The following is a 221,546-nucleotide window of genomic DNA, read 5'->3' on the forward strand; positions in this document are numbered from 1 at the left end:
ACCTGCTCGACCCGGACGCACCCAGCCGACTGTTCCTGGTCCGCGACGACGAGGGGACCGCGGTCGGAGCCGGCTCGTACGACTCGAAGGTGGACTTTGCCGCCCCGAACTGCTGGATCGCGGTCAGCGTGGCACCCGAACACCGACGTCGCGGCGTGGGCACGCTCCTGGCCGAACACCTGGAGGACGTCGCTCGCGGTCAGGGACGCACGCAGTGGAAGACCTACGCGGTCTCACGACAGGTCGGGCCGGCATCCGGCCCCGGGTACCGACAGGCCCCCACCGGGTTCGGGGCCGTCCCGGAGGACGAGGCAGCGGTCCGGTTCCTGACCCGTCGAGGCTGGCGGCTCGGGCAGGTCAACCGGATCAGCCGTCTCGCACTCCCGGCTGCCGAGGCCGCGGTGGCCGAAGTCCATGCGGCTGCGACCGCGGCGTCGGGTGACCACCACCGCGTGCACACCTGGACGGGCCCGACACCCGATCGGTGGCAGTCGGACCTCGCGCTCCTGCTGACCCGGATGAGCACCGACGCCCCGTCGGGCGACATGACCGAGCCCGAGGACGCCTGGACGGTCGAGCGGCTCCGGACACACGAGCAGCACCTCGAGGACGGACCCCGCACGATGCGCACGGTCGTGGTCGAGGACACCTCGACCGGGTCGCTCGTCGGGTTCACCCAGCTCGCCGTCCCCGGTCCCCTCGCGCAGCCGGTCATGCAGGGCGACACCCTCGTCGTCCGTGAGCACCGTGGGCAGCGGCTCGGATGGCTCCTGAAGGCGGTCGGGATCGAGGCCGTCGAGCGCGAGCATCCGGGGCACCCGTCGATCATCACCTTCAACGCGGAGGAGAACCGCCACATGCTCGACGTGAACGAGGCCGTCGGGTTCGTCGGCGTCGGCTGCGAGGGCATCTGGGAACGGCGGGTCTGAGCGCGCATCCGAGGGGCCGGTTGCCAGCCGGCACGCCTACCATTGGACGGTCATGACCGTCACGTCACCCGAAACCCAGCCCACCGGGTCAGCGCCGGACGCCGCCCCCACCACCGGGCGCTCGTCCACCGTCGCGACGGTCCTCGTCATCGCGATCCCGCTCGCCGTCGCGTGCTCGATCCTCGGGCTGACGATCACCGGTGCCTTCAGCGCGGGTCAGCAGCTGGTGTCCGCCGGCGACGTCGTCGAGTACGGCCTGCCGATCGCCCGAGTCGTGCACGACACGATGGCGGCGCTGACCATCGGGCTCCTCATCGTCGCGGCGTTCGCGCTGCCCGCGCAGAAGAAGGACCACGGCGCCCTGTCGAGCGTGCAGCACCGGGCCACCCGGTGGGCCGCGGCGACCGGCGCCGTCTGGTTCCTGGCGGCCGCGGTGAGCATCGTCCTGACCGGCGCGAACACCCTCGGTGTCCCGCTCACCAGCCCGGTGTTCGCCCGCAACTTCATGCTCTTCGCGTTCCAGGTCGAGATCGGCCAGGCACTCGTGGTGTCGGCTGCCGCGATCCTGGTCGCCACGGTGGTCGCTGCCTTCGCCACCCGGGTGACGACCCTGGCGTTCGCCACCGTGATCGGCCTGTTCGCCCTGCTCCCCCTGGCCCTGTCCGGCCACGCCGCCGGGTCGCTCGAGCACGCGAATGCGGTGAACTCGCTCGCGATCCACCTGGTCGGGGTGTGCGTGTGGGCCGGCGGCCTGGTCGCCGTGGTCCTGCTCCGCACCCGCACCAAGGGCGCGACCGGACGCGTGATCGCCCGGTACTCGACGCTCGCCGGCTGGTCGTTCGGGGCCGTGGCGTTCTCCGGCATCGTCAACGCGTCGCTGCGTCTGACCGGCCCGCTCGACCTCGTCACGACGACGTACGGCTGGCTCATCACCGTCAAGGCGCTCATCCTCGTACTGCTCGGTGTCGCGGGCATCGTGCAGCGCCGGAAGCTCGTGCCCGGGCTCCTCCGCGCGCCGCTCGACCGCCGCCTGTTCACCCGGTTCGCGCTGGCCGAGATCGTGTTCATGGCCGTGGCGATCGGCGTCTCGGTCGCCGTGTCCCGCTCGCAGCCGCCGATCCCGCAGACCCCGGCGACGGGCGAGGACACCCGCTCCGGCCTGATCGGGTTCCCGTTCCCGCCGGCGCAGACCACGCAGACCTACCTGACCCAGTGGCACATCGACTGGGTGTGGCTCGGCCTGGCCGTCGTCGGGGCCGTCTGGTACCTGCTGGCGGTGCGCAAGCTCCGGAAGCGCGGTGACGCCTGGCCCGTCGGCCGCACCATCGCCTGGCTGATCGGCTGCGCCCTGTTCATCTGGACCACGTCGGCCGGCCCTGCCGTCTACGGCATGATCCACTTCTCGTCGCACATGCTCCAGCACATGCTGCTGATGATGTTCGTCCCGCTGCCGCTCGTGCTCGGTGGCCCGGTGCTGCTCGCGCTCCGCACCCTGCCGGTCCGGAACGACGGTTCACGCGGCGCCCGCGAGTGGCTCATGCTCTTCGTGCACTCCCGCTGGATGCAGTTCCTCGGCAAGCCAGCCGTCGCGGGCATCATCTTCGCCGGGTCCCTCGTGGTCTTCTACTTCACGCCGGCGTACCAGGCCGCGATGCAGTCGCACGAGTGGCACGTGGCGATGATCATCCACTTCGTCCTGAGCGGCTACCTGTTCTTCTGGGTCTTCGTCGGCGTCGACCCGGGTCCGCAGCGCCCGCCGTACCCGATGCTCATCATCACCCTGCTGGCCACCCTGGCGTTCCACGCGTTCTTCGGCGTCGCGGTCATGACGTCGCAGTCGGTGTTCGCGGCGGACTGGTTCCACGCGCTGGGCCAGACGAACGACGCCGCGCTGCTCGACGACCAGCACACCGGCGGCGGCATCGCGTGGGGTGCGTCGGAGCTCCCGATGGTGTTCGTGGCCCTGCTCGTCGTCCGGAACTGGATGCGCTCGGACAAGCGCGACGCGAAGCGCCTGGACCGCAAGGCCGACCGCGACGGTGACGCCGACCTCAAGGCCTACAACGAGCGCCTGGCAGCGATGAGCAAGCGGGAATGACCCGCGGTACCGGCCACCCGGCTGGAACGACCCCGGTCAGTCCCCGTGGACGATGCAGACCGCGTCGAGGTCCATCGCGGCTTCGAGGGCGGCCGAGATCCCCGATTCCCCGTCGGGGCCCGCGGGGGTCACGGTGTCGACCCACCACAGCGGCGTCGCCAGGGTCGGGGCGTCCGGCAGGATCCGCTCGACCTCGTCGAAGGAGTCCACCCGGCGCACGCCGAGCACGGTGATCACGGGGTGCGTGGCGTCACGGCAGACCTGCATCATCGGGCCGTCGTCGAGCGCCCGGACGCCCCAGGTCTCGTCGTGCAGCAGGAGCGCCTCCGCCACCTCGCGCGTCTCGACCGGCTGGCGGCAGAGGATGGTGACGTCACGGGGCACCGTGACCGCCCACCATCCGGTCGTCGCGGACGTGGCCGTCGAGCGTGCCCTCGTCGTGCGCGGGGTCGAGCGGTGCGCCGCCGACCAGCTGCAGGAAGCGGTCCTCGTCGATGCGGTCGAGGAACGACTCGAGCGCTTCCCAGCCGTCCTCGAAGCGGACGATCATCCCACCGTCGTCGGTCGCGTCGGCACCCGGACGGGCGGCCGAGCCGGAGCCGGCCGCGAAGGTCGCGGTCGTGGTGCGCGGCGGCGGCCAGACGCCGTCGCGGTCCAGGAAGCCCGCGGCCTCGGGTCCCACGACGACGGCGAGCGGCGACGGTTCGCCGTGCGAGACGGCCCGCACCAGGTGGTCGGCGTCCCCGCGGCGCTGCATGACCACGCCGAACACGGGGACGACCTGGTCGGCGACCCGCTGCACGGCGTCGAACATCCGGTTCGCCAGCCCCGGGTCGGTGTTCTCCTCGGGCACGGTGAGCACGGCGGACATCGTCTCGACGACGACCCCGCCGACCAGGTGCGCGGTCATCGTCGCGGAGAACCCCTCGCCGACGGCGTACGAGGTCGAGATGCCGGGTGCCTCGTGCTTCGCGTACTGCGTCACGACCCAGCGGTCCCAGGGCACGGTGAGCGGTTCGGCGGTGCCCCACCGGGTCGGGCAGGTGCCGACGGTGTGGCACAACGCCTCGATCGCGGAGCCCATGTCGACCGCACGGCCGGGGTGGTGCCGGAGGGTCAGGTCGATGCTGATCTGTCGCACCGAGTCGGCCGAGACCGGGTGCTCGGGCGACGGGGTGCCCACGAGTTCGGGGCCGCGGTGCACGAAGTCCTCGATGTCCGATGCGGCGACGCCGGTCCGGCCGTCACGCAGTGTGCCGTCGAAGTCGGAAACCGCCCACGCGGCGCCGTACGCGCCGAGCGCGTGCCGGAGTGCCGGGGTGATCGCCGCGGCCCGGCCGGTGCGGAGCACGACCGTCCGTCCGGCGTCCGCCGACCGGCGGAGCAGCGAGGCGAGCGCATCGGTCAGCCACACGACGGGCGAGGCGGACTCGACCACGATCGCCGAGCCGACCACGTCGTCGATGAGGGGATGCCTGACCATCCGGGTCCTCCTCGGTTCGGGGCTGGAACTCCCTGGACGGTACACACGGGGGCGACACCTGTCCGTCAGGCTCGCACCCTCACAGCGGAGACTCGGGAGGCGCGACACGCGCCGGCGAGACGGCGTACGGTGCGCGGTCGGCTGGCTTCCAGGCGAGAATCCGCTAGGCTTGCCGAGTCCCGTTCTGCGGGGCGCGCGAGTGTAGTTCAATGGTAGAACTCCAGCTTCCCAAGCTGGTAGCGCGGGTTCGATTCCCGTCACTCGCTCCGTCGGACGTACGCTCGCCGCATGTCCTCCTCTCCCGGTTCCCCGGAACACATCGCACCCGTGGTCGTCATCGGTGCCGGGGTCGTCGGCGCTGCGACCGCGTACGCCCTCACCGCCCGCGGCGAGCGCGTCCTGCTCGTGGAACAGCACGCCCGCGGCCACCACCTCGGTTCCTCGCACGGTGCGACCCGGATCTTCCGGCAGGGCTACGCCGACCCGGAGTACGTCGCCCTGACCACCCGGGCGCTCGAACTGTGGGGAGCGCTCGAGGCCGCCGCCGGCGAGGAGCTCATCCTCCGTACGGGGGCCGTCGACCACGGTCGGCCCGAGGTCGTCGACGCGATCGCCGCCGCCCTCGCCGACGCGGGCATCCCGCACGAGTCCCTGACCCCGGACCAGGCGGCGGCGCGCTGGCCCGGCATCGCGTTCGAGGGGCGCGTGCTGACCCATCCCTCCGCCGGGCGCATCCGCTCCGACCGGACGATCGAGGTGTTCCTGACGCTGGCCGAACGGACCGGTCTCGCCGACCTGCGGTTCGACACGCGGGTCACCGGGCTCGAGGACCACGGTGACGACGTCACCGTGGCGCTGTCCGACGGCAGCGCGGTCCGTACCGCGTCCGTGGTGGCCGCCGTGGGCTCGTGGGCTCCCACGCTGGTCGGCGGGCTGCTCGCCGGACGCGGGGCGGGCCTCCCGGCCATCCGCGTCACCCAGGAGCAGCCGGCGCACTTCCCCAGTCACCTGCCGGACGCGGCCTGGCCGAGCTTCGTGCACTGGGCCGACGGCGACGACGTGTACGGGCTGCTGACGCCGGGCGAGGGCGTCAAGGTCGGGTTCCACGGCACCGGCCCCGTCGTCGACCCGGACCACCGGGACTTCGTGCCCGTGCCTGCCGAGGCCGAGCGACTACAGGCGTACGTCGCGCGGTACGTGCCGGGGGTCGACGCGACGAAGCCTGAGTTCATCAGCTGCCTGTACGATAACTCCCCCGACGAGGACTTCGTCATCGACCGGGTCGGGCCGCTCACGGTGGCGACGGGGTTCTCCGGGCACGGCTTCAAGTTCGCGCCGCTGCTCGGCGAGATGCTCGCGGACCTCGCGACGGGCGGGGTGCCGCGCCCGCGCTTCGCCCTGCCGGAGCCGTTGCCCGCGCCCTGAGGCCAGCGCGCGGTCGTTCGCGAGACGCCGGCGTGTTCGTTCGACGCCGCCATGTCGTCGAAACGCCGCCGGATCCGGAGGCGTCTCGAGGACAACGAGGCGTCCTGCGCGCACGCCGGCGTCTCGCACACGCGCACACGCGCACACGCCGGCGTCTCGCACGCACGCCGGCGTCTGGCGACCGGCCACTACGGTGGGAGCCGTGCGCATCATCGTGGCTCCGGACTCGTTCAAGGGCACCGCGACGGCGGCGTCGATCGCTGCGGCGGTCCGCGACGGCTGGCTGACCGAACGCCCCGACGACGACGTGGTGCTCGTCCCGATGGCCGACGGCGGCGAGGGCACGCTCGACGCCTTCGAGTCCGCGGTCCCCGGAGCCGTCCGGGTCCCCGTCACCGTGACCGGACCGGCCGGTACGCCGGTCGACACCCACTGGCTGCGACTGCCGGACGGCCGCGCGGTGGTGGAGCTCGCGGCGACGAGCGGCCTCCCCCTGCTCGACGCACCGATGCCGGACGCGGCGACGAGCCGCGGGTTCGGCGAGGCGATCGCCGCCGCGCTCGACGCCGGTGCGACGGGACTCGTGCTCGGCATCGGGGGCAGCGCGTCCACCGACGGCGGGCGTCCGGTGCTCGAGGCGCTCGGACTCGACAGCGGAGGAGCCGGCACCGGCGGCCTCCGCGCGCTCCCCCCGCTCGGTGTCACCGTGCTCACCGACGTGACCTCTCCGCTGCTCGGTCCGACCGGTGCCGCAACCGTCTTCGGCCCGCAGAAGGGCATCACGCCCGACCGTGTGGCGTCCTTCGACGACCGACTCGCAACCTGGGCCGCGCGCTTCCCCGACGTCCACCCGGACACCCCGGGCGCCGGAGCCGCCGGCGGTGTCGGGTTCGGCCTGCTGGTGTGGGGCGCCACGCTCGCCGGTGGGGCCGCGGCCGTCGCCGAGGTCCTCGGGCTGCCGGCGCTGCTCGACGGTGCCGATGTGGTGATCAGCGGCGAAGGGTGCTTCGACGGCCAGAGCGCCGTCGGCAAGGTGCCCTCGGTGGTCCGCGACCTGACCGCGGCGCACGCTCCCGGAGCCCGCTCGATGCTCGTCGCCGGCGCGATCGAGGCCCCGCTCGACGACTACGGGGCCGCCGCGTCGCTCACCGTGCTCGCGACGCAGACCACCGGCGAGCCCGACGACGCCCTCGCCGACCCGCTGCGCTTCGCCACGATCGCGGGGCAGCGGCTGGCCCGGCTCGCCTGAGCGAGCAGAACGACGCGAGCACCGCGACGCGCCGGTCCGCGGGCACAGGGGTGTCCTGGTTGTACCTCCCACCCGGCCGCGGCGGCGCGCACACTGGTTCCGGGCCGGAACCGGCCCGCAACGCACCACCCCCACGAGGAGATCATTGCGCACCGTCAACGCGTACGCGGCACCGTCAGCGACCGAGCCGCTCGTCAAGACCACCATCACCCGTCGGGACGTCGGCCCGGACGACGTCGCGATCGACATCGCCTACGCCGGCATCTGCCACTCGGACATCCACACCGTCCGCGGTGAGTGGGGCCCCATCCAGTACCCGCAGGTCGTCGGCCACGAGATCGTCGGCCACGTCACCGAGGTCGGCGAGAACGTCACCAAGCACAAGGTCGGCGACCGCGTCGGCGTCGGCTGCATGGTGAACTCGTGCGGCGAGTGCGAGAACTGCGTCGCCGGCCAGGAGCAGTACTGCCTCAAGGGCAACATCGGCACCTACGCCAGCGTCGACCCGGCCGACGGCTCGATCACCCAGGGCGGCTACTCGCAGGCCGTCGTGGTGAACGAGGACTTCGTCCTCCGAGTCCCCGAGTCGCTCGACATCGAGAAGGTCGCGCCGCTGCTCTGCGCCGGCATCACCACCTACTCGCCGCTGCACCACTGGAACGCCGGCCCCGGCACCAAGGTCGCCGTCGTCGGCATGGGCGGGCTCGGCCACATGGCCGTCAAGATCGCCGTCGCGCTCGGCGCCGAGGTCACCGTCCTGTCGCAGACCACCTCCAAGCAGGAGGACTCGCTCCGCTACGGCGCGAAGGCCCACTACGCGACGAAGGACCCGGAGACGTTCGAGAAGCTCGCGAACTCCTTCGAGCTGATCATCAACACCGTCTCGGCGAAGATCCCGATGGGTGCGTACCTCGGCCTGCTCAAGGTCGACGGCACGCTCGTCAACGTGGGTGCTCCGTCCGAGCCGCTCGAGGTGCCGGCCTTCGCGCTCATCCCGCGTCGGCTCAGCTGGGCGGGTTCCGCCATCGGCGGCATCCAGGAGACCCAGGAGATGCTCGACTTCTGCGCCGAGCACGGGATCCTCCCGGAGACCGAGCTCATCAGCGCCGACCAGATCAACGAGGCCTACGAGCGCGTGCTGTCCTCGGACGTCCGCTACCGCTTCGTGATCGACGCGGCCACGCTGGCCTAGTCGTCACCACCTGACAAACTGGAGGCCCGGTACCAGCTGGTACCGGGCCTCCAGTCTGTGTCGTCTCGGGACTGTCAGCCGACCTCGTCACCGGACGGCAGCGCGCCGCACCAGTCGACGGAGCCGGCGTCGATGCTCGCCTCGAGCGCGCCGGAGGCCGCGTCGACGATGCTCACGAGCTCGCCGGTCGCCGACTTCGTCGCGATCGCGACGAACTGGCTGTTCGGGGACGGGCAGACCGCGGTGACGCTCGCGTCGTCCGGGATCGTCACCGGCAGCCGGGAGGCCCGTCCCCCGTCCACACGCACGATCCGTGCCGCGATGGTGCCGTCCGACCGCACGTCACCCAGCACCCGCAGGTACGTGTCGTCGGACAGCTGGGCGATGCGGCCGAGGACGGCCGCATCGGTACTCGCGGCGGGCGCATGCAGCGCCGACTTCGACCCGTCCGTCAGGTCCAGCCGCTCGATGCCGGTGCCCGTCTCGACGACGGCCGTGGTGCCGGTGCCGACGAAGCCGTGCAGGTAGGTGGCGCTGCCGAGCCGGACCGGGTCGGCACGCCCGCTCATGTCGACGAGCACCAGGTCGTCGCCGCCCGTCCGGACCAGGGCGCTCTCGGTCCGCGGCACGTAGGCCCACTGCCCGACGGTCATCGGCACGGCGCCCGTCTTCGGCTTGCCGTTCGCCGCGATCGCCGTGGGCATGTGCGTGCCCGTCATGTCGACCACGTACAGGCCGGTGTTCCGGGACTGCCCGGTCGAGGTGTCGGCGTACTCGAACCCGAACGAGGCACCGTCGTCGGCGACGTGGAGCGCCGTGACGCGGCCCTCGGAGGTCGGCAGGGTGAGGTGTTCGACGGGGGCGTCGGCGTCCTGCACGCCACCGCTCAGCGCCACGATGTCGACGGACGAGCTGGCATCCGTGCCGCTCACGACCACCAGGGAACGGCCGAGCCGGGCGTACTCGGAGATCGCGGCGCCCTCGTAGACCGTGGTGGCGCCGCCCGCATCGAGGGATCGCCGGACGATGCGGTCCTTCGCCCCGGCCTGCCCCGGCACGAGTGCGAGCACGTCGGTGCTGCCGGTGCGGATCGCCGCCGTCAGGTCGGACGTGGCGCGCTGCCCGGGTGCCCGGACCCCCGCGACCGTCACGGTGTACTCGCGGTCGTAGGCCAGGGGGCCGGCGAACTCGACCGCGATCGTGTTGCCGCTCGAGGTCACGGTGTGCGGCGCAGCCGGGCTGACCCGTACGTCGGCGGCGGCGACCTTCTGCAGCGCCTGGTTCGCCGTCAGGATCACCCGCTGGGCCGGACGGGTGACGAGGCCGGTCGCGTCGTAGGACACGTCGCGGAGCCGCGGGCCCTGCTGCGAGCCGACGACCGCGGCGAGCGCGGCGACCACGGCGAGGACCACCACGACGGCGACGTACCGGCGGTGGAAGCGGTGTGCGACGGGGCGGCGCTCGCGGCGCTGGTCTCCGCGGCGGTGGCCTTCGTGGCGCTGTTCTCCGCGGCGCTGGTCTCGGCGGCGCTCAGAACTCATACGGGTCCTCGGGCTGCGCGATGTCGGTGATCTTCGCGGCCTTGACGACGATGCGGGCGTCGGCGGACTGGTCCGGGTTGGCGGCCAGGGCTCCGCGGACGGTGACCCACTGCCCCTCGTCGGGGACGGCCCCGGTGCCGTCGCCGGTCACGACGCCGAGGCCGACCGGTTGCGCGTCCACGGCGCAGCAGCTGATCACGAAGCGGGTGAGGGTGAAGGACCCGTCGTCGCCCGGCACCACGAAGCCGGACAGTTCGACCTGCTTGCCGACGAGGGCCGTGGTGTCGGTGGTCTGCCGGATCAGCGCGGCCCAGTCCTTGACGCCGTACTTCGAGGTGTCGACGCCCTCGCTGCCGAGCAGCTGCACCGCGGACTCGGAGCCGGTCGCGTTGGACAGGGTCGCGGAGTCCACGCTCCGCTGCTGGGCGGTGCGGGCGGACAGGGTCGTCGGCGGCAGGACGAGCATCGCGACCGTGACGCCGATCGTGACGACGGCGGCGGCACCGCCGAGGGCGAGGCGGACGGCGCGACCGCGGCCGGGGCGCGGCTCGTGGGCGTCGGCGTCGGCGTCGTGCTCGTGCCCGTGGGCATCAGCGGCGTCGTCGTGCTCGTCGGCAGGGGGCTCGTCCGCTTCGTCGCCGTGCGTGTGGCCGTACCCCCGGGCGGTGGCCACCAGTCCGGCGATCGACGCAGGCACGCCGACGGCGGCGAGCACGACCGTGAACACCGAGTACCGCGGGTTGATGTACAGGTCGAGGTGCCCGACCAGCGCGAGCCACAGCGTGCAGAGCGCCGCGGCCAGCACCGACCCGAGACCCAGGTACGCGGCCGCGTTGCTACGTGCATCAGACGAGGACATTCATCACCAACCCGACAGTTCCGGCGAACAGGACGCACACGACGGACAGCAGCACCAGGAAGCGGACCCGGAACGTCGTGCGCAGCAGGGCGATCATCTTGACGTCGATGATCGGCCCGATGATCAGGAAGGCCGTGATCGACCCGGGCAGGAACGTCGACGCGAACGACAGCGCGAAGAAGGCGTCGACGTTCGAGCAGAGCGACACCGTCATCGCCAGCAGCATCATCGCCGCGACGGACAGCACCGGGTTCGAGCCGACGGCCACCAGGGTCGAGCGGGGCACGGCGACCTGGATCGCCGCGGCGAGGCCGGCACCGACGAACAGCGCCGGCATCATCGTCGCCGTCTCGCCGCCGAACTGCGCGGCGCTCTGGCGCCAACGTTGCAGGCCGCGGGGCGCTCCGACGGCCGCACGGCACCGGGCCTCGAAGGCGGGGAGCAGCAGGTCGGCCGGACGGCGGTGCGCGGCGACGATCCAGCCGACGAGGTTCGCGATGACGAACCCGCCGACGATGCGCACCGGCAGGATCCACCCGGACCAGCCGAACGCCTGCGCGGTGCTGATGATGACGAGCGGGTTGAGGATCGGGGCCGCGACGAGGAACGTGACGGCTTCGGCCGGCGTGAACCCGCGCATCATCAGGCCGCGGGCGAGCGGGACGTTGCCGCACTCGCACACCGGGAACAGCATGCCGATCAGGGAGATCACGGCGCGACGGCCGAAGGCGTTCTGCGGCAGGACCTTCTCGAGCGCGCCGACCGGCACCCAGACCTCGACGACGATCGACAGCAGGATGCCGAGCACCACGAACGGCAGGGACTCGACGACGACGCTGATCGCCAGCGTGAGGAAGTCCTGCACGACGTCCGGCAGCCCGGTCGACCCGATGCTCGGGGAGAACAGCCGGATCCCCAGCAGGACGACGACGGCGAGCAGCACCAGGCCGGGGCCGGTGAGGCTCCGGGTGCGCTGCGGCGGCCGCGTGGTCGTCGTCACCGGGACAGGATAGGTGACGCGTCCTGCCCGGGGCTGCGCGGGCCCTCGCACCGTGCGAGGGGATGGCCGGTGAATCGTTCGGTGCGAGGTTCTGTACTCGGTGCGGGGTCGCGAGCCTCCCACCGAGTACGGAACCTCGCACGACCCGCGCGCCCCCCTCGCACGGTGCGAGGGGGCCGCGCGATCAGGCCGCGGCGACGCCTGCCAGGTGTCGGTCGAGTACGTCGATCGCCCAGTCGCCGGACTCCCCCGGAGCCAGTCGGACGACCTGCATCGCGAGCCCGTCCAGGAGCGCGTGCAGACGGCAGGCTTCGTACTCCCGGTCGTCCGCCGGCACGCCGAGCAACCGGAGGATCTCCTCGCACCACATCCGCATCGCCGCGACGGTGCGGTCGAGCGTCGGCCGGAGCGCGACGTCGGTGAGCGCGGCGTTGCCGAGTGCCAGGTAGACCTCGAGCTCGATGACCCGCTCCTCGTCGAGGGGCAGCAGCTCGAGCACGATCCGGCGGGCGCGTCGGGCGGGCGTGAGGTCAGCCGGGATGGCATCGATGCGCTCGCGGATCCGGTCGAACACGAGCGTGATGGTGTGCTCGCGGACGCTCGCCTGGGTCGGGAACGTGTAGCGGACCGTGCTCGGCGGCAGCCCCGCCTCGGCGGCGACGTTGCGCACGCTCAGCGCTCCGAGGCCGTCGCGGGCGAGGACCCTGCAGGCCGCCTCGGACACGGTGCGGCGCCGTTCGTCGACGTCCATGCTCCTGGCCACGACGCCATACTCGCACAGTCGTACGAACTCGTGCTACCGTCGATGTCGTTGTCGCACAGTCGTACGACAACGAGAACGAACGATCCCCGCAGGAAAGGACATCGTCATGGCATGGGCAATCCTCGTGCTCAGCGGCGTGCTCGAGGCCGTCTGGGCCACCGCCCTCAGCGCCTCGAACGGCTTCAAGAAGGTCGTCCCCACGATCGTGTTCGTCGCCGGGATGGCGCTGAGCATGGTGGGGCTGGCGTTCGCGATGAAGAGCATCCCGGTCGGCACCGCCTACGCCGTCTGGGTCGGCATCGGGGCGAGCCTGACCGTGGTCGTCGCGATCCTCCGACGGCAGGAGGCCGCGTCCTTCGCCCGCCTCGCCCTGGTCTTCGGCCTGGTGGCGTGCGTCATCGGCCTCAAGGTGGTGAGCTGACGTGGCGTGGATCGTCCTGTTCGTCAGCGCCGCGCTCGAGACCGTCTGGGCGACCGCCCTCGGCGAGAGCGACGGCTTCACCGAGCTCCGACCGACGATCGTGTTCGCCGTCACGATCGTGATCAGCCTGGTCGCCTTCGGCTACGTCCTCAAGCACATCCCGATCAGCACGGCCTACGCAGTGTGGACCGGTACCGGCGCCGCGCTCACGGTGCTGTGGGGCATGGCCACCGGCGCGGAGCCCGTCACCGTCCTGCGCCTGCTGTTCATCGCCGGCATCGTCGGGTGCGTCGTGGGCCTCAAGCTGGTGCCGGCCCGCCCCGCCGCGGAGCCTGCTGCCGAACTCACGCGCTGAGCGACAGCTCACGCACCAGCGACCCCGTGAGGTCTCGCTGGCCCCGTGACGTCGGCGCGGGCCCGAGGACGCGCGCCGAGACGGACGGGAGGCCCGGTGCCAGCTGGCACCGGGCCTCCCGTCCGCTCGTGGTGGCGCTCACGGCACGCGTCAGACGGACGCGCCCGTCCACTCGTCCTCGGCGGCGACGTGGTCGCTGCCGACGGTGCCGGCCGCCATCGCGGCAGCGGCACGTGCCGCGTGCGACGGCGGGTCCGACGGGACGTCGGCGGGGCGGCCCTCGTCGTTCAGCTTGCGCAGCTCCGGCACGATGTCCGTCGCCAGGATGTCGATCTGCTCGAGCACCGTCTTGAGCGGCAGACCCGCATGGTCGATGAGGAACAGCTGGCGCTGGTAGTGGCCGACGTGGTCCTTCATCGCCGCGTACCGGTCGATGACCTGCTGCGGCGAACCGACGGTGAGCGGGGTCTGGGCGGTGAAGTCCTCCATCGAGGGGCCGTGACCGTAGACCGGAGCGTTGTCGAAGTAGGGCCGGAACTCGTTGATCGCGTCCTGCGAGTTCTTCCGCGCGAAGAACTGCCCACCGAGCCCGACGATCGCCTGGTCGGCGCGGCCGTGCCCGTAGTGCTCGAAGCGCTGGCGGTACAGGCCGACCATCTGCTCGGTGTGCTGGATCGGCCAGAAGATGTTGTTGTGGAAGAAGCCGTCACCGTAGTAGGCGGCCTGTTCGGCGATCTCCGGCGTGCGGATCGAGCCGTGCCAGACGAACGGCGGGACACCGTCGAGCGGACGCGGGGTCGAGGTGAAGCCCTGCAGCGGCGTGCGGAACTTGCCCTGCCAGTTGACGACGTCGTTCTCCCAGAGCTGGCGGACGAGTGCGTAGTTCTCGATCGCCAGGTTGACGCCCTGGCGGATGTCCTGCCCGAACCACGGGTAGACGGGACCGGTGTTGCCGCGGCCCATCATCAGGTCCATGCGGCCGTCGGAGACGACCTGGAGCATCGCGTACTCCTCGGCGATGCGCACCGGGTCGTTGGTGGTGATCAGGGTCGTCGACGTGGACAGGGTGATGTCCTTCGTCTTCGCCGCCAGGTAGGCGAGCAGCGTGGTCGGCGACGAGGCCACGAACGGCGGGTTGTGGTGCTCACCGGTCGCGAAGACGTCGAGCCCGGCCTGGTCGGCGTGCTCGGCGATCGTCAGGATGTCGCGGACGCGCTGGGTGTCGTCCGGCGTGGTGCCGGTCGTGGGGTCGGTCGTGACGTCACTGACCGTGAAGATGCCGAACTGCATGATACGCCGCCTTTCGCGATTTCGATGCGTTTGCATCGACTTGCTCGGTACAACGTAGCGCACGGCGTGGCATTCCCGCCAGGCTCACGCCCGTCGGACGGGCGGCCTGGAGGCCCGACTCGGCTCCCCGGGTCAGCCGGGGGCCGGCAGCGTGGCCGGGTCAGCCGGCGGCCGGCAGCGTGGCCGTGTCAGCCGGCGGCCGGCAGCGCGGCCGGGTCGGTGCGCGCGGCGTGGTGCATCCCGTCGAGGAACCACACGATGGTCACGACCGCCAGGACGCTCGCACTGGACGCCAGCCGTCCCGCAACCAGGATCGCAGCGTGGTCGTGCGCGCCGCTGCCGGTCAGGCCGACCACGAGCGCCGCGACACCGATCGCCAGCGTGACCCCGGTCGCGACGAGGAGCACGACGCTCACCACCCGCCGCGGCCCCCGCCGACCGTCACGGTCGCCCCGGAGCCCGCGGTCGACCCGGGGCCCGACCGCGCGGACGATCCCGAGCCAGAACATCGCGATCGCGCAGGCACCGATGATGTCGCTGACCCGGTGCCAGCCGTAGACCACGGTCTGGTTCGCCACGAAGACCGCGTACCCGGCGCCGACGATGGTCACCAGCGGGCGGAACCGACGAGGCGTGACCATCAGGACGGCGAACAGCGCCGCCAGCGCGATCGTCGCGTGCCCGGACGGGAACGAGTTCGGCGTCGTGGACTGAGCGATCTCAGGGCGCACGGCGATACGCTTGACGAGCGTCGAGGTGGCCGCCGACGCGAGCACCACGACCCCCGCGCCGAGCCCCACCGAGAGCCGCCGTCTGGCGAACGCCACGGCGACGATCACGACGACGAGCAACAGGATCACCGGCACCGAGATGACGTTGAGCGCAGTGTCCGAACTGAACAGGTCGGACTCCCGGACCCCGCCGAGCGCGGCGTCCTCCGCTTTCTGACCGACCGGGGTCAGCACCGCGACCCCGTAGACGAGAGGCACGATCACGAACCCCAGAGCCGCCAGCGCAGCCCACCGCACCCGCCGCGAGACCCACGGTCCGCGCGACTCGGATGCACTGCGCTCGGGTGTCAAGGTCACCGGGCTGGTCCTCCTCGGGGTGGTCGTCGTCGGGCTCGTCGCACGACTGGCGGCGGCGCTGCGATTGGGTCGGTCGGGGTCCGACACGATACCGTTGGAGCACCGGCCGGAGGCTGGGAACCGCACCCCCGTCGGCCGTGCACTGCGCGCTGACACGAGGGGATCCGTGATCCCCGCCGGGCCGTCGCACCACGCGGGACCGACGCACGTCGCGTCGGCAGTGTACGAGGAGGAAACCGAAGTGGCCATCAAGGAACCGGGCATCATCGCCTCGCCGAACCGGGGTCTCGCACTCACGGCCGGCAGCGTCCTCGCACTCTGGGGCGTCCTGGGCTTCTTCTTCGCCGCCGACGGCGACCCGGGCTTCTTCAACCGCCAGGGCGGCATGCTGTGGAACGCGTTCGGCGTGAACCCGGCGCTCTGCTTGGTGTGGGTGCTGCTCGCCGCAGTGCTGCTCATCACCGGCCTCGGCAACACCGTCGGATCACGCAACGGCAACCTGCTCGTCGGGGTCCTGCTCGTCCTCTTCGCGGTGTACGGCTTCGTCTTCGTCGACACCTCGGCCAACGTCTTCGCCCTCAACACCACGGACAACGTGTTCCACGCCGTCGTCGGTGTGCTCCTGCTGCTCACCGCGCTCGGTGCCGACAAGGAGAACCTCCGCGCGCTGCGAGCGGCGCGCGCCTGACGCACCCGCTCGACGGCACTCCCCGACGCCCGTCTGCCGCTCCGGCAGGCGGGCGTCGTCGTGTGTGCGCGCGGCGGGGGCCCGCGGGTGTGTCGTCCGGTCACGACTCCCCCCTCAGGTCCGCCGGCCGGTCACGAACCGTCGACTGGGGCGCTTCGAAGCGACAGATCGTGACCGCTCGAGGCGGCACCGACGGGGAGTCGTGACCGCTCAACCGCCCCGCGCGCAACGGACGGAACCCGCTCGGACGGCGGCGTCAGGGCAGCCGCAGGTCGGACGCGTCAGTTGGCGTCGGGCTCGGCGTCGGGCTGCTTCTTCGGGGCCTCGAGCTCGGTGGCGACGATGCGGGGCGCCTCGGACATGAAGCGCCGGACGTCCAGGTCCACGATGATGTCCTGCGGCCGGAGCGGGCGGGTGAGGAACAACCCATCGAGCGAGGTCAGCCGCGACAGCGCCACGTACGTCTGGCCCGCGCTGAACACCCTGTTGCCGAGGTCGACCACGGCCCGGTCGTAGGTGCTGCCCTGCGACTTGTGGATGGTCACAGCCCAGGCCAGTCGGAGCGGGAACTGCTGGAACTCCCCGACGGTGTCCTTCTTGAGTTCCTTCTTGTCCGCGTCGTACGAGTACTTGAACTTCTCCCACACCGACGGCTGGACCTCGAACGACTCACCGTCGACGTCGACCCACACCGTGTCGCGGATGGCCGTCACGATGCCGAGGGTGCCGTTCACCCAGCGCTGGTCGGCGTCGTTGCGCAGGAACATCACGTGCGCGCCGGGCTTCAGCTCGAGGGCTTCGTCGGCCGGGAAGTTGCGTCCGCCGAAGTCGCCGTTCACGTCGGCCTTGGCGGTCTTCACCTTGCCGGGCAGCCGTTCGAGGGCCGCCTTGTTGATCCGGGCGACCGTGTCGTTGCGGGTCGCCAGGGTGATGGCGTCGTCCGGAGCCGGACGTGCCCCGGCGGTGTTGAGCTGCTCGGCGATGTCCGCGGTGACCCGACCGTGCCGGACCGCGGTGAGCATCGCGGCGAAGGCGTCGTCGCGCTGCCGGTGCACCGTGGCGAGCTCGATGATGTTGAGCTCGGCCTCGAGCCACACCTTGGCGTCGAAGAACCACATCGACCGGTAGTGGTCGGTGAAGTAGGCGCGCTCGTCGGCGTCGCCGGGCACCGGGGGCAGCTGGTACGGGTCGCCGAACATCACGACCTGCACGCCGCCGAACGCCTCGAACTGCCGACCGCGGGCCTTGCGGAGCGACCGGTCCATGCCGTCGAGCAGGTCGGCGTTGACCATCGAGACCTCGTCGATGACCAGGGTGTCGATCGTGTTGAGGAGCTTGCGGGTGTCCGGGCCCTGCCGCAGCTCGGCGTCGGCGATGAGTCCGATCGGCAGCCGGAACAGGGAGTGGATCGTCTGGCCGCCGACGTTCAGCGCGGCGACCCCCGTCGGGGCGCAGATGACGACCTGCTTCTCGGTGTTCCACGACAGGTGGTTGAGCAGCGTCGACTTGCCCGTGCCGGCCCGGCCGGTGATGAAGACGTGGTCGCGGGTGTGCTCGATGTACTCGAAGACGGCGCGCTGTTCGTCGCTCAGCTCGATGCTCATCGGGCGTCCGCCCCGGGCGAGGGTTCGAGGTCGTCACTGCCGTCGTCGAAGTCCAGGTCGTCCTGGTCGGCCCGGGCAGCGGGCTCGGCCGAGGCGGTCGGACCGGCCACAGCTGCGTCGCCGGCAGCAGCTGCGTCGACGACATCGACCGGGTCTCCACCGTCACGCCGCAGCCGCACGAGCACCACCACGACCACGGTCACCAGGAGCAGCACCCCGGCGACGATCAGGACGAGGCCGGCCCGGGCCTGGTCGACGAGCGGATCCGGGCCCCACGTCCGGCCCATCGCGCCGAACCACGAGGCCTGCAGCAGCCCGAGCGGCCCGCGCATCGCGATGCCGAGCGAGACCGTGCCCGCCGCGATCACCACGGCCCCGACGATCCGGACGGCCGCGGCAGCCGTGGTCGGACGACGGTGCCCGGCGGGGATCGGTGTGCAGAGCGTCGGGACGGCCAGCAGCCCGACCAGCAGGAACACGGCGTCGCTGACGGTGCGGCCGGTGGGGTCGCTCACCGACCACCGGACGGCATCGGTGGCGAAGAAGGCCCACCACAGGGCCGCCGCGAGCAGGAACGCGGGGAACGGCTGCACCAGGTACCGCACGGAAGGGTGCTCGACGATGACGTCGGTCCACTCACGCACGCCCGTGCTGTCGTCGTTCCGGGGGTGCACGGCGGCGCGGATCAGGGCGACGGGTGCCGCCGCCCACACCAGGGCGGGGACGACCAGGCCGAGCAGCACGTGGGCACCGACGTTCGCCGAGACGAGGAACCGGTCGTACTGGTGCAGCGAGCCCGAGGTCGCGACCACCAGGGACACGACCGCCAGGGCCGCGGCGATCGAGCGACGCGCCGGCCACCGCACGCCGCTCCGCCGCAGTCGCACGACGCCGGCCACGTAGGTCGCAGCGAGCAGGACGGCGGCCATCAGCCAGAACAGGTCGATGTTCCACTGGGTCAGCCAGCCCCACGCACCGGGCGCGTGCGGCAGCAGGTCGTCGGTCAGGAGCTCCGCGGGGCTCGGGTCGGTGGTCTTGCTCAGGGCGATCTGGTCGACCGGGGTGGCGGTCCGCCCGAGTGCCGCGGCGAACCCCGACGCCACGCCCATCACCGCGAGCTCGACGACGATGAGGGTCCAGAAGGGCCGCTGCCGATCGGGCGAGGTGGTCAGCGCACGGATGGCCCGACGACGCTGCACCGCGCCGAGGACCCCGATGGCGACGATCGCACCGATCTTCACCAGGACGAGCGTGCCGTACGGGGTGAACAGGTTCGACAGCGCCCCGACGCGGATCTGCGCCGACGCGGTGCCCGAGACGGCGACGAGCACGAAGCAGCCGAGGGCGATGCTCGAGTACCGGGCCACGACCGCCGCCAGCCGGTCGCCGGGCAGCACCCCGCGCAGCAGCACGAGCATGACGAGCCCACCGACCCACAGCGCCGCACCGACCAGGTGCAGCCCCAGTGCCGTCACGGCGGCGTCGTGGCTCGCGGTGCCGGCGGCGTGGCCCTGCTGCGCGAGCGGGATGAGGCCGATCATCGAGACGCCGGCGGTCAGGGCGACCATGCCCCGCGAACGGACGGCGAAGCAGAGCACCGTGACCGCCGCGGCGACGAGGACGGTCACGAGCCAGGCCAGCCCGAGCTCGGTGCCGGTGAGGAAGACCCCCATCGACTGCCCGAACTGCTCGTCGATGCTGATGCGCGAACCGGCGACGCTGAGGAACGTGCAGAACGTGGCGACGGCCGACGCGACCGTCCAGACGCCACTGGCCCCGGCGGCGACGTCGATCGCGCGGTTCCACTCGGGGCCGGAGCGCGAGAGGCCGATGGTCGCCAGCGCGAGCCCACCGATCGTGGTGGCCGCGGACAGGTCGACGACGAGCCGGGCGATCGGCAGCCCGAACCGGACGACGGGCCCCGGGTCGGCGATGAGTGCGGGGTTCGCGCCCCCACCGATGACGAGTGCCGTGAGCAGCGCCACGAACCCGACGAGCAGGAGCACGGCGGGACCGGCGATGCGCGCGATCCGATTCACCCGTCAAGCCTAGGCGGTGCCCACCCGGCCGACGGACGGGGCGAGCCGATCTGTGCAAACCGGCACGGACCTCCAGGCCGGACATGCGCACCGGGCGCACGCACGCCCGCCCGACCGAGCACACGTCCACGCACGCGCCCCGGGAACGACGAAAGGGACGGCCGAAGCCGTCCCTCCCGATGCGCGGAACAGTCTTACTTGACCGCAGCCTTGAGCTTCGAGCCGGCGCTGACCTTGACCGAGTCGCTCGCGGCGATCTCGATGGCGTCACCCGTCTGCGGGTTGCGGCCGGTGCGGGCGGCGCGGTGCGTCTTCTCGAAGGCGATCCAACCGGGGATCGTGACCTTCGTGCCGTCGGCGACGGACGACGAGACGACGCTGAAGAGCGCGTCGACGACGCCGTTGACGGTGGCCTGGCTCTGGCCGGACTCAGCGGCGACGGCAGCGACGAGCTCGGTGCGGTTCAGTGACTTGTCAGCCATGGATGTCCTCCTCGGACTTCTTGCAGTATCGGTCGGACGCACGTGTCGTCCGGCGCCCGGAGCGGTTGCCCCGTGCCACGGTGCCAGTGGGCCGAGGGCCCGGCGGAACCGGAGTTGAACCTACCAGCCGCCGGGGGTGAAAACCGCCGACTCGCCCGGATTTCCGGGGTTGTCGGGGCTCCGAGGGGGTGCTGGAGGGGCAGATGTGACGAATGACGGCTCGCGTGTACCCCGTACACAGCGAACGCCCCGCCACCAGGAGGTGACGGGGCGTCGTGTACTGCGAGTGCTTACCAGGAGCTCTTCGTGATGCCGGGGAGCTCGCCGCGGTGGGCCATGTCACGGAAGCGGACACGGCTGATGCCGAACTCACCGAGGTGGCCACGGGGGCGGCCGTCGATGGCGTCACGGTTGCGGTACCGGATGGGCGATGCGTCGCGGGGCAGCTTCTGCAGGCCCACGCGGGCGGCCTCACGCGACTCGTCGGTGCCGTTCGGGTCCACGAGGGCCTTCTTCAGCTCGAGACGACGCTCGGCGTAGCGCGCGATGATGACGGCACGCTGGTTGTTCTTCGCGATCTTGCTCTTCTTCGCCATGCTTAGCGCTCCTCACGGAAGTCGACGTGCTTGCGGATCACCGGGTCGTACTTCTTCAGCACGAGTCGGTCGGGGTTGTTCCGACGGTTCTTCTTGGTCACGTAGGTGAACCCGGTGCCCGCCGTCGAGCGGAGCTTGATGATCGGACGGATGTCCTGACCCTTTTTCGCCATCAGATCTTCTCCCCACGGGCGAGGAGATCCTTGACGACGGACTCGATGCCACGTGCGTCGATCACCTTGATGCCCTTCGCGCTGAGCGTGAGCGTGACGTTACGACGAAGCGAGGGCACGTAGTACGTCTTCTTCTGCACGTTCGGGTCGAAGCGACGCTTCGTCCGGCGGTGCGAGTGCGAGATGTTGTGACCGAAGCCGGGAACGGCGCCGGTCACCTGGCACACTGCTGCCATGGTTTCCTCCTGAGTACCGTGCGACCGGACGGCCGCACCCAAGTTCACTTGCCTGGTGCACACGCGCACCGTCACCGGGGTGACCGTGCGAGGGGGTTGTGTGCACCGCCCAGGTCCGCATCCCCTGTCGAAGGAGAGCCGGACACCGCGCGACCGCGGCGTTCGCGACGGTCGGAGGGCTTGGAACAACGGGTCCGCCGCGCGGACGCGGAGAACCAGGGGTCCACGTTACGCGAGGACCGGGCGTGTCGCAAGCCGCGCCTCCAGGCCTGGAGGCGCGTGGCGGTCGGACCGGACCGGTCACGCACCCGCGTGGTCGCCCCCACCGCCCGCGGCACGACCGCGCGGGAGCCCGACCGGTGCCATGAGCAGGTACCGTTCCCGCCGGATCCAGTACAGGCCCGTCTCCCGCCGCTCCGCCCGGGTGGCGAACCGGTAGTGGAACATCCGTGCGCGGACCCAGCGCGGCGGTTCCCCGTCGAACGGGTCGCGGGCGAGCAGCCGCAGCGTGGGCCGGTCGGCCTCGAGCAGCCGCACGACGAACACCCGGAACCACCGGTCGTCGGCACCGAGGGCCAGGAACCACATCAGCCAGTCGAGCCGCAGGTGGTACGGCGCGAACTGCCCGGGCCGACGCCTCGGATCGCCCGGCTTGCCGCGGAACTCGTACGGTTGCCAGTCCTCGTCGGACGGGTCCTCGGCCAGGGTTCCCTCGACGATGACCTCGTCGCGCTGCTGCGTCACACTGCCGAAGGCACCGTAGGCGTTCGCCAGGTGCCACCGGTTGAACGAGGCGTTCATGAGCTGCCGCCGCGACACCAGGTTCTTCGCGGCCGGCCAGGACAGCCAGGCGAGCAGCACCCCGACGGCGACCGTCACCGCGACGAAGGAGACCGGCGTCGCGGCCGGCCCGGCCTCGACGCTGTCACGCAACCAGGGCAGCACCGCAGCCACCGACCGGTCGTCGATCGCGGCGAAGGCCAGGACGAGGGTGATCCAGTTCAGCCAGGCGAAGTTGCCGGAGACCACCAACCAGAGCTGGGTGAGCAGGACGAGGGCCGCGGCGATCGACGCCACGGGCTGCGGCGCGAAGAGGAAGAACGGCACGACCAGCTGCACGAAGTGGCTGCCGAGCGTCTCGAACCGGTGCACGGGGCGGGGCAGCAGGTGGGCCGTCCGCGACACCGGGTTCGGCATCGGCTGCGTCTCGTGGTGGTAGTACAGCGCCGTCAGGTCACGCCAGGAGCGGTCCCCGCGCATCTTGATCATGCCGGCGCCGAACTCGAGCCGGAACACCAGCCAGCGCAGCGCGACGAGCACGACGATCGGCGGCGCGACGTCGTCGGAGCCGAGGAACGCGACGGTGAACAGCGCCTCGACCAGCAGGGACTCCCACCCGAACGCCCAGAAGGTCTGCCCGACGTCGGAGATCGACAGGTACGCCAGCCAGAGCAGCAGGAAGCACAACATCGGCACCCACCACGGGGCCCGTTGCGGGACACCGACGACCAGGGCGAAGGACACCACCGCTCCCCCGCCGGCGAGCAGCCGCAACCGGTTGTCGGTGTAGCGCCACCACCGCCAGACCACCGGCAGCCGGCGGGCGTACGGGCGCTCCATGAAGCGGGGCACCGGGAGCAGGCCGCGTTCCCCGACGAGCACCGGGAACTGGGCGAGGGCGGACAGGAAGGCGAGGCACGCGATCGCCGCGACGCCGCGCTGCACCACGAACCGGGCGACGTCGTAGTCGGACGCGCCCGCCCACTGCGTCCAGGCTGCGAGGTCCACGGGCGGGACGCTACGCGGGGCGGGCTGCGGTCCGTCTCGGCGTCTCGTCGGATGCGCCGCCTACGGCGCTTGCGTCGGCTTGGGCGCGAGCGCCTGCACCATCAGCTCCCCGAGCTGCTGCGGCGCCGTGAACATCGGCCAGTGGCCCGTCTCGAGCCCGACGATGGAGAGCTCCTCGGTCGCGACGAGCTCGGCCGCCCAGGCCTGGTGGTCCGCCACCATCGCCAGCAGCTCGGCGGCGGGGATCTCGCAGGTGATGATCGTCGCGGGGATCGTGTGCCGTGCCGGGTCGGCGTAGTGGAACCGGTCCGACGGCACCGAGGCCGGCTCGGGGATCGCCCGGTGCTCGACGTCCTGCCGGACCTCGGGCGTCATGCCCCGGACGGTGGCGGGTTCCCAGATGTCCCACGACGGCAGCGGTACGACCCCGTCGACCACGGGCAGCTCGTCGTTGACGCACCCGCCCTCGGGCCCCGGGAACGTGTCGACGTAGAGCAGGTGCGCGACGAGCGAGGGGCGCTGGTCGGCGGCCATGTACGCGATCGGCCCGGCACCCGAGTGTCCGGCCAGCACGACCGGTTCGTCGGCGGACGCGACGTCGTCCAGGATCGCGACCAACGCGGCGACCTGCTCGTCGAGCGTGTCGCCGTCGCGCGTGACCGCCTGCACCGAGTGCCCGGCCTCGCGGAGCACCGGGGCGACGTCGTCCCACGCGCTCGCGTCGAGCCAGAACCCGGGGACCAGGATGACGTGCATGCGGGGCAGGTTACTCGTCGGTGGCGGCGGTCGCGCGGGCTGCCGTGCAGACGGCGCACTCGCCGAAGATGTCGACGACGTGGCTGGCGTTGGTGAACCCGTTGGCGGCGGCGACGTCCTGCGCCCACTGCTCCACCGGGTCCGCTTCGATCTCGACGGTCCGGCCGCAGTTCCGGCAGATCAGGTGGTGGTGGTGCGCGTCCGTCGTGCACGCCCGGTACAGCGATTCGCCGTCCTGCTGCAGCGAGTCGGCGTCGCCCTCGGTGGCCAGGTCGGCGAGGGCCCGGTAGACCGTGGCCAGACCGATGGTCGAGCCCTCGTCCCGCAGGTGCTGGTGCAGCGCCTGCGCGCTGACGAACCCCTCGGTCGAGTCGAGGGCACCGCGCACCGCTTCGCGCTGCCACGTGTTCCGCTTGGTCTTCTGCACGGCGTTCATGCTGACACCTCTTCCTTCCGACCGGCTGTCGACGTCGTCCCTGCCTGGAGGCCCGGCTCGCCCCCGCCGCGCTGGTTCCGGCCGGCGACGCGGTTGCGTCCCCGCCTGTCGCGTCGCGACCCGATGATCCGGCAGACCACCCAGATCGCGAACGAGATCGTCGTCACGTACGGGCTGATGGGCAGGCCGCCGCCCAGTGCGAGCAGGATGCCACCGACGACCGACGTCACCGCGAACACCGTCGACAGCACCGGCACGACGACCGGGTGCGAGCTGAGGCGCAGGGCCGCGGCCGCCGGGGTGACGAGCAGGGACAGCACGAGCAACGCACCGACGATCTGCACCGACACGGCGGTGGCCAGTCCGAGCACGAGCATGAACACGATCGCGAGGGTCCGCACCGGGATCCCCGCGGCCGCAGCCACGTCGGGGTCGACCGAGGCGAACATCAGCGGGCGCCAGATGACGAGCAGTGTCGCCACGACGATCGCGGCGACCACGATCAGGAACGTCAGCTGCGGGTTGTCGACCGAGACGATCTGCCCGGTGAGCAACCCGAACTTGTTGGCGGCCCGGCCCTTGTAGAGCGCCAGGCAGAGGATGCCGAGCCCGAGCCCGAACGGCATGAGGACGGCGATGATCGAGTTGCGTTCCCGGGCACGCGACCCGAGGACGCCGATGAGCAGCGCGGCGATGACCGACCCGACGAGTGAGCCGGAGACGACGTTCACCCCGAGCAGCAGCGAGGCACTGGCCCCGGCGAACGAGAGCTCCGAGATGCCGTGCACGGCGAAGGGCATGTTCCGGGCGACGACGAACGGGCCGATGAGCCCGCCGACGATGCCGAGCACCGCGCCGGCCCAGATCGAGTTCTGCACCAACACGAGGAGCTGGCCGTAGTCCTGGAACGAGAAGACGGTCGACAGCACGTCCATCAGATCCGCCCTTCGTCCGGCTGGTCGGCGTGCGGGTCGACCTCGCCCGGGTGGTGCTCGTGGGCCTCGTTCGCCCCGACGATGACGATGCGTCCCATGGTGCGGACGACGTCGACGGGCGTGCCGTACAGGTCGCTCAGGACGTCGGCGCGCAGGACCTCGTCCGGGGAACCGATCCGGAACCGACCCCCGGCGATGTAGAGCACGCGGTCGACGACGTCGAGGATCGGGTTCACGTCGTGCGTCACGAAGAGCACGGCGGCCTCGCGCTGCCGGCGCTCGCGGTCGATGAGCTCGGTGATCCCGCGCTGGTGCCGCAGGTCGAGCGAGATGAGGGGTTCGTCGCACAGCAGCAGGGCGGGGTCGGCGGCGATGGCCTGCCCGACGCGGGTGCGCTGCTGCTCGCCGCCGGAGAGCTCGGCGACGGGGGCGTCCGCGAAGGCGGTGGCGCCGACCTCGTCGAGGACCCGGTCGATGCGCATCCGGTCCGCCTTCGACGCACGTCGGATGCCCCACCGGTGCCCGGTCACGCCCTGGGCGATCATGTCCCGCGCGCGCAGGGGCGTCCCCGCCTCCATCAGACGCTGCTGCGGGATGTAGCCGATCTTCCGGTGGCCGCGGTGCACCGGCTGCCCGAGGAACGACATCGTGCCGCTCGTCAGCCGCTGCTGCCCGAGGACGGTACGGAGCAGTGAGGTCTTGCCGGCGCCGTTCGGGCCGAGGACCGCGACGAACTCCCCCGGCGCGAGGTCGAGGTCGAGGCCTGCCCAGAGCTTCCGGGCGCCGTAGGACAACCCGGCGTCGCGGAGCGCGAGGACCGGACGAGCCGCAGCCCGGTCGTCCACCGTGGTGGTCGCCGGGCCGTGGGTCGCCGCTGCTGCGGTCGAGGTCGTCACTTCTGGAGCGCTGCCTTCACCGCGTCGATGTTCGCCTGCTGCCACGAGACGTAATCCTGCCCCTTGGGGAGCGTCTCCGTGACACCGACGACGGGGATGTCGTTCTGCTCGGCCGCCTTCTGGACCTGTTCGGTCTCGGGGCTCGACGCCTGGTTGTTGTAGGCGAGCAGCTGCACGCGCTTGCCGGTGAACAGCGCGAGGGTGTCGCGGAGGGCCGCCGGCGGGACGTCGTCGCCTTCCTCGATGGCCTCGGAGAAGTCCGGCGGGGTCTCGTTCTCGAGCCCCATCGCGTCGAACAGGTACCCGGGCACCGGCTCGGTGTACGCGACCTTGTCGCCGGAGTCCTGCTTCTTGACGGCGTCGGTCTGGGACTCGAGGTCCTCGAGCTTGGTGGTGAGCGTGGCGGCGTTCTTCTCGAAGGCGTCCTTGCCGCTCTCGTCGAGCGCGCTGAGGTCCTTCGTGACCGCCTCGACCAGCTTCACCATCGTCGGGTAGCTGTAGAAGACGTGCTCGTTGAACTCGGCACTGCCGCCCTTGTCGAGGCCGGAGAGCTTCACGACGTTGATCGTGTCGGCCTTGGTGTCCGAGGCGTTCGCGAGCGTCGTCATGAAGTCGTCGTACCCGCCACCGTTCTCGATGAGCAGGTCGGCCTTGGAAACGGAAAGCTGGGTGCGGGCGCTCGACTCGAACGAGTGCGGGTCCTGCGACGGGTCGCTCAGGATGCTCGTCACGGTGACGGCGTCGCCACCGATCGTCTTGACGATCGAGCCGTAGACGTTGGTGGAGGCGACGACGTTGACCGTGCCGTCACCGCTGGCCTCCCCCGAGGCGGACGAGGTGGCGCACCCGGTCAGGGCGAGCGCGGCGGCGCCGGCGACGAGCGGGAGGGCGAGGAGGCGGTTGTGCATGGCACGACGCTAACGCCTACTGATAACGATTGTCAAAACCGCTATGAGGGCTCTCAGCGCGACCAGGAGACGGACGGGAGGCCCGGTGCCAGCTGGCACCGGGCCTCCCGTCCGTCGGAACGCGCGTCTACGGCTTGGTGGCCGCGTCGATCGTGTTCTCGGCGATCGTGTCCTCTTCACGCCCGGGGGTGCGGAGGTTCCACTTCTTGATCACGAAACTGAACAGGAAGTAGTAGACGACCGCGTAGCCGAGGCCGATCGGGATGAGCCAGATCGCGCCGTCGGCCTTGCCGAAGTTCAACACGTAGTCGATCGCGCCGGCCGAGAACGAGAACCCGTCGTGGATCCCGAGGGCGTTCACCAGGGCCAGCGATGTACCTGTGAGCACCGCGTGGATGATGTACAGCGGGAACGCCACGAACATGAACGAGTACTCGAGCGGCTCGGTGATGCCCGTGACGAACGAGGTCAGTGCGGCGGAGATCATGATGCCGCCGACGAGCTTGCGGTTCTGCGGCTTGGCGTTGCGCCAGATCGCGAGGGCACCGGCGGGCAGCGCGAACATCATGATCGGGAAGAAGCCGGTCTGGAAGATGCCGGCGGTCGGGTCGCCGTTGAGGAAGCGTGCGATGTCGCCGTGGTAGATCACGCCGTCCGCGCCGGTGAAGCTGCCGAGCTGGAACCACGGGAAGAAGTTGAGCAGCTGGTGCAGCCCGATCGGGATGAGCATGCGGTTCACGAAGCCGAAGATGCCGCCACCGATCACGGCGTTGTCGGCCACGGCCGTACCCGCCGCGGTCAGCGCGATGTCGAAGTAGCGGTACACGAACGACATCGCGACGGCGATGACGAGACCCGCGACCGCGGTGAGGATGGGGACGAGGCGACGGCCCGAGAAGAACCCGAGGAAGTCGGGCATCTTCGTGCGGTGGAACTTCTCCCACATGACCGCGGAGACGAGCCCCATCACGATGCCGCCGAGCACCCCGAAGTTGATCATCGCCTGGTCGCCGTTGGCGTCCTTCACACCGTCGAGGACGATCGGCGACATCACCTTCCAGACCTCGAACATGACCATGTAGCCGACGACCGCCGCGAGCGCGGTGGTGCCGTCGGACTTCTTCGCCCGGCCGATCGCGATGCCCACCGCGAAGAGCAGCGGCAGCCAGTTGAAGACACCGTTTCCCGCCGCCGAGATGACTCCGGCCCACTGGCCGAAGCCGGGGATCGCCCCGAGGAGGTCGGGCTGGCCGATGCGGAGCAGGATGCCCGCTGCAGGCATGACCGCGATCGGCAGGAGCAGGCTCCGTCCGAGGCGCTGGGCCTGTGCGAACAGCCGTGACTGCTTCTTCGGCTTCTTCTTCTCCGGCACATCCGTGGCAGTGGTGGCGCTCATCGGAGGTCCTCTCGTCATTGGGTGGAGCTGTCGGGGTGAGTTGAGTCGTGCAGCCAGCGCAGGTAACCTCGGCGGTGTCGCCAGGTCCGGTCCTGTCCGGTCATGACCAGTTCCGTAGTCTGATCCGCGAGCGGTCCGGTGTCAACCTGCGACGCAAACCCTTAACGAGGAGGAAACGATGGCCGACATCAAGGCAGCCGACATCATCGCCGCACTCGGCGGTGCCGAGAACATCGAAGAGGTCGAGGGCTGCATCACGCGCCTCCGCGTCGAGGTCGAGGACGGGGACCTGGTCGACAAGGCCGCCCTGCAGGCAGCCGGGGCCCAGGCCGTCATCGGTGGCGGCACCGGCTGGCAGGTCATCGTCGGCACGATCGCCGACAACCTCGCCCAGGACATCCAGGACGAACTGTGACCGTCGTCCGCACCCCGTTCGGCGGCCCGGTCGTCGCCCTCGCCGACGTGCCCGACCCGGTGTTCGCCGGGCAGCTCGTCGGTGCCGGCGTCGCGGTCGACCCCACGGGCGTCGAGGGCGCGGTCACCGCGGTGGCCCCGGTCGACGGCACCATCGTGAAGCTGCACCCGCACGCGTTCGCCCTGCAGGGCACCGCTGGCACCGACGTCCTGGTGCACGTCGGCATCGACACCGTGAAGCTCTCCGGCGAGGGCTTCGAGCTCCTCGCGACCGAGGGCGACACCGTCACCGCCGGTGACCCCGTCGTCCGGTTCACCCCCTCGGTGATCTCAGCAGCCGGGTACTCGCCGATCTGCCCGGTCGTGGTGCTCGGTTCGACGGCGGACAGCGTCGACCAGGGGACGGTCGGCACCACGGTGCTCGACGGCGACACCCTCTTCGAGGTCTAGGGGTTCTTCCTCGTCGAGAGCGACCGTGTGCTGCGGACCACCCGCGGCAGACGGTCGCTTTCGCGTTGCTGGGCGGACTACGCGACCGCGGGGGTCGCGGTAACTTCCATCTGCACGCGGTAGCGGTCCGATCGGTACCAGCTGCGGGTGTGCTCCACGGGTCGCTCCCCCGCGTACGACACCCGGTCGAACTCGAGCACCGGTGCTCCGGTCTTCGTGCCGAGCAGGGTCGCGACGTCGTCGGCCGCCGGGTTCGCCGCGACGGTCTGCTGCGCGCGGTCGATCGGGGTGCCGTACTCCGTGGCGATGATCGAGTACACCGACCCGGACAGGTCGTGGTCGAGCAGGCCCGGGAAGGCGTCGGCCACGAGCCAGGCGTCGTCGATCGAGACCGGGGCGCCGTCGGCCATCCGCAGGCGCTTCACGTGGAAGGCCGGCACGTCCTGATCGATCCGCAGGGCCGCGGCGGTGTCGGCCGGCGGCACGCGTTCCTCGCGCACGAGCACCACGGTGGTCGGCTCGTGCCCCATCGCCCGCATCTCCTCGGTGAAGGAGGCGAGGTGCAGCGTCGACTGCACGGGCCGGTGCGCGACGAAGGTGCCCTTGCCGCGGACGCGCTCGAGGTACCCCTCGTTCACCAGCTGCCCGAGGGCTTCACGCACGGTGATCCGGGAGACGCCGTACTCGGCGATGAGCTGGCGTTCGGACGGGATCGCGGCGCCGGGAGCCAGGCGGGTCGTGACGAGGTCGAGCAGGATGCGCCGCAACTGCTGGTGCTTCGGTTCGGCACCCTCGGTGATGCGGCTCGTCATGCGTCCCTCGTGCTCCGTTGCTGGTCCTGGGCGGTGGTCATGCGCGGACATGACCAGTGCCCATCACAGTAGCGAGTCAGGCCGGGAAGACCAACGTGCGCGGTGACGAAGGGACGGAGTCGGTGCTCAGGCGTTGGCGACGAGCCAGGCGAACTGCTCGTCGGAGAGCAGCCGATCGGTCCAGACCTGCCCCTCGACCCCGGCGGCCGCACGGTTCTGCGCTGCGGGAGCCCCCTGCCACACCAGCGACAGCCCCGCACGACGCAGCACGGCTGCAGAAGCAGGGTTGTTCGTGAGCACGCGGCCGGTCACCGGGACGTCCGGAGCGGTGTCGGCGGCGGCACGGGCGGCAGCGAGGGCGATCTCGGACGCGAAGCCCTGCCCCCACGCCGCGGGTGCCAGACGGTAGCCGAGGTTCCAGACCCCACCGGCGGTCATGTCGACCCCGCCCACACCGACGAAGGCGTGGTCGGAGGCGCTGCGGACCGCCCAGGACCCGAGGCCGTGGCGTGCACGACCGCCGATCTTGCGCTGCACCATGTCCACGCTCGAGCTCCGCGCCACGTGCCGGCCGGTGGGCAGGTGCTGCCACGTGCGGGCGTCCGAGAAGAGCGCGTGCACGTCGTCGATGTCAACCGGGGTCAGCGGGGTGAGCAGGAGGCGATCCGTTCGGATCTCCTGCGAGGGGGTCAGGAGCTGGTGGACCATGCACCGATCATGCCGCCGACCCCCGACATCCGTGTGAACACCACGCGACGTTTGCGGAAGCCCGAGCGGAGACAGCGAAGTATTTTTCACTCTCGGATGCTTTTCACTGTACAGTGAAAACATGCCCAGATCTGAAAACCACGTTGAGGCAGAAGCAGCACTTCGTGCAGCGCTCCCGCCGGGTTCGGTGACCCTGCGCCCGCGGCCTGGGGATGATCTCATCGCGGCGCTCCCCGACGGGACGCAGAAACGCTTGCACCTCGCCTGGGCCGGGTACGGGTATCCGCGCGACGTGGAACGCGTCCTTCGTGACGCTCGAATGATCGGCGCGCGCTCGAACGAGGACCTCATCGTCGTGGCCGCGCACACGGTCTCGGAGGGTGCTCGCCAACTGTTGCGCGCTGAGGGGCTCTCTTGGATGGGCCTCGACGGCTCCGCGGAGCTGCGGCTCGGTACCGTGTGGATCGACAGGGACGGAAGCAGAACGAACCGACTGTCCGGAGCAGAAGTCGGCTGGACCCGAGCGCGATCGGACGTCACGGAGGCGCTCGTCGCAGTCATGGCAAAGCGCGACCCAGAGCTGCCTGAGTCGAGTTCCGTGCCCGAGGTGGAAGCTCTGGCGAATCTGTCGGGACGCTCTCTCGGAACGGTTGCGAACACTCTCGCGCTGTTCGACACGAGGGGTTGGACAGCTCGTGGAGCATCGTCCAGGAGCCGGGTCGTCGCGAACGCACCAGCGCTCTTGGACTCCTGGTCGAGATGGGACGCTGCGCAACGTCGACGGTTCGACGGATTCCACTCGATCCATCGCGAACCCTCGCGGGTCGTCGAGGATCTCATCGCTGCGTTCGGGAGCTCGCTCGTCCTCACTGGAGCGGCCTCGAGTGAGGTGGTCCGGCCGACGATCACCGGAGGCTACGTCGTTACTGCGTACCTCTTGACTCCCGACGGCTGGACGGGTGTCGAATCGATGACCCGAACCGCGAAGATGGTCCCGGCGGCAGTTCCCCGTGTCCGTCTGGCCCCGGCTCCCCCCGCCGTCGCGAACACGACGAGCATCGTCAGCGGCTCCCGAGTGACGTCGCCGGGGCGCACCTACGCCGACCTCCTGTCGGGCTCCGACCGGGAGCAGGAAGCTGCGGAGGCGTTCCGAGAGCTCGCCCTCAGGCAGTTCTCGTGAGCGCGGCGCTCCCGCGGGACCGCGACGCGCGGTTGCTCGCCGAGGCTGGTTACGCCGCACTCCTGCGCGCGGTCGGCACCAAGCGTGATCAGCTCCTGTTGATCGGCGGCCTCGTACCGGAGCACCTGGTGTCGACGGACGAACCGCACCAAGGCACCAACGACGTCGACGTCCTCCTCGACATCGGCCTGGTCTACGACCGCGAGGAACGTGACTTCGGGTGGCTTGAACAAGCACTCGAGATCGCCGGCTTCGTCACGTCTTCCCCGAACACCGGCTGGCGCTGGGTGAAGGACGTCGGAGGGTTCCCGATTCAGGTGGAGTTCCTCGTGGATGTCCTCGACAGTGCCGACCAGGAGATCGCGCTGCCGGGGACGATGACTCTCGGGGCGAAGAACCTCCGCGGGCCGGGTCCAGCGCTCCGAGACGCCCGCGACACCGTCGTCGCCGGAGAAGCAGCCATGGTGGCCGGTCTCGGCGGCTACCTAGCGGCCAAAGGGGCGAGTGCGTACTGGCGCCGAGCCGACAAGGACCTCTACGACTTCGCCTGGGTTCTCGTCGCCGACCTCCGCTCAGGAGAACGACGAGCGGCAGCAGCGGTGCGGCGAGTCCTCGACCCGCTGACGGAACGCGACCGAACCGATGCGCTCCTCGCGGTCTGCGACCTGTTCAGCGCACCCGGCGCCCTCGGCGCAACGACCTACGCGCGGCTGTCGATCTCAGCCGGCAGCATCGAGGTACCGGACAATCTTGCCCTCGACGCCGTCGTGGCCGTCGAGGTGTTCCGCACACAGCTCTCCACACTGTTCGACGACGGACGAGACGGCCCCTGACCGGCGCTCAGTCGAGCAGGAGCGCGGGCTCCTCGAGCACCGAGGCGACGTCGTGCACGAAGCGGGACGCCACGTCACCGTCGACGACCCGGTGGTCGAACGAGGCACCGATGGTCGTCACCATGCGCGAGCGGACCTCGCCGTCGACGACCCACGGCTTCGGCTTGATCGTGCCCATGGCGACGATCGCGACCTCGCCCGGGTTGAGGATCGGGGTCCCGGTGTCCATGCCGAACACTCCGATGTTGGTGATCGACACCGTGCCGTTCGCCATCTGCTTCGGCGTGGTCTTGCCGTCGCGGGCGGTCAGGGTGAGCTCCTCGAGCGCCTGTGCCAGCTCGAGCAACGACATGTCCTGCGCGTCCTTGATGTTCGGCACGATGAGCCCGCGCGGGGTCGCCGCGGCGATGCCGAGGTTCACGAAGTGGTGGACGATGATCTCGCGGTCGGTCCAGGTCGAGTTCACCGAACGGTTCCGGCGGACGGCCCAGATGACGGCCTTCGCGACGATGAGCAGCGGCGAGACCTTGACGCCGGCGAACGTCGGCGAGGCCTTGAGCCGCTTGACGAACTCCATCGTGTGGGTCGCGTCGACGTCGACGAACAGCGACACGTGGGGCGCCGTGAAGGCGGAAGTCGTCATCGCGGTGGCGATGGCCTTGCGGACGCCCTTGACCGGGATCGTCTCGCTGCGGACCTCGCCCCACTCGGGCGTCTCGATGTTCCGGAAGACGCTGGCCTGCTTCGCGTGCCGGATGACGTCGTCGCGGGTGACCTCGCCGGCAAGACCGGTCGCGACGATCTCGGTCAGTTCGACGCCGAGGTCCTTCGCGAGCTTCCGGATCGGCGGCTTCGCCAGCACGTTGGTCGCGGTGCTCTGCTTGTGCGCGGAGCCCGTGCCGAGGGCGCTGATCGCCTCGGCGGTGCTCTCCTCGCCCGGGTCGACGGAGGCTTCCGCCGCCGCGGCGGTGTCCACACTGGAGGCGCGGCTCGCCTCGGCCGCGAGCGCTGCGGCCCGGCGGGCGCCCGGCTTGCGACGGGAGGGCGACGAGGTCGCCGAGCCGTAGCCGACGAGGACGGCACCGGAGGACTCGTCCGTGCCCTGGACGGAGGCGTCGACCGCGACCGGCTGGACCGGCGCCGCCGGCGCGGCGGCAGGGGCAGGCGCTGCCGGTGCGGGGGCAGCGGCGCGTGCCGGCACCGCCGCGGGAGCGGGAGGGGTCTGCGCGACCGGAGCCGACGGGGCGGCAGCGGCCTGCGGGGTGGACGCGACCACGGGCGAGACCGGGGCGGACTCGGCGACGGGCACCGTGCCTCCCGGCTGCTCGGCGGGGGGCGTGAGGGCCGCTCCGGACGCGACCGATGCGTCCGAGTCGACGCGGATGATCGGCTTGCCGACCTCGACCGTGTCGCCCTCGGACACGAGCAGACCGGTGACGGTGCCGGCGAACGGCGACGGCAGCTCGACGAGCGACTTCGCGGTCTCGATCTCGACGAGCACCTGGTCGACGGCGATCTCGTCCCCGATCGCGACGCGCCACTGCACGATCTCGGCCTCGGTGAGACCTTCACCCACGTCGGGCAGGGGGAATTCGGCGGCGGCCACTACGGCTCCTTCGCGGATCTGGTCGAGCTCGGTCGGACGGGTCAGTAGGCGAGGGCGCGGTCGACGGCCTCGAGGATGCGGTCGGCATCCGGCAGGTGCAGGTGCTCGAGCTTCGACACCGGGAACGGCACGTCGAAGCCGGAGACCCGGAGCGGCGGTGCCTGCATCGTGTAGAACGCCCGCTCGGCGACGGTCGCGGCGATCTCACTGCCGACGCTGACGAAGCCGGAGGCCTCTTGTGCGATGACCAGGCGACCGGTCTTGCGGACGGAAGCCAGCAGCGGCTCCCAGTCGATCGGCGAGATCGAGCGGAGGTCGATGACCTCGCAGCTGGTGCCCTCGGCCTCGGCGATGTCCGCCGCCTGCATCAGGGTGGCGACCATGGCGCCGTGCCCGACGAGCGTGACCTCGGTGCCGGTGCGGGCGACGCGGGTCGTGTGCATCGGGACGTGGCCGTCGACCAGGTCCACCTGGCCCTTGGGCCAGTAGCGGGACTTCGGCTCGAGGAAGATCACCGGGTCCTTCGACGCGATTGCTTCCTGGATCATCCAGTAGGCGTCGTTCGGGGTGCTCGGGCTGACGACCCGCAGGCCCGGGGTGTGCGCGAAGTACGCCTCCGGGGACTCCTGGTGGTGCTCCACGGCGCCGATGTGGCCGCCGTAGGGGATGCGGATGACGACGGGCAGCGACATGTGTGCCGGCAGGCGGTTCGCCATCTTCGCGAGTTGCGAGGTGATCTGGTCGAAGCCGGGCCACACGAAGCCGTCGAACTGGATCTCGACGACCGGGCGGTATCCGCGCAGGGCGAGGCCGATCGCGGTGCCGATGATGCCGGCCTCGGCGAGCGGGGTGTCCCGCACGCGCTCGGCGCCGAAGCGGTCCTGCAGGCCCTCGGTGATGCGGAAGACGCCGCCCAGCTGGCCGATGTCCTCGCCCATCAGCAGGACCTTGTCGTCCGCTTCCATGGCCGCGGCGAGCCCGGCGTTCAGGGCCTTGGCCATCGGCAGGGTCGGGGTGGGGTCGCTCGGGACCTCGCCGGCGCCCGGGTGGGAGCGCAGGGTGTAGTCGAAGAGCTGCTCGGTGGTGCTCATGCGTGGGCGCCCCCTTCGAAGCCGGCCTCGTACTGGGCGAGCCAGGCCTTCTGCTCGGCGATCCGCGGGTGCGGTTCGCGGTACACGTTGTCGAACATGACGTCGACGGACGGTGCGGTCAGGGCGACGGTGCGGCGTCGGACGTCGGCGGCGATGTCCTCGCCCTCTTCGTCGAACGCGGCGAACTGCTCGTCCGTCGCACCCTTCGATCGCAGGTACGCCTCGGACCGGACGATCGGGTCGCGGAGGACCCATTCCTCGAGCTCGCCGTCGGCTCGGTACCGGCTCGGGTCGTCGGAACTGGTGTGCGCACCGATGCGGTAGGTGTCGGCCTCGATGAAGGCCGGGCCCTGGCCGCTGCGGGCGTGCTCGGTCGCGACGACGGAGGCCGTGTAGGACGCGAGGATGTCGTTGCCGTCGATCAGGACACTCGGGATCCCGAAGCCGCGCGGGCGGTCGACGAGTGGCGTCGGGGACTGCACCGACACCGGCACCGAGATGGCCCAGTGGTTGTTCTGCAGGAAGAAGACGACCGGGGCCTTGGTCGACGCGGAGAACACGAAGGCCTCGTTCACGTCGCCCTGGCTGGTGGCGCCGTCGCCGAAGTAGACGATCGAGCAGGCGTCGCGGTCCGGGTCGCCCGTGCCGACGTCGCCGTCGAGCTTCTGGCCGAGCGCGTACCCGGTGGCGTGCAGGGTCTGCGAGCCGATCACCAGGGTGGAGATGTGCGTGTTGCCGCGCTGGTCCGGGTCCCACCCGCCGTGGGTCTGCCCGCGGTACATCGCGATGATCTCCATCGGCTCGACGCCGCGGTGCATCGTGACGGCGTGCTCGCGGTAGGACGGGAACACGTGGTCCTGGGCGCGCAGGGCGAAGGCCGAGCCGGTCTGCGCGGCCTCTTGCCCGTGGCTGGGCACCCACAGGCCGAGCTGGCCGGTGCGCTGGAGGTTGTGGCCGGCGTGGTCGAACCGACGGGTCAGCACCATGCGGCGGTGCATCGCCAGCAGGGTCTCGTCGGGGATCGCCCGCGCGGCGGCGGCGAACTCGGCGTTCTCGTCGGTCTCCACGAACCGACCCTCGGGGTCGAGGAGCCGGACGGTGGTCGTCGCGGGAGCCGCGGCGCGGAATGACATGCGGGCCAGCGTAGCGCCAGGCACTAGTCGGCCACCTGGAGGTCCCCCACAAGTGAGCGGGCTGTTTGGAGGAGCGTTTCCACAGCTTCGTGCTCGCCGATCGAGATGCGGATGCCCTCTGGCGGGAAGGCCCGGACGATGATGCCGGCGTCCTCGAACGCGGCCGCAGCGGCGACGGTCCGTTCACCCGTCGGCAGCCAGAGGAAGTTGCCCTGGGCGTCGGGGACGTCCCAGCCCTGGGCACGGAGCTCGACGACGATCCGGTCGCGCAGGGTCGCGATCTCGGTCACGCGCTCGAGCAGCTCGGCCTCGCGTTCCAGGCTGGCGAGCGCCGCCGCCTGGCCCTGGGCGGTCACGGACAGCGGGATCGCGCAGGCACGGACGGCGTCGAGCACGTAGTCCGGACCGAGCGCGTAGCCCACCCGGAGCCCGGCGAGCCCGTACGCCTTCGAGAAGGTGCGGAGGACCACGAGGTTGGGGTGCGCCGCGAGCAGCGGGTGGCCGTGCACGGCAGCCTCGTCGGTCACGAACTCGGCGTATGCCTCGTCGAGCACGACCAGCACCGACTGCGGCACCGCGGCCATGAACGCGTCGAACTCCGCGGCGGTCACGATCGGCCCCGTCGGGTTGTTCGGCGAGCAGACGAGCACCATGCGGGTGCGTTCGGTGACGGCCGCGGCCATCGCGTCGAGGTCGTGCCCACCGTCGGCGCGGTTCGGCACCTGCACGCTGGTGGCGCCGGCGACCGTGACGACGCCCGGGTACGCCTCGAACGAGCGCCACGCGTAGACGATCTCGTCACCGGGGCCGGAGGTCGCGCGGGCGAGTTCGTGCAGGATCGCGACACTGCCCGGCGCGACGTGCACCTGCTCGGCGGTCAGCCCGAAGCGGTTGGCCAGCACGGCGCGCAGGGCGAGGGCGGTGGCGTCGGGGTAGCGGTTGTACGAGGTCTGGGCCTGCACGGCTTCGACGACCCCGGGGAGCGGCGGGAACGGGTTCTCGTTGCTCGACAGCTTGAAGGCGGAGTCGGACGCCTGTCGCCCCTGCTTGTACGCGGGGAGGACGGCCACCTCGGGCCGGATGTGCACACGCTGCTCGCTCACGGGTTCAGGCTACCGGCAGGCCCACGGCACCCACGAGGGGAAGCGAGGGCATCATGGGCGCATGCGATTCCTCGTCCGCCTCGTCGTCAACGCCCTCGCGCTCTGGCTCACCACGCTGATCGTCAGCGGCGTCTCCGTCACGCCGTTCGGTGACGGCGGGACCACCGCGACCGTCCTCACCTTCCTGCTCGTGGCGTTCGTGTTCGGGCTCGTGAACGCGGTGATCGGCACGGTCATCCGGATCGTGGCCTTCCCGATCTACATCCTCACGCTCGGGCTCATCTCGTTCGTCGTGAACGCGATCCTGCTGCTCATCGTCGCGGGCATCTCGGACGCGTTCGGCTTCGGGCTCGAGGTCGACTCCTTCGGCTGGGGCATCGTCGGTGCCTTCGTGCTCGCGGTCTTCGCCTGGCTGATCGGGCTCTTCGCCCGCCCGGTGCTGAACCGCCAGCGGGCGTGACCCGGCGGGCCTCGCGGAGGACCCCGCCCTGCGTCATGATGTGCTCATGACCCAGGACGTCGACGCCCCGTTCCGCGTCTCGTTCGTCTGCAGCGGCAACATCTGCCGCTCCCCCATGGCCGGTGTCGTCTTCGCGCAGATCGCCGCGGACGCCGGCCTCGCCGACCGGTTCCAGGTGGAGTCGGCCGGCACCGGTGACTGGCACGTCGGGGAACCCGCCGACGAGCGCACGATCGCAGCGCTGGCGGCGCGCGGATACGATGGCAGCAGGCATCGCGCCCGTCAGTTCGACCCGGACCGGTTCCCGGACCTCGACCTGGTGGTCGCACTCGACCGCTCCCACGAGCGCATCCTGCGTTCGTGGGCCCCGACCATGGACGACTCCGCCAAGGTGACGCTCCTGTTGCGGTACGACGCCGCCTGGCCCCAGCAGGCCGACGTGCCGGACCCGTACTACGCGGACCGGCACGAGTTCGACCGAGTGCTCTCGACCGTCGAACGGGCCTGCCGGGCGCTCTTCCACCAGCTCGAGCCGGCAGTCCGTCAGGGAGCCCCATGACCCCCCTTCCCCCGCAGCCGATCAGCCCGCTCGACGGGCGCTACTACCCGATCGTGCACACGGTGGGCGAGCACCTCTCCGAGGCCGGCCTCAACCGCGCGCGCATCGTGGTCGAGGTCGAGTGGCTCATCTTCCTGACCGACCACGCGATGTTCACCACCTCGCCGCTCAGCGTCGACGACAAGGCCGCACTGCGCCGGATCGTCTCGACCTTCGGCCAGGACCAGATCGCGGAGCTCGCCGAGATCGAGGCGACGACCCGTCACGACGTCAAGGCCGTCGAGTACTTCGTGCGCCGCCGGCTGTCCGAGCTCGGGCTCGACGCGATCGCCGAGCTCACCCACTTCGCCGCCACGAGCGAGGACGTCAACAACCTGTCCTACGCACTCACGGTGCGGGACACCGTCGACCAGGTCTGGCTGCCCGGCTTCCGCGCCGTGCTCGAGAAGCTCCGGACGCTCGCCGTCGAGCTGAAGAGCGTGCCGATGCTCTCGCACACCCACGGTCAGCCGGCCACCCCGACGACGCTCGGCAAGGAGCTCGCGGTCGTCGTCTACCGGCTCGAGCGCGTGCTCGCCCAGATCGAGGGCGGCGAGTACCTCGGCAAGTTCTCCGGCGCGACCGGCACCTTCTCGGCACACCTCGCCGCGGACCCCGAGGCCGACTGGCCCGCGCTGTCCCGCGAGTTCGTCGAGGGCCTCGGCCTGACGTGGAACCCGCTCACCACGCAGATCGAGTCGCACGACTGGCAGGCCGAGCTCTACGACCGGGTGCGTCACGCCAACCGGATCCTGCACAACCTGGCGACCGACGTGTGGACCTACATCTCGATGGGGTACTTCACGCAGATCCCCGTCGCGGGTGCGACCGGGTCGTCGACGATGCCGCACAAGATCAACCCGATCAAGTTCGAGAACGCCGAGGCGAACCTCGAGATCTCGTCTGCGCTCTTCTCGACGCTGTCCGAGACCCTCGTGACGAGCCGACTGCAGCGCGACCTGACCGACTCCACCACGCAGCGGAACATCGGCGTCGCGTTCGGGCACTCGCTGCTCGCGCTCGACAACCTGCGCCGCGGGCTGGGCGAGATCGCGGTGAACGAGGCCAAGCTCGCCGACGACCTCGACCACAACTGGGAGGTGCTCGCCGAGGCGATCCAGACGGTCATCCGCGCCGAGGTCACCGCCGGGCAGTCGAACATCGAGGACCCCTACGCGATGCTCAAGGAGCTCACGCGGGGCAAGCGGGTGAGCCAGCAGGACCTCATCGTGTTCGTGAACGGCCTGGACATCTCCGACGGCGCGAAGGCCCGCCTGACGAACCTGACGCCGGCGACGTACACGGGCCTGGCGGACGAGCTGGTCGACCACCTCGACGTCTGAGCACGATGCGGTGCGTCCTGACACGGACGCACCGCACACCAGGGGTGCGGAATCCTCACGAACCCGGTAGGTTGATCGTGCTGAGCGTCGTCTCAGCACGGGGGGCGTCGCAGTGGACGAACCCTGTCCTCTTCACCGGATGGACCTCCACACCGTGCTTCGTTCCCGTATCGCCGCGGCCGCCGTCGGCGTCACCGTGCTCGGCGTCACCGCCGCGCTCGTCCCCACCGTCTCGACCGCCACGGTTCCGACGACCTCGGCGTCGCCGAACGTCACCTGGACCGACTCGGCCGCCGACTTCACGGCGGCGCCGGAGACCGCGGTCCCCCTGACCGACCAGTGGTACTGGGCGTCCCTCGGGGACCCGACCGCGGGTGGCAGCATCACCGACCACGCCACGATCGACGCCGACGGCCTGTCCGTGTCCGCGGGCGAAGCAGTGGGCATCATCCGCGGGCTCACCAAGCCGGTCGCCCCGAGTGGGCTCGGCGCACTCGTCTCCGGCGCCAGCGCGACGACGACCGGCGCGACGAGCTTCGCACTCGCGATCCAGTCGACAGCCGACACCTCCGACCAGACCGTGGTCTTCGCCGCGGGCGACGGCGACGCCGGCCTGAGCGGCGCGTCCACCGAGTGGATCGACCCCGCCACCGGGACGACCGAGTCGACGAGCGAGCTCGCGACGGACCTCTCCGACGCCGGCGCCCAGGTCGTCGGGTACATCGTGTACGTCGGTCTCGACGCCTCGACCGGCATCCCCGCACCCGGCCCGACGGACGAGCCGACCGCACCGACCACCGAGAGCCCGGCACCGACCGTCGCGCCGACGGATCCGACCGTCGCGCCGGGCGGCCCGCTCGACCTCTCCGCGCCGCTCGAGTCCACGGCGCAGGCCCTCGCGGCCGATGCCTCCGGTTCGGTCTCCGCGCTGCGCGTCGACGACACCACGACGTACTTCACGCCGCAGCCCACCGCGGTGACGAGCGTCGAGGACACCCGCGTGTCGCAGTCGGTCTCCGGGTTCCAGGTCGTCGGCAGCGGGTTCGCGCCCGCCGAGGGCGTGCAGGCGACGATCACCCAGGGCGGCGAGACGTACGCGGTCGCCACCAACGCCTCCGTGGCCGACCAGGACGGCGACGTCGTCGTGGTCGTCGCACTGCCCGAGGGCGTCGCGACCGCCGGCGCGTTCACGGCGACCCTGGTCGGCACGTCCTCAGGCCAGACCGCCTCGGCGGCGGCGACCTTCATCGCCGACCCGGCCGGCCCGGCCGTCGCGCCGGTCGCCGTGCCGGTGCCCGGAACGGCGTCCTTCACGGGCTGATCTTGCCGATCCTCCCGACCGAGCCACGGCGGCGCGCGACACTGATCGCCGCCGCCGTGGCCGTCGTCTGTGCCGGGGCTGTGGCGTTCGTCGCCCTCGGCCCCCTGTCGGCGACGCCCACACCGGCACCCACGCGGTCCGTCGCCGCGTCCCCGACGCCCAGTGCGACGCCGACGCCGACGGCGACTCCCTCGACGAGTCCGGCCCACGCGGTCGACGCCCCCGTCAGCACCACCGTCGCCGCCGTCCGCGGCGACTCGGTTCCCGTGAGCGCGACCGCCGGCGGGGCGTCCGGCCAGACCCTGTCGAACCCGCAGCAGTCCGGCGCACCACTGGTCTTCCGCGTGGTCGACCGGCAGGACGGCTGGGTCCGGGTGCAGCTGCCGCAGCGTCCGAACGGCAGCCTCGGCTGGGTACGGACGGGCGCTGTCACCCTCTCCGAGGACCCGTACGCGATCGTCGTCACCCGCGCGGAGAACACCCTCGACCTGTACAAGGCCGGCAAGGTCGTGGACTCCTACCCCGTCGCGACCGGTACCGGCGGGACGCCGACGCCGACGGGCCGCTTCGCCCTGACCGAGCTGCTGGCGCCGACGAACGCCGGGTACGGCCCGTACGCCTACGGCACGACGGCGTTCTCGGACGTGCTCAACTCCTTCGGTGGTGGCCCGGGACAGATCGGGCTGCACGGCACCGACGACACCTCGAGCATCGGCACCGCTGCCTCGCACGGCTGCATCCGCATGCACAACGCCGACATCACCGCGCTCGCGGAGCTCCTGCCGCTCGGCACCCCGATCCAGGTGCGCTGACGCCCCTGGCGCCCACCGAGTGAGCAGAAGAGGTCGAATCGCGGCGCGGGACCCGACCGCTTCTGCTCACGCAGCGGGTCTGCCGCAGCGCCCACGCGGCCTGGAGGCACGGCGTGCGCCCGGCGGTGGGCGCCACCGTCTCAGGTGGTGACGTGCAGGGCCTCGGCGACCAGCGCCTCCAGGACGGTGCGGACCACGGGCCGGACGGCACGGTCGGGGCGGACCAGTGCCTCGATGCGGCGTCCGGCACGGACGTCGGCGAGTTCCGCCAGGTGGAAGCGCCCGGCGGCCCGCGTGCCCGACGTGTACCGCGGGACGAGTGCGATGCCGTGCCCTGCCGCCACCAGGTTCTCGATGACCGGCAGGTGGATCGTCCGGAAGGCGACGCTCGGCGGTGCGTCCGACGCCGCTGCCATCGCCTGCAGGACCCGGTCGATCGGGTACCCCTCCGGCACGCCGATCCAGGTCTCGCCGACGACCTCGTCGATGCCCACGCGTGCGCGACCGACCAGGGCGTGCCCGGGCGGCAGGGCGACGTCGAGCGGTTCGCGCAGGAGCGGCACGGTGTCGACCGATCCCTGGTCGGCCGGCCGGACGCCGTCCGACCGGTGCCCGACGACCACGTCGTGGTCGGCGGCGAGCGGTGCGAACTCCCCCTCGCTGACATCGACGTCGACCAGGGTCAGCGCGATGCCGGGGTGCTCCTGCATCCGGGTGAGCACGCCGGGCAACAGCAGTTCGGCGGCGGACGGGAAGATCGCCAGGGACACGGGTCCGGTCGTGCCACCGAGGTGTTCCTGCCAGGCGGCGTCCACCCGGGCGATGGCGGTCGAGACCCCGGATGCCAGGCCGGCCAGGACCTGGCCGTGCGGGGTCAGGCGGACGCCGCGCCCGACGCGTTCGACCAGCGGGACCCGGACCTGCCGCTGCAGCGTCTGCAGCTGCTGGGAGACGGCGCTGGGTGTGCGGTGGGTGGCCTCGGCGACGGCTGTGACGCTGCCACGCTCGGCGAGCTCGCGGAGGACCGCGAGCAGCTGCACGTCGAAGTCGACCATGCAGGGACCCTACATCGTGTTTCGCGAAGGTTTCGATGGACCTACAACGTGCGGGCCGGGACGATGAGGAGCATGACCGCTCGTGACCGTCTCTTCGCCGTCGTGGTGGCCGTGGTCTGGGGACTGAACTTCCCCGCGACGGCACTCGCGCTCGAGCACTTCCCGCCGTTCCTGCTCGCAGCGCTGCGGTTCACGATCCTGGCGGTCCCGACGCTGCTGTTCGTGCCGCGGCCGCGGATCCCGTTCGGGCGACTGCTGCTCGTCGGCCTCGGGCTCGGCGTGCTGCAGTTCTCGTTCCTGTACCTGAGCATGGCGTCCGGCATGCCGTCGGGGCTGGCCTCGCTCGTCCTGCAGGCCTCGGCGCCCTTCACGGTGGTGCTGGCCGGGGTGTTCCTGCGCGAGCGGCTGACCGGCCGGCAGGTCGTCGGGGTCACCGTCGCCGTGGCCGCCCTCGCCGCGATCGCCCTGCACCGTTCCCAGACCGCCGCGCTGCTGCCCGTCGTGCTCGCGCTGTGCGGTGCGCTCGGGTGGGCGATCGGCAACGTCGCGACCCGGCGGGCGGGCGCCGCGAACCCGCTGCACCTGACCCTGTGGTGGTCGGTCGTGCCACCCGTGCCGATGGCCGTGCTGTCGCTCGTGGTCGAGGGACCGGACCGCATCGGGGCCGCACTCGGCACGGCGTTCACGCCGGCGGCGCTGCCGGCCGACCTCGGCCTGCTCTACATCGTGGTCGTCGCGACCCTGGTGGGCTACGGCATCTGGTCGCGGCTGCTGGCGACCTACCCCTCGAGCACGGTCGCGCCGTTCTCGATGCTCGTGCCGGTGGTCGGGGTGCTCGCGTCGTGGGCGGCCTTCGGCGAGGTGCCCGACCTGGTCGAGGTGCTCGCCGGCGCGGTCGTCGTGGCCGCCGTGCTGTGGTCGTCCCGTCCGGCGCGGGACCGCCGGCCGCGACCGGGCCGGAACCCGGCGCCGGATCCGGCCCCGACACCAGCTCCGGTCGACGGGGTCCCGGTGCCGGCGCTCAGCCCCGGTGCTGGCGGCGCTCCGCGATGATCCCGGCGAGCGCCCCACGCAGGTGCGGGTACCGGAACTCGTAGCCCGCCTCGGTCAACCGGGTCGGCACCACCCACCGGCTCTTCAGCACGAGTTCGGTCTCGGTGCGGATCGCGAACGACCCGAGTTCGAGCATCCATCGCCAGGTCGGTACCCCGAACCGGCGTCCGACGGCGTCGCGGATGGTCGCCATCACGGTGCGGTTGTCGGACGGGTTCGGGCTCGAGAGGTTCACCGGCCCCTCGATCTCCGGGTGGTCGCGGAGGAACCGGATGGACCCGAGGACGTCGGCGATGTGCACCCAGCTGAAGCGCTGCCGACCGTGCGTGGGCCGGTGGTGGTGGTAGGTGCCGGCGCGGAGCCGGGAGCGCGTCGGCACCCACGGCCCGTCGTACTGCGGCCCGCCGAGGCCGGCCTGCGCGAGCCGGAGGAGCGGCAGCAGGGCGCTGCCGTCGCCGAACACGATCGCCATCCGGAGCGCCACACGACGGGTGCCGGGCAGGTCGGCGCCGAAGAAGGCGTCCTCCCACGCGCGGGCCACGGAGACCGAGAACCCCTCGCCGATCTCGCCCGTCGTCTCGTCCTGCGGGCGGTCGTCGGCGTGCCGGTAGATCGTCGCGGTCGAGGCGTTCATCCACAGCGGCGTCGGGTGCTCCGACGTCCGGATGGCCTCGGCGAGCTCGAGCGTGGTGTCCACCCGTGAGCGCATGATCTCGGCACGGTTGCGTCGGCCGTAGCGGCAGTTGACGCTCTTGCCCGCCATGTTCACGACCATGGCCGCACCGTCGACGAGTTCCCGGATGCGCAGGGTGTTGCCCCACACCGCGTCGCCGGTCCGGCCGACGGTGACGACCCGGTAGCCCTCTGCCGCGAAGGCGTCCCGCAGGTACCGCCCCACGAAGCCGCTCGCTCCCGCGATCACGACGCGGCCCTTCTCGTCGCTCATCTCATCCCCGTCCTGTGTCCGGCGCGATCTCGTACCGGAACGCCCCCTCGTACCGGTACAGCGTGCCGACCACCGGCGCGGTGAGCACCAGGGACACGCGCTGCAGGTCGGCTTCGTCATCGAATCGTTCTGTGAGCGTCACACGCGGGCTCAGGGCGGCCGGGAGGCGCAGATCGCGTCCCAGCGCACGGAACGTCACGCGCGTGGAGACCAGGCGCAGGGCGCCCGCGTCCGGGCCGTCCACGTCGACCTGCGCCCGCAGACGCGCGCTGACGCGCCCGCGGCGACCGAGGTGGTCGACCAGGCCGTCGGGTTCGGCGGTGATGGCGTCCACCATCGTGCGGGCTCCCGAGCGGAACCGGAAGGTGCGGTGCGCGCGGACGGCGGGGCGAGCCTCCCGGCCGGTGCCGGGTCCACGACGCACGCGAGCCGGGCGGTTCTCGACGGTGAAGGGCACGTCCCGTTCCCACACCGGGAACATGACGGCGTCGCGCGCGAACCACGCGAGGACCGGCCAGACCCACCGGCGCGGGGTGCCGACCACGGTGAAGACGCCCTCGCCGCGACCGACGTGTCCGGGCGGGACGGCAGCGAAGTACGTCCGGAGCCGCGGGTGCAGCCGGGCCAGCACCTCGGGTGGTGTGGACAGCTCGTAGGGCGACCGGCTCACGCCGACGATCCTGGCATGTCGTCAGTGCGGATCCCTACGATGTCGCACATGGGACACGACCACGGGCACGGCGTCGGGCACGCCTCGGAGCGCGCCCTGCTCGTCGCGTTCTGCATCTCGGCGGGCATCCTGCTCGCCGAGGTCGTGGGCGCCGTGGTCACGGGTTCGCTCGCACTGCTCGTCGACGCCGGGCACATGGTCGTCGACACCGGCGGACTCGGCATCGGACTCGTCGCGACGCGGCTCGCCCGCCGGTCGCCGACCGCACAGCGCACCTGGGGCTTCCAGCGGGCCGAGGTCCTCGGGGCCACCGCGCAGGCCGCGATCCTGCTCGCCGTCGGCGTCTACGTGATCATCTCGGCGGTCCAGCGGCTCGTCGTGCCAGAGGAGATCCACTCCGGGCCGCTGCTCGTCTTCGGCATCGTCGGACTCGTCGGCAACCTGGTGGCCTACGCGGTGCTGCTCCGGGCCTCGGGCGAGGGCTTCACCTCGCGTGCCGCCCGGCTCGAGGTCCTCAACGACACCCTCGGGTCGGTGGCCGTCATCATCGCCGCGGTCGTGCTCATGCTGACCGGATGGGAGCGGGCGGACTCCGTCGCCGCGATCCTGATCGGCCTGCTCATCCTGCCGCGGGCGATCCGGCTGCTGCGCGAGACCGCGAACGTGCTGCTCGAGTCGACGCCGCCGGGGCTCGACCTCGACGACGTGCGGGGCCACATCCTCGAGCTCGACCACGTCATCGCCGTGCACGACCTGCACGCGACGCTCGTGGCGACCGGGGTGCCGAACCTGACCGCGCACGTGGTCGTCGACGACCACTGCTTCTCGACGGCGCACGCCCCGGCGATCCTCGACGAGCTGCAGCGGTGCGTGGCGGAGCACTTCGACGTGCCGGTGGAGCACTCGACGTTCCAGTTGGAGCCGGCGTCGCACCGGCGGCACGAGTACGAGGTGCACGCGTAGGGTCGCGCGCTCGGCGTGTGTGCGTCTGGGCGTCTGGGCGTGTGGGCGTGTGGGCGTGTGGGCGTCTGGACGTGTGGGCGTCTGGGTGCTGCGGCGGTGGGGGACGACGCGGAACGACGAGGTCGACGTCGTACGACGACGACATCGTCGCTTTGTGCAGACGCGGACTGTTGCGTGGCGGTGGTTGCGACAGCGTCGATGTCGTACGACGACGGCGGTGTCGTTCGACGTCAGTGGCCAGCGTGGTCGGTCGCAGAACGGGTGGCCAGCACCGGCGTCAGCAGTCGTCGGTGCGCGTGGGGTACGCCGTGATCACCCGGTCGGTGGTCGCCGAGACGATCACCTTGACGAAGGGCTCGTCGTCGGGGCGCGAACCGTCGTCGAACCGGACGGGTGCGGCGTAGCAGACCTTGCCGTCGCCGGCGTCGAGCGGGAACCCGGGGCGCGGGTCCTCGAGCGCCGTCTGCACCGCCGTGAGCATGGCGTCGTCCCAGTCGCGCGAGCCATGCCCGGAGACGACGTCCTGCCAGTCGGCGGTGTGCCGCACCCGGATGTGCTCGTAGCCCTGGGCAGCGGTGCCGCACTGCAGGGTGACGCGGCCCAGGGCCTCGGTCTCGTACTGCGCGACGGCCGCCTGGGACGTCCTGTCGCACCGGCCGAGCGCCGTGCTACCGGGCATGTCCGGCCCGGTGCGGGTGATCGTGACGGTGCCGTCGCCGGCGGCGGTCGGCGCGTCGGCCGGGGTCTGTGAGGTCGAGCCGGCGCCGATGGTCGGGTCGTCCGCACCCTGCCGTGCCGTCAGGAACAGCCCGCCGGCGAGGAGACCGGCGGCGACCACGGCCGCGATCCCCGTGATCACGGGACGGTTGCGGTTCCGGGGCACGCACCCAGTATGCCGGGAGTGCGTCCGCACGACGGAACCGGGTTCCGGACACGGCACCGCGCGATCGCGTGGTCCGGTGTCCGGAACCCGGTTCCGGGAGGCGACGGGCGGACGCCCGGCCCGTGGCGCGTCAGGCGCGCGCGGCCAGCCGGGTGCCGGCGACGACGGCCAGGACGGCAACGAGTACGACGTACCCGATCAGGACGGGGAGCGTCGGGATCACCAGCAGCGCCGCCCCGACGGCCACGACCGGCACGGTGAGCCCGGCGTAGGCGATGAGGAACGTGGCGGCGAGCACGCCGCCCCGACGCTCCGGGCCGACCAGCGCTGCGGCGCTGCCGATCGCGGCGCGGAACAGCAGGCCGACCCCGGCGCCCGCGACGACCCCGCCGCCGATGAACCCGGCGACCTGCAGCAGGACCGCGGCGACGGCCAGGACGACCAGCCCGACGACCAGCAGCACCATGCCGAGCCGGATCTGCGCACGCTGCGACAGCCGGGCGAAGACGATCTGCGAGAGCGCGCTCGCGGCGAAGACCCCGAAGGTCGTGGCCCCGGCGGCCAGGCGGTCGGTGACGTGGAAGGTGGTGCCGAGGAAGCTCGGCGCGACCGAGGTGAAGAGGCCCTGCACGGCGAGTGCCGCGAACGCTGCGGCACCGGCTGCCCAGAACGCAGCTCCCTGGCCCTCGGGAGCCTGCATGCGCTGCGGGCGGTAGGCCACGGGCTGCTCGGGACGGTCGACCGTCTCCGGTGCGGCCAGCACCAGCACGAACGCGACGGCCAGCGCGATCACGAACACCACGTACGGGACCATGAGCGGCTGCCCGACGAACTCGGCGAGCGCTCCACCGACCAGGGCGCCGAGCGACAGCCCACCGAGGTTCACCGCCCCGGCGGCGACGCTCGCCCCCTTCGCGGAGTCGCTCGAGCCGGTCGCACGGACCCGGAGCTCACCGAGGTGCGCCGTCGCGGTCGCCGTCAGCGTCCCGACACCGAGGCCGGTCACGAGCCGGGCGACGATGAGGCCGGTGACGTCGTTCCAGAGCAAGAACAGCACGGCGGCGACCAACTCGAGGGCGATCGACACCAGGATGAGCGGGCGCCGCCCGTGCACGTCGCTCAGGTGTCCCGCCAGGTACAGCGACCCGACGACCCCGACCCCGTACGCCGCGAAGATCACGGTCGTGGTGAAGGTCGGGAACCCGTCGCGGGCCTGGTAGATGACGTAGAGGGGCGCGGGGACGGTCGCGAAGGCCATCACCGCGAGGAACGCGAAGGCGACGACCCAGAAGCCGAAACCGTGGCGCCGACGGGTGTGGACACGGCGTCCGCGCGGGGCGACGACACGGTCGTTCGCGGATGCGGGAGCGGCGGTGGTGGCGGGGACGGTGCCCGTCGGGGTGTCGGTGACGGTTGACATGCTCCGATGATCGCGCTCGGATTGCATCGAGTCCAACGGATGCGCTTGATGTGTACGATCGATCTGTTCGATACTCGGACGATGGAGACCCGACTGCTCGAACAGTTCGTCACCGTCGCCGCCGAGGGCAGTGTCACCCGCGCGGCGGAACGACTCTGGGCGGCGCAGTCCACGGTGTCCGCGGGCATCGCCTCGCTCGAGCGCAGCTTCGGGGTGCGGCTCTTCGACCGCACCGGCCGGCAGCTCGTCCTGACCCCGGCCGGCGAGGACCTGCTCCCCCACGCCCGCGCGGTGCTCGAGTCCCTCGACCGGATGCGCGACCTGGCCACCGCCGACGACGCCGACCTGCGAGGGCGGGTGCGGCTCGGCATCTTCACGAGCATGGACATCGTCGACCTGACGGGCGTGCTGCAGCGGTTCCGACGGCAGCACCCGCTCGTCGCGGTGGAGCTGATGACCTCGCCGTCGGGGACGACCGGGCTCGTGCAGGACCTGGTCGCCGGGCGGCTCGACATCGCCTACACGGGCCTGCCCACCGTGCCCGCCGGCGTCGTCGTGGAGCCGTTGCGGGAGATGCCGTTCCGGGTGTTCACCGCGTCGGACCACCCGCTCGCCGGCCGGTCGTCGGTGTCGCTCGCCGAACTCGCGGATGAACCCTTCGTCGACACGGCGCACGGGTTCGGCAACCGGATCATCCTCGACGGGGCACTCGAGCGGCTCGGCATCCGGCGGCGCATCGTCGCGGAGATGAACGACATGCCCGCCGTGATCCGGTTCGCCTCGGCCGGGCTCGGCGTCGGGGTCGTGCCGGACTCGGGGGTGCGGTACGACGGTGCGGTGCTCGACCTGGAGGACGAGGTCGACCCGCTCCGCATCGGTCTGGCGGTCCGGACGTCTCCGGAGCCGAGTCGAGCGGTCCGGACGCTGGCGCGCGACATCGTGGCGGCGCGGGTGGGGTGACGCGGGGCGTGGTCGGTGTGCTCCGTGAGCAGGAACGGTCGCGTCACGGTGCGCGAGGCGACCGTTCCTGCTCACGATCTGACCACCGACGGACTGGAGGCACGGGTCGGGTCCGCCCCGTGCCTCCGGGCCGTCAGTCCCCCCAGATTTCCCCGATGACGGCGTTCAGCAGACCGTTCGTCGGGAAGCCGATTTGGTCGACGACGACGTAGCTGTCGCCGCGGACGTACAGGGTGTACGCCTTGGCGGCGCCGTCGTCGAGGGTCGCTCGGAGCTGGCACAGCGTGCCGTCCGGTCGCTCCGTGCAGGTGCCGCCAGCCTCGTCGCCGAACGAGTCGATCTGGTACTGGACGTGCTCGGCGCTCGCGGTGTGGATCGAGACGGACAGGAACGAGCTGTCCGCATCCGGCTTCTGCCACACGCAGCTGATCGACGCCGAGACGACGTCCACGGTGTCGGGGTCTTGGGTGTCCTTCTCGGTCACGGACGCATCTCCGAACAACCGCGAGTACTCCGACGCGGGCACGATCGAGCGGCAGCTCGTGGGGATCGTGGCGACGGTGTTGCGCGGGGTCGGGGTGGACTTCGGGATCGGGGCGCCCGTGATCGGGGCGGAACTCGGCGTGGTCGCGGACGGCGACGGCTCGGGCTGCTGGGTCTGGGTGGGAGCGGCGACCGGGTCGGCGTTCTGCTGCGACAGGGTCAGGGCCACGGCACCGGTCGCGGTGCCGAGTGCCAGCAGGGCGACGACGCCGACCACGACGCCCGAGCGACCACGACGTCGCTTCGGGCGGGGCGTGGCGCGTTCGAGGACGTTCTGCTTCATCGAGACGAGCATGCGCTGCAGCTCGTCTCCCTGGGGAGGTTCAGTGTTCATCGTGCATCACCGCCTTCTTGAGTCGACGTCGGTTGCGGGAGACCCGCTGGGTGACCGCGCCGACCGTGAGCCCGAGGAGCTCAGCGGCTTCGGCGTAGGAGTACCCCTCGAGGAGGCAGAGCTCGCAGATGCGGCGGTCGAGGTCGGGGAGCGCGGCGATCTCGGCACGGACCCAGCGCAGGGTCTCGCGTGCCTCGTCGTGGTCGGCGGGCGAGGCGAGGTGCTCGGGGAGTTCGTCCGCGCGACGACGGGCCTGCTTGCGGCCGGTGTTGAAGGCGTGGTTGCGGCAGACGACGAGCAGCCACGGCAGCACGGTGTCCGCCGGCAGCTCGAGGGTCGCCGCCCGCTGCCAGAGCGTGAGGAACGCGTCCTGCACGATCTCCTCGACGTCGGAGCGGTTGTCCACGAGTGCCCAGGCGTAGCGGGTGAGGGTGGCGGCGTACCGGTCGAACGCTCGTGCGAGCGCTCCGGTGTCCCCCTGTGCCATCGCACGGACGAGTCCTTCGTCCGTGTCGGTGCCGGTCGTCACGTCCACATCCCACCTCCTTCACCCAGAGGTGTCGGCAGGACCCGCGATCCTGACAGGACCGTTCCTGATTCGTGACCTCGGGCGTGTCCGGCGTCAGGACGCGGTCGCCGCTGGGTCAGCCGTCAGCCGTCAGTGGAAGTCGTCGCCGTCGCCCTCGCCCGGCGTCTTGTGCCCGCCGAGCATGTCGTTGTCGTCCTGCTCGCTCGACGAGGCGAGCTGCAGCATCGCGAGCACGACGACGACCACGATGAACGCGACGCCGAGGAAGATCACGGCCAGCTGCAGTTCCCGCGTCGAGAACAGCACGACGAGCCCGGTGAACACCGCGACGATCGCGGAGATCCCGAGGAGCTCGACCGGGCGCAGACGGTCACGACGGCTGGGGGTGGTCATGCGTGTGGTGCTCCGTCCGGGGCGACGGCCGGCGTGGCCGTGCCCCACTTGTGCGAGAGGCCGGCGATCACGTGGAAGACGGCCGTGATGGCGAGGTACGCGCCGAGCAGGCCGACGAGCACGATCGAGGCGTCGAGGGTGCCGGTGACCTGTTCCACGCCACCGAGCTGCTGGGAGTAGTCGGGGGGCGTGACGAGGAAGGCGACCGCGAGCAGCAGCGTGAGGCCGCCGATCGTGGTCCAGTCGCGAGCGAAGGGTGAGCGACGCCGGGCACGGAGCCCCTGCGACAGCTCGAGGGCCCCGGTCAGCACAGCGAACGCGACGATGACCGTGATGAAGGCCGGCAGCCCGAACCCGTTGCACGCGAACGCGGCGACCGCGGCGAGCAGGGTGATGACGGCCTGCAGCAGGGTCGTGCGACGCGAACGGCCGTCGAGGGGCAGTCGGGAGATCCCGGCGAACAGGAGCACGAGGCCCTCGATCAGGGCGAAGCCGCCGAACAGCACGAGACCGTAGCCCGCGGCGTGGTTGGTCGAGAAGGTGATGACCATCGCGACGACCGCTGCGGGGACCGCCCGGAGGATCGGGATCGGCCAGTACCGCGCGCGCTGGGTCGCGTCTTCCACGGTGGTGGCGTCGTCCACGGTGTCGGACACGAGACCTCTTTCGGGCATGCGGATCGTGGATCCGATCCTACCGCCGGTGGGGTGAACGCCCGACCGGCGGCGGTTCCACCCCCTGTGGACGTGCACACCCGTGCTCCGGGACGGCACCGCGTCCGGTGCCGTCCCGGCGGTGTTCAGGGCTGCTGCGGGTCGTCGGTCGGCGCGTTCCGACGGGTACGACGTCGGGCGAGCCACCAGCACACGGACCCGACGGCGGCGGCCAGGGCGGCGAGTGCGGCGGCGAGGCCGACCCCTTCGGCGCCGGTGTAGGCGAGGGCTCCCACGGGCGCAGCGGCGCCGTGGTCAGCTGCCGGAGCACCCGCACGCCCGTGGTCAGCACCCGCCCCGGGGCCGTCGCCGTCGCCGGGGCCGCCGCCACCGGAACCGCCGGCACCGGATCCGTCCCCGTCGTCCGGTGCCGGACCGGTCGTCGGCGCAGGGCTCGGCGCCGGTCCGTCGTCGTCCGGGTCGACGACGATCGCCACACCGGTGGACGGGTCGCCCCCGTCCGGGTCGGTCGGCGAGGTCGCGGTCGCCACGTTCACCACGTCGGATCCGTCCCCCCGGTAGCCCGGATCGAGCACGGCGCGGATCCGGAAGGCCCGGGTCTCCCCCACGTCGAGCGAGGCGTCGGATCGGCACGTCACGCGCTGCCCCTCGGCGGTGCACCCGTCGTCCGAACCGGCGAAGCGCATGGCCTCGGGCAGCTCGTCGACGGCCCCGACGTGTTCCGCGACCGCCGGACCCCGGTTCCGTGCGGTCACGAGGTACTCGACCTCGTCTCCGGGTGCGACGGTCGACGGTGACACCGACTTGTCCGTCTCCACGTGCGCGACGGCCGCCGGTGCCGTCGCGGTCGTGCTCGCCCGCGAGACGTTGTCCGTCTCGTTCGTGTCGGACAACGACGCAGGCGTGGCGATCGTCGCGACGCTCTCCAGGCTCCCCTCGGTGCCCGTGGCGACCCGCCCCTCGATCGTCACCACGGCCGAACCGTCGCGGGGCAGGGACAGGTCGGTCGCGACGTCACCGCTCCCCGTCGCGGTCGCGCAGGCGGAGCCCGCCGCCGCGGTGCACGTCCAGGTGACGTCCTCGATGCCGTCCGGCACGTCGACGTGCAACGGGCTCGGATCGGCGGCGTTCGGACCGGGGTTCCGAGCCGTGACGTCGTAGCGGACGGGGTCGCCGGCCGTGACGGTCGCGGGCAGGTCGTGCTCGACCGACAGGTCCGCCGGCTTCCACACCTGCAGCGCGTCGACCTCGTGCTTGTCGACGTGGCTGCCGGTGGCCGCGGCGAACCCGAGGCGGAGCGTGCTCGGCAGCGGGGCCTGTCCGTCGCCGTGCAGCGGCACCGAGTCCAGTACCGTCCGCAGGGCCTCGCCGGCCTGGATCCGGACCGTCACGGCGAGGCCGCCGTCGGCCTCGGGCAGCAGGGTGACGCGGACCTTCCGCGGTGTGGCTCCGTCGGTCACCGTGCCGCCGGGGGCCGCGACGCCGGCGACGTACCGGTAGCCCTCGGTCCCGTCGCCCGAGCCGCGGACGACGACGTGGTCGGCCTGGGCACCGGGACCGGAGTCGTTGATGCGCGACGAGAAGTTGCCGTAGTGGTCGATCGCGACGGCGGCGAAGCCACCGGGGACCCCAGGCAGGTCACACGGGCGTCCACCGCCCTCGGTCACGGTGCTGCGGCAGGCGTACCCGAGACCGGCGCCGTACGAGCCGACACCCTGTGGTGCGGCCCCGTCGGCCAGGTACAGCAGCAGGCCGTCGGCCCCGGGGTCGTCCTTCGCGGTGTACATGGCGTAGGTGAACTCGATCTCGAGCCCGGTGTCGGAGGGGAACGTGTCGTTCGTCGACCAGGCCCCGGCCTGGTTCCGGACGTCGTCGGTGAGTCGCAGGCGACCGTCGGACACCGCGGCGTCACCCTGCAGGGTGCCGCCGGACGCACTGGAGAACTCGTTGACGTAGGGGAAGTCGAGCGCAGCGGCGCTCGACCCGGACGGGAGCACGGCGGGCGCCGCGAGCACGCCGAGCGCGGTCAGCGCGGCGCCGACCGCAGCGAGGCGGCGGACGACCCGCGGCCGGAGTGGTCGTGGACCGGATGCTGGAGCAGTGGGATCTGTCATGCCCCGATGCTCGCGATCGGGAGGTCACCCCCGGGCGGCGGCGAGACGATCTGTGGAACGCCACCACGGGCCTCCGGGCTGTGGAGGAAGAACCTGTCCGCTCAGGCCAACCACACCGTCGTCTCGCCGGGCAGCACACCGGGCGAGACCTCGTCGAGCGGTCCCGACGCGACGACCACGGTGCCGGCGGGCAACGGCACCGGCTCCGTGCCGAAGTTCGTGAACGACCGCCAGCCGTCGTGCCGGGCGAACGCCACGACCTCGGAGCCGGACTCCAGCCACGTCAGCGCCTCTCCCTGCTGCAGCCGACGTCGTGCGGCCAGCGCCCGGCGGTACAGCGACAGGGTCGACCCGGGATCGCCGTCCTCGGCCTCGACCGAGGACTCCCCGAAGTCCTGCGGCTGCGGCAGGTGCGGTGCGACGTCCCCGAAGCCGAACGACGGCCCGGAGCGCGTCCACGGGATCGGCACGCGGCAGCCGTCCCGGCCCTTCACGGTGTGCCCGGTGCGGAGCCACTTCGGGTCCTGCAGCAGGTCGCGCGGGATGGCGGCGGCCTCGTGCAGCCCGAGCTCCTCGCCCTGGTACACGTACGACGACCCCGGCAGCGCCAGCATCAGCAGCGTCGCCGCGCGTGCCCGGCGGAGCCCCCGTGCACGGTCGAGCTCCGGCGTCGTGCCGTCCGTCATGAGCCAGGCGTCGGTGTCGGTGCCGTCCGGCAGGCCGTACCGGGTGGGGTGCCGCACGACGTCGTGGTTCGACAGCACCCAGGTGCTCGAGGCACCCGAGTGCTCCGAGGCGGCCAGGTTCCGCTCGATGATCTGACGGAACACCTCGGGCTCGAACGGGGCCTCGAGCAGGTCGAAGTTGAAGGCCTGCCCGAGCTCCGTCGGCCGGGCGTACAGGACGCGGCGGGGTGCAGGGGCCCAGGCCTCGGCGACCGCAGCACGGGGCGGCTCGTACTCGTCGAGCACCCGACGCCAGGTGGCGAAGATCTCGTGCACCTCGTCGCGGTCGTACAGCGGGTCGGAGCCGTCGAGCGGCAGGTCCTGCTCGTTCGAGGGCCGGTACGGAGTCGACAGGTCCTTCGCCAGACCGTGCGCGACGTCCACGCGGAACCCGTCGACACCGCGGTCGGACCAGAAGCGCAGGGTGTCCTCGAAGTCGGCGCGGACCTCGGGGTTCGACCAGTCCAGGTCCGGCTGCTCGGGGGCGAACAGGTGCAGGTACCACTGCCCGTCCGGTACCCGGGTCCACGCACTGCCGCCGAAGTTCGACACCCAGTCGCTCGGCGGCAGTTCCCCGGAGTCGCCGGACCCCTCGCGGAACACGTACCGCGCACGCTCGGCCGACCCCGGCGAGGACGCCAGTGCGGCCCGGAACCACTCGTGCTGGTCCGAGGTGTGGTTCGGCACGATGTCGACGATGACCTTCAGGTCGTGCTCGTGGGCGGCCCGGACCAGGGCGTCGAGGTCGTCGAGGGACCCGAGCTTCGGGTCGACGGCACGGTAATCAGCGACGTCGTAGCCCCCGTCGGCGAGCGGCGACGGGAAGAACGGGGAGAGCCACAGCGCGTCGACACCGAGCGACGCCAAGTACGGCACCCGGCTGGTGATGCCCGCGACGTCACCGAGCCCGTCGCCGTCGGTGTCGGCGAAGCTGCGTGGGTAGACCTGGTAGACGACGGCATCGCGCCACCAGGTCGGGTCGGTGGTTCGTGGCGTGCTGGCCGGGGTCCGAAGCGTGGTCACGTCGCCACCGTACCCAGGGGGCTGGGAATAGCGCCCCGTACGATCGCATTGGTTGTCGCTGACACCTTTCCGTCCAGCAACAGCATCCCGCAACAGAAGGAGCTCCATGACGAACGTCCTCGTCCTCGTCGGCAGCCTGCGCGCCGACTCCATCAACCGCAAGCTCGCCGAGGCCGCCGCGCACCACGCGCCGGAGGGCATCGAGCTGCACACCTTCGACGGCATCGTCGACCTGCCGTTCTACAACGAGGACATCGACGGCGACACCCCGCCCGCCGCTGCCGTCGCCTTCCGCGACGCCGTCGCCACCGCGGACGCCGTCCTGCTGATCACCCCCGAGTACAACGGCACCATCCCCGCCGTCCTGAAGAACGCGCTCGACTGGGGTTCGCGTCCGTTCGGCGCCTCGCCGCTGTCCGGCAAGCCCCTCGCCGTGATCGGCTCGGCGTTCGGCCAGTACGGCGGCGTCTGGGCGCACGACGACGCCCGCAAGGCCGCCGGCATCGCCGGCGCGAAGGTCCTGGAGGACGTCAAGGTCGCCATCCCGCAGTCGGTCGTCCGCTTCGCGGAGACCCACCCGCGTGAGGACGCCGAGGTCACGACGCTCGTGCAGGGCGCGCTCACCGCGCTCGCCGAGGCCGCAGCCGGCACGGACGAGCAGGCAGCCGCGTAACGCGACGAACCATCAGACAGGAGGCCCGTGGCGACCCCGCCACGGGCCTCCTGTCCGTCCGGTGCGGACGCAACGGTCGTTGCGAACGCATCGGACGGTGCGGACGCAACGGTCGTGGCGGAACCCGGGAGTCCGCTCGACGACCGAGATACGAGACGGGTTACCCTGAACGCCATGTCGACGCAGGAGATCACCGAGGCGTCCGGGTACTGGTTCCCGGACGACGACGCGACCCAACGCGGGGTCGCGGTGCTCAACGCCCTGCGCCGGTACCGATCCGCCGAGACGGCCATGCGCCGCCGGACCCGCGACTCGATGGGCATGGGCGAGACCGACCTGCTCGCCGTGCGCTTCCTGCTGCAGGCGCAGCGCTCCGGCACCGCCGTGAGCCCGAAGGACCTCGCCGCGTACCTCAAGATCTCGTCGGCCTCGACCACGATCCTCATCGACCGCCTGGTCAAGTCGAACCACGTCCGCCGCGACCCGCACCCCACCGACCGACGGGCGCTCGTCATCACGCCGACGACCGAGACCGACGACGAGGTCCGCGCCACGCTCGGCGTGATGCACCGCCGGATGATGTCGATCGCCGAGGGACTCCCCGCGTCCGAGGCGAGGATCGTCGCCGGCTTCCTGGAGCAGATGCGCGAAGCCGTCGACCAGGTGGACCCCGCGCCGTCGCACTGAGCGGCACCGCGCCGGACGCCCCCGGGGGACGCTGCCTCCGAGCGCACTGAGAGCGTGCACTGCGGCACCGCGTAGACCGGAACGGTCACACCGACGCGAAAGGAGCCACAACCATGCACGCTTCGGACAAGATGGCCAAGAACCTCCAGGCGGTCCTCGTGGACCTCATCGACCTGCACCTGCAGGGCAAGCAGGCCCACTGGAACATCCTCGGCACCAACTTCCGCGACCTCCACCTGCAGCTCGACGAGATCGTCGACGCGGCTCGTGAGTTCGCCGACGACACCGCCGAGCGCATGCGCGCGCTGTACCTCGTGCCGGACGGCCGCTCGGCGACCGTCTCCGCGGGCAGCCACCTCGACGCGTTCCCCTCGGGCGAGATCACCACGCACGACGCCATCGACCAGGTCACGCTCCGGCTGTACCAGGCGACCGGCACCATGCGCGACGTCCACGACGAGGTCGACGAAGAGGACCCGACGACCGCGGACCTGCTCCACGGCTTCATCGAGCGCCTCGAGCAGCTCGCGTGGATGGTCTCCGCCGAGAACCGCGCGCCCAGCACCCCGCTGGCTTCCGCCACCACGCCCGCCGTCGCCGACGCGTCGGCGCACGCGTAGGGGCCCGGGTGGACCTCGGTATCCAGGGCAAGACCGCACTCGTCTTCGGCGGCGACTCCGGCATCGGCTGGAACACGGCGCGCATCCTCCTGGCAGAGGGTGCGACCGTGGTCGTCACCGACATCGACCAGAGCCGTCTGGACACCAGTGCCGACCAGCTCGAGGCACCGATCGGCAAGCTGCACGCCTTCGCCGCCGACGTCCGGAGCGCCGAGAGCCTCGCCGCCCTGCACGACAAGGTGCGCGAGGCCGTCGGCGAGATCGACATCCTGGTGCAGTCCTCGGGCGTCACCGGCGCCCAGGGCATGTTCCACGAGATCGACGAGGCCGGATGGGCGGAGACGATCGACATCGACCTGATGGGGCCGGTGCGGATCACCCGCGAGTTCATCGGCGACCTGCGCCAGGGCGGCTGGGGACGCATCGTCTACCTGGTGTCCGAGGACGCCTCGCAGCCGTACGACGACGAGCTGCCCTACTGCGCCGCCAAGGCCGGGGTGCTCTCGTTCGCGAAGGGCCTGTCGCGCTCCTACGCGTCCGAGGGCCTGCTGGTGAACACGGTCTCCCCCGCGTTCATCCACACGCCGATGACCGACGCGATGATGGACAAGCGGGCCAAGCAGCGCGGGACCTCGTTCGACGAGGCCATCGGCAGCTTCCTCGAAGAAGAGCGGCCGTACATGGAGCTCGAGCGCCGCGGCGAGCCGGAAGAGGTCGCGAACGTCGTGGCCTTCCTGTGCTCCGAGCTGGCCAGCTTCGTGAACGGCGCCAACTACCGGGTCGACTCCGGCTCGGTCGCCACGATCTGATCGTGGCGCCACAGCACCGCCAGGAGGCGTCATGACCGACTTCCGCTACCTCATCGTCGGCGGCGGGATGGTCGCCGACGCCGCTGCCCGCGGCATCCGCGAGCTCGACACCGACGGGTCGATCGGGATCCTCAGCGAGGACGTCGACCGGCCCTACGCACGGCCCGCGCTGTCGAAGAAGCTCTGGACCGACCCGGACTTCAGCTGGGACGACAAGGTCGACCTGCACACCGAGGAGACCGGGGCGCAGTTCGTCCTGGGCACCGCGGTGACCGCGATCGACCGTGCCGCGAAGACCGTCACGACGGCCGACGGCGCGACCCACGGCTACGAGCGGCTCCTGCTCGCGACCGGAGGGAAGCCACGCGGGTTGCCGGGGCTGTCCCCGTCGGCACGCGTGCTCGACTACCGCAGCGCGTCGGACTACCGCCGGCTGCGCGAACTCGCGGACGCGGGAGCACACGTCGCCGTCGTCGGCGGCGGGTACATCGGCCAGGAGATCACGGCCGGCATCGTGCAGAACGGTGCGCGCGTCACACTGGTCGACCCGGACGAGGTCGTCGGCGGACGCATGTTCCCCGAGGACCTGGCACGGGCGTTCCAGCAGCGCTTCGTCGACCACGGTGTGGAGCTCCGCACCGGCCGCCGGGTGTCCGAGGGCACCGAGACGGCGGACGGCGTGCGGCTGACGCTCGACGACGGCTCCGTGGTCGAGGCCGACGCGGTCGTCGCCGGACTCGGCATCGAACCCGCGACGCAGCTCGCCGCCGACGCCGGACTCACCGTCCGCGACGGCATCGTGGTGACCTCGACACTGCTCACCGACGACGACTCCGTGTTCGCCGCCGGTGACGTCGCCGAGTACCCGGACCGGATCCTCGGCACCCGCCGGGTGGAGCACGTCGACAACGCCCAGCAGCAGGGTCGGCAGGCCGGCCGCAACCTGGCCGACGCCGACGAGACCTACGACCACACGCCGATGTTCTACTCCGACGTCTTCGACATGGGGTACGAGGCCGTGGGGCAGGTCAGCGCGAAGCTCCGCACGGTCGAGGACTGGCAGGACCCCACCGTGACCGGCGTCGTCTACTACCTGGACGACGACGACACGGTCCGGGGCGTGCTGCTCTGGAACGTGTGGGACAAGACCGACGAGGCCCGCAAGGTCCTCGCCGAGGCGAACGCGCTGACGCCCGACATGCTGCCGGGCCGCATCACGCCCTGACCGCACGCCCGTCGCTGTGGTCGCGAGGGCCTGGAGGCCCGGTGCCGGTCCGTCGGACCGGCACCGGGCCTCCAGGCGGTCGCCCGCAGATCGCGACGCGCGCTGGTGCGACGGTCCTCGGCGCCCCGACGGTGCTGGCTACTTCGACTCCGGCGCGACTTCGTCGACGACCGCCCGCCGATCGGCCGGGTCGACCGGCAGGTCGTCGCCGTCGGCCATCGCGACCGCGTGCGCGGACTTGGCCGCCTCGAGTGTCTCGTCGTCGTTCCGGGCCATCCCGAACAGCTCGATGAAGCGCGACTTGACCAGCAACCAGGCGTCCCCCGGGCTGAGCCGGGCCAGGTCCGACGACGTCGAGTCGTCGCGAACCCGCTGCAGCGACGACACGCCCCGGTCGGGGATCCGGTGGTCGACGTGCGCCACCGCGAGCCGCGCGACCGCGTCGGCCTGTGCGTGCATGACCGAGTGTGCGCCGTCGACGACCTCGCGGAGGACCGCGTAGGGGAACACCCGCGCCAGCCGGCGGACCCAGTCCCGCGGCACCATCGCATCGTGCTCACCGCGGACGATCAGGGTGCGGGCCTGCACGTGGGCGGCGCGCTCCTCGATCGGGAACGCGATCATCCGTGGCAGGACCTTCCGGAACCAGTGCCATCCGCACAGCGCGTACGCCGTGATGCCGTGCCACCGGACGGCGGCGGGCTCGTGCAGCGTCGACCGCAGGAACCGGAACGCCGACTGCCGCACCGTGCGCGCCGACGAGTCGACCACCGGGCTGATGAGCACGAGGTCGGAGATCCCCGGACGGCGGGCGGCGACCTCGGTGACGACCTGCGTGCCCATCGAGTGCCCGACCAGCACCGGGTCCTGGAGCCCGAGGTCGTCGATGACCCGTTCGACCGCGTCGGCGTAGCGCTCGATCGAGACCTTCCCGCGGAACCGCGGGACGCCGGCGAACCCCGGCAGGTCGAGCGCGTGCACCGGACCGTTCTCGTTGAGGTGCGGGGCGAGCCGCTCGTAGTAGGTCGACGCGATGCCCAGGCCCGCGACCAGCACGAAGGCCCGCTCGCCGGGCTCACCGATCGAGCTCACCCGGACGTAGGTGCCGTCGACCGCGACCCGGTCCACCTGCACCGTGACGTCGGCGTCCTCGGCCTGGGCGAGCTCGCCGGCCGGGTCCGGCCGGGCTGCCTGGCGTTCGTCGTCCACGTGGGTCTCCTCCGATCGGGCGGTCGCCCAGGATACCCGGCCGCCGTCCGCGCGGGCGGCGACGACGTGCTCAGCCGCTGAAGGTGTTCGCGGGGAACCCGTGCACCGTCGTCGGCACCGCGAAGACCGCCCCGGACCGCGGCGCCTGCTCCAGGTCCTGCTCGGTGAGGTTCTCGCGGGCCGTCCCGACGAAGAGCGTCGACATGTCCGGACCGCCGAACGCCACCGACGTCGGGTTGGCGACGGGGAGCTCCACCGTCTCCAGGTGCGAGCCGTCGGGCCCGTAGCGCTCGACGCGGGATCCGCCGTAGATCGCGCTCCAGAAGCAGCCCTCGTCGTCGCGGACCAGGCCGTCGTGCGCCTGACCGACGATGAACGGCTCGAGTTCGCCGAGCTCGCCGTCCGGGCCGTACGACCCGCGGAAGACCGTCGAGGCGCTGGTGTCGGTGACGTACATCGTGCTGCCGTCCTCCGACCACTCCATGCCGTTCGTCACGCCGAAGCCGCCGCGGAGCACCCGGGTCGTGCCGTCGGCCTCGATCGAGTAGAGCGCCGCATCGGGTTCGCCGGTCGTCACGTTCATGCTGCCGACCAGGAACCGGCCGAACGGGTCGCACTTGCCCTCGTTGAACCGGTTGCCCGAGGTGCTGTGGGTGACGCGGGCGATCTCGCGCTCCACGGCACCCTGCTCGTCCGTCACCACGACGGTGTCGCCGAGGGCCGCGACGAACCCGCCGGAGGCCCGGGGCTGGAAGCTCGCCAGCGGGGGCGGCAGCGGCACGCTCGACCGCACGGTGCCGTCGGCCTCGGCGGTGTTGAGGGTGCCGAGGGTGATGTCGGCCCACCGGAGCAGCTGTGCGGACGGGTCCCAGACGATGCTCTCGGCGAGGACCGCTCGGGCGTCGGCGAAGACGGTCGCGGGGCCGGTGGTGACGTTGGTGCTCATCCACCCCGTCTACCGCGGGGGCGGTCCGTGCTCGCTCAGGCGTGGCGGCGCGGCTGCGGCTGCTGCGGCTGCGGCTGCGGCTGCGGCTGCGGCTGCGGCTGCGGCTGCGGCTGCGAGTTCACGGGCTCAGCGACACCTCACGCCCGCTTCGGCCCGTGAGGTGTCGCGCAGTGCGAAGGTCCGCGCCGGTCCGGTCGTCCGTGCACCCGCGGGTCAGAGGCGGGCGAACCGCGCGCGGAAGAAGCTGTAGACGCCGAAGGCCAGGAACCCGATGCCGATCGCGACGAGGACGAACACCCCACCGGGCATGCTCCGCACGGCGTCGAACGCGGCGTCGAGGCCGGTGGCCTGGTCGGGGTCGCTCTGCAGCCCCGCGACGGCGATGAGCACGCCCACGATGACCACGGCGATCCCCTTGCCGACGTACCCGACGACGCCGAGCACGGTGACCACACGGTCGAGCTGACCCGACGGTCGCGTGATCTGCTTGCGGAACGACCGGCGGCAGCCGATCACCACGAGGCCGATGCCGACCGCGACCGCGACCGCCCCGGCGAGGAGCAGCACGAACACCCCGCCCGGCGTCGCCAGGGTCTTCGCCGCGGCGCTCTGCGACGAGCTGCTCGAGCTCGACCCGGCACCGAGCGCGTACGAGGCCGACGAGTACGCGATCACGCCGTAGACCACGGCCTTCGCGACGTCCTTCAGCCGGGCGAGCCACCCCCGGGTGGTGTCGGAACGGCCGCCGACGATCGCCTCGACGATCAGGCGCACGGTGAGTGCGGCCGTGCCGACGGCGATCAGCCAGAGCAGGAACACCCCGCCGGGGACCGCGGCGATCTGCTGCAGCGCACCGGACTGGTCCGTCTCGCCGCCGGAGGACGCGTTGCCGATGCCGAGCAGGATCGCGAGGTACCCGATCAGCAGGTGGACGATGCCACTGCCGACGAACCCGGCGCGTGCCGTGACCTCGAACCAACGGCTGTCGGCCGCTCGCCGGACCTGTCGTCCGGTTTCCTTCGCCGCGTGCTCCGCCGTGTCGCTCATCACGCCCCAGCGTGCCCGACGCGTGCCGTCCTGTCCGGGGCGCGCCGGGCCGTGCGGTCCGCACGTGGCGGACGGGAGGCCCGTGGCGGTGCCGCCACGGGCCTCCCGTCCGTCGGTGGGCGCGTCTCAGTCGCCCTTCACGTTGACGACCTGCCGCAGGGTGTGCCGGATCGACACGAGGTCCTCGGCGTCCGCCATGACCTGGTCGATCGGCTTGTACGCCGCCGGGATCTCGTCGAGGAACGCGTCGGTGTCGCGGTACTCGATGCCGACCATCGCCTCGCGCAGCTGCTCGTGGGTGAAGGTCCGCCGGGCCGCGCTCCGCGAGAACAGCCGACCGGCACCGTGCGGGGACGACTCGAGCGAGGGCTTGTTGCCGAGTCCCTCGACCACGTACGACGCGGTGCCCATCGACCCGGGGATCAGGCCGGGCTGACCGGCCCTCGCCTGGATCGCACCCTTGCGCGACACCCACACGGACTTGCCCCAGTGCGTCTCACGCTGCGTGAAGTTGTGGTGGCAGTTGATCCGCTCGCGCTCGTCGACGGGCGTGCCGACGGCCTCGGACAGCTGCCGGACGACGCGGTCCATCATCTCCTCGCGGTTGAGCAGCGCGAAGTGCTGGGCCCACCGGAGCTCGGCGATGTACCGGTCGAACTCCGGCGTGCCCTCGACCAGGTACGCCAGGTCGGGGTCCGCCAGCTGGATCCACCACCGCTCCATCGCCTTCTTGGCGACCTTGATGTGCCGCTGCGCGATCTTGTTGCCGACGCCTCGCGACCCGGAGTGCAGGAAGAGCCAGACCCGGTCCTGCTCGTCGAGGGAGACCTCGATGAAGTGGTTGCCGGACCCGAGGGTGCCGAGCTGGTTCCGCCACCCGCCGTGCACGCCGTCGGGGTCGAACCCGGCGGTCTCGGCCATCGCCTCGAGCTCGGCGATCCGGGGTGCGGCGGTCGCCACGATCTTCCGGTTCGACGCACCGGCCGACAGCGGGATCGCGCGCTCGATCTGCTCGCGCAGCCCCTGCAGGTCGGCGGGCAGGTCGGTGGCGGTGAACTGCGTGCGGACCGCGATCATGCCGCAGCCGATGTCCACGCCGACGGCCGCCGGCATGATCGCGCCGAGGGTCGGGATGACGGACCCGACGGTGGCCCCGAGGCCGAGGTGTGCGTCGGGCATGAGGGCCAGGTGCGGGAACACGAACGGCATGCGCGCGGTCGTGCGGGCCTGCTGCTCGGTGTTGTCCTCGAGCATCGAGGCCCAGCTGAGCAATCGGTCGTTGATCTTCTTCATGGAGTCGTCTCGCTTTCGTGACGGTCGAGGTGACGGTCCGAGACGGTCGTACGCCTGACCTCCTGGTCGTCGCCGGACGTGGCGGACGGGAGGAAGCGGTGCTGACGAACGCCCCGGGCCGGGTGGGCACGAGGCGTCGTGGGACGTCGCGTGCCTACGCGGGATAGCGGAGGGACCACTGCTGCTCGGGCAGCACGGCGGCCGCGGCGAGCTGGAGCTCGACGCGTTCCTCGTTGTGCTGCACGGCGCGCATGCGCGGTCCTTCCGGTGTGCCCGGGGCGGGCGGTCTGCCGATCGGCAGGAGGACGACGCTAGTGCGACACGCCCGGGATGCGCAAGTCGCGTGGGCGTGTCGGCGGTGCTCCGGGGTGCTCCGGCGGTTCGCTGGCGGTTCTCCGGCGGTGCTCCGACCTTGCTCCGGCGGCTCGCCGGCGGTTCTCCACAGGCTGGAGGCCCGGCGTGCGTTCTCCACGAGGGGTACGTCCGCCTGATGGTCGCCACCGGGGCCGGGGCAGGCTGGACGCATGACCGAGCGCACGCGAGACACCCCCGACGCGACCGAGAACGAGGAACGGACGAACGGGTACGTCCCGCTCCGTTCGTACGGTGCGATCGGCGACGGGCGGACGGTCGCCCTCATCGCGCTCGACGGCCGGATCGACTGGCTGCCGATCCCGTCGATGGACTCACCGCCCGTGTTCGCGAGCATCGTCGACGCCGAGCACGGCGGACACGTCGCCCTGCGGCCGGTGGACGACCAGGCGCAGGTGTCCCGCGCCTACCTGCCGGGGACGAACGTGCTCGTGACGACCTGGACGACCCCGTCCGGCACCGCCACCGTGACCGACGCCATGGTCACCGGAGTGGCCGGACGGCTGCCCTGGGCCGAGATCGGCCGCTGCGTGCAGGGGGTCGACGGATCGGTCGAGATGGAGTGGGCGGTCGTGCCCGGCACGATCCTGAACACCGCGGAACCGCGCCGACTCGACACCGCGAACGGCACGGTGATCGGCGTCGACGGCGTGACCATCGCGATCGTCGAGCAGGGCTTCGAACCGGTGCACGACGACGGTCCCCGGTTCTCGGGGCGGTTCACGACGACCGAGGGCTCGAAGTCGATCCTGACCATCGTCGGCACGTACGACGAGCCGATCTTCCTGCCCGAGCCCGAGCGCACGCTCGAAGGGGTCGACCGCACGATCGAGAACTGGTCGACCTGGTCGAAGGAGTTCAGCTACGACGGCCCCTGGTCGGACGCCGTCCAGCGCAGCGCGCTCGCCCTGAAGCTCCTGATCTTCGCCCCCACCGGCGCCATCGCTGCGGCCCCGACGACGAGCCTGCCCGAGGACCGCACCGGCGGGAAGAACTGGGACTACCGGTTCGCCTGGGTGCGCGACCTGGCGTACACGGTGCACGCGCTCACCCGCTTCGGCCTGCGCGAGGAGACGCACGCCGCCGTGTCGTGGGTGATGCGCACGATCGCCGAGCACGACGAGACGATGCCGATCTTCTACGGACTCGACGGGTCGAAGAGCGACACCGTCGAGGAACGTGACGTCCCGGGCTGGAACGGCATCGGGCCGGTCACGATCGGCAACCGGGCTGGTGACCAGCTGCAGCTCGGGGTCTGGGGCGACATGTTCGAGATCATGCGCCAGTACGTCCGAGCCGGCAACGTGCTCGACCGCAAGACGGCCTCGGTGCTGCAGGACCTGGCCGACGACGCGTGCCACCGCTGGGTGGAGCCGGACTCGGGCATGTGGGAGCTGCAGGAGGCGCAGCACTACACGACGAGCAAGATCGGCTGCTGGCAGGCACTCGACGCGGCGGTCGAGCTGCACGACGCGGGGATGATCGACGGCCCGCGCGAGAAGTGGATCGAGAACCGCGAGCTCATCGAGGACTGGGTCGCCGAGAACGGGTGGAACGAGGAGCTCGGCCACTACGTCATGTACCCGGGCACCGACGCGCTCGACTGCTCGATCCTGCTGCACGCGATGTCGGCGTTCGACCGCGGACCGCGCATGGAGTCCACGATCCGCGCCATCGAGGAGCAGCTGCAGCACGGGCCGCTCGTGTACCGGTACTCCGGCATCCAGGACGAGGAGTCCCCCTTCGTGGCGTGCTCGTTCTGGCTCGCCGCCGCGCTCGCGTGCGTCGGACGCATCGACGACGCGAAGCAGCTGATGGACGACATGGTCGCGCAGGCGAACGACGTCGGACTGTTCAGCGAGATGCTCAGCGCCGTGGACGGGGACTTCATGGGCAACATCCCGCAGGGGCTGTCACACCTGGCGCTCATCCAGGCCGCGCTGACCATCGAAGAAGTCTCAGAGAAGTCCTGACCGGGCTGGACGGCCCCTCGGGGGCGCGGGGCATCATGGTCTGACGATGAACGACGTCGATGCACGGATGGACCGGCTCCGCAGGGCCGCCCGCTACCGCTACCAGCAGCTCGTCGACCAGGAGATCGAGCGGGGGTCGCTCGACCCCGACGAGGTGCGCTCGGAACGCGAGGAACGTCGGCTGCTCAAGGCCGCCGACGTCGCCGCGCACGCCAGGGCCCAGATCGCGGAGGCCGAGCGGCGCGGGGTCTTCGAGGGCAACCCGTACCACGGCAAGCCGCTGCCGGGCCTCGACGGGCAGCACGACCCGGACTGGTGGATCAAGTCGAAGATCGAACGTGAGGACATCCGGGGCATCGCGCCGCCGGCCCTGGCGCTCCGCACCGAGGACGCCGAACTCGATGATGCCCTGGACGCCCTGTCGCTCGAGACCGACGTGCGCGACGTCCTCGTGGACTTCAACGCGCGGGTGAAGGAGGCCCGGCGGCAGCTGCTCGGCGGGCCGCCGGTGGTGACGCCGATGCGGGACGTCGAGGCCGAGGTGCTCGCCTGGCGGGAGCGCCGCGAGGTGCGCATGGCTTCGGCCGCGCGGGCAGCGGAGCAGGCGCGGCTCGAGGCGAAGCCGCGGCGGTGGTGGCGACGGCGCTGAGGGGTACCGCGGTGCGGGGGTGCGGGGGTGCCGGGGTGCCGTCCGGGGGCAGGATTTCGCGCTCAGCGACAGTTCTCGCGAACCTGAGTGCGTGAGGTGTCGCCCAGCCCGTGACGACGATGGCCGCCCGCCGGCACGACGCACGACGCTCGACGCTCGGCGCGCAACGCAAGTCGGCCCGGACCGCGCTGCTGCGTGGTCCGGGCCGACTGGGGTGGAGCGGGGTGTTACTTGATCTGTGCGGTGATGGTGGCGGTGCCGACGAGCAGGCCACGCTTGACGGCGTCGGTGCCGAAGGTCTTGTTCAGCAGGCCGGCTGCGTCTTCGGAGATGTGGACGGTGGTGCCGGTGAGGATGGCGTTGTCGCCCTCGAGCTGGAGGGGCTTGAGGGAGCCGCCGTGCAGCTCGAACAGGAACGCGTTGGCCGCGGCGACCTTGCCGTTGACGAGGACGTCGCCGTAGAGCTTGGACGAGCCCGGGTTCACGACGAAGTTCTCCAGCGTGACGGTGGTGTCGCCGGCCTTCAGGGTCAGACCCGAGTCGTCGTGGTTCAGCAGGCCCTGCACGTACGGGCGGTAGTTGCCATCCGGCGACCAGTAGGTGACCGACCCGGCGGTGATCGGGAACGACACCGACCCGTCGGCGAGGGTCGCATCGCCCGAGACGCCGGGGGTGAGCTTCAGGGCGGTGAGGGCGTCGGTGAAGCCGGAGTCGAGCTTCACGGCGGTGGAGCCACCGAGGACCTCGGGGACCGAGGCGACGGGTGCGGGGATCTTCGACGACGACGAGGACACCGTGTGCACGTTCGGGGTCGCGGCCTGGGCGGAGGAGATCCCGAACGCGGCACCGCCGAGGACGAGGGCGCCGGTCGTGGCGAGGGTGATGGAGGTCTTGAGGCTCTTACGCATCGTGATCAGTCCTTTGCTCTGGAGGCGCTCCGGCCGGAGGCCGAATGTGCACGTGGTGTGCACGCTTGCTGTGTACAAGCTGCAGCCCGGCCAACTGTGACCGGAGAGCGCCCTGGGCGTTTGCCCTGTGCAAGTGATTCGGCACCCCCGCCCGAACGGTTTGGGACGAGTTTCCTGAGGTGCCGCAACCCGGTGTTTCGTACCGTGTACCCATGGCTCCAGCACACATCTCCACCACCGACCGGCTCAGGGCGGTCGACGCCTGGTGGCGCGCCGCCAACTACCTGACGGTCGGGCAGATCTACCTGCTGGACAACCCGCTGCTCACCAGGCCGATCGAACCCGACGACGTCAAGCCGCGGCTGCTCGGCCACTGGGGCACCTCCCCCGCACTGAACCTCGTGTACGCACACTGCAACGCGCTGATCACGGAGACCGGGCGCGAGTTCCTGTACATCTGCGGCCCAGGGCACGGCGGCCCGGCGATGAACGCGAACGCCTGGCTGGACGGCACGTGGAACGAGCTGTACCAGGACGTCGACCTGCAGCGGTTCTTCCGCCAGTTCTCGTTCCCGGGCGGTATCCCCTCGCACGCCGCCCCGGAGACCCCCGGCTCCATCAACGAGGGCGGTGAACTCGGCTACTCGCTGTCGCACGCCTACGGTGCGGCGCTCGACAACCCGGACCTCGTCGTCGCGTGCGTGGTCGGTGACGGTGAGGCCGAGACCGGTCCGCTCGCCGGGTCGTGGCAGGCGCACACGTTCCTCGACCCGGTGTCCGACGGCGCCGTGCTGCCGATCCTCAACCTCAACGGCTGGAAGATCGCGAACCCGACCGTCCTGGCCCGCATCCCCGACGAGGACCTCACCGCGTACTTCCGCGGGCTCGGCTACGACCCGATCGTGGTCGACTCCCGCCGCGTCGACGACGACCCGTACGCGGTGCACGCCCTGTTCGACGGTGCCCTGCGACGCGCCCTCGCCGGCATCGACGACATCCAGGCCGCTGCCCGCGCCCAGGCCGCCCGTGCCGCCGCGGGGCAGCCCGCCGGTGCCGCCGACCTGCGTCCGCGCTGGCCGATGATCGTCCTGCGCACCCCGAAGGGCTGGACCGGCCCGAAGGAGGTCGACGGCGAGCAGGTCGAGGGGACCTTCCGTGCGCACCAGGTGCCGCTGCCCGCGGTGCGCGAGGACGACGGCCACCGCGCCCAGCTCGAGGAGTGGATGCGCTCGTACCGCCCCGAGGAGCTCTTCGACGAGGACGGCCACCCGGTCGGCATCATGACCACGATCCGCCCGACCGGTGACGTACGGATGAGTGCGACCCCGCACGGCAACGGTGGTCGGCTGCGGACCGCGCTCGACCGGCCGCCGCTCGAGCCGTACGCGGTCGAGGTCGGTTCCACGGCGTCCGCCACGGGTACGCTCGGCCCCTGGCTCGCCGCACTCATCGAGAAGAACGCCTCGACCTTCCGGCTGTTCGGCCCGGACGAGACGATCTCGAACAAGCTCGATGCCGTGTTCGACGTGACCTCGCGCGTCTGGCGGGCCCAGCGCGCCGCCGGCGACGAGCACCTCGCCGCACGCGGCCGGGTCACCGAGGTCCTGTCCGAGCACCTGCTCGAGGGGATGCTCGAGGGCTACGTGCTGTCCGGTCGGCACGGGATGCTCAACACCTACGAGGCGTTCGCCCACATCATCGACTCGATGGTCGGGCAGTACGCCAAGTGGCTGGAGTCCTCGACCGACATCGACTGGCGGGTGCCCGTGTCCAACCTGTCGCTCCTGCTCTCGTCGCACGTCTGGCGACAGGACCACAACGGGTTCTCCCACCAGGACCCCGGGTTCCTCGACGTCGTCGCGTCGAAGCAGCAGGACCTCGTCCGGATCAAGCTGCCGGCCGACGCCAACACGCTGCTCGCCGTCGCCGCGCACGCGATGGAGACCACGGACCGCATCGAGGTGATCGTCGCGGGCAAGCACCCGGAGCCGGTCTTCCTGTCCCTCGACGACGCGGTCGCGCACGCGCAGGCCGGACTCGGCGTGTGGGACTTCGCCGGTACCGAGCAGGCCGTCGGGAAGGTCGACGTCGTGCTCGCCTGCGCCGGTGATGTCCCCACGGTCGAGGCGATCGCCGCCACCGACATCATCCGGAAGCACGCTCCCGGCGTCGGGGTCCGCGTGCTCAACGTCGTCGACCTGCTGGCGCTCGGTGACCCGCGCAAGCACGAGCACCCGATCCCGGACGAGCAGTACGACGCGCTCTTCCTGCCCGGCACGCCCACGGTCTTCGCGTTCCACGGGTACCCGACCCTCGTGCACCAGCTGACGTACCGCCGGAACGGGCACGACGACCTGCACGTGCACGGGTTCCTCGAGCAGGGCACGACCACCTCGCCGTTCGACATGCTCATGCGCAACGAGATGGACCGCTTCGCCCTGGCTCACGACGCCCTGTCACGGGTGGACGCCGAGGCGCACGCCGACCTGCTGACGAAGCTGTCCGAAGCGCGGGACGCTGCGCGGACGTTCGCCTACACCAAGGGCGAGGACCACCCGTCGCTCGCGGGCTGGGAGTTCGCGGGCTGGCCCCAGGACGAGCCGGCCAGCGGCGGGACCGGCGGCGACCCGGGCGCTGGCGAGACCGAGGCGGCCGCGCCCGGCAACTGACGCACTCCTCCACAGGCCGGGAGGCCCGGATCACCCTCCACAGGACCGGTCACGCCCGCCGCGTGGCCGGTTCCGTGCTGTCAGGGTTCCGGCATGGACATCGGCTGGATCAGTGCGCTCGTGTCGGTCACGAGCGCGTCCGTCGCGCTGGGTGCGCTCGTCGCCTCGGTGCTCGACGGGCGCGCCGGACGGCGAAATGCAGAGTTCTCGGTGCACCGCGACCTGTGGTGGCAGCGTTGGTCATGGGTCGCCGACCGGGCGACCTCGGACGACGAAGGAAAGCGCGCGGCTGCCGGTGTGATGTCCGCTGCGCTGGTGACCCGCAGTTGGACGACCGACGACGACACCTGGACCTCTCAGGCGCTCGCTGAGTACGAGGCGACACGACCGGGAGCCCACGAACAGCAGGAAGGAGAACGTCGATGATCTCGACGCTGACCGACGAGGCCTTCAAGCGGCTGCTCGACAACCGCGAGATGACGACACCACGGCTCCTCGCGAGCCCCCACTACGGTCCGCTCATGCGTGCGAAGGGCGCCGAAGCGGAACTCGCGCAGATGCGCATCGAATGGCGCGAACGCCAGGAGCGCGCCCGGGCGCGGAAGCTCAAGGACGAGGCGTCCTTCGGTGAGAGCTGAACCGACGCTCTGCGGGCCTGCCACGCTGGGACCGTGACCGAACTCGTCATCCCGGCCCCGAGCCTCCCGACCGTGCCCACGACGACGGGCGCGCGTTTCCCCGTCCGCCGTGTGTTCTGCGTCGGCCGGAACTACGCGGCGCACGCCCGCGAGATGGGCCACGACCCGGACCGCGAGCCGCCGTTCTTCTTCACCAAGCCGGCCGACGCGATCGTGGTCGACGGCGCCGACACCCCGTACCCGCCGCTGACGCAGCAACTGGAGCACGAGGTCGAGCTCGTCGTCGCCATCGGCACCGGCGGCACGGACATCGCCGTCACCGATGCGCTCGCACACGTGTGGGGCTACTCCGTCGGGATCGACCTCACCCGCCGAGACCTGCAGGCCGAGGCGAAGCGACTCGGACGCCCGTGGGACACGGCCAAGGGCTTCGACGCCTCGGCACCGATCGGGGCGCTCACCCCGGCGGCCGAGGTCGACCCGACCAGCGGCGCGATCGAGCTGACGGTGGACGGGGAGCTCCGGCAGTCGGGCGACCTGGCCGACCAGATCTGGTCGGTCGCCGAGACGATCGCGGCCCTGTCACGGTCCGTGGCGCTCGCGCCCGGCGACCTCGTGATGACCGGCACTCCGGACGGTGTCGGCGTGCTCGACCGGGGCGCCGTGCTCGTCGGTACGATCGCCGGCGTCGGCGAGGTCCGGACCCGGATCGTCTGAAGCACGTGTCGGCGATGTGTCGGCGGGCTGGGAGTGTTCGCAGGCAGCTCGGGTAGATCTTGGGCATCGTCGCGGGTGGGGCCCGCGGCGGACACGGGGCGGCGCATCGCGACGGGGCGACGCGGACACCTCGGGACTGCCGGAGGTACCACCGTGCTGGAACACGACCTGCTCGCCACGTCCTGGACGTGGGCGGGCGACGAGAGCGTCCGCGACCGGGTGCACGCCGTCGGTGCCGCCGGGTTCGCCGGCCTGTCGCTGTCCCTCGACGACCTGCACGAGGTCCGCGCGACGACGGGCTTCGCCGAACTGCGGCGCATGCTCGACGCCGCCGGCATCGTCTGGGTCCAGCTCGGACCGCTGGACCGTTGGTGGACGTGCACGAGCCGCACCCAGGACGAGGACGCCGACCGCGGTGTCGTGCTCGAGGCCGCGGCGACGCTGAGCGCCTGGCAGGTGGTGGCGCGCGCCGACACCTCGTTGCCCGGAGCCTCCCCCGCGACGATGGCCGACGACTGGGTCGTGCTCGCCGACCAGGCCGAGGCGGTCGGAGCGCAGCTCGTGCTCGAACCGGAACCGTGGTCGAACCTGCCCACGATCGAACGGGCCTCCCGTTTCGTCGCCGCTGCCGGACACCCGAACGGCGGCCTGCTCATCGACGCCATGCACGCACTCCGCGGCGGTTCCACCCTCGCGTCGATCCGGCAGGGCGTCGCACCGGGGGTCCTCGCAGCCGTCGAGCTGAGCGACGGACTGCTGCACACCCCGAGCGGGATGACCCTCGCCGAGGAGTCCCGGACGGCACGGTACCTGCCCGGTGCCGGAGCGTGGGACCTCCCCGGCTTCGTCCGGACCGTGCGCGAACTCGGGTTCGCCGAGCCGTGGGGTGTCGAGGTCCGGACCCCGGCGCACCGGGCGATGCCCGTCCGCGATGCGCTCCGGACGGCTGTCGCCGCCACCCGTGCGGTGCTCGACGCCGCTGATGCGTTCGGCGCCCCGGCCGCTCCGGCGATGCCCTCGACACCCGCACCGACCTCTGCGGTGGACTTCGAGCCACCGCACACCGGCCGGCACGACCCGACGCACGGTGCCCGCCGTCGGGACGCCGACACAGGGACGCCCGCGTAGGTTGCTGGGCATGACCGATCAGGCAGCACACGACGACGACCTGCTCCGCCGTTCCCAGGAGTCCATCGACGAGGCCAAGGCCGCCGCGGCCGAGGTGGTCGAACCGGAAGAGGGCGAGCTCATCGAAGAGGACGCGCCCGTGGCCGACCACGCGGTGCCCTCCGACGGCCCTGCACCCGCGGCCTGACCCCGTCCGGATCCGACAGGATCCCCCGGACAGACGAGATCGCCGGGCGACCATCGAGGTCGCCCGGCGATTCTTCTTGCCGCTCGTGTGACGATCCGGCCACCCGGTGCGTCTCACTGGTGGACCCACCGGTGGCGCTTCGGCGAGCCCGGTGCGGGGCTTTCGTGGTCGGTCTCCCTGAACCGGCTGGTCACGTGCCTCGGCGGCGGTCCGTGCGCTCCCTGATCCAGCGTGCGGGCCGTCGGGTCTGTTCGCTTCTGTCGGTCGCGTCGATCGGTCAGGCGTTCAGGGCTGCCCCGTCAGTCGTCGTCGTCTTCGTCAGTCGTCGTCCTCGTCTGCGAGGAAGTCCGCGTACCGGACCTCGGTCTCCGTGGTGCCGGTGCCCGGTTCGACGTTCCGCTGTGACAGGTCGTCCCCCGTGATCGCGACGCGTTCTGCAGCCGTGTAGGGCGGCAGGTACTTGCTCGAGTTCATCCTCGAAGCCCCCTTCGTCCCGGCGAACGTAACAGCCGATGGCCGATCGTGGCCAGCCGTTCCGATACTGTCCCCCGCGCGGGCTCCGGACGGGGGACGGATGTTCGCCAGCGGCGGACCCCATGCGCACGCATGTGGACCCGAAGGCGAAGCGCGGCTCAGGCCTCCCGCACGACGTCGTCCGGGTCCTTGTCCACCCGCCACCCTCGCCAGGACGGCTGCCGGAGCCGTCCGTCGCCGGTCCACTCGGCGAACTCGACCTCGCCGACGCGCTTCGGCGTGACCCAGTGCGCATCACGCGCGTCAGGTCGTGGGACGTCGACGAACGGCGGGGTCTTCCGTTCCAGCGGTGCGAGGGCACCGGCGATCTCGTCGAGGTCGCGGTCACGGAACCCGGTGCCGACCTTGCCGACGTACTCCAGCCCGTCGGGGCCGGGCACCCCGAGCAACAGCGAGCCGATCCCCCCGGCACGCCGCCCGCTGCCCGGTTTCCAGCCACCGACGACGACTTCCTGCGTGGCGTGGTGCTTGCGCTTCAGCCAGGCCTCGGACCGCCGGCCCTCGGCGTACTTCGACGACCGCTTCTTCGCGACCACGCCCTCGAGGCCCTGCTCGCGCGATGCAGCCAGCACCGCGTCGAGGTCGCCCTGCACCGCCGGCGGCACGTCGATCGCACCGCCGGGTTCCACGACCGTCTCGAGTGCCTGCCGCCGGGCGTCGTAGCCGAGCCGCGTGAGCTCGTGCCCGTCCGCCTCGAGCACGTCGAACAGCAGGAACCGCACGGGCGTCGTTTCCTGCGCGCTCCGGACCTCGCGCGCCTTCGTCAGGCCCATGCGGTTCTGGAGCAGCTGGAACGAGGGGCGGCCACGATCGTCGAAGGCCACGATCTCACCGTCGAACACGCCGTCCACGCCGGCCCGCTCGCCCAGTTCCTGCAGCTCGGGGTACTGGGCCGTCAGGTCGTTGTCGTTGCGGCTGCGCAGGGTCACCGACCCGTCGCGGACCGTCGCCAGCGCGCGCACCCCGTCCCACTTCATCTCGAAGGCCCAGTCCGCCGGGTCCAGCCGGGGCTCGCCCTTGGACAGGGTCGCCTGCATCGTCCGGCGCTCGGACGGCGGGGTCTCGGCGTCCGCGGCCCCGCTGATCCGTCGCTGCCCGGCGCGGTGTGCACCGTCGCGCCCGTCCGACGGCCGGTCCGCCCGTCGCGCCACCGCCGGCCCGGCAGATCCGCCGCCGTCCGCCAGCCGTTCGGGTTGCTCCTTCGTGCGGTGGATCAGCCAGTTCTTCTCGTCCCCGCCGCCACGGCCGCGGGTGTGCAACAGCGCGAGGCGGCGAGCGCCACCGGCCCGACCGTGCAGCGTGACGATGACCTCCTGCCCCTCGCGCCACTTCTCGAGCTCGTAGGTGCCGTCGTCCCAGATCGTGACCGTGCCGCCGCCGTACTCGTCCTTCGGGATCGTGCCCTCGAACGCCCCGTACTCGAGCGGGTGGTCCTCGGTCTGCACCGCCAGGTGGTTCTTGCCCGGGTCGGTGGGCTCACCCTTCGGCAGGGCCCAGCTCACCAGCACCCCGTCGTGCTCGAGCCGGAAGTCGTAGTGGTCGCGGGTGGCGTGGTGCTCCTGGATGACGAAGGTCGGTGTGCCGTCCTTCCGCACGGTGGGAGCGCCCTCGGGCACGGGCTCCGGCGTCTTCGAGGCGTCCCGCTTCGCCCGGTAGGCGGCGAGCCGGTCACGTGCGGGCTGCTCGGCGTCGTTCGCGCGCTCGGTCCGGTCGCTGTCCCAGTGCCCGTGGTCGTCGCGCCCGACGGCCAGCGAGGCGGAGGCGACCGGGTGCAGGAAGTCCCCACGGGCCTCCAGGCGTTCGAGGACCTCGTCCAACGTGAGCTGCGCGAGCCCGCGTTCCTCGAGTTCCTTCCAGGTGCGGGGTGCCGCGACCGTCGGCCGCTCGCGGCCGCGCAGCGAGTACGGGGCGATGGTCGTCTTGTTGCCGTTGTTCTGCGACCAGTCGACGAAGACCTTGCCCTTCCGCTCGGCACGGCTCATCGACGACAGCACCAGGTCCGGTAGGTCCGTCTCGAGGGCCTTGGCCAGCTCGTGGGCGACGTCGGAGACCTGCGCGGTCGTCGCCTTGCCGTCGAGGGCCGCGTACAGGTGGATGCCCTTGGATCCGGACGTCACCGGGTACGGGTCGAGTCCCATGCCGTGCAGGATCTCGCGCGCGGCCACGGCGACCTCGACGCACTCGGGCAGCCCCACCCCCTCGCCCGGGTCGAGGTCGAGGACGAGCCGATCCGGGTTCTGCTGCGCGCCGCGGGGGCCGAACCGCCACTGCGGGACGTGCAGTTCGAGCGCGGCCTGCTGCGCCATCCACACCAGGGTCGGCAGGTCGTCGACGATCGGGTACTCGTTGTCGTGTTCCGAGTGGTGGATGGTGTGGTGCCGTACCCAGTCGGGGGCCGAGTCGGGCAGGTTCTTCTCGAAGAAGACCTTGCCCTCGACACCGTTGGCCCAGCGCTTCCGGGTCACGGGGCGGTCCTTCACGTGCGGGATCATCCACGGCGCGACCCGCTCGTAGTACTCGATCACCCGACCCTTCGTGGTGCCGGTCTCGGGGTAGAGCACCTTGTCGGTGTTCGTGAGCGCGAGCCGCCGGTCGCCGACGAGGACGACGGTCTTGCGCGAGGCGGGACTCACAGCGCCACCCCGGTCGCTCCCGCCACCGTCAGGGTCGTGCCGGACGTGTACGACGACTCGGGCCCGGCCAGGTAGACGTAGGCGCTGCCGAGCTCGACGGGTTGGGCGGGACGGCCGAACGGGGTGTCCTGGCCGTACGCCGCGATCTCGTCGCCCGGGTAGCTGATCGGCTGCAGGGGCGTCCACACCGGCCCGGGCACCACCGTGTTGGCCCGGATGCCCTTGCTCGCGAGCTGCCGCGCGAGCCCGTTCGTGTAGGTGATGATCGCGGCCTTCGTCGCCGCGTAGTCGATCATGCGGTCCTGCGGCTGGTACGCGGACACCGAGCTGGTCGTGACGATCGAGCTCCCCGGCGCCATGTGCGGGACGGCAGCGCGGACCAGCCAGAACAGCGAGTACAGGTTGACCTTCATCGTGCGGTCGAAGTCCTCGGTGCTCTGCACGGTGATGTCCTCGTGCACCTGCTGGTGGCCCGCGACCAGCACGAGTGCGTCGAGGCCGCCGAGCTCGCTGACGGCGTCCTGCACCAGGACGTCGCAGAAGGCCTCGTCCGTCAGGTCACCGGGCAGCAGCACCGCCTTGCGCCCGAGGTCACCGATGACGTCGCGGACCTGTTCGAGGTCCTCGCGTTCCTCGGGCAGGGCGTTCAGGGCGACGTCGGCCCCTTCCTTCGCCATCGCGATCGCCGCGGCGCGCCCGATGCCGGAGTCCGCGCCCGTGACGAGCACCCGGTACCCGCGCATCCGCCCGGTGCCCAGGTAGCTCGTCTCGCCGTGGTCGGGGGCGGGGTCCATCGCGCTCGCCAGCCCGGACCCCTGCTGGGTCTGTGCGGGGAACGGCGGACGGGGGAACTGGTCGCGCGGGTCCTGCTTGTCGAGCTGGCTCATGGGCCCATCGTGCTCGCGCCGGCCTCGCGGCGGTCCAGCGAACCGGACATCCGTGGAACGATCCCCCGGACGGCGGACCTGTGGAGGAACCGACGGCTCCGGGCACGCACGCGTGCGGGCGGGCATCATGTGCGCATGAGGTCGATCTGGAAGGGCTCCATCGCGTTCGGGCTCGTCAACGTGCCCATCAAGGTCTACGCGGCCACCGAGACGCACGACGTGTCCCTGCACCAGGTCCACGACGAGGACAAGGGCCGCATCCGGTACAAGCGGGTGTGCGAGTTCGGCCACGAGGTCGAGTACGCCGACATCCAGCGCGCCTACGACGACGGCGACAAGACCGTGGTGCTCACGGCGGACGACTTCAAGCAGCTCCCCGAGGAGCAGTCGCACGAGGTCGAGGTGCTCGAGTTCGTGCCCGTCGAGCAGGTCGACCCGATGATGTTCGAGAAGACCTACTACCTCGAGCCCGACTCGCGCTCGCCGAAGGCGTACGTGCTGCTGCGCGAGACCCTGGCGAAGACCGACCGCCTGGCGATCGTGCAGTTCACGCTGCGGCAGAAGACGCGGCTCGGGGTGCTCCGGGTGCACGACGAGGTCATCCTGCTGCAGGGGCTGCTCTGGGGCGACGAGGTCCGCGCTGCCGACTTCAAGACCCTCGACACGACGGTGAAGGTCAGCGCCAACGAGCTGAAGATGTCGTCCTCGCTCGTCGAGAGCATGTCCACCGACTTCGACCCCGACCGCTACACCGACTCCTACCAGGAGGAACTGCAGCAGCTGATCGACGCCAAGCTCGAGGCGGGCGACGACATCGACACCGAGAAGACCTTCGGCGCCCAGGACGACGAGGACGACGACGACGAGGGCGGTGACGTGCTCGACCTGATGGCCGCCCTGCGTGCGTCCGTCGACAAGAAGCGGACAGGAGGCTCGGGGTCGCGTTCGTCGTCGACCGCACGCTCGTCGTCGGGTTCCGCTTCGGGCACGTCCGGCTCCGGCACGTCCGGCTCCGGCAGGAAGGCACCGGCGAAGAAGGCGCCCGCCAAGAAGGCCGCGGAGAGCACGGCCGAGAAGGCCCCCGCGAAGTCGGCGCCGAAGAAGGCCCCGGTCAAGAAGGCTCCGGCGAAGAAGCCCGCCGCCAAGAAGCAGGCGAGCTGACCGCTGGCGGGGGTCAGGCCGCGGTCGAGCCGCCGCCCGCCAGCCGCTCGAGCGTGGCGAACACCCCGACGTGCTCCTGGCGCAGCGCGGTCCACCCGGCGCCGGTGTCGATCCGTTCCGGGTGCTCGACGGGCACCGCGTACCCGTGCTGTGCCCGCGGCACCGGGTCGCCCGGCAGCCGGAGTTCCTGGGTGAAGGCGCCGCTCGCCGCCTCGAAGGTCAGGGTGTGCGACGCGACGTTCCGGCCCCAGTCCGCGGACGGCCACGACATGAACGCGACGTGCCGCATCCCCTCGGCGGGATCGGTCGCCGAGACGTAGCAGCCGTGGTGGTCCTCACCCGGGGACAGGATCGTGTACGTGCCGTTGTCCCGGTAGACGAGCAGGGCCTCGGCGAAGGGCTTCGGGGCGTACATCGCGGTGTAGCGCAGGGCGTGGACGAACCGCGGCCGCCCCAGCGGGACCGACACCACCGCGCTGCGGACCGGCCCCTCGCTCGGTGGCGCCTCACCCGGGGTCGACGCCACTCCGCCTGCCGGGAGGTGGGCGACGTAGAGCAGTTCGGCGTCCTCCGTGCCGGTGCTGCGACCGTCGTGCACGACGTGTGGCTCCTCGACCAGGGCCTGCCCCGGCCCGACGACCCGTGTCGCCTCTTCGGTGACGTGCGTCAGCGCGCCGCGCACCACCAGTCCGGTCTGACGCGCGTCATGGCGGTGCCAGCCGGTCGACGCACCCGTCGGGAGCGTCAGCCGCCGGACCTCGTACGTGCCGCCGTCGGGCCCGTCGACGGTGGCGATAAGGGTGGTGGTGGGCTCGGGATCGGTCATCGGGGTCCTCTCGGTGGCGCGTTCGCCAGATGATCGTCTTGCACTCGCCTGGGACGGTGGTCGAAGGACGACGCGGATCCGTTCAGCCGACGACCGCGGCACGTGTCACGAGCCGGAAACACGGGTCCGGGACACTGGTCGGATGACTCCACAAGAGCCTGGGAGCCTGCAGTCGTCATCCGAGACCGCAGGCCCGCCCGTCACCGTCTCCGTCACCCGCCTGGTCGAACCCGACCGCATCCCCGAGGTCACCCGCTGGGTGCAGTCCGGGGTGAACCTGGCGAACCGCTACCCCGGCTTCCTCGGCTCCGGGTGGGTGCGTTCCACCGCGCAGTCCCGCGAGTGGCACATGCTCTACCGTTTCGCCGACCACGACTCCCTGGCCACGTGGGAGAACTCCGACGACCGGCTGCGCTGGCTCGACCTGGGCCGTGACCTGGTGGTGGAGTCCCGCGTCGAGAAGCGCACCGGCATCGAGGGGTGGTTCGACGTCCCGCAGGACGCCCCGGCCTCGAGCGCTCCCCCGCGGTGGAAGCAGTCCGTGAGCATCTGGCTCGGCTTCTTCCCCGTGAACCTCGCGTTCACGTACCTGACGGCCTGGCTCGTCCCCGCGTTCGCGCACGTCGCGATCCTGCCCCGGGTGCTCATCACGACCGTGGTGCTCACGCCGATCATGACGTTCTGGGTGCTGCCGTTCGTGACGAAGCTGATCCGGCCGTGGCTGCTCGCACCGCCGAGGTCCGAGCGGGCCTAACCGACGACCCCGAGCGGCACGGGCCCGTCGTGGCCGAGGGCGTCCCATCCGACCTGCAGCATGTGCGGCCGGGCCTCGGTTGCAGAGGCTTCGGTCTCGTACGTCAGCGCGAGCATCACGATCGCACCGAACGCCCCGGAGACCCGTGCCCGCCGGTCGAGCGGGGTGGCCGTGGCGTCGGCCAGGTCGATGCCGAACACGTCGAGGAGCGTCGCTGCGACCGGTTCGAGCCGAACGCCGACGTCGTCCCCGCGCCGCAGGGTGAACGCCGCGAGCGCGAGTTCCGCCCACCCCGGCCGGGCGAGAGCGAGGTCGGCGATCCCTGCGAGCGCCGCGGCGTCGCGGGTCTCCCCCGCGGGGGCGGCGGCGGCGGTTGCCCGGATCGCCTCGGTCTGCGCGGTGCACTGCGCGAGCGCGGCCTCGACGAGCAGCTCCTTGCTCGTGAACCGGGCGAGGATGCCCGCCTTCGAGTAGCCGGCCTGGTCGGCGACGGCCTGCACGGCGGTGTCCTTGATGCCGCGGCGGGCGATGAGTCCGGCGGTGATGTCCAGGACGCCCCCGTTGATCTCCTCGGCGGAGGGCCGAGCACGGCGCGCAGGCCGGCTCACGCGCCGACCGCCGAGGCCCGTGTCGTCCGCAGGCGCCGGGTCCCCGCAACGATCAGGGCGATCCCGGTCAGGAGCTCCCACGCGACGATCGTGTACACGGACGCACGCTCCCACACGCCGTCGGGGAGCACCTCGATCGCCGTCGACGACGAGTCCACGACGAGCATCACGAGGGAGACGAGGCCGACGATCCCGAGCGCGACGCTCGCGATCCGGTAGGCCGCCGGTGCCCGCAGTACCCGGCACCCGATGCCGGCGGCGATCGCCACGAGGTTGCCGGTCGTGATCGCTGCGGCGGCGCCGAGCACGTGGAACACGATGGTGCCGCCGTCGGTGCTCGTCTGGCTGCCGTGGAACGAGCCGACCAGGACCATCCCGACCAGGTGGACCACGGCGAGGACCGCGGTCGCCACCCGCGCACGGCGGGACGCGGCGCGGAACACCACGACGGCGAGCACCGCTGCGATCCCGAACAGGACGCCCTGCCCGATGAACGTCGTGTTCATGAGCACGTGCAGCGGTGAGTCGATCGCCCGCCCCTGGAACGTGCCGACGTCGGGGACGCCGAGGTCGGAAATGTAGTTCGTCGCGTAGTCGTAGCCGGGGAACGCCGACGCCGAGACCGCTTCGCCGACGAGCCAGCCGACCCCCGCCACCGTCCAGAGGGCCCCGGAGACCAGCGCTCCGCGAGTGTCCGTTTTGGTCATCTCCTGACCATATCGGTCACTATTGTGAGTTGCCCAGCACCGACAACTGGTCGAGCCGCTCGAGGATGACGCCCTCGCGCAGCGCCCACGGGCAGATCTCGAGCGCGGGCAGGTCGAAGATGTCCAGGCACGCCTCGGCGACGAGCGCCCCGGGCACCACCTGGTGTGCGCGGCTCGCCGAGACGCCCGGCAGCGCCGCGAGTTCGTCGACCGACATCGTGAGCAGCTCCGGCAGGCGCTGCCGCAGCACGTCGCCGTCGAGGGCACGGGGCACGAGCGGTCCGGCGGCCGACGGCGCGGCCCCGCAGATCCGGGCGATCGACCGGAACGTCTTCGACGTCGCCACGGCCCGGTCCGGGCGGCCCGAGCGGAGCAGCCGTCCGGCGTCCCGGGCGATCTCGACGCGGATCTCGTGCCGGATGCGGCGGACGTCGTCCTCGGTCGGGGTACCGGCGGCGAAGTAGGAGCGCGCCAGGCGTGCGGCGCCGATCGGCATCGACCACGCGACGTCCGGTGCCTCGTCGGCACCGCCGGCGATCTCGAGCGAGCCACCGCCGATGTCGAAGACCGCCAGGCGACCGGCGGACCATCCGAACCAGCGACGCACGGCCAGGAACGTCAGCCGGGCCTCGTCGGAGCCGGACAGGACGGCCAGCTCGACCCCGGTGGACGACTCGACGTGGGCGAGCACGGCCTCGGAGTTGCCGGCGTCGCGCACCGCCGAGGTGGCGAACGCGAGCATGTCCTCGCAGCCGCGTTCCTCGGCGACGCGGACGGCGTCGGCGACGAAGGTGGTCAGGGCGTCGATCCCCTGCTGCGTCACCGCGCCCGAGTCGTCGAGGTGCTCGGCCAGCCGCAGCGGCTGCTTGAACGAGGACGCCGGCAGCGGCGCGGCGCCGCCGTGGGCGTCCACCACGAGCAGGTGGCCGGTGTTGGACCCGATGTCGAGGACTCCCACGCGCATGCCACAACGCTAGCGGGCCGGCGGGACGGTTCGACCCGGGAGGCGCGGGTCACGCCCGCAGGAACGCCTCCAGCTCGGTGGTGGTCGGGTACGAGGCCTGAGCGCCCGGCTTGGTCGCGGCGTACGCCCCGACCCCCACCGCGAACCGAGCGGCGTCGACGAGGGTGTCCCCCGCGGCCAGACGCAGCGCCACCGCACCCATGAAGGCGTCGCCGCAGCCCGTGGTGTCCACGGGCTCGACCCGGACGGCGTCGATCGACACCGGCTCGGCACCCCCGTCGTGCACGACGCAGCCGGCACCGCCGCGTGTGACGATCGACCGGGCGACGCCGTGGTCACCGAGCGCCGCGGCCTCGTGCTCGTTCACCAGCAGCACGTCGGTCAGTTCGAGGAGCTCGGCCGGCACGGCGCCGAACGGTGACAGGTTCGTGAGCACCGTGACCCCGGCGGCGTGCGCGGCCCGGGCGGCGGCGAGGACGACGTCGATCGAGACCTCGAGGCAGAGCCCCAGCACCGCGGCGCCGGCGAAGACGTCGGCCGGCACGTCGTCAGGCGTCAGCGTGCCGTTCGCCCCGGCGGAGATCACGATGGTGTTCTCGCCTGCGGCGTCGACGGTGATGACGGCGGTGCCGGTCGCGACGCCCTCCCGGATCGCGACGTGCGTCGTGTCGACACCCGCGGCCGCGACGGAATCGCGGAGCAGCGCGCCGTTCCCGTCGTCGCCGACCGCACCGATCATGCGCACCGTGCCCCCGAGCCTCCCGGCTGCCACCGCCTGGTTGGCGGACTTGCCTCCGGGCAGGATCGCGAGGTCGGAGCCCTGCAGGGTCTCACCGGGCTGGGGGAAGCGCTCGGTGCGGACCACCAGGTCCGCGTTGAGCGACCCGACGACGACGATGCTCTCGGTCAACGGACGGTCTCCTTCTGCGGGGCGACGGACGTGGTCTCGGCGCTCTCCGGACGGGGGATGAGGAACGAGATCGCGAGCGCGACGGTCGTGATCGCGGCCCCGAGCAGCATGCCACCGGAGTACCCGGCGGTGCCCGCGGAACCGCCGACGCCGAGCGCGATCTGCAGCGCGGGCAGGACCGCGAAGCTGACCCCGGCGCCGAGGTTGAACGCACCGGCGTTCAGGCCGGGCAGGAACCCGGGGTTCGACTCCGGCGACAGCACGATGCCCAGGCCGTTCAGGATGATGTTCGCGATGCCGGCGTAGGTGATGCCGATCAGCACGGTCGCGGTGACCAGCACGGGCAGCGAGTGCACGCCGACCAACGCCATCAGGACGGTCGAGACGATGCTGCCGATCAGCCCGACGCGCAGGACGGCGCGGTACCCGATGGTCGGGGCGAGGCGCCCGGCGAAGGGTCCGACGATCCAGCCGACCAGCGCGTACGGGGTGAGGAACACGAGCGACGCCAGGTCGGGCTCCATCCCGAAGCCGGCGTCACCGTTCTGCGCGAGGCTCGTGACGAGTCCGTTGACCACGGCGAAGACGCCCGTCATCGTCAGGAACGTCGTCGCCAGGAGCGCCCAGGTCGCACGGCGCTTCAGGAACCGGGTCTCGACCAGGGGTTCCCGCACCCGCGACTCGACGGCCCAGAACACGACGAAGGCGACGAGCGCGACGACGACGCCACCGACCACGAGCACGGGGTTCGCCGCGCCGAGCTTGCCGGCCTCGTTGAACGCCGTGAGCAGCGCACCCACGCTCACCACGAGGGGCACGACGCCGATCCAGTCCATCCGGGTGCCGGCCGAGGGCTTCGACTCGACGCCCCAGACCGCGACCAGGAGCAGGGCGATCACGGTGACGACGGCGATGACCCAGAAGATCCCGCGGAACCCGAAGTTCGTCGCGATCCACCCGCCGGCCAGGGCGTCGACGCCCGCGATGCCGCCGTTCACGGCGGTCAGCAGCCCGAGGGCGGCGCCGTAGCGCTTCGGGTCGCTGATCTCGTTGCGCAGGACGAGCAGGCAGATGGGGACGACCGGACCGGTGACGCCCTGGATGATGCGACCGGCGAACAGCATCGGCACGTTCACCGCGAGCGCGGCGACGATGCTGCCGACGAGCATCACGGCGAGCATGCCGATCAGCACGCGCTTGCGGCCCACGATGTCGGACAGCCGCGGCAGGAACAGCGAGAACAGCGCCGCGAGCGTGAAGTACAGGGTCTGCGACAGGCCGATGGTGGCGTCGTCGGTGTTCAGCTCGCGCGCCATCGTGACGAGGGCGGGGCTGAGCATGCTCGCGTTCAGCTGGAACGCGATGCACGCGGCGAGGAGCGCGGCGGTGAGGGCGCCGATCGACTTCTTCGTCGAGGTGGTGGTCATGGGGGTTCAGCGCTCCGGGGTCGTGGTGATGCCGGCTTCGACGGCGTCGGCGGCGGCACGTGGGGTCCAGCCGGTGTCGGCCGTCTCGCCGATGCGCTCGAGGGCGTCGACGACGAGGTCCCAGAACCGGCCGTGGTCGAGCTCCATCGCGGCGCTCGTGCGGCAGTCCTCGGGTGCGGGGGCGCGGAAGTCGGCGACGGTCATGCCGAGGGTCAGCGCGCCCTGGGTCTCGACGTGGATCGGGACCTTCACGGCGCGGACGATCGTGGGGTCGATGACGTACGCGACGGCGCAGGGGTCGTGGACCGGCGGGGCGTCGAAGCCCTGGGCGTCCTTGTAGGTCTGGCCGAAGAAGTCGAGCAGCTCGCCGACGAACGCGGCGGGGGCGGTACCGACGCCGGCGATGCGCGCGGCGACCTCGGGGGTGGCCAGGGCCTGGTGCGTCAGGTCGAGGCCGACCATCACGACGTCCCAGCCGGCCTCGAACACGATGGCCGCGGCCTCGGGGTCGATGACGATGTTGAACTCGGCGACCGGGCTCCAGTTGCCGACGTGCACGCCGCCGCCCATGAGCACGACCTGCTTGACGCGCTCGACGATGCGGGGCTCCTTGCGGGCGGCGAGGGCGATGTTCGTCAGGCCGCCGGTCGGCACGAGGGTGACCGTGCCGGGCTCGTGGGCCATCACGGTGTCGATGATCAGGTCGACGGCGTGGCGCTCGTCGAGGTCGAACGACGGCTCGGGGAGCATCGGGCCGTCCAGGCCGCTCTCGCCGTGGATGTCCGGTGCGACCTCGATCTGGCGCAGCAGCGGGCGGGCGGCTCCGGCGGCGAACGGCACCCCGGTGATGCCGGCGATGCGGGCGACGGCCAGGGCGTTGCGGGTGACCTTCGGCAGGGTCTGGTTGCCGACGACGGTGGTCACGGCGAGCAGGTCGATGGCCGGGCTGCCGTGGGCGAGCAGGAGCGCCACGGCGTCGTCGTGGCCGGGGTCGCAGTCGAGGATGATCTTCGCGGCGGGCTGGGTCGCATCGGGCACGCTGGGCGCTCCACTTCTTCGGGGAATCGAGGTGAGTGCTCGACGTGGTGGGGATCCACGGGCCGGCAGAGCGCTGGCGACGCGGCGCATCAAGCGTTTGACATCGAAACACGTCAAACGCTTGACGTCAAGTTCGACCACCGCGCTCGCTAGCATCGACGAGTGCCCTCCCCCGCCGCCCCGAGCCGTCGTGTGACCGCTGCGATGGTGGCCGAGCGTGCGGGCACGAGCATCGCCACGGTCTCCCTCGTCGTGAACGGCAAGGACCGCGGGCGGGTCTCCGCCCCCATCGCCGCGCGGGTCCGCGACGCCGTGGACGACCTCGGCTACGTCGTCGACCACGCCGCCAGCTCGTTGGCGCGCGGCAGCGGCGACCTCGTCGTGTTCATCGCCCCCGACCTGTCGAACCCGTTCTTCGCCGAGGTCATCCGTGGCGTCCGCGACACCCTGGGCGACCGGTTCCAGCTCGTGCTCTCCGTCACCGAGCGGGGTGCACAGCCGATCGCGGCCGACGTCCGGCGCTTCGAACGGCTCCGGCCGGCCGGCATCCTGGTCGACGCCCCGGCCGCCGACGAGCCGATGTCGGCGAGCGTCCCCGTGGTGCTGCTCGACGCCCCCGGTGGGCCCGAGGCGGTCAACTACGACCTCTCCACCGGCGTGCACGACCTCGTCGCCCACCTGCACGACCGGGGACACCGGCACGTGGGCTACCTCGACGGCACCTCGCGGGCGGCGACGTTCGGCGTGCGCCGCGAACTGTTCGAGCAGGCCTGTGCGGAGGCCGGCATCACGGTCTCCGAGGTCACCGCCCGCGCCGACCTGACCGTGGAGGCCGCGGCCTCGGCCACCGAGCACGTCATCGAGGCCTGGCAGGACGACGACGTCACCGCCGTCGTCGCGGCCGCGGACACCCTGGCCTACGGAGTCCTGCGGGTCGCCGGCGCGCTCGGCATCGCCGTCCCCGGCGCACTCGCGGTCGCGGGCTTCGACGACCTGCCGTCGTCGTCGGTCACCGCGCCGGCCCTGACGAGCGTGGCGCTGCCCGGCGCCGACCTCGGTCGCGCTGCGGCACTGCGGCTCCTCGCGACGCTCGACGGCACGGCCGCCGAGCCCGCGGCCCTGCCGACGCGGCTCGTGCCGCGCGCGAGCACCGGCGCGTAGCGCGGGGTCACCGCGACCTCACGCGCTCAGCGACACCTCACGTGCGCTGGAACGCGCGAGGTGTCGCTGGGCCCGAAAGGTCGGCCGCGGCAGTGAGCGCGACCGGATGACGGACGGGAGGCCCGGTGCCAGCTGGCACCGCGCCTCCCGGCCGTCGGTCGGTCGCGTCTACCGGTCGGTGTCCCGCCCCGGTGCGGAACCCTCCGGAGCCGCCGCGTGCTCCGCACGCGCAGCGCGCTGCGCGCGCTCGAGCTCGTCGGCCTCGTCGCCGCCGACGGCCTCGCCACGGGCGACCATGCCGGCCGTGTCGGAGAGCTTGATCTGCGGCAGGAAGAGCGCGAGCAGGAACGCCACCGCGATGAACGGCAGCAGGTACCAGAACACCGGTGCGAGCGAGTCGGCGTAGGCGTTCACGATGCCGTCCTGCACCGCAGGCGGCAGGCCCGCGACGGTCGACGGGTCGATGCTCCCCGCTGAGGACGCCGCATCGGTCGCCGACCCACCGGCACCGCGGAACACGTCGGTCAGCGACGTCGTGAGCCGCGCGGTGAAGAGCGCTCCGAAGACGGCGGTGCCGAGGGAGGCACCGACCTCGCGGAAGTAGTTGTTCGTCGACGTGGCGGTACCGACCTGCTCGGCGGGCACGGCGTTCTGCGCGACGAGGACGACCACCTGCATGATCAGGCCGAGCCCGGCACCGAAGACGAACAGGTACGCGCAGATCAGCCAGATCGGGGTGTCCGCCGCCAGCTGGGTCATCGCGAGCATCGCGATGGCCACCAGGACCGTGCCGACGATCGGGAACATCCGGTAGCGCCCGGTCTTGGTGATCAGGACACCCGAGGCGATCGAGGTGCCGATCAGGCCGGCCATCATCGGCAGCATCAGCAGACCGGAGACCGCGGCCGAGGTACCCGAGGCCATCTGCAGGAAGGTCGGGACGAAGCCGATCGCCGCGAACATGCCGATGCCGAGCACGAGGCCGATGCCGGTGGCCAGCAGGAAGGTGCGGTTGCGGAAGAACGACAGCGGGAGCACCGGGTCCTGCGCACGGGACTCGACGAACACCAGGAGCGCTGCCGCGACGACGAGACCGGCGAACCAGGCCCAGGTCTCGGGAGCGTCCCAGCCGTGGTCCTTGCTGCCGCCGAACTCCGAGAAGAACACCAGGCACGTGGTCGCCGCGGACATGAACAGCACGCCGAGGACGTCGATGCGCTTCGTCGCCTTCTTGTTCGGCAGGGTCAGCGCGAACCACGCCACGAAGAACGCCGCGATGCCGACCGGGATGTTGATGTAGAACGCCCAGTTCCAGGTGAGGTGGTCCACGAAGAAGCCACCGAGCAGCGGGCCACCGATGGCGGACAGGCCGAAGATCGCACCGAGCGGGCCGAGGTACTTGCCGCGCTGCGAGGCCGGGACGATGTCCGCGATGATCGCCTGCGACAGGATCATCAGGCCACCGCCGCCGAGCCCCTGCATGGCGCGGAACGCCACGAGCTGCGTGAAGTCCGTGGCGAACGCGCACCCGGCCGACGCGATGGTGAACAGCGCGATCGCGATGAGGAACAGGTTGCGGCGACCGAGGACGTCGCCGAACTTGCCGTAGACGGGCATCACGATGGTGGAGGCGAGCAGGTACCCGGTCGTCAGCCAGGCCTGGTGCGCGACGCCGCCGAGCTCGCCGACGATGGTGGGCATCGCGGTGGAGACGATGGTCTGGTCGAGGCTGGAGAGCAGCATCCCCGCGATCAGGGCGGAGAAGATGATCCAGATGCGACGCTGCGTCAGGAGCAGCGGGCCGTCGGAGCCTGGGCGGGCACGCTTGGTGGTGCCCGGCGCGGTGGCGCTCATGTGGTGTGTTCCCGTTCGGTCGTGGTGACCGCCCTGAGCAGGCGGAGGTTCTCGGTGAGCAGCGCGTCGAACGTCGGTCCGGTGGCCTCGTCGAAGGCGTCGTCGAAGTACGTCTCCGCGGTCACCTTCAGCAGCGCGGCCGCGGCCTCGGTCACCAGGCGCGCCCGACGGTCGCCGGGGTCGTCCCACCCGAACCGACGGCGCACGGCCACGGTGACCCGGGCGAGCTGCACGTCGGTCGCCGACAGGAACCGCGCGACGAGCGCCGGCTCCCGCTCGAAGACCCGACGCATCATGGCCTCGTCGGCACGGACGAACCCGACCCGGCCGAACTGGTCGATCGCCAGCGCTACGATCGAGCCGAGGGGGTCGAGCTCGCCGGGGACGATCCCGCCCGCGGCGTAGGCGTCGATCGCCTCGACGTCGGCGTTGAGCTCGATGCCGAGCACGGCGTCGTCCTTCGACCCGAAGTGGTTGAAGAACGTGCGGCGCGACACCCCGACGGTCTCGCAGAGCTGCTCGATCGTGAAGCCGTGCAGCCCGTGTTTGACCGTCGCCCGACGTGCCTCGACGATCATGCGTCGACGCAGCGCGCGGGTGCGTTCGGTGGTGCTCACCGAGCAAGAATTGCACTCTCCTGCCGAAAGTGCAATACGGGCCGGCGGCGGGCTACAGGGCCTTCTCGAAGCAGAACGACCAGGGCATGGTCGCGACGTAGGGCTCGTAGACCGCGATCTGGTCCCAGCCGGTCTTGCGGTAGAGCGCCACGGCGTCGGGCTGCTTGTCACCGGTCTGCAGGATGAGCCGCCCGGCGCCGAGTTCGCGACCGACGCGCTCGCACTCGTCGAGCAGCGCGGTGGCCGCACCCTTGCCGCGCGCCGAGGCGAGCACGATGAGCCGCTTCAGTTCGACCTCGTCACCCAGACGCCGGACCGCGATGTGCCCGACCGGTTCGCCGGACTCGTCGACGGCCAGGATCGACGTGACGACGGTCGACGGGTCGACGCTCAGCGCACGACCCCGCTCAGCGGTGACCGCCGGGTCCTCGTCGGCGTTGGCCGAACCGTAGCGCTCGTGCATCTCGTCGTCCAGGCGGGCGCGGAGCACCACGCTGCGGGGGTCGTCCCAGGACACGCGTTCGATCGTGATCACGAACGTCGATCCTGGCACGGGCGACCGACGACGCGGAAACCGAGGCGCCCGCCGGGCGCGACCGGCGCCGCCGTCGGGCGCGACCGGCGCCGCCGTCAGGCGCGACCGGCGCCGCTCGTCAGGCGCGCTGGCCGAGTGCCGCGATCGGGCCCTCGCCGGCGCGGAACGCCGCGAGCACGGCCGCCGCGTCGTCGTACACCTCGACCGCGCCGGCACCGCGGAGCTCGTCGCCGCCGATGCCGCCGGTCATCACGCCGACGCACTGCACCCCCACCTTGCCGGCGGACTCGACGTCCCACATGGCGTCACCGACCATCACGGCGTCGTCGGCCGAGACCCCGGCCTTGTCGAGTGCGACCCGGATGATGCCGGGGTCCGGCTTCGCCTGCTCGACGTCCTCGGAGCTGGTCTCGGCGGTGACCCACTCACCCGCGTCGAGCAGGTCGCGCAGGCGGGCGAGTTCGTGCTCGGGCGCACTGGTCGCCAGGACCACGGCGTGCCCCGCTTCGGCGACGGCCTGCAGGAGCTCGCGTGCACCCGGCAGCAGCCGGAGCCGCGGCATCTGCTCGGCGTAGTAGGCGGTGTGGAACTGCTTGGCGGTGTCGCGAATCTCCTGGGACACGTCCGGCAGCAGCGTCTCGAGCAGCTTCGCCGAGTCCATCCCGATCGCGCGGTGGATGCGCCAGGCGTCGACGGACTCCCCCGCCGCCAGGAACGCCCGCCACCACGCGTCGATGTGCGCGTAGTTCGAGTCGGCGAGGGTGCCGTCGATGTCGAAGAGGACTGCTGTCGTGGGTGCGTCGGCCATCCCACCATGCTGCTCGGGAGGCCCGGATCGCCTCCCAGGGGCCGCCCGCGTCCGTCAGACGGTGATCGTCTCCCCCGCGGGCAGGATCAGGACGGGCACCGGCCCGAGACCGTCCGGCCCGAGGAACCGCGCGGCGGACTGCTGGCCGAGCTCGCTCAGCATCGCCTCGTGGATCTGCACGGCCCGCTCCGGCGCCACGGCTCGCACGTAGTCGACGGCCTGGGCGGTGTTCGTCCACGGCCCGCTCGTCGGCAGCAGCAGGGTCGGCACCGGGACACCGGGCTCGAGGTACGCGTCGCCCGGGTGGAACACCGCGTCGTCCACCAGGTAGCCGACGTTCGCGGTGGACGGGATGTCGGGGTGGATGACCGCGTGCTGCTCGCCGAAGACCCGGACGGAGAACGGTCCGACGGTGATCGTGTCGCCGGCGTGCACCGCTTGGACCCGGCCGTGGTGTTCGCCGAGCTGCTCGACGACGGTCTCCGGACCGCGGACGACGAGGTCCGGGTTCGCGGAGAGTCCCGCGCGCAGGGCGTCGATGTCGAAGTGGTCGGGGTGGTCGTGCGTGACGAGGACGCCCGCTGCTCCGCGGACGAGGTCGACGGCCTCGGGCGTGAACACCCCGGGGTCGATGACGAGGGTGACGCCGTCCTGCTCGAGGACGACGGTGGCGTGGTTGTACTTCGTCAACTCCATGCGCACAATTGTACAGCCGTGTTGTACTTCTCGGGCTCCCGGGAAGGTGAGGGGTCGTTCAGTCGGCCCGACGCGCAACGCGCTCGAACAGCTCGGGCAGACGGCGCAGCAGCGCACGCTCCTCGGCGTCGGTCTCCTCGCGGATCGCGTCGGCCAGCCAGTCCGTGCGGGCGTCCATGTCCCGCTGCAGTGCGGCCCGGCCGGCGTCCGTGATCCGGATGACCGACGCGCGGCGGTCGGTGTCCGACGCCGTCCGGTCGACGTAGCCGAGCTCGGCCAGTTCGCCGACCGTGCGGGACTGCCCCTGGTGCTTCACCCCGCGGCGGCGCGCGAGTTCCGCGATCGTCATCGGACCCTCGCGGTGCAGGAACCCGAGGGTGGTGGTGTGGGTGGCCGGCAGCGCGTCCGCCTCGCGTCGTGCGGCACGCACGACCCGGCCGATGGACTGTCGGAGCTCCGCAGCGAGCTCGTCGATCGGGTCCATGCCCGGAACGCTACCGCTTCACGGACAGGAGGCGCGGTGCCAGCTGGCACCTCGCCTCCTGTCCGTCACGGGGTTCCGCTCAGCTGCTGCGGACGTCGTCCGCCGCACCCTGCGCGCTGTCCTTGACGTCGGACGCGGCCCCCTGCGCCTCGCCCTTGACCGCCTGCGCGGCGTCCTGCGCGGTCCCCTTGAGGTCCTGCGCGTGCTCCTTCGCCACGTCGCCGAGCTGCGAGCCGACGTCCTTCGCCTGCTCCTTGACCTCGTCGACGAGCGGTGCAGCCTTGTCCTTCAGCTCACCGGCGAGCTCTTCTTCCTGCTCGGTCGTCGGCAGGAGCGACGACACGAGCCAACCGGCACCGAACGCGATGAGGCCGACGGCCAGGGGGTTGCCCTTCGCCTTCTCGACGCCCTTCTGCGCGACGTCCTTCGCCTGGCCGGTCGCGCCCGAGGCGGAACCGGAGGCGCTCGAGCGGGCCGACTGCGCCGCGCCCATCACGGACTCGCGGACGTCCTGGAACCGGCCCTTCACCTTCTCGCTCTGGCGGTGGGCGATGGACGACGGGCTGACCTTGTCGGCGAGGGCGTCGACGTCGGAGCCGAGTTCGCCGCGGGTGCGCTCGATGTCGGCGCGGATCTCGTCTGGGGTGCTCATGGCTTCCTCCCGGTGTTGGGCTTGAGTGTCTCGGGGACTTCCTTGGCGGTCTCGACCGTCTGCGGGGCGCCCTTGATCTCCTTGATCTCCTTGCGCCCGCGGACGGCCAGGATCGCGGCGACGATCGCGTACACGACCGCGATGATCAGGGCGGACCAGGCGTTGCCGATCAGGTAACCGAGGCCCCACCACGCGGCGATCGACAGGAACAGCAGGGCGAACACGGCGGTGAGTCCGGCGCCGCCGAACATCCCGCCCGCCTTGCCGGCCTTCTTCGCGGAGTCGGTCAGCTCGGCCTTCGCGAGGGCGACCTCCTGCCGGAACAGGCTGGAGAGGTCGCGCGACACGTCGGACAGCAGCTCACCGAGCGGTGTGGTCGCAGCGCGCTCCTCGGGCGTCGGTTCGCCCAGGGGTGTCGCGCCGGGGACGGACTGGCTCATACGCCACTCCCCGATCCGGTCGTGCCGTCGCCGGCCTCCTTCTCGTGCTTGACCTCGGTCGCGAGCGCCTTGGTCAGGCGGCCGGCCAGCAGGCCCGCGCCCGCGGCGATCGCGATGAAGGTGCCGGGGCGCTTCGCGGCGAAGGTCTTCACCTCGTCGAGCAGCGAGCCCGGGTCGCGGTTCTCGAGGAACCCGGCGGCGGAGGTCGCGCGGCCCGACAGGTCGCGGACGACCTTCGAGGCCACACCCTGCTCGTCGTCGTTCTCGGCCATGCGTCCGAGCTGCTCGCCGAGGGAGCGGAGTCCGCCGGCGGCGCGCTGCTGCTGCTCGCCGGCCTGCTGCTTGAGGTTCTCGGACGCCTGGCCGTAGAGCTGCTTGGCGTGGTCGGTCGCCTCGGAGGCGACCTTCGACGCCTGCTCCTTGGCGGTGCCCGCGACGTTCGCGGCCTTCTCCTTGGCGTCGCCGGCGACGTCCTGCGCGGCACCCTTCGCCGCATCGGCCTTGCCGGAGCCGCTGCCGTCGCCGCTGGAGCTGCCAGCGCCGCTGGAGCCGCTGACGCCGCCGGCGGACGCGGCGGACGGGACGGCGGGGAGCTGCTCGTCGGCCGGGACGGCGTCGAGGGGCGCGTCGAACGGCACCTCGGCGGCGCTGTCGCCGTACGGGTCGTCGGTCCGGGGCGCACCGGGGTCGGTGGGTCGCGCGGCGGGGGTACCGCTGGCGTACGACGGCACGGTCACGCCGGGGGCGACCTCGTGCCCCTCGGAGGCTGCGGTGCGGTCGTGGATGGGCGTCCCGGAGTCGTTCCCGGGTGGGTTCGTGGTCATGGTCGGCCTTCCGGTTGTCGTCGTCCCCGGCGTGCACCGGGGGCGTTTCGCAACGAACGTGCGCCGTGCCCTCTTGGGCCTGTCCCAGGATCACCGGGAAACGCGGTCCGGCAATCCGCACAGGCGCCAGCCGGTTGGATCGACGGGTGCCCCGTGTCTCGGTCGTGATCCCTGTGCGGGACGATGCCGTGCACCTGCGCCGGTGCCTCGCCGCCCTCGCGGCCCAGACCCGGCCGGCCGACGAGGTCGTCGTGGTCGACAACGGCAGCACCGACGACAGCGCGGCGATCGCCCGGGACGCCGGCGCGGTCGTGGTCACGGAGCCGGTGCGCGGGATCGCCCGGGCCTCGGCGCGCGGCTACGACCGGGCGTCCGGCGACGTCGTCGTGCGGCTCGATGCCGACTCCGTCCCACCGCCGTCCTGGATCGCCGACGCCGTCCGCCTGCTCGCCGACCCCGAGGTCGTCGCGGTCACCGGTCCGGGCCGGCCCCGGAACGGCGGCCCCGTGGTGCGCCGACTGTGGGATGCCGTGTACATGGGCCCGTACTTCGTGCTGATGTGGAGTGCACTCGGACACCCACCGTTGTTCGGGTCCGCCATGGCGATGCGCCGGTCGACCTGGGCCGCGGTCGGGGGGCGAGCGCACCGGGACGACGCCGAGGTGCACGACGACGTCGACCTGAGCATGCAGCTCGACCCGGCCTGGCGGGTGGTGGCCGACCCCGTGCTCACGGTGCAGGTGTCCGCGCGACCGTTGTCGGGCCTCCCGTCCGTCTGGGTGCGGACGCGACGCGCCTTCCACACGTTCCGCGTGAACGGCCGGCGGGCCAACCCGGTGCGCCGGTGGGCACGACGGCTGCGATCGCGGTCGCGGTCGCGGCGGTGGTGGCGAAGCCGCTGACGACGGCTTCGGTCAGCCGGTCACCGAGCGGGCCGCGACCGCACGTGCGCCCGCTCGCCCTGCGGCCCGTACAGGCACAGCACCTCGGTGACGGAGTCGGTCACGTTGCCCATCCAGTGCGGGGTGTGGGTGTCGAACTCGGCGACCTCTCCGGGGCCGAGGTCGAGGTCGTGCTCCCCCAGCACCAGCCGGAGCCGTCCGGACAGCACGTAGAGCCACTCGTAGCCCTCGTGCGTCTTGAGCGACGGTTCCCCACCCGGGGTGTTCGGCGGGAACAGCTGCTTGAACGAGCGCACCCCGCCGGTCCGCTTCGTCAGCGGGACGACGACGCGGCCGCCGTGCACCTCGGGCTTCATGTGCACGCGCGGGTCGCCGGTCTGCGGTGCGCCGACCAGGTCGTCGAGGGGCACCTGGTAGGCCCGGGCGAGGGGCAGCAGCAGTTCCAGCGTGGGCTTCCGCTGGCCGGACTCGAGCCGCGACAGGGTGCTCACCGAGATCCTCGTCTGCTCGGACAGTGCCGCGAGCGTGACGTCGCGGTGGGCGCGCAGCGCGCGGAGTCGGGGGCCGACCCCGTCGACGACGTCGGCCGTCGTGCGCGGGGCGACCGGTCCCGGGGTGCTGTGTGCCATACGGGCCATTTTGCCAGATCAGCAAACTTCATTGCTGTTCACTCGTGACCGGCCGCATGATCAGCGCATGCCTGGACACTTCGACGTCATCGTCATCGGCGGCTCGGCCGCCGGCCTCTCCGCCGCCCTGATCCTCGGCCGTTCGCGGCGCACGGTGCTCGTCGTCGACTCCGGCGAGCCCCGCAACGCTCCGGCGGCCGGCGCACACAACTACCTCGGCCACGAGGGCGTCGCGCCCGCCGAGCTGATCCGCATCGGTCGCGACGAGGTCGCCGCCTACGGCGTCCAGGTCACGGCCGGGAGGGTCGTGGCCACGTCCGCCACGACCGGTGACGGTCACGACCCGGTCGGCTTCTCGGTCACGCTGGACTCCGGCGCGGCCGTCACGGCCCGCAGACTGGTCGTCGCCTCCGGCGCCGTGGACGTCCTGCCCGAGGTCCCGGGCCTGGCCGAACAGTGGGGGCGCGGGGTCGTGCACTGCCCGTTCTGCCACGGGTGGGAGATCCGCGACCAGCGGATCGGGGTCCTCGTCACGACACCGAACGCCGCACACCACGCGCTCATGTTCCGGGCGCTGAGCGATCGGGTGACCGCGTTCCTGACGGATCCAGAACTGATGGACGACACCGCCCTGGCCGGTTTGGCGGCCCGCGGCATCTCGGTGATTCAGGGTCCGGTCGCCGAAGTGGTCTCCGAGGGTGACCGGCTGACCGGGGTCCGGCTCGGCGACGGTTCCTTCGTCGAGCTCGATGCCCTGGCCACGGCGAGCCGGCCCGAGGCGCGGGTGGGCTTCCTGTCCGGGCTCGGCCTCGCCGCCACCGACCAGTTCATGGGCGACCACCGCTTCGCGACGGCGCTGACCGTGGACGCCGCCGGGCAGACCGCCGTGCGCGGGGTGTCCGCGGCCGGCAACGTGACGACCCCGATGGCGACGGTCATCGCGTCGGCGGCCGCCGGCACCCAGGTGGGCGCAGCGGTGCACGGCGACCTGGTGCAGGCCGACCTGGCCGCGGCGCTGGCCGGGGTCGGCGCTGGCGTCGGCGCTGGCATCGGCGCTGGCTGACGCGACGCGCCACGCGGGCTTCTGACGTCCGGTGCGAGGTTCCGTACTCGGTGTGAGGTCCGCGTGGTCGCACCGAGTGCGGAACCCCGCACGACTCGTGGGCGCACCTCGCACGGTGCGAGGGAGCCGTCAGTCGACGCGGTAGCCGGCCTGCGCGGCCAGCAGCGGAGCGAGCGTGTACAGCTGGTCGGCGCCGATCGTGGCCCCGCGGAACCCTTCGAGCCGCTCGACCCGATCGAGGTCCGCTCCGCGCAGGTCCACGTGGTCGATGCGGGTGTTCGACCCCTCGGCGGCGCGGATGCGGCTGCCGTCGAACGACACCCGCAGCAGCTTCGCGTCGGCGATGTCGAGCTCGTCGATGACGCAGTCGCGGAACACCACGTCGGTGATCGTCGAGCCGCGCAGGTTCACGAACCCGAACTTCATGCCGACGAACTCGACGCCGTTCAGCCCGGAGTCGTACAGCTCCGCCGAGCCGACCCGACCGCCGGAGACCCGGACCTCGCGCCACGAGCTGCTCGACGCCCGCAGGATCGGGGCGTCGAGCGAGTCGATGATCGAGTCACGGACCCGGAGCCCACGGAAGTCCGCGTCGTCGCCCCGGAACGTGTCGATGACACACTCCTCGATCTCCAGGTCGGGTAGCCGCTCGCCGGCCAGGTCGAGGACGTCGATGCGCTTGCCCTCGAGGCGGTCCCCCGTCAGGACGTCACCGGGAGCTGGCGCCCAGTCCTCGAGGTTCGTCGGTTCGGTCAGGGTGATGCGCGGGGCGTCGGTGCCGGAGGAGCGTGCCATGCCCTCAGTCTGGCGGTGACGTCCGACCCCGCGGGTCACGACCGCGGTCGGGTGAGGACGCTGTCCAACCGGTAGTCCTTCGCCGGGCCCCGCGCTTCCCACCGCACCGTCCAGCGGTCTTCGTCGCCGTCGAAGGCACCCGTGTAGTCGTCCGGAGCGCAGGCGTGGGCGACGCTCGTGCCCCAGACCCAGTCGTGGAAGACCCGACCGTCGGAGAAGTGCACGGTCCAGCCGCCGTCGGGACCCCGCCGGAGGAGGAGGGTCCGGGACACCGGGGTGGACCGGCCGTCGAAGGTCATCACGCCGGACTCGTCCCAGCGAACCTCGTCGTCGCCGGCCCGGGTCAACGTGGTGGTCCCGGTGACGGTCCCCGCCGCCCCGGCACGGTGGTCGTGCACGGTGCGGTGGAGGTCCCACACCCCGAGCAGGTCCGTCGGCAGCAGCACCGGACCAGGCTAACCGCGCAGGGCCTCGGCCCGCGCGGCTCGGCGCTCGTCGTCGGTGATGACACCGCGGGCGTGCAGCTCGTCGAGTTCGAGGAGCCGCTGCTCCGGCGAGCTCCGACGGGCACCGTGGGGACGCCGACTGCGGACGACCGCGATGCACACGGCGACGATGACCACGATGACGACGAGCGCCATCAGCAGGGTCCAGACGAGGTCGTAGACCGGCGGGATCAGGGGGTTGCGGACGTCTTCGGAGGCGATCATCGTCCGCGCAGGGCCTCGGCTCGGGCGCTGCGGTGCTCCTCGTCGGAGATCACGCCGCGCGCGTGCAGGTCGTCGAGTTCGGCGAGGCGCTGTTCGAGCGGCTTGTCCGGAGCGAACGTGCGGCTCTGCATCGCCTGGTACGCGATGTCCTCCTGCATGGTGAGCGGGTTCTGACCACGGTCGGCCATCCGCTTGCCCCGGTAGAGCGCGAGGATGACGATCGTCAGGGTCGTCAGGATCATCAGCGCCGCGACGACCCCGAACGCGATGCCGAACCAGCCGCCGAACAGGTCGGACATCCCCGACTCCCCCGGCCCCTCGAGCTCACTGAACGCGGACCAACTGAGCACCATCGCACTCCCCCTTCTCACAACGACGAGCGAAGCGTAGCGCGAGACGGGGAACACGAGCGGGCGTTCCTTCCCAGAACGCCCGCGATGGAATGTGGAACCGGGCGTACCTGGTCAGAACTTCCGACCCCGTACGCCCGAAAGCACCCGGTACGCCCGGGGCGACCAGGCAGCGCCGACCCCGGCCACCCCCAGCCCAAGCCCGGTCAGCCGCGGAGCGGCCCCGACCCCGGAACGTTCGCACCGTCCGCGAACCCGGCCACGAGTGCACGCAACGCTTCTTCGGAGGTGTGCCGGGCCTCCCATCCGAGCACCGACCGGGCACGGTCGGTCCGCATGATCGGCACCCCGGCCGCGATGTCGATCCACCCGGCGTCCGTCGGCTGCAACCGCAGCCGCCACGTGACCGTCACGATCCCGCGCAGCAACCGCAGCGGGATCCGCACGGCACCGAGCATGCCGAAGGCGCGCGCCAGTCGCGGCGGGTTGAGCACGGGCGAGGCGGCGATGTTGAACGCCCCAGCTGCCCGTCGGTCGACCGCGCGCCAGTAGGCGTCCGCGACGTCGTCGGCGTGCACGGCCTGGAACACGAACGGGTACGGCAGCGGCAACACGAGCCAGCGGATCCACCGCACGATCGACATCGGCACGAGGTGTCCGAGGAACAGCCCCCGGATCTCGGCGGCGGCGTCCCGCTGGAAGATCAGCCCCGGGCGCAGCCGGGTGACCGTCACGGAGGGGTGTTCGGCCTCGAACGCGTCCATCGCCGCTTCGTTGGCGGCCTTGTGGATCGAGTACGTCGCCGTCGGGATGCCGTCGGCGGGCCAGCTCTCGTCCACCGGGGTGTGCTTGCCGTCGACGTCCACCCCGCGGTAGGCGCCGACCGAGGACGCGACGACGACCTGGGGCACCTCGGCGCGCGCGACGGCGGCCAGGACGTTCGCCGTGCCGGTCACGTTCGTGCGGTGCTGCGCCGGGATGTCGTGCGTCGGCTGGAGGGCCCAGGCCAGGTGGATGACGGCGTCGGCGCCCTGGAACACGGCCGTGAGCTGGTCCACGGCGTCCGCGGCACCGACGTCGACCGCGTGCCAGACGGCGGCGGCGTACGGCTCCGCGCGCAGGTCCGGCAGCCGCCGGGCGACACCGACGATCTGGACGCCGGCGGCGTCGCGTGCGACGTCACCGGCGGCGTGACGGCCGGCGTCACCGGCGGCGTGACGGCCGGTGTCGCCGTCGCCGTCGGCGCGCACGGCCGCGAGCCGACGGAGCACCGCCGTCCCCACGTTGCCGGTCGCGCCGACGACGACGACGCGCATCAGGCCGCGGCCATCGCGGGGTCGAGCACGACCTTGACGCAGTTGTCCTGCTTCTTCTGGAAGACCTCGTACATGTGCGGGGCCTCCTCGAGCGAGACGCGGTGGGTGGTCAGGTCGAGCGTGCCGAGCGGGTCCGACGGGTCGGAGACGAGCGGCATGATGTCGTCGATCCAACGCTTCACGTTGCACTGGCCCTCGCGGATGGTGATCTGCTTGTCGAACAGCGTCATCATCGGCATCGGGTCGGCCATGCCGCCGTAGACACCGCTCAGCGAGACGGTGCCACCGCGGCGGACCAGGTCGATCGCCGCGTGCACGGCGGCCAGGCGGTCGACACCGGCGGTCTCGATCGCCTTCTGCGCGAGCTTGTCGGGCAGCAGGCCGGCGGCACGCTGTGCGAAGCCCGCCATCGGGTTGCCGTGGGCCTCCATGCCGACGGCGTCGACGACCCCGTCGGGGCCGCGCCCGTCGGTCAGGTCGACGAGCTCGGGCACCAGGTCCTTGGTCAGGTCGAACACCTCGGCGCCGTGCTTCGCCCCCAGGTCACGGCGGACCTGCTCGGGGTCGACGGCGAGCACGCGGTAGCCGAGGTGCTTGCCGATGCGGGCGGCGAACTGGCCGACCGGGCCGAGGCCGAGCACGGCGAGCGTGCCGCCCTCGGGCACCTGGGCGTACTGCACGGCCTGCCACGCGGTCGGCAGGATGTCGCTCAGGAACAGCCAGCGGTCGTCGGGGGTGCCGTCGTCCGGCACGACGATGGGGCCGTAGTCGGCGTACGGGACGCGCAGGTACTCGGCCTGGCCACCGGGGACCTGGCCGTACATCTTGGTGTAGCCGAACAGCGAGGCACCGGTGCCGTACTCGGTCACCTGGGTGGTCTCGCACTGCGACTGCAGGCCGTGCTGGCACATCCAGCAGTGGCCGCAGGAGATGTTGAAGGGGATGACGACCCGGTCGCCGACCTTCAGGTTCGTGACGCCGGATCCGACCTCTTCCACGATGCCCATCGGCTCGTGGCCGAGGACGTCGCCGCGGTCGATGTACGGGCCGAGCACGCGGTACAGGTGCAGGTCGGACCCGCAGATCGCCGTGGAGGTGATCCGCACGATCGCGTCGGTCGGCTCCTGGATGGTCGGGTCGGGGACGGTCTCGACGGACACCTTCTCGGTGCCCTGGTAGGTCAGTGCGCGCACGTTGCGTTCCTCTCGTGGTCGCTTCGAGCCGGCCTGGAGGCACGACTCGCGTTCCCCTCCTCGGTACGCGCCCGCCCCGTGGACGCTCCCAGCCCCGCGTCCCCCTCGCGCACGTCGGCGCGGGTGGGCATGCCCGCAGCACAGGCGTCGGACCCCGGCACGGCGGTGGGGCCGGTGCGCGCGGGCCGCCAGCGGCGGGGCGGACCCGCGCCGGGCCTCCCGGCCGTCGCCTCAGGCGGGTTCTGCCCGGGCGAGCAAGGCGTCGCGCGCGACCGCGAGCTGCGTCATCCGCGCAGCCGGTCACGCTCCCCCAGCGGCAGGTGCTCGGTCGCCGTTCGCCGGGCGGCCGGGCTGAGGAACCGGCCGCTCTGCTCGAGGAACGCCACGAGTGCCGGCTCGGACGCCCGCTTCCCCGTCTCGCGCAGGACCAACCCGAGCGCCGACTGCACCGTCTCGCTGCGCTCCCGCACCAGGCGACCGGCGATCCCGAGCGGTACCTCGGCGTCGCCCTGCTTCACGAACGCCAGGGTCGCCACGACCGCGATCCGGCGCACCATCGCGACGTCGGACTTCGCCAGCGCGAACAGCGGGCCGGTCGAAGCGCCCACCAACGGGGCGCCGACGAGTTCCTCGGCGGCCAGGTCGACGAGCACCGGGTCCTCGAACCGCTCGGCCTTCGCCGCGGACAGGTACTCGTCGGTGAGTTCCGGATCCGGGTGCGCCCGCATCGCCTGCACGAGCAGCAGGACGGCGACGAGCTTCGCGCCGTCGTCCTCGCTCCAGAGCAGCGCCGAGCGCTCCCCCTCGTCGAGGTCGTGGAACTGCCGCGCGACCCGGCGGGCCGCGGCGACGTCGCCGGTGGTGCGGGCGAACGCCGCCAGCACGGCTTCCGCGTCGCGCCCTGCCGGGAGGCCCGTCACGCGACCTCCCCGTCGCTCGCGTCGTTCTGTGGTGGCCTCCGACGCCCGCGGCTGAGCACGATGACCGCGACGACCACCAGGAACGCCGCGAACAGCCAGGTGCCGACCTGCGGGTCGACCAGGCGCGCCAGCACGGCGCCACCCGGCGAGCAGACGGCGGCGGTGATGCCGACCGTCAGCCCGACCCGCAGGTCGACCGCGCGACGCCGCAGGTTCGCGACCGTCCCGGACACCGACGTCGGCACCATCGTGAGGAGTGACGTGCCCTTCGCCAGCAGGTCGCCGGCGCCGAGCACGACCTCGAGCCCCGGCACGATGACGACCCCGCCGCCGACCCCGACGAGCCCGGACAGCACCCCCGACAGCAGCCCGAGCAGCAGCAGGACGATCGCCTCGACGACCCCGAAGTGCACCTCGCCGCCGCGGGTCGGCACCGTGGTGAACAGCGACACCAGCACGACGGCGATGAACCCGACGAAGATCCAGGGCAGCACGCGGAGCGGCAGGGCACGGAGCAGCCGGGCACCGATCGGCGCGCCGATGACGCTGCCGACCGCCAGGGTCAGGGCCGCCAGCCAGTGCACCTCGCCCTGCACGGCGTAGGTGACCGCACCGACGACGGCCGCGGGGGCGATCGCCACGAGCGACGTGGCCGAGGCCCGACGCTGGTCCATCTGTGCGAAGGCCATGAGCGCCGGCACCACGATGACCCCACCGCCGACGCCGAACAACCCGGACAGGACCCCCGCCAGGACCCCGATCGCCACCAACACGAGCACCGTTCCGCCGCGCTTCCTCATCCTGCCCAGGCTATCCGCGCCGCGGGCGTGCTCTCGCACGGTGCGAGGTGGCCCGCACTTGGAGTGCAGTAATGGTCGGGTGCCCGAAGGCGACCCGACCATTTCTGCTCACGAAGCGAACGTCAGCTCGCTCCGGCGCGGCGTCAGGAGCAGTAGTCGGCCACCGGCTCGCTCGTGCCGGACACGAAGACGGTCGCCACGCGGCCGCTCCCCTCGCCGACCTGGAAGACGATGTACCGCTCGCCGGACCGAACCGCCCAGAACGTGTCACGGGTACCACCCGCCGCGTCCGTCCGGGTCTGGACCAGGTCCGGGTAGGCGCCCCTGACCTCGGCGAGGGTGCTGCCCAGACCGACCCCCTCGAGCGTCTTCGGGCCCACCTGCTGGCCCGGTGCGGCGTCCTGCCCCTGCTGGATGACGACCGTACCGACCGTGCCGCCGGCGACGACCTCGACGACACGCTCGCCGCCGGGTCCGTCCCAGATCCTGGAGTTCGTGTTCGGGCAACCGAACGGGTAGATCACGGTCCCCTTGTCGTCGATCAGGGGCGGCGCGGGCGAGAACGCAGCTCGCAGTGCGGCGTCGTCGGACCCGGCGGGGCTGCCGAGCGTCGCCGGTCCGACGGCATCCGCCGAGATCGTCCACGTCGACCAGTCCGTCGCCGAGTACGGCGAGGCGGTCGGCGTGGGCGTGGGCGTCGGGGTCGGTTCACCGACGACCGGCGCCGACGACGGCGTGACGGTCTGGCTCGGCTGGCTGGTGGCGCTCGGCGTGGGCTCGGGCTCGGTGGGCGACGTCGGGATGAGTCCGAGCGCGACGCCACCACCCGCCGTCCCCACGGCGAGCAGGGCGATGACGGTGATGACGATGCCGGTGCGACGTCCACGGCGCTTCCGTGGTTCGGCCCGCTCGAGCACGTTCTGCTTCATCGAGACGAGCATGCGCTGCAGGTCGTCTCCGATCGGGGGCTCGGAGTTCATCGCTGCACCTCCTTCGTCGCTCGGGACCCCCGCCGTGGCGTGGGTCCTTGCGGGCGGAGTCCGAGGTGCTGCGCGGCGTCCGACCACGTCCGACCCTCGACGAGACAGAGCTCGACGAGTCGTCGGTCGGTCTCGGGGAGGGCACGCAGGTCGTCCTCGACCCAGCGCAACGGCGCAGCGCCGTCACCGTCGACACCGTCCGCACCACTCGTCCGGGCGTGCGACCGGCAGACGGCCAGGAGCCACGGCAGCAGCAGACCGGTGGGCAGGTACAAGCCGTCGGCGTGCTGCCAGAGCGATATGAACGACTCCTGCACGACGCGCTCGACGTCGGTCGGCGTCGCGGAGACCGCCCACGCGTAGCGCGTCAGCACCGGGGCGAACCGGTCGAACGCGGTCGCCAGTGCGGCACGGTCCCCGGCGACCATCCGGCGCACGAGGTGTGAATCGTCGTTCGTCACAGCACTCCCTTCACTTCAGGAGTGTCGCGAGATCGGCGATCCTGACAGCCGAAGCGCCCGGTTCGGTCGCATCACCGGAAGTGCAGCACCGAGAGCGGGTCGATGAGCGAGCCGGCCTGGCGCACCTCGACGTGCACGTGGGCCCCGGTGGACTGCCCGGTGTTGCCGGACTTGCCCACCTCGTTGCCCTTCGACACGATCTGCCCCTGCTTCACGCCGATCTTGCTGAGGTGCGCGGTGAGGACGGTGGTGTTGCCGTACGTGACGACGACGTAGTTGCCGTAGGACGCGTGGTTCGCGACGGTGGTGGTGACCGTCCCGGTCCCCGAGGCGTACACGGGCGTCCCGGTCCCCACGGGCGAGTCGGTGCCCTGGTGGTAGCGCGGGACGTGTCCGACGCCGCGGTCGTCACCGTACCGGCCGGAGATCTTGGTGCTGGCGACCGGCCACAGCAGCCCGGTCACGGGGCGGGTCGACCACGCCCGGGTGTCGGACTTGCCGTAGAGCACGACGTTGCCGTCGACCTGCACGAGGAGCCGTCCGCCGCCGGCACGACTCGTGGCACTCGACCAGAGCCACTTGTTCGCGGCCGAGTAGACGGCGAAGTTGCCGTCGGCCTGCACCGAGGCGTAGGCCCCGGCATTCCCGGCGGTCTTCGTCGCCCAGACCTGCTTGCCGTTGACGACCTGTGCGAGCACTCCGTCGGCGCGCATGGTGAGGGTCCGGGCGTTGGTGCGGTCGGACCGCAGGACCGTCCCCGGCAGGATGAGGTTCCCCGCGGCGACGCTGTCCTGGTACGTGGGGAACTCGACGACGCTCTTGTTGGCCGTGTTGATCATGCGCATCGTGCCGTCCGGGCGGACCCCGAAGTTCCGGCCGACGTGCCCGGCGCCGCCCCAGAGCGCGATCCGCACGTTGTTGTGCACGATGGCGAGCGTGCCGTTCGCCCGGATCTGCGCGAAGGCCCCGGACTTGCCGGACGTGTTCGACGCCCAGAGCACCTTGCGACCGATGCCGTACTCGACGAGGTTGCCGTCGCCCTGCATGACGAGCTGGAACTGCCCGTTGTTCGAGGTCACCGAGTCGCCCGGCCAGAGCGTCTTGCCCGCGGCGACGGTGCCCGTGTAGACGATCGGAGCGGCGGCGGCCGGGGTGGCGGTGCTCACCAGCCCCGTCGCGACGGCGGCGAGCGCGACGAGCGCTGCGACGACCCGAGCGCGGACTGGGCGGAGGCGAGCCGAAGACGACGAAGTGCGGCGCATGAGTTCCCTGAACTGGGACCGCAGGGAGGCGGTCCAGGTGGCGGACGCGCCCCTGCGCGACCGTTCGGCGGCACGTCGGTTACGCGCCGCCGAACGATGGTCACCTTTTCCGGGGGGAGAAACAACCCCCTTGACGCGGTGGGGCAACCCCAGTTCCGGGGGTACGCGGCGGGGCAGGAGCCGGAGGCGGCAGGCTGCGGCAGCGCTCACCCGGGTGCCGGGACGCCGGGAGCGCGCAAGATGGTGGCATGCCGACGCCGAACCCCGCCTTCGTCCCGCCCGCAGCGCAGACCACCCGTCCGGACCTGCAGGGCACGTTCGGGATGGCGGCCTCGACGCACTGGATCGCGACGGCCACGGCCCAGTCGTTGCTCGAGCGTGGCGGAAACGCCTTCGACGCGGCCGTTGCCGGTGCCTTCGTCCTGCAGGTCGTGGAGCCCCACCTGAACGGCCCCGGCGGTGACCTGACGGCGGTCTTCGCGACGGCCGTGAACCCCGTGCCGACGGTGCTGGTCGGTCAGGGCCCCGCCCCCGAGGGCGCGACCCCGGAGCACTACCGCGCCGAGGGCCTCGACCTGGTCCCCGGCTCCGGCGCGCTGGCCGCCACCGTCCCCGGTGCGGTGGACGCGTGGCTGCTCCTGCTCCGCGACCACGGCACCTGGGAGCTGGCCGACGTCCTCGGCCCCGCGATCGGGTACGCCCGCGACGGCCACCCGGTCGCACCTGCGGTGATCCGGACGATCACCGCAGTGCGCGAGCTGTTCGAGCAGCACTGGCCCACGTCCGCCACGCAGTGGCTGCCGGGAGGCACGGTGCCGGTCCCCGGGGACCTGGTGCGCAACGAGGCACTCGCTGCAGTGCTCGATCGGCTGGTCGACGCAGGCGCGGGTGCCGGCAGCCGGACCGGCCGCATCGATGCGGCCCGGTCCGAGTGGGCGGAGGGGTTCGTCGCCGAGACGATCGACCGGTTCGTCCGCGAACCGCACCGGCACGCGTCGGGCACCGACCACGCGGGGGTGATCCGGGCGTCCGACCTGGCGGCGTTCCGCGCGTCGTACGAACCCGCGACGACCGCCGAGTTCCGAGGCTGCACGATCGCCAAGACCGGGCCGTGGGGCCAGGGGCCGGCGCTGCTCCAGACCCTGCGGCTGCTGGAACCGCTCGACGACGTCCTGCTCGACCCGTCGACCGAGCTCGGCGCGCACACGGTCGTCGAGGCGCAGAAGCTCGCCCTCGCCGACCGTGAGGCGTTCTACGGCGACGGCGAGGTCCCGATGGACGTCCTGCTCTCCGACGCCTACGCCGACGAGCGCCGTGCGCTGATCGGCGAGCGGGCCTCGGCGGAGCTCCGACCCGGGACGATCGCCGGGGTCGAGCACGCGCTGCCGCCGGTCCGGACCTCGTACGACTCCGCCGGTTCGGTCGGGGTGGGCGAACCGACCGTGCAGGTCGCCCGCGACACCGGGGCCGGCACCGAGGTCCCGCCGGCCGCTCCGCTCGAGGACCGCGGCGAGCCGTTCGTGACCCCCGACGGCGAGACCCGCGGCGACACGTGCCACATCGACGTCGTGGACCGCTGGGGCAACATCGTCAGTGCGACCCCGTCCGGCGGCTGGCTGCAGTCGTCGCCGACGATCCCCGAGCTCGGGTTCTGCCTCGGCACCCGTCTGCAGATGACCTGGCTCGAACCGGACACCGCGTCGACCCTGCGGCCCGGCGAGCGCCCCCGCACCACGCTGACCCCGACCCTGGTGCTCCGCGACGGGCAGCCGGTCGCCGCGCTCGGTTCCCCCGGCGGTGACCAGCAGGACCAGTGGCAGCTGCTGTTCCTGCTGCGCTGGATCGTCGGCGGGTACTCCCCGCAGCAGGCCATCGACGCACCAGCGCTGCACACCACGTCGTTCCCGGGGTCGTTCTGGCCGCGCACGTGGGAGCCCGCGGGCCTGGTCGTCGAGGACCGCCTGGGAGACGAGGTCATCGCGGCACTCGAGGCCCGCGGACACGTCGTGACCCGCGGCGGTGACTGGAGCCTCGGCCGGCTGTCGTGCGTCACCCGCGACCCGGACACCGGGATCCTCGGTGCCGCCGCGAACCCTCGGGGCGCGCAGGGCTACGCCGCGGGACGCTGACCGACGCCCGTTCCTTCCCAGAGCACCCGCGCTGGAAAGTGGAATCGGGCGTACCTGGTCAGAACTTCCGACCAGGCACGCCCGGTTCGACCAGGTACGCCCGGTTCAGAGCGTCGGGACGACCACCGCGCGGCCCGAGAGCTCCCCGGCCTCGAGCTTCCGGTACGCCTCGAGTGCGTCGGACAGCGCGTACCGCTCGACGTCGGGGACGATCTGGCCGGCGCGGTACATCGCGACGACCTCGTGCAGGTCCTCGATCGTGCCCCAGTAGGTGTTCGTGATCGTCGACTCGTACGGCGTCGCGAAGAAGTTCCACTCGGTCGTGCCGCCGGCGATCCCGACGACGGTGAACCGCCCGCCGACCGCCATCGACGCCTGCGCGACCTTGATCGTGGGGGTGGCGCCGACGAAGTCGAAGGCCGCGTCGACGCCGCGTCCGCCGGTGATCTCGCGGATGCGCTGGGCCTGGTCCGGGCCGCCGGGGACGGTGATCGCGCCCCGGGCGGCGGCGCGGTCCATCGCGTCCTGCTTCATGTCGGTCGCGATGACCGTGGCGCCGGTGAGCGCCGTCAGGATCTGCACGGCGATCTGCCCGAGACCACCGAGCCCGACGACGAGCGCGAAGCGACCGCCACCGGCCAGGTTCGGCAGGGAGTTCTTGATCGCGTGGTACGGCGTGAGCGCGGCGTCGCTGAGCGGTGCGGCGGCGACCGGGTCGGCGTCGCCGAGCGGCACGAGGTTGCGTGCCGGGACGCTCACGTACTCCGCCATGCCGCCGTCGCGCCCGAGGCCGATCCCCATGTACGGGTTCGTCGCGGCGTTCTCGCAGTAGGTGTCCTGCCCCTTCGAGCAGTACGAGCAGTGCCCGCAGCCGACCGGCCCGTAGACCAGGTAGGCGTCGCCCTCGGCGAAGCCGGTGACCCCGTCGCCGACGGCCTCGACCCAGCCGGAGTTCTCGTGGCCGAGCACGAACGCGGGCGCCTGGGCTCCCGGCTGCCCCTGCTGGAACTCCCGGTACACGGCGACGTCCGAGTGGCAGGCACCGGCGCCGGCGACCTTGAGCAGGACCTCACCCGGCCCGGGTGCGGGCTTCGGGACCTCGGTCAGGGACGGGAAGGTCTGGTACTGCTCGAACACGACGGCGCGCATGGGGCTCTCCTTTGATCGCCCTTCACGCTACACCTGTCGTCGAGGACGACATGTGTCGTCCAGTTGCCTCGGGGTCACGCCCTCCCGCGAACAGTCCGCGGTCGAACCGTGCCCCACCGGGACGCGACGACCGCGCCACCATGACACCCAGCACGACCGCACCGAGCGGTCCGGTGAACACAAGGAGCAGGATCCACAGCCCGCTGTGGTCCCGGTCGTGCAGTCGCCGCACGAGCAGCGACCACCGGGGCACGATGGTCAGGATCGTCGGGACGAGCAGCACCAGGTCCCACGCGTCCGGCCAGACGTCCCGCCCACCGCTGCCCCAGCCGAACCACGCCCCCTGCCCGCGGTCGACCAGGTGGAACGAGACCCGCGGCGACGGGAGTGCTCCGAACGGGTCGACGTACAGTTCCCACCGTCCTCCGGTCCCGTGCCTGCCGACGACCCACAGTGCGGCCCCGGCCAGCGCGAGCTCGAGCGCGACCACCCACCAGAACTCCGAGCGACTCGCCCGCCCGTGGAACCGCCACCCCTGCGTCCAGAACCGGAGCCAGGCGACCACCGGGTTCGTCACGTCGGCCGGCCCCTGCTCGAGCACGGACTCGCGGAAACCCGTCACGCGGCTGTCCCCCATGTGCTAGATCGTAGGGCAGACCTGCGTCTTCGCCGTGAGCCCGTTGCGAGAACGGTCGTTCTCCGATTGACTCAGGAGCGGTGGTCCCGTTCGGGGCCGCTCCCCCACACGAAAGGAGCGGGCATGCCCACTCGCACCGCACGCACCGCCTGGAACGGCGGCCTCGAGGACGGTTCCGGCCAGGTCGAACTCTCGAGCTCGAAGGTCGGCACGTACGACGTCTCGTTCCCGAAGCGCACCGCCGAGGACGCCGGGGGCACCACGAGCCCCGAGGAGCTCATCGCCGCCGCACACTCGGCCTGCTACGCGATGCAGTTCTCGGCGGTCCTCGGCGAGGCCGGCGGCACGGTCGAGGCCCTCGACGTCAAGGCCGACGTCTCGCTCGGCCCGGACCCGGCCGGCGGCTTCCGCCTCACCGGCATCGTCCTGACCGTCAGCGGCGAGGTCTCCGGCATCGACGAGGCGGCCTTCCTCAAGGCCGCCGAGGACGCCAAGGCGACCTGCCCCGTCAGCAAGGCGCTGACCGGCGTCGAGATCACGCTGCACGCGACCTTCGAGCAGTAGGCGCGCGAAGCAGGAACCGTCGCCACGTGACGGACGGGAGGCCCGGTGCCAGCTGGCACCGGGCCTCCCGTCCGCCGTCCACCTACTCTGGGTGCCGTGCCTCGATTCCTCGCCACCCCGACCCTCGTCGCCCTCTGGCTCGGCCTGCTGGCCGTCGTCGTCGGGATCGTGTTCGTGCTGACGGCTCCGACGTTCACGTTCGGCTTCGCCGCCTTCGCGCCGGAGGCCGACTACGCGTTCGTCGCGGGGAGTCGCCCCTGGCAAGTGACGGTCGGACCGGTCCTCGTGCTGGTGGGCGCGGTCGTCGCGGCGTTCGCCCTCGGTCGTCTGAGCACGCGCCGCCGGGGCTGATCCGAAGGCGTCCAGCGGACGTCCGGACTCGGCTGCCGTCGACTGGCACCATGGCGTGATGGCCGAGCAGCACCCCCCGGGCCCGCACAAGCCGGGCCGCCCGCCCCGGCCACGACGCCGCAGTCTCGCGCAGCACGACCTGCGCGACGCACGAGCCCGTCTGCGCGGGACGATCTACGAGCACGTCGAGCCCGACGCCAAGGGGCGCGACCAGTACACGGCGACCCAGATCGTCGACTTCTGCCTCGACCTGGCCGAGGTCATGCTCGCCTCCGGTGCCGACACCCGCAGTGTCGAGACGGCCGTCGTCGCGGTCTCGACGAAGTGGAACCTCGCGCCGCTCGACCTCGACTTCTCCGGCAGCTCGGTGACCATCCAGTACGCCCCGGCCGACGTCCCGCCGCTCGTCAAGGTCCGCACCGTGCGGTCGGACGGCTCCGACCTCGACAAGCTCGCGCGGGCGAACCAGATCGTCGACGATCTGATCCACGATGACCGCGACATGACCTCGGCGGTGAGCGCCCTGGTCGCCGTCCTGCGCCTCCCGCCGCGGTGGCCGATGTGGCTGTCCGACGTCGGCCTGTCGATCCTCGGCATCTCGATCGCCGTGCAGGCCGGAGGCGGGTGGCGGGCCGGACTCGGGGCGTTCGTGCTGATGCTCGGGATCATCGTCTCCGGGCGCTGGCTCACCGACCGGGGGTACCCGCAGTTCTTCGTGTCCGGGGCGCAGGGCGCGGTGGCGTCGGCGATCGGCACGCTGGCCATCTGGGCCGGCGTGCTGAACGCGAACGGTGCGGCGACGATGGTGGCGGCGCTCGTGGTGCTCCTGCTGCCGCACCCGTCCCTGGTGACCTGGGCGCAGGACGCCATCTCCGGGTTCCGGGCGATGGCCGTGGCCCGGGCGTTCTACATCGGGCTGGTCATCGCGGCGATCGTCGTCGGGGTGCCGGCCGGGATCGCGATGACGCACTGGCTGCGGATCGAGGTCGACCCGTCCGGCATCGTGACGCAGACCCTGCCGCTCTGGGCATCGCTGTCACTGACCGTGGTGTCGGCGGGCGCGAACTGCTTCGTGCAGCAGGCGAGCGCCCGCGTGATCCCGGTCGCCGTGGTGTTCTCGGTCGCCGCCGGTGCCGCACTGTGGGCGCTCCGGCAGGCCGGGCTGCCGCTCCTCGGTGCGACGTTCCTGGCGGCGGTGCTGCTCGGGGTGCTCTCGACCTACGCGGCCGTCCGGATGCGCACGGCCGTGGCGGCGATCGCGGTGCCGGCGTTCTGCGGGGCGCTGCTGCCCGGTGTCGCCGTGTCGAACGCCCTGCTGAACTTCATGTCCGGGTCGTCGAGCGCCGCGCTCGACTTCGTGGCGGCGGTGTCCGTGGCACTCGGGATCGGTGCGGGCCTGGTGCTCGGCGGGCTCTTCGCGACGCCCGGTGCCCGTCGAGCGCTCCGCCGGACGCGTCGGGTCGTCGTGCACTCGGTCCACAACGACACCACGGCACTGCGTGTCATCCGTGACACCGGGTACGACCCCGGCGACGGGTCGGTGCCCCGCGGGTCGCGCTCCGGCGGCACTTCGTGAGCTGCGCTTCGTGAGCTGCGCTTCGTGAGCAGAAGCGGTCGGGTGCGACGCACGCACCCGACCGCTTCTGCTCACCGAGTGGGCGTGCCGCGCTCAGCCGGCGTCGGAGACCGCGCTCGACACCGCGGTCGGGGCGTCGTACTCGCCGTCCGGGATCGCGCGGAGCGCCTCGAGGACGTCGTCCGGGGCGCCCTCCTGCTCGGCCGTCGAGACCACGTCGTCCTTGGACGCCGGGTAGTCGATGCCGCTCAGGTACTTCTGGACCTGGATGGGGTTCGGTGCTGCCATGTCGGTTCCTTCCGTCAGGTTGCGCCTCCCGGAGTACCCGCGGGGCGCTGCACGACGGCGCGGAGAACGCGCTCCGCGGATGAACCGCCGGTCAGATCTCCCAGCTGCCCGAGTCGTCGTCGTCCCACATCGCCAGACGGCGGGCGGCCTGCGGCTCGTACCGCTCCATCCAGCCACGCTCGAGCCGGGCGACCGCGCGGTCGAACGCAGCCACCAGGTCGAGCTCGGCGCGCAGCAGGGCCTGCAGCTGCAGCCCCTCGTACAGGGCGATGAGCTGCTCGGCGCCGCGGCGGGGGTCCATCGTGTGCGGGGCACGGCCGATCGCGACGTCGTGCTCCAGGCCGCGCTTGATCTGCGCGAAGAAGAGCTGGTACCGCGACCGCAGGTAGGTCGCCATCGGGTGCGCCGGGTTGCCCGCGACGGACAGCAGGGCGACGAGCAGGCGCATCAGGGCCGGGTCCTCGGCGTTCGAGGCGACGATCGCGCGGAGCAGGTCCACGGTCGAGCCATCACCGACCTCGTGCGTGACCTCGTCCATCCGGGCGCCGTTCCAGCGGTCGAGCGCGGCGAGGACCAGGCCGTCCCACGACGGGAAGTGCTGCTCCAGCTCGGCGACGCTGATGCCCATCCGCTCGGCGACCTGCACCGGCCGGGCTTCGTGGAAGGGGACGTCCCGGAGCAGGTCGACGGTGGCACCCACGATCGTGATCCGCAGGTGCAGCGTGGCCGCCGCGGCCGCCGCGGCCTGCGTGTCGGCGCTGGTGTGTTCGAGCATCGTGCCCTCCGTCGTCCCCGGACGTCCTGTCCGTGTCACCCCGGGTCCGGGGCACCTCCATCCAAACGCAGAACGGGGGACACCAGAATCCCCGGTACGGGTGTCGGCACAAGGGGGGACAGACCACGACGTCGAGCCGGTTCGCGGCCGTCCGTGCGACCATGCCGGCATGACCCCGAACGACCCCACTGCCCAGGGACTCGCGACCATGGCCTCGACCGGCTTCGAGTTCGGCGGCGACCCCGATCAGGTGGCGCACGACGTCCGGGCCATGTGGGAACAGCTCGGCCGTCCCGCCGGTGCGTTCGAGGCGGCGGCGCGAGCCATCGCCGTGCTGCCCCAGCGCCCCGAGGTGCCGATCGCCGACCAGGCCCGCCGTCGCGCCTTCGAGCAGGCCATCGGCATCAACCCCGTCGAGGTCGAGCTGGCCGCCGCGATGTCGGCACGCGAGCTCCTCGAGCGGATGGCTCGCTCCGTCAGCTGCTGACGCCACGGGCCGGATCCGGAGCGGACCCGGCGACGTGACCAGGAGCAGTCGACGCGACCAGGAGCCGTCGACCCGACCACACGGACGACGGGAGGCGCGGTGCCCGCCGGCGCCGCGCCTCCCGTCAGGTCCCCGTCAGGGGCAGGAGCCCTACGGCGTCGGCATCCCGCCGTCGACGTGCAGCGTCTCGCCCACGACGTACGACGACTCCCCGCTCGCCAGGAACACGTAGGCCGGCGCGAGCTCGGCGGGCTGCCCCCAGCGACCCAGGTAGGTCTGCTCGCCCGCGCTCGGCAGCGCCTCCGGCGGCTGGCCGCCGGCCGGCTGCAGCGGCGTCCAGATCGGGCCGGGGGCGACCGCGTTGACGCGGATCCCCTTCGGCGCCAGCTGCGCCGCCAGGCCCTTCGCCAGGTTGTTCACGGTCGCCTTCGTGGCCGCGTAGTGCACCAGGTGCGGCGACGGGGCGTACGCCTGGATCGACGTCGTGTTGATGATCGTGGAGCCGGGCTGCAGGTGCGGCACGGCGGCCTTCGTGATGCGGAACGTCGCGTAGGCGTTCGTCTTGAAGGTCTCGTCGAACTCCTCGTCGGAGATCTTGGTGATGTCGTCGACGTTCTGCTGCTTGCCGGCGTTGTTCACCAGGATGTCGAGGCCACCGAGCTGCTCGACCGCGTCGGCCACGAGCTGCTCGCAGACCTCGAGCGAGGTGATGTCACCCGGCAGCGCCACGGCCTTGCGACCGGCGGCCTCGATGAGCCCGACGATGCGGTCGGCGTCCTCCTGCTCCTCGGGCAGGTACGAGATCGCGACGTCCGCACCCTCGCGGGCGTAGGCGATGGCGACGGCGGCACCGATGCCGGAGTCGCCACCGGTGACGAGCGCCTTGCGGCCGGTCAGACGACCCGAGCCGCGGTAGGTGTCCTCACCGTGGTCGGCGGGGACGTTCTGCGCCATCTCCGCGTCGGTGCCGGCACCCTCGAGGTACTGCTCGTCGGGCTTCTTGTCGGCGTACATCTTCGTGGGGTCCTGCATCACGTACTGGTCAGGCCCGGTCTGGTCGTTCTGCTGGTCCGTCATGTCGCCGACGGTACGCAGGGGGTCGCTGCGGGCCGTCCAGGAGGCTGTCCCCCGTTGCGCGGAGCGGCCTGCGCCCGCCGGCCGCCCCGTTCCAGGGCCGCAGGTGCGTGATCCTCGTTTGTCACGGTCCGGTGACGGGCAGGCTCCGATTCGGTAACACCTGTCGTTCTGTCCCGGTCGAGGCCCTACCGTCGAACGGTGACTCCTCGGACCCTGCTGGCGCTCGGCGCCGCCGTGCTGGCCTTCTCGGCCGGTGCGCTCGCGTTCGACGGCACCACCGGGCTCGGGGCGGACGTCGCCGTGGCCGCCGAGACCTCGCACGACGCCGCTCCGGTGCACGTGACGAAGGCGGAACTCCGCCGGGTGGACTCGATCGAGCTCGACGCCGAAGCCCTGGTGCTCCGGAACGGCGACGACACCGTGGTGAAGTCCTCGATGCGCGACTCCGGACTCACCGTGAGCGTGCTGAACCGCCTGCTCGGCACCCCCTCGCGCACACAGACTGCCGAGGGCGACGGCGGGGCGTGCTTCCCCGCCAGCACCACGTACACCTGGGGCGGCGCCCTCCGCGTGGCCGCCCTGCGCTCCGACGCCCGAGCGGGCAACGCCGTCGAGGTCCGGATCCTGCGTGACTCGGTGCGCAGCCGCTCGGGTGCCCGGATCGAGTTGACCGGCCCCGACGGCGTCCAGGTGGGCGACGACCTGGACGAGCAGATCGCCGACGCACCCCGGTCGCACCGGGTGTCCTACGGCTCCGACGACTCCCGCGCCTGGCAGCTCCTGCTGCGGCAGGGCTGGGATGCGGCGCCCGCGACGGACGACGACGCCCAGGACGCCACGGACGCCGGCACGAACGGGGTGTCCGCACTGACGAACGACACGACGGTCACGGTGATCGGGTCCCCGATGCCCGTCCACGCACGCCGGAGCTGCTGACGCGGGTCAGACGCGCAGGGTCGCCACCACCGGGAAGTGGTCGCTGGCGAACCAGGTCTCCGGGCCGTCGTGGTCGATCACGACGCGGTCCACGCCGCTGACGCCGCGGGTGAGCACCCAGTCGATCCGTTCCCCGGAGTCGACCGGCGGCTGCCAGTCGTTGAACGTCGCGGTCCGGTCGGACGGATCCCCCGCGGTCAGCCAGGCATCGGCGAACCCGGCCTCCGAGAACACCCTCGACGCGGTGCCGCTCCCCGCGGGCTCGTTGCAGTCGCCCGCGAAGACGACCGGACCGGTGTCCCCGGCGAGCCGTTCCACGATCAGGGCGGCGCTCCGGCCCCGGACCTCGTCACCGTGGGGTCCGGGCTCGTGGTCGAGGTGGGTGGTGAGCAGGGTGAACGCGGGCCCCTCGGCGTCGAGGAACCGGGCGTGGTTCGCGATCCGCGGGTACAGGCTGCCCCAGGTGTTCGAGACCGGCTCGTCCGGGGTGTCCGACAGCCAGAACGATCCCTCGTCCGACGGGCGGAACCGGTCGCGGCGGTAGAAGACGGCGGCGTGCTCCCCGGCATCGCCGCCCTCGCGCCCCTGCCCGACGTCGGCGTGGTCGGGCAGCCCGGCGCGCAGGTCGTCCATCTGGTGCCCGAACGCCTCCTGCACGCAGAGCAGGTCGGGGTCGTGCCGGCGGATCACGTCGAGCACGACCGGCAGGCGGGCCGGCCAGTCGTGCGCGGGGTCCGGGTTCTTGATGTTGTAGGTCATCAGGACGATCGGGCGTGCGGCGCTGGTCACTCCACGAACCTACCGACGCCCCGCCTGGCCGGTTCCCATCAGTTGATGCAGGTGCCCTCGGTGCCGTAGTTGTGCACGTCGGTCGACTTCGGCGACGGTTCCTTCGCGGGCTGCTCCGCCGGCTTCGAGCCCGAGCCGGTGTCCGCCGGCGTCGAGGGGGCCGCGCTCGGCTCGGTCGCGACCGGCTTCGCGGTCTTGCCGTCGGTGCCGAGCACCAGTGTGACGCCGGTGACCGTGTTGGTCCGGACGGCGACGGCACCCGGCACGACGGCCGCGACGGCCTTCGCCTGCGACTCCTGGCCGGCCGGGTACTGCACCTGCGTGACCTTCGTGGTGGGCGAGGACCCGGCCGGTGCGACCTGGAAGCCGCGAGCCGTCAGGACCTGACCGGCGGCGGTGGCCGCTCCCTGCACGCCGCTGCCGTTCAGCACGGTGACCGACGTGTTCGCCGGTTGCGCCGGACCGGCAGCGGTGTAGGCCTCGGGCTCACCGACCAGACCCTGCACGAAGGCCGGCAGACCGACGGTGTCCACCTCGACGATGGAGAGCGGCGATCCGTTGACGGAGATCGTCGGGGTCCCGAGGGTCGGGATCGTGGCCGACTGGATGTTCGCGGGCCGGAGGTTCGCCATCTGCGACGCGAGGTCGATCAGGTTGGTGTCGGTCTGGATCGATCCCCCGACGGCCTGCAGGATGTTGCCCATCTTCACCGGGTTGAGCAGCGTGCCCGCCGACGTGACCTTCCGGGCCTCCTGGGACAGGAAGTACTGCTGCCGGATGTTGCGGTCCAGGTCACCGTTCGGCAGCCCGTGGCGCTGTCGCACGAAGGACAACGCCTCCTTCGCGTCCAGCGAGGACTTGCCCGCCGGCAGGTTCACCCCGGAGAACGGATCGTTCGCGGCTTGGTTGAGGCACACCTCCACCGGCCCGAGTTCCTTCACGACCTGGTAGAAACCGAGCAGCGAGACCCGGACGTAGTGGTCGATCTGCAGCCCGCTCAGGTTCTCGATGGTCTTGATGAGCATCTTCGCACCGCCGGTGTCCCCACCGCCGTTGAGCGTGCCGTAGTAGAACGCGCTGTTGAGCTTGCCCTTGCCGACGTCGGGGATGTCCACGTACGAGTCGCGGGGGAACGAGATCATCGTCGCCTGGCTGCCGTCGGCGTTGATGTGCAGCACGATCATCGTGTCGGTGTTCGTCGCGCCACCGTCCTCCTCGGTGCTGAGCTCGGCGAGCTGCTCCGGGGTGGCGTTGTCCGGTCGGTGGTCGTCGCCGACGAGCAGGATGTTCTGCGCCGTGCCGTCGACGTCGTCCTTCTTGTCCTTGCCGCCGGTGATCGCGTTGACGATCGTGACGCCGTCGGACAGCTGGTGGTACGCGTACGCCGCGTACCCGCCGCACAGCAGGAGGGCCATGGTGAGCACGCCCGCCACCGCGGGGAACACGACGCCGGCCCGTCGCTTCTGGCGCCCGTGGCGCGGCGTCGCGGCACCGCGGTGTGCGGGCTCGGTCGTCTGCTCGGGTTCGTTGCTCACCGGGAAACCATAACCGGCGCGCGCACGACGGACATGGGATGCGCCTGGCAGGTCACCCCATGCCCGCTGTCGTGTTCCTCACCGGGCGACGAGGCCCTGCTTGTTCGTCTCACGGGCACGCAGCACGGTGATCCCCGTGATCGCCGCAGCCGCCATGACGTAGAAGGCGGGCGCGAACGTGTTGCCCGTGGCACTGATGAGCCACGTGGCGAAGTACGGCGTGATGCCACCGAAGAGCGCGACGCTGATGTTGTAGGCGATGCCCATCGACCCGTAGCGGATCGCGGTCGGGAACAGTTCGGCCATCGCCGCGCTGACGGCACCGTCGAACGCCGCCATGAACAGGCCGAGCAGCACCATAGCGGCCGCGGCCGCCCAGAAGTTGCCGGCGTCCATGAGCATCAGCGTCGGGTAGGTCAGCACCAGGAAGCCGGTGCAGCCGGCGAGCATGACCGGCTTCCGGCCGATCCGGTCCGACAGCAGGCCGAAGAACGGCACGAGTCCCGCGATCACGAGGAAGCCGATCACGACGACCCCGTACGACACCAGCGGCGAGTACCCGAGGTCGGCCTGCAGGTACGACGGCATGAAGGTCTGCAGGATCCAGTGGCCGACCGCCTTGAGGACGACGAAGCCGATGCAGAACAGCAGAGCCTTCCAGCCGGTGCGGAGCGAGCGACGCAACGGGTTCGCCGCGACCTCACCCTTCGCCTTGAGTGCGCGGAACTCGGGGGTGTCCTCGAGCCGGTTGCGGAGGTACAGGCCGACCAGTCCGAGCGGGACCGCGATGAGGAACAGGACGCGCCACCCCCACGTCTCGAGCGCGTCGTCGCCCGCGAGCGCGGTGAACAGGAACACCAGCCCGCCACCGACGATGAAGGCCGCGAACCCGAAGACGTCGATGAAGCTCGTCACGAAGCCCCGTCGGTTCGAGGGCGCGAACTCGGCCAGGAGCGTCGTCGCGCCGGCACCTTCACCACCGGCGGCGAAGCCCTGCACGAGCCGGACCAGCACGAGCAGGATCGGTGCGAGCAGCCCGACGCTCTGGTAGGTCGGCAGGATACCCATCACGGCCGTCGCTCCGCTCGTGATGAGGATGACCGTCGCGAGCGTGGTCTTCCGGCCGACCCGGTCCCCGAGCGAGCCCCAGAACAGCCCGCCGAGCGGGCGCATCACGAAGCCGGCACCGAACACGGCGAACGCGGAGAGCAACGCCACCTGGGGGTCGCCCTGCTTGAAGAAGTACAGCGAGATGACCGTGGCCAGGGTGCCGTAGAGGCCGAAGTCGAACCACTCGACGAAGTGGCCGACGCCCGCGGCGACGATCACCTTCCGCATGCCCTGTCGGCGCGCGTCGTCGCCCAGTGCTGCCTGGACGTCCGGGGGGCCGGCGGCGTCCGCGCTCGTGCGCGTTCGGGTTCCGTCGCTCATGGGGTGACCTCACACTTCGTTGTCGAGAGTTCGTTGACGATAGCACTTGCCGGGCACACTTTGCCACACAGTGGGAAGGATGCGCCAGAGAGTGATACCGTCACCGCCATGCAGTCCCGTGAACAGCACCACGACGTCGTGGTCGTCGGAGGCGGTCTCGCCGGCGTGTGCGCCGCGGTCGCCGCCGCACGCCTCGGCTCCAGCGTCGCCCTCGTCACCAACCGTCCCGTCCTCGGCGGGAACTCCTCGAGCGAGATCCGGGTGTGGGTGGTCGGGGCGACCGCGCACGGAACCCATCGGTTCGCCCGCGAGACCGGGATCATGGGGGAGCTCTTCCTCGAGAACCAGTACCGGAACCCGCAGGGCAACGCGGTCTACTGGGACCAGGTCGTGCTCGACCTCGTGCGCGCCGAACCGAACGTGCACCTGCACCTCAACACCGACGTGCGCACCGTCACGACCGCCGACGACGACGGCGCCACCCGGATCACCTCCGTCACGGGGTGGACGATGGGGTCCGAGATCGAGACGACCTTCACCGCACCGGTGTTCCTCGACTGCACGGGCGACGGCCTCGTCGGCGCACTCGCCGGGGCGTCGTTCCGGATCGGCCGCGAGGGACGCGCCGAACACGGGGAGGCGTGGGCGCCGGAACAGCCCGACGACGAACTGCTCGGGAGCTCGATCTTCTTCTCGACGCACGACACCGGCCGGCCCGAGAAGTTCGTGCCACCGTCGATCGCCGTCGACCTGAGGACGACACCGATCCTGGCCAACCGGGCCATCAAGACCGGGGACAACGGCTGCAACTACTGGTGGATCGAGTGGGGCGGTGCGCTCGACACCGTCACCGAGAACGAGCGGATCCGCGACGAGCTGTGGGGCGTCGTCTACGGGATCTGGGACCACATCAAGAACTCCGGCGCCTTCGACGCCGAGACCCTCACGCTCGACTGGGTGGGTGCGATCCCCGGCAAACGGGAGTACCGCCGGTTCATCGGCGACCACACGCTCACCCAGCAGGACCTGCTGTCGCAGCGGACCTTCCCCGACGCGGTGGCGTTCGGCGGCTGGTCGATCGACCTGCACCCCGTCGAGGGCGTGTACGCCGAGACCGCCGGCGCGCAGCAGCGGTACACGGACGGCACCTACGACATCCCGTTCCGTTCCCTCTACTCCGCGGACGTCGCGAACCTGCTCTTCGCCGGCCGGAACATCTCCGCGTCGCACGTGGCGTTCGGCTCCACGCGGGTGATGGCCACGTGCGCCACCCAGGGCCAGGCCGCCGGCACCGCCGCGCACCTCGTCGCCCGGCACGGCACGACGCCCCGCACGCTCGGCAACGACCACGTCGACATGCTCCAGCAGACGCTGCTCCGCGAGGACGCCCCGCTCATCGGGGTCTGGGCCGCCGACGGTGCCGACCTGGCCTGCCTGGCGACGATCACCGCGAGCAGTGAACTCACCTCGATCGACACCACCCCGTGGGCGACCGCCGACACCTTCGCACTCGATCGCGACGTCGCGATCGTCCTGCCGGCCGACCCGGCGCTCGGCTCCTTCGCGCTCCGGACCGTCGTCGACGACGGCACCGCGGCCGAGCTCACGATCGAGCTCTGGACGACCGGCAAGCCGCAGAACTACGCCCCGATCGAGCACGTCGCCACCCACACCGCTGCGGTGACTGCCGGATCCGGGGAAGCGGTGGTGGACCTCGCGTTCCGTCCCGAGGAGCCGTGCAACGCGGTCGTCGTCGTCCGTCGTGCCCCGGGCGTCCGCCTGGTCCTGACCGACGGGCACCCGTACGGGGTGCTGGCCCTCCGTGCCCGCACGGCCGACGACGAGCAGTTCGACGACCACATCCCCGAGGAGTCCGACCAGCCGGTGACCGACTGGGAAGCGCGCGCCCTGCGCGGACGGTCCTTCGCGTTCACCGCAGCCGGCGCTTCGGACGCGTGGCGGGCCTCCAGGGTGGCCGACGGGTACCAGCGTCCCTTCGGCGGCCCGCACCTGTGGTCGTCCGAGGCCGGCGACGGCCGAGCCGCCCTGACACTCGACTGGACGGAGCCGGTCGACGTGCGCCAGGTGCGGATCGTGTGGAACGACGACGTCGACGCCGACCTCATCAACCTGCACCACCACCGCACCCACTGGGACGCCGTCCCGACGCTCGCCCGTGACTACCGCATCGAGGTGTCCGTCGACGGCTCGTGGCGGCAGCTCGAGACCGTCACGGACAACCGGCACCGGCATCGCGTCCACGACCTCGCCCCGGTGCGGACCGACTCGCTCCGCATCGTCGTGACCGCCACGAACGGGTCGCCGTTCGTCACGGCGAGCGCCGTGAAGGTCTACTGACCCACCTGCAACACCGACAACGATCAAGGGAGATCGCCATGCGCCTGCGCGCACACACCATCGCGACGGTCATCGCGCTGTCACTCGCCGCCGTCGGCACGTCCGGGCCGCACGGCGCGGCTGCGGTCGCGGACACCGCCGCCACCCCGTCAGCGGTCACCGCCGGCACCGCCACGATCCAGCCCAACCCGGGGAACCCCACCTCGCCCGCCGCGACCGCGCACTCCGTCTCGGCGAACGGGACGGCCGTGCCGGTCAGGGCCGAGTCGGTCAGCGGCACCTCGCACGACGTCGCGATGTTCGCCAAGGGGACCGGCACGGCGACCGTCAGCGTCACCATGCCCGGCCTCGCCGCGTCGGCCACACCCGTCGTGACACCACGGACGCTGTCGATCGCGACGACCCGCTCCGGTTCCACCATCACGTTCACGATCCGCGACGCACACCCGCTCGTGATCGAGACGCCCGGCGTTCGCGCGCTGTTCCTCTTCGTCACACCGGCCGAGACGACCGTGCCGTCCGCCGCCGACCCCTCGGTCCGGTACTTCGGCCCGGGCGAGCACGACGCCGGAGTCATCCGCCCGGCGTCCGGGCAGACGATCTACCTGGCTCCCGGCGCCCTGGTGCACGGTCGCATCGACGGTGACGGTGTCACCGGCGTGCGGGTGCTCGGCCGTGGGATCCTCGACGCCGGCGACGACACCTCGCGCACCGCGAAGACGATGGCGATCCGGTTCCGCGACAGCTCCGACGTCACGGTCTCCGGCATCGGCGTCCGGAACGCACAGTGGTGGCAGACGCTGTACATCCGGTCGTCGGGCATCCACGTGTCGTGGACGAACCTGATGGGCACGCTCATCAACAACGACGGCATCGACACCGACGGCGTGCAGGACATGGCGGTCGAGCACAACTTCGTGATGAGCGGCGACGACGGCTTCGGCTGGCACGCCCTCGACGCCGCCACGAACGGCGAAGCCGAGACCCGCGGGCTGCACGCACTCGACACCACCTTCTGGAACGTCACCGGCGGCAACCCCGTCCGGTTCGGCTCCTCGATGGAGACGTCGCTGTTCACCGACATCTCGATCACGCAGTCGTACGTGCTCCGCGCCAAGGAGGTCGCCCTGAAGTTCGACGTGCAGGACTGGGCGACGGTCTCCGACGTCACGGTCGACGGTTTCCACGTGGAGTCGCAGCCGGTCGGGAAGCGAGCGATCGTGCTGCAGGTCCTCAAGGGGCAGTACTCGAACGACACCGGCTACCGCGACGAACGCGGTCGGATCACGGGCATCACGATCCGCGACTTCACCGACGTCACGGCGGACTCGGTGACGCTGTCCGGCTGGGACGCCGCCCACGGGATCTCGGGCGTCGCGTTCCGGGACGTCGTGCTCGGCGGGGTACCGCTGACAGCGGCGCAGGTGCGCTCGAACGCGTTCGTCAGCGGCGTCACGGTGTCCTGATCGCCGTCGCAGACCAGAATGAGGGGATGACGACCACCCCTCCGAACCAGAGCGTCGAGCGCGCCGCGGCGGTCCTCGGCGCGCTCGGTGCTGCTGACGGGCCGATGCGTGCCTCCGACATCGCGCGGGCGATCGGCCTCGGGACGTCGACGACGGGTCGGCTCCTGGCGACGCTCGAGTCGCTCGAGTACGTGCGTCGCGATCCTGATTCGCAGGGGTACTCGGTCGGTCGCGCCGTGCTCGAACTCGCCAGCCAGGGACTCAACCACAACCCGGTGCACCGGGAGAGCCGGGCCGCGGCGCAGGAACTCGCGCACCGGATCGGCCTCACCGCGAACGTCGGGGTGCGCGACGCCGCCTCGTGCATCTACCTCTGCCACTTCGAGGGGTCGCTGGCGCCGAAGTCGCACACGATGATCGGCATGCGACAGCCGCTGCACGCGTCGGCGCTCGGCAAGGCCCTCATGCTCGACCTGTCACAGGTGGACCGGGAGCGGCTCCTCGGTGCGGACCTCGCGCGGTACACCGACCACACCATCACGTCGCACGACGCCCTGACGGCCGACCTGGCCGTCTCGGCGAAGCGCGGCTGGACCGAGGAGAACCAGGAACTCGCGCTCGGGCGGTTCTGCATCGCCGCGCCGATCCGGAACGCCTCGGGGGACACCGCGGCCGCGCTCTCGATCTCCGGACGCCTCACGCAGCTCCGCGACCGTGACCTCGGGTCCCTGGCCGAGGACCTCATCGAGGTCGCCGACCGCATCAGCGTCGGTCTCGGGATGATCAGCGCCGTCGCGCACTGACGGCTCGCCTCGTCGTGTGGTGACGCAGTGACGGCCTGGAGGCGCGTGGCGGAGTCGCCACGGGCCTCCAGGCCGTCTTCTGGTCGCGCTGGTCCCGCTAGTCGCGCGACGGGAGCAGGTGGATCGCCTCCATGGCGAGCTCGGCAGCGATGGGGTCCTTCGCGACGACGGCGTCCTTGAGCTTCGTCAGCTCGGGCAGGATCACGTCGGCCGGCAGGAGCTCCGCGAGCTCCGGAACGCGGAGCTTGAACGAGAGCCCGTCCGTCGTCGAGTTGCAGAGCTGCACGAGCGACGGGTTGCCGCACGCGTCGGCCCACATCGAGTAGATGCCGGCGCCGTCGCGCGCGACCTGGTCCTGCTCGTCGGCGCTCACCCGCGCGTGCACGTCGTCGAGCATCTTCACGATCTTCTTGCGCTGCGCGTCCGTGAACCGGGGCACCGCGAGCCGCACGACGCCGCCGTAGATCACGCCGAGCGTACGGTACGCGTCGAGGAGTTCTTCCTTCGTCGGCGCCGCGACCCGGGTGTAGCGGTTCGGCGCCATCTCGATGAGGCCGGCCCGGGCGAGTTCGGCGAGGGCCTCGCGGATCGGCGTCCGGGAGACACCGAGCCAGGCGATCAGGTCGTCGTCGTTGAGCCGTTCCCCGGGCTCGAGCGTGCCGTCCATGATGGCGTCTCGGATCTTGTCCTGCACCGTGTCACGGAGGAGCTTGCGCTCGGCAGCGGGCTGCGTCGAGGGAACTGGCATGGGTCCAGCGTGTCACATGTCAGGGGTCGTGCGCGAGAGGCGCGACGGCCACCAGGCCCGGCGCCCGAGGTCGTAGGCCAGCGCCGGCACGAGCAGCGAGCGGACCACGATCGTGTCGAGCAGGACGCCGAACGCGACGACGAACGCGATCTGCACGAGGAACAGGATCGGGATCACGCCGAGGGCGGCGAACGTGGCGGCGAGCACGACGCCCGCTGACGTGATCACCCCGCCGGTGACGCCGAGTCCGCGCAGGACGCCCTCGCGTGGACCGTGCCGCAGCGCTTCCTCGCGCACCCGTGTCATGAGGAAGATGTTGTAGTCCACGCCGAGCGCCACCAGGAACACGAACGAGTACAGCGGCACGCTCGGGTCCGCGCCCGGGAAGTGGAACACGTGGTCGAAGACGAGCGCTCCGACACCGAGGGCCGCCGCGAAGGACACGATCACGCTGCCGATCAGGACGAGCGGCGCGACGATGCTGCGGAGCAGGAGCATCAGGATCAGCAGGATGACGACGAGCACCACGGGGATGATGAGCGTGCGGTCGCGGATCCCGGTGTCGTTCGTGTCGACCGCCGTCGCGGTGACGCCACCGACGATCGCTCCCGGGTCGACCCGTTCCACCGCGGTGCGGAGGTCGCGGACGGTCTGCTCGGCGGCGTCCGAGTCGGCGGCGTCGGACAGCGTCGCCTCGAGCAGGACGTCACCGCCGGAGACGGTCGGCGTGCCGCTGCCGGCGGCGTCCCCGGTCACCGGGACGGTACCGGCGGGGCTGTCCTTCGCCGCGGCGACCACCCCGTCGACCCCGTCCACCGCGGTGATCGCGTCGACGAGCCGGTCGAGGTCGCGCTCCGCGCCGATGACCTGCGCGGGGCTGCCGGAACCGCCCGGGAAGTGGTCGGCCAGCACGTCCTGACCGTCACGGGCCTCGGACGACCCGATGATCAGGTCGCTCTGCGGCACCCCGTCCGCCTTGAGTCCGAACATGCCGGCGCCCATCGCGAGCAGGCCGACCGTGCAGACGATCCACACCACCCGGGACCGCCGGGCGACGAGCCGGCCGACGCGCGCCCAGATGCCGCGGGCGCCCGGACCCGTGAGCTCGGGGTGGGCGCTGCCGAACGCGGGACGCAGCGGCCAGAACGCCGCGCGGCGGAACGCGAGCAGCAGCGCGGGCAGGAGGGTCAGGGCGGCGAGCAGGCTGAACGCGATGCCGATGGCCGCGACCGGCCCGAGCGCCTTGTTCGAGTTGAGGTCGGAGAGCAGCAGGCAGAGTACCCCGACGATCACCGTGCCGCCCGAGGCCAGGATCGGCTCGAGGCTCCCCCGCAGGGCGGCCTTTGTCGCGTCCCAACCGGTGCGGTGGTCGCGCAGCTCCTCGCGGAAGCGCGAGGTGTACAGGAGCGCGTAGTCCGTCGCCGCACCGATCACCAGGATCGACAGGATCCCCTGCACCTGCCCGTTGACCGTCACGATGTCGGCCTTGGCGAGCCACCAGACCACGAGGATCGAGGCGCACAGGGCGAAGGTGGCGGTCCCGAGCACGAGGACGGGCAGCAGGGGTGATCGGTAGACGATGATCAGGATCACGAACACCGCGGCGAGCGCCACCCCGAGCAGCAGTCCGTCGATGCCGGCGAAGGCCTCGGTCAGGTCCGCGGTGAACCCGGCGGGACCGGTGACGGAGCCGCTCACGCCGGACGGGAGCGCATCGTCGACGTCGGCCCGGATGGCCTCGACCGCGTCCCCGGTCTCGGCGTCCTGCGTGAGCGTGGCGACGATCTCGACCGCGTCGCCGTCCTCGCTCGGGATCACCGGGCTGACGGCCTCGACGTCGGCGCGGTCGGACAGCGTCGTGGCGAGTGCCTTCGCATCGGCGAGGTCGGTCGACGTCAGGCCGCCGTCGCGCTCGAGGACGATGATCGCGGGCGCCCCCGACTCGTCGCGGAACTCCGAGGACCGTTCCTGCACCTTCGTGGCGTCGGCCGAGGCCGGCAGGAACGAGGTCTGGTCGTTGGTGGAGACCTCGGAGATCTTGCCGAAGAAGGGACCGCCGACGGAGGCGATGCCGAGCCAGACCACGATGACGAGCGCGGGGAGGACGATGCGGAGGAAGCGGGACACGTCGGTGAGCGTACACCGATCGTCAGCATGCTGATTACTTGACGGTCGAGCGCACCTGCCAACCATAGAATCACGACATGCAGGACACGACCGAGCAGTGGCCCCTCGGGCGCCTGCTGTCCGCGGCCGCGCGGTCCGTCGAACGGGACTGGGACGAACGCCTCCGCGCCATCGGGCTCTCGCACGCCGCGGTCGTCGCGATCGACATCCTCATCCGGACCGGACCGACCGGCGCCGACACCATCGCCCGCACGGCCCGGGTCCAGCCGCAGACGATGTCCCGCACCCTCGAGCGGATGGAGCGGGACGGTCTCGTCGAACGCACCCCGCACCCCGCCGATCGTCGGCGCCGCGTGGTCAGCGTGACGCCCGCCGGCCGGTCCGCGTGGGAGACCGCGCGGCACATCGAGCGCGAGGTCCTGCCGGAGGACCCGGCGCTCCGGACGGCACTGGGCGAGCTGCTCGCCGGACCGCCGTCCGAATGAAACATTGTTCTTGAAATACCACATGCGATAAGATCCTGTGGTCGGTGCGTGCCGACCTGACCACAGGAGTCCCGCATGTCCGAACGCCGAGCCGCCCGGGCGGCCGCAGCACACACCCTCCGCGCACCCCGTCGCGGCACGCGGCGACGTCGACCGTTCCTGGTCGCCCTGGTCGCGACGCTCGGCTCGCTCGTCGGTGTCGCCCTGGTCCTCGCCGTCGCGGCGAGCGTCTTCGTCGGCGGACTCGCGCGGAGCTTCGACGCCGGTCGCGACACCATCGCCGACCCGTTCCCGAGCGGTGCGCGGCCGAGCACGTCCAGCGGTGAGAACATCCTGCTCATCGGGTCCGACGCTCGCGCGCAGGGCGGCCCCGAGGGCGCGCGGCCCGAGCTCGGCGGGCGCTCCGACACCCTGATGCTGGCGCACGTCCCCGCCGATCGACAGCACGTGTACCTCATGTCGATCATGCGCGACTCGTGGGTCGAGGTCCCCGGACACGGGCGCGCGAAGATCAACGCGGCCTACTCCTGGGGTGGGGTCGCCCTCACCACGGAGACCGTCGAACAGCTCCTGGACATCCGGATCGACCACGTGGCGGAGATCGACTTCGCCGGGTTCGAGGACATGACCGATGCCCTCGGCGGCGTCACGGTCGACTCCCCCCGGGCGTTCTCAGCACGCGGCCACGACTTCACGGCCGGGGCGAACCGGCTCGACGGGGCCGCAGCACTGGCCTTCGTCCGGGAGCGCTACTCCTTCGTCGACGCCGACCACACCCGCGTCCGCAACCAGCAGGCGTTCATGCGCGGCGTCGTGAACGGGCTGCTGTCCCGTGGCACCGTCACCAACCCCGGGCGCATCCAGGACTTCGTCGCCGCGACGAGTGCGCACCTGTCGGTCGACGCCGGGTTCTCGTTCGCACGGATGGCGGAACTCGGGTGGTCGCTCCGAGCGGTCGGGGCCGACGACCTCGTGACCTTCACCGTGCCGACCGCGGGCTCCGGGACGGCACCGGACGGGCAGTCGATCGTGAACCTGAACGAGCTCGCCGTCGGGTCCCTGTCCCGGGCGCTCCGGTCCGACGACGTGGCGGGCTGGCTCGCCGACAACCCGCAGTAGTCCGGCACCGCGAGGCCGCACGCACGACGACGCCCCACGACTCGAGGTCGTGGGGCGTCGTCGTGTTCGGTCTGCGGAGAGATCAGGCGGGGAGCTGGAGCTCCTGGCCGGCGTAGATCAGGTTCGCGTCGTCGATGGTCGACGTGTTCGCGGCCCAGAGCTGCTTCCAGCCGCCGTCGATCCCGAGCTTCGTCGCGATCGTGTCGAGCGTGTCGCCCGAGGTGATCTTGTACGTCTTGCCGCTCGTCTTGACCGGGGCCGGCTTGCTCGGCGTGGTCGCTGCCGGGGCGGGCGCCGCTTCGGTCGTGCTCGGCTGCGGGGCGGCCTGCTCGGCAGGAGCCGGTGCCGGTGCGGCGGGCTGCGGGGCGGCCTGCTGTGCGGGGGCCGGAGCCGGTGCGGGGGCCGGAGCCGCCGCGGCGGGGGCCGCACCGCTGGTCCCGCTCAGCCCGAGCTGGGCGGAGCAGGCGGGCCATGCGCCCCAGCCCTGCGAGGCGAGGACACGCTCGGCGACGGCGATCTGGGCCTCGCGGCTGGCGGAGGCGGGGTTGCCCGCGCCACCGTTCGCCTGCCAGGTACCGAGGTTGAACTGCAGGCCGCCGTAGTAGCCGTTGCCGGTGTTGATGGCCCAGTTGCCACCGGACTCGCACTGCGCGAGCTGGTCCCAGGTCGAACCGGACGCTGCGTTCGCGGGGGCTGCCGCGAGGCCGACACCGGTCGCGGCGATGCCGGCGAACGCCAGGCCACCGACGATGGTGCGGGTACGGGAAAGCTTCTTCATGTGATTGCTCCACCGGGGTCACGAGCCGCATCTGCTGCGGAATCCACTGCCCACCCCGACCGATCGCGGTCAGTTGTGGGGGTGCGCCACCGGGGGCAGTGGTCATCGGGCCGGCGGCACCTCGGTCGGCAACCATAGGAAACTCTTGACCGTTATCAAACCGAGACAAACGGTTCTACCCGTGCATGCTATGTACCCCTACCCCGAACCTGAACGTGCGGATCCCCATGGCCATGGTGATCGAGCCGTACCCGGGTACGTGTCCTTGGCAATTCCCTGGCAATGCCGATCGGCGCTCGGGATCAGCCCCGCGTGAGCAGGGTCACGGCCTCGAGGTGACCGGTCTGCGGGAACATGTCGAGCACCCGGGCCCGACGCAGCCGGAACGACGGCATGCGTGCCAGGTCCTTCGCCAGGGTCACGGGGTTGCAGCTCGAGTACACGACGTGCTGCACGTCCGACTCCTCGAGCCAGGTCGACAACCGCTCGCCGATCCCGCGACGCGGCGGGTTCACGACGACGAGCTCGGGCACCGCGTCCGGACGGGCCCGGAGTGCGTGCTCGGTCGCGTCGTCAGCGGCGAACCGGAGCCCCTCGAGGCCGGCCTCACGAGCGGACTGCTTGGCGGAGCGGATCGCCTCGGCACTCGTCTCGATGCCGGTCACCACGCGGCCGGGGCGGGCTGCGTGCAGCGCGAATCCGCCGACGCCGCAGTACAGGTCCCACATCGACGCGGGTTCGAGCTCGTCGATCCAGGCCGTCGCCTGCGCGTACAACTCGGTCGCGACACCGGTGTTCGTCTGGAAGAAGCTCCGCGGCCGCAGGTGCATCGTGATCCCGCCGAGCCGCATCGGCAGCGTCTCCTGCTCGGTCAGCACGATCTCGCGGTCGCCTTCGGTGACGGCCTTGTGCTCGGGCAGCAGGTTGACGGTCACCACGACCGCGTTCGGCAGCGCGGCGCGCAGGGCGGCGAGGTGCTGGCGGAGCCGTGGCAGCTGCCCCTCGGAGCGCAGGACGAACCGGATCATCAGCTCGCCGTCGGGCGACTCGGTGACCAGGACGTACTTCAGCTCCCCCCGGCGCGCGGCGACGTCGTACGGGATCAGCCCCGCGGTCGAGACGAACTCGGCGAGCACGGGCAACGCGTGCCGGATGCCGGGCGTGCAGATCCCGCAGTGCCGCAGGTCCACGCCGCGCTGCCGGTGGTCGAGGATCCCGACGGTGGGGTGCTGGACGGATCCGCCCACGACCATCTTCGCCTTGTTCCGGTACCCGGACTCCGGGCTGGTGATCGCGGGCGACCAGGAGACCGCTCCGGGGCCACCGGCAGCCTCGACCGCGTCGTGCAGGAGTTCGCGCGTGCGGAGTTCCTTGTCGAGGACCTGGTCGGCGTAGGGCTGGCCCATGAGCGTGCACGACCGGCACACCCCGCGGTCGAAGTAGTCGCACTGCATGGCCGAGTCAGGATACGGCAGCGTCCCGCGTCGTCGTGGCGATCCGGTACACCGACGTCGTCGCGGTCAGGAACAGCGTCGTGCCGTCGTCGCCGCCGAAGCACAGGTTCGACGTGACCTCCGGCACGGCGACCGCTCCGATCCGGGCTCCCTCGGGGTCGAACACGACCACGCCGTGGTGGGAGGACGACCAGACGTTGCCGTGCACGTCGACCCGGATGCCGTCCGGCGCTCCCTCTCCGGGCTCGAGCCGCGCGAACACCCGGCCGTTCTTCAGCAGGTCGCCACGGCGGTCGTAGGCGCGGATGACCGGCTCGTCGCCCGACGAGCTCGCGATGTACAGCACCCGCTCGTCCGGGTCGAAGGCCAGGCCGTTCGGCTCGTCCAGGTCGGTCGCCACGGGCCGCAGGTCCTCGCCCTCCGGTCCGCACCGGAACACCCAGTGGTCGCCGTACTCGCGCACACCCGGGTGCCCCTCACGCGGCTGGGTGATGCCGTAGGCCGGGTCGGTGAACCAGACGCCGCCGTCCCGCGCGACCACGACGTCGTTCGGGGAGTTGAACCGGCCCCCGTCCCACGCGTCCACGATCGGCGTGACGACGCCGTCGCGGTCACGCTCGACCCGACGCAGGCCGTGCGAGCACTGCACGACGCTGCCGTCCCGATCGAGCGTGCGGCCGTTGGTGAACTCGACACCGTCCGCGTACACCGAGGTCTCCCCCGAGTCCGCGTGCCACTGCAGGATCCGGTCGCCGGGGATGTCGGACCACCGCAGCGTGCGGGTCGACGGGATCCAGCAGGGCCCCTCGGCCCAGGTGCTGCCGGTGGCGATGCGCTCGAGCGCGTCGCGGTCCGGCACGAGGTCGTCGAACAGCACGGGTTCTCCTTCGAACGGGGTGCCCACCCTACGTTCGTCAGGCCGCGGCCGCCGCCTGGGTGCGTCGTCGCACGGCCTTCTCGATCGCGGAGATCGCCAGGCCGAGCAGGATCGACGCCACGACCGCGAGGGTCGTGACGAGGAAGGGCTGCTCGCGGCTCCAGCGCCCGGTGGCCGAGGCGATGCCGACGCAGTACGCCGCCCACACGACGTCGGCGAGCACGCAGCTGAGCAGGAACCGCCGGAGGTCGAGCCCGCTGTCCGCGCCGACCAGGTTCGTCGTCAACCGGCCCATCGGGATGAAGCGTCCGAGTACCGCGATGCGTCCGGGAGCAGCACGGTAGCGGCCGTCGATGGCGTCCCGGGCCGCGCGGACCTTCGGCCGCGAGAACCACGACCTCGAGCCGAGGTCGACCGAACGCGCCAGGTGGTACAGCCCGAGGTCGCCGAGGACCATGCCGATCGACGCCGCGACGACGAGGAACAGGACCGGCAGGAGACCGCCGTCACCGCCCACCAGGAGCGTGCCGATCGCGACGACGAGTGCTTGGCTGGGCAGGAAGACCGCGACGCTGCCCACGGCGAGCACGAGGCCGACCACGAAGAACGCCCACGGGGTGCCGACGAGCTGGACGACCAGGTCCTGTGCTGCGTCCACGACTCACCCTCCATGGGCACCGGAATGGCACACCGGGGTCCATCCTCGCAGGTCCGGGGGCTCCACTCACGTGCGGTCGACGATCGCCCGCATCGTCGAGGCCGCCTCGTCCGGGCGACCGTCGAGGACGGCATCGGCGAGTGCGAGGTGGAGGCCGACGTCGTGCCGGTCCGGGCGGACGCTCCCGCGTTCGCGCAGCACCTGGCCGACGACCTGGTGCAGTCGTCGGTACAGCGCGTTGCCGGACAGGTCGAGCACGAGCGCGTGGAACCGCACGTCCGCGGCCACGAAGTCGGGGCGGTCGTCGCGGGTCGCGGCGGCGGCGAGTTCGTCCGCGGTGGTGCGGAGGGCCTCCCGTCGGTCCGCGAACTCGTCGAGCGCCACCCGCCGGGCTGCTGCGGCAGCGGCGGCGGGCTCGACCGCCGCACGCAGCTCACGGAGCTCGACCGCCACGCGGTCGGCGTCCGGGCCCCGCAGACGCCACCGCACCACGCGCGGGTCGAGGACGTCCCACTCCCGCACGCCGAGCACGGTCACGCCGACCCGCTGCCGCGCGGTGAGCAGGCCGAGGGCGACGAGGACCCGGACGGCCTCGCGGACGATGCTGCGACTGGCACCCGTCCAGGCCACCAGGTCGTCGATGCTCCGGCGGCTGCCCACGGCGACGGCACCGGAGACGACGGCGGCACCGATCTGGTCGAGGACCCGTTCGAAGGTGCTCGTCACCGCTGCGAGACCGGCGACACCACGAGCTCGTCGATGCGCACGTGTGCCGGTACCCCGAGCACGAAGGCGACCGTCCGCCCGACGTCCTCCGGCTGGAGCATGCGCTGCCGGGCGGCCGCGTCGGGGACCTCCGGCCGCTGGTCGAGGAAGTCCGTCGCCACGTCTCCCGGGCACAGGTGCGTGGCACGCACGCCGTGCTCGGCCTCCTGCTGGTTCAGCGTGCGGACGACCGACGCGAGCGCGGACTTGCTCGCCGAGTACGCGACACCCGCCCCTGGCTGGAAGGACCACCCGGCGTACGAGGACACCACCACGACCACGCCGCCGGCCGTGCGGAGTCCCGGCAGCGCGGCGTCCACCAGCGTGACGACGGCGGTGAGGTTCGTGTCCACGATCGCGCGGAAGTCGGTGAGCGACTGGTCGTCCCACCGGCGTCGCGGGGCGTTGAGCCCGGCCGCCAGCACGAGCCCGTCGAGTCGGCCGTGCCGCTCGAGCACGGCGTCCCGCGCGGCGGTGACGGCGTCGGGATCGTTCGCGTCGAGGGGCAGGACGTCCGCGGTTCCCCCGGCGCCGCGGACGGTGCGCGCGACCTGCTCGAGCCGGTCGGCACGACGTCCGCTGAGCACCACGGTCCAGCCGTCCCGCGCCGCCGCCTCGGCGCTCGCGGCTCCCATGCCGCTGCCCCCACCCGTGACCCAGAGCACACGCTGATCCGTCATGCTCGAATAGTATGCCTATTGAAGCCACCGACGACGGGAGCAACGATGCACCTCGACCTGACCGACCGCGTGGTCGTCGTGACCGGCGCAGCGCGCGGGATCGGCCGCACCCTCGCCGACCGCTTCGTCAGCGAAGGGTGCCGCGTCGTCGCGCTCGACCTGGCCTTCGAGCAGGACTTCCCGCTCGACCACGTCGTGTGCAACGTCGCCGACCCGCAGTCAGTGCACGACGCCGTGGACGAGGTCGTCGGGCGGCACGGCACGATCGACGTGCTGGTCAACAACGCCGGCATCAACGTCACGGGCACGGTCGCCGAACTGGAGTGGGACGCCTGGCGACGCTGCATGGACGTCAACCTCGGCGGCACGTTCCTGATGAGCCAGGCCGTCGCTCCGGTGATGCAGGCGGCCGGGCGCGGTCGGATCATCAACGCCGCCTCGTTCGCCGCGATCGTGCCCAGTGTCGGGAGCGCGGCCTACGCGGCCTCGAAGGCCGCCGTCGTCTCGTTCACCCGGGTGCTCGCATCGGAGCTCGGGCCGTGGGGCATCACCGTCAACGCCTACGCACCGGGCATGGTGCCGACGGCGATGAACGGCTTCGCGACGATGCCGGCCGAGGCGCAGGACCGCCTGCTCGACACGCTGTCGCTCCGCCGGTGGGAGACGCCGGACGACGTCGCCGACCTGCTCGTCTTCGTGGCGAGCGACGCCTCCGGGTACATCACCGGCACCCTGCTCGACGTCTCCGGCGGCAAGCTCGCGACGCAGATCCCCGCCCGAGCGCACGGCCGGACCTGAGCGGACTGCTGTCCGGCCGCTCAGGTTCTCCACATGGCCTCCTCCGTAGGCTGTGAAAGCCCAGTGAGCCGGACTGCAGCCCGACCCCGAGGAGGTGCCCGATGGTCCTCGTCCTCGTCGCGTTCGCGATCGTCGCCCTGATCGTCCCCGCCCTGACCCCCGTCCTCGGCCGCCGCGTGTTCTACGTGGCGGCCCTCGCCCCCGCCGCGGCGGCGGCGCTGACGATCGCCCAGACCGACGCCGCCCTGCACGGCAGCGTCGTCGAACGGCACCGGTGGGTCCCCCAGCTCGACCTCGACGTCGCGCTGCGGATGGACGCCCTGTCGTGGGTGCTCGCACTGGTCGTGTCGATCGTCGGCGCGTTGGTGCTGGTCTACTGCGCCTCGTACTTCGCGCGGGACGAACCCGGGCTCGGTCGGTTCGCCGGGGTCCTGACCGCCTTCGCCGGCTCGATGTACGGCCTCGTGATCGCCGACGACGTGATCGTGCTGTTCGTCCTGTGGGAGGCCACGACGGTCTTCTCCTACCTGCTCATCGGGCACGACGCCGCGAAGCGTGCCAGTCGCGCCGCCGCCATGCAGGCCCTCGTGGTGACCACCGCCGGTGGCCTGGCGATGCTCGCGGGCCTCGTGATGCTCTCGGTCACGGCGGGCACGACCTCGCTGTCCGCGATCGTCGCCGATCCCCCGAGCGGCACGATCGTCTCGGTGTCGGTGGTCCTGGTGCTGCTCGGGGCGCTCACGAAGTCGGCGATCGTGCCCTTCCACTTCTGGCTCCCCGCCGCGATGGCCGCACCCACCCCGGTCAGCGCGTACCTGCACGCCGCCGCGATGGTGAAGGCCGGCATCTACCTGGTGGCCCGGCTCGCCCCGGCGTTCGCGCTGCTCGACGGCTGGCGCGAGACGATCACGCTGCTCGGCGTCGCCGGGATGCTCGTCGGCGGGTACCGGGCGCTGCGGCAGACCGACCTCAAGCTCCTGCTCGCCTACGGCACCGTGGCCCAGCTCGGGTTCCTCGTGCTCGCCGCCGGCTGGGGTGCGCCCGCGGTCGCCCTCGGCGGGGTCGCACTCCTCGTGGCCCACGCCGCCTTCAAGTCGACGCTCTTCCTCGTGGTCGGCGCGATCGACCACGTCACGGGCACGCGTGACCTCGGCCGGCTCAGCGGACTCGGACGCGCCCGCCCGTGGCTGGCGGTCGTCGCGGTGCTCGCGCTGGTGTCGATGGCCGGGATCCCACCGACGATCGGGTTCGTCGCGAAGGAAGCCGTGCTGACCGGGTTCACCGAGTCCCTGCACGGTCCCGACGCCGGCTGGGCCTGGTTCGCCCTGATCGGCGTGACCGTCGGTTCGGTGCTGACCGTGGCCTACTCGCTGCGGTTCCTGTGGGGTGCCTTCGCCCGGAAGCCCGGCGTCGCGACCACCGAGCCGCACGCCCTGCACGGCCTCGCCGTCGTGCCCTCGGTGCTCGCGCTGGCCGGACTCGCACTCGGCCTGTTCACGCCGCTGGTCGCGCACGGCATCGAGCCCGCTGCGACGACAGCGGCGCTCGGTGGACACGAGGTCCCGCACCTCGCGCTCTGGCACGGCCTCGAACCCGCACTCGGCCTGTCGGCGATCACCCTGGTCGGCGGCCTCGCACTGTTCGCCCTGCGCCGCCCGGTCGAGGCACTCCAGCACCGGCTCGCCGGGTTCCCGAGTGCCGCGGGCACGTACCGGCACGGCATGCGACTGCTCGACCGCGGAGCGACCGGACTCACCGCGAGCCTGCAGCGCGGCTCGCTCCCCTACTACCTGACGGTGATCCTGTCGGTCTTCGTCGCCGGGGCGCTCGCCAACCTGGTGCTCGGCGGGCCGTGGGAGTTCAACGTCCGGTTCGCCGACTCGTGGGGCCAGATCCCGGTGATGATCGTGATGTCGATCGCCGGCATCGCGGTGCTCACTGCGAAGACCCGGTTCGCCGCCGCGGTGCTGGTCGGCGTCACCGGCTACGGCCTCTCGGTGCTGTTCGTCCTGCACGGTGCCGTCGACCTCGCCCTGACGCAGCTCGTGGTCGAGACGGTCACCCTGATCGCGTTCGTCCTGGTCCTCCGGCGGCTGCCCCCGCGCATCGCCACCACCAACCCGTCGCGGTTCCGGGTCGTGCGGGCGCTCTTCGCCGGTCTGGCGGGGCTGACACTGGCGATCGTCGTCGTGGTGGCCGCCTCCGCCCGCACGGCCCGCCCCCTCTGGCCCGACCTGCCCGCGCTGACGAGCTCGTTCGGGCACGGTCTGAACGTCGTGAACGTCGCCCTCGTCGACCTGCGCGGCTGGGACACCCTCGGTGAGCTCACCGTCGTGGTCGCCGCGGCCACCGGCGTCGCGAGCCTGATCTTCGTGAACTCGCGCGAGGACACCCTGCCGCGACTGCGTGACCTGCCGGAGACCCTGACCGCGAACGGCGAGCGCACCGACGGTGAACCCCGCGCCTGGCTGCCGACGAGCGCCGCGATCCCGACCGGCCGCTCGGCCCTGCTCGACGTGGTCGTCCGACTGCTGTTCCACGGCCTGATCGTGCTGTCGCTCTACCTGCTGTTCGCCGGCCACAACTCGGCCGGCGGCGGGTTCGCCGGCGGTCTGGTCGCCGGCATCGCCCTCGCGGCCCGCTACCTGGCCGGCGGTCCCGCCGAACTCGGTGCAGCGGCCCCGGTGCGTGCCGGTCGCCTGCTCGGTCTGGGGGTCGCGACGGCCGCCGTCACGGCGATCGTGCCGCTGTTCTTCGGTCGCGAAGCCCTGTACTCCGAGTTCTTCGAGGCCACCGTCCCGATCCTCGGACACGTCGAGTTCGTCACCGCCACGTTCTTCGACATCGGCGTGTACCTGGTCGTCGTCGGCCTGGTGCTCGACGTCCTCCGCAGCCTCGGCGCCGAGGTCGACCGGCAGCGCCTCGAGGACGCCTCGACCCCGACCCGCGACACCACCGAGGGGTCCGTCAGCGACACCCTCGATGCCCCCACCCCGGAAGGGAGCGCCACATGACCGTCACCCTCGTCCTCGTGATCGCCATGGCGGTGCTGTTCTCGTGCGGCGTCTACCTGCTGCTCGAACGCTCCCTGACCCGGATGCTCCTCGGCTTCCTGCTGCTCGGCAACTCGCTCAACCTGCTGCTGCTGGTGATGTCCGGCGCCGCGGGCGACCCGCCGATCGGCGGGAGCGCCGAGGGCATCACCGATCCGCTCCCCCAGGCGTTCGCCCTGACCGCGATCGTGATCACCTTCGCCGTGAGCGCGTTCCTGCTGGCCCTGATCCACCGGTCGTGGCAGCTGTCCCGCGCCGACGAGGTCGAGGTCGACGAGGCCGACGCCGCGATCGGCCGTGACCGTGACGAGCCGGCCGACGAGGACCCGGAGACCACCACCGACGCAGAACAGGAGGCGACCCGATGACCTGGCTCGTCCCGCTCCTCGTCCTCGTCCCGCTGCTCGGTGCCGCGGTCGCGCTCGGACTCCTCCGCCACCAGAAGCTCCAGCGTGCGATCACCGTCGTGGTGCTCGTCGTGGCCCTGGTCGTCGCCGCCACGCTCATGGTCCTGGTCGACCGGCACGGCACGATCGTGGTGCAGGTCGGCGGCTGGGACGCCCCGTACGGCATCTCGCTCGTCGTCGACCGGCTGAGCGCCCTGCTGCTCACCGTCAGTGCGAGCGTCCTGCTGCTCGTCCTGCTGTTCTCGATCGGGCAGGGTCTGGCCGCCGACGACGAGGACGCCCCGGTCACGATCTTCTACCCGACGTACCTGGTGCTCGCCGCCGGCGTGCTCGACTCGTTCATCGCGGGCGACCTGTTCAACCTGTACGTCGCGTTCGAGATGCTGCTGGTGGCGAGCTACGTGCTCATCACGCTGGGCGGCAGCGAACAGCGCGTCCGGGCCGGCACGACGTACATCGTCACGAGCCTGATCGCGTCGGCGATCTTCCTCGCCGCCATCGGTCTGGTCTACGGCGCCACCGGCACGGTGAACATCGCGCAGATCAGCGAACGCGTCGCCGACCTGCCGGAGCACGTCCAGCTGCTCCTGCACACGATGCTGCTGATCGGGTTCGGCATCAAGGCGGCCGTGTTCCCGCTGGCGTTCTGGCTGCCGGACTCGTACCCGACGGCCCCGGCGCCGGTCACCGCGGTCTTCGCGGGCCTGCTGACCAAGGTCGGCATCTACGCGATCATCCGGCTCGAGACGGTGATCTTCCCGCGACCACAGCTCAACGAGGTGCTGCTCGTCGTCGCCGCACTGACGATGGTGGTCGGGGTGCTCGGCGCGGTGTCGCAGACCGACGTGAAACGGCTGCTGTCCTTCACGCTGATCAGCCACATCGGCTTCATGGTGATGGGCGTCGGACTCGGCACCGTCGCGGGGACGGCGGCAGCGGTGTTCTACACGGTGCACCACATCGTCGTGCAGACCACGCTGTTCCTGGTGTCCGGCCTGATGGAACGCGTCGGCGGGACGACCTCGACCCGGTCGCTCGGCGGACTGCTGAAGGCCGCACCGCTGCTGGCCGCCCTGTACCTGATCCCCGCGTTCAACCTGGGCGGGATCCCGCCGTTCTCCGGCTTCATCGGCAAGCTCGGCCTGTTCCGCGCCGCCGCCGAGGACGGATCCCCGATGGCGTACGTCACCATCGGCGCCGGCGTCGTCACCTCGCTGCTCACCCTCTACGCGCTCATGCGGGTCTGGGACGCCGCCTTCTGGCGGCCGAAGCCGGCGGCCGAGGCCGCCGCCCCGCACGCGACGAGCGCGGAACCGCACGCCCACCTGCGGTCGCCGGAACCGGCTCCCCTCACCGTCTCCGAGGAGACGGGCGAGGCCTACCACCCGGGAGGCTCGGTGACGGTCACCGACGCACCGCACGCAGCCACCGCCTCCAGTCCGACCACCGGCGCGACCGAGGCGGTCGGCGAGGCTCCCGAGAAGGTGCGCCTGCCGCGCATGCTCGTCGGGGTCACGACGATCGCGGTGCTCGGGTCCGTCGCGCTGACCGTCGTCGCCGGGCCGCTCTACGGCTACGCGACCCGCGCAGCGGAGTCGCTGGAGTCGCCCGACCGCTACGTGCAGGCCGTGCTCGGAGGTGAGCGATGACCGACGTCCGCCGCATCTCCAACGCCAGGCGGATCGCGCTGGCGTGGCGCTACGACGTGCCCCTCGTCGCGGGACTCACCGTGCTCTGGGCGCTGCTCTGGGGGTCATGGACCCCGCTGACGCTGCTGTGCGGCATCGTCGTGGCGCTCCTCGTCACCCAGGCGCTGCCGCTCCCGCCGGTCCCGCTGTCCGCACGGTTCTCGATCGTGCACGTGCTGCGGTTCCTGGTGGTCTGGTCCGGGCTCGTCGTCGTGGCGTCCTTCCGGGTCGCGTGGGTCGCGTTCCGTCCCCGCGGTGTGCGGCGCAGCTCGATCACGCTCGTACAGCTGCACTCCACGTCCGAGATGACCTTCACGCTGGCCACGCTCGCGATCTCGCTCGTGCCCGGCTCGTACGTCGCCGACGTGGACCTGCGGCGCCGTCGCCTGCTGCTCCACGTGCTCGACACCGAGCGCCCGGAGCAGGTCGAGGACGAACGCCGCGTCGCACTCCGGATCGAGGCCATGGTCATCCGCGCACTGGGCTCCAAGCAGGACGTCTCCGAACTGTCCGAGCCGCTGCCGGAGGTGACCCGGTGAGCCCCGCCGTCGTCGTGATGGGCATCGCCGTCGCGCTCGTGCTCGCGCTCCTCGGGGCGACGTTCGCCCTCGCGGTGTTCCGGATCGTGCGCGGCCCGACCATCCTCGACCGCATGATCGGCTCGGACATGGTGCTGACCACCGTGCTCGTGGTGATCGCGGCCGCGATGGTCATCCGCCAGGACCTGACCGGCATCCCCGTGCTCGTGGTGATCTCGGCGACGAGCGTGTTCGCCACGGTCGCCGTGGCCCGGGCCGTCACGCCCTCGGCGGACCCGTCCGACGAGGGACTGACCGTCACCACCCCCGAGCGCGCCGAGGAGGACCAGTCGTGATCGAGATCATCGAGTCGTTCGTCGACGACGCCGGCATCCGCGCCTGGATCGCCATCGCGCTGCTGCTCGTCGGGTCGCTGCTGTCGCTCGGCGCCGGGGTCGGCATCGTCCGGTTCCCGGACCCGCTCGTCCGTCTGCACGCGATGGCGAAGCCGCAGGTGCTCGGGCTCGCACTCGCGCTGGCCGCCATCGTCGTCGCGGTGTGGACGTGGACGGCGTTCTGGGTCGTGCTGCCGATCATGGTGTTCCAGCTGTTCCTGGTGCCCGTGTCGACGCACATGATCGCCCGCGCCGGCCTGCGCGCCGACGACTACCGGCACGAGGACCTGCTCGTCGACGACACGGAGTCCTGACGCACCGATCTGACGGAGCGGAGGCCCGTGGCGGCGTCGCCACGGGCCTCCGCTTCGGTCAGGCGCTCACGTTCGCGGTCAGGCGGTCGCGACCCGACGCGGGAGCAGCAGGTTGAGGACCGCGGCGACCACCACGATCGCGGCGGAGGCCGCCGGCAGCAGCATCGCCGCGGCGGTGCCGTGGTGCTCGGCGACGTCACCGGTGATGGCGGAGGCGATCGACTGGCCGACGATGACGGCGGACCCGAGGATCGTCATCGTGGTGGCGGAGCGGCCGACGGGTGACCGGTCCGAGCCGAGGCTGTACTGGGCGACCAGGGTGGGTCCGATCCCGATGCCCATGACCGCGAGGACGACGCCCGCGGCGACGACGGAGTCGGCGCTGGCGAACGCGACCGCACCGGCGAGGAGCACGACGCCGAAGACGAGCCAGCGCCAGCCGAGGCCGAAGGCCCGGGGGAACGCCGCCGACCCGAGCGCCAGCCCGGCGGACCCGATGCCCATCAGGCCGTAGAGCAGGCCGGCCTGCGAGGCCTCGCCGTGGGTCTCCATGAACGCCGTCAACGAGGTGAGCGTCGAGCCGAAGAACAGCCCGATGCCGAGGATGCCGACGACCACGACGACGAGCCGCGGACGCAGGAGCTGCCGCGCGGGCGCCTGCGTCGACTCCGCGTGCTGGCCGACCACGAGCTTGCCGGTCGGGTGCAGCGCGAACGCCGTCACGAACACGAACGTCAGGACCGAGGCGCCGGCGACGGCCACCCACGGGGCGATCGCGCTGGCGAGGATGCCGACCAGGAACGGGCCGATGATGAACACGGTCTCGTCGGCGGCGGACTCGTAGGCCATGGTGCCGCTGAGGGTCTTCTCGCGCCGCGCCGGGGCCATGCGCTGCCGGATGATCGCGACGAGCCGCGTGCGGGACATCGGGGCGACCTGCGGTGCCGAGGCGCCGATGCAGAACGCGACCGCGAGGACCGCGAGGTCGGGTGCGGTCCCGCTGACGACGAAGGGGAAGAGCCCGAGCAGCGCCGCGTTCACCAGGCCGACGGGGACGAGCACGGCGCGCTGTCCGAAGCGGTCCGCCGCGGCGCCCACCATCGGGCCGAAGATCGCGGAGCCGATGCCGACGGCGGCGGAGTTGATGCCGCCGAGGGCGACGGAGTCACGGGCGGCGACGACCAGGGTCAGGACGCCGACCACCATCATCGCGAACGGGAGCCGGGCGATGAACGCCACGGGGAAGTACCAGCGTCCGGCGAGGGAGACGAGCGAGCGGTCCGGAGCGGGCGGGGCGTCGCCGGTGGCGGGGGTGTCGCCGGTGGAACGGGTCTGGAGCATTGGGGTGTGCCTTCTCGGCCCGCCCGGTTCGGTGGCGGCGGACCCATCGGGTGCCGCCGTTGTCCGCCGGGGAGCCGGCGGCCGGTAGATACACACTGCGTGTTGTCGAACGCTGTCGATGGTACCAATCGGCCGCCGCGCACCGGAGGAGTTCGCTCCGGGCGCCGTCCCGCCGGCCGTCCGCGGTGCGGTCACAGACCGTCGCCTGCGGCGCCGCCAGCCGACAGTTCGTGACCAGTCGGCACGCGACCCGCGACGCGTCGTGACCACTCGCGGGCCGGTCGAGCGAGGCGAGGCGACACGACGCGATCGGGCGACGGACGGGAGGCGCGTGGCGGGGTGCCCCGGGCCTCCCGGCCGCCGCGCCGCGCGCTCAGGACCCCGCACCGGTCACGACACCCCGCCCGCCGTCCGCGGCGCGGTCGAAGACCGTCGCCTGCGGCGCCGCCAGCCGCCAGTTCGTGACCGGTCGGCACGCGACCCGCGACGCGTCGCGACCACTCGCGGGCCGGTCGAGCGAGGCGAGGCGAGGCGACGCGACGCGATCGGACGACGGACGGGAGGCGCGTGGCGGGGTGTCCCGCGCCTCCCGTCCGCCGCGCCGCGCGCCCAGGGCCCCGCACCGGTCACGACACCCCGTCGACCGTCCGCGGCGCGGTCGAAGACCGTCGCCTGCGGCGCCGCCAGCCGACAGTTCGTGACCGGCCGGCACGCGACCCGCGACGTGTCGCGACCAGTCGGCGGGATCCGCCGAGCGACGAGATACGACCGGCCGAGGGACTGCTGCGGCGTGGCGCTCGGGTCAGGAGACCTCGCCCGCGCGGGCTCCCGCCCACAGGTCGACGTCCGTGATGCCGACGGAGTGCTCGTCGATCACGCGGAGCTCCTCGTCGGTGAACGAGGTGTTCGACAGCGCGGCGACGTTGTCCTCGAGCTGCGACACCCGCGAGGCGCCGATCACGAGCGAGGTCACCCGCTCGTCACGGAGCGCCCAGGCGAGGGCGAGCTGCGCGAGGGACTGTCCGCGTGCGGCCGCGACGTCGTTCAGCGCACGGAGGTGCTCGACGACCTCGGGCGTGATGCTCGACGCGTCGAGGGACTTGCCCGCTGCCGCGCGGGAGTCCTCGGGCACACCGTTCAGGTACTTGCCGGTCAGCAGCCCCTGCGCCAGCGCGGTGAAGCCGATGACGCCGAAGCCGAGCTCGCCGGCGGCGTCGAGCAGCCCCTCGGTCTCGATCCAGCGGTTGAGCATCGAGTACGAGGGCTGGTGGATGAGGAGCGGCGTGCCGAGGTCGCGGAGGATCTCGGCCGCCTGCCGGCTGCGCTCGGCGTCGTACGACGAGATCCCGACGTACAGCGCCTTGCCCTGCTGGACCGCGGTGTGCAGGGCGCCCATCGTCTCCTCGAGCGGGGTGGAGGCGTCGAGACGGTGCGAGTAGAAGACGTCGACGTAGTCCAGGCCCGTGCGCTGCAGCGACTGGTCGAGCGAGGCGAGCACGTACTTGCGCGAGCCACCGCCCTGCCCGTACGGCCCCGGCCACATGTCCCAGCCGGCCTTCGTCGAGATGACCATCTCGTCGCGGTAGGGCCGGAAGTCCTCGCGCATCAGGCGGCCGAAGTTCACCTCGGCGGCACCGTAGGGCGGGCCGTAGTTGTTGGCGAGGTCGTGGTGGGTGATCCCGAGGTCGAACGCCCGGCGGCTGATGGCACGCTGGTTCTCGAAGGGCATGTCGTCCCCGAAGTTGTGCCAGTACCCCAGGGAGAGCAGCGGCAGGTCGAGGCCCGAGCGGCCGGTCCGGCGGTACGTCATCGAGTCGTAGCGGTCGTCACTGGCGATGTAGGTCATGGGACGAGCCTGGCACTCGATCGGGCCCCGGCCTCGCATGCTTCGCTTCGCGGACCCATGATGGGTGCACGAGACCACGAGGAGACGACGATGGCACGGACGACGAAGACCGAGACCACCTTCACCGACGAGGAGCGCGCGGCGATGCAGGAGCACGCCGCAGAGGTCAAGCGCGCCCGCGGCACCAAGGGCACCAAGGCCGAGAAGGCAGCGGCCGACGCCGCTGCGGTCGAGGCGAAGATCGCCGAGATGCCCCAGCCGGACCGGGGGCTGGCGGAGCGCATCCACCGCATCGCGCTCGAGGTCGCGCCCGAGCTCGCGCCGAAGCTCTGGTACGGCATGCCCGCCTACGCGCGGGACGGCAAGGCGGTGTTCTTCTTCCAGGACGCCGCGAAGTTCAAGGCCCGCTACGCGACGCTCGGGTTCCAGGACTCGGCCGCGCTCGACGACGGCACGTTCTGGCCGACGTCGTGGGCGATCAGCCCCGAGTTCTCCGAGGCCGACGAGGCACGGGTGGCCGACCTGATCCGTCGCGCGGTCGGTTGACGGTGCTCGGGCTGGGCGCCGCTCCCGTCTTCGCCCTGCTGTTCCTGGTGCTGTACGTCCTGGGGCGGCGACGGGACCCACGGATGCTCCGCAACGGGGTGTTCCTGACGGCGGCCGTGCTGTTCGGGCTCGCGACGGTCGTGGCCGTGCTCACCAGGGTGGTCCCCGGGTTCAGCCTGCTCGTCGCCGTGGTGCTGCTGCTCGTGCCGCTGGCCGTCGTGGTGCTCGGGGTCGCCCTGGTCGCGAACGGTCTGCAGATGCTCCGGGCCGAGGGGCGCAGCGTCGGCAACCTGCTGTCGCTCGCCGCCGGGGTGGCGGTGTTCGTGCTGCCGGCGGTCGCCATCGCCCTGCTCGTCTCGGGCAGCGGCGAGGGCTTCACGCTGTGGGACGGCACGAAGATCGCGATCGCCGTGCTGATGGTGTTCGTCTGCGGGTACTTCGCGCTGTCGCTGGTCGCGTTCGCCCTGTACTCGGTGGTCTACGGGCGGACGCGGCACGGCATCGTCCCCGACACGATCGTGGTCCTCGGCTCCGGGCTCGTGCACGGCGAGGTCCCGCCCCTGCTGCAGAGTCGACTCGACCGGGCGCTCGGCGTCTACCGGGCCGAACGGGCAGCCGGACGCCGACCGCTCCTCGTGCCGTCCGGCGGACAGGGCGACGACGAACCCCGCCCCGAGGGCACCGCGATGGCCGAGTACCTGGTGGCGCACGGCGCCGACGCGGACGACGTCGTCGCGGAGACCGCGTCGCGGAACACCCGCGAGAACCTCCGGTTCTCGCGGGACGTGCAGACGGCCGCCGGTCGGGACGGCCAGATGATCGTGGTCACGAACAACTACCACGTGCTGCGGGCGGCGACCCTGGCCCGCCGCCTCGATCTGCCCGCCCAGGTCGTCGGCGCGCGCACGGCGGCGTACTACGTACCGAGTGCGTTCCTGCGGGAGTTCGCCGCAGTGATCGTCGAGCACCGCTGGCTCAACGTGGTCGCCTGCACGCCGTTCGTGCTGTTCACCGGGTTCCTGCTCTGGGAGTCCTTCCAGCAGTAGGATCTCCACCATGGTCGAGATCCAGGCACCGCGGCCGACCGACCTGCTGCCCATCGGCGAGATCGTCCGCCGCACGGGCGTCGCCGCCTCGGCCCTGCACTTCTACGAGCGCAAGGGCCTGATCCACCCGGAGCGCACCGACGGCGGGACGCGGATGTACCCGCGGCACGTCGAACGGCGGATCGCGATCATCCAGGTGGCCAAACGCCTCGGCATCCCGCTCAGCGAGGTCGCCGAGCAGTTCGAGGCGCTGCCTGCCGACCGCATGCCCTCGCTGCGCGACTGGAACCGGTTGAACGAACGGTGGCGCGCACGGCTGCGGGCCCGCCAGCTCGAGCTCGAGCGCCTGCAGCAGGAGATGACGCAGTGCATCGGCTGCGGGTGCGTCTCGCTCGGAGCGTGTTCGGTCGTGAACCCGGGCGACACCCTGGGCGACGAGGGGCACGGCGCGCGTCGCCTGCTGCCGATCCAGGACGAGGCGGCGGAGGATGCCGCCGCCGCCGACAACGACGCAGCCGCCGCTGCCGCCGCCGCCGCCGAGGACGCTGTCGCCTAGCCCGCGCGGAGCCCGTCGTCGATCCGCTGCAGCAGCTCCAACGCCTCGACCGCACCCCGTTCGTCGCCGCCGAGGGCCGTCCGGAGCTTGCCGGACCAGTGCCGGTAGAGCCGGTCCACGCTCTCCTGGGCCAGGGCGGTCGAGTGCAGCTGCACGGTCCGGGCGTCCGCCGGGTCCTGGCGCCGCTCGACCATGCCCTTCGCCACGAGCGACCGGAGTGCGACGCTGAGGTTGCTGCGCTGCAGGGCGGTCGCCTCGGCGGTGGCGCTGGGCGAGGTGCCGGGATTGCGGTTGATCCAGCGCATCACGAGCGCTTCGGTGCCGGTCAGCGGCACGATGTCGAGGGTCTCGGAGCCGTGTGGATCGATGTCACGCGCGATCCGGAGCAGGACGTCCGCGAACTCGGCGAGGACGTGGTCGGACACGGCGGAGTGCATGACCGTACTGTACCGATCTCCGGCGATGAGTTATGCTTTCATAACAATGACCACGGACACCGGAACCATCCGCGCGACGATCGCGACACCCACGACCAAGCAGCAGGGCATCACGACCGCGCTGCTCCTGGTGCTCGGCCTGCTCAGCGCCGTCGCCCCCTTCGCCACCGACCTGTACCTGCCGGCGTTCCCGCAGATGACCACCGAGCTCGGGGCGAGTGCCACCGCCGTCCAGCTCACCCTCACCGCGTTCCTGGTGGGCGTGACCGCGGGCCAGCTCGTGTTCGGTCCGCTGTCCGACCGGTTCGGCCGCGTGCCGCCGCTCATCGCCGGTGCCGCGGTGTGCGTGCTCGCCAGCATCGCCGCGGTGCTCGCGCCGAACATCGGCGTGCTCATCGCGGCCCGCTTGCTGCAGGGCCTCGGCGGTGCAGCCGGCATGGTGATCAGCCGTGCGGTCATCTCCGACCTGGCGACCGGCAAGTCCGCCGCCCGCGCGTTCTCGCTCATGATGATCGTCGGCGGGGTCGCCCCGGTCGTCGCACCGCTGCTCGGCGGCCTGCTCACCGGCCCGATCGGCTGGCGCGGCCTGCTCTCGATCGTGCTCGGCCTGTCGGTCGTCATGCTCATCGCGGTCCTCGCCGTGATCCGCGAGACCCACCTGAAGGAACACCGCGACGCCCTGCGTGCGGAACGCCGTGGCTCCGGCTCGGCCCTGCGTGCCCTGCGCTCCCGCACGTTCCTCGGTTACACCGCGGTGTTCGGCTTCGCGTTCGCCGTGATGATGGCCTACATCTCCGCGTCGCCGTTCCTGTACCAGGACATGATCGGCTTCGGCACGGTCGGCTACGGCCTGACCTTCGGGTTGAACGCCCTGGCGCTCATGGGCGTCAGCATCCTGTCCGCCAAGCTCACCGCGACCCGTTCGGTCACGGGCGTGCTGTCGCTCGGCATCGTGCTGGTGCTCGCGTCGACGGTGGCGTTCGCGCTGCTCGTCGTCTCCGGGGCGCCGGTCATCTGGCTCGCCGTGCCGCTGTTCACCGCGGTCGGTTCGCTCGGTCTGGTGCTCGGCAACGCCACGGCACTCGCCCTCGGCGCCGTGCCGTCGGCTGCCGGCAGCGCCTCGGCCGTGCTCGGTGCCCTGCAGTTCGGGCTCGCGGCGCTCGTGTCCCCGCTCGTCAGCATCGGCGGCTCGGACACCGCGGCGCCGCTGGCGATCGTGATGCTCGCCGCCGCCGTGGTCGCCGTCGCGGCACTGCTCGCGGCGCGGGGCCGGACCAGCACGCTCCGCTGACGCGGAACGGCGCCGCCCGCTGACCCGGAACGACACTGTCGACGTCGTACGACATCGACAGTGTCGTTCCGCATCGACCAGACCACCGTCCCCCGACCCGACCCGACCCGACCCAGCCCAAGCCCCAGACCCAGCCCCAGCCCAAGCCCAACCCGCCCGGCGTCAGCCCCGCCCCGGCCGCAGGAACGGCACCCGCGGCATGAGCCAGTCGACCCACACCACCCGCACCCCCGGCGCCACGGCGAGCGCCCACAGGATCGAGGCAGCGGCGTCGGTCGGGTAGTGGACCGCGTCGATCGACACCGCGAAGAACACGATCACGATGGCCACGACCCCGAGCGTCAGGGCGAGCCGGTGCCACCGGGTCTCGCGGAGCAGCCAGATCAGGGCGATGACGAACGCCGTGATGTAGACCGTGTGCCCGCTCGGGTACCCGGGGTCGGGCTGCACGGGGAACGGGTGCGGCAGCACGGCGACGTCGGGCCGGGCGCGGTGCACGATCTCCTTCACGATCGCGGACGGCACCCAGGTGATCGCGATGGTGCCGCCGAACGCCAGGGCCGGTCGCAGGTCTCGCGTGCGCCACCAGATCACGGCGACGACGACGACCGTGATCCCGATCGCCGGTGCCGGACTGATCACGTGGTAGACCGCCGTGCTGAACGCCCCGATGAACCCGGTGTGCAACGCGTTGAGGGCCTTGGACAGCCCGAGGTCCACGGTGCCGAGGGTGAACCCGACGATGGTGATGACGACGACCGCGATGACGGCGATCGCCACCGAGACGAGCGGGTACGGCGAGCGCTCGAGGATCCCGTACGCGGCGGGCTCCCGTCGGCGGGGACGGAGGAGCGGCGCGTCGTCGGTCATCCCGCCATCGTCGCAGCACGACCCCGGCATCCTAGGGCGAGTGAGCCTCACAAAACTCCGAAAGCGTTCAGCGCAGCGGTCGCGAGTAGACAGGGCACATGCCAACCGTTGCCGAGAACATCGTCGCCACCCTCCGCGCCAACGACATCCACCGGGTCTACGGCCTGCCCGGGGACTCCCTGAACGGCTTCACCGACGCCCTGCGCAAGGACGGCACGATGCGGTGGGAGCACGTCCGTCACGAGGAAGCGGCCGCGTTCGCCGCCTCTGCCGAAGCCGCCCTGACCGGTGACCTGACCGTCTGCGCCGGCAGCTGCGGGCCCGGCAACCTGCACCTGATCAACGGCCTGTACGACGCGAACCGTTCGCGGGTGCCGGTGCTGGCGATCGCCGCGCACATCCCCACGGCCGAGATCGGCTCCGGCTACTTCCAGGAGACGCACCCGCAGGAGCTGTTCCGCGAGTGCTCCGTCTACGTCGAGTACGTCGCCGACCCCGTCCAGATGCCCCGCCTGCTCGAGATCGCCATGCGTGAGGCGATCGAGAAGCGCGGCGTCGCGGTGCTCGTGATCCCCGGCGACGTGCTGCTCGCCGAGGCGAAGGACGACCGCACCACCCGCATCGAGCGGGCCACCCCGCGCATCGTGCCGAGCGAGACCGAGCTGCAGCGCACCGCCGACCTGCTGAACGGTGCCGACCGGATCACGATCCTGGCCGGAGCCGGCGTCGCGGACGCCCACGACGAGGTCGTCGCCCTGGCCGAGCGGCTGCAGGCCCCGATCGTGCACGCACTGCGTGGCAAGGAGTACATCGAGTACGACAACCCGTACGACGTCGGCATGACGGGGCTGCTCGGCTTCGCCTCCGGGTACCGCGCGATGGAGGACGCCGACGTCGTGCTCATGCTCGGCACGGACTTCCCGTACCAGCAGTTCTTCCCGGCCAAGGCGAAGCACGTGCAGGTCGACATCCGCGGCTCGCAGCTCGGCCGACGGCACCCTGTCGACATCGGGCTGGTCGGCACCGTCAAGGACACCGCCCTCGCACTCATCCCGCTGCTGACCGGCTCGCACCCGACGAAGCACCTGGAGGACTCGCTCAAGCACTACCGGAAGACCCGCGAGAAGCTCGACGACCTGGCGGTGCCGGCCGGCAGGAAGAAGCCGCTGCACCCGCAGTACGTCGCCCGGGTGCTCGACCGGCTCGCCGCCGAGGACGCCGTGTTCATCCCCGACGTCGGCTCCCCCGTCGTCTGGGCCTCGCGCTACCTCACCATGAACGGCAAGCGCCGGCTGATCGGCTCGTTCGTGCACGGCACGATGGCGAACGCCGTCCCGCAGGCGATCGGTGCGCAGACGGCGTTCCCGGACCGGCAGGTGATCGCCCTGGCCGGTGACGGCGGGCTGACGATGCTCCTCGGTGAGCTCATCACGATCGTGCAGAACAAGCTGCCGGTGAAGATCGTCGTGTTCGACAACTCGTCGCTCAACTTCGTCGAGCTCGAGATGAAGGCCGCCGGCTTCGTGAACTACGGCACCGAGCTGCAGAACCCGGACTTCGCCGCCGTCGCCGAGGCGATCGGCATCAAGGGGTTCCACGTCGACGTGTCCGACGACTTCGAGGACGCCATGGCCGCCGCGCTCGCGCACGACGGTCCCGCGCTCGTGTCGGTCCGCGCGAACCGCCAAGAACTCTCCATGCCCCCGGCGGTCACGCTCGAGCAGGCGAAGGGCTTCACGCTCTACGCCATCCGCACGGTGCTGTCGGGTCGCGGCGACGAGCTGCTGGACCTCGCGTCCACCAACGCGCGCCAGCTGCTGTAGACGCGACCGGACGACGGCCGGGAGGCGCGGTGCCAGCTGGAACCGCGCCTCCCGGCCGTCATGACGTCACCACCCGAGCGTCTGGCCGTCCTCCAGGAACACGCCGGTGGGGCCCTCCGGGCCCGCGCTCGCGGCGGCCGCGATCGTCGCGGCGCTGACCTCGACGGGGCGACCGTGCGGGTTCGGCATGCCACCGAACTCGGTGGCCGTGTAGCCGGGCTCGATCGCGACGAAGTGCACCTCGGGCACGACGCGTGCGTACTGCACCGTCAGCATCGAGACGGCGGCCTTGGACGCGCCGTAGACCACGGCCGGCACGGTGAACGCGGGCTTCGACGGGTCGTGGGTGGCGGTGAAGGAGCCGAGCGCGCTCGACAGGTTCACCACGATCGGGTTCGCGGAGCGACGCAGGAGCGGCAGCGCGGCCTCGGTCGCGCGGATGGCGCCGACGGCGTTCGTGTCGAAGACGGCGAGTGCGTCCGGCCCGCTCTGCCCCCAGACGGCGATGCCGGCGTTGTTGACCAGCACGTCGAGTCCGCCGTTCTCTTCGACGTGGGCGAAGGCCGCGGCGACCGAGTCGTCGTCGCGGACGTCGAGCTGGACGGAGCGGGCGCCGATCTCGGCGGCGACCGCGGCGCCCTGGTCGGCGTCCCGGGCCCCGATCCAGACGGTGTGGCCCGCCTCGACGAGCTGGCGGGCGGTTTCCTTGCCGAGGCCGCGGGTGGCCCCGGTGATGAGTGTCGTTGTCATGGGTCCAGCGTCACGCTCGGCGACGACCGCAGGGAGTCACCCGGTTGTCGTAGGACCGGCAGGGCCAGGACCCGGTCGCCCGTCGCGCGCAGACTGGGGACATGGCGGACACGGACTTCGGGCACACCCTGCGGCGGCTGCGCGACCACGTCTCCCCCGAGGCGGCGGGCATGGTCGTCGGGCCGCGTCGGCGCGCGACCGGTCTGCGGCGTGAGGAGCTGGCCGGCCTCGCGGGGATCTCGGCCGACTACCTGACCCGGCTCGAGCAGGGGCGGGCGACCTCGCCGTCCGCCCAGGTGGTCGAGGCGCTCGCGCGGTCGCTGCGGGTCGCCGATGCCGACCGCGAGCTGCTCTACCGGCTCGCCGGGCACGCGGTCCCCGGTGCCGAGGTGGTGCCGTCGCGGATCCCGCCGAGCGTGCAGCGGCTGCTCGACCGACTGGCGGACACCCCCGTCGCGGTGCTCGACGCGGCCGGGAACCTGCTCGTCGCCAACGCCCCGTACGACGCGCTGATGGGGCCGATCGGGGCACTGCGCGGGAACGACCGGAACACCGCGTGGCGGCACCTGGTCGGATCGGGCAGCCGAGCCGTGCACACGCCCGAGGAGCAGGCGACCTTCGAGGCGAACCTGGTGGCCGGGCTCCGGATGACCGCGGCCCGCTACCCGCTCGACCGCCAGCTGCAGCAGCTCGTGCGGGACCTCCGGGCGGCGAGCCCGCGGTTCGTCGAGCTGTGGGACTCGGGCGCGACCGCGCTCGGCGAGACCGCCCGCCGGAAGGTGATCGACCACCCGGACGTCGGGCGGATCACGCTCGACTGCGACACCCTGGTCGTCGGGCCGGAGGACCTGCGGATCCTGGCGTACACGGCCGAGCCCGGGTCGGTGGACGCGGAGCGGCTGGCCCTGGCGATCGTGGTGGGGACGCAGTCGTTGGTGGAGTGAGGCGGGCCGTCGCCCGCGGTCGGGCGGCCGGCCGTCGGCCGGCGTCCGGCGGCGTCGCACAACCAAAGTGACCTCGAACCACGCGACCACGTGGTGCGGATGCACTTTGGTTGTGTACGGCTCAGTGGTTGTGCACGGCTCGGCACCGGCCAGCCGCGGCCGTTCGCTCGCTCGCTCGCTCGCTGCGAGCCCGCCTGAACCCTCCGGAGAAGGCCCACAGGTCGGGGCCGACGCCCTTGTCCGGCTCGGACGTCGTCCATAGGCTCCCGCTGTCAGACGATCGTCTGGCTCATGAGTGGGACGAGGACGGGCATGAACGACGACACGCAGGTCAGCATGAACCGGGTGCACTGGGACGGTGGCGTGCCGCGCAGTGCGGTGGACGCGCTGCTGCACGACGGCGGGCTGGCGGTGGTCCCGACCAAGGTCGGCTACATCCTGATGACCTCGGACCGCGCGGGTCTCGAGCGGAAGTTCGACGCGAAGGAACGCAACCGCAACAAGCCGGGCGTCGTGCTCGTGAGTTCGCTCGAGATGCTCCGGAGCATCGCGCAGCTCACCCCCGAGATCGACGCGCTGTACCAGCGGTGCTGGGACGAGGACATCCTGCTCGGATGCATCCTGCCCTGGAGCGACGAGGGTCGAGCGGCACTGCCGACGGACGGCTCCGACGAACTCATGATGGACACCCGCGGAACGTCCTGCTTCGTCATCAAGTTCGGCGTCCCCGGTGAGCTCGCCGCCCGCGAGCTCTGGACCGAGCACGGCAAGTTCGCCTTCGCGAGCTCGGCCAACCCGTCGGGCACCGGCAACCGTGGCGTGGTCGACGGCATCGGCGAGCGCATCGCGGAGCGCGCCGACGTGATCGTCGAGGCGGACGACTACGTCGCGTCCATCCAGCCGGAGCAGAGCGCCGAGACGCGGTACGAGCAGGGCGTCATGGTGTCGATGGTCGACAGCACCGGAGCCCTGATCCCGCTGCAGGACGGACGTCGATCGGTCGTCCCCGCTCCGACGCTGATCCGCAAGGGGCTCGACGTCGACCGGATCATGGGACTGCTCGCCGACACGTTCACGAGCTGGGACTACCGGCAGGGTGAGTACTACTGAGCCCGCACGAGAGGACTTCCGTGGGCAGGAACCGCCTGTCGCGTGAGGACGCCTCGAGCCGCATCACCGCGTTCGTGTACGGCAACATCGTGATCCTCGGCACGATCGCTCCGATGGTCCCGGACACCGCCGAGAGCGGTCGGGGGCTCTGGTACGTCCTCGCCACCGCGTTCTCGACCTTCCTCGCACACACCTTCGCCGAGTCGGTCGGCCGACGTGCGCGGAGCGACCACCGCCTCACCGGGGAGACCGTCCGCGCCGAGCTCCGGGATTCGCTGCCCGTCCTCACCTCCGGTTTCCTGCCGGCTGCTGTCCTCGCCTACGCCTGGCTGACCGGCACATCCGGGCTCGCGGCCGAGGTCATCGCGATCGCGTACCTCGTGGTCCGGCTCGCCCTCCTCGGGCCCGTCGTGGCCAGGCTCCGCGGCGAGAACCCGTCCCCGCGGACGTTCGTGGCCGGCCTCGTCCTCGCGCTCGTCGGTGTCGGCATCGCCCTGGTCAAAGCGGGTCCGGGCTTCTGAGGCGCGGAAGCGCGGGAGCCTCGACGCCTCGCGCCGTCACGCGGGCTGACCGTCGGCGACCGCCGCGACGGCTTCGATCTCGACCAGCTGGTCGTCGTAGCCGAGCACCGTGACCCCGAGCAGGGTGCTCGGCACGTCGTGCACGCCGAAGGCATCGCGCACCACCTGCCATGCGGCGACGAGGTCGGCCTGCCGCGAGGACGCCACGAGCACCCGGGTGCTCACGACGTCCTCGATCGACGCACCGGCGGCTCGGAGCGCCTCCCGCATCGTCTCGATGCACCGCGCCGCCTGCCCCGCGTAGTCCCCCACCGCCGCCGTGGACCCGTCCGGTTCGAGCGGGCAGGCCCCGGCGAGGAACACGAGCCGGGTCCCGGCCGGCACGGTGGACGCGTACGCGTACTGCGCCGCGTCACTCAGGACGTCGGACCGGATGAGACGGACTGCGCTGGCCATGCCCGTCATCCTGCCAGCAGCGACGTTCTGACCCGCGAACGCTTCAGGCGCAGTACTCGTACGGCAGCTTCGCGACCGACCCCACCCAGATCGCAGCGACCGTGGCGCCGTCCGTCCCGAGCTGGAACGTCATGTAGCGTCCGTCGGCTTGCACGCTCCACATCGAGTACGGCCCCTGCTCCTCACCGTAGGTCCCGGTGTACTGCAGGTCCGGGTACGCGGACCGCACTTCGGTCAGGGGTGCTCCGATGCCGATGCCGGCGTCGGTCTCGGGCGAGTTCGTCGTCACCGGGTCCGCCCCCACCCCGCCGATGGTCACTCCGGCGACCTTGCCGTCGCGGGGGATGACGATGAGGCCGGGGGCGTCGGCTCGCTCCCAGAACGTCGTCTCCGGGCTGGCCGGACACGCATCCGTACTCCGGGTGTAGGCGGCTGCCAGATCGTCGATCTCGCCCTGCACTGCGCCACCGAGGGCGATCGGTCCGACCTCGTCGGTCGAGATGGTCCAGGTCGCGGGATCCGACAAGCTGAACGCTGTGTCCGTCGCGGGAGCGGTCGGGGTCGGAGTACCGGTGTCGGCCGGTGCCTCCGGCGTCGCGGTCGCCGTCACGGTGCGGGTCGGCGTCGCGGCCGGTGAACCGGAACAGGCGGTCAGCGCCATCGCCGCGACGAGCCCCAGGGCCACGCCGGCGGTCCGGACGATGCCGCTCACGCGGCACCCGCCACACTTCGCCGCTGCCGATCAGGCGGGAGTTGGGGACCGGGTTGCTGCACCGTCCGCCAACTGCCGATCCGCGGGTCGAGCCGGACGGTGTCACCGCACTCGTCGCAGTGCGCCGCTCCCGCCTCGCCGAGCAGGATCTTCGCACCGTCGTGGACGAACGGGTTCGGGTTGCCGGGCATCGTCTGTTTCCCTCCGTCGGCGGATGTCGAACGGTCCCCGCCCGCAGGCGGGGACCCGACCGGCGCGGGCTCCGAAGAGCCACGGCACCGGCCGGTGACCCCCGCGCCGTTGCGATGGCCGGTCCACCGTACGTCGAGGCTCCACGAACAACGGAACCCCTCGACCGCCATCGCAACCAGAGCGTTACACAGCTTCCGCCGCAGCGGTCAGTCGGCGTCCTCGACGTCGAACACGACGACCCGCGCACTCGCCGCACCGATGAACTCGGCCACCGGCCGGTGCTCCGGGTGCGGCAGGTACCCGGCGAGCGCGGCACGATCGCGGAACCGGACGACGAGCATCCAGTGGAACCCGCCCTCCAGCCCCTCGGTGCTCACGCTCGTTCCGGACTGCACCCACTCGACCCCCTCGATCCTTGGCAGGTGCTCGCGTGACAGGGCCGAGGCCTCGGACGACCGGTCCTCCCCCTCCCACTCGACCAGCACGGTGTGCGTCACTCCGGACACGTGGTCCCCTTCCTCGAACGCAAGAACACGAAACCCAGAACCTCAGAACCTCAGAACGCCGGCGTCCCACCGGCGATCGTGATCGTCGACCCGGACTGGTAGCTCGACTCCGGGCTGACCAGGTGCACGTAGGCGGCACCGAGCTCGGCGGGCTGCCCGGGACGGCCGAACGGCGAGCTCTCCCCGAAGTGCGACACCGTCTCGGCGTCGTCGGAACCCGGCTGCAGCGGCGTCCACACCGGCCCCGGCGCGACGGAGTTCACGCGGATGCCCTTCGGCGCGAGCTGCTGCGCGACGGCCTCGGTGAAGAGCTTGATCGCGCCCTTCGACACGGCGTAGTCGATCTTGTCCGGCGAGGGCGTCGACGCCTGGATCGAACCGGTCGTCACGATGGTCGACCCGGGCTCGAGGTGCGGCACCGCAGCCTTGGTCAGCCAGAACAGCGAGTAGATGTTGGTCTTGAAGGTGGAGTCGAACATCGACGTGTCGAGCGTCAGGATGTCCTCATTGCTCTCCATGCGCCCTGCGACCATGACCAGGGTGTCGAGGCCGCCGAACTCGTCGACCCCCTTCTGCACCAGGTCCGTGCAGTACTGCTCGTCCGAGATGTCCCCGGGGAACAGCACGGCGCGACGGCCTTCGGACTCGAGCAGGTCGCGGACCTGTTCCGCGTCCTCCTGCTCGTCCGGCAGGTACGAGAGCACCAGGTCCGCGCCTTCGCGCGACAGGGCGATGGCGGCGGCACGGCCGATGCCGGAGTCGGCACCGGTGACGATGCCGCGGTACCCCTTCAGCCGTCCGAGCCCTGTGTAGCTCTCCTCGCCGTGGTCGGGCTTCGGGTCCATCTTCCACGCGGCGCCCGGCAGTGACTGCTCCTGCTTCGGGTACGGCGGTGCCGGGTAGAGGGTGTTCGGATCGCGCTTCTCGTACTGGCTCATGGCCCCACTGTCGTCGCAGCGCCCGCACGGGCGCTCAGCTGGTGGGTGACGGACGCCGAGCAGGCGACCCCGGTTCTGGAGACGGGCGGGGACGGACGGGAGGCGCGGTGCCAGCTGACACCGCGCCTCCAGTGGCGTCAGGTGGTTCAGACGCCGGCCGTGGTCCGGATCCAGGACGAGGCCTGCGACAGCAGGGCGTAGTTCGAGCCGGCCTTGGTGTTCGCGCCGGGGTCGGCGCTGTCGCCGGTGGAGCAGACGGCGACGACCTTGCCGTTCACGAGCAGCGGGCCGCCCGAGTCACCGTGGTTCGAGGCGCCGGTCACGCCGGTGAGGTGCTGGGCACGACCGCCGAAGGCGTCGGTGCTCGCGCCGGTGAGCGAGACGGTGGCCTGGTAGAGACCGTCGGACTGGGTCGCGTTGGCGCGCAGGCCGTAGCCCTGGATGGTGCCGGTGCCGCTCGACTTGGCCGTCGCGGTGAGGTCGAGGGGTGCGTAGGTGGACAGCGAGTAGGCGGTCCGCAGGTGCACGAGCGCGATGTCACCCGCCGGCGATGCGCTGACCCGGTCGACGGCGACGGCCGCGCCGCGGTTGACGGTGGAGTTGGAGTGGTACACGTTCATCGCACCGATGCCGTCGATGCAGTGCCGGGCGGTGAGGATCCACGAGGCGTTGAGCTGCTCGCCGGTGCAGTTGCTGACGTAGCCTGCGGGGATGCTCCCGCCCGAGGCTTCGAGCTGCACCGCCCACGAGGTGGTGGGGGCCTTCTCGCCGCCGACGACCTTCGTGCTGACGGGCAGCGCGGACGCGGGCGAAGCGGCGAACACGCCGGCGGTGATGACGGCGACCGCGGCGAACGCGGCTGCGATGGACTTCTTCATGACGACTCCTCTGTCGGTGAAGCACCTGCCAGTTGCTCTGTGCAACTGATGCGTCATCCTGACCCCCTGTCCGGGGGTCGCACCAGTCCGCACTTCGACGGACGCGGCTGGCGGAAGGGTCGTCACGGGCGTCAGACGGTCGTCCGGTACGCGAACTGGCTGAGCCGTGCGCCATCGGTCTGGTCGTAGCGTCGAAGCATGACGACCAGTGACGCGAGCAACCTGCCGGATCGGTTGACTCCGGCCCTGGCCACCGACCTCGAGGTGCTCGACGCCATGGACCGTGTCATCGCGGCGTGCGTGGAGGGGACCTCGGCGACGGAGGCGGGGATCGTGCTGGCCGACCGGTCCGGTGTACTGCAGGTCATCGCCTCGACGAGCGAGCGCAGCAGCGAGGCCGAGGAGGCGCAGCTCGGCACGAACGAGGGCTCGTGTCTCGACTGCTACCGGACCGGCGAGACGATCGACGTGCCCGACGTGTCCACGCACGAGTCGGAGTGGCCGACGTTCGCGGCGACGATGCGCGAACGGGGGCTGCAGGGCACGTTCGCCGAGCCGATCCGTCTGCGGGACCGGACCATCGGCTCCCTGTGCGTCTTCGCCGACCACACCCGCGGGCACAGCGACCAGGACGTCGTGCTGCTCCAGCTGCTCGCCGACGCGGCTTCGGCTGCCCTGGTCCGACAGCGAGACCGCGGGGTGTCGACCACGATCGAGGAACAGGTCGAGGACGCGCTCGAGGCCCGGGTGCTCCTCGAACAGGCCAAGGGCGCACTCGCGTACCGACGGGGCATCCGGATGGACGAGGCGTTCCAGATCCTGCGACGTGCTGCTGCCGGTGCGGGCCGCGGGATCCGGGCCATGGCGGAGGACGTCGTACACCGGGGTGCCGACCTCGGCAGCACCGGCTAGGCCGCTTCCGTCCGGAGCACCAGGCCGTGGTGGTGCGTGGTGAGCGACACCGCGACCACCTCGCCGAACGCATCGCCGTCGAGCTGCACACGCTCCGGGGTGTCGACGGTCAGCCGCAGCGTCCGGGCCCGGGTGTACCGGAGGGCACGGGAGGTCGGCAGCACCCGGGCCAGGAGCCGCCCGAACCGGGTGCGCGCGAAGAACCGGTTGAGCGTCAGGGCGTACCCGACCTTGGTCCAGCCGAACCACCCGGCCGGCCGGAACGCCACGGCGTCGAGGATCCCGTCGTCCGGGCGGGCCGCGGGGAGCAGCAGGATGCCCGCGGTCAGGGTGCCGCAGTTCCCGACGATGATCGTGTGTGCGCTCATGCTGCGGAGCGGGCCGTCGTCGATCCCGTAGTGCACCGGGATCTGCCGGTTGCCGATCACGGACCGGGCGATGGGATCCGAGTAGGCCACCCACCCCAACCGCTTCTTCACCCACGCGTTCGTGTCCGCAGCCATGCTCGCATCGAGCCCGATGCCGGTCATCACCAGGAAGGCGTGCGAGGTCGTGGTGCCCGCCGGGTCGGTCAGGTCGGCCAGCCCGACGTCGATCGGGCGGTCCGTCCCGGTGAAGCCCGCACGGACGGAGCGCACCAGGTCACCGAGGGGCAGACCGAGGTTCCGCGCGAACAGGTTGCCGGTGCCGCTGGGGACGAGCGCCACCGGCGTCCCGGTGCCGCGGAGCTCCTCGGCGACGACCCGGAGCGTGCCGTCCCCGCCGGCGACGAGGACGACGCTCGGGTGGGCGTCGCGCGCGGCCCGTGCAGCAGCTCGTCCGTCGTCGTCGGCACTCGTGACGAACCAGAGCGACTCGGCCAATCCCTGGGCGCGCTCCTCGGCGCCGAGCACCGCTCGGAGGCGCGTCTGGTCGATCTTGGTCGGGTTCACGACCACCGCTGCTCGCAGCTGGTGGGCGTCGTTCGGGAGGTTCGGCACGGGGCAGGGCGGGGCGGGGCGGGGGTCAGTGGATCCGGAGTTCGGTCACCATGGGGCAGACGAAGGGGTCGCGGGCGGCGAGGCCGACGCGGTTGAGGTACCGGACGACGATGCCGTACGAACGCAGCAGCGTGGTCTCGGTGTAGGGCACGTCGAGGGTGTCGCAGTGGTCACGCACCAGCAGGCGGGCCTGCTTCAGCGCCGGACGCGGCATCGACGGGAACAGGTGGTGCTCGACCTGGTAGTTCAGCCCGCCCATCAGGAACGACACCCACCAGCCGCCACGGATGTTGCGCGAGGTGCGCACCTGGCGGGAGAAGAAGTCGACCTTCGCATCGTGCGCGATGGTCGGCATGCCCTTGTGGTTCGGGGCGAACGAAGCACCCATCATCACGCCGAACACGGCCAGCTGCACCCCGAGGAACGCGCACGCCATCCCGAACGGCAGGAACCAGAACACAACCGTCAGGTAGATCGCGAAACGCGCCACGAGCAGGATGCCCTCGAGGACCCGCCCCCGGGTGTCGCTGCGGCCGCCGGTGTCCCGGAGCACCGACATGACGGCGGCCCGGTGCAGGTTGATCCCCTCGAGCGTCAGCAACGGGAAGAACAACCAGCCCTGGTACTGCACGAACACCCGGAGCGGCCCGTTCGTCACGGCGGCGGCGTCCTCGGGCAGGAACCGGATCGCGTCCGGCGCGATGTCCGGGTCCTTGCCGACGGTGTTCGGGTTGCCGTGGTGACGGGTGTGCTTGTTCATCCACCACGAGTAGCTGAGGCCCACGAGGAACGTGCCGAGCCAGCGGCCCGCGCGGTCGTTCCACTTCTGGGACTCGAACACCTGACGGTGCGCAGCCTCGTGCGACAGGAACGCGAACTGCGTGAACAGCACGCCCAGCGCACCGGCCACGATCAACTGGAACCACGAGTCACCCAGGACCGCGAACACGACCCAGCACGCAGCCGTCGCCACGACGAGCGCGGAGAACAACGCCCAGTAGAACCCCCGACGGCGCTCGAGCAGCCCGGCTTCCTTCACCTGCGCCAGCAGCGCGGAGTAGGACGAGGTGCCGCCGGTCCGCGGTCCGGCCGGGGAGCCGGTCTTCCGGTAGCCGCCGGTGAGGGGTTTCGAGCTGGTCTCCCGCTGCGGGCTGGTACCGGCGTGCTGCATCGTCATGGATTCCCTGGTCGTCATCGGAATGGCGGAACGTTCCGGCGGCCGGGGTCTGGGGCAGCTGCTCCAACGCTAGAGCCGCCGCGCTCCCGGGTGCAAGCCACAGGTCCGCGTGTCCGCTGCTCGGTTACGGTTGTCCCGCCTGCTCGACGGAAGGACCGCTCCACATGACCGAGGTACGCGAAGCACGACTGGTCGAGACGTTCGTGACCCTCACCGACAGCCTGGTGGCGGACTACGACGTGGTCGACGTCCTGCAGACCCTGGTCGACCGGGCAGTCGAGTTGTTCGACGCCGCCGCGGGCGCGATCCACCTGCTCGACCAGCAGGACGAGCTGCGCGTCGTCGCGTCGACGAGCGAGCGCAGCAGCTTCATCGGTCTGCTCCAGCTCAACGCCGGCGAGGGACCCTGCATCACCGCCGTGACCACCGGCCGGCTGGTGACCTCGGAGAACGCCGACGACCTGCGGCAGCACTGGCCCCGGTTCGCCGAGGCATCGAGGGCTCGCGGCTACGCGGGCGTCCACGCCATCCCGCTCCGGCTGCGGGACACCACCGTCGGGTCGCTGAACCTGTTCCGCGAGACGGAGGGAGCGCTGAACGGTGCCGATGCCCGAGCCGCGCAGGCCCTCGCCGACGTCGCGACCATCAGCCTGTTGCAGCAACGGACCCTCGAGCACGCGACGCTCACCGCGGAGCAGCTCCAGCGCGCGCTCGACAGCCGGGTCGCCATCGAACAGGCCAAGGGGTACCTCGCACGTGCGGCCGGCGTCGACGTCGAGGAGGCCTTCGGCATGATCCGTCGCTACGCCCGCACACACCAGCGCTCGCTGAGCCAGGTCGCCGCAGCCGTGGCACGCGACGACGTCCCGCTCGCCGACCTCATCGGGGCAGGAGCATCCTGAGGGTCCCCTCGGGACACCCCGGCACCTGCACGACTACTTCGTCGTCGTGAAGGTGCCCCGGGCGCGCTGGATGGTGTTCACGGGAGTGACGGCGAAGTCGTCGAGGTTCCCGACGGCGACGTGCACGTGCTCGGCGGCGTGCTCGGCCACGTGCATCGCGACCTGCAGGTCGGTGGTGTCCACCTCGATCGTCACGGACCCGGTCAACCGGTGCCCGGTCCACCGGAGCCGCAGATCGCGGACCGCACGGACGCCGTCGGCGTGCTCGAGCGCGTGCTCCACTCGGTCGTGCAGGTCAGGGTCGATCGCGTCCATGAGCCGCGCGCCGATCGACCGCACCGTGCCCCACAGGAGCAGCAGGATCGAGACGGCGATGAGCAGCCCCACGATCGGGTCGGCCAGGGGGAACCCGAGCATGACGCCGACCGCACCGATCACGACCGACAGCGAGGTGAACCCGTCGAGGCGAGCGTGCACCCCGTCCGCGACGAGAGCGGCGGACCCGATGCGACGTCCGACGCGGATGCGGTAGATCGCAACGAGCTCGTTGCCCGCGAAGCCGATGACCCCGGCGGCGACCAGCAGCCACGGACTGCCGATCGGGCGGGGGTGGACGAAGCGGTCGATCGCCTCCCACCCGGCGACGACGGCGGACAGCGCGACGACGAACACGATGAACATCCCGGCCAGGTCCTCAGCCCGCCCGTACCCGTAGGTGTAGCGAAGGGTGGCAGCCCGACGCCCGAGGACGAACGCGATCCACAGGGGCACGGCGGTGAGCGCGTCGGCGAAGTTGTGGATCGTGTCCGCCAGCAACGCCACCGATCCGGTGAACGCGACGATGACCGCTTGGAGGACCGTCGTCCCGAGCAGCACGAACATGCTGATCTTGAGTGCACGGACCCCCGCGGAACTCGCTTCCATCGCGTCGTCGATGGAGTCCGCGGAGTCGTGCGTGTGCGGCACGAACAGGTGGTGGAGGAATCCCTTCACGCCGCCGTGCGGGTGCTCGTGTCCGTCGTGGTCGTGGTCGTGGTCGTGGTCGTGGTCGTGGTGCGTGTGCCCGTGCGTGTGCTGGCTCATCCGTCCGCGCGCTCCGTGTGGTGGTGCGCCGGGTTGCCCAGCACGTGCTCCGCCTGCTGCACCGCGTCGCTGACCAACGTGGAGGCGTGCTCGTCGGTCAACCGGTAGAACACCGTCGTCCCGTCACGGCGGGTCTGGACCATCCGCGCCATCCGCAGCTTCGCCAGGTGCTGGGACACCGTCGCCGGGTTCTTGCCGACCTGCTCGGCGAGGCTGTTCACCGGCAGTTCGCCAGCACGACGAAGGGCGAGGATGATCCGGACGCGTGTCGCGTCGGCGAGCATCGCGAACACCTCGACCGCCAGTTCGACGTACTCGGAGTCGGGGCTCATCCCGCAAACCTGCTTGCCTTCGCGCATATGCAGATACTGCACGAGGAACAGCAGGTCCGCAACCGACCTCAGCGATCCAGCGGGCACCCAGGCCGGGAGGCCCGTGGCACGTCGTCGAAGACGCATCCGGTGAGCGCGTCGTCACGGTCTCGGGCGTCGGGTTCAGGGATCAGCGCGTGCTCCAGAACGAGATGGTCCGGCTCTCGTCCCGTACGACCGCGGTGTGCGACGACGCCCGGTCGGCGACCGGGCGGTTGCCCTCGCCGCCGTACCAGTAGGAGACGTACCGGTTCTGGCTGGGTGACCATCCGACCACCTCGACCTTGTACCGGCCGGGGCTCAGGACCACGCCGAAGATGCCGCCGCGCCCCGGCGACCAGTAGACCAGGCGGGTGTCGAAGGTGCTGCCGATCGACTCGCCGTACACGTGCACCGTGGCCCCGGTGAAGTCGGTGTCGAGCTGCGGGTTCACGATGGCGGACAGGGTGACCCCGACGGTCGAGCTCGCGTCGACGTCGTCCAGCACGGTCTCGGCCCGGCCGCCCGCCTGGTTCGCGACGCGGACGTAGGAGCGCGGCGCGGTGGAGCCGGGGTCGCGGTGGAACCCCCACGACTGACCGCGCAGCGCCGGCCACGAGTCGAGGGACTCGTCGTGCGCGTTGACCTGCACGCTGTAGTCGTCGCTCGGCAGGCCGTGCACCCAGTAGTGCCCGTCTCGGGCGGTGACGGTGCGACGCACCGTTCCGGTGTTCCAGCCGCGCACGACGACGGCCGCGCCGGACAGGTCGGCGCCGTACGGGTTGTGGGCGGTCCCACCGATCGATGCGCCGCGACGCACGACCAGGACGACGGTCTCGTGCGCTCCGGGGCCGACCGTGATGCCGGTGCGCTCGGCGGGGAGCACGTCGTCGAAGCCGTACGAGCCCTCGCGCTCGCCGTGCAGGCTCCACGTGCCGGACGGGACGGCGTCGAACGTCAGCCGCCCGCGTGCGTCGCTCGAGGCAGAGGCCGTGGTGGCGCCCTCCGGGGTCCGCAGGTCGACCACCACCCCCGACATCGGCAGCGGACGCTTCTCCGGGTCGGTGAGCATCACGGTGAGCGCGCCGTCGTCCGGTGCTGCCAGGGCCGCGGTCGTCGGTGCGAGGATCACCCCGACCAGCGTCAACACGGTCGTGATGCCGACCACCGTGCGTCGTCGAGTCGTCATGGCGTACCCCTGCTCCCCTTGCGAGGCCGCCCCTGACCCCGTTGCAGTGGAGCGTAGACGTGTCGCGGCGCCTGCGCACCGTCGCCGGACGTGCACTGCTCGCGGGGTGCTGGCAACGGCGAAGGACCCCGCGACCGGGGTCACGGGGTCCTTCGGGGGTTCGTCAGATGCGGCCGACGGTGCGACGGCGACGACGCAGCAGGACCATGAGCGTCGCACCCGCGGCGAGCAGCGCGGCGGCGATGCTCAACGGGACGGTCGGGTCCGAGCCGGTGAACGCGAGCTCACCGGTGGGCTGGCCGGTTCCGCCGCCACCACCGCCGGCGCCCGCGGGGCCGCTCGGAGTGCCGGTGGGTGCCACTGCGGGTGCCGTCGGGGTGGGCGTCGCGGTGGGCACCGGGGCCGGGGCGCGGACGGTGATCGTGACGACGCTGGTGTCGTCCGGGCTGGTGCCGTTCGACGCGGTGATCGTCACGGTCGACGTGCCCGGGGTGGTCGGGGTGCCGGAGATGACGCCGGTGGTGCTGTCGATCGTCAGGCCGTCGGGCAGGCCCGTGGCGGTGAAGGTCGGGTTCGGGGTGCCGGTCGCGGTCACGGTGGACGAGTAGGGCACGTCCACGGTGCCGTCGGACGGGGTGCCCGAGGTGATGGTCGGCGACTCGGACGGGGTGCCCGGCGCGGGGCAGCCGTTCGATGCCGTGATCGTGTTCGTGTCGAGGGTCACTGCGCCGGTGCGGGCCAGCAGTCGGCCCTGCACGGTCGCGCCGGTGGTGGCGGTCACGGACTGCTGCGCCAGGACGGTGCCCTGGAACTGGGCGCCGGTGCCGACGGTCGCGGAGCTGCCGACCTGCCAGAACACGTTGCACGAGCTGGCACCGCCGGTGATCACGATCTGGCTGGCGGACCCGATGGTCAGGGTCGACGCGGCCTGGAACACCCACACGGAGTTCGCGCTGCCGGCCAGGGTCAGCGCACCGTTGTTCGCCAGGGCGAGGGCGCCGCCGGAGTACACGCCGGGTGAGAGCGAGAGTCCGTTCAGCTCGGTCAGACCGGTCTGGGTCGGGGAGAGCGAGGCGGCGACGTTGTACGCGGTGGTGGTGTCGCGCTGGGCCTGTGCGGCTGCGGCGTCGGTCTGGTGCGTGGTGCCGTTGACGACGCCGTTCGGTGCGCCGCCGAAGCCGGTGATGGACGTCCCCGGCGACAACCCGAGGTCGCCGTTGATCACGGAGGGGCCGGTGTTCGTGACCGCGCTCGCGCCGAGGACGCCGTAGGTCGAGGCGGTGCCGAGGTTGACGGGGCCGTCGATGACCGTGGCGGCCGATGCCCCACCACCGGTGCCGAGGGTGATCAGCGCGACGGCGGCGGCCGACACGACCAGGAGGGAACTTCGTCTGAGATGGCGAGCCTGCATGGTCCGGCCTCTTCCTGCAAGGAGAGGCGGGGTGACGTCGGCGACGAGCGCGCATTCTCGGTGGCTCGAAGTATGCGCTTCCCCAGAGCAATTACCTAGGAATGTCTGAACATTCGCTCAAAGCCTGGCAATTGGCCTGGCCGTCTAGGCGATCCCGCCCAGTGGGCGCATGCTCACCACAGGTTGACCGGTCGCTCTCACCAGCGGACGGGTAGGGAGTTCGGGTCTCCCGTCAGCCGGTGCGGCGCCGGTCCCGGGTAGGACAGGGCGCCCACCCCCGGCCACACGGCGAAGGGCCCCGCGATCGGGATCGCGGGGCCCTTGCTCGTGCCTGGTGCTACTTGATGACGACCGTGATGGTCGGGCTGGTGCTCGTGGCGATCTCGGAGGTGCCGAGGAAGACGGCGTGCAACTTGTGCGTGCCCTTCTTCAGCTTGAGCGCCGAGGCGTTCGTGCCGTGCGACACCTTGACGTCGGCGAGGCGCTTCGAGCCCTCGTAGATCCGCACGGTGCCGTCGACCCGGAAGCCGGTGGCGCCGACCTGCACGCTCGCCTTCCCGCCGCTGTACTGCAGGACGGCACGGGACGGGGCCTTCGAAACGGTCACCGTCGTCGCCTTGGCCGTCGTCGAGTCCGTGCCCGAGTAGGTCGTGTCGGCGTTCACGAACGAGGCCGTCACCGAGTGCTTGCCGATGGCGAGAGCGCTCGGCAGCGTGATGCTGGCCGTGCCGTTCTTCACCGGAGCGGTCCCGAGCACCGTCTTGCCGTCACGGAAGGTCACGGTGCCCTGCTGGGCACCGACCCCGCCGCCGATGGTCGCGGTGACCGTGACGGGCGTCTTGGTGCGATACGTCTGCGTCGCAGCCGACACCGCGAGCGTGGTGGTCGTCTTCGGCAGCGTGGCGTGCAGGTTGAACTTGTCGACCGTCGAACCGATCGCAGCCGGGTCGGCCGTGGCCGTCGGCTGGAGCGTCACGCCGCAGCTGTCGACCTTGCCGTGCTGCACCGCCGAGTTGAGCGTCGTGCAGTCGCTGGCACGGATGTTCTCGACGGCGAGCTTGTCGTCGGTGACCGAGACCTTCACGAAGGTGCGGACGTGCTCCTGGTTCTCGACCGAGTTGGCGAAGTGACGCTGACCCGTCGGGTCGAGCGGGTCCGAGCCGTAGCCGCCCTGGGTGGCGTCCGGGGTGGTGAGGTCGTAGTACTTCGAGCCCGAGGCCGAGTTCGCCGTCATGTAGATGACGCCGCCGGGGCCGGAGAAGACGTCGGGAGCAGCGGGCTGCTCGTTGACGTTGGCCTTCTTGCCGTTCTTGATCGCGTAGCTGCGCGAGTAGGAGTGGTCGTGGCCCTGCAGGACGAGGTCGACGCCCATGTCCGAGAACGAGCGCGTGAAGTCGAACCGGCGCTGCTGGTTGTCCTTGTCGTTCGCGTGGTCGGCGGGCGAGTAGATCGAGTGGTGGTAGACCAGCGTGGTCCACTTCGCGTCGTCGCCGTGACGAGTGATGACGTCGCGCACGTAGTTCACGTGGGCAGCGTCCGAACCGGCCGCGTAGGCGTTCGAGTTGATGTCGATGAACAGGACGCCCTTGTACATGTACCAGTAGTCGCCACCCGAGTTCGCGGTCGTGTTGCCGCCCGGGTAGAAGTCCGGCACCTTCAGGGAGTTCGGCACCTGGTTGTGCTGCTCGTAGGCCTTGCCGCCCACGTCGTGGTTGCCGATGGTCGACGCCCACGGGTAGCGCTTCAGCACGTCGCTGCTGTCGGCGAACGCACCCCACTCGTACTCGTTGTTGGCGTGCTCGACCTGGTCGCCACCGGAGACCAGGAGCTCGGCGTCCGGCTCGGTCGACGTGGCGTACTTGAGCGTGTCCGCCCAGCCGGCACCGTCGTCGTCGGTGAAGCCCGACGAGCCGATCTGCGGGTCGCCGAAGAACAGGAAGTCGAAGTCGCCGGAGAAGCTCTTCGTGGTGAAGGTGTACGACGCGGACCAGGCCGAACCGTCCGCCGCACCGACGTGGTACGTGTACGAGGTGTTCGGCTCGAGGGCCGAGATGGTCGCGTGGGCGTTGATGTAGCCCGACTCGGCGGCGATGCCGGGGATGCTCTTGGTGTTCGAGTCGGTCGCGCTCGAGTCGGCCGCGGTGTTCGCGGCCTCCGAGGCGGCGATCGTCTGCTTGGCGTCGGTGAAGACCCCGTCCGTCATGGACGCGGTCTTCTGGATCTCGAGCGACTGCGCGACGTTCGTGGGGAAGTACCACGAGGCGATGCGCTGGCTCTCGGTCGCGCCGACGCCGAGCAGGACGTGGATCGGGCCACCGGTCGAGATGTTGGTGGTGGGGGTGTTCGTCGCAGCGGTGGCGGCGTTCGTCCCGACCATCGAGGCACCGGCGATGAGCGCCGCCCCGAGGACGGCTCCGCAGACGCGGAGGGTGGTGGTTCTGCGCCGGGTAGTGGCGCCGGACAGGAGACTCATGTGGGTCCGTTTCTCAGACGTGGGATGGTGCAGCACGGAAGACTCTGCATGCACTGCAAAACGTCTTGGTAAACGCTGAGTGACAGTTCGTCGCCGTTCAGGAACGAGCTCGACCTGTCAGCGCGTCCACGGGGAGCGTCAGCCCGCAGCCAGCCGTTCGAGGAACCAGATCATCCCCATCACGAACACGCCGGCGGTCACGGCACCCGTCACCCAGAGCGACACCCGGTGCGCCTTCCGCCGCAGCAGTGCGAGCGGCGGGAACACGATGACGATGATCGCGAGCTGCACGGCCTCGATCCCGACGTTGAAGATGAGGAGCGAGACGAGCAGCTGCCACGAGAACGCCTCGTGGATGCCCAGCGCCCCGGCGAACCCGAGCCCGTGGATGAGCCCGAACGCGAAGACGACGGCCAGGCGGGTCCACCCGGCGCGGTCGAGCGAGAAGTGTCCGTGCTCGCCGACCACCAGCTCGTCGGCCCGCGACCGCCGACGCCAGAGCCGCCAGAGGTACCAGCCGGCGACCGCGGCGATGGACAGGGCGATGAGCGGCTCCACGACGATCGCGGGCGGGCTGACCACTCCGAGGGCGGCGAGGATGAACGTGATCGAGTGGGCGATCGTGAATGCGGACGCCGTGTAGACGACCTCGCGCAGTCGACGCGACCCGGCGATGAGCGCCACGAGGAACAGGATGTGGTCGATCCCGGTCAGCAGGTGCTCGGCGCCGAGGCGGAAGAACTCCCAGAAGCGCTCGCCCGCCGACTGCTCGGTCGAGAACGTGCGCTGTGAGGCGTCGAGGGTGGCTGAACCCGTCCGGTCATCGACGTCGTAGGTGACGATCGTCTTGGTGTCGCGCACGAAGGTCTCGTCGTCCGGGAACAGCTCGGACGTCACCACGTGCCCGGACTGCGTCTCGGACGGTTCCGGGCAGGTGAAGTCCGCGGTCACGTGGGCGTACGGCACCTCGTCCTGCAGGTCGACCGTGACGGCGTCGTCGAGCGTGCCCGTGCAGGCCTGCCCGCCGGCTCCGGTCACCGTGAAGCGGTCGAACACGTACTTCCCGATCGCGTCGGTGTGCGCCTCGGCAGCCGTCACCATCCCGGGGAAGTCCCCGTCGTCCCAGGCCTTCTGCCCCTGCTCGTGCAGCGCGTCGTCGTGCTCGCTCGTGGCCACCGAGACGAGCATCAGGTCGTACTCGAGCCCGAGCTTCGCCTGCACGACCGTCGGCTTCGTGGACGTGACGTCGGCGTAGACCACCGAGCTGAAGCCGTGCGCCGACGCCGGTGCCGCACCCGCGAGCACACCGATCACGACCACCCCGAGCAGCAGGAACGCGGCGACGACCCGTGCGACGAGCGCGGACGCGGGAGACGAGTGGGCAGGGCGGGCGCGCAGGAGCGCGGCGGTGGTTCCGGAGGGCACGCGCAGACGATCCGGCCCGCAGGCGACCGGCAGGTGAACAGCCGGTGACCAGCAACGGGACGGGTGTTGGACAGGTCCCCCGCCCGGCCCGGGGCGGCCGGCGGGCGTGCTTGCATGGTTCCGTGACCCGCCTCGCCACCCGGACGACCGTCCTGTTGACCGCCGTCGCCCTCGCGGGAGCCGGCGCCGTCCTGCTGGCGGGCTGCTCCGGCGCGTCGGACGACACCACCGGCGGCACCGGCCCGACGGCGACCGCGTCGGCGCACGCCTCGGCCGGGGTCCTGGGCGCCGGGTTCTCCGACCCCGACCAGCCGCCGGCTCCCGAGGCCACCATCCACCCGGAGCCCGGTTCGTGGTCCGGGGTGCACGCCCCCGCCGGCTACGACGTCGTGCTGCTCTCCGACGCCGGTGACGCCGCCGACGTCCCGACCCGGACCCTGCTCGACGCCGTCGAGTCGTGGGCCGCGGACGAGGACGTCACCGTCACCCCCGTCTCGGCGAAGGACGCCGACGACCGCATCGCCGCGGTCCTGCGCGCCGTCGACGCCGAGCCCGACCTGGTCATCACCGTCGGCAACCACATGGTCGACCCGCTCGCGGCCGTCTCGCCGACCGCGCTCCACCAGCAGTTCCTGGTCGTCGGTGCCGAGATCGCGGAGCCGACGTCGAACGTCACGGCGGCGGACTGGACGGGCGGCGGGTTCCGCGGCGAAGGCCTCGGCCCGTCGAGCCACTACGACCCCGAGACCTTCACCGAGGACCGGGCGGCCCGTGGTCTGCGCGCCGGGCTCGCCGCCGTGCTCCACGACCTGCGCGGCATCGTCGTCTGGGTGCCCTGACCGGGCGCTCCCCCGCTACGCGGTCTCCGGCTCCAGCACGCGCGCTCGCACCTGCGCCGCCGCACCGAGTGCGACGGCGTCGGACCCGAGCGTCGACTGCGCGAGCCGGATCGTCGCCCCGCTGACCGGCGGTTCCGCGGTGATCGCCGCCGTGATGGCCGGTTCGAGCAGGTCCCAGGACCGTGCGATCCCCCCGCCGATCAGGACGGTCGTGACGTCGAGGATCCCCGCGGTCAGCAGTGCGGCACGGGCCAGGCCCCACCCAGCGGTGGCGAAGACGGCGGCCGCGTCGGCATCCCCGCCGCGTGCGGCGACGGCGACGTCCCGTGCCGAGAGCGTCCGGCCGGAGCGCTCGGCGTAGCGGTCGGCGATGCCGCGTGCGCCGGCGATGGTCTCCAGGTGCCCGGTCTGTCCGCAGGTGCACCGGGCATCGCCGAAGCCGGGGACGTGGCCGATCTCACCGGCGGCACCGCGCGGGCCGGCGAAGAGCCGTCCGTCGAGCACGAGCGCGCCGCCGACCCCGGTGCCGAGGGTCATCCCGAGCACGTCGGACTCCCCCACGACCGCGCCGGTGGCGATCTCGCCGAGCAGGAACGCGTTCACGTCGTTGTCGAGGGTCGCGGGGACGCCGAGGGCGTCCGTCACCGCCCGGGTCACGCCGTACCCGGCCCAGCCGGTGAACGAGTTGCCGGTGACCAGGACGGTCCCCGTGGTCCGGTCGACGACGCCGGCCGCGCCCACCCCGACACCCGCCAAGGAGGCCCGGTGCGTCTCGAGCAGACCCGTCACGGCCCCGAGTGCGGCCGTCACGATCGCCGCCCCGCCCGCGTGGGCGGGCGTCGGCAGGTCGAGGCGGTCGATGACCTCGAGGTCGGGCGTGGTCAGGACGACCTTCGTGTTGGTGCCGCCGACGTCGACCCCGGCCAGGACCCGGGTCACGCGGTCACCGCCGCGAGCGAGGCGAGGCGCTCCGTCCGACGCTGCCGTTGCAGCACGGGGTCGGGCACCGGTACCGCGGCGAGCAACCGCCGGGTGTAGTCGGTGGTGGGGTGCAGGAGCGTCGTGCCGGTGGTGCCCTGCTCCTCGACGACGCCCTGGCGCATCACCACGACGCGCTCGGCGAAGTGCTGCACGACGGCCAGGTCGTGCGAGACGAACAGGCACGCGAACCCCAGGTCGTCCTGCAGCTCGCCGAGGACCTCGAGCACGGTCTCCTGCACGCTGACGTCGAGCGCCGAGGTCGGTTCGTCGGCGACGAGCAACCGCGGTTCGAGCACCAGCGCCCGGGCGAGCGAGACCCGCTGGCGCTGCCCGCCGGAGAGCTCGCGCGGGGCACGGGACGCCAGGGTCCGCGGCAGCCGGACCGCGTCGAGCACCTCGTCGATGCGGCGACGGCGGTCGGCCGAGGACATCCCGCGCCGGTGCACGGCGAGGGGTTCCGCGATGCACTCGGCCACGGACATCCGGGCGTCGAGGGACGCCACCGGGTCCTGCAGCACCACGCCGATGCCGGAACGGAGCGCACGACGGTCACGGCCCTTCGCCGTCCGCAGGTCCTGCCCGAACAGCGACACCGTGCCGGACGTCGGCTTGATGAGCCCGAGCGCCACCCGGGCCGCGGTCGACTTGCCCGAGCCGGACTCGCCGACCAGGCCGACGGTCTCACCGGCGTGCACCGCGATGTCGATGCCTGCGAGCGCGTGGACGGCGCGCGCCCCGCGCCCGAACGTCACCGAGACGTCCCGCAGGTCGACCACCGGGGCCGCACCGGGCCTCCCGGCCGTCTCGGTCTGTGTGTCCGCGACGGGAGCCGACGGACGATCGCCCGCCACGTCGAGCCGCGGCACCGCGGCGAGCAGCCGCTTGGTGTACTCGTGCTCGGGGCGGAGCAGGACGTCCTCGACCCCGCCGGTCTCGACGATCTCGCCCTGGAGCATCACCGCGACCCGATCGGCGAAGTCCGCGACGACCCCCATGTTGTGCGTGACGAGCAGCACACCGGTGCCGGTCTCGGTGGCGAGCGCACGGAGGAGCTCGAGGATCTCGGCCTGCACGGTCACGTCGAGGGCCGTGGTCGGCTCGTCCGCGATGAGCAGCTTCGGCGCGTTCGCGATCGCCATCGCGATGACCACGCGCTGGCGCTGCCCACCCGACAGCTGGAACGGGAACGACCGGGTGCGCGACTCGGGGTCGGGGATGCCGACGCGACGGAGCAGGTCGACGGCCTCGGCCGCGGCGGCGGACGCGGGGACGTCCCGGTGGTTCCGGATCACCTCGGCGATCTGCGCACCGACGCGGGTGAGCGGGTCGAGGGCGGTCGCGGGCTCCTGGAAGACCATCGAGACGGTCGAGCCGCGCAGTGCCCGGAGCGCGGGTTCGCCGGCGCCGACGACCTCGTGGCCGGCGACGACGGCGCTGCCCGATGCTGTCGCGTTGCCGGAGAGCAGGCCCATCGCGGCGAGGGCGACGGTCGACTTGCCGGAGCCGGACTCGCCGACCAGGGCGAGGGTCTCGCCGGGGGCGACCGACAGGGACACCCCCCGCACGGCGTCGACGGTGCCGGATTCGGTGCTGAAGGAGACGCCGAGGTCGGTCGTCCGCAGGATCGGTTCGGTCGTCATCAGCGGCCCCGTACGTCGAAGGCGTCCCGCAGTCCGTCGCCCACCGCGTTGAACGCGCAGACGACCAGGATCACGGCCAGACCCGGCGGCACGATGAGCCACCAGCGTCCGGAGTAGGCGGCGGTGAGGCCCGCCGAGAGCATGCCGCCCCAGTCCGTCGCGGGCGGCTGCACGCCGAGCCCGAGGTACGAGACGTAGGCGACCAGCAGGATCGCGTCGGCGACCTGGAACGTCGCCGCGACGACGATCGTCGACACCGAGTTCGGCAGCAGGTGCTTGCCGATCGCGCGGGCGTGCGAGCCGCCGATCGCGCGCAGTGTCAGGACGTAGTCGCGGTTCTTGAGCGTCAGGGTCTCGGCGCGGATCAGGCGGGACGGCACGAGCCACGACACCAGGCCGAGGATCACGATGAGGCCGCCCACCCCCGGGTTCGTGATCGCCGAGATGACGAGCAGGATGAACAGGGCCGGGATCGCGATGCCGGCGTCGACGACGCGCATCATCAGGGCGTCGACCCAGCCGCCGACGTACCCGGCGACGGAGCCCCACAGCGTGCCGACGACGGTGGCCAGGACCCCGGCGGCGATGCCCACCATCAGGGAGACCTTGCCGCCGTACATCAGGCGGCCGAGGACGTCGTGGCCGACGGCGTCGGTGCCGAGCCAGTGCGCGGCGCTCGGGCCCTGGTTGGCCTGCTCGAGCAGCGTGTGGGTCTGGTCGGTCGGGTACACGAACGGGCCGACGAAGCAGAACAGCACGATGACGACGATCAGGGCGAGGCCGATCACGGCGAGGGTGTTTCCCCGGAAGCGTCGGGCGGCGAGCCGGAACCCGGTCGCCGCGACGGTGACGGGGGCACCAGGGGCTTCGGGGGCCATCTGGACGGCGGTCATGCGCGGCTCGCCTTCACTCGGGGATCGATCAAGGACTGTGCGACGTCGGCGAGCAGGGTGCCGATGACGGTCGCGATGGAGATGACGAGCACGCAGCCGAGCAGCGTCGGGTAGTCGGAGGACTGTGCGGCGTTCCAGAACAGCAGCCCCATGCCGGGGTAGTTGAACAGCTGCTCGGTCACCAGGGCGCCGCCGAACAGCACCGGCAGGTAGTACCCGAGCATCGCGACGACCGGGGTCAGCGAGTTCCGGAACACGTGCCGTCGCAGGATCGTCGCGGTCGAGGCGCCGCCGGCACGGGCGGTGCGGACGTAGTCCTCCTGCAGGTTCTCGAGCGTCGAGGCGCGCATGTACCGACTGAACACCGCGATCATCGCGAGGGCTCCGGTCACCACGGGCAGCACGAGTCCGGCGGGGTCCTGGAACACCTCGGCGAGGGTGGTGCCGCTCGGGGCCTGGGACGGCAGCCACGGCAGCTGCTGGCTGAAGACGATGATCAGGACGAGGCCGAGGAAGAACGCCGGCGTCGAGTAGAAGACGAACGCCAGGGCGGTGGCCGCGTAGTCGACCGCACCGTTGCGGCGGGCCGCCTGGAGCATCCCGACCGGGATCGCGACGACGAGTCCGAGCACCGCGGAGATGCCGGTGAGCACGAGGGTCTTCGGCAGGCGCTCGGCGATGAGCTGCGAGACCGGCTCGTTGAGCGTGTACGAGGTACCGAGGTCGCCGGTCAGCAGACGACCGAGGAACCGCAGGTACTGCACGGGCAGCGGCTGGTCGAGCCCCTGCGCCTGGTTGAACTGGGCGATCTGCGTCGGGGTCGCGGAGACGCCGAGCACGCCGCGGGCGGGGCCGCCGGGCAGCGCGTGCAGCAGGCAGAACACCACGACGGTGACGATGAGGATCACCGCGAGCGCCTGCAGGACGCGCCTGGTGAGGTAGAGAGCTGTGGTCATGCGGCTTCCGATGGTCGGATTGGAGACGTGCGAGGGACGGGAGGCGCGGTGTGCGTCGGACGCGCACCGCGCCTCCCATCCGTGGTCACGGTCTTACTTGTTCCACTTCCACTGGGCCGGGTGGAAGTTGGCGAGCGAGTCCTGGTCGAAGCCGGACAGGCCCTTCTTGACGACCGAGATCTGGTAGTCGGGGCTCGGCAGCCAGATCACCGGCAGGTCCTTCGCGACCGCTGCGCTGTAGTCCTGCACGGCGGTGGCGTCGGTCGAGGTGGTGGTCGCGTCGATCAGGGAGTCGACCTCCTTGTTGGAGTAGCTGCCGAAGTTCGCCGAACCGCCGGTCTGGAACAGCGACTCACCGGTCGGGTAGGCCGGGAAGTACCAGCTGCCCGCGGTGCCGAAGAACGACAGGTCCCAGTCGCAGCTGGCCTCGTCCGAGGTGCAGGTCGGGGTCTGCGACAGCACGCTCGACACCGGTGCGGTCTTGATGGTGAAGTCGATGCCGGTCTTCGCGAGCGAGGACTGGATCGCGCTCATCATGTTGTCGGTCACGGTCGAGCCGGACTGCGACAGCACCTGCATCGAGAACTTCGTGCCCTGCTCGACGCCCTCGCCGCACTGGCTGGCGGACGTGCCCGGGTCGGTGCAGACCATCGTGCCGCCCTGCTCCTCCCAACCGTGGCTGGTCAGCAGGTCCTTGGCCTTCGAGGTGCTGAACGGGTACGGGTTCGACTTCTGCACGTCGGAGACGTAGTCGGACTCCTGTGCCTGCGGGATCGGACCGTACGTCGAGGTGGCGGTGCCGTTGAAGACGACCTTCGACAGCGACTTCTGGTCGATCGACATCTGGACGGCCTGACGGGCGTACAGCTGCTTGAAGACGGCGCCCATCGTCGGGTTGTTGAAGTTGTACGGCATGTACGTGATGGCCCAGCCGGTCCACGGCTCGACCTCGTAGCCCTTCCCGGTGAAGGACGACTTCTGGTCCATGTCGGTGGCGTTGATGTACCCGTAGTCGACCTCGCCCGAGCGGACGGCGTTCACCTCGGCGTCGGCCGTGGTGAAGGGCAGCAGGTTGACCGTCGTGATCGACGGCTTCTCACCACCGTCGTACTTCTTGTTCGCCGTCAGGGTGACCTTGCCGGCCGTGGTGAAGGTCTTGACGCCGTACGGGCCGGAGATGGTCTTCCACAGGTCGTCGGTGGCGTAGTCGGAGATCTTGCCGGCGGCGGTGTTGAGGTACTTCCACACCTGCTTCGCGCCGGCGGTGGTCTCGTCGGCGTCGGTCACCTTCGCGGTCGCGCTGGTCTTGTCCCAGGCGTGCTGGGGCAGCGGGATGATGTGGCTCAGCTGGTTGGCGAGCATCCAGTCCGAGTTGTAGGCCTTGTCGAACGTGATGGTGAAGTGCGTGTCGTCGACGGCCTTGAACGACGTCCAGTTGTCCGGTGCCTTGCCCTTGGAGTACGAGCCCCACTGGTCCTTGTTCGCCTTGATCAGGTTGAACCAGAACCCGACGTCGCGGCTCGTGATCGCCTCGCCGTCCGACCAGTGTCGGTCGCCGAGCGTCATGGTGACGCTCTTGCCGTCGTCGGCGAACTCCGCATCGGTGGCGACGGAGCCGGCCTTGTTCCACGCGATCTTGCCGGTGGAGCCGTCGTACGCGACGAGCGGCTCGTACAGCGACTGGGCGATGGAGCCGTTGTTCGTGTTGAGGTGCGCGGCGGTGCCGATCGGCAGGATCCAGTTCGGCGTGAAGTTGGCGGGGAGCGCGTAGTCGATCTCGTCGGTCGATCCCTGCGAGGCGTTGCCGCCTCCGGAACAGCCGGCGAGCAGCGCGACGGCGATCGCAGCTCCGGTGAGGAGCGCCCAGCGACGGGGCTTGGACATGCGGTGTCTCCTTGTGCGAGGGACTTCGGGGAGGTGGAGCACGGGTGCCGAGCGGCACGAGGACAGTCAAGGACCAAAGCGATTGGAAAAACAAACATCTCGATGTAAAAACTGCGTTACTGCCGAACGGACGAAAGGGTGGACCGCTCGATCCGCCCCGTAGGCTCGCGGCAGAACGGACCACCGACCGGTGTTCCGCTCCCGTTCCGCCCGGATTGGAGAAAGTCGTGGCCGATCTCAGCGCCCGCGTCCTCGAGCTCGTCGCCTCGGGGCAGGCCGCCAGCCGGACCGAGATCGCGAAGGTGCTCGGAGCCGCCCCCTCGACCGTCTCGCACGTCGTCGGCCAGCTCCTGGAGCACGGGATCCTCGCCGAGGAAGGCACCGACGTCTCGACCGGCGGTCGCCCCCGCAAGGTGCTCCGCATCGGCGGCGTCGACGAGTACGCGGTCGCCGCGGACGTCGGTGGCGGGCACGCGCGCATCGGCGTGGTCCTGCCAGGAGGCGCGCTCGAGTCGGTCGCGAACGTCCCGTTCGCGCTCTCCGACGGTCCGACCGCCGGGCTCCAGCGCCTGGCCGCGCTGCTCGAGCGGCTCGCCGACGACCGTGGTCGCGAGGGGCTGCGGGGCGTCGGGCTCAGCCTGCCCGGGCCCGTCGACGTCGTCGCCGGCGTCGTGGACCTGCCGAGCCGGATGCCGGGGTGGAACGGGTTCCCCGTGGCCGCGTGGCTGAGCGACCGGTTCAGCCTGCCGGCGATCGTCGACAACGACGCGAACTGCATGGCGGCGGGTGAACAGACCGTGCAGGACCCGGCTCGACGCCAGACCATCACGATCAAGGCCGGGTCGGCGATCGGCGCGGGCATCGTCATCGACGGTCGGCTCTACCGCGGGTCGACCGGGGCCGCCGGGGACATCACCCACGTGCGGATCGACGCCGCCGGGGACACCCCGTGCTCGTGCGGCAACACCGGCTGCCTCGAGACGGTGGCGTCCGGTGCCGCCCTGGTCCGGATCCTGTCGAACGCCGGGGTCGACGTCGCCTCGACCGCCGACGTCGTCCGGCTCGCCTCGGACGCGCACCCCGAGGCCACCCGTGCCGTCCGGATGGCGGGCAGGTACCTGGGCGAGGTGCTCGCCGCCAACGTGAACTTCTTCAACCCGGACGCCGTGTACCTGGGCGGCATCCTGTCGACCCTCGACCCGTTCATCGCCGCCGTGCGGAGCCAGCTCTACGAGAGCTGCCACCCGTTGATGACCCAGCACCTGGCCATCGAGCCGGTGTCGCTCGGCGCCGATGCCGGGCTCGTCGGCGCCGGGCAGTTCGCGCTGCAGCGGGGCCTCGCCGCCTCGCTCGAGGAGCTCTCCGCGCCCATCCCCCAGTCCACCACCAGGAACAGGAGCGTCCGTGTCTGAGACCGGTCCCGTCACCCCAGCCGTCCCCGTCGCCGCAGCCAGCACCGCTGGCGCCGATGGCGTCCGTCGCCCCGTCATCGCCATCGCCGGGCTCGCAATCGAGACGTCGACGTTCACGCCGACCCGGACCCACGCGCCCGCGTTCCACCCGGACCGCGGCGAGGAGGCCGTCGCCCGCTACCCGTTCCTGGCGACCATGGCGGACCGGGCGGACTTCCGCGGGGCACTCATCGGGCACGCGCTGCCCGGCGGGATCGTCGACCGGGCGTCGTACGAGACCCTGGCCGACGAGATCGTGGAGCGGCTGCGTGCGCTGGGTCCGGTCGACGGGCTCTGGTACGACATCCACGGCGCGATGGTGGTCGAGGGACTCGACGACGCCGAGACGGACCTGCTCGGCCGCATCCGCGCGGTCGTCGGCCCCGACGTCATCGTGTCCGCGTCGATGGACCTGCACGGCAACGTCACGCGCGAGCTCGCCCACCGGGTCGACCTCGTCACCTGCTACCGGATGGCCCCGCACGAGGACACCCTCGAGACGAAGGAGCGTGCCGTCCGGAACCTCGTCGACGTGCTCACCGAACGCCCCGTCGGTGCGCAGCGCCCCGTGAAGGCCTGGATCCCGATCCCCGTCCTGCTGCCGGGCGAGCAGACCTCGACCCGTCTCGAGCCGGCGAAGTCCCTGTACGCGCAGGTCCCGCTCGTCGAGCAGACCGCGGGCGTGCTCGACGCCGCGATCTGGGTCGGGTACGCGTGGGCCGACCAGCCCCGCGACCAGGCCGTCACCGTCGTCACCGGGTGGGACGAGGCCGCCGTCGCAGCCGGTGCCGAGCGGCTCGCACGTGCGTTCTGGGACGTCCGCGAGGACTTCGTGTTCGTCGCCCCCACCGGCACGTTCGAGGAGTGCCTCGACGCCGCGCTCGCCCCGGGCGCCGCGAAGCCGTACTTCGTCTCGGACTCGGGTGACAACCCCACGGCCGGCGGCTCCGGGGACATGACCTGGGGCCTGACGCAGGTGCTCGCCCGCCCGGAGTTCCAGGACCCGTCCGGCCCGACCGTCATCTACGCGAGCGTGCCCGGACCGGCCGCCGTCGCCGCGGCGGTGGACGCCGGCGTCGGTGCGACGATCACCGTGACCGCCGGTGCCGAGGTCGACCACGTGCACGCGGGCCCGATCACGATGACCGGCCGGGTGCACGCGATCAAGCACGGTGACCGCGACGCCGAGACCGAGGTCGTGCTGCAGGTCGGCAGCGTCTTCGCGATCCTGACGAAGCTGCGGAAGCCGTACCACCACGAGCACGACTTCACCGATCTCGACCTGGCCCCGCGGCAGGCGGACGTCGTCATCGTGAAGATCGGGTACCTCGAACCGGAGCTGTTCGACATGTCCGCCGACTGGATGCTCGCGCTCACCCCGGGCGGTGTCGACCAGGACCTGCTGCGCCTCGGGCACCACAGGATCGAGCGGCCGATGTTCCCCTACGATCGAGTGTTCCCGACGGCACCGGACCTCCGCGCCCGCATCGTCCCCGCCTCCAACGAACCGCTCGGAGCCCCTGCATGAGCACCACCGCCGCACTCGAGATCGCCGTCACCTCACCGGCGGGTGCGATCACCGCGCGGGACGGCGGCGCCGACCGCGTCGAACTCTGCGTCGGGCTCGAGCTCGGCGGGCTCACCCCGTCGCAGGCCCTGGTCGAGACGACCCACGAGACCGGGATCCCGGCGCACGCGCTGGTCCGCTGCCGTCCGGGCGGGTTCGTGCACTCCCCCGACGAGGTCGAGCTCATGGTGCGCGAGGTCCGCACGGTCCTGCGCTCCGGGGCCGCGGGCGTCGTGGTCGGTGCCCTGCGCCCCGACCGGACCCTGGACGAGGACGCCCTCCGCCGCTTCGTGGACGCCGCCCGCTCGGTCAGTGCCACCGCCGAGGTCACCCTGCACCGCGCGATCGACCACGCGACCGACCCCGTCGCCGCTGCCGGGTCGCTCGCGGCGCTCGGGTTCACCCGCGTCCTGACCTCGGGTGCCGCCCCCACCGCGGTCGCCGGCGCCGAGACGATCGCACGCATGGTCGAGGCCGCCGGGCCCGTACAGGTGATGGCCGGCGCCGGGGTCACCCCCGCCGACGTCCGCGCGCTGCTCGCCACCGGCGCCGCCGCCGTGCACCTGTCGGCCAAGCGACCGGCCGCGGACAGCACGCACGCCGGGGTGCCGATGGGCGCCGGGGACGACGGCTCCGCGCACTTCGTCACCGACGCCGAGGTCGTCGCGGCCGCGCGGCGCGCGCTCGACGCCTGAGTCGTTCCGGACCCGCACCGGGTCCCGGTCCCGCACCGGGTCCACGGACCCGCACCGGGTCCGTGGTGCGGCGCGTGGCGGACGCGCACCGCGCCTCCAGGCCAATCCGGGACCACCCGGAGGGACCCGCTCCTACGGTCGGCACCACCTGACCGAACGGAGAACCGTGTCCGCTCCCGTGACCGACATCACCGAACCCGACACCCGTCGCGCCGAGGTCGCGCGGTTCCTCGAGGAGCGCCGCGAACACCTGGTGCGGCAACTCAGCGAGTGGGTGCGGATCCCGTCCGTCGCTTCGCAACCCGAGCGCGCGATCGACGTCGAACGGTCCGCGCACTGGCTGGCCGGAGCGATGCGCGAGGTCGGCCTCGAGACCGAGGTCCTGCAGGCCGGTCCCGCACCGGCCGTGTACGCCGAGCTGCTCGTCGACCCGGCGCTGCCGACCGTGCTCGTCTACAGCCACCACGACGTGCGGCACGCGAAGCCCGAGGAGTGGCACGAGACCTCGCCGTGGGAACCCGTCTTTCGTGACGGACGCCTGTACGGGCGCGGGGCGTCCGACGCGAAGGGGCAGGTGCTCGCCCACCTGTGGGGGCTGCGCGCGCACCTCGCCACCCGACCGGACGGCACCCCGGCCGTGAACCTCAAGTTCCTCGTCGAAGGAGAAGAGGAGCTCGGCTCCAGCCACTTCGCCGACCTGCTCGACGCCGAGCAGGAGCGGCTGGCGTGCGACGTCGTCGTGTTCTCGGACACGCTGCAGTGGAAGGCCGGCAACCCCGCCGTCGTCACGTCGATGCGTGGCATGACGGGCGCGACCCTCACCGTCACCGGGCCAGCGCGCGACGTCCACAGCGGTGCCGTGTCCGGTCCCGCTCCCAACCCGGTGCTCGCCCTCGTCACCGTGCTCGCGGCCCTGCACGACGACCAGGGCCGCATCACGATCCCCGGGTTCCTGGACGACGTCGACGCGCTCGACGCCGAACGACGCGCCGAGCTGCAGGCACTCGACTTCGACGCCGACGTCTGGGTCGAGCGCACCGAGACCGGGGCGATCACCGGCGAGGCGGGGTACTCGGTCGAGGAGCGGCTCTGGGCCCGACCGTCGATCGAGGTGCTGACCCTGCTCGCCGGCGACCCAACCGGGTTCCCACGAGCCGTGGTCCCGCGTGAGGCAACGGCCGAGATCAGCATCCGGACCGTGCCGGGGCAGCGGGTGCAGGCCGTCGCCGAGCAGCTGCGCCGGTTCGTCCGGGACACGATGCCCGACGGGGTGACCTACGAGCTGACGATCCCCGAGGAGACCGGCCAGGACCCGTACGTGACCCCGTCGGGCCCCGAGCTCGACGCGCTCGTGCGGGCGATGGAACTCGCGCACGGCACCGAGACCGCCGGGCGGATGGGCAACGCCGGGGGCGGTCCCGCGGAGCTGCTCGGCCGGGTGTTCGACGCCCCCGTCCTGTTCGTCGGCACGGGGCTGCCGGAGGACCACTGGCACGCCAGCGATGAGAGCGTCGACCTGCGCACCCTGCTCGACGGTGCGGCGACGATCGCGCACCTGTGGAGCGGACTCGGCGAGGCCGGGAATGGATCGTCGCACTCCGGGGCTTGATGCCCCCATGACATCGTCAGCAGCGCGCCGCGGGTGGCTCAGCGTCACGTCCGTCGCACTCGGGTCGTTCGTGCTCGTCCTGTCCGAGTTCCTGCCCATCGGACTGCTCCCCGCCATCGCCGACGACCTGGACGTCGGCATCGGCACCGCCGGCCTGATGGTCGTCGCCACCGGACTCGTCGGAGCCGTCGCGGCACCGGTCGTCACCGTCCTGACCTCGCGACTCGACCGCCGGGTGGTGCTCGTGTCCCTGACCGTGCTGCTCGTGGTCGCCGACGGCCTCGCCGCGATCGCGCCGTCGTTCTGGGTGCTGCTCATCGCACGGATGCTGCTCGGTGTCGGCATCGGGGGCTTCTGGGCCATCGGCGCTGGGATCGCCGGGCGACTCGTCCGGCCGGAGCTGACGATCCGCGCGACCTCGCTCATCACGGCCGGCGTCTCCGTCGCGACCGTCGTGAGCCTGCCGCTCGGCGCCCTGGTGTCGTCGCTCGCCAGCTGGCGTCTCGGCTTCGTGATCGGTGGGGCGCTCGGTGTCGTCGCGCTCGTCCTGCAGCTGGCGATGCTGCCGAGGATCCCCGCGCAGCAGCGGGTGCGGTTCGCCACGCTCGGGTCGCTGCTCCGCGTGCCCCGTGCCCGGGTCGGGCTCATCGCCGCGGCCTTCGTCTTCGCGGCCCAGTTCGCCGCGTACACCTACATCGCGCCGTACCTGCAGCAGCTCGTCGGCGTCGGCCCGGACACCGTGACGATCGCGCTGCTGGTGTTCGGCGTCGCGGGCATCGTCGGGAACTTCGCCGCGGGCTTCACGCTCGACCGCAGTGTCCTCGGCACCATCGGGGCGTCGAAGTTCGTGCTCGCGGCGGCCGTCGTGCTGCTGCCGCTGCTCGCCCACTCCGTCGTGGGGGTCTTCGTGCTGCTCGTCGTGTGGGGCCTGGTGTGGGGTGCGCTGCCGCTCGGGATGCAGACGTGGATGTCGACGGCGTCGCCGGCCGGGTCCGAGACCGGGCTCGCGCTGTTCGTCACGACGATCCAGCTCGCGATCGCCGCCGGTTCGGTGCTCGGTGGTGCCGCGGTGTCGTCGTTCGGTCTGGCTGCTGACTTCTGGCTGGCCGGCGGGGTCGCGATCGTCGGCGCCGTCGTGCTCGTCGCCATGGGGCTGCGGAAGTCGAGTGCCGTGCCGGTGGTCGAGCCGGTCTCGGCCGAGCCGACGCCGACCGTCCCGGTGGCCGTCGCCTGCCCCTGACGCCGGTCGGGACGGGTCGGGATCGGTCGCAAGACACCGGTGTTCGCGCACTGAACACGCGCAGACCGCGGTTCAACGGGCGAACACCGGTGTTTTGCGGAATCGGTCAGGTCAGGGTGACGACGCGGTCGGCCGCGGCGATCGCGGCGGGGTCGTGGGCCGCGTGCACGACCACGACCCCTGCAGCGGCCTCGTCGGCGAGCGCCGCCACCACGAGCGCCGCCGACTCGGCATCGACCCCCGCGGTCGGTTCGTCCACCAGCAGCACCCCGGCACGCTGCGCCAGCCCGAGCGCGACGAGCGTCCGCTGACGCTGCCCGCCCGACAGCTCCTCGACGGGCCGGTCGGCGAGGTCCGTGATCGCCATCCGCTCGAGCTGCGCATCGACGATCGCCCGGTCGGCGTGTCCGAGCGGCCGCCACCACGCGCGGTGCCGCCACCGCCCCATCGTGACGGCCGCGCGGACGGTGAGCGGGAGCGTGGTCGGCGGCACGGACTGGGTCACGTAGGCGACGCCGTCGGACGGGAGGCCCGTCACCCGCCCGGCGGTCGGCCGCACGACGTCCGCGACCACGTCGAGCAGCGTCGACTTGCCGGATCCGTTCGGTCCGGTGAGCGCGGTGACGGCCCCGGCGGGGAACGTCACGTCGAGCGTGTCGAGGACGGTCCGGTCGCCGAGGACGGCCGTCACGCGGTCAAGGTGGACGACGGATCGGGGATCAGTCGGCTCGGTCGACTTGGTCGCAGGCACCTGAGCACGCTATCAGTATCGATACTCGTTTTCATGTAGCGTCTCGGACCGTGACCTGGCTGACCGATCCGTTCTCCGTCGACTTCATGGCGCGCGCCCTGGCCGGCGGCTCCCTGGCGGCGGTCCTCTGCGCCGTGGTCGGCACGTGGGTGTTGGTCCGGGGCATGGCGTTCCTGGGCGAGGCGCTGTCGCACGGCATGCTGCCCGGCGTCGCGATCGCCACCCTGACCGGGATCCCGCCGGTGCTCGGTGCCGCGGTGAGTGCGGGCGTGATGGTGCTCGGCGTCGGGGCACTGCGACGTCGCGCCCGACTGTCGTACGACACCTCGATCGGCCTGCTGTTCGTCGGGATGCTCGCGCTCGGTGTGATCATCGTCTCGTCCTCGCGGTCGTTCGCCACCGACGTCACCGCGATCCTGTTCGGCGACGTCCTCGCCGTCACCCGAGCCGACGTCGGCGGCCTCGCGATCGCCGCAGCCGTGGCCCTGGCCGTCGCCGTGGCGTTCCACCGACCCTTCACCGCGCTGGCGTTCGACACCCGCAAGGCCACGACGCTCGGACTGCACCCACGCCTGGCCGAGGTCGTGCTCATCGGGCTCGTCACCCTGGCGGTCGTCGCCTCGTACCGGGCCGTCGGCACCCTGCTCGTCGTTGGCCTGCTGCTCGCGCCGGCGGCCGCCGCCCGCGCCTGGACCCGGCACGTGGCCTCGACGATGCTCCTCGGCGCCGGGATCGGTACCGCCGCCGTGCTCGTCGGGCTGCTCGTCTCCTGGCACGCCGGCACCGCCGCCGGCGCGAGCATCGCCGCGGTCGCCGTCGGCAGCGTGGTGGTCTCGCGCGCCCTGGCCGTCGTCGTCCTGCGGCGCACCCCGATCCCCACACCGGCGCGCGCGGCCGCGCCGGCAGCACCACGATCCGCCGCACCGTCTCGAGAGGGAGCATGAAGCACTCGACCACCAGCCGCGCCCCCGCGCGCCTCCTGTCCACCATCGGCCTCGCCACCGGCCTGGCCCTCACCGTCACCGCCTGTTCCACGGGCACCCCGTCGGCCGACAGCTCGACCGGCACCGCCCGTCCCCACGGTTACGTGGCGGGCGCGAGCGAGTCCCAAGAACCCCAGGTGGGCCTCCTGGCCGTGTCGGCGACCGGCGCGACCGCGCTGCACGACCTGCTCACCGAGGAGACCACCGAACTCGAGGACGTGGACGCACCGGAGCACTCGGCGACCGACGGCCGGTTCGTCGTGACGAGCGGTGCCGACCGCACCACGATCGTCGACGGCGGGTCCTGGACGGTCGACCACGGCGACCACACGCACTACTACGCCGCCGAGCCCCGGGTCGTCGGCACGATCGACGGCGGCGGCCGGGTCGCGGTGCACTCGTCCGAGACCATGACGACGATCACCTGGCCGGACCGGGCCGAGGCCGTCGTGCTCGACCGTGAGGCACTGGGCCAGGGCGAGGTCGACGAGACCGCCCGGATCGACGCGAGCGTCCTGCTGCCGATGGGCGAGCAGCTCGTGGCGGCCGACGGCGACACGGTCCGCGTGCTCGACCAGGACGGCGAGGCGACCGACACCGCTGACACCGCTGACACCGCTGAGCAAGCGTGCACCGACCCCGCCGGCGGGATCGTCACCCGCGCCGGCGCCGTCGTGGGCTGCGCCGACGGAGCGGTCGTGGTGGACGACACCGGCGAGACCTCGTTCGTCGACCTGCCCGACGGCGCCGAGCGTCCGACGGCCTTCGCCGCACGTGCTGGCCGGCCCACCGTCGCCGGCCTGGCGGGCACCACCGGGTTCTGGTTGCTCGACGTACGACAGGGCTCCTGGCGGCTCGTGCCGACGGATCGCCCCCTGCGCGCCGTGGTCGCGGTGGACGACGAGGACGAGCACGTGGTCGGGGTCGACGACTCCGGGCGGGTGGTCGTCGTGACCGCTGCGACGGGGAAGGTCGCCACGACCGAACCACTGATCGACGCCCGAGCCGGCGACACCGGCCTCGACGACCCCGCACCGCTGCTGCAGCTCGACGCCCAGCGCGCCTACCTGGCCGACCCCGCGGACGGCACCGTGCACGAGATCGACTTCGCCGACGGCGCCCGGGTTGCCCGCACGATCGAGCTCCCCGTCGCCCCCGTCGCCTTCGCCGAGGTCGGACTGTGACGGGCACCAGGGCCCTGACCGCGGGCCTCGTCGCCGCGATCGTCGCCCTCGTCGCCACCGGGTGCACCACCACAGGCTCCGACCGGGCCCTCGTCGCGGTGACCACGAACATCCTCGGCGACGTCGTCAGCGAAGTCGTCGGGGACCAGGCCGACGTCATGGTCCTCATGCCCCCGGGCGCCGACCCCCACTCGTTCGAGGTCTCCGCGCAGGAAGCCGCCCGGCTGCGGAGCGCCGACCTGGTGGTCGAGAACGGGCTCGGGCTCGAAGAAGGGGTCGCCCGTCACGTCGCGGCGGCGGCCGAGGACGGCGTGCCGGTCTCCACTGCCGGAGACGCGTTCGACCCGCTGGAGTGGACCACCGAGGACGACAGCGGCCCCGACCCGCACTTCTGGACCGACCCCGCCCGGATGGTCGACGTGGTCGAGGCCCTCGACCAGGACCTGCGCGACGCCGGCATCGAGCCGACCGGCACCGACGCCTACCTGGACGAGCTCCGCGACCTGGACGACACGATGACGACCGCGTTCCGGACCGTGCCCGAGGAACGCCGGGCCCTCGTCACGAGCCACCACGTGTTCGGGTACCTGGCCGACCACTACGGGTTCCGGGTCGTCGGGGCGGTGATCCCGAGCGGGACCACCCTGGCCTCCCCGAGCGCCGCCGACCTGCGCGACCTGGCCGACGCGATCGACGAGGCGGGGGTCCGGACGATCTTCGCCGACGCCTCGCAGCCCGCGCGACTGGCCGAGGTGCTGGCCGAAGAGGTCGACCTGCACGTCGAGATCCGCCCGCTGGCGACGGAGTCCCTCACCGAGGACGGCGACGCCTCCACCTACCTCGGCATGATGCGCTCGAACACCGACGCCATCGTCGACGGCCTGTCGACTAGTAATTGAGAATGAGAATCAATACAGTGAGCGGCATGACGAACACGAAGACGCTCCGGGCCGTGTGGCCCGCCGCCCTGCTCGGTGCGGCCGCCCTGGCCCTGACCGGGTGCGCCACGAACACCGACGCCGGGTCCGACAGCACTGCTAGCCCGAAGGCCGACGGGACCCGCATCACCCTGACCTACGACGGCGGCCTGCTGGTCCTCGACCAGGACCTGCGGGTCGTGGCCGACGACGCGATCGACGGCTTCACCCGGGTCAACCCGGCCGGTGACGGACGCCACGTGCTCGTCACCGTGCCCGAGGGCTTCCGGGTCCTCGACACGCAGGCCGAGCCCGCCCTGACCGACGCGGTGTTCCCCGCCGACACCGGTGGCCACGCGGTCGTCCACGGCGACCGCACCGCCCTGTTCGCCGACGGCACCGGCGACGTGACGACGTTCGACCACACCGAGCTCGACGGCGCCGACCTGCCCGAGGTCGAGACGACGAAGTCCGAGGCCGCCCACCACGGCGTCGCGATCGAGCTCGAGGACGGCACGCTCCTGACCACCATCGGCACCGAGGAGAGCCGCTCCGGCGTACGCGCCCTCGACGCCGACGGCAAGGAGACCACCCGGTCCGAGGAGTGCCCCGACGTGCACGGCGAGGGTGCGGTCAAGGGCGAGGTCGCGGTGTTCGGCTGCACCGACGGTGCGCTGGTCTACCAGGACGGCGCGTTCGAGAAGATCGACGCCCCGACCGAGTACGGCCGCACCGGCAACCTGTTCACCACCGAGGACTCGTCCGTCGCGGTCGGCGACTACAACGACGACCCCGACAGCGAGGGCTACCTGCTCGACCAGATCGCCCTGATCGACGCGGCCTCGGGCGAGTACACCGTCGCGGACATGCCTGACGGCGTCGGCTTCACGTTCCGCGACCTGGCCCGCGGCCCCGGCGACGAGGCCGTCGTGCTCGGCGACGACGGCGCCCTGCACACCTTCGACGAGACCACCGGCGAGCAGCTGGAGTCGTACCCGGTGATCGACGCGTGGGAGGGCCCGACCGAGTGGCAGGACGCCCACCCGGCCCTGAAGGTCGAGGGTGACGTCGCCTACGTCACCGACCCCGCCGAGCAGAAGGTCCACGCCGTCGACCTGACCACCGGCAAGGTCATCGCCTCGAGCGACGAGCTGCCGGGCGTGCCCAACGAGATCGCGGTCGCGTAGCGACGAGCGAGCGAGCGACGGGGCACGAAACACAGCCCGAGACGCAACAGGAGGCCCGTGGCGATCCCGCCACGGGCCTCCTGTCCGCTGTCAGCGCGTGGACCGCGCGACGTCAGCCGCCGTCCGTCAGCCCTTGACCGGGATCGACTGCGCCTTGAGCGCCGCGATGGTCTTGGACTGCCCGGACTCGAGCGCCTCGGCCAACGTGCCCGAACCGGACGCCGCCTGCCCGAAGCCGTCGGAGACGTCCGAGTAGGTCTGCGTCATCGTCGGGCCCCAGGTGAATGGCTGGATGTCCTTCGCCGCGGTGGCGAACTCCTCGTAGATCTTCTGGCCGCCGTAGAAGTCGAGGCCCTCGGTCAGGGCCGGCAGGTCGGCGCCGGTGGTCGAGGCCGGGTACAGGTTGGCCTCCTTGTTCAGTGCGGAGAGCGCCTCGGTCGAGGTGTTCAGCCAGACCAGGAACTTCGACGCCTCGGCCGGGTGCTTGCTGCCCGCGAAGACGACGTTCGACGAACCGCCCCAGGCGGCCGACTTGGTCTCACCGGACTTCCACTGCGGCATCGGCGCGACGGCCCACTTGCCCGAGGTCGACGGCGCACCGCTCGAGATGGTGTTCGCGCCCCAGACCGCGGAGACCCAGGTCCAGTCCTTGCCGCTGTCGTAGGCGCTGTTCCACTGGTCGGTGAAGCTCGGCAGGGTGTTGACGAGCTTCTTGTCGATCAGGTCCTGCCAGTAGTCGGCGACCTTCTTCGACGCGTCGTCGTTCAGGTTGACCTTCCAGTCCTGGCCCGAGTTCTCGAACCACTGGCCACCGGCCTGCGAGACGAGCCCCGCGAACTGGTTGACGTCTCCCTTGGCGAAGTTGGTGATGTTGCCGCCGAGCGCCTTGATCTTCACGGCGTCCTCGGCGTACTCCTCCCACGTCTTCGGGGCGTCGAGGCCAGCCTTCTCGAACAGGTCCTTGCGGTAGTACAGCGCCATCGGACCGGAGTCCTGCGGCACCGCGTAGACCGACTTCGACTCACCGAAGGTCACCTGGTTCCACAGGCCGTCGGAGAAGTCCTTCTTCGCGTCGCTGATGCCGGCACACGCGCCGATGTCCTCGAGGCCGCCCTGCACGCGGAACGCCGGCAGGGTGTCGTACTCGACCTGGCCGATGTCCGGCGCCTGCTTGGCCTTCAGCTGGTTGAAGAAGTTCTGGTAGGTGCCGCTGTTGCCGTTCGCGACGATCGAGACCTTGACCTGGATGTCCGGGTTGGCCTTGTTCCAGATCGCGACGACCTTGTCCATGTTCGGCACCCAGGTCGTGAAGTCGAGGGTGACCTTGCCGTCCGAGGGCTTGCAGCTGGCGGCCGCGGTGTCGGATCCGCCGCCGCTGCTGCTGCCGCCGGTGCTGCAGCCGGCGAGGGCCACGGTGGCGGCCACGGCGATCGCGGCGACGCTGAGGAACTTCGTTGTCTTCATGCTGTTTCCGTTCGGATGTGGTGTGGGGAGAGCTGGTGCGGAAGGGGTGCGGGTCGAGGGGCTACTTCAGGCCGCCGGAGCCCAGGCCGGAGCGCCAGAAGCGCTGCAGGCTCAGGAAGGCGATGAGCAGCGGGATGATCGAGACGAACGACCCGATGAGCACGAGGGTGCGCAGGTCCGGGTACTGGTTCACGCTCGAGTTCCACGTGTAGAGGCCGAGGGTGACGGGGAACAGCGACGAGTCGCGGAGCATCACGAGCGGCAGGAAGAAGTTGTTCCACACGGCGACGAACTGGAACAGGAAGATCGTCACGAGCGCGGGCGACATGAGCCGGACCGCCACGGTGAAGAACGTCCGGACCTCGCCGGAGCCGTCGATGCGGGCGGCCTCGATGATCTCGTCCGGCACGCTCGACGCCGCGAACAACCGCGACAGGTAGACGCCGAACGGACTGACGATGCTCGGCAGGAACACCGACCAGAACGTGTCGGTCAGGTCGACCTGGCTGAAGATGAGGAACAGCGGCAGGGCCAGGGCGGTCGCCGGCACGAGCACGCCGCCGAGGAACACGTTGAACAGGACCTCGCGACCGCGGAACCGGAACTTGGCCAGGGCGTACCCGCACATCGCGGAGAGCACGGTGCCGAGCAGGCCGGCCACCCCGGCGTAGGCGATGCTGTTCAGCAGCCAGCGCAGGTAGATGCCGTCCTGCCGCGTGAACAGCTCGACGAGGTTGCCGAAGAAGTCCTGCACCGAGGTGGCACTGAACCACAGCGAGAACGTCGAGTTGAAGTTCGCGGCGGTCTTGGTGGACGAGACCAGCAGCCAGAAGATCGGCAGCAGGAAGTAGAGGGTGAAGACCCCCATCACGATCATCGCGGCGCTGCGCGAGATGACGCTCTCGCGGGGACCGCGCGCTCCGCGCTGGTGCGGACGGGAGGCCCGGTTCGGCTCGAGCGGTCGGCCGGCGTCGTGGACGAGGTCACCTTGGGACGGGGCGTTGACGGTCATTCGGCGGCCTTCCGCTGGGTCAGTCGGAGGAACCCGATCGACAGGACGAACGTGGCGACGGCGAGGACGACCGAGAACGCCGCGGCGAGGTTGAAGTTCGGCACCGAGGACGTCGAGTAGACGAGCATGTTCGGCGTGAACGTCGACGAGATGGTCGAGGTGAACTGGCGGAACACGGTCGGCTCGGTCAGCAGCTGCAGCGTGCCGATGACGGAGAACACCGCGGTGAGGACGATGGCCGGCACCACGAGCGGGATCTTGATCGACAGGGCGATCCGGAGCTGGGACGCACCGTCGAGCTTCGCCGCCTCGTACACCTCGGCGGGGATCGCGAGGAGCGACGAGTAGATGATGAGCATGTTGTAGCCGACGTAGACCCAGGTCACGACGTTGGCGACGGCCCACAGCACGGTGCTGCCGCCGAGCAGGTCGACCCGCGACGTCACCGCGGAGAACGGCGACAGGTCGGGGGCGTAGAGGTAGCCCCACATGATCGCGGCGATGACGCCGGGGACCGCGTACGGCGCGAAGAACGCCAGACGGAAGAACCGCTTGCCGCGCAGCAGCGGGGAGTCGAGCAGCAGGGCGAACAGGAGCGCGAGCCCGAGCATCACCGGCACCTGCACGACACCGAACAGCAGCACGCGGAGCACGGAGCTCCAGAACTCGCCGTCCTGGAACACCAGGGCGTACTGGCTCAGTCCGCCGAAGACCTGCGTCGGGGCGCCGAACGTGCCCTGCCGCTCGATCTTCTGCAGCGACTCCCACACGGCGTAGAAGATGGGGACCAGGTAGAACGCCGTGAACAGGACGGCGAACGGCAGGACGAAGATCGCGATCGCGCGGCGGTAGCGGAACCCGCCGCCCCGGCGTCGTCGGGTCGCGCTGGGCGACTGTGCGGTGGTGGTCATGAGCGGTTCCTGTCGGTGCGGATGATCTGGGTCCCGCCGGGGGCGATGGCGGTGGTACCGGTGACGGGGCGGTCGGCGACGAGCTCGTGGCCGACCTCGTGGTGCTCGACGGCGCGGTCGGAGTGGTTCAGCAGGAAGACCCACTCGTGGGTGTCGTCCCGGCGACGCACGACCTCGAGTCCGGGGCGGACGGCGGGGTCGGCGCGCACCCCGGCCTCGTCGAGGACGCGGTGGACGAACCCGCCCAGCGCACCGGCGTCGAGCACCGTGGACGTGTACCAGGCGGTCCCGGCGCCGTGCTCGTTGCGGGTGACGGCCGGGCTGCCGGCGAGCGGGCCCTCGGCGTAGTCGACGACGCTCGTCGCACCGCGCAGCTCGACCGGCTCCGACCAGACGCTGCCGGTCGTGCCGTCGGACAGCGCGATCGTGGCGTCGGCGGCGAGCGGGAGGAACTCGTCCACCCGCACGCCCAGCAGGTCGCGGAAGGCGCCCGGGTAGCCGCCGGTGCGGACCCGGTCGCGCTCGTCGACGATGCCGCTGAAGCAGCTGACGATCGCGTGCCCGCCGCCGGCGACGTGGTCGGCGATGACGGCCGCGTGCTCGTCGCGGACCAGGTACAGCTCGGGGACGACGACGAGCGCGTACCCGTCGAGCGGTGCCCCGGGGGCGACGACGTCGACGGTCACGCCGAGGTCCCAGAGCGCGGCGTGGAACGCGTGGACCTGCTCCAGGTAGCGGAGCGCGGTGCTGGGGTGGGCCTCCAGGTCGGCCGCCCACTGGTTCTCCCAGCTGAACACGAGCGCGACGTCGGCGACCACGCGGGAGCCGCGCAGTTCGCCGAGCCGCTCGACCAGGGCGCCGAGCGCGACCACGTCGTGCCAGGTCTTCGACTCGGTGCCGGCGTGCGGCAGCAGCGCGGAGTGGAACTTCTCGCTGCCCTGCACGGATGCGCGCCACTGGAAGAAGCAGACCCCGTCGGCGCCGCGGGCGATGTGCGCCGCGGTGTTCCGGAGCATCTCGCCCGGGGCCTTCGCGACGTTGTGCGGCTGCCAGTTGACGGCACCCGTCGAGTGCTCCATGAGCAGCCAGGGGGCACCGCCGGCCAGGCCACGGGTGGTGTCGGCGGCGAAGGCGAGCTCGACGTGCGGCTGGGGCAGGCGGTGGTCCAGGTAGTGGTCGTTCGCGATGACGTCCATGTCGCCGGCCCACGACCAGTAGTCGAGCGCCGTGATGTGCGCGGCGACCATGAAGTTCGTCGTGACGGGCTTGTCGCTCAGCTCGCGCAGGACGGCGGCCTCGGCACGGTGGTGGCCGAGGAGCTCGTCGGACGAGAACCGGTCGAAGTCGATGGTCTGCGCCGGGTTCGTGAACGACAGCGTCGCGCGGGGCGGCAGCACCTGCTCCCACGCGGAGTAGCGCTGGCTCCAGAACGAGGTGCCCCAGGCGGCGTTGAGCGCGTCGACCGTGCCGTACCGGTCCTGCAGCCAACCGCGGAACGCCTGGGCGGAGACGTCGCAGTAGCAGTGCGCGTTGTGGCAGCCGAGCTCGTTCGACACGTGCCAGAGCCGCACGGCGGGGTGGTCGCCGTAGCGCTCGGCGGTGGCGCGGACCAGGGCGAGGGCGTGCTCGCGGTAGACCGGGGAGCTCGGGCAGAACGCCTGGCGGCCACCGGGCCAGCGGGTGGTGCCGTCGGCGACGACGGGCAGGACCTCGGGGTACCGGGTGGTGAGCCACGGCGGTGTCGAGGCGGTGCCGGTGCCCAGGTCGACCCCGATGCCCGCGGCGTGCAGCAGCTCGATGACGGTGTCGAGCGCGGCGAAGTCGTACTCGCCCTGCCGCGGCTCGACGTGCGACCAGCCGAAGACGTTGATCGCGACGAGGTTCACGCCGGCCTCGCGCATGAGCCGGACGTCCTCGACCCACACCTCGGGGTCCCACTGCTCGGGGTTGTAGTCGCACCCGAACGCGAGGCCCGTCGAGCCGAGGCCGAGCGCGCCGGTGGCGGTCGTCGGCAGGGTGGTGGTCGTCACGGGGATCCTCGCTGATCGGGGCGACCCCGGCCGCCTCGGTCGCGTGCGACCCCTTCGACGGCGAAGGCCACCCAGTGTTCTGGGAGCGCTCCCAGTCCGCGCCGGCCGATCGGGGCCGATGTTTCTGGGAGCGCTCCCAGATCAAACACCAGCGGCTGCACCCTGTCAACTGCAAGGCGTTCCGAGGGCTCCTCAGCGCCGGATATGGTTGCCCCATGTCCGAGGTCCGATCCGCTCGTCAGCGCGCCACGATCCAGGACGTCGCCGACGAAGCGGGGATGTCGCGCGGCACCGTCTCACGGGTGCTCAACGACGAGCCGTACGTGTCCCCGAAGGCGCGCGAGGCCGTGCAGGACGCCGTCCGACGCGTCGGCTACGTGCGCAGCGCCGCCGCCCGCAGCCTGGTAACCCGGCGTTCCGGGGCGATCGCGCTCATCGTCCACGAACCCTCGGTCGTGGTGCTCGACGACCCCAACATCGGCAACATCCTGATCGGCACGAACGCCGTGCTGTCCGACGCCGACCAGCAGCTCGTCACGATCATGGTCGACTCCGCCCGCGACAGCGAGCGCGTGGTCGAGTACCTGCGCGGCGGGTTCGTCGACGGCGCCATCGTGCTGTCCGCCCGCGACGGCGACCCGATCACCGGCGCGATCGAGGAGATCGGCATGCCCGCGTGCTTCGTCGGGCACCCGTCCGACGCCGCGAACATCTCGTACATCGGCATCGACAACCGCGCCGCAGCCGAGCAGATCACCCGGCGCCTGATCGACACCGGTCGACGCCGGATCGGGATGCTCGCGTCCGGGCTCGACCGCGACTCCGGCCAGGACCGTCTGGCGGGGTTCACCGCGGCACTCGGCGAGCGCTTCGACCCCGACCTCGTCGCCAGGAACCCCCTGTTCAGCTACACCGCCGGCGCCGAGGGCATGCGCGAGCTGCTCGAGCGCGCCCCGGACATCGACGGGGTGTTCGCTGCGTCCGACGCCGTCGCCGCCGGTGCCATGGACGTCCTGCAGCGCAGCGGCCGGAGCGTGCCGGGTGACGTCGGAGTGGTCGGGTTCGACGACAGCGCCTGGGCGCTGCGGTGCGACCCGCAGCTGTCGACGGTCCGGCAGCCGGCGCGCCTGCTCGGCGAGCAGGCGGCGCACCAGGTCCTCGAGCAGATCGGCGGCACCGACGACGGTCCACGCGGTCTGCTGTTGCCGACCGAGGTCGTCTGGCGCGGGTCCGCGTAGCCGGCCACGAATGGACGGGAGGCCCGTGGCGGCGTCGCCACGGGCCTCCCGTCCGTCCATGGGTGCGTCCGGCACCCGGCCAGGTCAGCCCTGCGGGGGCGAGTACAGCTGCAGGTCGTTGCCCTCGCTGTCCTTGAAGGGGATGATCTTGCCCCACGGGTGCTCGCTGATCTCGCCCTGGATGTCCGCGCCGCGCTCCTTGAGCGCGGCGACCTCGTCCTCGATGCTGCCGTCCGGCTGGAACGACACGACGGCGCCGCCGTCGCTCGCCTGGCTGGCGGACTCACGCCCGTTCAGGCCGATCATCAGGCCACCGGCGTCGATCTCGCTCCAGTCGTCGGACTGGTCCTTGACGGTGAGACCGAGCGTGTCGCGGTAGAACGCGACGGCGCGCTCCATGTCGCTGACCGGGACCCAGACTGCTGCGACTCCACTTGCCATGGTGTTTCCTCTCGTCGTGGTGTGCCGTGGACGGTAGGCAGCGCTCGTGCGCGGGGGCACAGGCTCGGTGTCCCCCGGTGCCGGGTCAGCCGGCCGCCGGACGCCACATGCTGATCGGGGTCGCCGCTCGGAACCCCGCGATCGGCGCACCGTCCGTGAACCCGTGCCGTCGGTACAGCCGACGGTTCACCGGGGTGGAGGACTCCAGGTACGCGCCGTCCGACGTCCGGTCCGCGCGCTCGAGTGCGTGGCCGAGCAGCAGTCCGCCGATGCCCCGACCACGCGCCGACGCCGACACCCCGATCTCGGCGAGGTACCAGTGCGGGGTGACCGGCCGGGCGCGCTCCATGCGGCGCAAGTGGGTCAGCGCATGGAGCGCCCCGCTGATCCCCAGGGCCCGGAGGAACGCCGGCACCTGCCGCACGAAGGCCCGGACGCCACCGGGCTGCCGACCGGGTGCCTGCCAGAAGGCGGCGCCGACCACCCGGTCACCGATCGTGGCGACGTCCACCTGACGCGCGGGCATCGGCACCGACCGGATGAGCGCGGCGAACAGCCCGGTCAGCACGGCCGGGCGGTCCTCGCCGGGTCGCGGCGGCCGGAACTCGGCGAGCACCGGGTCGTCGGCGAAGGCCTCGGCGAGGACGGCTGCGGCCGCCTCGAGCTCGGCGGGTCCTGCTGCTCGGACGACGGTCTCCATGCTGACTCCTCGGGTGCTCGCTGATTTGGCCACTTGGCCGACTTCATCTTCGCGGCCGGTCCTGCACGCGCCCCGTACGCTTCCTGTGATGACCGACGAGCAGCAGACGCGCGGGTACCGCAGCCGACAGGACCGGCGTGCGGAACTGCTCGACGCCGCCGCCCTGGTCGTGCGGGATGACGGCCTGCGCGGCCTCACCACCCGGGCCGTCGCCGCCCGAGCCGGCGTCGCCCACGGTGTCGTGCACTACGCCTTCGGCGCCCGGCGCAACCTGGTCGTCGCGCTGCTCGAACGGCAGGCGCGTGCGGTCCTGCCGCCGGTGCTCGCGGCCGCCGACGAGCACGACGACCTCGCCGCCGCGCTCGAGGCGGGGATCTCGGCCTACCTCGACCTGGTGCGGCGCGAGCCCGAGCGGTTCCGGGTGCTCGAGGCCCTCAGCGCGACGGCCCTCGCCCCGGACGGCGACGGTGACCTGCTCGACGCCGAACGACGGCTCTGGCGCGACGGCGTGGTGGCCGGGATCGAGCGCTGGACCGCGCGGCACGGGGCGGCGCCGTCCGAGCCGGTGCCCGTGGTCGCCGACGCCGTGATCACCCTGGTGGACGGGCTCGCCCGCGCCGCGTGGAGCGATCCGGACGGCACCGCGACCGCACGATCGCGGGCGTTGCTGGTGCGCGGATTGACCACCGCGGTGAGCGCCGTCGTGACCGCCGCCGTGACCGCCGAGCACTGACCTGCAAACCGACCGGGGAAGCGCTCCGAATGTCATGTGTGCCGCACACTGCGGCGCGTACAGAAAAGAGGGCTGATCATGACCAGCAGCGCAGCAACCGCACGTACCACCTCCGGTTCGACGTGGACCCAGCGGGGCGCGTTCGTCTTCGGTGTCGTCTTCCTGATCGTCGGCATCGCCGGGTTCATCCCCGGACTCACCATGGACATGGGCTCGATGTCCATGGCCGGCCACGGCTCCATGGCCCTGCTCCTGGGCCTGTTCCAGGTGTCCGTCCTGCACAACATCGTGCACCTGCTCTTCGGCATCGTCGGGCTGCTCGCCGCCCGCCGTGCAGCCTCCGCACGCCTGTACCTCGTCGCCGGCGGCATCGTCTACGCGGTGCTCTTCGTCTACGGGCTCTTCACCGCGGGCATGGCCGGTGGCGCGAACTTCGTGCCGCTGAACAGCGCGGACAACGTGCTGCACGCCTTCCTGGCCGTCGCGATGATCGTGCTCGGCTTCGTCCTGCCGCGGATCGGGACGCGCACCGCGCGCTGAACCGCAGCACACACCGGACGGGAGGCCCGTGGCGACACCGCCACGGGCCTCCCGTCCGTCGTCAGGGGCGTCCGTCGTCCGCGTCGACGACACCCGGGGTCGGGGTCGTGCCGGTGAAGGCGTCGCGCATCGCGCCGACACCGCGCTGCGGGTGGGCGCGGTCCAGGTACTTCGCCCGCGACTGCTTGCGCGGTTCCGGATCGGTGCGCATCGCCTGGTTCCGGTCCTGCTGCAGCGCGCTGTCCACCTCTCCCTCGCGGTTGAACGACCACATGAGCATCGGATCGCCGATCGGCAGGTCGTGTGCGGGCTGCGAGCCCATCGGGGTGCTGTGCCAGGTGTGCCAGGTCTTGCCGTACGAGTTCACCAGGTGCCCCATCAGCTCGGTCTCCACCCCGATCGGCAGGCCCGGGGCGACGAGTTCACCGGAGAACACCTCGTGGTTGTGCGGGTGCCACGACGCCTGCTCGTCCTCGGGCAAGGAGTCGAAGAGCCGCTCGGACACGATGTACTCGATGCCGATCAGGTTCGCATCGGCGGTGTTGCCGTCGAAGAGCACGCACTGCAGCATCTCGGCGTTCACCACCTTGCAGAAGTGGTGCGCCTCCATCTGCACGTCGGGCTCACCCTTCACGCAGTGGAAGCCGACCACGTAGACGTCGAAGCCCCGCAGCGGCGCCGAGGTCTGCAGCACGGCGGCGCCGCGGTCGAGCAGGGCGAGCTCGAAGCCGCCGGCCGCTCCGGGCGGGGTGACACCGGTCTTCCGGTCGTGCACGGTGGGGTTCAGGGGCATGGGGGCGTCCTTCCGTCCGCTCGAGGTGGGCGCCATGCAACCCGGCAGCCCCTCGGAACGCTGTGCGGTTGCGGCGTACTGTCCGCTGCATGCCCGCACTCATCGACACGTTCACCCTGTCCAACGGTCTGCACATCCCGAAGATCGGCTTCGGTACCTGGCAGATCCCCTCCGGCTCCGACGCGTACGACGCCACGAAGACGGCCCTCGACCTCGGCTACCGCCACATCGACACCGCCCTGGCGTACGGCAACGAGGCGAGCGTCGGCGAGGCCGTCCGCGACAGCGGCATCCCCCGCGACGAACTCTTCATCACCACGAAGCTGCCGGCCGAGATCAAGACGGCCTCGGGCGCCCGCGACGCCTTCGAGGAGTCGAGCCGCAACCTCGACCTCGGGCACGTCGACCTGTACCTGATCCACGCGCCGTGGCCCTGGAGTGACATGGGCTCCGACCACCGCGACGGCAACGTCGAGGTCTGGAAGGTCTTCGAGGAGCTCTACGACGCCGGCCGCACCAAGAGCATCGGCGTCTCGAACTTCGCCGTCACCGACCTCGAGGACCTGCTCGGCCGCACGGACGTCGTCCCGCACGCCAACCAGATCCGCTGGTTCATCGGCAACACCCAGGACGAGACGACCGCCTTCGACCGGGAGCACGACATCCTGACCGAGGGCTACTCCCCGCTCGCCACCGGCGGACTGCTCGAGAACGAGCAGATCGCCGAGATCGCGGCGAAGTACGACAAGACCGTCGCCCAGGTCGCGATCCGCTACCTGCTCGAGAAGGACGTCCTGCCGCTCCCGAAGTCCACGACCCCGTCGCGCATCGCCGAGAACGCCGACGTCGACTTCGTGCTCGCCGCCGAGGACGTGGCCGCGCTCGACGCGCTCGAGGACACCGCGAACTGACGCGGCCCCACCCCGGACTGGAGGCGCGGCGCCAGCTGGCACCGCGCCTCCGGTCGACGCACGGCCAGGTCACGGGCGAGCCTCACCCGCCGTGCGTTCGCACCGTGCCTCCGTCCGCGTCGACCGTGCTCAGCCGGAAGGGCTCGTACCGGTCGTAAGTCACCGCTCCAAGCTATCGAAGACTGCACCGCGTGTGGTCTTGTTGGACGATCGACTACCGGTCGCGCGAGCGGTAGGCAGCTGCGATGCAACGCTCTCTCTGGTGACCGCCCCCCAGGCTCACCCCCTTCCCCCTATGCTGTGTATATATACAGGTTGCGATGGACGCGGCCGGACGCGAGGGGTGTCATGAAGCTTGGTTTGGGTTCACTCGGAGTGGTGCTGACGGGGGCGTTGGTTCTGGCAGCGGCTGGTCCTGCAACTGCGGATGAAGCGCTAGGGCCGCAGGAGAATGCGCTGCGCCGGGCGCTTTCTGCGCAACAGTCCACGCCGGTGTCGTCGACCGCGCCGGCACTGAGCGGGCAACTGGAGCGCGATGGCGCCGCCGTCTCTGCTCCGGCCCTGGGGCAGGAGCAGCTGACGATTGCACTTCCCGGAGACGAGCGTGACGGCGAAGCCAACGGCGACCTCGCGCTCGAAGTCACTGAGGGGGACGATTTCTCGACCGCCGTCCAGGCGACGGGCAGCGGTACTTTCCGGGCACTACTGCACATCGAATCAGCGGCAGCACCGACCGAGTACGCGTTCGAGGTCGGAGACGACACTGAGCTCATCCCGCTGGAGGACGGCGGTGTGAGCGTACGCAACCGAGATGGCGATCTCATCGGGTTCTTCGAGCCCGCCTGGGCGGTGGACGCAGCAGGTGGAAGCGTTGCTACTTCCTACGAGGTTCGCGATTCAACCCTCGTGCAGCACGTGGCGTTCACGTCCAGCACGGCCTTCCCCGTTGTCGCAGACCCGTTCTGGATCCCCGCACTGCTGGTAATGGCACGTATCAGTGCTCATGCCGCTTCGCGGGCCGCTGCCCGCGGTGTGAGCCAAGCCATGATCAAGCAGGTTGTTCAGAACGGCAAGAAGACGGCGGGGAACAAGGGCACCTCCGTCTTCACTCAGGGCTCGGGTAAAAACAAGATTCGGGTGATCGTTGACAACAAGACCGGCAACGTCATCACTGTCACGAAGGGCTAGACCATGCGCATCACCTACGACCAGACCGTGGACGCGGCGTACATCTCGCTCGTCGACGAGATCGCAGACGGAGCTGTTGCACGGCAGCTGCACTCCCTGGCTACTCCCGGCGAGCTCGGGGAGGTGACGCTCGACTTCGACGAGAACGGGCTGCTCCTCGGGATCGAGGTTCTGGGCGCCACCAAGGTGCTGCCGAAGGAAGTCCTCGCAGCCGCTCAGGCCTGACGCCATCCGAAGGGGCCGCGACAACCTCCTGTCGCGGCCCCTTCGGTGTTTCAACTGAGCGTGTGAGCCCCGACGGGCGTGCTGCTGAACGACCGGCTGTCTCTCATGGTCGATGGTTGAGGAGCTTCGTCTCAGCTCAGGCCCGCGCAGGAGCTGGTGAGACCCTGCGCGACAGTAGCCCCGCAGCCGCGACAACAGCGGCAGTACGTCGCGCCTCCAGGTCGGTGTCCGGAACCGGTCGATCGTTCGCCGGGTGCGGGGGCCGCGAGCATCGGACGCTGTCCCGCATCAGGGGCTCGCCACCCCATGACACGTTCGCCCGCTCAGCGCTCTGCGGTGTCGTACTCGAGGAGTCCGTCGTCTTCCAGCCGCTGCAACCGGTCCGCGAACCGGTCGGCGGCCGCGTCGCCTCGGATCGCTACTCCTGTGATCGAGCCCCACGTCTCGACGGCGCCGCCGAATTCGTGGATGACATCGTGAGCGATGCGGAAGGCGCTTTCATCACGAGGACTGATCCTGAAGACCCAAGACTGCCCCCGGTCGACACGTCCTCCGTACTCGAGCTGTCCGGTCGAAGTGTTCTCGACCGTCTTGATGATGTCTCCGAGATGGACGTTCTTCGCGAACAAGGGGACGCAGCTGACAACGTTGCGGCCGTCGTCGAGGACGATGATCGTCAGGTCTTCGTAGCGGATCGTGTCCCACGACGGGTCAAGCTCCACCCGGACGACCTTCTCGACGCCGAGCACTGGGTTCTCGTGCGTGACGACGGTGTAGTCCGGCATTCCTACGATTCCTTTCCCCTTCGAGCTGGTCGCCTCCGGTCCGTCAGATGGCGCACTTCACCCGATCTTCCGCAGCCCGAGCGCAGCCTTCTTCCGCACCCACGGGCGGTCGTCGGTCAACTTCTCCTCGAACGCCGCCCGCGCTCGAGGGTTCGACCGCTTGCTCAACGCGAACACCGCATGCCCGCTGATGTCGTGGTCGTCGATCAGCTGCAGGAGGACATCGACCGCTTCGGGCCGCTTCGACTTCCCCAGCGCGAGGGCCACCATCTGCCGTGCACGTCCGTACCGAGGATCAAGCGCAAGCGCTGCCACGTCGTCGAAGTACGTGTCCACGTACGCTGATTCGATCGAGGCCCCCACCGCCCAGCGTGTGTCCGCTTCGTCGGTGAAGTTCCGGAACGCATCGATCAGCGCAGGCATGGCCGTGCCCTTTGCCGACGGGTTCGACAGCGCATGAGCGAGGTCCTGTTGCATCGCTGGCGTCCGCGCCTTCCCCAGCCACTCGATCAGCAGGGGGATCGCGTCCTTGTACCGAATCCGGGCCTGGGCGAAGACGGACAGGTTCGAGAAGTCGTACCCCAGCGCACGGAGGTCGGCCAGGATCGCCGACTGCTCGGCGGCTTCTTCTGCAGTGAACGGCATCAGGTCCTCCGGAGTGTGGGGCGGCGACTTCGGTTCACGAGCTGCTGTGCCCCGGCGGGAGGTCGAGGATCGCCCAGACCGTCGTACCCCGCAGGTCGATCGACGCCGCTCTGGCTTGCCGGAAGCGCTCCTCCATGAAGATCGACACGAGGAGCAGTCTCCCGCAACGAGCGGGGTCAGAGCCAGCCGGTCTCGTAGGACAGGAAACCCGGACGCTGCAGAGCTTCCAGTCCCTCTCGGACAGCAGCCAGTCTCTGGGCACCCTCGACCGCGAACGCGACCAGACGTCCACGCGTTTCCACGAGCGCGTCATTCCGCTGCAACAGCTCGAGGAGCGCTGCGGCTGCGTCATCACTCTCAACGAAAGCTCGGAGAACCCAGAATGCGCTTCGTTCGAGAACTGCAGTCGGCGTGGGACCGACTCCCTCACGCTCCTCAAGACGCACTCCATCACCGAGCGACCAGCCGTACGTGAAGAACGGGATGCAGCAGAGCTGGTGCAGGCCGTCACCGAGGTCCCGGAAGAGGAGCTGCTCGAATCGAAGGGGACTCGTCGGCTCTTCAGCGATCATCGCGTCTGCGACGAAGTCGACTCGGCCGGCCCACACCGGGTTCGGGTGCAACGCCCATCGAGCTGGGTCAGGTGCGGTCAAGCGACCTTCTCCAGCGAGACGCCACGAACACACGGGCGCTGGCCCTCGTCGTGGATGGATGACCGCTTCACGCGGCCTGACCGTATCACCCGATCTTCCGCAGCCCGAGCGCAGCCTTCTTCCGCACCCACGGGCGGTCATCGGTCAGCTTCTCCTCCAAGGCCTCGCGCGCTCGCGGGTTCGACCGCTTGCTCAGTGCGAAGACCGCATGCCCGCTGATGTCGTGGTCGTCCATGAGTTGCAGGAGGACATCGACCGCTTCAGGCCGCTTCGACTTCCCCAGCGCGAGGGCCACCATCTGGCGAGCATCGCCGTAGTTCCGGTCGAGCGCGAGCGCTGCCACGTCGTCGAAGTACGTGTCCACGTACGCTGATTCGATCGAGGCCCCCACCGCCCAGCGTGTGTCCGCTTCGTCGGTGAAGTTCCGGAACGCCCCGATCAGCGCAGGCATGGCTGCGCCCTTTGCCGACGGGTTCGTCAGCGCATGAGCGATCACCCCCTGCATCATCGGCGTCCGCGCCTTCCGCAACCACTCGAGCAGCGTCGGCACCGCGTCCTTGTACCGGACACCCGATTGCGCGAAGGCGGACAGGTTCGAGAAGTCGTACCCCAGCGCCCGGAGGTCGGCCAGGATCGCCGACTGCTCGGCGGCTTCTTGTGGTGTGAGCGGCATCAGGTCCTCGGGAGCGTGGGGCGGCGAGCGCCATTCCTTGGTCTCGATCACCACAGGTCGATCGACGCCGCTCCGGCTTGCTGGAAGCGCTCCTCCACGAGAATCGACGCGAAGAGCAGTCTCTCGCAACGAGCGGGGTCAGAACTACCCGATCTTCCGCAGCCCGAGCGCAGCCTTCTTCCGCACCCACGGGCGGTCGTCGGTCAGCTTCTCCTCGAACGCCGCCCGCGCTCGAGGGTTCGACCGCTTGCTCAACGCGAACACCGCATGCCCGCTGATGTCGTGGTCGTCGATCAGCTGCAGGAGGACATCGACCGCTTCGGGCCGCTTCGACTTCCCCAGCGCGAGGGCCACCATCTGCCGTGCACGTCCGTACCGAGGATCGAGCGCAAGCGCTGCCACGTCGTCGAAGTACCTGTCCACGTACGCCGTCTCGATCGAGTTCCCCACCGCCCAGCGCGTACCCGCTTCGTCGGTGAAGTTCCGGAACGCATCGATCAGCGCGGGCATGGCTCCGCCCTTTGCCGATGGGTTCGTCAGCGTACGAGCGACTGCCCGCTGCATCATCGGCGTCCGCGCCTTCCGTAACCACTCGAGCAGCGTCGGTACCGCGTCCTCGTACCGGATACCCGACTGAGCGAAGGCGGACAGGCTCGAGAAGTCGTGCCCCAGCGCTCGGAGGTCGGCCAGGATCGCCGACTGCTCGGCGGCTTCTTCTGGAGTGAACGGCATCAAGTCCTCCGGAGCGTGGGGCGGCGAGTTCGCTTGACGACGGTCATCGGATCGACAGGTCGATCGCGACGACACCGAGCACGAAGGTCAGGACGATGACCACGAGGCCGATCGCCGGCGTCAGCACCCGTCGCCGCACCGTGGGAGCACCGGACCCCCCGATGACCCAGGTCGTGATCGCGACGATGAGTGCGACCAGCGGCACGATGAACTCCGCGACATCGCCGACCGCGTACGAACACCGCATCGTCTCGACGGAACCACACGGCATGTACTGCAGCTGCGCGGCGAGCATCCCCGGCAGGGAGCCGATCGCCACGAAGACCTCGAGGAACACGAGGAAACAGAACGCGAGTCCGAGCAGCCACCAGCCACGGGGACGGCGCCGGACTTCGTCGATGGATGACCGCTTCATGTGAGCCCGACCGTACCGCAGGGGTGACACGGAGCACGGACTCGTAGGGTCGAGTCGTACCGACCGCACACCCGGGTGGGTCTGCGCCCCACGGCAGACCTGACGACGGGAACAGATCGTCCCTGTTGCCGGTTGCACCACACGGTGTCGCAGCCAGTGACACGAGAGCCCAGGAGGCCACCATGACCACCACCGAGACCGCCATCCTCGCCGGCGGATGCTTCTGGGGAGCGCAGCAGCTCCTCCGTCGTCGTCCCGGCATCGTCAGCACCCGCGTCGGCTACTCCGGCGGCGACGTGCCGAACGCGACGTACCGCAACCACGGCGACCACGCCGAGTCGGTCGAGATCGTCTTCGACCCGTCCCAGATCTCGTACCGGGACCTGCTGGAGTTCTTCTTCCAGATCCACGACCCGTCGACGAAGGACCGCCAGGGCAACGACATCGGTCGCAGCTACCGTTCAGCCATCTTCACCACGACCGACGAGCAGAAGCAGGTCGCCCTCGACACCATCGCGGACGTCGACGCGTCGGGCATCTGGCCCGGCAAGGTCGTCACCGAGGTCACCGCGGCCGGCCCGTTCTGGGAGGCCGAGGACGAGCACCAGGACTACCTGGAGAAGAACCCGCACGGCTACACCTGCCACTTCGTGCGTCCGGGCTGGAAGCTCCCGCACCGCGACGAGGCGACCGCGGCCGTCTGACCTGACGACCGCCGCGGATCAGCGCGATCCGCCGAGCAGTTCCAACCAGTCCCCGGGAAGGCGATCCGCCGGCCCGGGGACTGCCTGCGTCACGGGGTGGCTGGTGGGTGCCGCGAGCTCGAGCCCCTCGGAACGGGAGTCGTCGCGGTAGTCCCACGCCCAGGTCTCGCCGGGCTCGTAGCTCTGGATGACCGCGTGCCCGGTCTCCTCCCAGTGCCGCGTCGCGTGCGTGTTGAGGGAGTCGTCGCAGCAGCCGACGTGGCCGCACGCCGCGCAGCGGCGCAGGTGCACCCACCACGAGCCGGTCGCGTCGCACTCGACGCACCCGTCTCCGCTCGGTGCGATCTCGGGGTGGATCATCTCGGCCTGGTCCGTCATGGCCCCATCATGCCTGTGAAGGGCCACATGCGGTCGGGAGGCACGGGGCGGGCCCGCACCGCGCCTCCAGGCCGTCATCGGGTCGCGTCCAGGGCGAGGCGTGGGGCGGTCGTGCGGGTGGCCGGGCCAGGATGGCCCTGGGGCCGACAGCCGATCGGCTCGCAGAGGGAGGACACCGTGGACACAGCGCCGTACTCGCAGCCGTTGCGGGAGTACATCGAACAGCTGCGGACCGAGGGGTACAGCGTCGCGGACGGTCAGACGGCCGACCCGGAGCTGATCGACCCGCACGGCAACCCGGTGCTCACCTGGCAGGACGACTACCCGTACTCGGAGCGCCTGCCGCGGGACGAGTACGAGTACCAGAAGTACCTGCTGCAGATCGAGCTGCTGAAGTGCCAGTACTGGCTCGAGGACACCGGCCAGAAGGTCGTCGTGCTCTTCGAGGGGCGTGACGCCGCGGGCAAGGGCGGCACGATCAAGCGGTTCACGGAGCACCTCAACCCCCGGACGTCGCGGGTCGTCGCGCTGAGCAAGCCGACCGAGCGCGAGCGCGGTGAGTGGTACTTCCAGCGGTACGTGCAGCACCTGCCGGCCGCGGGTGAGATGGTCCTGTTCGACCGCTCCTGGTACAACCGTGCCGGCGTCGAACGGGTGATGGGCTTCTGCAGCGACGACGAGTACGAGTCGTTCATGACCCAGGTGCCGCAGTTCGAGCGGATGCTGGTCGACTCCGGCATCCACCTGACGAAGTTCTGGTTCTCGGTGACCCGGCGCGAGCAGCGGACCCGGTTCGCGATGCGGCAGCTCGACCCGGTGCGGCGGTGGAAGCTGTCCGACATCGACCTGCTGTCGCTCGACCGGTGGGAGGACTACACCGAGGCGAAGACGGCGATGTTCACCCGGACGAGCAAGCGCTACGCGCCGTGGACGATCGTGCGGTCGAACGACAAGAAGCGCGCGCGGCTCAACGCCATGCGGTACTTCCTGACGCAGTTCGACTACCCGGACAAGGCCGCCGACGTCATCGGCAAGCCGGACCCGCTCATCGTCCGCCGCGGTAAGCGGGACGTGGACGTCGAGTGATCCCGCACCGGTGATCTGCCCGCCGGTGATCCCCCGCCGCTGATCCGCCCGCCGACTCGGAACGTTTACACGCCGGGGCCTGCCGTCACGCACTCGAAACAGACGGGCAACGGCGCCGACACAGGGCCGCAAGACACTTGTCGCACTACCTGTCACCCGACAGGTACTCCGCGAAAGGTCTGCAGTCATGCGTTCTCCGCAAGCACCGCTCCACGCACCGCGCGCCACGTCCGACGTCGACACCCAGGGGCTCGCCCGCCTCGGCTACGAGCAGGAACTCCACCGCGGGGTCGGCTCGTTCTCCTCCTTCGCGGCGGGCTTCTCCTTCGTCTCGATCCTCACCACGGTCTTCCAGCTGTTCGGACTCGGCTTCGGGCTGGGCGGTGCTGCGTTCTTCTGGGCGTGGCCGCTCGTCTTCGGCGGCCAGCTGCTCGTCGCGCTGAACTTCGCGCAGCTCGCGGCCCGCTGGCCCATCTCCGGCGCGATCTTCCAGTGGTCGAGTCGCCTGGCCGGAGCCCGGTTCGGGTGGTTCACCGGCTGGACGATGATCATCGGCCAGATCCTCACCGTCGCGGTGGCGGCCATCGCCGTGCAAGCCGTGCTCCCCGCGATCTGGGACGGGTTCCAGGTCGTCGGCGGTCCGGGCGCCGACCCGTCCGTCGCGTCGCCGACCGGTGCCGCGAACGCGGTGGTCCTCGGGCTGGTGATGCTCGCCGTGACGACGATCGTGAACATCACGAGCGTCCGGCTGATGGCCCGCGTGACGAGCTTCGGCGTGCTCATCGAGATCATCGGCGTCGTCGTGCTCATCGGCGCCCTGTTCCTCCTGCCGCACCGCAGCGCCTCCGTGGTGTTCACGACCACCGGGTCGACGAGCACCGAGCCGTACGTGTGGGCGTTCCTGGCGTCCTCGCTGATGGCCGCGTACGTGATGGTCGGCTTCGACTCGGCCGGTGAGCTCGCCGAGGAGACCCACAACCCGCGCCGGACCACCCCGAAGACGATCGTCCGGGCGCTCACGGTCTCCGGCCTCGGCGGCGGGCTGCTCATCATCGGCGCCCTCGTCGCCGCCCCGAGCCTGACCGACGGCAAGCTCGCCACGCAGGGTCTCGCCTGGGTGATCACGTCGACCCTCGGCGACGTCTTCGGGCGCCTCCTGCTCTGCACCGTCGCCGTCGCCGTCTTCGCGTGCACCCTCGCCGTGCAGACCGCCGGCGCCCGGATGGTCTACTCGATGGCCCGCGAGAAGGCGCTGCCCTTCCACCGCACCCTCGCCCGGGTCTCGCCCCGCACCGGCACCCCGATCGCCGCGTCGATCGTCGTCGGGGTCGGCGCCGGGCTGGCCCTCGCCGTCAACATCGGGCAGTCCGCGATCTTCACCGCCCTGTCGAGCCTGTGCATCGCGATGCTCTACCTGGCCTACCTCGGGGTCACCGGGCCGCTGCTGGTCCAGCGGATCAAGCTCCGTCGTACCGGGCTGCCGACCGGGGTGGACGAGGACGGCAAGCCGCTGTTCACCCTCGGTCGCTGGGGCATCCCGCTCAACGCCCTGGCTGTGGCGTTCCAGATCGGCATGGCGATCAACCTCATCTGGCCCCGGCCGGAGATCTACGACCTCACCGGCACCTCGTGGTGGCTGCAGTACAGCGCCCTGCTCTTCATCGGCGGCGTGCTGCTCGTCGGCTGGGCGTGGTCGAGCTGGCGGCACCGCACGCACGGGCCGATCACCCTGGCCGAGGTGCCCACCACCGCGGCGGTGCCCGTCCCCGCAGCCGCGACTGCGGCGAGCCCGACCGCCGCCTCCGTCGAAGCCTGATCCGGAAGGAACCCCATGCGCGACCTCCACCAGACCGACAGCGTGCTCGCCTCCCGGTCCGACGCACGCGCCCAGGCCGGCTCGCAGTCCGAGTACATGCCGTACCTGCCGGCGTCGTCGTCACCGTTCGCCCCCGAGGGCATCGACCCCGCGCAGCTCGTCTGGGCCGAGACGGTGGCGCCGGGCGGGTACACGCACAAGGTGCTGGCCCGCGGGTCACGGCTGCGGTTCGACGATCCGACTGGTCAGGCCTGCGCCAACGTCCTGGTGTTCAACGCGCTCGAACCGTGGGAGCGGCTCAACGTCGCCGACACCCAGAAGATCCCGTGGCAGGCGTACCTGGGCCAGGGTTCCCCCCTGCTGAGCGGGGACGGCCGAGCGCTCGCGACCGTGCTCGAGGACACCTCGGGGCACCACGACGCGTTCTGCGGCACCTCGACCGACGCCTGGAACGAGCGGAAGTACGGCGACGCGGCACCCGAGGGGCGCACCCCGAGCGGTCGGTCGTTGTTCGCGAAGGCCGCCGCCAAGCACGGGCTCACCAAGCGGGACCTGCCGCCGAGCATCTCGTTCTTCCAGGGCGTGCGGATCGACGCCGAGGGGGCGATGACCTTCACCGGTTCGGCCGGCGCGGGCACCCACGTCACGCTCGTCGCCGAGCTGCCGTTGCTCGTCCTGGTCGCGAACGTCGCGCACCCGATCGACCCGCGCCCGGACTACGCGGTCGGACCACTCCGGGTGCACGCCTGGCGCGGGGCCCCGACGACCGCGGCCGACGAGCGGTTCACCGCGACGCCGGAGCTCACCCGCGCCTACCTGAACTCGATCGACCACGCGGAAGCCCGAGGCCTGTGATGACCGACACGACGACCCACACCCCCGCCTCGACCGTCCCGGTCGGAGCCGTCCACGACCCGGACGTCGCCCTCGACTGGAGCGAGTCCCTGGTGCCGGGCACCGTGGTCCGCGACGACCGGGTCGCCCCGCTCGCGCCGTGGTCCGCCGTGGTCCGCGCCGGCGAGGTGCTCACCATCGTCGACGTCGGCGGCAACCAGAGCGCCGACTGCCTGCTCTACGACGCCCACGACCCCGACGAGCGGTACAGCGTGCCGGACACCCTCGCCGCGCAGGGCAACGCGTACGTCCGGACCGGCACCGTCCTGATGTCGAACGAGGGCCGCCCGCTGATGACCGTCGTCGCGAACGAGATCGACCGGCAGGACACCATCGGCGGCGCGTGCTCGAAGGAGTCGAACACCCTGCGGTACGGGCACCACACCCGGTACCAGCACGGCTGCCGCGAGAACTTCCTGGCCGAGGCCGGCCGCCACGGACTCGGTGCCCGCGACATCGTGTCGAACCTCAACTGGTTCATGAACGTGCCGGTCGAGGCCGACGGCGCCCTCGGGATCGTCGACGGCATGAGCGCCCCCGGCAAGCGGGTCGCGATCCGGGCCGAGCGGGACGTGCTCGTCGTCGTCTCGAACTGCCCGCAGATGAACAACCCCTGCAACGACTTCTCCTGCACACCGCTGCGCATGATCGTGGTCCAGCCGTGACCGCCGCGCCCGACCCCACCGGGACCGCCACCGTGAACCAGACACCCCTCAGCACCGACACCGTCCTCGTCGCGAACCGCGGTGAGATCGCCCGCCGCATCATCCGGTCCGCCAAAGCGCTCGGCATGCGCACCGTCGCCGTCTACTCGGACGCCGACCGCGCGGCACCCCACGTCCGCGAGGCCGACACCGCGGTCCGGCTCGGACCCGCCCCCGCCCGCGACTCGTACCTGCGCATCGACGCGGTGGTGCAGGCCGCGAAGGACACCGGCGCCGGACTCGTGCACCCCGGCTACGGGTTCCTGTCCGAGAACACCGACTTCGCCCGGGCCTGCGAGGACGCCGGCATCCGGTTCGTCGGGCCGACCGCCGACCAGATCGTCCGGTTCGGCGCGAAGCACACCGCCCGCGAGCTGGCCGCCGCCGCCGGGGTCCCGATGCTCGCCGGCACCGGGCTGCTCGCCAGCGTCGACGACGCCGTGGCCGAGGCCGAGCGCATCGGGCTGCCCGTCATGCTCAAGGCCACCGGGGGCGGCGGCGGAATCGGCATGCAGGCCTGCTCGACCCTCGACGAGGTCCGCGAGGCGTACACGAGCGTCGTCCGCCTGGCGACCGCGAACTTCGGGTCGGCCGGCATCTTCCTCGAGCGGCTCGTGCGACCGGCCCGGCACGTCGAGGTCCAGCTCTTCGGCGACGGCGAGGGCCGCGTCGCGGTGATCGGCGACCGCGACTGCTCCCTGCAGCGCCGCAACCAGAAGGTCATCGAGGAAGCCCCGGCACCGGCGCTCCCCGAGCACGTCCGCGCCGAGCTGCACGCGTCCGCCCGCCGCCTGGCCGAGAGCGTCGGGTACCGCAGCGCCGGCACCGTCGAGTTCGTCTACGACCCGGTGCGCGAAGAGGCGTCGTTCCTCGAGGTGAACACCCGCCTGCAGGTCGAGCACCCGGTCACCGAGGAAGTGTTCGACGTCGACCTCGTCGAGCTCATGCTCCGCCTGGCCCGCGACGGTGCCGCCGGCATGGACCCCGACGTGTTCGACCGCACCTGGACCCCGAACGGCCACGCCGTCGAGGCCCGCGTCTACGCCGAGGACCCGGCGAAGGGCTCGCTGCCCTCCAGCGGCCTCGTCACCCAGGCCGTGTTCCCGAGCGCGACCACCCCCTCCGGCGAGCGCACCGGCATCCGCGTCGACGGCTGGGTCGAGACCGGCTCCGAGGTGTCCGCGTTCTACGACCCGATGCTCGCCAAGGTGATCGCCACCGGGGAGACCCGCGACGACGCGCTCGACCTGCTGCGCGACGGGCTCGCGGCCACACGCATCGACGGCATCGTCACGAACGCCGGGCTCCTCCGCGCGCTGACCGACGACCTCGAGCTCCGCACCGCCACGCACTCCACCTCGACGCTCGACGCGACCGAGGACCCGGACCCGCGCATCGACGTCGTCGCCCCGGGCACCATGACGATGATCCAGGACCTGCCCGGCCGGGTCGGGTACTGGCAGGTGGGCGTCCCGCCGAGCGGCCCGTTCGACGCGGCGTCCTTCGCCGAGGCGAACCGCGCCGTGGGCAACCCGGACGGTGCTCCCGCGCTCGAGGTCACCGCCACCGGCCCGACACTCCGGTTCTCGGCCGCCGCGGTGGTCGCGCTCACGGGTGCGCCGGCGCCGGTCACCCTCGACGGCGAACCCGTGGCGCTGTGGGAGCCCGTCGAGGTCGGCGCCGGCCAGACCCTGGCGATCGGCACGGCCCCCGGTCCGGGTCTCCGCACCTACCTGGCGGTCCGGGGCGGCTTCGACGTGCCGACCTACCTCGGCTCGACCGCGACCTTCACGCTCGGTGGCTTCGGCGGTCACGCCGGTCGGGCCCTGCTCGCCGGCGACGTCCTGCGCCCGGGCTCCCCGGACTCGGACGCCCCGCACCCGGCGTTCCCGTCCGGAACCCGTCTGGGCCTGGTGGGCGGTCCGACCCCGGCCGACCGCCGCACCGCGCTGACCGACACGTGGGAGATCGCCGTCACCGAGGGGCCGCACGCCGCGCCGGACTTCTTCACCCGTGCCGACCTCGACGTCTTCTACGCCACCGACTACGCCGTGCACCACAACTCGGCGCGCACCGGCATCCGGCTCATCGGCCCGCGGCCGGAGTGGGCACGGACCGACGGCGGCGAGGCCGGACTGCACCCGTCAAACATCCACGACACCCCGTACGCGGTCGGTGCGATCGACTTCACCGGGGACACCCCGATCATCCTCGGACCGGACGGGCCGTCGCTCGGCGGCTTCGTCTGCCCCGCCGTGGTCGCCAGCGGCGACCTGTGGAAGCTGGGCCAGCTCCGACCGGGTGACACGGTCCGGTTCGTCCCCGTCCGCGAAGCCGACGCCGCCGCGCTCGACGCACACCGGGCCTCCAGGACGCTGCCGCGCACCGGAGGCGACGGCGACGACGGCGTGATCGCCCGCCTGGACGCGACCGACGCGCGGCCGAGCGTCGCGTACCGACGCGACGGCGACGACAACGTGCTCGTCGAGTACGGCGACATGACCCTCGACATCGCGCTGCGGATGCGCGTGCACGCGCTCATGACGAAGCTGCAGGAGCACACGCCGAAGGGGATCCTCGACATCACGCCGGGCATCCGCTCGCTGCAGGTGCACACCGACGCGTCCGTGCTCAAGGCGCGCGACGTGGCGGGGCTGCTCCGCGAGCTCGAGGACGAGATCCCGCCGACCGACCAGCTCGTCGTGCCGTCGCGCACCGTGAAGCTGCCGCTGTCGTGGGACGACCCGGCCACGCGCCTGGCGATCGAGCGGTACATGAACGGCGTGCGGAACGACGCCCCGTGGACGCCGTGGAACATCGAGTTCATCCGTCGCATCAACGGGCTCGAGAGCGTCGACGACGTCTTCCGCACCGTGTTCGACGCGAGCTACCTGGTGCTCGGCCTGGGCGACGTGTACCTCGGCGCCCCGGTCGCGACCCCGCTCGACCCCCGGCACCGCCTGGTCACGACGAAGTACAACCCGGCCCGCACCTGGACCGCCGAGAACTCCGTCGGCATCGGCGGCGCGTACCTGTGCATCTACGGCATGGAAGGTCCGGGCGGCTACCAGTTCGTCGGCCGCACCGTGCAGATCTGGAACCGGTTCCGCCGCGGCGGGCTGTTCCAGGAGAACCCGTGGGCGCTGCGGTTCTTCGACCGGATCGAGTGGTACCCGGTCGGTGCCGACGAGCTGCTCGAGCTGCGCGCGGAGACGGACGCCGGACGGGGCTCGTTCGAGACCGTCGAGGGCGAGTTCTCGATCGCGTCGTACAACCGGTTCCTGGCCGACAACGCCGGGTCCATCGCGGACTTCCGGGCGCAGCAGGCGCAGGCGTTCGGCGAGGAGAAGGAGCGGTGGCGGGCATCGGGCGAGTTCGACGTCCGTGACGAACCGGCCGCCGTGGTGGCCGACGCCGTGACCGTCCCCGAGGGGTCGACCGCCGTGTACGCCCCCTTCACCTCGACCGTGTGGCAGGTGGACGTCCGACCGGGCGACCGTGTGGACGAGGGGCAGAAGCTGCTGGCCGTGGAGGCGATGAAGATGGAGTCGATGGTGCACGCACCGGTGCCGGGCCACGTGCTCGAGGTGTACATCAAGCCGGGCGACCAGGTCGCGCCGGGGCAGGTCCTCGCCGCGATCGGAGCGGCAGCGTGAGCGGGACGAGCGCCGGCGTGAGCGGGACGAGCACGGCGAGCGCCGGCCCGACCGCCGCCACCGCGGCCGCCACGACGTCCGCCGCGGCCCGCGTCCGCGACGCCTTCGCCCGCATCGACGCCGTCGACCGGTCCGAGGTCTGGATCACGCTGCGCGACCGTGCCGACGTGCTGGCGGAGGCCGAAGCCGTCGACCCGTCCCTGCCCCTGGCCGGCCTGCTGTTCGCCGTGAAGGACAACATCGACGTCGCCGGCCTGCCCACCACCGCAGCCGCCCGCTCCTACGCCCACGACCCCGCCGCCGACGCCACCGCCGTCGCCCGGCTCCGCGCCGCCGGCGCCGTCGTCGTCGGCAAGACGAACCTCGATCAGTTCGCCACCGGCCTGGTCGGCACCCGCTCGCCCTTCGGCGCGGTCCGGAACGCCTGGGACCCGACGCGGATCTCCGGCGGCTCGTCGAGCGGCTCCGCCACGGCGGTCGCCCTGGGCATCGTCGACTTCGCGCTCGGCACCGACACCGCCGGGTCCGGCCGGGTGCCCGCCGCGCTCGGCAACCTGGTCGGGGTGAAGCCGACCAAGGGGCTCGTGCCGAACACCGGGGTCGTCCCCGCCTGCCGCTCGCAGGACTGCGTCACGGTGTTCGCCCGGTCGCTCGACCTGGCGCGCACGGCGGCCGAGCTGATGGCCGGCCCGGACGGCGTCGACCCACTCGCGCGGCCCGACCTCGCCCTCGCCGACCTGCCCGCCGTCCCGCGCATCGCGGTGCCGCTCCCGTCACAGCTCGAGGGGCTCGCACCCGGCTGGGCCGAGGCGTTCGCCGCGGCAGTCGACCGGTTCCGTGCGCTCGGACACCAGGTGGTCGAGGTCGACATCGCACCCCTGCTCGACGCCGCGTCGCTGCTCTACGACGGCGCGTTCGTCGCCGAGCGGTACGCGGCCGTCGGCGCCCACATCGAGGCCCACCGCGACGAGGTCGGTGCCGACCTCGACCCGTCGGTCGCCGCGATCGTGCTCGGTGGCGCACGACCGACCGCCGCGGAGCTCTTCGCCGACCAGGAACGGCTCGACGCGTTCGGGGCAGCGGGTCGCGCCGCACTCGAGGGCACGACCGCCCTGCTCACCCCGACGACGACGTGGCACCCGACGCTCGAGCAGGTCGCGGCCGATCCGATCGGCGCGAACAGCCGGATGGGTCGGTTCACGAACTTCGCGAACCTGCTCGACATGGCCTCGCTCGCCGTGCCAGCGGGCTTCGTCGACGGGCTGCCGTTCGGCGTCATGCTCACCGGTCCGGCGTTCAGTGACCGCCGTCTGGCGGCGTTGGCGGCCGCGTTCGCCGCCCCGACCGTCGACCTGCTGGTCGTCGGGGCGCACCTGCGCGGTCAGCCGCTGAACGGGCAGCTGGTCGCGTCCGGCGGATCGTTCGTCCGGGAGGCCCGCACCGCGTCCGACTACCGGCTGTACGCCCTCGACACGGTGCCGCCCAAGCCCGGGTTGGTCCGCGTGGGTCCGGTCGCGTCCGGCGCTGCTGCGCCGGGTTCGGGGTCGGGCTCGGGCTCGGGCTCGGGCTCGGGCTCGGGCTCGGGCTCGGGCATCGTCGGGGAGGTCTGGCGCCTGCCCGCCGCCGGCTTCGGCACCTTCGTCGCGGCCCTGCCAGCACCGATGGCGATCGGCACCGTGGCGCTCGACGACGGCACCGAGGTCACCGGGTTCCTGGTCGAGCCGTTCGCGGTCGAGGGGGCCGAGGACATCACCCACCACGGCGGCTGGCGCGCGTACCGGGAGCAGTCGTGACGGACACCGGCTGTCAGGATGGGGGCATGTCCCCCGACGACCGGCCCGTGCGCCCCGGCCGACCGCGGGTCGTGCCGAACGCCGACTCCGCGCTGAGCCCGCGCGACCAGATCCTCGACGCCGCCGCCGCGCTGTTCGTCGAGAACGGCATCAGCGCGACCTCGACCCGGGCGATCGCCGAACGGGTCGGGATCCGGCAGGCCTCGCTGTACTACCACTTCGCCGGCAAGGACGACATGCTCGTCGAGCTGCTCACGACCTCGGTGCGCCCGAGCCTCGAGCTGGTCCGCGGCCTCGAGCAGCTCGTGCCGGAGTCGGCATCGGCAGCCGGTGCCCTCGCCGCGCTGGTCGTCGCCGACGTGGACACCCTCGCCCGCACGCCGCACAACATCGGCACGCTGTACCTGCTGCCCGAGGTGCAGGGCGAGCGCTACGACGGGTTCCGGGCCGAGCGGGTCGAACTGCAGGAGGCCTACGGGCGCCTCGGCTCGCGCGCTGCCACCCCGGACGTCGCCGCCGGTGTCGCGCCGTCGCGCCTCGGTGCGGTGCTCATCCAGATCACCGAGACCGTCATCCAGCTCCGCCGGTCCGGCCCCGTGCAGGACGCCGACCGCGATGCCCTCGTCGCGACCTGCCTGCGCGCCTGCGGCCTCGACACAGCCGCCGTGGAGGGGGCCCGGCGCGACGCCGAGTCCCTGCTGGCCGCCGTCGCGGTCTGACCCCTTCTCCCGCAGCTCCTTCTCCCCCAGCTCCTTCTCCCCAGCGAGGAACACCATGACCACGATCACCCCCGCCGCACACCGTCCGCTCGCCGACGCGCTGCTCCCCCGCACCGCTGTCGTCAGCACCGCGCTGGTCCTCGGCGGCGCACTGCTGACCGCCGGCGCCGCGCAGGTGTCCGTGCCGATCTGGCCCGTCCCGATCACCGGGCAGACCCTGGCCGTGCTGCTCGTCGGCAGTGCCCTCGGCGCCCGTCGCGGTGCCCTGTCGATGCTCGTCTACGCACTGCTCGGTGTCGTCGGGCTGCCGGTCTTCGCGGACGGTTCGGCCGGGGTCGGCGTGCTCGTCGGCCCCTCCGGCGGGTACATCGTCGGCTTCGTCGCTGCCGCGGCCCTGGTCGGTTGGGTCGCCGAACGCTTCGGCGACCGCCCGCTGCGGAACGCGCTGCTGTCCTTCGCCCTCGGCACCGTCGTCACCTTCGTCGCCGGGATGGCCTGGCTCGCGGTGGCACTCGGCCTCGACCTGCAGCAGACCCTGCAGTACGGGCTCTACCCGTTCGTCCTCGGTGGTGTGGTGAAGACCCTGATCGGCGCCGGCGTGATCTCGCTCGGGTGGACCGCAGCCCTGCGCTCGGCCACCCGCCGGTGAGCGCTCCGTCAGGACTCCGGCGCCGGCCGTAGGGGTTCCGTCAGGAGGCCTTCCGCGCTGTTCGAGCCCGCGAGAGCGTGTGGTCGTGACACTGACTGCGATCATGCCGACGCTCCGTGCGTCGCTCCCCGATCCGATGGACCCGTTCCTCTGGCCGGCCCACACCGTCGCGACCACCGACGACCTGCTGGTCTCGGCGATCTCGATGGTCCGGCTCGCCGACCTCACCGGCACCCCGACCGTGCACACCGCCGAGCAGTCCCCGCCCCGGTACCGCCCGCGCGGCTGGACACCCCGCGACGTGAGCGTCGCCGTGGCGTCGGTCACCCGTGTGCGGCGACCGCGCACCGGGGTGGTGCTCCTGGAACTCGACGCGGTCCTGCCGACCTGCGCCGTGCTCGACCAGGTGCGCCTGATCGGACGCCGGAGCACCGCTCCCCTCTCCCCGATGTACGTCGTCACCCGCTGTGACGGTCAGGCCGACGGTCCGTTCCACCGCCTCCCGGCTCCGTTGCCCGCCGATGTCCGCGAAGGCGACCTGGTCTGCTTCCCGTGCCTGGCGACCGTCCGGCACCGCGACGTCGTCGAGCCGGTCCGGGCGGAACTCGCGCCGGTCGATCGATGACCACGGCGCTGCCGGTCCGCACCCGGCTGCTCGACGGCACCCACCTGTGGGGCCGGTACACGATCCGACCCGTCGGGCGGACGCTGTGGAGCTCGCGGACCCTCGTCGTGTTCCCGCCCGGCACGACCACCGGCGAGCGCCTGCTGCTGCGCGCCTGGCACGTCTGGCCGGCCGTCGGGGCGGTCGTCGCCCTCGCCGCCCTGGTGCTCGCCGTCTCGGTCCCCGCCGTCGGCACGACCACCGCGCTGCTCCTCTACGGCGGCGGCTTCGCGGTCCTCGCCCGCGCCACCCGCGCGCTGCGACCACGGGTGCGGTCCGTCACCGTGACGACGTTCCTGGGCAACGGCCGCCGCGAGGTCCACGGCGACGAACGTCTGCTCACCGGCTCCCTGGACGCGCTGTCGATCCTGGAGCAGGCGCTCCGGGCCGACCGCATCCGCCCCGTCGACTTCGAGCTCATCTGGGGCGACGTGTGGAACGCCCTGGAGTCGCCGGACCCGGACCACCGCGTGCAGCGGTCATCCTGAAGCCGGTTCCCGCGCCGCGCGTTTGTATGGGTCCGGGAAGGAGTACGCGATGAAGCACATCCACTACGACGCCACCACGATCCTGGTCGGTGACGACGTCGCCGACGCCGTGATCGAGTACGCCGCGGCCCTCGCCGGGGGCGACCGGGCCGACACCGTCGACGTCCCCGCCGTGGCCGACGACGGGACGATGACCACCACGAAGATCCTCATCGGGCCCTCGAGCGAGATCGTCATCGAGGACGCGGAAGAGGACGAACTCGAGATGGACAACGGGGAGTTCGTCGGGCGGCTGCGCGCCGCCGCGAAGACCTTCGGGCACAGCGAGCCGATCCACGCGAACACGCGGACGGACCTGGCGGACGCGGCGGAGGCTGCCGAGGAGTCCTGACGCCTGAGCGCCGCGCTTCAGCGACGAAACGGAGAGGGTCTCCTGTACTGTGGTGGTTCCGGAGAGCTTCTCCGGTTCCTGTGCCAGCCTGGAGGCCCGCCATGCCCGAGCAGACCGCTCCCGCCGGGCGCGCCCCGCGTTCACCGCACTCCCCGCGTCCCGCGCGCGCTGACGCGCTGCGGAACCGGGACCACATCCTGCGGGTCGCGGAGCGGGCGTTCACCGAGCAGGGCGTGTCCGGATCGCTCGACGCGATCGCCAAGCGGGCCGGCGTCGGCGCCGGCACCCTGTACCGGCACTTCCCCACGCGCGAGGCCCTGCTCGCCGAGCTCCTCGCCGCCCGCGACGAACACCTGGTGGCCCGTCGCGAGGCGCTGCGCGACGGCTCCGTGGACACCGGCGACGCCCTGCACGGCTGGCTCGACGCGGTCACCGAGTGGGCGGGCACGTTCGACGGACTGCCCGAACCGCTCCGCGCCGCCGCCTCGTCCGACTCGTCGCCGCTCGCCCTGACGTGCCAGGGGTTCATCACCACCACGGACGAGTTCCTCCGCGCCGCCCAGCGTGCCGGTCGTGCACGTGCCGACGTCCGCGCGCGGGACCTGTTCCTCGCCGCCCTGGCCACCAGCTGGGTCCGGGGTGCCGCGATGGCCGACGACTCGTCGTCCGCCGCGCTCTCCGCCCTGTCGCGGCGCGGTTGGGAAGCCCCTGCTCCCCCTTACCTCCACCACTGTTGAAAGGGCACCACATGAACCGCATCGGCATCATCGGCAGCGGAGCCATCGGCACCGCGATCGCACGCCTGGCCGTCGCCGCCGACCTCGACGTCCTCATCGCGAACTCGCGCGGCCCCGAGTCGCTGCAGGACCTCGTCGCCGAGCTCGGCCCGCGTGCCCAGGCCGGCACCGTGCGCCAGGCCGTCGAGTTCGGCGACGTGCCCGTCCTCGCGATCCCGCTCACCGCCTACCCGGCGCTCGCCCCCGACCTCGACGCCTTCGCCGGGCGGACCGTGCTGTCCACGGGCAACTACTACCCCGGTCGCGACGGCCGGATCGAGCAGCTCGACACCCTCGCGACGACCACGGCGGACTACGAGCAGACGCTCCTGCCCGGCACCCGGATCGTCAAGGCGTTCAACAACATCGTCGCGCACCACATCCCGAACCTCGCGGGCTCCACGCCCCGCACCGCACTGCCGATCGCGGGCGACGACGAGCAGGCCAAGGCCGTGGTCGCCGAGCTCGTGCAGCTGCTCGGGTTCGACACCGTGGACGCCGGCACCCTGGCCGACTCGTGGCGCTTCGAGCCGGAGTCCGGGGCGTACACGGGGATCTACGCGGCGAGTGCCGAGGGGTTCGCGGCGGACTACCTGGCGGATCAGGGAGCACCGTTGCCGGCGGAGCGGCTGCGGGACATACTGGCGGTGTCGCATCGGGCGGATGTGGCGAACCGGCAGTTCTGACGATCGCAACTCTTTGGGGGACCCTTGCGACGACGAGACCATCAGCTCCTCACTGCAGCGGCGGGCGTGGTCTGCATCGCCGTGGTCACCGGGTTGTCCGCATGTGCCGCGCCTGGGGGTGTCTCCGAGCCGGAGCCCGATGCGCTGAGCGCAGCGCGGGCGGAGACCATCCTCGACGCGAGTACCGACCAGGCATGGCAGCTGGTCGAGTCTCGCCATCCAGGGCTCGAGCGGCCGGCAGTCGACCGCGTCCGGACCGTCTCGCACGCCGACTGGGCCCCGACGCAGGAACGGTGCATGACCGCCGCGGGGTTCCCGCAGGCAAAGGCGATGCCCGACGCGAGCCTGTCCTCCGGACAGGTGCCGGAGGCGCAGTCCGAGCCGTTCGCGGTCGCTGAGTACACGTGCGGGGCCGAGTACCCCATGGCCGCGAAGTACCAGACAGCCTTCAACGAGTCCCAGCTGGAGTGGCTCTACCGCTACTCCACGGGCGAGCTCACGAAGTGCCTGCAGGACCGCGGCATCTCGGTGGAGCGCGGCCCGAGCGAGCAGGAGTTCATCGACAGCGACGGGGCGTGGTCGCCGTACCGGTCGGTCGATCTGCCGCAGTCCCGGTACTACGAGCTCGTCACCGCCTGCCCGGAGATACCCGACTCGATCTACGGCTGAGCGGCTCGGGAGAAGACCCCCGAGAGCCCCCTTGTCCGAGCTGCCCACCGAGGGAGCCGAGTAGTGCGACGACGAAGCCGACGATCTGCAGCGGCGACAGCGCCTGGCCGAGGACGACCCACCCGAGCACCGCAGCGGTCAACGGGCTGAGGACGCCCAACAACGCGATCCGGGCCGACGGCAGCGCCCGTGCGCCTCGGAACCAGACGCTGTAGGCCAGGGCCCCACCGACCAGCGTGAGCCAGGCGTACCCCGCGTACCCGGCGGCGGTCGGCTGCCACGGCCCGCTGTCGACGATCGG

The 221,546-nt window shown here is 71.5% G+C and carries 226 protein-coding genes and 1 tRNA gene (2 of these 227 cut by a window edge); 98 read left to right on the forward strand and 129 right to left on the reverse strand.

Translation table 11 applies throughout. The features are described 5' to 3' along the window. Both HQQ79_RS01460 and HQQ79_RS01465 read left to right on the forward strand, forming a co-directional pair. Positions 1-929 carry the 3' portion of a GNAT family N-acetyltransferase gene (locus tag HQQ79_RS01460; RefSeq protein WP_173032258.1) on the forward strand. 163 nt of this gene lie to the left of the window's left edge, so the window shows 929 of its 1,092 coding nt (coding positions 164-1,092); the start codon falls outside the window, past its left edge; its stop codon occupies positions 927-929. 52 nt (positions 930-981) lie between these two features. Next, complete coding sequence (locus HQQ79_RS01465; RefSeq protein WP_173032259.1) at positions 982-3,027, forward strand: cytochrome c oxidase assembly protein; 2,046 nt, start codon at positions 982-984, stop codon at positions 3,025-3,027. Between the two features lie 36 nt (positions 3,028-3,063). Here HQQ79_RS01465 and HQQ79_RS01470 read toward each other — a convergent pair whose 3' ends face one another. Together HQQ79_RS01470 and HQQ79_RS01475 are read right to left on the reverse strand one after the other, a co-directional pair. Beyond that, a complete protein-coding gene (locus HQQ79_RS01470) occupies positions 3,064-3,411 on the reverse strand; it encodes a hypothetical protein (protein WP_027464937.1) in 348 nt (115 codons plus the stop codon). Continuing rightward, positions 3,401-4,510, reverse strand: coding sequence for a DUF6177 family protein (locus HQQ79_RS01475; RefSeq protein WP_173032260.1), 1,110 nt, complete (start codon positions 4,508-4,510; stop codon positions 3,401-3,403). The genes HQQ79_RS01470 and HQQ79_RS01475 overlap by 11 nt, the downstream gene beginning before the upstream one ends. A 195-nt stretch (positions 4,511-4,705) precedes the next feature. Here HQQ79_RS01475 and HQQ79_RS01480 point away from each other — a divergent pair. The 4 genes from HQQ79_RS01480 to HQQ79_RS01495 all read left to right on the forward strand — a co-directional run bounded on the left by HQQ79_RS01480 (position 4,706) and on the right by HQQ79_RS01495 (position 8,376). Beyond that, positions 4,706-4,776: transfer RNA gene (locus HQQ79_RS01480), tRNA-Gly, on the forward strand. 22 nt (positions 4,777-4,798) lie between these two features. Next, entirely contained in the window at positions 4,799-5,935 is a 1,137-nt protein-coding gene (locus HQQ79_RS01485) for an FAD-dependent oxidoreductase (RefSeq protein WP_173032261.1), read from the forward strand. A 202-nt stretch (positions 5,936-6,137) separates the two neighbouring features. After that, the gene (locus tag HQQ79_RS01490) at positions 6,138-7,184 is read left to right on the forward strand and encodes a glycerate kinase (protein ID WP_173032262.1); all 1,047 of its coding nucleotides are present in this window, start codon (positions 6,138-6,140) and stop codon (positions 7,182-7,184) included. Positions 7,185-7,329: 145 nt separating this feature from the next. Further along, positions 7,330-8,376, forward strand: coding sequence for an NAD(P)-dependent alcohol dehydrogenase (locus tag HQQ79_RS01495; RefSeq protein WP_071404920.1), 1,047 nt, complete (start codon positions 7,330-7,332; stop codon positions 8,374-8,376). 74 nt (positions 8,377-8,450) lie between these two features. Here HQQ79_RS01495 and HQQ79_RS01500 read toward each other — a convergent pair whose 3' ends face one another. From HQQ79_RS01500 to HQQ79_RS01515, 4 genes are all read right to left on the reverse strand, one after another. Next, positions 8,451-9,917, reverse strand: a complete 1,467-nt coding sequence (locus HQQ79_RS01500; protein ID WP_173032263.1) for a hypothetical protein — start codon at positions 9,915-9,917, stop codon at positions 8,451-8,453. Next, complete coding sequence (locus HQQ79_RS01505) at positions 9,907-10,776, reverse strand: TIGR03943 family protein (protein WP_173032264.1); 870 nt, start codon at positions 10,774-10,776, stop codon at positions 9,907-9,909. The genes HQQ79_RS01500 and HQQ79_RS01505 overlap by 11 nt, the downstream gene beginning before the upstream one ends. Next, on the reverse strand, positions 10,763-11,776 hold the full coding sequence (locus HQQ79_RS01510) for a permease (protein ID WP_173032265.1): 1,014 nt from the start codon (positions 11,774-11,776) through the stop codon (positions 10,763-10,765). Before HQQ79_RS01510 ends, HQQ79_RS01505 begins: the two co-directional genes overlap by 14 nt. 184 nt (positions 11,777-11,960) lie before the next feature. Next, positions 11,961-12,539 carry a TetR/AcrR family transcriptional regulator gene (locus HQQ79_RS01515; protein ID WP_367948035.1) on the reverse strand — a complete coding sequence of 193 codons (579 nt, stop codon included), beginning with the start codon at positions 12,537-12,539 and terminating at the stop codon, positions 11,961-11,963. Between the two features lie 106 nt (positions 12,540-12,645). Here HQQ79_RS01515 and HQQ79_RS01520 point away from each other — a divergent pair, with 106 nt between their 5' ends. Both HQQ79_RS01520 and HQQ79_RS01525 read left to right on the forward strand, forming a co-directional pair. Further along, on the forward strand, positions 12,646-12,960 hold the full coding sequence (locus tag HQQ79_RS01520; protein ID WP_027464946.1) for a multidrug efflux SMR transporter: 315 nt from the start codon (positions 12,646-12,648) through the stop codon (positions 12,958-12,960). A 1-nt stretch (position 12,961) separates the two neighbouring features. Continuing rightward, positions 12,962-13,315 carry a multidrug efflux SMR transporter gene (locus HQQ79_RS01525; RefSeq protein WP_071246233.1) on the forward strand — a complete coding sequence of 118 codons (354 nt, stop codon included), beginning with the start codon at positions 12,962-12,964 and terminating at the stop codon, positions 13,313-13,315. Positions 13,316-13,465: 150 nt separating this feature from the next. Here the strand turns inward: HQQ79_RS01525 and HQQ79_RS01530 are convergent, their stop codons facing one another. Then, positions 13,466-14,605 carry a CE1758 family FMN-dependent luciferase-like monooxygenase gene (locus HQQ79_RS01530; RefSeq protein WP_027464948.1) on the reverse strand — a complete coding sequence of 380 codons (1,140 nt, stop codon included), beginning with the start codon at positions 14,603-14,605 and terminating at the stop codon, positions 13,466-13,468. A 188-nt stretch (positions 14,606-14,793) separates the two neighbouring features. After that, positions 14,794-15,693, reverse strand: coding sequence for a phosphatase PAP2 family protein (locus HQQ79_RS01535; protein WP_173032266.1), 900 nt, complete (start codon positions 15,691-15,693; stop codon positions 14,794-14,796). A 241-nt stretch (positions 15,694-15,934) separates the two neighbouring features. On the opposite strand from HQQ79_RS01535, the gene HQQ79_RS01540 reads away from it, so the two are divergent. Continuing rightward, on the forward strand, positions 15,935-16,381 hold the full coding sequence (locus tag HQQ79_RS01540; RefSeq protein ID WP_173032267.1) for a DUF4383 domain-containing protein: 447 nt from the start codon (positions 15,935-15,937) through the stop codon (positions 16,379-16,381). Positions 16,382-16,662: 281 nt separating this feature from the next. Here HQQ79_RS01540 and HQQ79_RS01545 read toward each other — a convergent pair whose 3' ends face one another. The 13 genes from HQQ79_RS01545 to HQQ79_RS01605 all read right to left on the reverse strand — a co-directional run bounded on the left by HQQ79_RS01545 (position 16,663) and on the right by HQQ79_RS01605 (position 28,626). After that, entirely contained in the window at positions 16,663-17,985 is a 1,323-nt protein-coding gene (locus HQQ79_RS01545; RefSeq protein WP_173032268.1) for an ATP-dependent RecD-like DNA helicase, read from the reverse strand. Then, positions 17,982-20,024: a cytochrome c oxidase assembly protein gene (locus HQQ79_RS01550; protein ID WP_173032269.1), complete on the reverse strand. Its 2,043-nt coding sequence runs from the start codon at positions 20,022-20,024 to the stop codon at positions 17,982-17,984. Before HQQ79_RS01550 ends, HQQ79_RS01545 begins: the two co-directional genes overlap by 4 nt. A 194-nt stretch (positions 20,025-20,218) precedes the next feature. Next, positions 20,219-20,506, reverse strand: coding sequence for an HU family DNA-binding protein (locus tag HQQ79_RS01555; RefSeq protein WP_017886454.1), 288 nt, complete (start codon positions 20,504-20,506; stop codon positions 20,219-20,221). Positions 20,507-20,796: 290 nt separating this feature from the next. After that, positions 20,797-21,102 (reverse strand): 30S ribosomal protein S14, encoded by a 306-nt coding sequence (rpsN, locus tag HQQ79_RS01560; RefSeq protein ID WP_017886455.1) that lies wholly within the window; start codon positions 21,100-21,102, stop codon positions 20,797-20,799. 2 nt (positions 21,103-21,104) lie between these two features. Then, positions 21,105-21,275 (reverse strand): 50S ribosomal protein L33, encoded by a 171-nt coding sequence (rpmG, locus tag HQQ79_RS01565; protein ID WP_017886456.1) that lies wholly within the window; start codon positions 21,273-21,275, stop codon positions 21,105-21,107. After that, positions 21,275-21,511, reverse strand: coding sequence for a 50S ribosomal protein L28 (gene rpmB / locus HQQ79_RS01570; protein ID WP_027464952.1), 237 nt, complete (start codon positions 21,509-21,511; stop codon positions 21,275-21,277). The genes rpmG and rpmB overlap by 1 nt, the downstream gene beginning before the upstream one ends. A 300-nt stretch (positions 21,512-21,811) precedes the next feature. After that, positions 21,812-23,299, reverse strand: a complete 1,488-nt coding sequence (locus HQQ79_RS01575) for a lipase maturation factor family protein (protein ID WP_173032270.1) — start codon at positions 23,297-23,299, stop codon at positions 21,812-21,814. A gap of 60 nt (positions 23,300-23,359) precedes the next feature. Beyond that, complete coding sequence (locus tag HQQ79_RS01580; protein WP_071246243.1) at positions 23,360-24,055, reverse strand: alpha/beta fold hydrolase; 696 nt, start codon at positions 24,053-24,055, stop codon at positions 23,360-23,362. 10 nt (positions 24,056-24,065) lie between these two features. Beyond that, a complete protein-coding gene (locus tag HQQ79_RS01585; protein WP_027464954.1) occupies positions 24,066-24,491 on the reverse strand; it encodes a Fur family transcriptional regulator in 426 nt (141 codons plus the stop codon). After that, complete coding sequence (locus HQQ79_RS01590) at positions 24,488-25,426, reverse strand: metal ABC transporter permease (RefSeq protein ID WP_071246245.1); 939 nt, start codon at positions 25,424-25,426, stop codon at positions 24,488-24,490. Before HQQ79_RS01590 ends, HQQ79_RS01585 begins: the two co-directional genes overlap by 4 nt. Then, positions 25,426-26,271 (reverse strand): metal ABC transporter ATP-binding protein, encoded by an 846-nt coding sequence (locus HQQ79_RS01595; protein WP_051596603.1) that lies wholly within the window; start codon positions 26,269-26,271, stop codon positions 25,426-25,428. Before HQQ79_RS01595 ends, HQQ79_RS01590 begins: the two co-directional genes overlap by 1 nt. Before the next feature lie 47 nt (positions 26,272-26,318). Continuing rightward, positions 26,319-27,230, reverse strand: coding sequence for a metal ABC transporter solute-binding protein, Zn/Mn family (locus HQQ79_RS01600; protein WP_111039737.1), 912 nt, complete (start codon positions 27,228-27,230; stop codon positions 26,319-26,321). A 127-nt stretch (positions 27,231-27,357) separates the two neighbouring features. Beyond that, entirely contained in the window at positions 27,358-28,626 is a 1,269-nt protein-coding gene (locus HQQ79_RS01605) for a PTS transporter subunit EIIC (protein ID WP_173032271.1), read from the reverse strand. Positions 28,627-28,804: 178 nt separating this feature from the next. On the opposite strand from HQQ79_RS01605, the gene HQQ79_RS01610 reads away from it, so the two are divergent. Both HQQ79_RS01610 and HQQ79_RS01615 read left to right on the forward strand, forming a co-directional pair. Continuing rightward, complete coding sequence (locus HQQ79_RS01610) at positions 28,805-29,041, forward strand: PTS transporter subunit EIIB (protein ID WP_111056696.1); 237 nt, start codon at positions 28,805-28,807, stop codon at positions 29,039-29,041. Beyond that, positions 29,038-29,490 (forward strand): PTS glucose transporter subunit IIA, encoded by a 453-nt coding sequence (locus tag HQQ79_RS01615; protein WP_173032272.1) that lies wholly within the window; start codon positions 29,038-29,040, stop codon positions 29,488-29,490. The genes HQQ79_RS01610 and HQQ79_RS01615 overlap by 4 nt, the downstream gene beginning before the upstream one ends. A 77-nt stretch (positions 29,491-29,567) precedes the next feature. On the opposite strand, the gene HQQ79_RS01620 is transcribed toward HQQ79_RS01615, so the two are convergent. Both HQQ79_RS01620 and HQQ79_RS01625 read right to left on the reverse strand, forming a co-directional pair. Beyond that, a complete protein-coding gene (locus HQQ79_RS01620) occupies positions 29,568-30,302 on the reverse strand; it encodes a GntR family transcriptional regulator (RefSeq protein ID WP_027464961.1) in 735 nt (244 codons plus the stop codon). 126 nt (positions 30,303-30,428) lie between these two features. Then, the gene (locus tag HQQ79_RS01625; RefSeq protein WP_173032273.1) at positions 30,429-31,010 is read right to left on the reverse strand and encodes a GNAT family N-acetyltransferase; all 582 of its coding nucleotides are present in this window, start codon (positions 31,008-31,010) and stop codon (positions 30,429-30,431) included. Between the two features lie 121 nt (positions 31,011-31,131). On the opposite strand from HQQ79_RS01625, the gene HQQ79_RS01630 reads away from it, so the two are divergent. Further along, positions 31,132-32,190 (forward strand): hypothetical protein, encoded by a 1,059-nt coding sequence (locus tag HQQ79_RS01630; protein ID WP_173032274.1) that lies wholly within the window; start codon positions 31,132-31,134, stop codon positions 32,188-32,190. Beyond that, positions 32,187-33,023, forward strand: a complete 837-nt coding sequence (locus HQQ79_RS01635) for a hypothetical protein (protein ID WP_173032275.1) — start codon at positions 32,187-32,189, stop codon at positions 33,021-33,023. Before HQQ79_RS01630 ends, HQQ79_RS01635 begins: the two co-directional genes overlap by 4 nt. 7 nt (positions 33,024-33,030) lie before the next feature. On the opposite strand, the gene HQQ79_RS01640 is transcribed toward HQQ79_RS01635, so the two are convergent. From HQQ79_RS01640 to HQQ79_RS01655, 4 genes are all read right to left on the reverse strand, one after another. Beyond that, positions 33,031-34,629, reverse strand: a complete 1,599-nt coding sequence (locus HQQ79_RS01640) for a dihydrolipoamide acetyltransferase family protein (protein ID WP_173032276.1) — start codon at positions 34,627-34,629, stop codon at positions 33,031-33,033. Positions 34,630-34,670: 41 nt separating this feature from the next. Next, positions 34,671-35,630, reverse strand: coding sequence for an alpha-ketoacid dehydrogenase subunit beta (locus HQQ79_RS01645; protein WP_071404980.1), 960 nt, complete (start codon positions 35,628-35,630; stop codon positions 34,671-34,673). Positions 35,631-35,716: 86 nt separating this feature from the next. Then, a complete protein-coding gene (locus tag HQQ79_RS01650; protein ID WP_027464965.1) occupies positions 35,717-36,853 on the reverse strand; it encodes a thiamine pyrophosphate-dependent dehydrogenase E1 component subunit alpha in 1,137 nt (378 codons plus the stop codon). Between the two features lie 23 nt (positions 36,854-36,876). Further along, entirely contained in the window at positions 36,877-37,956 is a 1,080-nt protein-coding gene (locus HQQ79_RS01655) for a histidinol-phosphate transaminase (protein ID WP_027464966.1), read from the reverse strand. 61 nt (positions 37,957-38,017) lie between these two features. Here HQQ79_RS01655 and HQQ79_RS01660 point away from each other — a divergent pair, with 61 nt between their 5' ends. The 5 genes from HQQ79_RS01660 (at position 38,018) to HQQ79_RS01680 (ending at position 42,490) form a co-directional block, all read left to right on the forward strand. After that, positions 38,018-38,416: a phage holin family protein gene (locus HQQ79_RS01660; RefSeq protein WP_027464967.1), complete on the forward strand. Its 399-nt coding sequence runs from the start codon at positions 38,018-38,020 to the stop codon at positions 38,414-38,416. A 46-nt stretch (positions 38,417-38,462) separates the two neighbouring features. Continuing rightward, positions 38,463-38,975 (forward strand): low molecular weight protein-tyrosine-phosphatase, encoded by a 513-nt coding sequence (locus HQQ79_RS01665; protein ID WP_017886476.1) that lies wholly within the window; start codon positions 38,463-38,465, stop codon positions 38,973-38,975. Then, positions 38,972-40,357, forward strand: a complete 1,386-nt coding sequence (purB, locus tag HQQ79_RS01670) for an adenylosuccinate lyase (protein WP_173032277.1) — start codon at positions 38,972-38,974, stop codon at positions 40,355-40,357. Before HQQ79_RS01665 ends, purB begins: the two co-directional genes overlap by 4 nt. Before the next feature lie 139 nt (positions 40,358-40,496). Further along, entirely contained in the window at positions 40,497-41,678 is a 1,182-nt protein-coding gene (locus HQQ79_RS01675) for a hypothetical protein (protein ID WP_173032278.1), read from the forward strand. A 2-nt stretch (positions 41,679-41,680) separates the two neighbouring features. Beyond that, the gene (locus HQQ79_RS01680; RefSeq protein ID WP_231495636.1) at positions 41,681-42,490 is read left to right on the forward strand and encodes a L,D-transpeptidase; all 810 of its coding nucleotides are present in this window, start codon (positions 41,681-41,683) and stop codon (positions 42,488-42,490) included. 140 nt (positions 42,491-42,630) lie between these two features. Here HQQ79_RS01680 and HQQ79_RS01685 read toward each other — a convergent pair whose 3' ends face one another. Then, entirely contained in the window at positions 42,631-43,545 is a 915-nt protein-coding gene (locus HQQ79_RS01685; RefSeq protein ID WP_173032279.1) for a LysR family transcriptional regulator, read from the reverse strand. A 72-nt stretch (positions 43,546-43,617) separates the two neighbouring features. On the opposite strand from HQQ79_RS01685, the gene HQQ79_RS01690 reads away from it, so the two are divergent. Continuing rightward, entirely contained in the window at positions 43,618-44,598 is a 981-nt protein-coding gene (locus HQQ79_RS01690) for an EamA family transporter (protein WP_027464972.1), read from the forward strand. Here the strand turns inward: HQQ79_RS01690 and HQQ79_RS01695 are convergent. Then, positions 44,567-45,544 carry an epimerase gene (locus HQQ79_RS01695; protein WP_138803428.1) on the reverse strand — a complete coding sequence of 326 codons (978 nt, stop codon included), beginning with the start codon at positions 45,542-45,544 and terminating at the stop codon, positions 44,567-44,569. The two genes, HQQ79_RS01690 and HQQ79_RS01695, sit on opposite strands and share 32 nt — an antisense overlap. 1 nt (position 45,545) lies before the next feature. Next, positions 45,546-46,214, reverse strand: a complete 669-nt coding sequence (locus HQQ79_RS01700) for a DUF4166 domain-containing protein (RefSeq protein ID WP_173032280.1) — start codon at positions 46,212-46,214, stop codon at positions 45,546-45,548. Between the two features lie 48 nt (positions 46,215-46,262). Between HQQ79_RS01700 and HQQ79_RS01705 the strand changes: the two genes are divergently transcribed. Continuing rightward, positions 46,263-47,177 (forward strand): cation diffusion facilitator family transporter, encoded by a 915-nt coding sequence (locus HQQ79_RS01705; protein ID WP_173032281.1) that lies wholly within the window; start codon positions 46,263-46,265, stop codon positions 47,175-47,177. Positions 47,178-47,454: 277 nt separating this feature from the next. Here the strand turns inward: HQQ79_RS01705 and HQQ79_RS01710 are convergent, their stop codons facing one another. Further along, positions 47,455-48,060 carry a hypothetical protein gene (locus tag HQQ79_RS01710; RefSeq protein WP_173032282.1) on the reverse strand — a complete coding sequence of 202 codons (606 nt, stop codon included), beginning with the start codon at positions 48,058-48,060 and terminating at the stop codon, positions 47,455-47,457. A 130-nt stretch (positions 48,061-48,190) separates the two neighbouring features. Continuing rightward, positions 48,191-49,480 carry an MFS transporter gene (locus HQQ79_RS01715; protein WP_173032283.1) on the reverse strand — a complete coding sequence of 430 codons (1,290 nt, stop codon included), beginning with the start codon at positions 49,478-49,480 and terminating at the stop codon, positions 48,191-48,193. Between the two features lie 81 nt (positions 49,481-49,561). Between HQQ79_RS01715 and HQQ79_RS01720 the strand changes: the two genes are divergently transcribed. Next, positions 49,562-50,440, forward strand: a complete 879-nt coding sequence (locus HQQ79_RS01720) for a LysR family transcriptional regulator (RefSeq protein ID WP_071404888.1) — start codon at positions 49,562-49,564, stop codon at positions 50,438-50,440. Between the two features lie 133 nt (positions 50,441-50,573). On the opposite strand, the gene HQQ79_RS01725 is transcribed toward HQQ79_RS01720, so the two are convergent. From HQQ79_RS01725 to HQQ79_RS01750, 6 genes are all read right to left on the reverse strand, one after another. Continuing rightward, on the reverse strand, positions 50,574-51,317 hold the full coding sequence (locus HQQ79_RS01725; protein WP_173032284.1) for a hypothetical protein: 744 nt from the start codon (positions 51,315-51,317) through the stop codon (positions 50,574-50,576). Then, positions 51,307-51,846, reverse strand: coding sequence for an RNA polymerase sigma factor (locus HQQ79_RS01730; RefSeq protein WP_081827229.1), 540 nt, complete (start codon positions 51,844-51,846; stop codon positions 51,307-51,309). The genes HQQ79_RS01725 and HQQ79_RS01730 overlap by 11 nt, the downstream gene beginning before the upstream one ends. Before the next feature lie 129 nt (positions 51,847-51,975). Next, complete coding sequence (locus HQQ79_RS01735) at positions 51,976-52,239, reverse strand: hypothetical protein (RefSeq protein WP_027464979.1); 264 nt, start codon at positions 52,237-52,239, stop codon at positions 51,976-51,978. Beyond that, positions 52,236-52,895 carry a DUF308 domain-containing protein gene (locus HQQ79_RS01740; RefSeq protein WP_254066049.1) on the reverse strand — a complete coding sequence of 220 codons (660 nt, stop codon included), beginning with the start codon at positions 52,893-52,895 and terminating at the stop codon, positions 52,236-52,238. The genes HQQ79_RS01735 and HQQ79_RS01740 overlap by 4 nt, the downstream gene beginning before the upstream one ends. A 143-nt stretch (positions 52,896-53,038) precedes the next feature. After that, on the reverse strand, positions 53,039-55,027 hold the full coding sequence (locus HQQ79_RS01745; RefSeq protein ID WP_173032286.1) for a DUF11 domain-containing protein: 1,989 nt from the start codon (positions 55,025-55,027) through the stop codon (positions 53,039-53,041). Positions 55,028-55,128: 101 nt separating this feature from the next. After that, complete coding sequence (locus tag HQQ79_RS01750) at positions 55,129-56,775, reverse strand: glycoside hydrolase family 13 protein (RefSeq protein WP_173032287.1); 1,647 nt, start codon at positions 56,773-56,775, stop codon at positions 55,129-55,131. Between the two features lie 106 nt (positions 56,776-56,881). Here HQQ79_RS01750 and HQQ79_RS01755 point away from each other — a divergent pair, with 106 nt between their 5' ends. The 5 genes from HQQ79_RS01755 (at position 56,882) to HQQ79_RS01775 (ending at position 60,789) form a co-directional block, all read left to right on the forward strand. Continuing rightward, positions 56,882-57,448: an NADPH-dependent FMN reductase gene (locus HQQ79_RS01755; protein WP_027464982.1), complete on the forward strand. Its 567-nt coding sequence runs from the start codon at positions 56,882-56,884 to the stop codon at positions 57,446-57,448. A 174-nt stretch (positions 57,449-57,622) separates the two neighbouring features. Continuing rightward, positions 57,623-58,135: a MarR family winged helix-turn-helix transcriptional regulator gene (locus tag HQQ79_RS01760; protein ID WP_027464983.1), complete on the forward strand. Its 513-nt coding sequence runs from the start codon at positions 57,623-57,625 to the stop codon at positions 58,133-58,135. A gap of 113 nt (positions 58,136-58,248) precedes the next feature. After that, on the forward strand, positions 58,249-58,755 hold the full coding sequence (locus HQQ79_RS01765) for a Dps family protein (protein ID WP_017886495.1): 507 nt from the start codon (positions 58,249-58,251) through the stop codon (positions 58,753-58,755). Positions 58,756-58,763: 8 nt separating this feature from the next. After that, positions 58,764-59,564, forward strand: a complete 801-nt coding sequence (locus HQQ79_RS01770; protein WP_173032288.1) for an SDR family oxidoreductase — start codon at positions 58,764-58,766, stop codon at positions 59,562-59,564. Between the two features lie 31 nt (positions 59,565-59,595). Further along, the gene (locus tag HQQ79_RS01775) at positions 59,596-60,789 is read left to right on the forward strand and encodes an NAD(P)/FAD-dependent oxidoreductase (RefSeq protein ID WP_173032289.1); all 1,194 of its coding nucleotides are present in this window, start codon (positions 59,596-59,598) and stop codon (positions 60,787-60,789) included. Positions 60,790-60,927: 138 nt separating this feature from the next. On the opposite strand, the gene HQQ79_RS01780 is transcribed toward HQQ79_RS01775, so the two are convergent. From HQQ79_RS01780 to HQQ79_RS01795, 4 genes are all read right to left on the reverse strand, one after another. Beyond that, positions 60,928-61,998 (reverse strand): alpha/beta fold hydrolase, encoded by a 1,071-nt coding sequence (locus HQQ79_RS01780; RefSeq protein ID WP_173032290.1) that lies wholly within the window; start codon positions 61,996-61,998, stop codon positions 60,928-60,930. A 70-nt stretch (positions 61,999-62,068) separates the two neighbouring features. Continuing rightward, the gene (locus tag HQQ79_RS01785) at positions 62,069-62,944 is read right to left on the reverse strand and encodes an SMP-30/gluconolactonase/LRE family protein (protein ID WP_173032291.1); all 876 of its coding nucleotides are present in this window, start codon (positions 62,942-62,944) and stop codon (positions 62,069-62,071) included. A gap of 213 nt (positions 62,945-63,157) precedes the next feature. Then, positions 63,158-63,991, reverse strand: coding sequence for a DUF1206 domain-containing protein (locus HQQ79_RS01790; RefSeq protein ID WP_173032292.1), 834 nt, complete (start codon positions 63,989-63,991; stop codon positions 63,158-63,160). A 126-nt stretch (positions 63,992-64,117) separates the two neighbouring features. Then, positions 64,118-65,284, reverse strand: a complete 1,167-nt coding sequence (locus HQQ79_RS01795; protein ID WP_173032293.1) for an RtcB family protein — start codon at positions 65,282-65,284, stop codon at positions 64,118-64,120. Between the two features lie 524 nt (positions 65,285-65,808). On the opposite strand from HQQ79_RS01795, the gene HQQ79_RS01800 reads away from it, so the two are divergent. Beyond that, positions 65,809-67,629 (forward strand): glycoside hydrolase family 15 protein, encoded by a 1,821-nt coding sequence (locus tag HQQ79_RS01800; RefSeq protein WP_173032294.1) that lies wholly within the window; start codon positions 65,809-65,811, stop codon positions 67,627-67,629. 46 nt (positions 67,630-67,675) lie between these two features. Beyond that, the gene (locus HQQ79_RS01805) at positions 67,676-68,278 is read left to right on the forward strand and encodes a DUF1992 domain-containing protein (RefSeq protein ID WP_027464989.1); all 603 of its coding nucleotides are present in this window, start codon (positions 67,676-67,678) and stop codon (positions 68,276-68,278) included. A 227-nt stretch (positions 68,279-68,505) separates the two neighbouring features. On the opposite strand, the gene HQQ79_RS01810 is transcribed toward HQQ79_RS01805, so the two are convergent. Continuing rightward, positions 68,506-69,186, reverse strand: a complete 681-nt coding sequence (locus HQQ79_RS01810; RefSeq protein WP_071247112.1) for a hypothetical protein — start codon at positions 69,184-69,186, stop codon at positions 68,506-68,508. Between the two features lie 212 nt (positions 69,187-69,398). On the opposite strand from HQQ79_RS01810, the gene HQQ79_RS01815 reads away from it, so the two are divergent. The 6 genes from HQQ79_RS01815 (at position 69,399) to HQQ79_RS01840 (ending at position 74,525) form a co-directional block, all read left to right on the forward strand. Beyond that, positions 69,399-71,855: a phosphoketolase gene (locus tag HQQ79_RS01815; RefSeq protein ID WP_173032295.1), complete on the forward strand. Its 2,457-nt coding sequence runs from the start codon at positions 69,399-69,401 to the stop codon at positions 71,853-71,855. A 93-nt stretch (positions 71,856-71,948) separates the two neighbouring features. Further along, a complete protein-coding gene (locus tag HQQ79_RS01820; RefSeq protein ID WP_027467134.1) occupies positions 71,949-72,281 on the forward strand; it encodes a hypothetical protein in 333 nt (110 codons plus the stop codon). Further along, entirely contained in the window at positions 72,278-72,493 is a 216-nt protein-coding gene (locus HQQ79_RS01825; RefSeq protein ID WP_027467135.1) for a hypothetical protein, read from the forward strand. Before HQQ79_RS01820 ends, HQQ79_RS01825 begins: the two co-directional genes overlap by 4 nt. A gap of 33 nt (positions 72,494-72,526) precedes the next feature. Then, entirely contained in the window at positions 72,527-73,210 is a 684-nt protein-coding gene (locus tag HQQ79_RS01830) for a fumarylacetoacetate hydrolase family protein (RefSeq protein ID WP_173032296.1), read from the forward strand. A 153-nt stretch (positions 73,211-73,363) separates the two neighbouring features. Beyond that, a complete protein-coding gene (locus tag HQQ79_RS01835) occupies positions 73,364-74,338 on the forward strand; it encodes a sugar phosphate isomerase/epimerase (RefSeq protein ID WP_173032297.1) in 975 nt (324 codons plus the stop codon). Positions 74,339-74,348: 10 nt separating this feature from the next. Further along, on the forward strand, positions 74,349-74,525 hold the full coding sequence (locus tag HQQ79_RS01840) for a hypothetical protein (RefSeq protein WP_173032298.1): 177 nt from the start codon (positions 74,349-74,351) through the stop codon (positions 74,523-74,525). Between the two features lie 318 nt (positions 74,526-74,843). On the opposite strand, the gene HQQ79_RS01845 is transcribed toward HQQ79_RS01840, so the two are convergent. From HQQ79_RS01845 to HQQ79_RS01855, 3 genes are all read right to left on the reverse strand, one after another. Next, complete coding sequence (locus HQQ79_RS01845; RefSeq protein WP_173032299.1) at positions 74,844-74,999, reverse strand: hypothetical protein; 156 nt, start codon at positions 74,997-74,999, stop codon at positions 74,844-74,846. Positions 75,000-75,157: 158 nt separating this feature from the next. After that, positions 75,158-77,692, reverse strand: coding sequence for an ATP-dependent DNA ligase (locus HQQ79_RS01850; protein WP_173032300.1), 2,535 nt, complete (start codon positions 77,690-77,692; stop codon positions 75,158-75,160). Then, positions 77,689-78,579, reverse strand: coding sequence for an SDR family oxidoreductase (locus HQQ79_RS01855; protein ID WP_071245906.1), 891 nt, complete (start codon positions 78,577-78,579; stop codon positions 77,689-77,691). Before HQQ79_RS01855 ends, HQQ79_RS01850 begins: the two co-directional genes overlap by 4 nt. A gap of 135 nt (positions 78,580-78,714) precedes the next feature. Here HQQ79_RS01855 and HQQ79_RS01860 point away from each other — a divergent pair, with 135 nt between their 5' ends. Next, complete coding sequence (locus HQQ79_RS01860; RefSeq protein ID WP_173032301.1) at positions 78,715-79,740, forward strand: Ku protein; 1,026 nt, start codon at positions 78,715-78,717, stop codon at positions 79,738-79,740. Positions 79,741-79,753: 13 nt separating this feature from the next. Here HQQ79_RS01860 and HQQ79_RS01865 read toward each other — a convergent pair whose 3' ends face one another. After that, entirely contained in the window at positions 79,754-80,566 is an 813-nt protein-coding gene (locus HQQ79_RS01865) for a cupin domain-containing protein (RefSeq protein ID WP_173032302.1), read from the reverse strand. A gap of 142 nt (positions 80,567-80,708) precedes the next feature. Here HQQ79_RS01865 and HQQ79_RS01870 point away from each other — a divergent pair, with 142 nt between their 5' ends. Further along, positions 80,709-81,320: an antibiotic biosynthesis monooxygenase gene (locus HQQ79_RS01870; RefSeq protein WP_035809639.1), complete on the forward strand. Its 612-nt coding sequence runs from the start codon at positions 80,709-80,711 to the stop codon at positions 81,318-81,320. Here the strand turns inward: HQQ79_RS01870 and HQQ79_RS01875 are convergent. Genes HQQ79_RS01875 through HQQ79_RS01900 form a run of 6 tightly spaced genes read right to left on the reverse strand, consistent with a single transcriptional unit; the run spans position 81,317 to position 86,974 of the window. Beyond that, entirely contained in the window at positions 81,317-81,928 is a 612-nt protein-coding gene (locus HQQ79_RS01875; protein ID WP_173032303.1) for a helix-turn-helix domain-containing protein, read from the reverse strand. The two genes, HQQ79_RS01870 and HQQ79_RS01875, sit on opposite strands and share 4 nt — an antisense overlap. Then, a complete protein-coding gene (locus HQQ79_RS01880; RefSeq protein ID WP_173032304.1) occupies positions 81,925-82,635 on the reverse strand; it encodes a DUF998 domain-containing protein in 711 nt (236 codons plus the stop codon). The genes HQQ79_RS01875 and HQQ79_RS01880 overlap by 4 nt, the downstream gene beginning before the upstream one ends. Before the next feature lie 19 nt (positions 82,636-82,654). After that, positions 82,655-83,599 (reverse strand): Ppx/GppA phosphatase family protein, encoded by a 945-nt coding sequence (locus tag HQQ79_RS01885; RefSeq protein ID WP_173032305.1) that lies wholly within the window; start codon positions 83,597-83,599, stop codon positions 82,655-82,657. A 49-nt stretch (positions 83,600-83,648) separates the two neighbouring features. Continuing rightward, positions 83,649-84,509, reverse strand: coding sequence for a ribokinase (locus tag HQQ79_RS01890; RefSeq protein WP_173032306.1), 861 nt, complete (start codon positions 84,507-84,509; stop codon positions 83,649-83,651). Then, a complete protein-coding gene (locus HQQ79_RS01895; RefSeq protein WP_173032307.1) occupies positions 84,506-85,936 on the reverse strand; it encodes an MFS transporter in 1,431 nt (476 codons plus the stop codon). The genes HQQ79_RS01890 and HQQ79_RS01895 overlap by 4 nt, the downstream gene beginning before the upstream one ends. A 6-nt stretch (positions 85,937-85,942) precedes the next feature. Then, positions 85,943-86,974 carry a nucleoside hydrolase gene (locus HQQ79_RS01900; protein ID WP_027467145.1) on the reverse strand — a complete coding sequence of 344 codons (1,032 nt, stop codon included), beginning with the start codon at positions 86,972-86,974 and terminating at the stop codon, positions 85,943-85,945. 162 nt (positions 86,975-87,136) lie between these two features. On the opposite strand from HQQ79_RS01900, the gene HQQ79_RS01905 reads away from it, so the two are divergent. Then, complete coding sequence (locus HQQ79_RS01905) at positions 87,137-88,135, forward strand: LacI family DNA-binding transcriptional regulator (protein WP_367948036.1); 999 nt, start codon at positions 87,137-87,139, stop codon at positions 88,133-88,135. Between the two features lie 168 nt (positions 88,136-88,303). Here the strand turns inward: HQQ79_RS01905 and HQQ79_RS01910 are convergent, their stop codons facing one another. The 9 genes from HQQ79_RS01910 to HQQ79_RS01950 form a co-directional block, all read right to left on the reverse strand. Beyond that, positions 88,304-89,989, reverse strand: coding sequence for an MDR family MFS transporter (locus tag HQQ79_RS01910; RefSeq protein WP_173032308.1), 1,686 nt, complete (start codon positions 89,987-89,989; stop codon positions 88,304-88,306). After that, positions 89,986-90,606, reverse strand: coding sequence for a TetR/AcrR family transcriptional regulator (locus HQQ79_RS18360; protein WP_216852145.1), 621 nt, complete (start codon positions 90,604-90,606; stop codon positions 89,986-89,988). Before HQQ79_RS18360 ends, HQQ79_RS01910 begins: the two co-directional genes overlap by 4 nt. 52 nt (positions 90,607-90,658) lie before the next feature. Beyond that, on the reverse strand, positions 90,659-91,141 hold the full coding sequence (locus tag HQQ79_RS01920) for a GNAT family N-acetyltransferase (protein ID WP_367948037.1): 483 nt from the start codon (positions 91,139-91,141) through the stop codon (positions 90,659-90,661). 118 nt (positions 91,142-91,259) lie between these two features. Further along, the gene (locus HQQ79_RS01925) at positions 91,260-91,949 is read right to left on the reverse strand and encodes an HAD family hydrolase (protein ID WP_173032309.1); all 690 of its coding nucleotides are present in this window, start codon (positions 91,947-91,949) and stop codon (positions 91,260-91,262) included. A 54-nt stretch (positions 91,950-92,003) separates the two neighbouring features. Continuing rightward, positions 92,004-92,645, reverse strand: a complete 642-nt coding sequence (locus HQQ79_RS01930; RefSeq protein WP_071245885.1) for an MBL fold metallo-hydrolase — start codon at positions 92,643-92,645, stop codon at positions 92,004-92,006. Positions 92,646-92,703: 58 nt separating this feature from the next. Next, entirely contained in the window at positions 92,704-93,129 is a 426-nt protein-coding gene (locus HQQ79_RS01935) for a MarR family winged helix-turn-helix transcriptional regulator (RefSeq protein ID WP_071245883.1), read from the reverse strand. 79 nt (positions 93,130-93,208) lie between these two features. Beyond that, entirely contained in the window at positions 93,209-93,781 is a 573-nt protein-coding gene (locus HQQ79_RS01940) for a DUF3618 domain-containing protein (protein ID WP_173032310.1), read from the reverse strand. Further along, a complete protein-coding gene (locus HQQ79_RS01945; RefSeq protein WP_051597109.1) occupies positions 93,778-94,221 on the reverse strand; it encodes a phage holin family protein in 444 nt (147 codons plus the stop codon). The genes HQQ79_RS01940 and HQQ79_RS01945 overlap by 4 nt, the downstream gene beginning before the upstream one ends. Continuing rightward, complete coding sequence (locus HQQ79_RS01950) at positions 94,218-95,045, reverse strand: hypothetical protein (protein WP_173032311.1); 828 nt, start codon at positions 95,043-95,045, stop codon at positions 94,218-94,220. The genes HQQ79_RS01945 and HQQ79_RS01950 overlap by 4 nt, the downstream gene beginning before the upstream one ends. 146 nt (positions 95,046-95,191) lie before the next feature. Between HQQ79_RS01950 and HQQ79_RS01955 the strand changes: the two genes are divergently transcribed. Then, on the forward strand, positions 95,192-95,947 hold the full coding sequence (locus HQQ79_RS01955) for a glycosyltransferase family 2 protein (RefSeq protein WP_173032312.1): 756 nt from the start codon (positions 95,192-95,194) through the stop codon (positions 95,945-95,947). Between the two features lie 20 nt (positions 95,948-95,967). On the opposite strand, the gene HQQ79_RS01960 is transcribed toward HQQ79_RS01955, so the two are convergent. Next, on the reverse strand, positions 95,968-96,576 hold the full coding sequence (locus tag HQQ79_RS01960) for a helix-turn-helix domain-containing protein (protein WP_173032313.1): 609 nt from the start codon (positions 96,574-96,576) through the stop codon (positions 95,968-95,970). Between the two features lie 67 nt (positions 96,577-96,643). Between HQQ79_RS01960 and HQQ79_RS01965 the strand changes: the two genes are divergently transcribed. After that, positions 96,644-97,639: an NAD(P)/FAD-dependent oxidoreductase gene (locus tag HQQ79_RS01965; protein WP_173032314.1), complete on the forward strand. Its 996-nt coding sequence runs from the start codon at positions 96,644-96,646 to the stop codon at positions 97,637-97,639. Positions 97,640-97,768: 129 nt separating this feature from the next. Here the strand turns inward: HQQ79_RS01965 and HQQ79_RS01970 are convergent, their stop codons facing one another. From HQQ79_RS01970 to HQQ79_RS02020, 11 genes are all read right to left on the reverse strand, one after another. Beyond that, positions 97,769-98,434, reverse strand: a complete 666-nt coding sequence (locus HQQ79_RS01970; protein WP_173032315.1) for a pentapeptide repeat-containing protein — start codon at positions 98,432-98,434, stop codon at positions 97,769-97,771. 35 nt (positions 98,435-98,469) lie between these two features. Then, positions 98,470-98,880, reverse strand: a complete 411-nt coding sequence (locus HQQ79_RS01975; protein WP_173032316.1) for a DUF6314 family protein — start codon at positions 98,878-98,880, stop codon at positions 98,470-98,472. Between the two features lie 9 nt (positions 98,881-98,889). Then, the gene (locus HQQ79_RS01980; RefSeq protein WP_173032317.1) at positions 98,890-99,144 is read right to left on the reverse strand and encodes a hypothetical protein; all 255 of its coding nucleotides are present in this window, start codon (positions 99,142-99,144) and stop codon (positions 98,890-98,892) included. Next, on the reverse strand, positions 99,141-99,497 hold the full coding sequence (locus HQQ79_RS01985; RefSeq protein WP_173032318.1) for an SHOCT domain-containing protein: 357 nt from the start codon (positions 99,495-99,497) through the stop codon (positions 99,141-99,143). Before HQQ79_RS01985 ends, HQQ79_RS01980 begins: the two co-directional genes overlap by 4 nt. 203 nt (positions 99,498-99,700) lie before the next feature. Next, positions 99,701-100,810: an NAD-dependent epimerase/dehydratase family protein gene (locus tag HQQ79_RS01990; protein WP_173032319.1), complete on the reverse strand. Its 1,110-nt coding sequence runs from the start codon at positions 100,808-100,810 to the stop codon at positions 99,701-99,703. Further along, a complete protein-coding gene (locus HQQ79_RS01995) occupies positions 100,810-102,003 on the reverse strand; it encodes a zinc-dependent alcohol dehydrogenase (RefSeq protein ID WP_173032320.1) in 1,194 nt (397 codons plus the stop codon). The genes HQQ79_RS01990 and HQQ79_RS01995 overlap by 1 nt, the downstream gene beginning before the upstream one ends. A gap of 284 nt (positions 102,004-102,287) precedes the next feature. Continuing rightward, entirely contained in the window at positions 102,288-102,923 is a 636-nt protein-coding gene (locus HQQ79_RS02000) for a DNA alkylation repair protein (RefSeq protein ID WP_173032321.1), read from the reverse strand. Further along, complete coding sequence (locus HQQ79_RS02005; RefSeq protein WP_173032322.1) at positions 102,920-103,723, reverse strand: sulfite exporter TauE/SafE family protein; 804 nt, start codon at positions 103,721-103,723, stop codon at positions 102,920-102,922. The genes HQQ79_RS02000 and HQQ79_RS02005 overlap by 4 nt, the downstream gene beginning before the upstream one ends. Before the next feature lie 143 nt (positions 103,724-103,866). Beyond that, complete coding sequence (locus tag HQQ79_RS02010) at positions 103,867-104,703, reverse strand: hypothetical protein (protein ID WP_173032323.1); 837 nt, start codon at positions 104,701-104,703, stop codon at positions 103,867-103,869. Further along, positions 104,700-105,164, reverse strand: coding sequence for an RNA polymerase sigma factor (locus HQQ79_RS02015; RefSeq protein ID WP_173032324.1), 465 nt, complete (start codon positions 105,162-105,164; stop codon positions 104,700-104,702). Before HQQ79_RS02015 ends, HQQ79_RS02010 begins: the two co-directional genes overlap by 4 nt. Positions 105,165-105,235: 71 nt before the next feature. Continuing rightward, positions 105,236-106,426 carry a peptidoglycan DD-metalloendopeptidase family protein gene (locus HQQ79_RS02020; RefSeq protein ID WP_173032325.1) on the reverse strand — a complete coding sequence of 397 codons (1,191 nt, stop codon included), beginning with the start codon at positions 106,424-106,426 and terminating at the stop codon, positions 105,236-105,238. Positions 106,427-106,749: 323 nt separating this feature from the next. On the opposite strand from HQQ79_RS02020, the gene HQQ79_RS02025 reads away from it, so the two are divergent. Then, complete coding sequence (locus tag HQQ79_RS02025) at positions 106,750-108,555, forward strand: gamma-glutamyltransferase family protein (protein ID WP_216852216.1); 1,806 nt, start codon at positions 106,750-106,752, stop codon at positions 108,553-108,555. Between the two features lie 105 nt (positions 108,556-108,660). On the opposite strand, the gene HQQ79_RS02030 is transcribed toward HQQ79_RS02025, so the two are convergent. Both HQQ79_RS02030 and HQQ79_RS02035 read right to left on the reverse strand, forming a co-directional pair. Beyond that, positions 108,661-109,704, reverse strand: coding sequence for an NAD(P)-dependent alcohol dehydrogenase (locus tag HQQ79_RS02030; protein WP_173032327.1), 1,044 nt, complete (start codon positions 109,702-109,704; stop codon positions 108,661-108,663). A gap of 22 nt (positions 109,705-109,726) precedes the next feature. After that, a complete protein-coding gene (locus HQQ79_RS02035) occupies positions 109,727-110,341 on the reverse strand; it encodes a DUF805 domain-containing protein (RefSeq protein ID WP_173032328.1) in 615 nt (204 codons plus the stop codon). 123 nt (positions 110,342-110,464) lie between these two features. On the opposite strand from HQQ79_RS02035, the gene HQQ79_RS02040 reads away from it, so the two are divergent. The 3 genes from HQQ79_RS02040 (at position 110,465) to HQQ79_RS02050 (ending at position 112,832) form a co-directional block, all read left to right on the forward strand. Then, positions 110,465-110,905 carry an OsmC family peroxiredoxin gene (locus HQQ79_RS02040; protein WP_027467170.1) on the forward strand — a complete coding sequence of 147 codons (441 nt, stop codon included), beginning with the start codon at positions 110,465-110,467 and terminating at the stop codon, positions 110,903-110,905. A 96-nt stretch (positions 110,906-111,001) separates the two neighbouring features. Then, on the forward strand, positions 111,002-111,256 hold the full coding sequence (locus tag HQQ79_RS02045; RefSeq protein WP_173032329.1) for a hypothetical protein: 255 nt from the start codon (positions 111,002-111,004) through the stop codon (positions 111,254-111,256). A 58-nt stretch (positions 111,257-111,314) separates the two neighbouring features. Continuing rightward, positions 111,315-112,832, forward strand: coding sequence for a threonine/serine exporter ThrE family protein (locus tag HQQ79_RS02050; protein ID WP_110865539.1), 1,518 nt, complete (start codon positions 111,315-111,317; stop codon positions 112,830-112,832). A gap of 93 nt (positions 112,833-112,925) precedes the next feature. Here HQQ79_RS02050 and HQQ79_RS02055 read toward each other — a convergent pair whose 3' ends face one another. Both HQQ79_RS02055 and HQQ79_RS02060 read right to left on the reverse strand, forming a co-directional pair. Further along, positions 112,926-113,120 (reverse strand): DUF2795 domain-containing protein, encoded by a 195-nt coding sequence (locus tag HQQ79_RS02055; protein WP_027467172.1) that lies wholly within the window; start codon positions 113,118-113,120, stop codon positions 112,926-112,928. Between the two features lie 91 nt (positions 113,121-113,211). Then, complete coding sequence (locus HQQ79_RS02060) at positions 113,212-113,895, reverse strand: TetR/AcrR family transcriptional regulator (RefSeq protein WP_027467173.1); 684 nt, start codon at positions 113,893-113,895, stop codon at positions 113,212-113,214. 169 nt (positions 113,896-114,064) lie between these two features. Here HQQ79_RS02060 and HQQ79_RS02065 point away from each other — a divergent pair, with 169 nt between their 5' ends. Continuing rightward, a complete protein-coding gene (locus HQQ79_RS02065) occupies positions 114,065-114,382 on the forward strand; it encodes a hypothetical protein (protein WP_027467174.1) in 318 nt (105 codons plus the stop codon). Positions 114,383-114,532: 150 nt separating this feature from the next. On the opposite strand, the gene HQQ79_RS02070 is transcribed toward HQQ79_RS02065, so the two are convergent. Next, entirely contained in the window at positions 114,533-115,459 is a 927-nt protein-coding gene (locus HQQ79_RS02070) for an SDR family oxidoreductase (RefSeq protein ID WP_027467175.1), read from the reverse strand. A 198-nt stretch (positions 115,460-115,657) separates the two neighbouring features. Between HQQ79_RS02070 and HQQ79_RS02075 the strand changes: the two genes are divergently transcribed. Beyond that, positions 115,658-116,395 (forward strand): hypothetical protein, encoded by a 738-nt coding sequence (locus HQQ79_RS02075; RefSeq protein WP_071245844.1) that lies wholly within the window; start codon positions 115,658-115,660, stop codon positions 116,393-116,395. A gap of 6 nt (positions 116,396-116,401) precedes the next feature. Here the strand turns inward: HQQ79_RS02075 and HQQ79_RS02080 are convergent, their stop codons facing one another. The 3 genes from HQQ79_RS02080 to HQQ79_RS02090 all read right to left on the reverse strand — a co-directional run bounded on the left by HQQ79_RS02080 (position 116,402) and on the right by HQQ79_RS02090 (position 120,150). Then, positions 116,402-117,184, reverse strand: a complete 783-nt coding sequence (locus HQQ79_RS02080; protein ID WP_173032330.1) for an endonuclease/exonuclease/phosphatase family protein — start codon at positions 117,182-117,184, stop codon at positions 116,402-116,404. A gap of 38 nt (positions 117,185-117,222) precedes the next feature. Beyond that, entirely contained in the window at positions 117,223-118,719 is a 1,497-nt protein-coding gene (locus HQQ79_RS02085; RefSeq protein WP_071245841.1) for an LCP family protein, read from the reverse strand. A 78-nt stretch (positions 118,720-118,797) separates the two neighbouring features. Next, positions 118,798-120,150 (reverse strand): MFS transporter, encoded by a 1,353-nt coding sequence (locus tag HQQ79_RS02090; protein ID WP_027467178.1) that lies wholly within the window; start codon positions 120,148-120,150, stop codon positions 118,798-118,800. 108 nt (positions 120,151-120,258) lie between these two features. On the opposite strand from HQQ79_RS02090, the gene HQQ79_RS02095 reads away from it, so the two are divergent. Genes HQQ79_RS02095 through HQQ79_RS02105 form a run of 3 tightly spaced genes read left to right on the forward strand, consistent with a single transcriptional unit; the run spans position 120,259 to position 124,777 of the window. Further along, positions 120,259-122,508, forward strand: a complete 2,250-nt coding sequence (locus HQQ79_RS02095) for an FAD-dependent oxidoreductase (protein ID WP_173032331.1) — start codon at positions 120,259-120,261, stop codon at positions 122,506-122,508. 38 nt (positions 122,509-122,546) lie between these two features. Next, a complete protein-coding gene (locus HQQ79_RS02100; RefSeq protein ID WP_173032332.1) occupies positions 122,547-123,974 on the forward strand; it encodes a hypothetical protein in 1,428 nt (475 codons plus the stop codon). A gap of 26 nt (positions 123,975-124,000) precedes the next feature. After that, positions 124,001-124,777 carry an IclR family transcriptional regulator gene (locus HQQ79_RS02105; RefSeq protein ID WP_027467181.1) on the forward strand — a complete coding sequence of 259 codons (777 nt, stop codon included), beginning with the start codon at positions 124,001-124,003 and terminating at the stop codon, positions 124,775-124,777. A 97-nt stretch (positions 124,778-124,874) separates the two neighbouring features. Here HQQ79_RS02105 and HQQ79_RS02110 read toward each other — a convergent pair whose 3' ends face one another. Beyond that, positions 124,875-125,525 (reverse strand): GntR family transcriptional regulator, encoded by a 651-nt coding sequence (locus HQQ79_RS02110; RefSeq protein WP_051597115.1) that lies wholly within the window; start codon positions 125,523-125,525, stop codon positions 124,875-124,877. A 12-nt stretch (positions 125,526-125,537) separates the two neighbouring features. After that, positions 125,538-127,652 (reverse strand): efflux RND transporter permease subunit, encoded by a 2,115-nt coding sequence (locus HQQ79_RS02115; protein WP_173032333.1) that lies wholly within the window; start codon positions 127,650-127,652, stop codon positions 125,538-125,540. Between the two features lie 77 nt (positions 127,653-127,729). On the opposite strand from HQQ79_RS02115, the gene HQQ79_RS02120 reads away from it, so the two are divergent. Both HQQ79_RS02120 and HQQ79_RS02125 read left to right on the forward strand, forming a co-directional pair. After that, positions 127,730-128,137 (forward strand): MarR family winged helix-turn-helix transcriptional regulator, encoded by a 408-nt coding sequence (locus HQQ79_RS02120; protein ID WP_111058004.1) that lies wholly within the window; start codon positions 127,730-127,732, stop codon positions 128,135-128,137. Between the two features lie 75 nt (positions 128,138-128,212). Next, complete coding sequence (locus HQQ79_RS02125) at positions 128,213-129,256, forward strand: LCP family protein (protein WP_173032334.1); 1,044 nt, start codon at positions 128,213-128,215, stop codon at positions 129,254-129,256. 82 nt (positions 129,257-129,338) lie between these two features. Here the strand turns inward: HQQ79_RS02125 and HQQ79_RS18860 are convergent, their stop codons facing one another. The 6 genes from HQQ79_RS18860 to HQQ79_RS02155 all read right to left on the reverse strand — a co-directional run bounded on the left by HQQ79_RS18860 (position 129,339) and on the right by HQQ79_RS02155 (position 134,468). Further along, positions 129,339-130,034 (reverse strand): transglycosylase family protein, encoded by a 696-nt coding sequence (locus tag HQQ79_RS18860; protein ID WP_071245830.1) that lies wholly within the window; start codon positions 130,032-130,034, stop codon positions 129,339-129,341. Between the two features lie 302 nt (positions 130,035-130,336). After that, complete coding sequence (gene rlmC, locus HQQ79_RS02135) at positions 130,337-131,488, reverse strand: 23S rRNA (uracil(747)-C(5))-methyltransferase RlmC (protein WP_173032335.1); 1,152 nt, start codon at positions 131,486-131,488, stop codon at positions 130,337-130,339. Between the two features lie 7 nt (positions 131,489-131,495). Beyond that, the gene (locus HQQ79_RS02140; protein WP_173032336.1) at positions 131,496-132,365 is read right to left on the reverse strand and encodes an SMP-30/gluconolactonase/LRE family protein; all 870 of its coding nucleotides are present in this window, start codon (positions 132,363-132,365) and stop codon (positions 131,496-131,498) included. A 37-nt stretch (positions 132,366-132,402) separates the two neighbouring features. After that, complete coding sequence (locus tag HQQ79_RS02145; protein WP_173032337.1) at positions 132,403-133,023, reverse strand: VTT domain-containing protein; 621 nt, start codon at positions 133,021-133,023, stop codon at positions 132,403-132,405. Between the two features lie 66 nt (positions 133,024-133,089). Continuing rightward, complete coding sequence (locus HQQ79_RS02150; protein ID WP_138802363.1) at positions 133,090-133,749, reverse strand: FadR/GntR family transcriptional regulator; 660 nt, start codon at positions 133,747-133,749, stop codon at positions 133,090-133,092. Further along, positions 133,746-134,468 (reverse strand): SDR family oxidoreductase, encoded by a 723-nt coding sequence (locus HQQ79_RS02155; RefSeq protein ID WP_173032338.1) that lies wholly within the window; start codon positions 134,466-134,468, stop codon positions 133,746-133,748. The genes HQQ79_RS02150 and HQQ79_RS02155 overlap by 4 nt, the downstream gene beginning before the upstream one ends. Before the next feature lie 45 nt (positions 134,469-134,513). Here HQQ79_RS02155 and HQQ79_RS02160 point away from each other — a divergent pair, with 45 nt between their 5' ends. From HQQ79_RS02160 to mnhG, 7 genes are all read left to right on the forward strand, one after another. Then, entirely contained in the window at positions 134,514-135,266 is a 753-nt protein-coding gene (locus HQQ79_RS02160; protein WP_138802362.1) for an SDR family NAD(P)-dependent oxidoreductase, read from the forward strand. Positions 135,267-135,367: 101 nt separating this feature from the next. Further along, entirely contained in the window at positions 135,368-138,280 is a 2,913-nt protein-coding gene (locus tag HQQ79_RS02165) for a Na+/H+ antiporter subunit A (protein ID WP_173032339.1), read from the forward strand. Continuing rightward, complete coding sequence (locus HQQ79_RS02170) at positions 138,277-138,687, forward strand: Na(+)/H(+) antiporter subunit C (RefSeq protein WP_173032340.1); 411 nt, start codon at positions 138,277-138,279, stop codon at positions 138,685-138,687. Before HQQ79_RS02165 ends, HQQ79_RS02170 begins: the two co-directional genes overlap by 4 nt. Then, positions 138,684-140,375: a Na+/H+ antiporter subunit D gene (locus HQQ79_RS02175; protein WP_173032341.1), complete on the forward strand. Its 1,692-nt coding sequence runs from the start codon at positions 138,684-138,686 to the stop codon at positions 140,373-140,375. Before HQQ79_RS02170 ends, HQQ79_RS02175 begins: the two co-directional genes overlap by 4 nt. Next, on the forward strand, positions 140,372-140,953 hold the full coding sequence (locus HQQ79_RS02180) for a Na+/H+ antiporter subunit E (protein WP_051597117.1): 582 nt from the start codon (positions 140,372-140,374) through the stop codon (positions 140,951-140,953). The genes HQQ79_RS02175 and HQQ79_RS02180 overlap by 4 nt, the downstream gene beginning before the upstream one ends. Next, the gene (locus tag HQQ79_RS02185) at positions 140,950-141,288 is read left to right on the forward strand and encodes a hypothetical protein (protein ID WP_051597118.1); all 339 of its coding nucleotides are present in this window, start codon (positions 140,950-140,952) and stop codon (positions 141,286-141,288) included. The genes HQQ79_RS02180 and HQQ79_RS02185 overlap by 4 nt, the downstream gene beginning before the upstream one ends. Continuing rightward, positions 141,285-141,641, forward strand: coding sequence for a monovalent cation/H(+) antiporter subunit G (gene mnhG / locus HQQ79_RS02190; RefSeq protein WP_051597119.1), 357 nt, complete (start codon positions 141,285-141,287; stop codon positions 141,639-141,641). Before HQQ79_RS02185 ends, mnhG begins: the two co-directional genes overlap by 4 nt. A gap of 78 nt (positions 141,642-141,719) precedes the next feature. On the opposite strand, the gene HQQ79_RS02195 is transcribed toward mnhG, so the two are convergent. Continuing rightward, positions 141,720-142,982 (reverse strand): MFS transporter, encoded by a 1,263-nt coding sequence (locus tag HQQ79_RS02195; RefSeq protein WP_173032342.1) that lies wholly within the window; start codon positions 142,980-142,982, stop codon positions 141,720-141,722. Positions 142,983-143,784: 802 nt separating this feature from the next. Continuing rightward, complete coding sequence (gene mgrA, locus HQQ79_RS02200; protein ID WP_071245810.1) at positions 143,785-144,828, reverse strand: L-glyceraldehyde 3-phosphate reductase; 1,044 nt, start codon at positions 144,826-144,828, stop codon at positions 143,785-143,787. 90 nt (positions 144,829-144,918) lie between these two features. Here mgrA and HQQ79_RS02205 point away from each other — a divergent pair, with 90 nt between their 5' ends. Genes HQQ79_RS02205 through soxR form a run of 3 tightly spaced genes read left to right on the forward strand, consistent with a single transcriptional unit; the run spans position 144,919 to position 146,976 of the window. Further along, positions 144,919-145,374 carry an iron chaperone gene (locus tag HQQ79_RS02205; RefSeq protein ID WP_196783353.1) on the forward strand — a complete coding sequence of 152 codons (456 nt, stop codon included), beginning with the start codon at positions 144,919-144,921 and terminating at the stop codon, positions 145,372-145,374. Between the two features lie 2 nt (positions 145,375-145,376). Next, positions 145,377-146,420, forward strand: coding sequence for a YdcF family protein (locus tag HQQ79_RS02210; RefSeq protein WP_367948038.1), 1,044 nt, complete (start codon positions 145,377-145,379; stop codon positions 146,418-146,420). A 10-nt stretch (positions 146,421-146,430) separates the two neighbouring features. After that, on the forward strand, positions 146,431-146,976 hold the full coding sequence (soxR, locus tag HQQ79_RS02215) for a redox-sensitive transcriptional activator SoxR (protein WP_254066051.1): 546 nt from the start codon (positions 146,431-146,433) through the stop codon (positions 146,974-146,976). Here soxR and HQQ79_RS02220 read toward each other — a convergent pair. After that, complete coding sequence (locus tag HQQ79_RS02220; RefSeq protein ID WP_216852147.1) at positions 146,973-147,413, reverse strand: MarR family winged helix-turn-helix transcriptional regulator; 441 nt, start codon at positions 147,411-147,413, stop codon at positions 146,973-146,975. The two genes, soxR and HQQ79_RS02220, sit on opposite strands and share 4 nt — an antisense overlap. Before the next feature lie 46 nt (positions 147,414-147,459). Here HQQ79_RS02220 and HQQ79_RS02225 point away from each other — a divergent pair, with 46 nt between their 5' ends. After that, positions 147,460-148,704 carry a multidrug effflux MFS transporter gene (locus HQQ79_RS02225; protein ID WP_173032344.1) on the forward strand — a complete coding sequence of 415 codons (1,245 nt, stop codon included), beginning with the start codon at positions 147,460-147,462 and terminating at the stop codon, positions 148,702-148,704. A gap of 162 nt (positions 148,705-148,866) precedes the next feature. Here the strand turns inward: HQQ79_RS02225 and HQQ79_RS02230 are convergent, their stop codons facing one another. After that, the gene (locus HQQ79_RS02230) at positions 148,867-149,574 is read right to left on the reverse strand and encodes a phosphatase PAP2 family protein (RefSeq protein WP_071404807.1); all 708 of its coding nucleotides are present in this window, start codon (positions 149,572-149,574) and stop codon (positions 148,867-148,869) included. 98 nt (positions 149,575-149,672) lie between these two features. Between HQQ79_RS02230 and poxB the strand changes: the two genes are divergently transcribed. Beyond that, the gene (gene poxB / locus HQQ79_RS02235; RefSeq protein WP_173032345.1) at positions 149,673-151,397 is read left to right on the forward strand and encodes a ubiquinone-dependent pyruvate dehydrogenase; all 1,725 of its coding nucleotides are present in this window, start codon (positions 149,673-149,675) and stop codon (positions 151,395-151,397) included. Between the two features lie 66 nt (positions 151,398-151,463). Here the strand turns inward: poxB and HQQ79_RS02240 are convergent, their stop codons facing one another. Next, positions 151,464-152,147: an SDR family NAD(P)-dependent oxidoreductase gene (locus HQQ79_RS02240; protein WP_173032346.1), complete on the reverse strand. Its 684-nt coding sequence runs from the start codon at positions 152,145-152,147 to the stop codon at positions 151,464-151,466. 101 nt (positions 152,148-152,248) lie between these two features. Between HQQ79_RS02240 and HQQ79_RS02245 the strand changes: the two genes are divergently transcribed. From HQQ79_RS02245 to HQQ79_RS02255, 3 genes are all read left to right on the forward strand, one after another. After that, positions 152,249-153,091, forward strand: coding sequence for a helix-turn-helix transcriptional regulator (locus tag HQQ79_RS02245; protein WP_173032347.1), 843 nt, complete (start codon positions 152,249-152,251; stop codon positions 153,089-153,091). Between the two features lie 312 nt (positions 153,092-153,403). Next, a complete protein-coding gene (locus HQQ79_RS02250; RefSeq protein WP_173032348.1) occupies positions 153,404-154,201 on the forward strand; it encodes a Sua5/YciO/YrdC/YwlC family protein in 798 nt (265 codons plus the stop codon). A gap of 20 nt (positions 154,202-154,221) precedes the next feature. Further along, positions 154,222-154,722: a hypothetical protein gene (locus HQQ79_RS02255; RefSeq protein ID WP_258373670.1), complete on the forward strand. Its 501-nt coding sequence runs from the start codon at positions 154,222-154,224 to the stop codon at positions 154,720-154,722. A 36-nt stretch (positions 154,723-154,758) separates the two neighbouring features. Here the strand turns inward: HQQ79_RS02255 and HQQ79_RS02260 are convergent, their stop codons facing one another. The 5 genes from HQQ79_RS02260 to HQQ79_RS02280 form a co-directional block, all read right to left on the reverse strand. Beyond that, positions 154,759-155,178: a Rid family hydrolase gene (locus HQQ79_RS02260; protein WP_173032349.1), complete on the reverse strand. Its 420-nt coding sequence runs from the start codon at positions 155,176-155,178 to the stop codon at positions 154,759-154,761. Between the two features lie 43 nt (positions 155,179-155,221). Continuing rightward, positions 155,222-155,890, reverse strand: a complete 669-nt coding sequence (locus tag HQQ79_RS02265; RefSeq protein ID WP_173032073.1) for a hypothetical protein — start codon at positions 155,888-155,890, stop codon at positions 155,222-155,224. Between the two features lie 398 nt (positions 155,891-156,288). Continuing rightward, positions 156,289-156,588, reverse strand: coding sequence for a Dabb family protein (locus HQQ79_RS02270; RefSeq protein ID WP_173032350.1), 300 nt, complete (start codon positions 156,586-156,588; stop codon positions 156,289-156,291). A 50-nt stretch (positions 156,589-156,638) separates the two neighbouring features. Then, entirely contained in the window at positions 156,639-157,526 is an 888-nt protein-coding gene (locus HQQ79_RS02275; RefSeq protein ID WP_027467207.1) for an SDR family oxidoreductase, read from the reverse strand. A 146-nt stretch (positions 157,527-157,672) separates the two neighbouring features. After that, the gene (locus HQQ79_RS02280) at positions 157,673-158,404 is read right to left on the reverse strand and encodes a trypsin-like serine protease (RefSeq protein ID WP_173032351.1); all 732 of its coding nucleotides are present in this window, start codon (positions 158,402-158,404) and stop codon (positions 157,673-157,675) included. Positions 158,405-158,602: 198 nt separating this feature from the next. Between HQQ79_RS02280 and HQQ79_RS02285 the strand changes: the two genes are divergently transcribed. Continuing rightward, positions 158,603-159,316: a GAF and ANTAR domain-containing protein gene (locus HQQ79_RS02285; RefSeq protein WP_173032352.1), complete on the forward strand. Its 714-nt coding sequence runs from the start codon at positions 158,603-158,605 to the stop codon at positions 159,314-159,316. Here the strand turns inward: HQQ79_RS02285 and HQQ79_RS02290 are convergent. After that, the gene (locus HQQ79_RS02290; RefSeq protein ID WP_367948039.1) at positions 159,313-160,248 is read right to left on the reverse strand and encodes a diacylglycerol kinase family protein; all 936 of its coding nucleotides are present in this window, start codon (positions 160,246-160,248) and stop codon (positions 159,313-159,315) included. The two genes, HQQ79_RS02285 and HQQ79_RS02290, sit on opposite strands and share 4 nt — an antisense overlap. A gap of 73 nt (positions 160,249-160,321) precedes the next feature. Continuing rightward, positions 160,322-161,473 carry an acyl-CoA desaturase gene (locus tag HQQ79_RS02295; RefSeq protein ID WP_173032354.1) on the reverse strand — a complete coding sequence of 384 codons (1,152 nt, stop codon included), beginning with the start codon at positions 161,471-161,473 and terminating at the stop codon, positions 160,322-160,324. Positions 161,474-161,637: 164 nt separating this feature from the next. Between HQQ79_RS02295 and HQQ79_RS02300 the strand changes: the two genes are divergently transcribed. Then, complete coding sequence (locus HQQ79_RS02300) at positions 161,638-162,375, forward strand: GAF and ANTAR domain-containing protein (protein ID WP_027467211.1); 738 nt, start codon at positions 161,638-161,640, stop codon at positions 162,373-162,375. 33 nt (positions 162,376-162,408) lie between these two features. Here the strand turns inward: HQQ79_RS02300 and HQQ79_RS02305 are convergent, their stop codons facing one another. The 6 genes from HQQ79_RS02305 to HQQ79_RS02330 all read right to left on the reverse strand — a co-directional run bounded on the left by HQQ79_RS02305 (position 162,409) and on the right by HQQ79_RS02330 (position 170,306). After that, positions 162,409-163,458, reverse strand: coding sequence for a cation diffusion facilitator family transporter (locus HQQ79_RS02305; RefSeq protein WP_173032355.1), 1,050 nt, complete (start codon positions 163,456-163,458; stop codon positions 162,409-162,411). Further along, complete coding sequence (locus HQQ79_RS02310; RefSeq protein WP_173032356.1) at positions 163,455-163,817, reverse strand: metalloregulator ArsR/SmtB family transcription factor; 363 nt, start codon at positions 163,815-163,817, stop codon at positions 163,455-163,457. The genes HQQ79_RS02305 and HQQ79_RS02310 overlap by 4 nt, the downstream gene beginning before the upstream one ends. 142 nt (positions 163,818-163,959) lie before the next feature. Next, entirely contained in the window at positions 163,960-164,997 is a 1,038-nt protein-coding gene (locus HQQ79_RS02315; protein WP_111057506.1) for a carboxypeptidase-like regulatory domain-containing protein, read from the reverse strand. Positions 164,998-165,160: 163 nt separating this feature from the next. Continuing rightward, positions 165,161-166,369, reverse strand: a complete 1,209-nt coding sequence (locus HQQ79_RS02320; protein WP_173032357.1) for an ice-binding family protein — start codon at positions 166,367-166,369, stop codon at positions 165,161-165,163. Positions 166,370-166,745: 376 nt separating this feature from the next. Continuing rightward, a complete protein-coding gene (locus HQQ79_RS02325; RefSeq protein WP_173032358.1) occupies positions 166,746-168,881 on the reverse strand; it encodes an Ig-like domain repeat protein in 2,136 nt (711 codons plus the stop codon). 138 nt (positions 168,882-169,019) lie between these two features. Further along, on the reverse strand, positions 169,020-170,306 hold the full coding sequence (locus tag HQQ79_RS02330) for a HupE/UreJ family protein (protein ID WP_173032359.1): 1,287 nt from the start codon (positions 170,304-170,306) through the stop codon (positions 169,020-169,022). A 122-nt stretch (positions 170,307-170,428) separates the two neighbouring features. On the opposite strand from HQQ79_RS02330, the gene HQQ79_RS02335 reads away from it, so the two are divergent. Next, positions 170,429-171,145, forward strand: a complete 717-nt coding sequence (locus HQQ79_RS02335) for a hypothetical protein (RefSeq protein WP_173032360.1) — start codon at positions 170,429-170,431, stop codon at positions 171,143-171,145. Positions 171,146-171,160: 15 nt separating this feature from the next. On the opposite strand, the gene HQQ79_RS02340 is transcribed toward HQQ79_RS02335, so the two are convergent. From HQQ79_RS02340 to HQQ79_RS02360, 5 genes are all read right to left on the reverse strand, one after another. Then, positions 171,161-172,084 (reverse strand): ROK family protein, encoded by a 924-nt coding sequence (locus HQQ79_RS02340; protein ID WP_173032361.1) that lies wholly within the window; start codon positions 172,082-172,084, stop codon positions 171,161-171,163. After that, the gene (locus HQQ79_RS02345; protein WP_173032362.1) at positions 172,081-173,766 is read right to left on the reverse strand and encodes an ABC transporter ATP-binding protein; all 1,686 of its coding nucleotides are present in this window, start codon (positions 173,764-173,766) and stop codon (positions 172,081-172,083) included. Before HQQ79_RS02345 ends, HQQ79_RS02340 begins: the two co-directional genes overlap by 4 nt. After that, positions 173,766-174,659, reverse strand: a complete 894-nt coding sequence (locus tag HQQ79_RS02350) for an ABC transporter permease (protein ID WP_027467217.1) — start codon at positions 174,657-174,659, stop codon at positions 173,766-173,768. Before HQQ79_RS02350 ends, HQQ79_RS02345 begins: the two co-directional genes overlap by 1 nt. Beyond that, positions 174,656-175,615 carry an ABC transporter permease gene (locus HQQ79_RS02355; RefSeq protein ID WP_027467218.1) on the reverse strand — a complete coding sequence of 320 codons (960 nt, stop codon included), beginning with the start codon at positions 175,613-175,615 and terminating at the stop codon, positions 174,656-174,658. The genes HQQ79_RS02350 and HQQ79_RS02355 overlap by 4 nt, the downstream gene beginning before the upstream one ends. A gap of 93 nt (positions 175,616-175,708) precedes the next feature. Further along, complete coding sequence (locus HQQ79_RS02360; RefSeq protein ID WP_173032363.1) at positions 175,709-177,499, reverse strand: peptide ABC transporter substrate-binding protein; 1,791 nt, start codon at positions 177,497-177,499, stop codon at positions 175,709-175,711. Positions 177,500-177,726: 227 nt separating this feature from the next. Between HQQ79_RS02360 and HQQ79_RS02365 the strand changes: the two genes are divergently transcribed. The 5 genes from HQQ79_RS02365 to HQQ79_RS02385 all read left to right on the forward strand — a co-directional run bounded on the left by HQQ79_RS02365 (position 177,727) and on the right by HQQ79_RS02385 (position 184,061). Further along, positions 177,727-178,911 carry an ROK family transcriptional regulator gene (locus tag HQQ79_RS02365; protein ID WP_173032364.1) on the forward strand — a complete coding sequence of 395 codons (1,185 nt, stop codon included), beginning with the start codon at positions 177,727-177,729 and terminating at the stop codon, positions 178,909-178,911. Further along, positions 178,904-180,478 (forward strand): M81 family metallopeptidase, encoded by a 1,575-nt coding sequence (locus HQQ79_RS02370; RefSeq protein ID WP_367948040.1) that lies wholly within the window; start codon positions 178,904-178,906, stop codon positions 180,476-180,478. The genes HQQ79_RS02365 and HQQ79_RS02370 overlap by 8 nt, the downstream gene beginning before the upstream one ends. Then, a complete protein-coding gene (locus HQQ79_RS02375) occupies positions 180,475-181,212 on the forward strand; it encodes a copper homeostasis protein CutC (protein WP_071245156.1) in 738 nt (245 codons plus the stop codon). Before HQQ79_RS02370 ends, HQQ79_RS02375 begins: the two co-directional genes overlap by 4 nt. A gap of 178 nt (positions 181,213-181,390) precedes the next feature. Further along, positions 181,391-182,821, forward strand: coding sequence for a M20/M25/M40 family metallo-hydrolase (locus HQQ79_RS02380; RefSeq protein WP_367948041.1), 1,431 nt, complete (start codon positions 181,391-181,393; stop codon positions 182,819-182,821). Positions 182,822-182,828: 7 nt separating this feature from the next. After that, positions 182,829-184,061 carry an MFS transporter gene (locus HQQ79_RS02385; protein ID WP_173032365.1) on the forward strand — a complete coding sequence of 411 codons (1,233 nt, stop codon included), beginning with the start codon at positions 182,829-182,831 and terminating at the stop codon, positions 184,059-184,061. 106 nt (positions 184,062-184,167) lie between these two features. On the opposite strand, the gene aztA is transcribed toward HQQ79_RS02385, so the two are convergent. Continuing rightward, positions 184,168-184,812 carry a zinc ABC transporter ATP-binding protein AztA gene (gene aztA / locus HQQ79_RS02390; RefSeq protein ID WP_367948042.1) on the reverse strand — a complete coding sequence of 215 codons (645 nt, stop codon included), beginning with the start codon at positions 184,810-184,812 and terminating at the stop codon, positions 184,168-184,170. Between the two features lie 50 nt (positions 184,813-184,862). Here aztA and aztB point away from each other — a divergent pair, with 50 nt between their 5' ends. Genes aztB through HQQ79_RS02410 form a run of 4 tightly spaced genes read left to right on the forward strand, consistent with a single transcriptional unit; the run spans position 184,863 to position 189,083 of the window. Continuing rightward, the gene (gene aztB, locus HQQ79_RS02395; RefSeq protein WP_173032366.1) at positions 184,863-185,756 is read left to right on the forward strand and encodes a zinc ABC transporter permease AztB; all 894 of its coding nucleotides are present in this window, start codon (positions 184,863-184,865) and stop codon (positions 185,754-185,756) included. Further along, complete coding sequence (locus HQQ79_RS02400) at positions 185,753-186,979, forward strand: ABC transporter (RefSeq protein ID WP_173032367.1); 1,227 nt, start codon at positions 185,753-185,755, stop codon at positions 186,977-186,979. Before aztB ends, HQQ79_RS02400 begins: the two co-directional genes overlap by 4 nt. A gap of 14 nt (positions 186,980-186,993) precedes the next feature. Then, the gene (locus tag HQQ79_RS02405) at positions 186,994-187,878 is read left to right on the forward strand and encodes a metal ABC transporter substrate-binding protein (protein ID WP_173033074.1); all 885 of its coding nucleotides are present in this window, start codon (positions 186,994-186,996) and stop codon (positions 187,876-187,878) included. A gap of 26 nt (positions 187,879-187,904) precedes the next feature. Further along, the gene (locus HQQ79_RS02410) at positions 187,905-189,083 is read left to right on the forward strand and encodes a hypothetical protein (protein WP_173032368.1); all 1,179 of its coding nucleotides are present in this window, start codon (positions 187,905-187,907) and stop codon (positions 189,081-189,083) included. A 126-nt stretch (positions 189,084-189,209) separates the two neighbouring features. On the opposite strand, the gene HQQ79_RS02415 is transcribed toward HQQ79_RS02410, so the two are convergent. The 4 genes from HQQ79_RS02415 to HQQ79_RS02430 all read right to left on the reverse strand — a co-directional run bounded on the left by HQQ79_RS02415 (position 189,210) and on the right by HQQ79_RS02430 (position 194,500). Then, on the reverse strand, positions 189,210-190,547 hold the full coding sequence (locus HQQ79_RS02415) for an ABC transporter substrate-binding protein (protein WP_173032369.1): 1,338 nt from the start codon (positions 190,545-190,547) through the stop codon (positions 189,210-189,212). A 61-nt stretch (positions 190,548-190,608) separates the two neighbouring features. Then, complete coding sequence (locus HQQ79_RS02420; protein WP_216852150.1) at positions 190,609-191,559, reverse strand: carbohydrate ABC transporter permease; 951 nt, start codon at positions 191,557-191,559, stop codon at positions 190,609-190,611. After that, positions 191,556-192,470, reverse strand: a complete 915-nt coding sequence (locus tag HQQ79_RS02425) for a carbohydrate ABC transporter permease (RefSeq protein ID WP_173032370.1) — start codon at positions 192,468-192,470, stop codon at positions 191,556-191,558. The genes HQQ79_RS02420 and HQQ79_RS02425 overlap by 4 nt, the downstream gene beginning before the upstream one ends. Next, on the reverse strand, positions 192,467-194,500 hold the full coding sequence (locus tag HQQ79_RS02430; RefSeq protein ID WP_173032371.1) for a beta-galactosidase: 2,034 nt from the start codon (positions 194,498-194,500) through the stop codon (positions 192,467-192,469). The genes HQQ79_RS02425 and HQQ79_RS02430 overlap by 4 nt, the downstream gene beginning before the upstream one ends. 215 nt (positions 194,501-194,715) lie before the next feature. Between HQQ79_RS02430 and HQQ79_RS02435 the strand changes: the two genes are divergently transcribed. Then, positions 194,716-195,738: a LacI family DNA-binding transcriptional regulator gene (locus tag HQQ79_RS02435; RefSeq protein ID WP_173032372.1), complete on the forward strand. Its 1,023-nt coding sequence runs from the start codon at positions 194,716-194,718 to the stop codon at positions 195,736-195,738. Between the two features lie 84 nt (positions 195,739-195,822). Here HQQ79_RS02435 and HQQ79_RS02440 read toward each other — a convergent pair whose 3' ends face one another. Together HQQ79_RS02440 and HQQ79_RS02445 are read right to left on the reverse strand one after the other, a co-directional pair. Then, positions 195,823-196,179 carry a VOC family protein gene (locus tag HQQ79_RS02440; protein ID WP_027467232.1) on the reverse strand — a complete coding sequence of 119 codons (357 nt, stop codon included), beginning with the start codon at positions 196,177-196,179 and terminating at the stop codon, positions 195,823-195,825. Between the two features lie 85 nt (positions 196,180-196,264). Continuing rightward, positions 196,265-196,879: a GNAT family N-acetyltransferase gene (locus tag HQQ79_RS02445; RefSeq protein ID WP_173032373.1), complete on the reverse strand. Its 615-nt coding sequence runs from the start codon at positions 196,877-196,879 to the stop codon at positions 196,265-196,267. 88 nt (positions 196,880-196,967) lie between these two features. Between HQQ79_RS02445 and HQQ79_RS02450 the strand changes: the two genes are divergently transcribed. Together HQQ79_RS02450 and HQQ79_RS02455 are read left to right on the forward strand one after the other, a co-directional pair. After that, positions 196,968-197,612 (forward strand): TetR family transcriptional regulator, encoded by a 645-nt coding sequence (locus HQQ79_RS02450; protein ID WP_173032374.1) that lies wholly within the window; start codon positions 196,968-196,970, stop codon positions 197,610-197,612. 78 nt (positions 197,613-197,690) lie between these two features. Then, positions 197,691-198,152 carry a DUF4383 domain-containing protein gene (locus HQQ79_RS02455; protein WP_027467234.1) on the forward strand — a complete coding sequence of 154 codons (462 nt, stop codon included), beginning with the start codon at positions 197,691-197,693 and terminating at the stop codon, positions 198,150-198,152. 61 nt (positions 198,153-198,213) lie between these two features. On the opposite strand, the gene HQQ79_RS02460 is transcribed toward HQQ79_RS02455, so the two are convergent. After that, complete coding sequence (locus HQQ79_RS02460; protein WP_173032375.1) at positions 198,214-198,945, reverse strand: OBAP family protein; 732 nt, start codon at positions 198,943-198,945, stop codon at positions 198,214-198,216. A gap of 89 nt (positions 198,946-199,034) precedes the next feature. On the opposite strand from HQQ79_RS02460, the gene HQQ79_RS02465 reads away from it, so the two are divergent. From HQQ79_RS02465 to HQQ79_RS02475, 3 genes are all read left to right on the forward strand, one after another. Next, positions 199,035-199,856, forward strand: coding sequence for an aldo/keto reductase (locus tag HQQ79_RS02465; protein WP_173032376.1), 822 nt, complete (start codon positions 199,035-199,037; stop codon positions 199,854-199,856). 348 nt (positions 199,857-200,204) lie between these two features. Then, positions 200,205-201,044, forward strand: a complete 840-nt coding sequence (locus HQQ79_RS02470) for a DUF4258 domain-containing protein (RefSeq protein WP_173032377.1) — start codon at positions 200,205-200,207, stop codon at positions 201,042-201,044. 3 nt (positions 201,045-201,047) lie between these two features. Beyond that, entirely contained in the window at positions 201,048-201,269 is a 222-nt protein-coding gene (locus HQQ79_RS02475) for a DUF2283 domain-containing protein (protein WP_027467239.1), read from the forward strand. 323 nt (positions 201,270-201,592) lie between these two features. On the opposite strand, the gene HQQ79_RS02480 is transcribed toward HQQ79_RS02475, so the two are convergent. The 6 genes from HQQ79_RS02480 to HQQ79_RS02505 all read right to left on the reverse strand — a co-directional run bounded on the left by HQQ79_RS02480 (position 201,593) and on the right by HQQ79_RS02505 (position 205,172). Next, on the reverse strand, positions 201,593-202,054 hold the full coding sequence (locus HQQ79_RS02480) for a DUF4265 domain-containing protein (protein WP_071245188.1): 462 nt from the start codon (positions 202,052-202,054) through the stop codon (positions 201,593-201,595). A gap of 57 nt (positions 202,055-202,111) precedes the next feature. After that, complete coding sequence (locus HQQ79_RS02485) at positions 202,112-202,699, reverse strand: HEAT repeat domain-containing protein (protein ID WP_173032378.1); 588 nt, start codon at positions 202,697-202,699, stop codon at positions 202,112-202,114. A 176-nt stretch (positions 202,700-202,875) separates the two neighbouring features. Continuing rightward, positions 202,876-203,352, reverse strand: coding sequence for a DUF4265 domain-containing protein (locus HQQ79_RS02490; RefSeq protein WP_173032379.1), 477 nt, complete (start codon positions 203,350-203,352; stop codon positions 202,876-202,878). Positions 203,353-203,437: 85 nt separating this feature from the next. Next, positions 203,438-204,076 (reverse strand): HEAT repeat domain-containing protein, encoded by a 639-nt coding sequence (locus tag HQQ79_RS02495; RefSeq protein WP_173032380.1) that lies wholly within the window; start codon positions 204,074-204,076, stop codon positions 203,438-203,440. A gap of 93 nt (positions 204,077-204,169) precedes the next feature. Next, a complete protein-coding gene (locus HQQ79_RS02500) occupies positions 204,170-204,757 on the reverse strand; it encodes a HEAT repeat domain-containing protein (protein WP_173032381.1) in 588 nt (195 codons plus the stop codon). A 43-nt stretch (positions 204,758-204,800) separates the two neighbouring features. Then, positions 204,801-205,172: a hypothetical protein gene (locus HQQ79_RS02505; protein WP_173032382.1), complete on the reverse strand. Its 372-nt coding sequence runs from the start codon at positions 205,170-205,172 to the stop codon at positions 204,801-204,803. A 182-nt stretch (positions 205,173-205,354) separates the two neighbouring features. Between HQQ79_RS02505 and msrA the strand changes: the two genes are divergently transcribed. After that, the gene (gene msrA / locus HQQ79_RS02510; protein ID WP_173032383.1) at positions 205,355-205,876 is read left to right on the forward strand and encodes a peptide-methionine (S)-S-oxide reductase MsrA; all 522 of its coding nucleotides are present in this window, start codon (positions 205,355-205,357) and stop codon (positions 205,874-205,876) included. Positions 205,877-205,894: 18 nt separating this feature from the next. Here the strand turns inward: msrA and HQQ79_RS02515 are convergent, their stop codons facing one another. Then, a complete protein-coding gene (locus HQQ79_RS02515) occupies positions 205,895-206,254 on the reverse strand; it encodes a UBP-type zinc finger domain-containing protein (protein WP_071245324.1) in 360 nt (119 codons plus the stop codon). 177 nt (positions 206,255-206,431) lie between these two features. On the opposite strand from HQQ79_RS02515, the gene ppk2 reads away from it, so the two are divergent. The 14 genes from ppk2 (at position 206,432) to HQQ79_RS02585 (ending at position 221,245) form a co-directional block, all read left to right on the forward strand. Beyond that, positions 206,432-207,340: a polyphosphate kinase 2 gene (ppk2, locus tag HQQ79_RS02520; RefSeq protein WP_027467245.1), complete on the forward strand. Its 909-nt coding sequence runs from the start codon at positions 206,432-206,434 to the stop codon at positions 207,338-207,340. A 187-nt stretch (positions 207,341-207,527) separates the two neighbouring features. Beyond that, positions 207,528-209,156 (forward strand): APC family permease, encoded by a 1,629-nt coding sequence (locus tag HQQ79_RS02525; protein ID WP_111024045.1) that lies wholly within the window; start codon positions 207,528-207,530, stop codon positions 209,154-209,156. Positions 209,157-209,171: 15 nt separating this feature from the next. Beyond that, a complete protein-coding gene (locus HQQ79_RS02530) occupies positions 209,172-210,011 on the forward strand; it encodes an urea amidolyase associated protein UAAP1 (RefSeq protein ID WP_173032384.1) in 840 nt (279 codons plus the stop codon). Then, entirely contained in the window at positions 210,011-210,715 is a 705-nt protein-coding gene (locus HQQ79_RS02535) for an urea amidolyase associated protein UAAP2 (protein WP_110858537.1), read from the forward strand. The genes HQQ79_RS02530 and HQQ79_RS02535 overlap by 1 nt, the downstream gene beginning before the upstream one ends. After that, entirely contained in the window at positions 210,712-214,410 is a 3,699-nt protein-coding gene (uca, locus tag HQQ79_RS02540; RefSeq protein ID WP_367948043.1) for an urea carboxylase, read from the forward strand. Before HQQ79_RS02535 ends, uca begins: the two co-directional genes overlap by 4 nt. A 17-nt stretch (positions 214,411-214,427) precedes the next feature. Then, positions 214,428-216,203 (forward strand): allophanate hydrolase, encoded by a 1,776-nt coding sequence (gene atzF / locus HQQ79_RS02545; RefSeq protein ID WP_173033077.1) that lies wholly within the window; start codon positions 214,428-214,430, stop codon positions 216,201-216,203. A gap of 26 nt (positions 216,204-216,229) precedes the next feature. Further along, a complete protein-coding gene (locus HQQ79_RS02550) occupies positions 216,230-216,922 on the forward strand; it encodes a TetR/AcrR family transcriptional regulator (RefSeq protein ID WP_173032385.1) in 693 nt (230 codons plus the stop codon). Positions 216,923-216,977: 55 nt separating this feature from the next. Then, entirely contained in the window at positions 216,978-217,571 is a 594-nt protein-coding gene (locus HQQ79_RS02555; RefSeq protein ID WP_071245214.1) for a biotin transporter BioY, read from the forward strand. A gap of 85 nt (positions 217,572-217,656) precedes the next feature. Continuing rightward, positions 217,657-218,196, forward strand: coding sequence for a hypothetical protein (locus tag HQQ79_RS02560; RefSeq protein WP_173032386.1), 540 nt, complete (start codon positions 217,657-217,659; stop codon positions 218,194-218,196). Continuing rightward, a complete protein-coding gene (locus HQQ79_RS02565) occupies positions 218,193-218,723 on the forward strand; it encodes a DUF6611 family protein (RefSeq protein WP_173032387.1) in 531 nt (176 codons plus the stop codon). Before HQQ79_RS02560 ends, HQQ79_RS02565 begins: the two co-directional genes overlap by 4 nt. A 49-nt stretch (positions 218,724-218,772) precedes the next feature. Further along, complete coding sequence (locus HQQ79_RS02570) at positions 218,773-219,114, forward strand: hypothetical protein (protein WP_051597132.1); 342 nt, start codon at positions 218,773-218,775, stop codon at positions 219,112-219,114. 101 nt (positions 219,115-219,215) lie between these two features. Continuing rightward, positions 219,216-219,851, forward strand: a complete 636-nt coding sequence (locus tag HQQ79_RS02575) for a TetR/AcrR family transcriptional regulator (RefSeq protein ID WP_173032388.1) — start codon at positions 219,216-219,218, stop codon at positions 219,849-219,851. Positions 219,852-219,862: 11 nt separating this feature from the next. Then, positions 219,863-220,576: an NADPH-dependent F420 reductase gene (locus HQQ79_RS02580; protein WP_173032389.1), complete on the forward strand. Its 714-nt coding sequence runs from the start codon at positions 219,863-219,865 to the stop codon at positions 220,574-220,576. A 297-nt stretch (positions 220,577-220,873) separates the two neighbouring features. Continuing rightward, positions 220,874-221,245: a hypothetical protein gene (locus tag HQQ79_RS02585; protein WP_173032390.1), complete on the forward strand. Its 372-nt coding sequence runs from the start codon at positions 220,874-220,876 to the stop codon at positions 221,243-221,245. Here HQQ79_RS02585 and HQQ79_RS02590 read toward each other — a convergent pair. Further along, positions 221,205-221,546: the final stretch of an EamA family transporter gene (locus HQQ79_RS02590; RefSeq protein ID WP_216852228.1), read on the reverse strand. Its footprint extends 600 nt past the window's final position; the window shows 342 of its 942 coding nt (coding positions 601-942); its start codon lies off the right edge, out of view; it ends in the stop codon at positions 221,205-221,207. The two genes, HQQ79_RS02585 and HQQ79_RS02590, sit on opposite strands and share 41 nt — an antisense overlap.

The sequence above is a fragment of the Curtobacterium sp. VKM Ac-2852 genome, assembly GCF_013205045.1.
Lineage (GTDB): Bacteria > Actinomycetota > Actinomycetes > Actinomycetales > Microbacteriaceae > Curtobacterium > Curtobacterium flaccumfaciens.

Bases quoted from the DNA above. Each gene is read 5' to 3' on its own strand.
- HQQ79_RS02070 (WP_027467175.1), bottom strand. From the start codon at position 115,459: ATGACGGACCAGCAGAACGACCAGACCGGGCCTGACCAGTACGTGATG.
- HQQ79_RS02125 (WP_173032334.1), top strand. From the start codon at position 128,213: ATGTCCGAACGCCGAGCCGCCCGGGCGGCCGCAGCACACACCCTCCGC.
- HQQ79_RS02570 (WP_051597132.1), top strand. From the start codon at position 218,773: ATGAAGCACATCCACTACGACGCCACCACGATCCTGGTCGGTGACGAC.
- HQQ79_RS02345 (WP_173032362.1), bottom strand. From the start codon at position 173,766: ATGACGACCGAACCGATCCTGCGGACGACCGACCTCGGCGTCTCCTTC.
- HQQ79_RS02315 (WP_111057506.1), bottom strand. From the start codon at position 164,997: ATGACGACTCGACGACGCACGGTGGTCGGCATCACGACCGTGTTGACG.
- HQQ79_RS01980 (WP_173032317.1), bottom strand. From the start codon at position 99,144: ATGATCGCCTCCGAAGACGTCCGCAACCCCCTGATCCCGCCGGTCTAC.
- HQQ79_RS01895 (WP_173032307.1), bottom strand. From the start codon at position 85,936: ATGACCACCACCTCGACGAAGAAGTCGATCGGCGCCCTCACCGCCGCG.
- HQQ79_RS01940 (WP_173032310.1), bottom strand. From the start codon at position 93,781: ATGAGCACCCCAGACGAGATCCGCGCCGACATCGAGCGCACCCGCGGC.
- HQQ79_RS01870 (WP_035809639.1), top strand. From the start codon at position 80,709: ATGACTCCACAAGAGCCTGGGAGCCTGCAGTCGTCATCCGAGACCGCA.
- HQQ79_RS02420 (WP_216852150.1), bottom strand. From the start codon at position 191,559: ATGACCGTCAACGCCCCGTCCCAAGGTGACCTCGTCCACGACGCCGGC.
- HQQ79_RS02305 (WP_173032355.1), bottom strand. From the start codon at position 163,458: ATGAGCCAGCACACGCACGGGCACACGCACCACGACCACGACCACGAC.
- HQQ79_RS02575 (WP_173032388.1), top strand. From the start codon at position 219,216: ATGCCCGAGCAGACCGCTCCCGCCGGGCGCGCCCCGCGTTCACCGCAC.
- HQQ79_RS02295 (WP_173032354.1), bottom strand. From the start codon at position 161,473: ATGACGATGCAGCACGCCGGTACCAGCCCGCAGCGGGAGACCAGCTCG.
- HQQ79_RS01755 (WP_027464982.1), top strand. From the start codon at position 56,882: ATGACGAACGTCCTCGTCCTCGTCGGCAGCCTGCGCGCCGACTCCATC.
- HQQ79_RS02555 (WP_071245214.1), top strand. From the start codon at position 216,978: ATGACCACGATCACCCCCGCCGCACACCGTCCGCTCGCCGACGCGCTG.
- HQQ79_RS01965 (WP_173032314.1), top strand. From the start codon at position 96,644: ATGCCTGGACACTTCGACGTCATCGTCATCGGCGGCTCGGCCGCCGGC.
- HQQ79_RS02445 (WP_173032373.1), bottom strand. From the start codon at position 196,879: ATGGAGACCGTCGTCCGAGCAGCAGGACCCGCCGAGCTCGAGGCGGCC.
- HQQ79_RS01520 (WP_027464946.1), top strand. From the start codon at position 12,646: ATGGCATGGGCAATCCTCGTGCTCAGCGGCGTGCTCGAGGCCGTCTGG.
- rpsN (WP_017886455.1), bottom strand. From the start codon at position 21,102: ATGGCGAAGAAGAGCAAGATCGCGAAGAACAACCAGCGTGCCGTCATC.
- HQQ79_RS01845 (WP_173032299.1), bottom strand. From the start codon at position 74,999: ATGAACTCGAGCAAGTACCTGCCGCCCTACACGGCTGCAGAACGCGTC.
- HQQ79_RS02300 (WP_027467211.1), top strand. From the start codon at position 161,638: ATGACCGAGGTACGCGAAGCACGACTGGTCGAGACGTTCGTGACCCTC.
- HQQ79_RS02030 (WP_173032327.1), bottom strand. From the start codon at position 109,704: ATGCGCGCCGTCGTGTTCGAGCAGTACCAGACCTTCCCGTCCCTGACC.
- HQQ79_RS01935 (WP_071245883.1), bottom strand. From the start codon at position 93,129: ATGGACCCGATCGACGAGCTCGCTGCGGAGCTCCGACAGTCCATCGGC.
- HQQ79_RS01930 (WP_071245885.1), bottom strand. From the start codon at position 92,645: ATGGAGTTGACGAAGTACAACCACGCCACCGTCGTCCTCGAGCAGGAC.
- HQQ79_RS02060 (WP_027467173.1), bottom strand. From the start codon at position 113,895: ATGCTCGAACACACCAGCGCCGACACGCAGGCCGCGGCGGCCGCGGCG.
- rlmC (WP_173032335.1), bottom strand. From the start codon at position 131,488: ATGCAGTGCGACTACTTCGACCGCGGGGTGTGCCGGTCGTGCACGCTC.
- HQQ79_RS02385 (WP_173032365.1), top strand. From the start codon at position 182,829: ATGACATCGTCAGCAGCGCGCCGCGGGTGGCTCAGCGTCACGTCCGTC.
- HQQ79_RS01500 (WP_173032263.1), bottom strand. From the start codon at position 9,917: ATGAGTTCTGAGCGCCGCCGAGACCAGCGCCGCGGAGAACAGCGCCAC.
- HQQ79_RS02440 (WP_027467232.1), bottom strand. From the start codon at position 196,179: ATGGCAAGTGGAGTCGCAGCAGTCTGGGTCCCGGTCAGCGACATGGAG.
- rpmB (WP_027464952.1), bottom strand. From the start codon at position 21,511: ATGGCAGCAGTGTGCCAGGTGACCGGCGCCGTTCCCGGCTTCGGTCAC.
- HQQ79_RS01545 (WP_173032268.1), bottom strand. From the start codon at position 17,985: ATGAGCATCGAGCTGAGCGACGAACAGCGCGCCGTCTTCGAGTACATC.
- HQQ79_RS02535 (WP_110858537.1), top strand. From the start codon at position 210,011: ATGACCGACACGACGACCCACACCCCCGCCTCGACCGTCCCGGTCGGA.
- HQQ79_RS01855 (WP_071245906.1), bottom strand. From the start codon at position 78,579: ATGAGCCAGCTCGACAAGCAGGACCCGCGCGACCAGTTCCCCCGTCCG.
- rpmG (WP_017886456.1), bottom strand. From the start codon at position 21,275: ATGGCGAAAAAGGGTCAGGACATCCGTCCGATCATCAAGCTCCGCTCG.
- HQQ79_RS01705 (WP_173032281.1), top strand. From the start codon at position 46,263: ATGGGACACGACCACGGGCACGGCGTCGGGCACGCCTCGGAGCGCGCC.
- HQQ79_RS01810 (WP_071247112.1), bottom strand. From the start codon at position 69,186: ATGCGTAAGAGCCTCAAGACCTCCATCACCCTCGCCACGACCGGCGCC.
- HQQ79_RS01715 (WP_173032283.1), bottom strand. From the start codon at position 49,480: ATGTCAACCGTCACCGACACCCCGACGGGCACCGTCCCCGCCACCACC.
- HQQ79_RS02160 (WP_138802362.1), top strand. From the start codon at position 134,514: ATGCACCTCGACCTGACCGACCGCGTGGTCGTCGTGACCGGCGCAGCG.
- HQQ79_RS01885 (WP_173032305.1), bottom strand. From the start codon at position 83,599: ATGCGCGTGGGAGTCCTCGACATCGGGTCCAACACCGGCCACCTGCTC.
- HQQ79_RS02240 (WP_173032346.1), bottom strand. From the start codon at position 152,147: ATGACAACGACACTCATCACCGGGGCCACCCGCGGCCTCGGCAAGGAA.
- HQQ79_RS02465 (WP_173032376.1), top strand. From the start codon at position 199,035: ATGCCCGCACTCATCGACACGTTCACCCTGTCCAACGGTCTGCACATC.
- HQQ79_RS02165 (WP_173032339.1), top strand. From the start codon at position 135,368: ATGGTCCTCGTCCTCGTCGCGTTCGCGATCGTCGCCCTGATCGTCCCC.
- HQQ79_RS01485 (WP_173032261.1), top strand. From the start codon at position 4,799: ATGTCCTCCTCTCCCGGTTCCCCGGAACACATCGCACCCGTGGTCGTC.
- HQQ79_RS02010 (WP_173032323.1), bottom strand. From the start codon at position 104,703: ATGAACTCCGAGCCCCCGATCGGAGACGACCTGCAGCGCATGCTCGTC.
- HQQ79_RS01990 (WP_173032319.1), bottom strand. From the start codon at position 100,810: ATGCGCGTCGTCGTCGTCGGCGCGACCGGCAACGTGGGGACGGCGGTG.
- HQQ79_RS01555 (WP_017886454.1), bottom strand. From the start codon at position 20,506: ATGGCTGACAAGTCACTGAACCGCACCGAGCTCGTCGCTGCCGTCGCC.
- HQQ79_RS01465 (WP_173032259.1), top strand. From the start codon at position 982: ATGACCGTCACGTCACCCGAAACCCAGCCCACCGGGTCAGCGCCGGAC.
- HQQ79_RS01950 (WP_173032311.1), bottom strand. From the start codon at position 95,045: ATGACCACGAACCCACCCGGGAACGACTCCGGGACGCCCATCCACGAC.
- soxR (WP_254066051.1), top strand. From the start codon at position 146,431: ATGGTCGAGATCCAGGCACCGCGGCCGACCGACCTGCTGCCCATCGGC.
- HQQ79_RS02110 (WP_051597115.1), bottom strand. From the start codon at position 125,525: ATGCCAGTTCCCTCGACGCAGCCCGCTGCCGAGCGCAAGCTCCTCCGT.
- HQQ79_RS02325 (WP_173032358.1), bottom strand. From the start codon at position 168,881: ATGAGTCTCCTGTCCGGCGCCACTACCCGGCGCAGAACCACCACCCTC.
- HQQ79_RS01985 (WP_173032318.1), bottom strand. From the start codon at position 99,497: ATGGTGCTCAGTTGGTCCGCGTTCAGTGAGCTCGAGGGGCCGGGGGAG.
- HQQ79_RS01945 (WP_051597109.1), bottom strand. From the start codon at position 94,221: ATGAGCCAGTCCGTCCCCGGCGCGACACCCCTGGGCGAACCGACGCCC.
- HQQ79_RS02470 (WP_173032377.1), top strand. From the start codon at position 200,205: ATGAAGCTTGGTTTGGGTTCACTCGGAGTGGTGCTGACGGGGGCGTTG.
- HQQ79_RS02095 (WP_173032331.1), top strand. From the start codon at position 120,259: ATGCAGTCCCGTGAACAGCACCACGACGTCGTGGTCGTCGGAGGCGGT.
- HQQ79_RS01760 (WP_027464983.1), top strand. From the start codon at position 57,623: ATGTCGACGCAGGAGATCACCGAGGCGTCCGGGTACTGGTTCCCGGAC.
- HQQ79_RS02105 (WP_027467181.1), top strand. From the start codon at position 124,001: ATGACGACCACCCCTCCGAACCAGAGCGTCGAGCGCGCCGCGGCGGTC.
- HQQ79_RS01910 (WP_173032308.1), bottom strand. From the start codon at position 89,989: ATGAGCGCCACCGCGCCGGGCACCACCAAGCGTGCCCGCCCAGGCTCC.
- HQQ79_RS02435 (WP_173032372.1), top strand. From the start codon at position 194,716: ATGTCCGAGGTCCGATCCGCTCGTCAGCGCGCCACGATCCAGGACGTC.
- HQQ79_RS02485 (WP_173032378.1), bottom strand. From the start codon at position 202,699: ATGCCGTTCACTGCAGAAGAAGCCGCCGAGCAGTCGGCGATCCTGGCC.
- HQQ79_RS02180 (WP_051597117.1), top strand. From the start codon at position 140,372: ATGACCGACGTCCGCCGCATCTCCAACGCCAGGCGGATCGCGCTGGCG.
- HQQ79_RS02565 (WP_173032387.1), top strand. From the start codon at position 218,193: ATGACCACGGCGCTGCCGGTCCGCACCCGGCTGCTCGACGGCACCCAC.
- HQQ79_RS02525 (WP_111024045.1), top strand. From the start codon at position 207,528: ATGCGTTCTCCGCAAGCACCGCTCCACGCACCGCGCGCCACGTCCGAC.
- HQQ79_RS01665 (WP_017886476.1), top strand. From the start codon at position 38,463: ATGACCCAGGACGTCGACGCCCCGTTCCGCGTCTCGTTCGTCTGCAGC.
- HQQ79_RS02025 (WP_216852216.1), top strand. From the start codon at position 106,750: ATGGCGGCCTCGACGCACTGGATCGCGACGGCCACGGCCCAGTCGTTG.
- HQQ79_RS02455 (WP_027467234.1), top strand. From the start codon at position 197,691: ATGACCAGCAGCGCAGCAACCGCACGTACCACCTCCGGTTCGACGTGG.
- HQQ79_RS02410 (WP_173032368.1), top strand. From the start codon at position 187,905: ATGACGAACACGAAGACGCTCCGGGCCGTGTGGCCCGCCGCCCTGCTC.
- poxB (WP_173032345.1), top strand. From the start codon at position 149,673: ATGCCAACCGTTGCCGAGAACATCGTCGCCACCCTCCGCGCCAACGAC.
- HQQ79_RS02350 (WP_027467217.1), bottom strand. From the start codon at position 174,659: ATGACCGCCGTCCAGATGGCCCCCGAAGCCCCTGGTGCCCCCGTCACC.
- HQQ79_RS02450 (WP_173032374.1), top strand. From the start codon at position 196,968: ATGACCGACGAGCAGCAGACGCGCGGGTACCGCAGCCGACAGGACCGG.
- HQQ79_RS02040 (WP_027467170.1), top strand. From the start codon at position 110,465: ATGCCCACTCGCACCGCACGCACCGCCTGGAACGGCGGCCTCGAGGAC.
- HQQ79_RS01800 (WP_173032294.1), top strand. From the start codon at position 65,809: ATGACCGAGCGCACGCGAGACACCCCCGACGCGACCGAGAACGAGGAA.
- HQQ79_RS01825 (WP_027467135.1), top strand. From the start codon at position 72,278: ATGATCTCGACGCTGACCGACGAGGCCTTCAAGCGGCTGCTCGACAAC.
- HQQ79_RS02120 (WP_111058004.1), top strand. From the start codon at position 127,730: ATGCAGGACACGACCGAGCAGTGGCCCCTCGGGCGCCTGCTGTCCGCG.
- HQQ79_RS01660 (WP_027464967.1), top strand. From the start codon at position 38,018: ATGCGATTCCTCGTCCGCCTCGTCGTCAACGCCCTCGCGCTCTGGCTC.
- HQQ79_RS02195 (WP_173032342.1), bottom strand. From the start codon at position 142,982: ATGCTCCAGACCCGTTCCACCGGCGACACCCCCGCCACCGGCGACGCC.
- HQQ79_RS01625 (WP_173032273.1), bottom strand. From the start codon at position 31,010: ATGGTCCACCAGCTCCTGACCCCCTCGCAGGAGATCCGAACGGATCGC.
- HQQ79_RS02275 (WP_027467207.1), bottom strand. From the start codon at position 157,526: ATGAGCCAGTACGAGAAGCGCGATCCGAACACCCTCTACCCGGCACCG.
- HQQ79_RS01970 (WP_173032315.1), bottom strand. From the start codon at position 98,434: ATGGCACGCTCCTCCGGCACCGACGCCCCGCGCATCACCCTGACCGAA.
- HQQ79_RS18860 (WP_071245830.1), bottom strand. From the start codon at position 130,034: ATGAAGAAGCTTTCCCGTACCCGCACCATCGTCGGTGGCCTGGCGTTC.
- HQQ79_RS02285 (WP_173032352.1), top strand. From the start codon at position 158,603: ATGACGACCAGTGACGCGAGCAACCTGCCGGATCGGTTGACTCCGGCC.
- HQQ79_RS01530 (WP_027464948.1), bottom strand. From the start codon at position 14,605: ATGCAGTTCGGCATCTTCACGGTCAGTGACGTCACGACCGACCCCACG.
- HQQ79_RS01475 (WP_173032260.1), bottom strand. From the start codon at position 4,510: ATGGTCAGGCATCCCCTCATCGACGACGTGGTCGGCTCGGCGATCGTG.
- HQQ79_RS01585 (WP_027464954.1), bottom strand. From the start codon at position 24,491: ATGAACGCCGTGCAGAAGACCAAGCGGAACACGTGGCAGCGCGAAGCG.
- purB (WP_173032277.1), top strand. From the start codon at position 38,972: ATGACCCCCCTTCCCCCGCAGCCGATCAGCCCGCTCGACGGGCGCTAC.
- HQQ79_RS02355 (WP_027467218.1), bottom strand. From the start codon at position 175,615: ATGACCACAGCTCTCTACCTCACCAGGCGCGTCCTGCAGGCGCTCGCG.
- HQQ79_RS02280 (WP_173032351.1), bottom strand. From the start codon at position 158,404: ATGAAGAAGTCCATCGCAGCCGCGTTCGCCGCGGTCGCCGTCATCACC.
- HQQ79_RS02055 (WP_027467172.1), bottom strand. From the start codon at position 113,120: ATGGCAGCACCGAACCCCATCCAGGTCCAGAAGTACCTGAGCGGCATC.
- mgrA (WP_071245810.1), bottom strand. From the start codon at position 144,828: ATGACCTACATCGCCAGTGACGACCGCTACGACTCGATGACGTACCGC.
- HQQ79_RS01675 (WP_173032278.1), top strand. From the start codon at position 40,497: ATGGACCTCCACACCGTGCTTCGTTCCCGTATCGCCGCGGCCGCCGTC.
- HQQ79_RS02205 (WP_196783353.1), top strand. From the start codon at position 144,919: ATGGCACGGACGACGAAGACCGAGACCACCTTCACCGACGAGGAGCGC.
- HQQ79_RS01795 (WP_173032293.1), bottom strand. From the start codon at position 65,284: ATGAAGAAGATCAACGACCGATTGCTCAGCTGGGCCTCGATGCTCGAG.
- HQQ79_RS02360 (WP_173032363.1), bottom strand. From the start codon at position 177,499: ATGTCCAAGCCCCGTCGCTGGGCGCTCCTCACCGGAGCTGCGATCGCC.
- HQQ79_RS01580 (WP_071246243.1), bottom strand. From the start codon at position 24,055: ATGCACGTCATCCTGGTCCCCGGGTTCTGGCTCGACGCGAGCGCGTGG.
- HQQ79_RS01685 (WP_173032279.1), bottom strand. From the start codon at position 43,545: ATGGTCGACTTCGACGTGCAGCTGCTCGCGGTCCTCCGCGAGCTCGCC.
- HQQ79_RS01865 (WP_173032302.1), bottom strand. From the start codon at position 80,566: ATGACCGATCCCGAGCCCACCACCACCCTTATCGCCACCGTCGACGGG.
- HQQ79_RS01610 (WP_111056696.1), top strand. From the start codon at position 28,805: ATGGCCGACATCAAGGCAGCCGACATCATCGCCGCACTCGGCGGTGCC.
- HQQ79_RS02460 (WP_173032375.1), bottom strand. From the start codon at position 198,945: ATGCCCCTGAACCCCACCGTGCACGACCGGAAGACCGGTGTCACCCCG.
- HQQ79_RS01925 (WP_173032309.1), bottom strand. From the start codon at position 91,949: ATGGCCGACGCACCCACGACAGCAGTCCTCTTCGACATCGACGGCACC.
- HQQ79_RS02310 (WP_173032356.1), bottom strand. From the start codon at position 163,817: ATGCGCGAAGGCAAGCAGGTTTGCGGGATGAGCCCCGACTCCGAGTAC.
- HQQ79_RS01720 (WP_071404888.1), top strand. From the start codon at position 49,562: ATGGAGACCCGACTGCTCGAACAGTTCGTCACCGTCGCCGCCGAGGGC.
- HQQ79_RS02585 (WP_173032390.1), top strand. From the start codon at position 220,874: ATGACCGCCGCGGGGTTCCCGCAGGCAAAGGCGATGCCCGACGCGAGC.
- HQQ79_RS01805 (WP_027464989.1), top strand. From the start codon at position 67,676: ATGAACGACGTCGATGCACGGATGGACCGGCTCCGCAGGGCCGCCCGC.
- HQQ79_RS01815 (WP_173032295.1), top strand. From the start codon at position 69,399: ATGGCTCCAGCACACATCTCCACCACCGACCGGCTCAGGGCGGTCGAC.
- HQQ79_RS01880 (WP_173032304.1), bottom strand. From the start codon at position 82,635: ATGACCAAAACGGACACTCGCGGAGCGCTGGTCTCCGGGGCCCTCTGG.
- HQQ79_RS01650 (WP_027464965.1), bottom strand. From the start codon at position 36,853: ATGTCATTCCGCGCCGCGGCTCCCGCGACGACCACCGTCCGGCTCCTC.
- HQQ79_RS01605 (WP_173032271.1), bottom strand. From the start codon at position 28,626: ATGAGCGCCACCACTGCCACGGATGTGCCGGAGAAGAAGAAGCCGAAG.
- HQQ79_RS01775 (WP_173032289.1), top strand. From the start codon at position 59,596: ATGACCGACTTCCGCTACCTCATCGTCGGCGGCGGGATGGTCGCCGAC.
- HQQ79_RS02375 (WP_071245156.1), top strand. From the start codon at position 180,475: ATGAGCACCACCGCCGCACTCGAGATCGCCGTCACCTCACCGGCGGGT.
- HQQ79_RS01505 (WP_173032264.1), bottom strand. From the start codon at position 10,776: ATGTCCTCGTCTGATGCACGTAGCAACGCGGCCGCGTACCTGGGTCTC.
- HQQ79_RS02090 (WP_027467178.1), bottom strand. From the start codon at position 120,150: ATGAGCGACGGAACCCGAACGCGCACGAGCGCGGACGCCGCCGGCCCC.
- HQQ79_RS01735 (WP_027464979.1), bottom strand. From the start codon at position 52,239: ATGACCACCCCCAGCCGTCGTGACCGTCTGCGCCCGGTCGAGCTCCTC.
- HQQ79_RS02100 (WP_173032332.1), top strand. From the start codon at position 122,547: ATGCGCCTGCGCGCACACACCATCGCGACGGTCATCGCGCTGTCACTC.
- HQQ79_RS01725 (WP_173032284.1), bottom strand. From the start codon at position 51,317: ATGAACACTGAACCTCCCCAGGGAGACGAGCTGCAGCGCATGCTCGTC.
- HQQ79_RS02050 (WP_110865539.1), top strand. From the start codon at position 111,315: ATGGCCGAGCAGCACCCCCCGGGCCCGCACAAGCCGGGCCGCCCGCCC.
- HQQ79_RS01690 (WP_027464972.1), top strand. From the start codon at position 43,618: ATGACCGCTCGTGACCGTCTCTTCGCCGTCGTGGTGGCCGTGGTCTGG.
- HQQ79_RS02400 (WP_173032367.1), top strand. From the start codon at position 185,753: ATGAAGCACTCGACCACCAGCCGCGCCCCCGCGCGCCTCCTGTCCACC.
- HQQ79_RS01765 (WP_017886495.1), top strand. From the start codon at position 58,249: ATGCACGCTTCGGACAAGATGGCCAAGAACCTCCAGGCGGTCCTCGTG.
- HQQ79_RS02260 (WP_173032349.1), bottom strand. From the start codon at position 155,178: ATGGCCAGCGCAGTCCGTCTCATCCGGTCCGACGTCCTGAGTGACGCG.
- HQQ79_RS02020 (WP_173032325.1), bottom strand. From the start codon at position 106,426: ATGCGCCGCACTTCGTCGTCTTCGGCTCGCCTCCGCCCAGTCCGCGCT.
- HQQ79_RS01630 (WP_173032274.1), top strand. From the start codon at position 31,132: ATGCCCAGATCTGAAAACCACGTTGAGGCAGAAGCAGCACTTCGTGCA.
- HQQ79_RS01960 (WP_173032313.1), bottom strand. From the start codon at position 96,576: ATGGCACACAGCACCCCGGGACCGGTCGCCCCGCGCACGACGGCCGAC.
- HQQ79_RS02065 (WP_027467174.1), top strand. From the start codon at position 114,065: ATGACCCCGAACGACCCCACTGCCCAGGGACTCGCGACCATGGCCTCG.
- HQQ79_RS02155 (WP_173032338.1), bottom strand. From the start codon at position 134,468: ATGACGGATCAGCGTGTGCTCTGGGTCACGGGTGGGGGCAGCGGCATG.
- HQQ79_RS01590 (WP_071246245.1), bottom strand. From the start codon at position 25,426: ATGGACGTGCTGTCGACCGTCTTCTCGTTCCAGGACTACGGCCAGCTC.
- HQQ79_RS01790 (WP_173032292.1), bottom strand. From the start codon at position 63,991: ATGAGCGACACGGCGGAGCACGCGGCGAAGGAAACCGGACGACAGGTC.
- HQQ79_RS02480 (WP_071245188.1), bottom strand. From the start codon at position 202,054: ATGCCGGACTACACCGTCGTCACGCACGAGAACCCAGTGCTCGGCGTC.
- HQQ79_RS01745 (WP_173032286.1), bottom strand. From the start codon at position 55,027: ATGACAGATCCCACTGCTCCAGCATCCGGTCCACGACCACTCCGGCCG.
- HQQ79_RS02250 (WP_173032348.1), top strand. From the start codon at position 153,404: ATGAACGACGACACGCAGGTCAGCATGAACCGGGTGCACTGGGACGGT.
- HQQ79_RS02220 (WP_216852147.1), bottom strand. From the start codon at position 147,413: ATGCACTCCGCCGTGTCCGACCACGTCCTCGCCGAGTTCGCGGACGTC.
- HQQ79_RS02505 (WP_173032382.1), bottom strand. From the start codon at position 205,172: ATGAAGCGGTCATCCATCGACGAAGTCCGGCGCCGTCCCCGTGGCTGG.
- HQQ79_RS02170 (WP_173032340.1), top strand. From the start codon at position 138,277: ATGACCGTCACCCTCGTCCTCGTGATCGCCATGGCGGTGCTGTTCTCG.
- HQQ79_RS02035 (WP_173032328.1), bottom strand. From the start codon at position 110,341: ATGGGGGACAGCCGCGTGACGGGTTTCCGCGAGTCCGTGCTCGAGCAG.
- HQQ79_RS02415 (WP_173032369.1), bottom strand. From the start codon at position 190,547: ATGAAGACAACGAAGTTCCTCAGCGTCGCCGCGATCGCCGTGGCCGCC.
- HQQ79_RS02425 (WP_173032370.1), bottom strand. From the start codon at position 192,470: ATGACCACCACCGCACAGTCGCCCAGCGCGACCCGACGACGCCGGGGC.
- HQQ79_RS01820 (WP_027467134.1), top strand. From the start codon at position 71,949: ATGGACATCGGCTGGATCAGTGCGCTCGTGTCGGTCACGAGCGCGTCC.
- HQQ79_RS02225 (WP_173032344.1), top strand. From the start codon at position 147,460: ATGACCACGGACACCGGAACCATCCGCGCGACGATCGCGACACCCACG.
- HQQ79_RS01645 (WP_071404980.1), bottom strand. From the start codon at position 35,630: ATGGCCAAGGCCCTGAACGCCGGGCTCGCCGCGGCCATGGAAGCGGAC.
- HQQ79_RS02475 (WP_027467239.1), top strand. From the start codon at position 201,048: ATGCGCATCACCTACGACCAGACCGTGGACGCGGCGTACATCTCGCTC.
- HQQ79_RS02230 (WP_071404807.1), bottom strand. From the start codon at position 149,574: ATGACCGACGACGCGCCGCTCCTCCGTCCCCGCCGACGGGAGCCCGCC.
- HQQ79_RS02245 (WP_173032347.1), top strand. From the start codon at position 152,249: ATGGCGGACACGGACTTCGGGCACACCCTGCGGCGGCTGCGCGACCAC.
- HQQ79_RS02500 (WP_173032381.1), bottom strand. From the start codon at position 204,757: ATGCCGTTCACTCCAGAAGAAGCCGCCGAGCAGTCGGCGATCCTGGCC.
- msrA (WP_173032383.1), top strand. From the start codon at position 205,355: ATGACCACCACCGAGACCGCCATCCTCGCCGGCGGATGCTTCTGGGGA.
- HQQ79_RS01695 (WP_138803428.1), bottom strand. From the start codon at position 45,544: ATGAGCGACGAGAAGGGCCGCGTCGTGATCGCGGGAGCGAGCGGCTTC.
- HQQ79_RS02530 (WP_173032384.1), top strand. From the start codon at position 209,172: ATGCGCGACCTCCACCAGACCGACAGCGTGCTCGCCTCCCGGTCCGAC.
- HQQ79_RS01785 (WP_173032291.1), bottom strand. From the start codon at position 62,944: ATGAGCACCAACGTCACCACCGGCCCCGCGACCGTCTTCGCCGACGCC.
- HQQ79_RS02580 (WP_173032389.1), top strand. From the start codon at position 219,863: ATGAACCGCATCGGCATCATCGGCAGCGGAGCCATCGGCACCGCGATC.
- HQQ79_RS02550 (WP_173032385.1), top strand. From the start codon at position 216,230: ATGTCCCCCGACGACCGGCCCGTGCGCCCCGGCCGACCGCGGGTCGTG.
- HQQ79_RS01620 (WP_027464961.1), bottom strand. From the start codon at position 30,302: ATGACGAGCCGCATCACCGAGGGTGCCGAACCGAAGCACCAGCAGTTG.
- HQQ79_RS02175 (WP_173032341.1), top strand. From the start codon at position 138,684: ATGACCTGGCTCGTCCCGCTCCTCGTCCTCGTCCCGCTGCTCGGTGCC.
- HQQ79_RS02005 (WP_173032322.1), bottom strand. From the start codon at position 103,723: ATGAGGAAGCGCGGCGGAACGGTGCTCGTGTTGGTGGCGATCGGGGTC.
- HQQ79_RS01860 (WP_173032301.1), top strand. From the start codon at position 78,715: ATGAGGTCGATCTGGAAGGGCTCCATCGCGTTCGGGCTCGTCAACGTG.
- HQQ79_RS02515 (WP_071245324.1), bottom strand. From the start codon at position 206,254: ATGACGGACCAGGCCGAGATGATCCACCCCGAGATCGCACCGAGCGGA.
- HQQ79_RS01600 (WP_111039737.1), bottom strand. From the start codon at position 27,230: ATGCACAACCGCCTCCTCGCCCTCCCGCTCGTCGCCGGCGCCGCCGCG.
- HQQ79_RS01840 (WP_173032298.1), top strand. From the start codon at position 74,349: ATGACCGATCAGGCAGCACACGACGACGACCTGCTCCGCCGTTCCCAG.